This is a genomic window from Noviherbaspirillum agri (assembly GCF_054780595.1).
Map to the genome: position 1 here is coordinate 1 of NZ_BAAGWA010000006.1, position 229,936 is coordinate 229,936.

Sequence of the window (229,936 nt, forward strand, 5' to 3'; positions counted from 1 at the left end):
CCTTCATTCCCGCTTCGGCTTCTTTCAAGACGCCGATCATTTGTTCATCGGTGAATCGCTTTTTCATGCCTGCCTCCCAAGGGCAGACTCTACATTATCGCCGTACTAATCTCGGGTAGCAGGTCAGGTGTTATGGCGGTGACGGTTTATAACCGCACGATTCTGGTCGACAAAGCCATCAACACGGTGAAAAAGAATCTTATCGAGGGCGCCGTACTGGTCATCGCGATTCTATTTGTCTTCCTCGGTAACATCCGGGCCGCAATCATCACCGCAATGGTCATTCCGCTGTCCATGCTGTTTACCTTTACTGGCATGGTGTCGACCAAGGTCAGCGCGAACTTGCTGAGCCTTGGCGCTCTGGATTTCGGCATCATCATTGATGGTGCAGTCGTCATTGTTGAGAACTGCGTCCGCCGCCTTGCACACGCGCAGGCCCATCACGGTCGCCCACTGACGCGAGCGGAGCGCTTCCACGAAGTGTTTGCGGCGTCCAGAGAGGCACGGCGCCCGCTGCTCTATGGCCAGCTCATTATCATGGTGGTGTATCTGCCGATTTTCGCCCTCACAGGAGTCGAGGGCCGGATGTTCCATCCGATGGCACTGACAGTCGTCATCGCACTACTCGGCGCAATGATTTTGTCTATCACCTTCATCCCGGCCGCCGTCGCGCTGTTTATCGGTAACAAGGTAGCTGAGAAGGAAAATGTCGTCATGCAGGGGGCAAAGCGTTTCTACGGCCCGGTGCTGGACTTCGTCATGGTAAACAAGCCTGTAGTCCTGACCTTTGCTGCAGTCACGGTCATCCTGTCAGCGCTGCTAGCCACGCGTATGGGAAGCGAATTTGTTCCCAGCTTGAACGAGGGGGATTTTGCTATCCAAGCCTTGCGTATTCCTGGCACAAGTCTGTCGCAGTCGGTGGCCATGCAGCAGCAGTTGGAACGAACGCTGGTCAAACAGCATCCGGAAATCGAGCGGATATTCGCGCGGACAGGGACAGCAGAAATCGCTGCTGACCCGATGCCTCCAAATATCTCTGACGGATACATTATGCTTAAGCCTCAAGAACAATGGCCTGAGCCGAAGAAGACCCGCGACGAGCTGTTGGCCGCAGTACAGCAGACCATTTCCAGAATACCCGGAAGTAATTACGAGTTCTCGCAGCCAATTCAGTTGCGCTTCAATGAACTGATTTCGGGTGTGCGCAGTGATGTCGCCGTGAAGTTGTTTGGTGATGACATGGACGTACTCAATGACACGGCGGCCAAGATATCGTCTGTCTTGGGGCGGGTCTCGGGGGCTGCCGAGGTAAAGGTCGAGCAGACGACTGGACTGCCGATGCTGACGGTCAATATCGACCGTGAGAAGGCCTCTCGCTACGGTCTTAACGTCGGCGACGTACAGGAAATGGTCGCTACCGCCATCGGCGGAAAAGAGGCGGGAACGCTGTTCCAGGGCGACCGCCGCTTCGACATCATCGTTCGCCTGCCCGAGAACTTGCGAAACGACCTCGATGCAATGAGGCGCCTGCCGATTTCCCTCTCACGTGGCGATAAAGAGAACGGCCGACCGGCCTTCATTCCTCTGAGCGAAGTGGCGACTTTAGACATGGCGCCTGGACCCAATCAAATCAGCCGGGAGGATGGGAAACGACGCATCGTTGTCAGTGCGAACGTGCGCGGTCGCGATATTGGGTCGTTCGTCTCCGAGGCGGAAAGAGCAATCCAGGAACAGGTCAAGATTCCAGCAGGGTACTGGACTACCTGGGGCGGTCAATTTGAGCAACTGCAATCCGCAACGCAGCGGCTCCAGATAGTCGTACCACTAGCGCTGCTGCTGGTCTTCACACTGCTCTTTGCTATGTTTGGAAACATCAAGGATGGACTGCTGGTGTTTAGCGGCATCCCATTTGCATTGACCGGCGGTGTTGTCGCACTGTGGCTTCGCGGTATTCCGTTGTCCATAACCGCAGCGGTGGGGTTCATTGCACTGTCTGGCGTTGCGGTGCTGAACGGCCTCGTGATGATTTCCTTCATCCGAACACTGCGCGAGGAAGGACGTCCCTTGGACGAAGCTATCCGCGAGGGGGCATTAACCCGCTTGCGCCCGGTGCTGATGACTGCGCTTGTCGCATCGCTCGGTTTCGTACCAATGGCGATTGCAACCGGGACAGGCGCCGAAGTCCAGCGTCCTCTTGCGACCGTCGTCATTGGAGGCATCCTGTCGTCGACGGTTTTGACCTTGCTGGTACTGCCTCTACTTTATCGGTTGATCCACCGGCGCGCCGAGACCGACGCAGCCAAAGAGAACGCGCAGCGCGGAACGGCCGCACCTAGCGTGTCCAGTGTCACATCCGGCTAAGAAGCGATCCTGGACGGCGAGCATCCTCACGGCTTTCCGAAGTGAGGAACGAACACGCTTCGGGGGGGCTCGGGCTGACTACCGCCTTCCTGCTCGCGGAGGTGGTCGGCGGTGTCGTTACGGACAGCATGGCGCTGATCTCCGATATCGCACGCATGTTCACCGATACTGTGGCTCTTGCCATGGCGCTGGCTTTGATCTGTAGCGACGGACGGTCGACCGACAGTGTGCGCACAATCGGCTATTACCGCTTCGAGGTCCTCGCCGCCACGTTCAATGCAATGATACGGCTACCGGCGCCTGAAGAATCCACCCCAAATCCAGTCAGGCGACATGCTTGTTGCCACACTAATCGGGCTGAGCGCCAACTTCGTCAGCATGTGCCTGTTCAGCTCCGACAAGGAGGACAGCTTAACTGTACATGGCGCAAGTCGCACACCGATGGTCCGTGAGGAAGGCAGTATGCGATTTGGCATCGTGGTGTACGCTTCCGTTGTACATGCCATTACTGTAATCCGGTTGAAGAGTGTCGATGAAAATGACGAAAGCGTAATCGCATTGACAGAGTCCTGACATCGTACGCTTCGTACACTTCTATGCATGGGTGGGTGATTCAAGTGATCGTCCACAAGATCAAGTTATTGACATGCAAAGGAGTTGGACATGAAACGAAGCAAGTTATCTGCGGTTTTTTTCGTTGGCGCCATGTGTGCTGCATTTGGTTCGACGGCTGTGGCAAGCGATAAGTGGCTTGGGGACCGAGGCGATAATTGGGAAGAACATATCGTATCGACGAAGGCTAGGGCACAAGTTATTGCCGAGTTGAACGACGCGCGCGCAAAAGGTTTGTTGCCCGACAACGGTGAAGCCGCTTCCTATCCTGTGGAGCAAACATCGGCCAGCGGAGCCGGCATAGTGCGCAAGACACGAGCACAGGTTATCGCAGAACTGAATGAGGCACGTGAGCAGGGCTTGTTGCCCGGTAACGGAGAGATTCCTACCTATCCAGACCCGGAGGGCATGGCGAGCCGGCGATAGTGGAGTTATACACAGCCGCAGTGCGCATCCAAGAAGCGTGCATGGCTGGCGGGAGCGACTGCCAGCACGCTTCGACGTTCGTATGCTCGTGAATGTCGAACAACTGGTGCTCAAGTAGTTGCGTGCCAGCGCATCACATGTGGCTGGCACGGACCCGATGCCCGTAGACAAGAGCTAAGCCTAGGTGTGCCCCTGCCTCTAGCCTTGTGGTAATTGGATATCACCAATCTCGCTTTTCGCAAAGCCCAGTCAATTTCGCAGCCTTTCGCCTGACTTGGTTCCGAACTTTTTTATTGTCGTCCCCGTCACACAATGGCGATAAATATAAAACGGACCAAACATGAATATCTTCGGCTTTAATACCGGACGTCGCCGTTTCCTCCATGCGACCGCTGCGCTGGGCTTTCTGCAGGCCTTTCGCGGCCTTGCCCCCGCCTATGCACAAGGCGTCCCCGGACGCGGTCGCGAGCTGCGCGTGGGGGGCGAAAACGTTGCTGACCTCGTCATCGCGCGCACGCCGTTTGGCTATGGCGACCGCGAAGGCAGCGCGATAACGATCAACGGCACCGTGCCAGGACCGATTCTGCGCTTTCGCGAAGGCGAGACCGCGACGCTGCGCGTCACAAACCTCCTAAACGAAGACACCTCCATCCATTGGCACGGCATCCTCCTCCCGTCCGAGATGGACGGGGTGCCCGGTGTGAGCTTTGCCGGCATCCGCCCCGGCGAGACGTTCACCTATCGATTTCAGGTGCGACAAAGCGGCACTTACTGGTACCACAGCCATTCATCGCTGCAGGAGCAGCTCGGCATGTACGCGCCGCTCATCATGGACCCCGCCGAGCGGGATCCCGTCGTCTACGACCGCGAGCATGTCATCGTGCTGTCCGACTGGACCTTCCGCGATCCACACCGCGTGCTTTCGGCCCTGAAGAAAGAGGGCGGATTTTTCAATTTCCAGCAACGCACGCTGGGCGACTTCTTCCGTGAAGCGCAGCAGAACGGCTTTCGCAATACCTGGGAAGAGCGGAAGATGTGGGGCCGAATGCGCATGAACCCCACCGATATCCTCGATGTCACCGGTGCGGCGTATACCTACCTTGTGAACGGATTGCCGCCTGACGGCAACTGGACTGGTCTCTTCCGCCCGGGAGAGCGGGTGCGCCTAAGGTTCGTCAACTCGGCAGCGGCAACAACATTCAACGTCCGCATCCCCGGCCTGCCGATGATGGTCGTCGCCGCAGACGGGCAGAACGTGCAGCCGGTGACGGTCGATGAATTCCAGATCGCCATCGCTGAAACATATGACGTGATTGTCCAACCGAAAGGAGAGCAAGCCTACACCGTGTTTTCCGAGGCGATCGACCGCAGCGGCTACGGCCGCGGCACGCTCGCGCCTCGCCCGAATATGTCGGTGCCGGTGCCGCCGCTGCGCCAGCGACCATTACGCGATATGAAAGACATGGGCATGGACATGAAGGGGATGGATCAGGGCGACATGCCCGGCATGGACATGAAAGGAATGGACCACAGCCAGACGGAGGAGATGCAGCATCCTATGCCGGATTCCGCTGGGATGCAGATGGACTCCAAGCCCGGCAAGGACAGCCCGATCAATGGTAAGCATGGCCCGGACACGCACGGATCCGAGAACCAGACGGTCGCGATGGTCCAGCGCAACCGCCTCGGCGAACCGGGCACCGGGTTGGAAAATGTCGGGCACCGCGTGCTGGTGTACACCGATCTCAAGGCACTGGAGCCCTCGCGCGATCCGCGTCCGCCCGAGCGCGAGATTGAGATTCATCTTACCGGCAACATGGAAGCCTTCATCTGGGGCATGGATGGCCGGAAATTTTCCGAGTCCGGCGATCCGCCCAGGTTCCGCGTCGGCGAGCGCGTGCGCATCACGATGGTCAACGACACCATGATGGAGCACCCGATGCACCTGCATGGCGTATTCATGGAAATCGACAATGGTGCCGGGCTCGCGCACAAACCGCGCAAGCACACCATCAACGTGAAGCCGGCCGAGCGCCTGTCGTTCGACTTCACCTATGACGAGCCGGGCAACTTCGCCTTCCATTGCCACATCCTCTACCACATGGAAATGGGCATGTTTCGCTTCGTCAACGTCTCCGGTAAACCGCAGAGGTCACTGACATGAATCATCTTCGAGCCGCATTGTGCATTCTCGGGCTGTTCCTGACTTTGCCGGTCCTCGCCCAGCAAGATCCTTATCCGCTTCCGTCCAAGGACTGGCCCAAGCCGGTCATGGACGACCAGACATTTGCCTTTGTCCTGTTCGATCGCTTCGAATACCGCGCCCAGCGTGGCAAAGACGTGGCAATGTGGGATGTGCAGGGCTGGTTCGGCGGGGACCACAACAAGCTGTGGCTCAAAACCGAGGGCGAGGGCGAGAGAGGGGAAGGCGTCGATCAGGCCGAAGCTCAGGTGTTGTACGCGAGGCGCATCTCGCCCTATTGGCATCTGCAGGCCGGGGTGCGCCAGGAAGCGAGGCCGCGCCCGTCACGCAATAGCGCCGTCATCGCTGTACAGGGGCTGGCGCCCTACTGGTTCGACATGGAAGCGATGGCGTTCATCCGGGGTGGGGAAGTCACCGGGCGTCTGGAATTCGAGTACGACCAGTTGCTCACGCAGCGCGTCATCCTGCAGCCGCGCATTGAAACCGTATTTTCCTCAAAAGCAGAGCCGGAGCGCGGCGTCGGCCGCGGCCTGAACCACGTGGAACTCGGCCTGCGGCTGCGTTACGAAATCCGGCGCGAGTTCGCACCGTATATCGGGATCAACTGGACCCGTCGCCTGGGTGATACCGCCGATCTGGCTCGTCAGCAGAGCAAGGACGTAGGAGAGACGGCCATCGTCTTCGGGCTAAGGGCCTGGTATTAAAAGCACGCTTCCGTTCAGCTTTTTTCTGCGCAGGCATCAGTGATGCTTGTACCAGCCAACGTTCTTGATATCGTTCCAGGAGTTCGTCCTGTGACACGCAAAACACTGTGACACTTCCGCTTGCTCGACCCTTGTCACGCGCATGGAAACCATTTTGAAATGTTCCATATAGTGACTGGGTGGCGCCTGATGGCATTGCGCGCAATCCGTTGATCGCGGCGACGGATGACGGAATTCCGGAATAGTCCACATCGCCGTGGAATGGCAGGATGCGCAGTCGGCACCGAAGAAGCTGCGATGCGGATCCTGATTCGAATGACAGTTGGTGCATTTCAGGGCCGCCTCTTGTTGTGTAATCCGCGGATGGTCGACTGGATACACGGTAAGCGATGCAGCCGCGGCATCCGACAAGCGTGCGCGACCGAGTTTATACAGCACGTCGTGATTCATTGCGATGGGCCGTTGATCGGCCCCCTTATGTTCGACGTGGCAGCCGCGACAGTCGCTGATGCTGGCATGAAAAACGGTGGGCTGGCTGGAGAGCAGCGTCTCGTTATTGGCATGGCAGGCGATACACTTGCTGGCCTCCGGCCCCTTCACCGGCGTGTGGCAGGCGGCGCAGTCGTTTTCCAGGAATGAATGAGCCTGCGACAGCGCACCCGGACGCGCCATGTGTTGCCAGGCGGCCGGCTCCAGCAGCCTGGGCGGCATGCCGGAGTGATCGCTCAGAAAGTAGCCCAGTACGGTCAGTACAGCGGTTGCCGCTATTCCAACAAGCAAGGAGGGCCACAGCTTCATGAGAACCACCTCAAACCGAAGTGAATGCCGGACCATACATGCAGCGTCAGCAATAAGTACAGGATGAAGGCAATGGCGATGTGAACCCTGAGCCACCCTGAAAACAGGGATTTGAGCCAGGTATGCGACTTGATTGCGTACTCCACGTCGGCGATGGACTCGGTAAGAGCGAATGCGCGCATCGGCGCGCTGATGCGCTCTACCTCGGTACGCAGCATGAGCGCCTTCATGATCCCGCGCGTGAACAGGTCGGCAAGTTGGTTGAATAGTCCGGCCTGCGCTGGGACTGCCGCCAGTTCGCCCGTCACCTGCTGATAATTGATTTCCAGTTGCGTCAGCAATTCCTTTTTCTCTCGAATGGATTCGGAAATACGGACCATCAGATACCGCACAGGGTATCCGCTGAGCACGACTGCCAAGGTGATCGCCGTGAGCGCAATGCCTAGCACGCTTTCGAATTTATGGGCGGAATGCAGGATGACCAGGATCGGGCCGAGCACACCGGCATAGATGTGCCAAACCAGTAATGTCGGCATTGACACGTAGCGCGTGACCCACCGGTTGAGCGGCTTGATGCGCTTAACCAGCAGGTAGGCCAGCGGCACCAGCATCAGGATGGCACCGGACATAGCCAACACGCCACCCCATAGATCTCCGGCGAAGCGGGGATCGCGGTGAAACAGAAATCCTGTCCAGAACACGAGCATCAGGACGACCAGAGCGGTTGCGATCGATTTTTCGCGCATATTCATGCTTTCACCGAAATGTTTTCCAGCGCCTTGGCCTGGCAGGCCAGAATGATCTGGTTTTCCTTGTCACCTGGCTGCAAGCCATCTTCGACCGCCATGCTGACCTTGCCGTCCAACAGCTTCACTCGACACACGCCGCACACGCCGGTTCGGCACGAATAATCGATGTCCACGCCGGCCTCTTCGGCAACATCGAGAACAACTTTATCGGGAGGCAGAGGTGCGGATTTGTCTGATTCGACGAAAGTCACCATGGGGAGCGCACTCGACGTCGCGGTTTCACGCTGCAACTTGTCGCCCCCACCTTCGCGTGGGGAACGTTCGTCCTTGCCCAGCGCCGGACCGAAAGCTTCGGTCTTGATCCGCTCGAGTGGCACGCCCAGTTCGGCGAGCGCTTTTTTTGTTGCCTCCATCATCGGGACCGGGCCGCAGATATGCACATAGCGAGACGCCAGATCCGGCACCGATTCGGCGATCAGCTCCTTGGTAATCATCCCCTTGCGCCCGGGCCAGTCAGCGCCTGCATCATTGGCGACCGTGACAACCAGGTGCAGGTTCGGGTGGCGGCGTTGCAGATATTGCAGTTCCTGCCAGAAGATAATGTCTTCCGGTGTCTTGCATCCATACAGCAGGAAAATGTCGCCCGCCCAGCTTCGGTCGAGCAGATAGCGCAGAACGCTCATCAGCGGTGTGATGCCAACCCCGCCGGCGATCAACAGGATGCATTTGCATTCCCGACCGGTAAACACAAGTGAGCCAGCCGGACCTGAGAACTCAAGCAAATCGCCTTCATGCACGGTCGAGTGGAGGTAGCTCGACACGATACCTTCAGGGGCTAACTTGACAGTGATCTCCACATAATCCACCTGGGTTGGCGAGGATGAAATCGAATAGCTGCGCCGAACCGGCTTGCCGTCGGACGGAACAGCGGCGGTGATGAACTGTCCTGGAAGGAAGTGGAACGGCAGGACGCCCCCCAGCGGATTCATCAAGCGGAATGTCTTGACATCCGGCGTTTCCTGGAAAATGCGGCCGATGCGCAACTTCCCCGACCATTTGGGGCCGGAATTCGTCGGCACTGCATGCACGGCACCCGCGGCAGGTGCTTCCTGCGGTACCACACGGCCTGCGGACGGCTCTGCCGGAACCCCCCCCGTCGTACCAGTCAGATTTTGCAAGAGGCGCGAAGCCCGGCGAATCTTTAGTGCGTACATCCACAGCATCGCGACCGCAAACAGCACTAAACTCAGCATGATCGAGAAATGGAACCAGGTGAAGCCAAGAAGTCCGGTTGAGGCAGTGGCGGCCGTGCTTTCCAAAAGATTCATTTCCTGCTTGAACCATTGCAAAGCGACCTGCTGCGCAGAGCGGCCTTCCGCTATGGCACGCCGTGCCGCCAAGCCACTGTCGAAGCGGGAGGCGCCTTCTTGGATCATGGAGGTCGCATGCTGCAGGCGTGCATAATCGCCCATGGGATTGGCGCGCAGTTGATCCAGTCCTTCGGCGATCAATTGTGTGCCGCTTTGCATGCGCTCCTGCGCGGCCGATTCCACTTCTGCCTGCTTATCCGGCGGCAGGTCGGGCAGCGCCATCAATGACGGATAGAGCTCCTTGCGCGGCGGAACTCCCATCATTCCGTCCATCATCTCGCCCATCATCCCGGAACCCGCCGTGCCCGTGGATGCCTCCGGTTGCGTCGTGGCGGCTTGTCCAGGATGATGCTTTGCATGCTCCTCCGGCGTGGTCTGTGCCGCTGCATGGGTAGCACCGACAGCGAATGCGATAGCAAGACATGCTCGCCGTACCCAAGACCATCGCAAGTTGCGGAGCCGGGCATGCGTTGGACCGGTCATGGCAATAGCAATCTCTCGTTCCCGGTTCACTTTTGTTCTCCCATTAGTTGTTTTCTCTGATCCGCGTTCAATACCTAAGTAGCATGGCCGTCAACAGGGGGCAAGCCCTTGGTCGGTGCGGAGTTTCTCAATATCACGGGGGCAGTCTTCACTGCGGCGAACGTCCGGTGACTCGGAGTCGGCTATCCGCCATAGCAATTGCTCGGTATGTCCGGCAGGCCACTGCATGTTTGCCTGCGCTAAGCGGCCCGGCCTATTGGTCAGGCCCAGGCTGCGCCGGTCGATTGATAGCGTAACCGCATCCGAAGAGGATTCGTCTCGTAAGCTTGCATCAAAATGGCTTCCAGTAGGGCTGCCTTGTCGCGTAGTTCGCATATCCATATCCAATTCATCGTGGATTGTTTCGAGTCTCGCCCGGGTGGGAGCGCCTTGCGCTTCGCAGCCCAAGTTGTGGTGAATTAAGTATACCGGCACCCGCCATCGACAACTTGCGAAACCGGCCGCCCCACGGTCATCATCGGTAAAAGAGAGAAGTGAGAAGTCGGGTAAGGGCAGGCCATTATTGAATCATGCCCCTCTCGGAGCCGTATGTGCGATTCTCGCTGCGGAGACGCAGTAGATCCATTTACGTATGCTCACTCTCTTCGTTCCGCTGTATGATAAGGTTGGCATGTATGCTGGGGCACAACATATACTCTGTTTTTTGTAGGATACGTCGTGCGACACCGGATTGCAGTGTGGTGGCGACGTCATAATCGGTATCTGAATGGGCACGCGATGACGCAGCGACGTTGACCGAGGTGAGAATATGCCATTGATGAGCAGTTGCGCTGTAAGTGTAAGAAGCGAGCCGGGAGATTATCCCGTTTTTATCCGTGAGAATATCTAAAACAATGGAGGTTCTAAACATGAAACGTGCAATGAGACATTCACAATCGATGCTGGCCCGTATCGCCTTGCTATCCAGTTTCGCGTTGCTGTCTTCCCCGACTTGGAGCGGTGTACCGAGTATGCCGGACATGCAGATCGCAATGATGGATGATGAAATGGGTGGTATGGGTGGTATGGGTGGTGGAAGGATGAGCGGTAGTATGCCGTCTGATAACTCGATGTCGCCGTCTGGATCGTCCGATGCAATGGGAACCGACATGATGGGGCGTATGCGCGGTTCTGGAATGAAGAAGGACCCGATGAAAAAGATGGCGCCCGTTTCGTCCTTGCCAGGATTTCCGGGGGGATCTCATCTCTATCATGTCGGCGCCACCGACTTTTTTCTAGATCACCCGAAACACATAACCTTGTCGATTGAGCAGCAGACTTCTCTGAACCAGATCAAGGAAAAAGCGTTGCTAGACGGTGCGAACGCTGAGCGTCGCATTGAGGAAGCAGAGCAGGAACTATGGACCCTCACCGCCAGTGAGGCGCCGGATGCGGTAAAAATTGAAGCAAGAATCCGCGCCATCGAAAAGCTGCGCGCTGACAAACGCATGGCGTTCATTCGCGCAGTTGGCGACGCGGGCAAGATTCTTACTGCAGACCAGCGCGCAGCTCTGCTTGGAACGAAGCCGCCAATGGGACGCAAGCCGTCGTCCGACAGTAAGATGCCGGCAATGAACGCGCCGATGCCGCGCCAATAACAGGGCGTCACGGGTGCCACTCTAGGCGGACATGTCTACGCTGCAGGGCTTCGCTGGCACCCTGATACTCGCCGTGTCGATGCGCCTGTTCACCAGAGCAGGCATATCGATCGGCCGCACGGCATGTGCTGCGCCTAGACTGATTGGGGCGTCAACCAGCAGAGCCCGTCAGGGACAGTGACACAACGCCACCGATACAGCCCGAATCTATGGTCGCCCTCCGATTTGCAACCTTGGATTGCTGACGTAGGGCGTCAGCGAGACATCTATCGTATTCGGATCAAGCGCCTGGGATCAAAGCGGGGTTGCCGTTCAACCGGCTTTTTTCTGCGCATGCATCAGTGACGCTTGTACGATTCAGCGTGTTATCAACAGCAACTTTTCGCGATGAAGCTAATTTCGTTTGGTATGCTTCGGCGTTGCCTTTTTGGGCCGCGCACTTCGGTTTCCGTGGCGTGGAGAGCGCGCGCGCGGACGGGGCTGCTTATCCTGCATCCTTAGATGAAGGAGAAACAAGAGGATGGCGAATATGGATAACCCGCCCACCAGCAGAAATAAAGGTAACCAGTCAGCTGGAAGCGCGCCGCCTGAATAAAACATGCATCACCGAGTTGGGAAATGACCGTATCGACAAATGGAGCAGTCCCTCTGGGCCAATCCATGAGTACACACTCTGCGGCTACGCCGTCAGTTTTGAACAGTCTTCGCGTTCATCCTAACGCCCGTAAGGCTGCACACCTTGATGTAATCGACGATACTGTATGCTGCACATTACGTACATCCTCTCAATTTTTTTCCGTCGTCAGGTGCGGTTGCGTAAATGGCCGTGCGCTGACGCCGGCTCCCTCAATGGAGCTGGTGATTCTCATGCGTTAGAGGCATACCCCTAACGCATGGCGCTGCCGGTTTGTATCAGAATTTCGCTTCGGCGTACAGCCAGAGCTTGTCGGTGTCCACCGCAAAAGACTTCGCGCGGTATTTGCCGTACTTGGCACCTAACAGATAGTTCTTGCCGATTGCCTTGGTCGCGACGAGGTCCCATTCCGTCCCATAGCGCGTGCTTCCTTCGTCGGCACGGAAGTCGTGATAAATGGCTTCGAGCTTGGTGCCATACAGAACGGTGCCCGCGGACAGATAAGCGTCGTTCAATCCGTTGACAGGAGTGGTCAGGAACTGATCCGCCCAGCCGTTGAATGCATGCAGCGTGGCAAGCGGCGTTTGGAAGGCGGTCCGGCCGTTGCTCCCCAGTACTTCGTAACCCAGCTTGAACGTCGCACCGCCGACTGCGGCGCCGCCTTCCAGCAGATAGTACTTCAGGCTGAAGTTGGCCGGATTGTCGCGATAGTCGCTCTGGGATGCGTATTCGGCGGTGTAAAGGGCTTTAACGGCGTTGCCAACGGGGGTATTGCCGCTGAACCGCAGGCCGTAGGTCCGTGCCGATTCGGCGGGACGATCGACGAAGTCGAGCAGATAGGCGTAACCGACGAGCTCACCCGCGCTCCATCCCTTGTACTTCACGTTGAGCAATGGCGCCTTCGTCTTGAAATCACCTACAGTGCTGCGGTCGCTGAATACACGATTGACGTTATAGATGTAGCCGGCGGTAATTGTCGTGTCGGGCAGCGACTGGTTGACCGCGGTGAAGGCATCGAAGGTCTGCTCGTTCTGGCGCCAGCCAACGTTACCAATGAAGCGGTGGTTGTCGAGCGTCAGACGCTGGCGGCCGTACTTCAGCTTCGTGCCCGGCAGGCCGCCATAGGCCACATACGCCTGGTTGATTTCCGTGAATTCCGGATCGGCAACTATCGAATAGTTGGTCTTGCCGTTGATCGTGCTGTTGTATGCCGAGCCTCCAAGCGCGGTAAGGTGTTCCGCTTCGGCCATGACGCTGAAGCCCATGTGCTGACCGGACTCGTAACCCAGACGCAGGCGGACGGTGGAGGCGGTGGCATCCTTGAGCGCATTCTGCTGATCGACCGCCTCGAGGCGGTATCGTGCATCGATCGACGTCTTGCCGCCGGTCAGCGCTTCGGTGATGCCGGCATTCGCGTTCGCCTGGGCGGTGAGCGCGAGTATGGTGCAGCCCAAAACTGGACGAATCCGCGTGCGCGACGACGTGGTTCGTTGGTTGATTTTCATTGCCGTTCTCCTTAAGAAATCGTGGCGGTAGTGGATCGGTCCGTAGAGCGGTGGCACTCTGTTCCGGATCATGTCGCCTGCGCTTGCATGGTGCATGAATGATAAAGAATCATTCCTTACGGAAAGATGACCTAATGATTACTTTCGTTGCAGGCTAAGGAAGAAGGAGGGGGCATGGATCTTCATGGCCAAGCAAGTTGTCGAGCGCAGCGCACAGTGGATTTCGGAGCTGGAGGCTCTATTCGCCAACATCGGCCATTGGTGTAACCGGGCATGCAGTGCCAGTACAGCGTACGGCCGGCTGCATCGAAAATTACCAGATTGGCGTTTTCCTGGCATACGCGCGCGCATGACCCGGTGCGACGTGTAGTGGCGACAGTACTAATGCTCGAGTTTGCCTCCAAGCCGCGATCGGCGCAATGGCTGATTGAACGCGCAGTCGCAGTGCATGTGCCGCCTGCATGAATTACTGGCGATCGGATCTATGGTGAGGATCGCCGGCTGCGGGTACGATTGGAACAGTGCGATCGGCGCTGTGTTCGAGCAGCGGCAGGCACCCAGTCGTCGTGTGATGCCAAGCCCAGTTGCCTGTGGCAATCTAAAAAATGAAGATGATGAGCACGTCAGCGGCGCGATGCTTCTGCGCCGCCGGGCTTTCAGTTCATTAGAACTTGTAGCTCATGCCTACTTCGAAGTTGCGTTCCGCACCAGGGAAGATGCCGTCAGGATTGCGACTTGCGATGTATTTCTTGTCGAAGAGATTGCGCACAGTGCCGAACACGCTCAACTGTTTGTTCACACCGTAATGCGCATTCAGGTTGAAGGTCGTGTAGGCCGGGATTTCGCCGCGGCGGCCATCCGTGCTTTCGGCTACGGTGTTTTCCGGGTCGACGAACTGGCGGGAAACGTGGTTGGCGCTTAGGCCGGTATTGAGGTCGCCTGCCTTATAGTTCACCGCCAGGTTCGTTGTCAGTTTCGGCGCGTACGGCAGGCGGTTGCCGTTGCGGTCGATGCTGCCGACGATCTTGGTGCTGTTATACCGCGCGGTTGGAATATAGGTTGCATTCGCACCCAGACTCCAGCCTGCACCGATCTCCACACCCAGCGCCGCTTCCAGGCCCCGGTTCAGCGTCTTTCCGGCGTTGGTCACAGTGGCGCCGACGCCGCCCGACTCGGACTGCGGCACGATCTGGTTGGCGAAGTCCATCTGGAACGCGGTCGCTTCATAAGTGAAGCGATTCGCCGCGCCGCGCACGCCGAATTCGAGGTTGGTGGAGCGCTCGGCGTCGAGCCGCTGATCGACGCCGCCGGCGCTGATCGCGGTTGCCACCATGGCCGGCGAGAAGCCCTTGTAGGCGCCCGCAAACAGTTGCGCTTGCGGGGAGGCCTGCCATGTCACGCCCACGCCGGGCATGAATTCCGTATTGCTGGACTTGCCGGCGGTGCCCGTCAGTTCGTTCTTGCGGCTCTGGTCGTACGATTCGACGCGCAATCCGAGCGTGGCCGCCAGCTTGTCGGTGACGATAAAACGGTTCTGGCCGTAGAAGGCGATGCCGTCGGCCTTTTGCGTGTCGTCGCCGGTCAGTGTCCCCGAGCGTGCGTCCGGGTTGGTCCTCGAACTGACGGTCTTGTTACCAAGGGAATCGCGATGCAGGCGAACGCCGATTTCCGCCTCGTTCCTGATGCCTAAACCGTTGAAGTTGGCAAGCAGCCGCGTGTCAATACCCACCATCTCGAACGATCGGTTGCGCCCGGTCATACAGTTGACGGTGTTGTTACACGGCTGGAACGTGGTGCCGTTTGCGCTGCGGGAGGCGATATCCCGACGCCAGAAGTCACGGTCCAGCTGGCTCCAGTACAACAGGGTCTTGAGCTTCATGTCCTCGTTGATGTCGAGTTCATGGTTGATGTCAAAGGAGTTACGCGCCGTTTCGAAATAATCGTTCGGCGCCGGGTTCTTGGTCGGGTCGGTCCGGTATTCGTTCGGCCGCAAGCCGACATAGGAAGTGTTGATGTCGTTGTCGTAGTGGGAGAACTTCGCGCTGACCCATTGCTTGTCGCTGATCGCCATGCCGCCCTTGATCACAACGTCATTCATTTCGAAGCCGTTGTTGCGGAAACCGTCGCCCTGCGAAGTCACCAGACTGATACCGCCGACCGCCTCGCCCGAGGGCGCGGTGCCGCCAGCATCGAGGCCGATCAGGCGGTAGCCATGCGAGCCCGCCTTGGCGGTTACCTTGACGCCATCTTCGGGCTTCTTGGTTTTGTAGTTGATCACGCCGCCGATGGTGGTCGGGCCATAGCGCAGGCCGGCCGCGCCCTTCAGCACCTCGATGCTATCCATCCGCTCGATGCGCGGGCTGTAATACGATTCATTGGCTAGGAACAGGCCTGGCGCCACCGGTACGCCGTCTTCCAGTACCAGCAGTTTCTGGCTGCGGTTCGGGTCCAGGCCGCGCATGCCGATGTTCGGAATGAAGCCGTAGCCTTCTTCTTCCCGCACCACCACGCCGGGAACGACCTTGAGTGCATCCTGGGTGGATAGTGGCTGCATGACTGCCAGCTGTTCTTTGCCCAGGATGGCGACCGAACCGGGTTGCTTGCTGATCGCCTGCTCGCCCTTGCCGATCACATCGATACCTGGCAATACCACTTCAGCGGCCAGTGTTTGGCCGGGAAGGTTCATTGCTGTAGCAAGCGCTAGGACAAGTTTTGTCTTGGCTAAGGATGGGGAATGCTTGTGCAGCAGGCGCGACTTGCGGATCATTAAATACTCCTTTATGAAGAAATATGGCTGGCTTGACGCAAGACACGCGGCTGGCTGGCTGAGAAAGTTATATGAAGAAAAGCATTGCAAAGATAGGAACAATATTTCCAATTGGAATGATAATTATTCTTGTTTACTTCGGCAACAGATTTCCACCGGGAGCTACGCATCGCTCGCGCGTCTAAGCTTGGATAGGGCGGCTGGGAAAGTCCGTTCTAATTGGTGAATCTTAAGAACAAATAACGCGCTGCCTATTGAACAATCAGGATGAAAGGCAAACTTACCCACGCAGCCGAGAAGACTTAAGCGCCGCGGCATAGTGAAAAATGTAAGTTAATGCTTCGTACTACCGTTCGTACTGATTCTTCTGTTCAACGTATGAGCTATTTTTAGTGTTTTGTTGCAACTAAACGCCGTTTTCTACTCATTTTAGCCGTACGTTTGTTAAATTTAATGCAACAAACCAATCTCCAACTGTGAGCACTACGTCACGTTAATTGTGATCGTGTTGTTATATACCCCACGGCAACACGGAAAGATTGGGAACGACGAATTCCTATCCTTCATCACTGAGGTCGTTTGTGAAGTCTTGCGAGCATTCATGCACGCAAGACTTAGCTTATTGCATCTCTTAGTGCGTCGACTCAAGCGTTGTTAGCGTCATCGCACCGTTGACGGTGTCGGCCTTGAACCTGACCTTGTCACCGGCCTTGACCTGGTCGAACATCGCCGGGTCCTTTACTCGGAATACCATTGTCATGCCCGGCATGCCGCGTTCTTCGATGGGGCCGTGCTTGATGGTGATCTTGCCTGCCTCCTTATCGACTTTCTTGACTTCGCCATCGATCATGGCTGGCGTGGCCTTTGCCGCCGGAGCAGACATTGAGCCGTGGCCATGGTGCCCGTCGTCAGCAAAGGCGATCGACACAGATGCGAGTGCGACCGCGGCGAGGACAAACTGAGAGAGCCGATTCATGGTGTCTTCCTTTCGTTTAGTTGCCATCGTAATGGTGGTAAGTGGAGTAGTTCCCGCCTGTCTCGACCAGCAGGACGTCATACGGGGCGCTGCGATGTCCTTCCATGCCGGGCGACCCCATGGGCATGGAGGGTACTGCCAATCCTTTCGCCTTGGGGCGCTCTGCCAGCAGGCGCTTGATGTCGCTGGCGGGAACATGGCCCTCGATGGCATAACCTTGTACCAGCGCCGTATGACAGGAACCCAAGGCTTGTGGCACGCCGAATTTTTCCCGGTAATCGGATGGATTGGCAACGTTGTGCGCCTTAACCTCGAAGCCGTTGGCTTCCAAATGCTTGACCCATTCGGTGCAACAGCCGCACAATGCGCTCTTGTACACCTCGAGCGCCGGCGCCGCGGCCGTTGCGAGAAACGGTAAGACGAGCAGACCGGCGGCAACCGCATGCAAGGCGATCCGATGCTTCATGCCGTACCTCCTGATGATGCTATACGATGGTATACCCATGTCAGTCCCTGCTGACGACTCTCACGCCGCCCTTCATGCCAGCTTCGAAATGGCCGGCAATCAGGCAGGCGTAATTGAAATTGCCTGGCTTGTTGAACGTCCAGACGAGTTCTTCCGTTTTGCCCGGCGCAACATGCGTCATATGAGGTTCTTCATGCTCCATGCGCGGAAATTTCCTCATCATGTCGGCATGATCCTGCAAGCTCTGCATCGTGCCAAGCACCATTTCGTGCATCAGCTTGCCACTGTTGGTGATGACGAATCTGATCGTCTCGCCCTGCTTGACTGTAATCGACGCCGGTGAAAATCGCATCCGGTCGTTCATGTCCATCTTGATGGTGCGGGTGACTTTCATCGAATCCCCGGCCATGCCAAATTCTTTCTGTTCGACGTTGGCCGGATCGTAGCTGGTCTGCGCATGCGTCTCGTCGTCGCCATGGGCGAAGGCGGCGGAAGACAGTGAGAGAATGATCGCGGCTAACGGGAAAAATAATTTCATGGGACTTTTCCTATTTACAGATCTCGCTGAATCAAGAATTCGGAACGCGTCTCGATCTTGGATAAGCTCGAGTTCGAGATGACACACCGGCCGGACCCAACGGAGAAGGGTGCTTTAGTTAAATAAGGGGGTGTGCGCGATACCGGCATATGTCCGTGAAGCTCTTCGGCAATGTTGCTTTTCTCGATCAATGAATACAACCCGCCATTTTTCTTGAGCGAAGTATACGTGATGGAATTGGACCGGAAGCTGACGGCAAGATTACGGTTTTGTAATCTCGACGTTGGCCGATTTCGGAGACAATCTCGTGCGACAAGCAAATGGGGGCACACTACGTTATGCGTATATTGGTAGTCGAGGACGAGCCGAAGGCTGGTGAATACCTGCGCAAAGGTCTTGTCGAATCGGGATTCATCGTCCATTGGGCACGGAGCGGGCCGGACGGCCTGCATCTGGCGCAGAGCGAAGCATTCGACCTGATCGTGCTGGATGTAATGTTGCCTGGCATGGACGGTTGGCAAGTCGTACAGGAATTGCGAAAAACGCAGGAGATTCCCGTGCTGTTTCTGACTGCCCGTGATGAACTGGCCGATCGCATCAAGGGGCTGGAGCTCGGCGCAGATGACTATCTGGTCAAGCCGTTTGCGTTCGCCGAGCTGGTCGTGCGTATCCGCACTTTGTTGCGGCGCGGGCCGTTGCGCGTGTCCGAACGCATCACCATAGCAGACCTGGAGATTGACGCAATCAAACGGCGTGTCACGAGAGCGGGAGACCGGATTAACCTGACGGCCAAGGAGTTTGCCCTGCTGCACTTGCTGGCGCAGCGCAAGGGCGAAGTGTTGTCGCGTTCCCTGATCGCTTCCCAGGTATGGGACATGAATTTTGACAGCGATACCAATGTCGTCGACGTCGCCATACGCCGATTGCGCACGAAGATCGATGATCCCTATCCCAGGAAGCTCATTCATACCTTGCGCGGCATGGGCTACGTGATGGAGGAGCGCGGCTGATGCAGCGGCAACCTGCTTCGCTCACTGCGCGCCTGGGCCTGATGTTCGCCGTTGTGGCGATGCTGACATTCGCTGCCGTCGGAACATACTTGTACCAGTCGCTGGCGACGCAGCTGGCAGTCAGGGAAGAGGCCGAATTGCTCGAGAAAATCGGGTACATCCGTCATCTGCTGGAGGAAACGCCGTCGGTCGCATCGATTCGCATCGACCCACATCGCTTCGTCGATGCGGCGGCGAGTCATGGCGGCATGATCCTCGTGTTAAAGTCCGCCGACGGCGCGGTTCTAATGCAGAGCGGCGCCGGCATGGATCAACTGCCGATGCTACCAGTGTTGCCGTTGGCGGCAGCGGGGCGGTCTCCCGATCACTCGGCTGTACGTACCTGGCTGCCGCCATCCGGAATTCCCGCCCGCGTTGTTGCGGCGTGGGGCGTGGTAGGTGGAACGCCTCACCAGGTACAGATTGTCATCGCACGATCGACCGCGACCAGAACGGCATTGCTGACCACCTATCAGCGCAGCGTGCTGGCCGGCGTGGTGACCGGCGCCGTGCTGGCCGGGACTCTCGGTTTCCTGCTGGTGCGCAACGGCCTGCTGCCGATCCTGCGTCTGGCGAGCCAGGCCCGTTCAATCACTGCGCAACGCCTGGATACGCGGTTGAACGCGGCGACGGCACCGCTGGAATTGCAGACCTTTGTCGATGCGTTCAACGCGATGCTCGATCGACTCTACGACAGCTTTCAGCGTTTGTCGCAGTTTTCCGCTGACCTGGCGCATGATCTGCGTACGCCGATTAATAACTTGATGGTGCAGACCCAGGTGGCTCTTGTGCAGCCCCGCTCCGGGGAAGCCTATCAGGCTTTGCTTGCATCTAATGTCGAGGAATATGAGCGTCTCGCACGCATGATCGAGGGCATGCTCTTCCTTGCGCGAGCCGATCACGCGCATGTCGCGCTCAACCGGCAAGTTGTCGATGTCAGCACGGAATTGCTACGCATTGCCGACTATTTCGAAGGCATCGCGGACGAGGCGGATGTCTTGCTGACGGTGCACGCAAGCGGCACCATTAATGCAGACGCGGCCTTGTTTCGGCGTGCCGTGAATAACTTGGTTGCCAATGCGATTCGGCACGCGGCCGCCGGCTCTGAGGTGAGGCTGATGTCGCAGAAAGCAGGCCAATGGATGGCGGTCAGTGTATCGAACCGTGGGGCGCCCATCGATCCGGCACATCTCCCTCGATTATTCGACCGCTTCTATCGTGCCGATCAATCGCGTAGCGACTCCGCATCTTCAACCGGCTTGGGATTATCCATTGTGCGGTCGATCATGACCTTGCATGGAGGGCAGGTCGAGGTGGATAGCGCTGCAGGCTTGACAACATTCCGAATGCTGTTCCCTTAGATTTTGGGCACGCATGACGATGCAACCAAGCTCAAAGGTGGCAGTGTGTCAGACGCGACGGACGTATCAATATTCTTCAGGTTCAGATGCTGCTGAATATTTCACGTCGTAGGGCAAATTCCCAGTTGCTCTTCCCGTTTGCGACAGAAAAATATGGGCGGGTCTTCAGGAAGTCTTATGCATGACATGCGAATCTGCCAAAACAATGACGAAGATGTCAGCAAATTGTCATTTTCTTGACAGCTTTGTCTCCCTATCATGATCAAGCATCACATCTTAATTAACTAGGGGGATTTCATCATGTTCAAAAAAATGTTGGTTGTCGCAGCCGGTGCCTTGATCGCTTTGTCAGCATCTGCATTCGATCGCTCACAAGTGCAAAAATCCATCGAACTCAAGGACGGATCAACAGTGTACATTCTTAAAGATGGCAAGATGGGAATGGAAAACAAGTTTGGAAAAACCGTCAGCATGAAGCCAGGCGAAGTGATGGAAACCAAAGACGGACAGAGGATTATCATGGTCGGCAATGAAGTCATGCGCCTGGAAGACATCCTGCATTCGGATCATCGCAACTGACCGTGATGTAGTCGCGGGGTGATTGCGACTGACAATTCTTCTTTAGGGCAACGACCCCAAAGAAGATATAAGTAAGGCCACCGGGGTACGGTTGGCCTTTTTTGTTTTGCAGTTGAAAACATGAACGCGTTCGGCGAATTGACCTAACTCGAGATTTAAGGACATTAAGGGCTTGGATACGAGCGCGCATTGAAGAACCAGCACAGAGGGTGAACAAATGCAACATTACTCATGGACCGACGCAATGTCGTGCGGTAACGAGTTTATCGATGCAGACCATCGCAACATTTTCGACATCGCCCACCGTCTTCATGCCGCGAAGCTCCAGAGCGACGAAAATCATATTCTTATTGCAATTCTGGCTGAACTCGTCGAGTACATCCATGGTCATTTCAGTCGAGAAGAAGCCTTCATGCACTCAATTAATTTTCCGGAGCGAGATGCACATCAATTCGAACATGGCTTGCTAATGCTGCGGGTGCGCAATCTTCTTCGTCGATTTGCGGAAGGGAACCAAGGTTCATATGACGAGCTGTCTGAGTTCGTCCAAAAGTGGATCCGGTATCACATCATGAATACCGATATGGCTCTTGCGCGATATACACGCACAGTAAAATTTGAGGCTATTGCCTCGATGACACGATTACGCAACGCCGATCAAATATGTTCTCCGTATAAACAAGATGCCTTCTAGTTAGGAAAATGCTTTAGCGTTCTAGTGCAGACATAAATGCCCCGAATTTCTTGCTGTGCAGACTATGGTGACGTCGTTAAAGCCTTTCCATTGTTCTGGAAATAATATGAAAGAACGTTCTGCGGCACTGAAGCTTGCACAACGATTACAAAAATGTCATCCGAATGTCAAGTTACTGACAGCCTTGGAAACCTACTATGTGCTTGGGTACAACGTTGTTCAACAGACAGGAGCTAATCATGATGAAAAAACTTTTGATTGCCGCTACGAGCGCCATGATCGCTATGTCCGCATTTGCGGTCGATATGACAAAGGTCGAAAAAGCGATCGAACTCAAGGATGGTTCAACCGTCTATCTTTTCAAGGACGGTAAAATGGGAATGGAAAACAAGTATGGTAAGGCCGTTCGTATGAAACAGGGCCATGTGATGGAAACCAAGGACGGTCAGAAAATCATCATGATCGGTGATGAAGTTGCACGCTTGGAATCGATCCTGCACGTTGACCATCGTAATTAAGTTGCACGTCCTTCTGGGAAATATCTCTATTACGGCCCCTTTACGAGGGGCCGTTTTCCCCTTTTCGATATCATGACGCTTGTTATTGAAAGGTAAACTGTATAAATGAAAATACGCAACATATGCGCAGCAGTGGCCTTGACCGTGCCGCTGGTCGGTTTCGCTAACGACAACGATGTGCAATTCCCGAAGAAGATCGAGTTGAAAGATGGTTCGTACATCGTGCTCGACACCACAGATGGCACCATGAGCCACTATGACAGCCATGGCAACGTCTATGGCTGCGCGGTACATTGAAGGAACCGCGGTAAGCCGATCTGCGCTGAACGGTTCTGCCATAGCGCATGCTCAATGGGCGGAGCAATGGCCGCCACGGCGTCGATGTAGGCCTTCTGCGTCCGCACTGCCAGTCCGCGTACCGCCATGTCGGCTTGCATCTGCTTGCGTAGTGGGCTCATGAGAGTCTTCTTGACTGAACCGGGAACATTCCCTCGTTCAGCGTAGGAGACGCTTTAGCACCGCATGCATCGGGTCGCGCTTCTTGCCACCGCGCAGCGGTTTAGTCCAACAGTCCTTTTGGTGGTCATTCCACTTTAATCCTTCAAATTGGTCAACAATTCCATTATCATTTTATAGTGCCCACTAACACGATTCAGGCTGAATTCGTACCTCAGTGCACTTTCCGCAAATTTGGCACGCTCGACGTCCAGTTCAACGGTATTACCGTCGACGCTACCTTCTTGTGGCACATAGTATTTCAATGACACAGAGCCAGGACCGAATACTCGCTCGGAATGCTGTTGTGGATTGGAACTAACTGCATTACGCAGCGCCTCACGGAAATCAAAGTCGATCGCTTTGTAATTAGGCGTATCGGCATTGGCAATATTCGAGGCAATCAGTTGCAGCCGGTAGGCATGCAAATTCAAAGCTTGCTCCTGAATATTGTGTACGCGGCCTTGGCCACCTAATGGGATATGTGACGAAACGGTCACTCCATTGGCGGCTGGATATGTCGCCGCGCCGATCCCTGCCTGAGTCGCTTCGCTCGGTGGCGTTAACGGCAGACGACGTTGCGACTGCGCCGCTTGTATCGCGGCTTGAAAGCTTGCGGCCTCAGGTGAACGATTGGTCGATCCGGCAGAATGCCCGGAGTGACTGGAGGCGGCAGACAAGCTAGAAGGTATCTTGTCGACAGCCATGTGATTACCTAGTCAACAGAGCCAAAACACACACTCTGCCGTGGACGAAAGAGCAGTGTCGTTCGGCACAAGGCTGGTTAACGCAATGAAATTTACAGGGTTGCACACCCATCGTTTTCATCCTTACTTTCCATCGCGAGGATGAAAATGCTTGCTCTTGTCCGTGGCTGGGTTGGGCTTATTGGTTGTCGTTTCGTCCTGCTTCGTCACCTCAGATTTAGGCATCTGGCCGAGTTTTTCTTCCAGATGGGAGTGTGGCTTCAGAGTTTTCTTGGACTGCCCAGCTGTCCTGCTGGCGTCGGTTTGTGTGACGGCTGGTGCATCTGATGTGGCACAGGCATTGAGCAAGAATGCCGTAGCAAGGACAAGCCCAACTAATGAAAGCGAAGTTTTTCGTTGCATGGCAATTTCCTTAGCAAAATGGGCGTAGACACTAGCCAACGTTCACAAACCCATTGAACCCATTTAGTATAGGCTTCGAGGGCTTTCCTTTGAATAACCGCGAGATTACAATTTTGTCAGCCTTACATAACTAGCGGAATGGAGTGTCAACAGTTGTGCAACTCAGATGGCTCACCGCCGGGATTCGAACAAAGCCCAATCTGCCGCTGTCATGAGGGGCAGCATACATGAAGCGCGGTGCACATTGCTGTGCGATGGTGCGATTGATGTTGCTTTAAAGGAAGGTAATACGACGGTGAACGAGAGATGACGCATGAATTACATTTCCGTCATTTAACCTTCCTTGCCGGTCAGCTCCTGCATAATGCGGGGTGGGTACTAAGGCGAGGAGCGATGCAATGAAAATCCTTGTGGTGGAAGACGAACACAAGATGGGGGACTACCTGAAGCAGGGACTGGTCGAGGCCGGATTCGTGGTCGACCTCGCCCGCGACGGTATCGACGGCGTGCATCAGGGTTTGACTGCAGAATATGACTTGGCGATTCTAGACGTGATGCTGCCTGGCTTGGATGGGTGGCAGATCTTGACGGCGCTTCGTAAAGCGGGCAAGGGCATGCCAGTGCTGTTTCTAACAGCCCGCGATCATGTGGACGACCGCGTCAAGGGACTGGAATTGGGCGCCGACGATTATCTCGTCAAGCCGTTTGCCTTTTCGGAGCTGCTGGCGCGGGTACGCACGCTTCTGCGCCGCGGCACCCAAAGTAGGCCGTCCGAGTTATTGGCTGCGGCGGATCTCGAGCTGGACCTAATGCGCCGCCGCGTCACGCGCGCCGGAACGCGCATAGATTTGACCGCCAAGGAATTCGCTTTGCTGGAACTGCTGTTGCGGCGACAGGGAGAAGTGCTGCCCCGTTCGCTGATCGCTTCGCAAGTATGGGACATGAATTTCGACAGCGACACGAACGTGATCGAAGTGGCTGTACGCCGCTTGCGCGCCAAGGTTGACGACAGCTTTGACCTCAAGCTAATCCATACTGTGCGCGGAATGGGATATATGCTCGATGCCAGCGACGAGGCCCAATGAAACGTTGGTCGCTTGCGTCCCGCTTGACATTTCTGTTTGCGCACGCGTCAGCGGCACTACTACTGGGACTGGGTTTATTGATCAGCAATTTGGTCGAGCATCATTTTGAAGCGCTCGACGTCGATGTTCTATCCGGGAAGCTGGAACTCGCACAGCACGCGCTTGCAAACGCACGAACACCTGAAGAACTGGCAGCTCTTCCGCGCCAATTCGATGCTTCCATGGTCGGCCATCATAGCTTGGCGCTGCTCATTCTCGGACCGGATGGAAAGACTCTCTTCGCCAGCCGAGAGCGCCCGTTTCCACAAACGCTGCTTGAACCGCCAGTAAAGAGTTCGGAAGGGCGCACTATCTCGTGGACTAGCCGTGACGGCACGCCATTTCGCGTAATTTCCGCGAAAGCACCATTAGGCTTGAACGGTGCACCGCCCGCAACCGTCTGGGTGGCGATGGATGTGTCGCATCACCGGAATTTCCTCGCGAACTTTCAAGGGACACTGTGGTTCATTGTTGTCCTCGCCGCGATTCTGAGCGGATTTCTTGGACGGATGGCTGTGCGCCGAGGATTGGCACCTTTGCAGGCAATCAAACAAGGGGCGTCGGCGATCACCGCTAATCGGCTCGACTATCGGCTACCAGTGGAAGCGGTTCCCGCTGAGCTGGGGGAGCTGGTCCTGACACTAAACACGATGCTCGACAGGCTCGAAGAAGCATTTCAGCGGCTTTCAGATTTCTCCTCGGACCTTGCGCACGAACTGCGTACGCCGGTCAGCAATTTGCTGATGCAAACCCAAGTCATATTATCCAAGTCGCGCACCGCGGAAGAATACAGGGAAACCCTCTATTCGAATACAGAGGAATTCGCTCGTCTTTCACGCATGATCGCCGACATGCTGTTTCTGGCAAAGGCCGATCATGGCCTGGTTGCTCCGTTCAAGGAAACGGTCGATTTTGTGCAGGAGGCGAACAAATTGTTTTCGTACTTCGAAGCGGTGGCCGAGGGAAAAAATATCGACCTTCGCCTGGAGGGACGTGGTTGCATAACAGGCGACAAGTCGCTATTGCAGCGGGCGCTCAGTAACCTGTTATCGAATGCGATTCGCCATACACCGGCGTCGGGTTGGGTTCGCGTAGTGCTCGAATCGGATCCGGACGATGGAGCACTGCTGGTTGGTATCGAAAATAACGGGGAACCGATTGCGAACGAACATATTCCCCGGTTGTTTGAGCGTTTCTACCGAGCCGACGCATCGCGGCAAGGATCCGCAGATGGAGTCGGACTGGGGCTGGCAATCGTTAAGTCCATCGTCAAACTACATAGCGGTACGATAGGAGTACGGTGCGAAAACGGTGTGACACGTTTCGAAATGCGTTTTCCGCATCAGCTAAATATCAGGTGATCGCCCTCATCCGCTGTCTGTCTGACGTCAATTAGATTTGCCGGTTAACGACAATTAAAATTGCCACCCTTATGCAGGCGCCGCCGACTTGGCGATACCTGATTTCTTTGTGGCCGCAACCTTGGCACGATAGCTCTCGACGCCCATGAGGTCGAGCACGACGCTGTGGTGAACGACGCGATCAATCGCGGCCATGGTGGTCATCGGGTCCTTGAAGATGCGATCCCATTCCGAGAACACGAGATTGGTCGTAATCACCACACTTTTTCGCTCATAGCGCTCTGCCAGCAGCGTGAACAGCACTTCCATTTCATCCCGGTCGTGCTGCACGTAGCCGATGTCATCAAGAATGAGGCATTCGAACCGATCCAGTTGGGCCAATTCCTGCGGCGGGCGCAGGTCACGCTTGGCAGCCAGAAGGCGCTGAACCAGTGCCGCGGTCTGCGAGAACAGCACCGGGCAGCCGAGTTCGACCAGTGCATGTCCCAAGGCACAGGCGAAATGGCTCTTGCCAGCGCCTGGGCGGCCAATGGCAACGACATTGATGGCGTCTTTGAGGAAGGTGCCGCCTTGCAGCCGCTCCATATGCATCCGTGTGGCAGGATCGAAGCGGTTCAGGTCCAGGCTGCGAAACGTCTTCCCCGGCAATAATTCGGATTGCTTGCGCAATCGCTCAATGCGTCGCCCAGCCTTGGCTGCCTGCTCGATGCGCGCCAGCTCCAGCAGGAAGGCTTCATGCGTCAGTCCTTCCTTGGCCGCGCGCAATGCCGTCGTTTCCACTGCTTCACCCATAGCCGACAGGTTCAGCGTACGCAACAGCGTCAACAATTCCTCACGCGGGCTAAGCATGATGGCTCCTCGACGGAATCAGCTTGTCGTAACTGGCCAGATCAATATATGCCTTGCCATCGACGGTGTCGCGTCAGGTTTGACTTGCCCGACCAGTTCCCGAACGGCGTCAAACGTTGGCAGTCTCTCTTGGTCAAGCAACAGACCGATGGCCAGTTCGACTTCGGTTTCGGAAGTGCTGGCAGCCAGATGCAACAGGCGTAGATATTCCTTGTCGGCGCGCGCAGATTTGCCTTCCAGCAGAGCGTCATGGGCACGGCGGAATGCCGTCGTGGGAAACAGCTCTTCACGATAGCAATAGCTGGCAAAAGCACCGGGCTTGCGCACCAGGGACCAGATCAGGTGGCGGTAGTCGATGTGGCGCTGGTTGCGGCCTGACAGCCTCGGCAAAGTCAGGACATGTGCCGAACCATAATGCAGTTCCAGTGCTTCCGAACGCACTCGCACCTTGACGCGTGCACCAATCAAGCGGGACGGCACGGAATAATGGTTGTTGAGCACCCGAATCAGGCTAAAGCGCGACACCCGCACCATGAGTTCCCTGGTGAAGTCCAGCGGCGCTGCAGGCAACGGACGCAGTGCCGCACGCTCAGTCTCAAACCGTTGGCTGCGCGTCAGATTCCGGCTGCGGACCAGATCGGCGAGAAACCGTTCGTAGGCGGCACGGTCACCGAAATCGCGGCTGCCCCGTACACGTAGCGCCTGATCGACCGCCGTCTTGAAGCGGAAGTGCGACTGCTCCACATCGCCGTTCTGATTGGCGCAGCCGGCGGTATTGGCGGAAGGCTGCATGCCATAGTGGGCCAGCAACGCACGGTAATTCTGCGTGAACTCGTGCATGCCTTCCCGGTCCAGGTCGCGCACCGCGGCCGAGAGACTGTCGGTCCGGTGCCACTGCGGTGCGCCGCCGATTTGCCATAGGCACGCCTCCAGTCCTTCGGCCAGTGCTTCAAAGCTCTCGGAGAAACAGATGCGGATCGCCTCGATATTCGAGTAGGTCAGCACCAGGTGATACACCAGGTGCGGAAACGCGACGCCGGCAATGGTTACTGCAAGCGAGTTCATCACGGTGAAATCGGACTGCGCCATCCTGCCCGGTACATGCTCCTGCTGGAACATGATCTCCTGTTCCGGCCCATGTCGCACCCGCCATGCCTGCACATGGCGCTGCAGCGTGCGTAGCTGGCTCTCCTGATAGCGCCCCGGATAAGCCTGGCAAAGCAAGACAAACAGGGTCTTGGTTTGCAGTGCCGGATCGCGCTGCAATTGCGCTTCCACCCAGGGCCAAGCGGCGTCAAATGGATTGGCGCAGGTCCGGTGCACGCGCGGCTTCTTCATCTGGCTCGGCAATGTCCCGGCCTGCTCGTACTTGCGGGCGGTACGCTCGCTCATTCCGGCACGCGCCGCCGCCAGCTTCTGGCTTGCTCCCTTACGTCGTTCTTCCAACAACAATCTGATTTCTCCGTCTCTCTTCATGCAGCCCCCTTGTATCTTGGTTTTTAAGGGTCCTTTTCCATAATGATGGAAGGCCGTGGAGCTTGTGGCCGGTGCGCGTAGCGCATGAGCCACAAGCTCCACGGCCTGGTGTTGGATTGTTTTTTGGCAACGCTCATGCAGCCTGTCAGCCCCTTGGGTTTGCAAGCCCGCCCCGAAGCAGATGGCGCATGAGCCGAGCCGCTTGTTGGAAGCCCGTACAGTTGTTTGAATTCAGTTCGCATGTACAAGGAGGGGCAATGATGAGCCTGCCGAAATCGACCTCCACCCCGATCGCCATCGGCATCGACGTGGCCAAGAATTCCATCGAAGTGGCGCTTGGCCCGGAGACGTCTACGCTGAACCTGAGTAATGATCAGAGCGGTTTCGATGCGCTGTTGACGCAGCTGAGTACCCGCCAAGTCGCCCTGATTGTCATGGAAGCGACTGGCGGCTTTGAAGCGGCCCTGGCCTGCGCGTTGCAGTCGATGGGCTATGCCGTGGCGGTCATCAATCCGCGGCAAGCGCGGGACTTCGCCCGAGCGATGGGGCAGTTGGCCAAGACCGATAGCATCGATGCGCGCATCCTTGCTCAAATGGCTGAAGTACTGCAACGCCATCCGGACAGAGACAAATTTATCAAGCCGCTTCCCACTGCCGAGCAGCAGCGGCTCGCAGCACTGGTGACACGCCGCCGCCAACTCATTGTCATGCTCGGTACTGAACGCAATCGCCTGGCGCAGTCGCATCCGCATACGAAGAAGAGTCTGAATACGATCATCAAGGCATTGGAAAAAGAGCTGACGCGTATTGACGACGACATGGCCCAGTGGATTGAATTGAAGTTTCCTGATCTGTCGGTCTTGCTCAGTAGCGTCAAGGGCGTGGGCAAGACAACGGCTTCGACCCTGATTGCCGAAGTCCCCGAGTTGGGCAAACTGTCCCGCCGAGAGATCAGTTCGCTCATCGGCGTGGCACCGCTCAACCGGGACTCCGGCATCATGCGTGGACGGCGTACGATCTTCGGTGGCCGCGCCAGCGTACGACAGGTGTTGTACATGGCGACCTTGACCGCCGCGCGCCACAACCCGGCCATCAAGGCGTTCTATGAGCATTTGGTTAGTGCTGGGGAACCCAAAAAAGTCGCTCTGGTCGCCTGTATGCGCAAGCTGCTGACGATTCTGAATGCAATAGTCAAATCCGGGAAAGCATGGGATCCAGAATTTCGTCACACTTGACTTTCAAGACAGTTGCTTCGGGGGGAAGTTGCGTCCTCGACGGGTATTTCACGACGAGGTACAGCAATGCGAGTAATCGAAAGTAATACGATCGATTCTGCGTCCTCACACGCTCCCGACGAATGGGCCGCCATAGACTGGCGGCGCGTTCAAAGGAACGTGAGAGTCATGCAGATCCGTTTAACGAAGGCGACACAGGAAGGTGACTGGCGCAGGGTGAAATCCCTGCAACGGTGGCTGACCCGCTCGTTTAGCGCGAAGGCGCTGGCAGCACGACGAGTGACTGAAAACCAAGGCAAACGTACCGCAGGCGTGGACCGGCAGTTATGGGAAACGCCGTCGCAGAAGTTTGCGGCAATTGCGCAGTTGACGAAGCGCCGGTATCGACCCCTGCCACTACGGAGGGTCTACATTCCGAAGCCGAATGGAAAGGAACGCCCTCTGGGCATCCCGACCATGCGTGATAGAGCCATGCAGGCGCTGTATCTGCTGGCGCTTGATCCGGTGTTGGAATCGGTGAGCGATCCGAACTCGTACGGGTTCCGGAAAAACCGCTCGACGGCCGACGCGATGTCTCAAATCTTTCTCCAGACGTGCCGGAAGGTCTCGGCACAATGGGTATTGGACGCGGATATCGAGGGCTTCTTCGACAACATCAATCATGACTGGCTGATCGACAACGTCCGCATGGACAAGACGATCCTCAGGAAATGGTTGAAATCCGGGGTGGTTGACCGGGCGCAGTTGTTGGCAACCACGGCGGGAACGCCGCAGGGTGGCATCATCAGCCCTGCATTGGCCAACTGGACGCTGAACGGATTAGAGACAGAACTGACCACGCATCTCGGTACACGGTTCGGGATGTCGAAAGTCTCGAAGCTGAAAGTCGGTGTCGTACGTTACGCGGACGATTTCGTTGTGACCGGCGCTTCACAAGAGCTGCTGGAAGCAGAAATCCGGCCATGGATAGAAGCTTTCCTCGCACAGCGGGGATTGCGACTGTCCGCGGACAAGACGCGGATCGTGCACATCGATCAAGGCTTTGACTTCCTTGGGTGGAATTTCCGGAAATACAAGGAAAAACTGCTCATCAAGCCGAATAAGAAGAACGTGAAAACGTTCTATGAAAAGCTGAGGAAGACGATTGGCGATCACCTCATGGTGAAGCAGGAGGATCTGATCCGACTGCTGAACCCGATGCTACGGGGCTGGGCGCAATATCACAGTCCCGTGGTGGCCAAGCAGGCATTCTCGCGCATGGAGTCATTGCTATTTTGGCGGCTGATGCGGTGGGCCAAGCGCAGGCACCCGAATAAGAAAGCCGATTGGATTCGCCGGAAGTATTGGCGGTCGGTCGGCGACCGAAATTGGGTGTTTGCTGTGGACGTTGTGATGCAGGATGGCGGTAAAGGAGTGATGGAGTTGTACCCGCTCGCGGGTACGCCCATCGAGCGCCACAAGAAGGTCAAAGGGGAATACCACCCCTACGACCCGCAATGGGAAGCGTATGGCGAAGTCCTCCGGCAGGAACGCATGTTGAAAAGCATGAGTTATCGTAAGGAATGGGCGAGGCTGTATGCCGACCAACGCGGCTTGTGTGCGCACTGTGGATACGCGATGGATATGGACACCGGATGGCACGACCACCACATTGAGTACCGTGTGGCGGGAGGTTCCGATGCCCTTGGCAATCGCGTATTATTACACCCTAACTGTCATGCCCGAGTGCACAGCCTTGGGTTGCAAGTTGTGAAACCGGTTCCTGTATAAGGGATTTTTATTGTGCTTGAGCCGTGTGCGGTGAAAGTCGCACGCACGGTTCTTAGGGGGGAGGGTTCTCGTAAGGGGGCTCCTCCTACCCTACCTTCCGATTACTCCTTTTTCCACTGCTTATGCAATACGTCTCCACCCGCGGCCAAGCCCCGGCGCAGTCCTTTTCCCAGATCCTGTTAGGCGGCCTTGCACCTGATGGCGGCCTTTACCTGCCTGTCGAATATCCGCGAGTGAGCGGCGCCGAACTCGATGCGTGGCGCAAGCTGTCCTATGCCGATCTGGCATTCGAGGTGCTGAAGAAGTTTGCGACCGACATTCCGGAAGCGGACCTGAAGGCGCTGGTGCACAAGACTTATACCGCCGACGTGTACCGCAATGCGCGTGCGGGGGAAGACCCGGCACAGATCACGCCGTTGCGCGTGCTGGAAGACAAGAACGGCAGCAAGCTGGTATTGCAAGCATTGTCGAACGGCCCGACGCTGGCATTCAAGGACATGGCGATGCAATTGCTCGGCAACCTGTTCGAGTACACGCTGGCCAAGCAGAACGCGGAGCTGAACATCTTCGGCGCGACGTCGGGCGATACCGGCAGCGCAGCGGAATACGCGATGCGCGGCAAGAAAGGCATCCGCGTGTTCATGCTGTCGCCGCACAAGAAGATGAGCGCATTTCAGACTGCGCAAATGTTCAGCCTGCAGGATCCGAACATCTTCAACATCGCCGTCGAAGGCGTATTCGATGACTGCCAGGACATGGTCAAGGCGGTCTCCAATGACCTCGAATTCAAGAACCGCCAGAAGATCGGCACCGTCAATTCGATCAACTGGGCGCGCGTCGTTGCGCAAGTCGTGTATTACTTCCGCGGCTACCTCGCTGCGACGGCCGGCAATGACCAGAAAGTCTCGTTTACCGTCCCGTCGGGTAACTTCGGCAATATCTGCGCCGGACATATCGCGCGCATGATGGGCCTGCCGATCGACAAGCTGGTTGCCGCGACCAACGAAAACGATGTGCTCGATGAATTCTTCCGCACCGGCGTCTATCGCGTACGCAAGTCGGCCGAGACCTATCACACCACCAGCCCGAGCATGGACATCAGCAAGGCGTCCAACTTCGAGCGCTTCATCTATGACCTGCTCGGTCGCGATGCGCAGCGCGTGAGTGCGCTGTTCAAGAAAGTGGAAACGCACGGCGGATTCGACCTGTCCGGCAAGCCGGGCAGCGATGGCGACGAGTTCAAGAAGGTTGCCCAGTACGGCTTTGTCTCTGGCAAGTCGGTGCATGCCGATCGTGTCGCGACGATCCGCGATGTGCATGCGAAGTATGGCGTAACCATCGATACCCATACCGCCGACGGCGTGAAGGTGGGGCGCGAGCAGATGACGCCGGGTGTGACGATGATCGTGCTGGAGACGGCATTGCCGGCCAAGTTCAACGAGACCATTCGTGAAGCGCTCGGCCGCGATGCGGAGCGCCCGGCAGGTTTCGAGAACATCGAGGCACTGCCGCAGCGCTTTGAAGTGATGCCGCCGGATGTCGAAAAGATGAAGGCGTTCATCGCGAAGCATACCGGCCTGTAAGACCTTCCCATGTCGAGCATGACTGAAAAGAAACCCATGTTGAGCGCCTCCGAGGCGCTCAATTTCCTTCTCGAGGCGGTGCGTCCCATCGCGCAGGTCGAGACTGTGGCGACGCTGGAAGCCAACGGCCGCGTGCTGGCCGTCGCACAGCAATCGCAACTGAACGTGCCGCCGATGGATAACACGCAGATGGACGGCTATGCAGTGCGCGCGGCCGACTGCTCAAGCGGCAATGCGCAGCTGAAAGTGTCGCAGCGCATACCGGCCGGCCATGTCGGCGAACCGCTGCAACCGGGAACCGCAGCCCGCATCTTTACCGGCGCGATGATCCCGCCGGGAGCGGATGCCGTCGTTATGCAGGAACAGTGCGAGGCAGCGGACGACACGGTTACGATTAAACATGCTCCGCAATCGGGCGAATGGATACGCCGCACCGGCGAGGACATCAAGGCCGGCAGCACCATTCTTGCCGCTGGCACCCGCCTGCGCGCACAGGAGCTTGGCCTTGCCGCATCGGTCGGCCTAGCCAGCCTGCCGGTCGTGCGCAAGCCGCGCGTCGCCGTCTTCTTCACCGGCGACGAGCTGGCCATGCCCGGCGAGCCGCTGAAGCCCGGCGCTATCTACAACTCCAACCGCTTTACCTTGCGCGGCCTGCTGGAAAACCTCGGCTGCGACATCACCGATTACGGCATCGTGCCGGACTCGCTCGCCGCAACCCGCGAGACCCTGCGTACAGCGGCGGCCGAACATGACCTGATCATCACCTCCGGCGGTGTGTCGGTCGGCGAGGAAGACCACATCCGGCCCGCGGTCGAGGCGGAAGGACGCCTGAACATGTGGCAGATCGCCATCAAGCCCGGCAAGCCGCTCGCCTTCGGTGAAGTGAACCGCACCGATGGCTCGGCATTCTTCATCGGCTTGCCCGGCAACCCGGTATCGAGCTACGTCACCTTCCTGCTGTTCGTGCGGCCTTTCCTGCTGCGCCTGCAAGGCGTGGTTGAGGTTGCGCCGCGCGCATTCCCGATGCGCGCCGACTTTGCATTGACGAAGGGCGACCGCCGCAATGAATTCCTGCGCGCCCGCATCAACGCCAATGGAGGCCTCGACCTGTTTGCCAATCAGAGCTCTGCCGTGCTGACCTCTACCGTGTGGGGTGACGGCCTCATCGACAACCCGCCGGGACAGACGATTGTTCCGGGCGACGTTGTGCGCTTCATTCCCTTCAGTGAACTGCTTTATTAGTAAACCGCCAGGAAAGCGATGAATATTCAACTCCGTTTTTTTGCGAGCGTGCGCGAGGCGCTGGGCACGAGCCAGGAAGCCTTAGCGCTGCCGGCCGAGGTAAAGACAGTAGGCGATCTTCGGAGCCACCTACGCAACCGCGGCGGCGTCTGGGCGGAAACCTTGGCAGAAGGGCGGTCGCTGCGCATGGCTTACAACCAGGTGATGGCTGCTGCTGACACACCGCTCGCCGATGGTGGCGAAGTGGCCTTTTTCCCGCCGGTCACCGGCGGCTAGGAAGTCGTATGGCGATCCGCGTTCAAACCCAGGATTTCGATCTCGGCCAGGAGGTGGCTGCACTGCGCGCTGGCCAGCCGCAAGTTGGTGCTGTCGTCGCGTTTGTCGGTACGGTGCGCGACATTAACGACGGTGCCGGCGTCTCCGAAATGGAGCTGGAGCATTATCCCGGCATGACGGAAAAGGCGCTGGAGGACATCGTCGCGGAAGCGAAATCCCGCTGGAACATTTTCGACGCGCTCGTCATCCATCGCGTCGGGCCGCTGAAGCCGCTGGACCAGATCGTACTGGTGGCGGTGACCTCGGCGCACCGCGGCGAAGCGTTTGACGCCTGCGAGTTCATCATGGACTACCTGAAGACGCAGGCACCGTTCTGGAAAAAAGAAAGCACGCCGGACGGCGCACGCTGGGTAGATGCCCGCGTCACCGACGACGAGGCGCTCGCCAAGTGGGGCATCCGCTCCGATAACTCCGGCAAACCTGCATGAGCTGGCTGGCAGTCGGCATCGGCGCAATGCTCGGCGCATGGCTGCGCTGGGGGCTAGGCACCTTGCTGAATACCCTGCACAACCACTTTCCCATGGGGACGCTTGCCGCCAATCTCGGCGGCGGCTACCTGATCGGCCTTGCGGTGGGCTTTTTTGCTGCCCATCCGACTCTGTCGCCGGAATGGCGCCTGTTTGTGGTCACCGGCTTTCTTGGTGGCCTGACGACTTTTTCCTCTTTTTCCGCCGAGTCGATGGTGCTGCTCCATCGGGGCGAATTTGCATTTGCACTCGGTCACACGGCCTTGCACCTTATCGGCTCGATCGCGTTCTGCTTCGCCGGCTTCGCCACCTACCGCGCGCTTGCAGCCTAGGACGGCACTCATCTGACGCCCGGAAGCCGGCGTTTCCGCCTAAAAATTTGCCGAAAGTTGATCTGGATCCTTCGCAACAGGGTTGTGAAATGGACAAAATCAAATGTCCATTCTTGAAATGATGTCTGTCGTCCCTACCTTGTCTGCAGTGAACTTTCGGAGAAGACCATGCGTCTCGACAAACTGACAACCAAATTGCAAGAGGCCCTTTCCGACGCGCAGAGCCTGGCCGTCGGGAACGACAACCAATACATTGAACCCGTCCACATCCTGACAGCGCTGCTGAACCAGGAGGACGGCGGCACGCGTTCGCTGCTGCAACGGGCAGGGGTGAACGTGGGCGGGCTTGGCTCCGCCCTGAAGAATGCGCTGGAGCGCCTGCCCAAGGTGTCCGGCACCGGCGGTGAAGTGCAGATCGGCCGGGAATCGGTCGCGCTGCTCAACCTTGCTGACAAGGAAGCGCAAAAGCGCGGCGACCAGTTCATTGCCAGCGAAATGATCCTGCTGGCACTGACCGACGACAAATCCGACGCCGGTCGCCTCGCACGTGAAAACGGACTGTCACGCAAGGCGCTGGAAGCGGCAATTACGGCCGTGCGCGGTGGCGGCAACGTGAACTCGCAGGAGGCGGAAGGCCAGCGGGAAGCGTTGAAGAAATACACGCTCGACTTGACCGAGCGCGCTCGTGCCGGCAAGCTCGATCCGGTGATCGGCCGTGACGACGAGATCCGCCGTGCGATCCAGGTGCTGCAGCGCCGTTCCAAGAACAACCCTGTGCTGATCGGTGAGCCGGGCGTGGGCAAGACCGCCATCGTCGAAGGACTCGCCCAGCGTATCGTCAACGGCGAAGTGCCGGACAGCCTGAAAGGCAAGCGCGTGCTGTCGCTCGACATGGCCGCCTTGCTTGCAGGCGCCAAGTACCGCGGCGAATTCGAAGAGCGCCTGAAAGCGGTACTGAAGGAAATTGCGCAGGACGAAGGCCAGACCATCGTCTTCATCGATGAGCTGCACACCATGGTCGGCGCCGGCAAGGCGGAAGGCGCAATCGATGCCGGTAACATGCTGAAGCCGGCTCTTGCACGCGGCGAGCTGCATTGCGTCGGCGCGACCACGCTGGATGAATACCGCAAGTACGTGGAGAAGGACGCTGCGCTCGAGCGCCGCTTCCAGAAGATTCTGGTCGACGAGCCCAGCGTGGAGTCAACCATCGCCATCCTGCGCGGCTTGCAGGAGAAATACGAAGTCCACCACGGCGTTGACATCACCGACCCGGCGATCGTCGCCGCGGCCGAGCTGTCGCACCGCTACATTACCGACCGCTTTCTGCCGGACAAGGCCATCGACCTGATCGATGAGGCTGCGTCGAAGATCAAGATCGAGATCGACTCCAAGCCGGAGGTGATGGACAAGCTCGACCGCCGCCTGATCCAGCTGAAGATCGAACGCGAAGCCGTCAAGAAGGAAAAAGACGAAGCATCGCAAAAGCGCCTTGGTCTGATCGAAGAGGAAATCCACAAGCTCGAACGCGAGTACGCGGACCTCGAGGAAGTCTGGAAGGCAGAGAAATCGGCGGTGCAGGGCAGCGCGCAGATCAAGGAAGAAATCGAGAAGGTCAAGCTTCAGATGGAAGAAGCCAAGCGCAAGGGCGACTGGCAGAAGATGTCTGAGCTCCAGTACGGCAAGCTGCCGCAGCTGGAAGCGCAGCTCAAGCAGGCTGATACTGGCGAGTCCAAGCAGACCGCGGCCAAGCTGCTGCGCACGCAGGTCGGCGCTGAGGAAATCGCCGAGGTCGTGTCGCGCGCCACCGGCATCCCTGTTTCGAAGATGATGCAGGGCGAGCGCGACAAGCTGCTGCACATGGAAGACGAGCTGCACAAGCGCGTGGTCGGCCAGCATGAGGCGATCGTCGCTGTGTCCGATGCGATCCGCCGCTCGCGTGCCGGACTGTCGGATCCGAACCGTCCGTACGGCTCGTTCATGTTTCTTGGCCCGACCGGCGTCGGCAAGACCGAGTTGTGCAAGGCGCTGGCTTCCTTCCTGTTCGACACCGAAGAGGCGCTGATCCGCATCGACATGAGCGAATTCATGGAGAAGCATTCCGTGGCCCGCCTGATCGGCGCGCCGCCGGGATATGTCGGCTATGAAGAGGGCGGCTACCTGACGGAAGCCGTGCGCCGCAAGCCGTACAGCGTGATCCTGCTCGACGAGATCGAGAAGGCGCACCACGACGTGTTCAACGTGCTGCTGCAGGTGCTGGACGACGGCCGCATGACGGACGGCCAGGGACGCACGGTGGACTTCAAGAACACCGTGATCGTGATGACCTCCAACCTCGGTTCGCACAAGATCCAGTCGATGGAAGAGAGCGACCCGGCGCTGGTGAAGCTGGCGGTGATGGCGGAGGTGAAAGGCCACTTCCGTCCGGAGTTCATCAACCGTATCGACGAAATCGTGGTGTTCCATGCACTCGACGCGAAGAACATCGGCTCGATTGCGCGTATCCAGCTCAACGTGCTGGAGCGGCGCCTGGCCAAGATGGAGATCAAGCTCGACGTCACGGATGCCGCGCTGCAAAAGATCGCGGAAGCCGGTTTCGATCCGGTGTATGGCGCACGGCCGTTGAAGCGTGCGATCCAGCAGCAGATCGAGAACCCGCTGTCGAAACAGATCCTCGAAGGCCGCTTCGGCCCGAAGGATGTGGTTACGGTGACGGTGAAAAACGGCGAGCTTGCGTTCGAGAAGTCGGCGGCATAACGCTATCGCTGTGTAGCCCGCAAGGACAGGAAAAGGCCACTTCGTGTCAAGCCCCTCGCTTAACCTGTTGAAGGTTTTGGGATAGCCAAAGGCTGATTGAAGGGCCGCATTCGCAAGGATGCGGCCTTTTTTCATTGGTCGGGGTCGCCAAGGTGCTGCGGCGAATGCAGGGGTATAAGCGAACTGCAGGAACCTTCCGACCGGCCAAAACGATAATCTGTGCCTTGGAAATCAGCGGGGCTCGCTGAACTTTATCCGCAACAGACGCCGTGCGCCTGCTGTGAGTTCAGCGTCGACCCTTTTGAGCACCATTGGAGCCGGGCTAGGTTCAGCATCCTCTGGCGTGATTGAGTTCGACAAACAGAAAGCCCCGTAAGTCGTTGAACTTACGGGGCTATTTGCCCGGTCAATCAACCGCTTTCAACAGGTTAAGCGAGAGGCTTGACTTCGTGTGGCCTTTTCCTTTTGCAGAGAGAGCTGTGTTATTCCGCCGTGCGTGCGAAGAACACGCTCGGCGACTTGCCGAAGGTTTTCTTGAACATGGCGGAGAACGCAGACTGGCTCGTATAGCCGAGTTCTGTAGCGACATGCGACAGCGGCATGCCGCGTGCGAGCATGGGCGCCGCATGTGCAAGGCGCACCTGCTGCCTCCACTGCACGAAGTTCATGCCGAGTTCTCGCTCAAACAGCCGTGCCAGCGTGCGCGCGGAAGCGCCGACCCGGTGCGCCCATTCATCCAGTGTGAGCGGTGACGCGGGTTCGGCGATCAGTGCCTCGCACAGCATTTTCAGGCGCTTGTCCTCGGGCAGCGCCACCCGGATCGGCAGGGTGCCGAGGTGCGGCAGTTCGTCCAGGATCAGCATGCCGAGCATCGATTCGCGCGGCGTGCCGGCGTGGGCCTGCACCAGCGCGACGACCAGCTCGCGCAGCAATGGAGAGACTTCCAGCACTTCGCATTGGTCGCCATGGAAGGGCGACAGCGATGCCTCCACATAGAGTGCACGCAGCTGAGCTTTTTCCAGCGTCGTCACCTCATGCTGCACATCCGGCGGAATCCAGATCGCGCGCTGCGGCGGCACGATCCAGCTGCTGTTGCCGACGGTGACGCGAACGACGCCATCGAGCGTGATCGTGAGCTGGCCCCATGGATGCGAGTGCGCGGCGAGCAATTCCGACGCACGCAGGTCGCGTGCCACGACGCGTACCGGGCGTGCCGGCGAGGGCGCACGGTCGGGAAGGTTGGTGCGGGTGTGGGTAACAGGCGTGTTCGACATGGGCAGGGAGACAGGATAAGGATGTCTGAATTTCGATAATGAATGTCTTTTTATCTTAAAACAGACGAATCGGGTTTGCATACACTGCAGCCATCCGATTGAAAAGAGCATGCAATGTCTGTTACCACGCCGCCTACACTTCGCCAGGATGCCCAGGTCATTACCCTGGTGGGCATCGCTCATGGCATTTCGCACTTCTTCCACCTGATCCTCGCGCCGCTTTTCCCGTGGCTGAAAGAAGCGTTCAGCCTGTCCTATGCCGAGCTCGGGCTGCTGATGACGGTCTTCTTTGTCGTCTCAGGCATCGGGCAGGCGCTGGCGGGCTTCGTTGTGGACCGCGTCGGCGCACGCGCGGTGCTGTTTGCGGGAATCTCTTTCCTCGGCATTGCTGCGCTCGTGCTGTCGCAGGCACAGAGCTATGCAATGCTGCTCGCCGGGTCGATGCTGGCCGGGGTTGGCAACAGCGTGTTCCACCCGGCTGACTTCACCTTGCTGAACAAACGCGTTTCCACCCCGCGGTTGGGCCATGCGTTCTCGGTCCATGGCATCTCGGGCAATCTCGGATGGGCTTCGGCACCGGTCTTCCTGACTTCGCTTGCAGGCCTGTTCGACTGGCGGACGGCGCTGCTGTGCGCGGCATTGCTGCCGTTTGCCGTGCTTGCGCTCCTGTTTGCGTACAGGGATATCCTGCAAACGGAAGACCGGCACGCTGCGACATCCCATGGCAAGACAGAGCAAGGGCAGGGCGGAAACCTGCTCGGTTTCCTGCGCCTGCCGTCAGTCTGGATGTGCTTCGCCTTCTTCCTGATCACGGCGCTGGCATTGGGCGGCATCCAGAGCTTTGCGTCGCCCAGCTTGCGCTCGCTGTACGGCATGTCGCTGGCCTCGGCCACGACCGGTTACACGGCGTACATGCTGGCCTCGGCGGCGGGCATGGTGTGGGGTGGCTTCCTCGCATCGAAAACCACGCGGCATGATCGGACGATTGCCATCGCCTTTACCGCTGCCGGCATGTTTGCGCTGGTGATTGCCTCCGGTGTCGTGCCGCCAGTGATGGCAATCGTCCTGATGGGCGCGGTCGGCTTTGGCGCTGGCATTGCGGGACCTTCACGCGATCTGCTGATTCGCGCTGCGGCACCGAAGAATGCGACTGGACGCGTCTACGGTGTTGTCTATTCCGGGCTCGACACCGGCTTGTCGATGGCGCCGCTGTTGTTCGGGGCGGTGATGGACGCAGGCCATCCGGGTTGGGTTTTTGTCGGCGTTGGCGTTTTCCAGTGCATGGCAATCCTGACGGCACTGGGCGTTGGCTCCAATACCACCCGGAAGTCAGCGCATGTGCAGGCCGCCTGAGGCTGCTACCGTTGCTGTCAAGCTATTCGGAAGCCACCTCTTGATCGAGGTGGCTTTTTAGCATTCCGGGTCGCTTACAATCCTGTCTGGCCGTTTTAACCAGAAAAAAGGAGAACCTGATGAGCTTTGCGACCTGCGACCTCTGCGACGCGAATGAAGACAAGATTTCTGCCGGCACACTTTCCGTTCTGCCACCGGTATTCCAGAAGTTCGGCAAGCGGACCGCTTTTTCCGGCCCGGCAGCCACGCTGAAGGTGTTCGAGGACAACGTGCTGGTGCGTTCCGCGCTGGAAACGCCGGGCAATGGCCGCGTGCTGGTCGTGGATGGCGGCGGCAGCCTGCGTTGTGCACTGGTCGGCGGCAACCTTGGCGTGCTGGCCGAGAAGAACGGCTGGGCAGGTATCATCGTCAACGGCTGCATTCGCGATTCGGAAGAGATCAACGCTTGCGACATCGGTGTGTGCGCGCTCGCGACGCATCCGCAGCGCAGCATCCGCAAGGGCGTCGGCGACCGCGATATCCGCGTGACCATTGCGGGCGTTGCCGTCAATCCGGGTGACTGGATCTATGCCGATGCCGATGGCGTCCTCGTCTCCACCCAACAACTCGGCTGACAAGGATAGGGGATGAACACAGCCGCCAGCACTTCGCTCTCCACCCAACCGCTGCTGCAATCGCTGCCGCAGTCCGTGATCGCGCAGCTTGCCGCACAGCCGGTCATTGACCTGCCGTCCAGCACGCAGGTATTCGAGAGCAGCGCGAAGTGCGCCGGCTTCCCTATCATCCTGTCGGGCATGGTGCGGGTGTTCAAGCACCTGGCCAACGGCCGTCGCATCGAGCTCTACCGCGTCACGCCCAGTGAACCGTGCATCCTGTCGTTGGGCTGCCTGCTTGGCGACAATCGTTATCCTGCCAGCGGCGTCACCTACGGTCCTACGCGCATGATCGTGATGCCGCCGGCGCTCTTTGCACAGTGCCTGTCCGAACATGCGGCGTTCCGCACCGCGATGTTCCGCACGCTCGGCGACCGGCTGGTGAATGCGATGGAACTTGTGGAAGAAGTTGCGACATTGCGGCTGGACGTCCGGCTGGCGTCGGCATTGCTCGCTCACGCGGAAGCGGCCGGCGGCGCAGGAAACATCGCTATTACCCATCAGGAGCTGGCCGACGAGCTCGGAACGGTGCGCGAGATGGTCAGCCGCCTGCTGGACGAATTCGCCCATCAGGGCATGGTAACGCTCGGCAGAGGACGCATCCAGATTGTCGAGCCGGCAGGCCTGAAGACACTCGCCACCGCCCGTTGAACCTGTCCTCCGATTGTCTGTCCGGTTCTGTGACCTGAGTTACAGACAAGCCGGGCATGGCTCTTTATCCTGCCAACATTCTCAACTTATCGGAGTGCACCATGAATGCGAATGTTGGCAAATCTGACAAAACAATCCGGCTGGTGATGGGCGTCATCCTGCTCAGCCTCTTCTTCATCCTTGAAGGCAGCTTTAAGTGGATCGGCCTGGTTGGCATCGTGCCGCTGGCGACGGCGCTGATGAACTGGTGCCCGCTGTACACGGTGTTTGGCATGAGTACCTGCAAGCGCTGATTTCACCCATCTCCTCAACTGCACGGCGTCGGATCAAAGCAATTCGATGCTGCGCAGGTTCAGATAGCAGCTCTCCCGCGTCGTGTCGACGAAGTCGGCAAGAAACGGCTTGGCCGACAATTCGGGCAAGCATGCTGCATACAATCTTCCCGTCAACCCCTGTTCGGTAATCCGCTTGGCAAGCACGTAGTTGCGGTCGAGGTAGTTTTGCGCTGCCCACACCGGCAAGGTCGCAATTCCGCGTTTGCTGGCGACGAGCTGCAGCATGGCCACGGTAAGTTCGGTCGTACGGCGTTCCGTCTCGACGCCGGCCGGCTTGAGTACCTGCCGCACGATATCAAGCATGTCATCCGGCACCGGATACGTGATCAGCGTATCGGTCGCAAAGTCTTGTGCGACCAAAAAATCCCGGCTAGCAAGCGCGTGGTCCCTGGCCACCAGTGCCACGATCTCGAAGCGAAACAGAGGGTGGTAATCGACTGTCTCATCCGGATCGATATCCGACACAATCGCTACATCGGCACGCCGGCTGTACAGCAAGCCCACTGGGTCGGCCTGGAATCCCGAGACGATATCGAGTTCCACTTCCGGCCAGCGGATGCGGAAGGTATCCATCGCCGGCATCAGCCAGTCGAAACAGGTATGGCACTCCACCGCAATCCGAAGTTGTCCCGCCACCCCTTGCGCAAGGCGCACGATGTCGCGCTCGGCGCTCTCGATCTGCGGCAGCACCGCATCCGCCAGTTTCAGCAAACGCTCGCCGGCTGGCGTAAAGCGCACCGGTACGGACTTGCGCTCAAACAGGGCAGTGCCATGGTGGTCTTCCAGTTGCTTGAGCTGATGTGACAAGGCGGATTGTGTGACATTCAGCAAGGTTGCCGCCCGGAGCAGGTTGCCTGCCTCGCGCAGGGCGACGATGGTTTTCAGGTGCCGCAATTCAAGAATGGACTGCATTATGAGTGAAATTCAAGATGGATATGAAAAAGTATCGTTTGAATAATAATAACGCACGCGCGACCATGGCGTCTTTCGACAATACGAATCGGAGGAAGCCATGGCACTGACACATATCCTGGGTTTTCCGCGCATCGGCGCACAACGCGAACTGAAATTTGCGCTCGAATCGTTCTGGCGTGGCGAGTTGGACGGGGCGTCATTGCAGGAGATCGGGAAACGGCTGCGAGAGCGCCACTGGGCTGCACAGGCCGAGGCGGGCATGGATTGGGTGACGGTCGGCGATTTTGCCTGGTATGACCATGTGCTGAATACGCTTGCTCTGTTGGGGGCGATACCTGCTCGATTCAAGTTCGATGCAAGGAATCTCAGCTTGGCAGACTACTTCACCCTGGCGCGCGGTGATGCGACGCATTTTGCGATGGAGATGACCAAGTGGTTCGATACCAATTACCACTACCTCGTGCCGGAATGGACGCCTGATGTGCGCTTCGATGGCGGTGCCGACTGGTTGTTCGATGAAGTCGCGCACGCTCAGGACTGTGGCCATCGTCCCAAGCTTGTGTTGGTCGGGCCGCTGACGCTCCTGTATCTTGGCAAGATCAAATCCGGCCTGAAGCACAAGCTCGATCTCCTGCCGCGTGTCGTGGAAGGCTACCGCAATGTATTGAGCCGTCTGCGCTGCATGGGCGTTGAATGGGTACAAATTGATGAGCCGATTCTTGCTCTGGACCTCGACACAGCATGGCGCAACGCGTTCTCGCCGGCGTACGACGCGTTGGTTGAAGATTCTCCGCGTCTCCTGCTCGCGACATACTTCGATGACGTCCGTGAGCACGCCGACTTGCTGCGCCGGTTACCCGTGGCCGGTATCCACCTCGATCTCGTGCGCGAAGCCGGGCAGCTCGTCGCCTTTGTTCCGGATTGGCCGCAAGGACGCGTGCTCTCGGCGGGCATTGTCGACGGCCGTAACGTCTGGCGCGCAGACCTTGATGCTGCATTGGACGAGCTCCGTCCGCTGCAACAAGCGCTCGGCAACAATCTCTGGCTAGCGCCAAGCTGCTCGCTACTGCATGTGCCCGTCGATCTTTCATATGAAACGAAGCTCGATGAGGAGCTGAAAAGCTGGCTGGCGTTCTCGGTGCAGAAGCTCGACGAGCTTGCAACGCTCAAGCGGGCGCTTAACGAGGGAGAACAATCCGTGCAGGAGGCACTCCGGCAATCACGCGAAGCGCTCGCCGCGCGCAAACAGTCTAAGCGCATCCACAATGCGCTGGTGCAAAGACGCTTGCTGGCTATGACGGAAGAGGACACGCGGCGAACATCGCCGTTCAGTGAACGCATCGTGGCGCAACGGGCACGCTGGATGTTGCCCCGTTTTCCGACGACGACGATCGGCTCCTTTCCACAGACTGCCGAAATCCGCCAGGCGCGTTCTGCCTTCCGCTGTAGCGAGCTCAATCATCTTGATTACCTGAACAGGATGCGTGACGAGATTCGGCTGATGGTGCAAAAGCAGGAGGAAATCGGGCTGGATGTGCTGGTGCACGGCGAGCCTGAGCGGAACGACATGGTCGAGTATTTCGGCGAGCAGTTGTGGGGCTATGCGTTCACGTTGAATGGGTGGGTGCAGAGCTACGGCTCACGCTGCGTGAAACCACCGATTATCTACGGCGATGTGTACCGCGCAGAACCGATGACGGTGGCCTGGAGCCAGTTCGCGCAAAGCCTGACGGAAAAGCCCATGAAGGGCATGCTGACCGGACCGGTCACGATGCTGCAATGGTCGTTCGTGCGCGATGACCAGCCTCGTGCGGCCACTGCCATGCAGATCGCGCTGGCGCTACGCGATGAAGTGTGCGACCTGGAGCGGGCAGGCATCGGCATGATCCAGATCGACGAACCGGCATTCCGCGAAGGCCTGCCTCTGAAGGAGCGTCAATGGTCGAACTATCTCGACTGGGCGGTGCGCGCATTCAGGATCTGTTCTTCCGGTGTGGCCGATGAGACGCAGATACACACGCATATGTGCTATTCCGAGTTCAACGATATCCTGCCGTGGATTGCCGCCATGGATGCTGATGTGATCACGATCGAGACGTCGCGTTCCGACATGGAGCTGCTCGACGGCTTTGGCGAATTTGCTTATCCGAACGACATCGGTCCCGGCGTCTACGATATCCATTCGCCCCGCACGCCACGCGTGGAAGAAATGATGCGGCTGCTTCGGAAGGCGCGGGAGGTCATTCCCGAAGATCGCTTGTGGGTAAACCCGGACTGCGGGCTGAAGACCCGCGGCTGGGATGAGACATGCGCGGCGCTCGCCAATATGGTGACAGCAGCACGCACATTGCGGTATGTCGCTGAAAGTCCGGTGAGTAAAGCGACTGTGTAACAACAGATTAACAACAAATGTCTCATCCGTTTTCAATATGGCCGGGCTGAAGTGGACAGATCGTTGCCGGGATAGCACTGTGCTTTCCCGTTATTCCTCAACGCTTGCGAAATCTGATAAGAATGGGAGGGATTTTTCACAACCCGAAATGGTCGTTTCGTATTGCGAAAAATCACGACGCATAGCACCACCAGAATTTTTCATTTTAAGAAAAAACATTTTGTATCGCGAAACGAAAAGCGCAAGTCATTGAAAAGAAAAAGAATAAATTTGGTTATATGTCTTATATAAGACCTTGTTGCCTCGCAAAAAACGGCATACTATTTAGTCACCAGGTTTTCTTTTTCTTTTCTACTTGCATCACCACAGGAGAACGACAATGGCATCTCGCGAACAGCAAATCCAGGCACTTGAAAAGGACTGGGCCGAAAATCCCCGCTGGAAGGGCATCAAGCGCAACTACACCGCTGAAGACGTCGTCCGTCTGCGCGGCTCCAAGCAAGTCGAGTACACGCTCGCCAAGGAAGGCGCCGAGAAGCTGTGGGCCAAGGTCAACGGCGGCGCAAAGAAGGGTTATGTGAACGCCTTCGGCGCCATCACCGCTGGCCAGGCAATGCAACAAGCCAAGGCAGGCCTGGAAGCTGTTTACCTGTCCGGCTGGCAGGTTGCTGCCGACGGCAACACCTCCGAAACCATGTACCCTGATCAGTCGCTGTATGCATACGACTCCGTCCCGACCATGGTTCGCCGTATTAACAACACCTTCAAGCGCGCTGACGAAATCCAGTGGTCGCGTGGTGTCAATCCGGGCGACGAAGGCTTCATCGACTACTTCCTGCCGATCGTTGCTGACGCTGAAGCTGGTTTCGGTGGCGTCCTGAACGCATTCGAACTGATGAAGAACATGATCGCTGCAGGTGCTGCCGGCGTTCACTTCGAAGACCAGCTGGCTGCAGTGAAGAAGTGCGGCCACATGGGCGGCAAGGTTCTGGTTCCGACGCAAGAAGCGATCGAGAAGCTGGTTGCTGCACGTTTCGCAGCTGACGTCATGGGCGTTCCGACCATCGTTCTGGCTCGTACCGACGCAGAAGCAGCTAACCTGATCACCTCCGATCACGACGCAAACGACAAGCCGTTCCTGACCGGTGAGCGCACCCAGGAAGGCTTCTACCGCGTCAAGAACGGCCTCGAGCAAGCAATCAGCCGCGGTGTTGCATACGCTCCGTATGCTGACCTGGTATGGTGCGAAACCGGCACGCCGGATCTGGGCTTTGCACGCGAATTCGCACAAGCCGTGCATGCCAAGTGCCCGGGCAAACTGCTGTCCTACAACTGCTCGCCGTCGTTCAACTGGAAGAAGAACCTGGACGATCGCACGATCGCCAAGTTCCAGGACGAGCTGTCCGCACTCGGCTACAAGTATCAGTTCATCACGCTGGCCGGTATCCATATCAACTGGTTCAACACCTTCCAGTTCGCACACTCGTACGCTCGCGGCGAAGGCATGAAGCACTACGTCAACATGGTGCAAGAGCCGGAATTCGCTGCACGCGACAAGGGCTATACCTTCGTGTCGCACCAGCAGGAAGTCGGCGCTGGCTACTTCGACGAAGTGACCACCGTGATTCAGGGCGGTTCTTCCTCCGTCAAGGCACTGACCGGTTCCACCGAAGAAGAGCAGTTTCACTGATCCGAGTTTCAGCAAGGCTCCGCCCGCAAAGGGCGAAAGCCGAGCTGGGTTAAAGGAATCAAACAAAAAACCGCATCTACGGATGCGGTTTTTTTATGGCTGATCGCCTCGGCTAAAACTACGTATGAAGGAATGCTGCAGGTTCCGGAGCTCTGACGCACTACATGCAGCCATTCGGCCTTAAATCGCTAGATGCGTTGCGCCGGTGCACGGAAGCGCCATGACCATCATTTCCCGGTGCACTTGGCGTATTACAGTCCCCGAAGGGATGCGGGGCAAGCCCATCCCAAACAATGCATTGACGGCAAGTGCGATCCGCAGTCCGTTGTCGACGAGGGGGATTCGCCAATGAGGTGGTGCACAGGCATTCGCGCGGCAATGCTTTCACATGTTTATCCCTTGATGGATATTGCCTATTGCAGACCCTGTAACTACTATAAGGTTAAGCACTGATGAGAGGACGGGCAAATGAAGATTGGCGCACTGGCAAAACGAACCGGATGTGACGTAGAAACCATTCGGTATTACGAGCGGGAAGGATTGCTGCCGGAACCGCCGCGCAGCGAGGGGAATTACCGCCAGTACGGCGAGCAGGATGCCGAGCGGCTGCTCTTTATTCGCCATTGCCGTTCGCTTGGCATGTCGCTCGGTGACGTACGCGTATTGCAGCGCTTCCAAGCTCAGCCTGAACTGGCTTGCGATGAAATCGACGCGCTGCTGGATCGGCACATCGAGCAGACGCAATTGCAAATCGCATCCCTGCAGCGGTTGCAGCAGCAGTTGGAAAACCTGCGCAACGCCTGCCAGACCCATTTGACGGCAAGGCAGTGCGGGATACTGCAGAACCTCCAGAACGCCGCCAGCAGCAGCGACTGCGTCTGCCATGATGAGCGGAGTGCAGACTTGGCCGTCACTCGAGGGCGGAATTGATACAATGAGCGCCCTTTCTTCTCCACACCTCCACAGGCTTCCCCTATGCTGAGTTACCGCCACGCCTTCCATGCTGGTAATCATGCCGACGTGCTCAAGCACACGGTCCTTATCCAGTTGTTGCGCTACCTCGGCCAGAAAGAGACGCCGTACATGTATATCGACACGCACGCCGGAGCGGGCGTGTATGCGCTTGATACAGGTTACGCCGCGAAGAATGCCGAATACGAAACAGGTATCGCGCGCCTGTGGGACCGCACCGACCTGCCTCCCGCGCTTGCAGAATACGTTCAGCTTGTGAAAGACATGAACCCGAGCGGCAAGATGCGTTACTACCCCGGTTCGCCTTATTGCGCGGACAGGATCGCGCGCGAGCAGGACCGGATCCGCCTGTTTGAATTGCATCCGAGCGACGGCAAAATCCTCGAAGAAAATTTCCGCAAGCTTGAAGCGCATGCTGCAGAGCAGGGAAAGAGAAGCTCGGTGCGCGGCAAACGCGTAATGATCCAGAAGGGCGATGGTTTTGTCGGACTGAAGGCCTTACTTCCGCCGCCGTCACGCCGCGGCCTGGTCCTGATCGATCCGCCTTATGAGGTGAAGGAGGACTACCGCCGTGTGAAGGATACGCTGGCCGATGCATTGACCCGTTTCCCCACAGGGACTTATGCCGTCTGGTATCCGGTCCTGCAGCGCATGGAATCGCGCCAGTTGCCGGATAAACTCAAGCGGCTGCCCGGCAATGGCTGGCTGGACGTCACGCTGTCGATCAGCAGCCCGGCGCCGGACGGTTTCGGACTGCACAGTAGCGGGATGTTTATCATCAATCCACCGTGGACGCTGGAGGCGCAGCTGCGCGAGTTGATGCCTTATCTTGTCCAGGTGCTGGCGAAAGACGCTGGCGCGAAGTTCACACTGGAATCCGGGTTGACTGTCGTGGGTCAAGCGGTTGGGCGCCCGGTGAAACGCATCGGATGATCCATGGCTCCCGCTTCCTTCATGCTGGTTTCTGCATGTGCCATGTCGAATTGGGCTAATGAGATGTTGCCTAAGGTTATCGGTGTCTTCGCGCAGCGCCCTCGCGGTGTGCGAGAGCCGCTAAAATAGGCGGTTATGAACAAGGCATTTGTCAAAGAGTCCGACAACGATGACGACGACTTGGATGCGTCGATTCCAGCGATTCCTGCCGGCACAAAGAACTACATGACGCCCGAAGGCCACCGGCGCATGAAAGAAGAGCTGCTGCATCTGATCGATGTCGAGCGCCCCGAAGTCGTACGTATCGTTTCGTGGGCGGCTTCCAACGGCGACCGCTCCGAAAACGGTGACTACATCTACGGTAAGCGCCGCTTGCGCGAGATTGACCGCCGCATCCGCTTCCTGACAAAGCGCCTCGACATCGCCGAGGTGGTGGACCCCAGCGTGCACCATGGCAGCGGCCAGGTGTTTTTCGGCGCGACGGTCACCTACGAAAACCAGTCGGGCGAAGAACACACAATCACCATCGTCGGCATTGACGAACTTGATCCGTTGAATGGTAAGATCAGCTGGATTTCTCCGGTAGCACGCGCGCTGACAAAGGCGCGCGAAGGTGACTCGGTGGTGCTCAAGACGCCCGCCGGAATGGATGAGCTTACGATCCTCGAAGTCAGCTACCCAGCAAAGTAGGAACGTTGGGCGTATACCCGCCTGTTTTCGACGTTCCAGGCAATTTCTGACGCATTTCAGGAGCCATGCCGGCCAACAGCCGGGGTGCGCTGCATGTCATTGTCGTCAAGGCGCCGTCATCTATGCGGCCCATGATTTGCTGCGGTAAACAAATCTAGAAAACTTCCGAGATTCCATGCCCATTGTCTATTCCAGTCTGAACCATGCTCTGCGAGTGCCGCTGGCTGCAGAAGTGCATTCACGTCCTTATCTTCGCCTCGACGCCCCAGAGAGCCTGACGCATCTGGCTGTCTACGCACGCGACGATGCCACCTCCAACTTCTCCAACGCCGCAATCCAGCATTCGACTCTGGCGGCCTTGTGCGCGCATTTTGGCGTCACGGCCCCCGGACCGGAAGCGAAGTACTTCTTTCATAATTTTGGCCGCTTTCGCCTGAAGTGGGAGTGCCACACCGAGTTCGCCACTTATACCTTCGCCGAGCGACATGACGCCGCACTGCCGCCTGCAGAGGCGTTCGAGCGGGTGCCACTGTTCCAGATTCCGCAGGATTGGCTGATGGGGCTGAAAGGGAAAATCATGGTCGCGGCCCATGTGGTGCTCGACCAGAGCAAGGGCTCATCAGAAGAATTCGCCGGCACGCTGCGACGCGTCTTCGAAGGGAACATGCTTGTCGGCAGCCATGTGCTCGAAGGCGGCGAAATCTGGACCGATTTCCTGATCCAGTCGGACGGTTTCAGTCGTTTCGTGATTCGCGATGTCGGCCTGCGTGATCAGCAGGCAGGCCGCCTCGTGCAACGTGTGCTCGAAATTGAAACCTACCGGATGATGGCCCTGCTGGGATTGCCGCAGGCGCAATGTGCCGCTCCGGTATTGAATAAGATTGAAGGGGAGCTGGCAACGTTGACTGCGGCGATGGTTAATGCAGATACATCAAAAGGTGCCCAGTTGGCCGATGCGGAAGAGGAGCAGGCGCTGCTGAGCAACATTACCGGCCTCGCGGCGCGGGTCGAGAAGCTGTCGCTGGAGAACAGCTACCGCTTCTCCGCATCCCAGGCGTACTTCCGGCTGGTGAATGCGCGTATTGAAGAACTGCGCGAGATTCGCATCGACGGCATCCTGACGGTTGGCGAGTTCATGGATCGGCGTCTGACCCCTGCAATGAACACCTGTGAGGCGATGGCGCGCCGCCAGGAGGCGCTGGCCGAACGGATTGCGCATACCAATGACTTGCTGCGCACGCGGGTTGGCATCGTGCAGGAAAGGCAGAACCGGCAGATCCTGCAATCGATGAACGCGCGAGCGGCGCAACAATTGCGCCTGCAGCAGGCGGTTGAGGGGCTGTCCGTCGCCGCGATCTCGTATTACATGGTGGGTTTGCTAAGCTACGCCAGCAAGGCGCTGAAGGCGATCGGCTGGACGTTCAATCCGGATGTGGCGACCGGGCTGCTGGTGCCGGTCGTTGCCGCTGGCGTATGGATGGGGCTGCGCCGGATGCACAAGAGCATCCATCACGCAGTCTGAGTGGGTGTCAGGTAGGACCTTAGCTTGATCCGCGTTCGCGCAGGATGCGAGCGACGCCTGGAATGCGTCGCACATTCCGCATGAGGCGCGCAAGGTGGATGCGATCCTCGATCTGGATCGTGAAGCGCAGCTGCTTCATCAGATGCTCGCGGTCGTCGTCCATCCCGACATAGGTAATATTGGCGTCGGATTCACCGATTTCGGCGGCGACGCGTGCCAGTACGCCTTTTTCGTTATTCACGAGTACCTTGATGCGGCAGTCGAAGCGGCGACTGAGCTCCTTGTCCCATACCAGCTCAATCCAGCGGTCCGGCTCTTTTGCATACTGGCGCCGCGCGAGCTCGCAGTCGGTGTTATGCACGCTAATGCCCTGGTCGCGCTTGAGCTGGCCAATGATGCGGTCGCCGGGAATCGGCAGGCAGCACGTCGAGAACTGCACCGACACCCCCTCGTTGCCATTGATGACAACCGGATCGAGTTTGCCTGCCGGTCGTTCGCTGTCAATCGGCGGGAGCGGATTGGCGATGTCGCTTTCCATCATGTTGCGGATATGACGTGCAACCAAGGTCGCCATCCGCTTTCCTACGCCGATGTCGGCATAGAGTTCGTCGACTGATTTCGCACTCGATTCGTTCAGCAGCTTATCGACCAGGTGATCCGGCAACTGGGGATCGATGTGCAGCGTGGCCAAAGACTGCGTCAACAGGCGCTTGCCGAGTTCGGTCGATTCCGCAAGGTTGATGGTGCGCAGGTGGTGGCGAATCGCCGATCGTGCCTTGCCGGTGCGTACAAAGGTTAGCCAGTTCGGGTTCGGACGCGATGCGGGCGCCGTGACGATCTCGACAATGTCGCCATTGCGCAGCTCGGTGCGTAATGCCGTGTGTTCGTGGTTAACTTTCGCGGCGATCGCCTGGTCGCCGATGTCGGTGTGGATCGTGTAGGCGAAATCGAGGACGGTCGCACCGCGCGGCAGTGCGATAATCTTCGATTTCGGCGTGAACACGTAGACGGAATCCGGGAACAGATCGACCTTGACATGCTCGAGGAATTCCGCGGAGTCGCCGGTCTGCTTCTGGATGTCGAGCAGCGACTGCAGCCAGGCATGTGTGCGCTGCTGCAGGTCGGTGAGGCTGGCATCCTCGTTCTTGTACAGCCAGTGTGCCGCAACACCGGCCTCGGCAACGCGGTGCATTTCCTGCGTACGGATCTGAAATTCAACCGGAGTGCCGTAAGGGCCAATCAGCGTTGTGTGCAGGGACTGGTAGCCGTTGAGCTTCGGGATGGCGATGTAGTCCTTGAACTTGCCGGGCATCGGCTTGTACAGCGCATGCAACGTGCCGAGGGCCACGTAACAGTTTGCAAAGCTGTCAACCACGATACGGAAGCCGTAGACATCCAGCACCTGTGAGAAAGACAGGTGCTTGTTGCGCATCTTGCGGTAAATGCCGTACAGCGTCTTTTCACGACCATAAACCTGCGCCGGGATGCCTGTCGCTGCGAGTGTGTTGTTGACGGCATCCAGGATCTTGCTCACCACTTCGCGGCGGTTGCCGCGCGCCGCCTTGACCGCTTTGGACAAGGTCTTGTAGCGCACCGGATAGAGATGCGAAAACGCGAGGTCTTGCAGCTCGCGATAGATCGTGTTCAAGCCGAGCCGGTGGGCGATGGGTACATAGACCTCCATCGTCTCGCGGGCGATGCGGCGCTTCTTCTCGGGCGACATGAAGCCGAGCGTGCGCATGTTGTGCAGGCGGTCGGCCAGTTTGATCAGGATGACGCGCACGTCGCGCGCCATTGCCAGCAGCATCTTCCGGAAGTTCTCCGCCTGTGCCTCGATCTGACTCTGAAATTCGATCTTGTCCAGTTTTGACAAACCGTCTACCAAGGTGGCGACCGGTGCACCAAAGCGTTCGATCAACTCCTCTTTCTTGACGTCCTGGTCTTCCATCACGTCATGGAGCAGGGCGGCCATAATGGCCTGCGCATCAAGCTTCCAGTCAGCGCAGATTTCCGCGACGGCGATCGGATGGGAAATGTAGGGTTCGCCCGACTTGCGGATCTGGCCCAAGTGCATTTCATCGGAAAAGCGATAAGCCTCCTTGACCTTCTTTAACTCGGAAGGGCTAAGGTATTCGGCCAGCTTGTTGTTGAGGAGCGTTACGGACGCGACGCCAGTGTTCTGCACTGCGTTTGGGTCGGACTTCGGGGGGGTATCGGAATTTTTTGCGGCCGGGCGTTCAGGTGTCGCCCGGCTTTCTTGAGCGACTGATAGGGTCGAATCTGCAGGCGTCAGGTTCATATTCGAAGCATATCAGCCGCAGCAGGTTTGGTGAAACTAGCTCGGCACTTTTTTCAGCATTTCGAGCCCGACCTTGCCAGAGGCAATCTCGCGCAATGCGATGACGGTCGGCTTGTCCTTCGCTTCGACCTTCGGGGTATGCCCCTGAAGCAGCTGGCGTGCGCGGTAAGTGGCGGCCAGTGTCAGTTGAAAGCGGTTCGGGATTTGCTTGAGGCAGTCTTCAATGGTGATACGGGCCATACGTGCTCCTAAAAAATATGCCTATAAACTTGGGATCAGCTTAAATTCGCGTGGATGCCCAGTTGGGCGAACAGGGATGCGTTGCGGGCAGCTTGCTGTGCGAAACGGCAACGGGTCGCTTTGACGATAGCTGTTAATTCGGACAAAGCGGTCGCAAACTCTTGATTAATAATAACATATTCAGACTCCGGGGCGTGCGCGATTTCGCCGCCGGCGGCCAAGATACGGCGGGTAATCACGTGGGGATCATCCTGGCCGCGGTTCTTCAGGCGCTCCTCTAGCGCAGCAATCGACGGCGGCAAAATGAAGATTTCCACCGCGTGCGGAAACTGCTTTTTCACTTGCTGTGCGCCTTGCCAGTCGATTTCCAGCAACACATCGGTGCCAGCCTTCATTTCCGCCTCGATGATCAGGCGCGAGGTTCCATAGTAGTTACCGTGGACTTCAGCGGATTCCAAAAATTCCCCAGCTTCGCGACGCTTGAGGAAATCCTCTACCGTCGTGAAAAAATACTCGCGACCATGCTGTTCGGACGGCCGTGGCTGGCGGGTTGTATAGGAAATCGATAACTTGATGGACGGCTCTTGGGCGAGCAGGGCGTTGACGAGTGTCGACTTGCCTGCGCCGGACGGGGCAACCACCATGAAAAGGCTGCCGGAAGAGAAATTTGTGTCGATCATAGGGTATGCGGTTGCGGGTGTTGAAAGGCGCGTGCGGCCTTATTCGAGGTTCTGGACTTGCTCTCGCATCTGCTCAATCAGCAGCTTCATCGCCATGGAGGCGTCTGACAATTCCTTGACAGCTGCCTTCGAGCCGACTGTGTTCGCCTCGCGGTTGAGTTCCTGCATCATGAAATCAAGTCGCTTTCCCACTTGTCCGCCTTTCTTCAGGATATGGCGGGTTTCCGACAGATGGGTCGACAGTCGCGAAAGCTCTTCGGCAACATCGATGCGGATACCGTACAGCGTGACTTCCTGGCGGATGCGCTCAAGTGCTTCTTCATGTGACACCGTCGGGGAAACCGTGTTGTTCTGTGTTGCCAGTCCAAGCGCTTCCTTTATACGCTCTGTTGCCTTCTGTTGAAACTGTGTAATCGCTTGCGGAATCAGGGGAGCAATGCGTGCAACGATTGCTTCCATTTCATCTATGCGGGAAAGCAACATCGCCTGCAGGGCCGCTCCCTCGCGGCTCCGTGACTCGACAAAGGCGTTGAGAGCCTCCTGCATCACGGCCTGGACGTCGGCTTGCAGCGTGTCCTGCGCAATCTCCTGCTCTTCAATGACGCCCGGCCAGCGCAGCAGTTCATTGACGGACATGACGGGCGCGTCAGCAAAGTGCTGGCGAACGTCGGCTTGCAGTTTTGATAGCGTAGCGAGCAGCGTGGTATTCAGGTTTTGTGCGGATTCCGCGGCAGTCTTGCGGCCAAAACTGAGGCGGCACTCGACTTTCCCGCGGCTGACGCGTGACATAATCGCCTCGCGCAATGCGGGCTCCACTGCGCGCAGCTCATCGTTGATCCGGAACTGCAGGTCCAGGAAACGGGAGTTCACGCTCTTGAGCTCCACAGTCAGGGTTCCGGCAGCGCTTTCGCGTGTTGTGACCGCGTATCCGGTCATGCTGCAAATAGTCAAGGTTCAGTCCTTCTGCTTTACAAAACAGTGATTTATCAACACAATCCGAAGTACATAATGGTTAGGACAACATGGCCGCGCAAAACAACGCTCCATTGCCGGACGGACTCGAAATTGCTGGATACCGCATTGTAAAGAAGATTGCGTCCGGCGGGTTCAGTATTGTCTATCTGGCATATGATGAAGATGGCAATGCTGTGGCCATCAAAGAATACTTGCCGAGCTCCTTGGCATTGCGTCAACCGGGTGAACTCGTTCCCGCAATTTCGGCGGAAAACCTGCCGGTGTTTCGCATCGGCCTGAAGTGCTTTTTCGAAGAAGGTCGGGCACTCGCACGGATCTCGCATCCGAATGTGGTGAGTGTCGTCAATTTCTTCCGCGCCAATGACACCGTCTACATGGTGATGGCGTACGAGTCGGGACGTTCCTTGCAGGATCATATTCTGCGCCGCCGCGACAAGGGCGAGCGACCTTTGGTATCGGAACGCTTCATCCGCAAAATGTTCAACCAGGTGATGAACGGACTGCGTGAGGTACATGCGAACAAGTTGCTGCACCTTGACCTGAAACCGGCCAATATTTACCTGCGCATGGACGGCACGCCGATTCTTCTCGATTTCGGCGCCGCACGGCAGACACTGAAGACGGACATGCCGAAGCTGTACCCTATGTACACGCCCGGTTTCGCGCCGCCCGAGCTTTACACGAAGAACGGAAACCTCGGTCCGTGGACGGACATCTACAGCATCGGCGCGTCAATGTTCGCTTGCATGGTGGGAGCGCCTCCGCAGCCTGCGGACCAGCGCAAGACCAATGACAAGATGGAAGAACATTTCCGCAAGCTCGAGGGCATGTATTCTCAGGAACTGATCGGGGTGATCCGCTGGTGCCTGCATATCGACCCGCTGGAGCGGCCGCAGAGCGTATTCGCTGTGCAGAAAACACTGCGCGAACCGGTACCCGAGAAGAAAGAGACAGCCTTGATGGAGAAAATTTCTACCAAGCTGCGCGGTTTGTTCAGCAGTGGCGACAAGAGTGCGCACACCGGTAATACATCCGTACATAACACACGCTAACTACGCTCATGCGATTTTCTGTCTATCAAGAAAGCCATATCGGCGGCCGGAAGAATAACCAGGACCGCATGGGCTACAGCTTTACCCGCGACTCGTTGTTGCTGGTCGTTGCCGATGGCATGGGTGGGCACCTGCAGGGTGAGGTCGCAGCGACGATTGCATTGCAGACGATTGGCACCTTGTTCCAGCAGAACGCCAATCCGTACGTGAAAAAGCCGGAAAAGTTCCTGGAAGACAGCTTCCTTGCTGCCCACCGCGAAATCCATCGTTATCGCGCAATCAACAATCTGCCAGAAACGCCGCGCACAACCATCGTCGCTTGCGTGGTCCAGCACAACAGCGCCTACTGGGCGCATTGTGGTGATTCTCGCCTGTACTGGATGCGCCAAGGCCAGATTCTCGCGCGCACGCGCGACCATTCGCGCATCGAGACCCTGATTGCACAAGGGAAGGTTGATCCGTCCGAGCGCGACACGCATCCAGACCGCAACAAGCTCTTCAACTGCCTCGGTGCACCCAACATGCCAATCGTGGAACTGTCGCGTCGCGCCAGCCTGCAGCCGGGTGATGTGCTCCTGCTCTGTTCCGACGGGCTGTGGTCCGTGCTGCCGGACCATGTTCTGGCGCAGACACTGAACGAGAATACGGTCGTGCGCGCTGTGCCCGACATGCTGCGTACCGCCACCAGCATAGCTGGCAAGTCCAGCGACAACGTGACGGCATTGGCCATGATGTGGGAAGGCGGTGGTGTGCAACAGGATTCGCCGACGACCATCACGACGCACACCTTGCCGGTTGGTACGGTGACAACCACAATCCAGGCTCCCCGCCACGCGGACCTCGAGCAAGTTGACGTATTTAACGAAAACGAGATCGAAAAGGCGATCGAGGAAATCCGCGGTGCGATCGAAAAGACTTCCCGCTTAACTTCCAAGAATTAACATCCAAGAATTAAGGTTTCCCCATGCAGTTTGAACAACGTCCGAGCGGACGTGCGGCCGATGCATTGCGCACCGTTCGCCTGACCCGCGATTACACCAAGCACGCCGAAGGTTCGGTACTGGTCGAGTTTGGCGACACCAAGGTGATCTGCACTGCCAGCATCGAGGAGAAAGTGCCTCCCTTCCTGAAGGGGAAGGGGCAGGGCTGGATGACGGCCGAGTACGGCATGTTGCCGCGCTCGACGCATACCCGCATGGATCGCGAAGCCGCGAAAGGCAAGCAGTCCGGCCGCACTCAGGAAATCCAGCGCTTGATCGGCCGCTCGTTGCGGGCTGCATTCGACTTGGCGGCATTCGGCGAGCGAACGCTGCATCTGGACTGCGACGTTATCCAGGCGGATGGTGGCACGCGCACGGCTGCGATTACCGGCGCAATGGTTGCTGCCTACGATGCATTCGCCAAACTGGCGCAGGCGAATGTGATTCCAGCGATTCCGGTCAAGCACTTCGTTGCAGCCATTTCCGTTGGCGTCTATCGCGGCATGCCTGTACTCGATCTTGATTATGTCGAGGACTCGGACTGCGACACTGACATGAACGTCGTAATGACGGATACAGGTGGATTTGTGGAGTTGCAAGGGACTGCCGAAGGCGAAGCATTCGACCGGGCAACGATGAACCGCTTGCTCGACCTTGCCCAGCTGGGGATTTCCGAGCTGATCATCCTGCAGCAGAAAGCGCTCGGACTGCCGGCCTGAACAAAACCGATTCATTGTTTTCATAACCGACACGCGGCACAGCCGCGTGTTTCGTTTTTACTGCCATGACACAAGTCCTTGTACTCGCCTCCAATAACGCAGGCAAATTGAAAGAATTCAACGAGATGCTCGCGCCCATCGGGTTTGATGTGCACCCACAGCGCGAATTCAATGTGCCGGAGGCGGAAGAGCCGCATCTGACCTTTGTGGAAAACGCACTCGCCAAGGCCCGCCATGCGTCGCGGCTGACCGGCATGCCGGCGCTGGCCGACGATTCCGGCGTTTGTGTTAATGCTCTGGGCGGTGCGCCGGGCGTCATCTCTGCACGCTATGCCGGGGAGCCGAAATCGGATGCGCGCAACAATCAGAAACTGATTGCCGACCTCGCTGCACATACTGACAAGTCGGCCTATTATTACTGTGCACTTGTGTTCGTGCGCCATGCCGACGACCCCCAGCCTGTCATTGCGGAAGGTCGCTGGAATGGCGAGATCGTCACAAATGCGCGCGGCGAGGGCGGTTTCGGCTATGACCCGCATTTCTGGTTGCCCGCGCAAGGCAAGACTGTTGCGGAGCTCTCGGCTGAAGAAAAGAACGCGCTGTCGCATCGCGGGCAAGCCTTGCGCCAACTGGTTGAAAAATTACGATGATTCCAATTAAGCCTGTCCCGGCAGGTGAAAAACCCACACCTTCATCGCCGGCACAAGCCGCAGCGGCCTTCCTGAAGCCTGGCGCTCTGCATCTGTCGGCATTGCCGCCGCTGGCTCTGTACGTGCATTTCCCGTGGTGCGTGCGCAAATGTCCGTACTGCGATTTCAACTCGCATGAGGTCAAGGGCGGTTTTCCCGAAGATGAGTACCTGGCAGCTTTGCGCAGCGACCTGGAGCAGGCGCTGCCGCTGATCTGGGGGCGCAAGATCTATACGATCTTCATCGGCGGCGGCACGCCGAGCCTCATGTCCGCTGCTGGACTTGATCGTCTGCTGTCCGACATCCGTACGTTGCTTCCGCTCGACGGTGCCGCTGAGATCACGATGGAGGCCAATCCCGGAACGTTCGAGGCGGACAAGTTCAAGTCATACCGGGCAAGCGGCATCAATCGCCTGTCGATCGGCATCCAGAGCTTCAATGCGCGTCACCTGCAGGCCTTGGGCCGCATCCATGACGAAAACGAGGCACGCCTTGCGGTCGACATCGCACATGCGAACTTCGACAACTTCAACCTCGACCTGATGTACGCTCTGCCATCGCAAACGCTGGAAGAGGCGCAACGGGATGTCGCGACGGCGATCGCCTTTGCGCCGCCGCACCTGTCGCTCTATCACCTGACGCTGGAGCCGAACACGTACTTTGCCAAGTATCCGCCCGTTGTGCCGGATGATGACGCAAGCGCAGAGATCCAGGACATGATTGCGGAGCTGACCGGCGATGCCGGGTATGCGCATTACGAGGTCTCTGCGTATGCGCAACCCGGCAGGCAGGCGCGGCATAACCTGAATTACTGGCAGTTTGGCGACTATCTCGGCATTGGTGCTGGAGCGCATTCGAAGATTTCATTCCCGCACCGGATCATTCGCCAGATGCGTTACAAGCAGCCCAAGTCGTACATGGAGCAGGCGCGTTCGGGGCAGCCCGTGCAGGAAGAATTTGAACTGGCGCGCGAGGATATTGGCTTTGAGTTCATGCTCAATGGACTGCGGCTGAATGAGGGATTCTCTCCCAACCTGTTTGCCGAGAGGACCGGGCTCACGCTCAATGCCATCGAACGGCAACTCAATGCTGCTGAAGCAAAAGGACTGCTCTATCGTGATCATCAGGTCATCAAGCCGACGGAGCTGGGGAGACGATTCCTGAATGACTTGCAACAGATGTTTTTGACCGATTGAAATTTATCGAGCCGGTGCGTTCGGCAATCCACGATGAGTTAGGTATAATGCGCACTGCACGAAAACTGACCGGAGAGGAGTGCGCCCGCATTCCAGTGCAATACCTTGTCAGTGAAGTGAAACGGAGACTTGGGTGAGCGGTTTAAACCAGCAGTCTTGAAAACTGCCGACGGGGTGACCCGTCCGTGAGTTCGAATCTCACAGTCTCCGCCAGATTTCCCTCGCTCATGCGGTCATCCGCAAATCTTGAAAATTCCCATCGTTGTCCTCGCCATCGAGGCCTTGCCTCTCGAGAGAATCGATAACGCAGGCTGGTCGGTTGTACAAGCGCATCTCTATGCGCTGAATGCGTGGCGAGTGGTGCTGAGCATATCTTTGCCTTCGTCTGCAATACATGCCGGGGAACGGGGAGGGCAGGGTGCGAAGAGAACGCTGTGTGCTGGCCGATGTCGAACTGCCATCGTTCTCGCCGGCGCGGGACCGAAACTCGCGCCGCTTTCTCAAAAAGCTGTCCCTGTCTGCTTGGTTATGTATGCACTCGCATCGATATTCGCCCTGATCGTCGTGCCGGGTGTTGCGTCGTCGGTTTTTGCACAGGTCACGGAACAGCAGGCTGCTGATCGACAGCGGCAGGCAGACGCGTTTGCTACGCAGTTGCAGCTACAGCAGACGCAACGACACCTGCAGCAAATGCAGGTGCAACGCGAGCTCGATCAGCAGCGATTGCAGTCAGATCTGCGCCAGCAACAACAACTGCTGCAGCAGAAAGTCGAGCAGCAGCGTCTGCAGCAAGAGATCGATAGGCTGCACCGATAAGATCCCAGCCGCCCAAGGAAACCTCGGGAGGATACTTCTCGGGGCGGTGCAAAAGCTCTGCTGCTTTCTGGGAAGGCAGCTACTCTGCCTGATTTACCTGATCAGCTGGTCGCGGGGACGATTCCTTGGGCATGCCTTCCACATTACTGATACGCAGTTTGTTGCGCCTGTCGCCCATCAGTTCACGCAGTTCCCTGATGTTCAGCCCCGTTTCTTCGTGCATGCGGATCAGCATCGATGCGCCCACGGGCAAGCGTCCATGCCGGATCTTGCTGATGACCGGCGGTGCGACGCCAAGCGTGCGCGACAGGGCGGCATCATTTTTCAGGTTAAGACGCTCGATAAGCGTGTCGAGCAGTCGATTCGGGTCGTATGTTTGCTGGGAAAGCGATTCTTGATCCGTCATGTTGTCGTCCTTGTGCTCTGCGTACTACTGTCGGTGGTCTTGATATAAAAACACGGGAATGCCAACAACGCAACGACGCGAGTCAAATGTTGGTCATCTGATAATGCATATCAGCAATGACGACTCGATGCAATATGTCGTCCTGCAAAGAAAACGAATATGTGCGTTTCTTTACTGCAGACTTTTTGCACTAAAAAAGAGTTCCCGCAGCTTTTCCTTGGTCAGTGGCTCGTCCTGCGGATGTGCCTCAAGGTACTGCGCAACTCGGGTAAGTGCTGCCTGGTTTTCTTCAGACATGGATTCAAAGAACTCCAGGAACTGGGCTTCCGTGTCTGTCAGTGTTTCGTCATCATCGGAGAGCACTTCGTTCTGCGAATCAGCGAGTGGGGGAAAGTCTGTCACTTCAGGCTCTCATGAACGGCCGAAAGCCACATCATATTGACCGCATCCATCGGAATCAAGATTTGGCCGGCAACCGAGGGCCTGCAAACACGCGCGGTGGTTGAAAAGCGACGGATTGTGGCTCTATATGCATGAAAACGATCCCCGGGATGGCGCATGCGTTCTTCCTTGGACATCCCCCTAAAGACTGGCTGCTTGAGGAACGGATTGGGGTGCTCAGAGCTGCTCCCTGCCGAAAGGGCAACCGCCGGCGGCGTTTATCCGCCTGCCATGCGTGCGGGGCGGGAAGGGGAAAAGCCGTGGACTGACAGTTTTCAGCCCAGCCGCAACACGCAGAGCTTTTAACAATACCGAGCGGCGGGCGTCTCGCCGCGGCGGCTGCACTTTCCCGCCTGCAAGACAACCTGCAACTTTTGTCCCTCTTTCAAGCTCTATTCCCGGAGTCGCAAGAGCCGACGGGCCTGTGTTGGCGACTCATCGTTTTCGTTACGACTTCCGGCTTATCAATTAATAACAGAGCACATGAACATTGCTGATCTAATACAGGCCTATGGGTACTTTGCGGTGGCACTGGGCAGTTTTCTGGAAGGTGAAGCGGTGCTGCTCGCCGGAAGTCTTGCGGCCTATCACGGTCATCTCGCGCTCCCGGTTGTGATGGGGATTGCCGCCGTCGCGAGCTTCCTCGGAGACTTGCCATACTTCTTTGCCGGCCGCCGCTTTGGCCCGCGCGTCCTGCACCAATTTCCTTCATTACAGCTCAGGAGGGAGCGGCTGGACCAATTGATGCACAGGCATCACGTCATCCTCGTACTGATCTTGCGTTTCCTGTATGGCATGCGCATTGCCGGCCTTTTGGCACTTGGAATGGGTAGGATCTCGGCGTTGCGTTTTCTTGCCCTAGACTTCATTGGGGCTGTGATCTGGTCGGCAGGAATCTGCGCGGCCGGTTATGGCGCGGGTGGGGTCTTTCGCCGGTTGCAAGATGCCGGGGCAACGCCGGGGCAGCTGACGTTATTCGCTGCGGTGCTGGCCGGCACGGTTCTCCTGTGGATTGCGCGCCGTCGGACTGCATCGCGCAATGAACTTTCATGATCCATATCAGAGGCTGCCGGCAGCCTTGTTGGCGTTAGCCGATCTTTTCCTGCGAATACTGTTCAAAAAGAACGTGGCGTGTTGTGGTCCAGCTTTCTGGACCACAAAGCCGGGTTCTTTACAGTGGAAAGGAGGGGGTCATGAAAAAGTCAATGTGGGTGCTTGTTCCCATCATGGTTCTTGCGGCCGGTTGTGCAACGCGAGGTGCCGGTCCGTATCAGGGCTGCCCGGGCATGCAGGGAACCGGACCGGGCCCTGGACCGGGGATGGGCATGCAGAGTGCCGACACGAATGGAGATGGCATGTTATCGAAGGACGAGTTTATGAAGTTCCATGAGGGCATGTTCGACGTCATGAAGAACAGGGATGGCGTGATCGACCTGAAAGCGATGCCTGCGCGCAGAGGGCCACCCGGCATGATGGGTGGTTGCGGGAGCGGAGCACGCTAACTCGTCCACGGTTCCTGTCGGCTTGGCCTGTTGTTACCGTTGTCTCGGCCTCACTGCGTGGTCCAGCGGAACAGACGGGGTTGCCGTTCACCCGGCCGCTCGATGCGCAGCTCGAAGCTGGCAGGAGTCGGCTTGATGGCGTTGAACCGAAGTACGCCCTTGCGGTGATGGCCTCCCGGAGGATCGCCTTTCCATTCCGTGGGCGGAACAGGCGAGCCGTCGGCAGGAACCAGCGTCGCACTCTCCAGCAAGTCGTCCTTGAGTTCCTGCGAATGGGTGTCGAATATGATGTCGAACTCCCACGTGTCGCCTTGCATCACGCGGGGAGTGACCTTGACGGTGACAGCCGACTGGGTGTTGCTCAAGGTGGCGAGCGATGGGGTTGCCGATGTGCCGTTCACGAACAGCAGTGCTGCAACGAGCGCCAATGCGCGCAGGCTCATGCCAGACATTTTTCATGCTTCTTGATTGCCTTGAAAACCTTGTTTCCCACATAGACGATGCCAGCGGCATTGAACAGCAGGCCGATCCAGAAAAGTTCCATCTGGAACTGCGCTGCGAATGCCACGAGCCCTGTTGCGCCAAGAACGGGCGCGACATTCGCGAGGTAATGCGCGCAGCAGGAAATCATCGCGGCGGTGGACGTCGTTCCGGAAGCAGCAACGACTGCCCTGGTGTGTTTCGACGATTGCACGAGGTCGCGCAGGCGGACGAACAGGGCTACCTGCAGGCCGAAGCCCGCTGCCAGCAGCAGAATGTAATGCCAGAACTCGGTGAACTGGCTGACGGCAAATGACCAGCCCGAGACGAGCGTCAGTGCGCCGAAGTACACCGCAAGCATCAAGCAGAAAGCAAGGAATCCGCCGGTGAAAGGGCGGTGCCAGGCGCCTTGATGCCTGAAGAAATACACTGAATGGATTTGCATGATGACTCTCCTTCACGCCAGGCAGTCGGTTGGTCGGTCGGTTCGGCGCCTGGCGGCGTTATTTGACGCCACGCAGTCGCAGCGCATTGCTGATCACCGACACCGAACTCAGGCTCATTGCCAGCGCAGCAATGATCGGCGATAGCAACTGGCCCGTGAACGGGTACAGCAGTCCGGCTGCAAGCGGAATGCCGAAAGTGTTGTACACGAAGGCAAAACCGAGGTTCTGACGCATGTTGCGTACCGTATCGACCGACAGGTTGCGGGCGCGGGCAATTGCGCGCAGGTCACCTTTGACGAGGGTTACATGCGCACTGTTGATCGCCACATCCGTCCCGGTGCCCATGGCGATGCCGACGTTGGACTTGGCCAATGCAGGCGCATCGTTGATGCCGTCACCGCACATGGCAACGATGCGGCCTTCCTTCTGCAGGCGCTCAACCAGCACCAGCTTGTCCTGAGGCTTCACCTCGCCGTGCACTTCATCGATGCCAAGACGCCGGGCGACGGAGTTTGCGGTCGTGACACCATCGCCAGTTGCCATCACTACCCGCAAACCCGCTTGCTTCAACGTGCTCAGTGCTTCCGGGGTCGTGGCCTTGACCGGGTCGGACACGGCGATGAGGCCGACCGGGCGGCTGTCGACGGCAAGGTACATGACGCTCGCCCCTTCATGGCGTAGTGCTTCTGCCTGGCTTGCCAGCCCATGCCAGTCGACCTGCTCGATGTCCATCAGCGCGGTATTGCCGATCGCAATGCGGCGCCCTGCGATAGTGCCGCGCACGCCGATGCCGCTCGACGACTCGAAACTGTCCGGCTTGTCGAGGGCAAGGCTGCGGCGGCGCGCTTCAGCAACGATCGCATGCGCGAGCGGATGCTCGCTGCCCTGATCGATGCTCGCTGCGATCTGCAGCACATCCTCTTCGCTGAAGCCCGGTGCCGCAACCACGCGGTCAAAGGCGGGTTTGCCTTCGGTCAAGGTCCCGGTCTTGTCAACGATCAGGGTGTCGACCTTGCGCATGCCTTCTATCGCCGCAGCATCGCGAAACAGGATGCCTTGCGTAGCGCCGCGGCCGGTTGCCGCCATGATTGACATCGGCGTGGCCAGGCCAAGGGCGCAGGGGCAGGCGATGATCAGTACAGCGACGGCATTGAGAAAGCCGAATACCCAGCTCGGCTCAGGGCCGAAGACGCCCCAGCCGAGCAGCGTCAGCAGGGCGACGCCGACCACGATGACGACGAAGTAACCCGCGACGACATCGGCAAGCCGCTGCATCGGCGCGCGCGAACGCTGCGCGTTGGCAACCATTTGCACGATCTGCGACAGCATCGTTTGTGAGCCGATCTTTTCTGCGCGCATCACCAGGCTGCCGCTGGTGTTGATCGTTGCGCCGATCAGCTTGTCACCCGGGCGCTTGGTGACGGGAACCGGCTCGCCGGTGAGCATCGATTCGTCCACCGCGCTTTCTCCCTCGAGCACCGCGCCGTCGACGGGGACTTTTTCACCGGGGCGCACGCGCAACATGTCGCCGATGTGAACATGCGTGAGCGGCACATCCTCTTCGCTGCCGTCAGCGTGGATGCGCCGCGCAGTCTTCGGCGCCAGGCCAAGCAGCGACTTGATGGCCACGGAAGTCTGCGAACGCGCCTTGAGTTCGAGGATCTGTCCCAGCAACGTCAGTGAAACGATGACGGCTGCCGCCTCGTAATAGACGCCGATGCGTCCGCCCTCGGCAAACGCCGACGGGAACAGACCGGGCGCGAACGTGGCTGCCACGCTGTAGAGATAGGCGGCAGCGACCCCGGTGCCGATCAGTGTCCACATGTTGGGGCTGCGGTTCTTCAATGACGAATACCAGCGCACATAGAAAGGCCAGGCCGCCCACACGACGACCGGCGTGGCGAGGGCGAATTCGATCCAGTTCTGCCCCGGCAGGCCGCCATGACGCAGCTGGTGGCTGAACATGGCGATGGCCGTGACGACGATCGTCAACGGCAGTGTCCACCAGAAGCGCTTGCGGAAGTCGACCAGCTCGGGATTTTCCTCCTCTTCCAGGGAGGGCATTACGGGCTCCAGCGCCATGCCGCACTTTGGACAGTTGCCGGGCGCAGTCTGGCGGATTTCCGGGTGCATCGGACAGGTATAGATCGTGCCTGCGGGCGTCGGCTCTGCGGGTCCGGGGCCAGGCGCCGCTGCCGGTTCGAGAAAACGGCGTGGATTTGCACGGAACTTTTCCATGCACTTGCTGCTGCAGAAGTGGTAAGCCTTTCCTTCGTAATCGATTCTGCGCTCGGGATTCGTAGCAACCTTCATGCCGCATACCGGATCGGTGAAAGGCTTGCTTGCATCGGGTACGAAGGTGACAGGATCGCCTCCCGTCGCATCGTGGCGGGTGTGGTTGTCATCCGGGTGGGTATGCCCATGTGCATGGTCATGCCCATCGTGCTGAAGAGATGTTCTGTGATTCATGGTGTTCTCCCGTCTTGTTGTTGCGGAGGGCGGCTTTGTTGCCGCGCCGGTAGGTGCAACCAAGTAGCGACGCCGCTATAGCGTCAGACGGGTGGTGCGGAGCGAATGCGGAAAGGAGGAGGGAAGTACGTTATTGCGCGGATTGTCCGCATCATGCGATGGCGGTGAAAGCGCAAGAACATGGACCGATGTGCACGGTGCCATGAAGTGCTGGTCAGGAACCTTGTCCGACTGCCCGTTGGCCACCGGAGAAGACTGCAGGTCGCAGGCTGCCTCGCAAACGTCGGCATCAGTCCGGGACGCATCGCCGGGCAAGCTCTGGTGGGGAATATCATGCACCGCGTCATGGCTGGATATGGCGGCAATGTGTTGATGTGCCGCTTTCCACAAGGTGCAGCCGTAGGCACCGCTGACAGCGAACGAACAAAGCCATCCCAGCAACACTGCTACGGCAATGGGGCGAGCGCGACGGCCTTTTGTGAATGAATGCATACACCCACTATAGGATCTGGCAGGCACATTTACTACGGCGCTGCGCCAGATATTTGTTCGCCCCGGCTTAGAGCCTGTTTGAAAACTTACTGCGCAGCCCGATTTTGGCTCTGCGATGCTCGTCGTACCTCACGTACGAATGCGCTTCTCAAGCCAAACTCGGACCGCTCGCTACAGTTTTCAAACAGGCTCTTAGGAGGCAAGCTGGGGATACACCGCAGGAAGGATTCAAACTCCCTTGGAAACGGTATCGCTGGCTTCGCAGCGAGCTTCTTTGTGCGCTTCAGGAGCTCGTCGGTGAATCGGTCTTTGATCTTTACGCGCTTGATGCCCGCTACCGTTCAGGTACCAAAACAAGCGCCATTCCCTTAGTCAAACGGGTGCGCGCGCGTCACGCTGGTCGTGAGTTGGTTGCAACATTGGCAACCCGCCTCCCTCTTCCGTGGTTTCTTGCAAGGCCGGTCAACCGTTCTGCCCACCGGAGCGAATACAGTCCTTGCGTTGACAGAGACGGAATTCACTATTCGCACGGGTTTCAAAATGTCCATGACAAACATTTGACAAAGCGAAATATAGGTGTCAGGATTCGTTTAAAGTATGGTGTTGTCTTGGACAAATGGCGGCTGGTGGGCAGCGCTGAGCCCCGCCAAATGTCGGGTCAACTCCATCGGCATCACGATGACAGCGTAGAAACGAACCACCTGCCTAGCTGGCGCGACAGGTCCGAAGACGCAAAGTCGTTGCTCATCCTGTCCGGATATGAACACTCGCAACACGAAAGGAGGCGCTGTGACGCCGAAGCCGAATATGGAACATGAAATTGTTGTCAGCAGCGATTACCCGCTTGAGTTCCTCATTTTTAGCCTGGGAAGCGAAGAGTACGGCATCGATGTACGCAAGGTGCAGGAAGTGCGCGGCTATGACTCGGTGACATCGATCGCGAACGCGCCTGCCTTCATCAAGGGCGTCATCAAGCTGCCGGGACAGGTCGTCCCGATCGTCGACCTGCGCAACTGGCTTGACCTTGGCGGGCCGGCCCATGGCCGGTCCACCGTCGTCGTTATTGCGTGCGTTGCGGAGCAGGTGATGGGCATCGTGGTGGATGGCGTGTCCGACGTGGTCGCGCTTGAGCCGGCGCAGGTGCGGCCTGCTCCACAGACCGGAGTAATTCTGGACATCGATTGCCTGCTTGGCACAGCTGTCGTGGACGATCGCACGATGATCCTGCTCGACATCGACAGGCTGATGCGCAGCCGGGAAGCCGTCCTCGCAAATGAACTCGCTGCCTGACGGCAGGCTCAGCAGACGCGAGCAGATGCAACGAACGAGCAATACGTCGGAATTGACTTTGGAAGGGGAGACACCATGCGCACCAACTTGCCGGTAACGAATGTCGAGTACGTCCTGCAGGACACGGAGACGATCGTTTCCAAGACTGACCTGCGTGGAAACATCATCTACGTGAACCAGGACTTCATCAACATCAGCGGATTCACCGCGGAAGAACTGCTCGGCTCGCCGCAAAACATCGTGCGCCATCCCGACATGCCGCGCGAAGCCTTCGAGGATTTCTGGCGCACCATCAAGAGCGGCAAAGCATGGACCGGCCTCGTCAAAAATCGCTGCAAGAACGGCGACCACTATTGGGTCGAAGCGAATGCCGCGCCGATGCTGGAGAACGGGCGCGTCGTCGGCTACACCTCGATCCGTGTCAAGCCCAGCCGGGAACAGGTGATCGCCGCCGAGGACGCGTACCGCGAGATCCGCAAAGGCAGCAAGGAGATCGAGATCCGCGAGGGTGCCGTGGTCAGGCGCTCGCTGCTGCGCCGCCTCAATGTCATGCGGCGCCTCTCCATCCGGTCAAAGCTCATGATCTCGTCGGGCATGCTCGCACTGATCTTCGTGCTCAACCTGCTTCCGACCGGCGGCAGCACATGGGCGAAGGTTGCAGACATGGCGGGTGCCGTGCTGGCGATCCTGTCCGGCCTGTGGCTGTACCGGAACGCCGTCGCACCGCTGGAGCAGGTGCGGCATGATATCGAGCAGATGAGCGCCGGCGACCTGACCGGCCGCATTCAGGCCAGCGGCAATAACGAAATCACGAAACTCGTGCAATCACTGCGCGTACTGCAGACCAACGTGAAACTGCTTGTCGGGCAGATCAAGGAGGCAACCGAGGTCGTCCAGAACGGCGCACAGGAAATCGCTACCGGCAACGCCGACCTGTCCGCGCGCACGGAATCGCAGGCAAGCTCGCTGGAAGAGACGGCTTCCTCGATGGAGGAGCTCACCAGTACCGTCAGGCAGAACGCAGACAATGCACGCCAGGCAAACAGCCTCGTTGCATCCGCATCGGACACGGCAATCCGGGGCGGCGACGCAGTGGGACAGGTGGTGGGGACAATGAGCTCCATCCGCGAAAGCTCGCGCAAGATCGTCGACATCATCGGCGTCATTGACGGCATCGCGTTCCAGACCAATATCCTCGCGCTGAATGCCGCCGTCGAAGCAGCACGGGCCGGTGAGCAGGGCCGGGGTTTTGCGGTAGTCGCCACCGAAGTGCGCAACCTCGCGCAGCGTTCCGCCAGCGCTGCGAAGGAGATCAAGACGCTGATCGGCGATTCGGTCGAAAAGGTGGAAGCCGGCAGCAAGCTGGTGGATGGCGCCGGAAAGACAATGGAAGAAATCGTTGCCTCGGTGCGCCAGGTCGCCGGCTACATGAACGACATCACGCTCGCCAGCCAGGAGCAGAGCGCAGGGATCGAACAGGTGAACCAGGCGATCGCGCAGATGGATGAGGTCACCCAACAGAATGCTGCGCTGGTGGAGCAGGCAGCGGCTGCGGCGGATGACATGCAAGGCCAGGCGACGAAGCTGGCCGGTCTCGTCAACGCGTTCAAGCTGGTTGCTGGCGGCGACGCGGTGCACGGTAACCAGGCGCATGGAACTGCACTGCCGGCGCCGTCGAACATGGTGAAGATGAATGCGAGAGGTGTAGCGCTTGCAGCCGGGCGTCGACAGAGTGCGCTATTGTCGCGCGGCGGCGCGCGATACTAGTTGTTATCGTTCCTTCTGTTGAAATGTCTTTTTCAGCATAGAGAAGATCAGCAACAGGCATGTGAACACCGCCAGCGGCACCAAGCCAAAGCTGATGAAGCTGAAGACAACGGAACTGACGACGCTTTCAAACAAAACCTCGTACAGCGTGCAACCGGAGCGGGATCCGCTGCCATGTACGCCCGCGCACATAAAGCTGCCTGTCACAAAGCCCTGCAGACCAACTGCGCGAATCTGGTCCAGGGCGGCGAAGACAATAAGCTGTACCGGAGGGACTGCGACCAAGGCAGCGATGGCCAATCGCAACGACACGGCCTTCTTGAATGACGGTGAAATCAGCAGAACAAACGCGATCAACGTCACAACGAAGGTGACTGACATCCAGGTAAAGTAGGTTTTTTCAGCGTAGCTCATTCATGTCTCATTCGGTGGCGAACGGTAAAAGGCCTGCGAGTTCTACGGGCAGCCCCGTACTGCACGGCCAGCTGTCTTGACGTTGCAGTGAAAGCCAGCCAGCCGGAACGATACCAGAAAGACAACCGTGCCCATCCGAACAGTTATATGGCTGCATCAGGTGCTATCGACCCACTGCTGTAGAAGTTGTTGTTGAACGAAGTTCTGTGGTCGACCTAAATGACACATGCACTTCAGTTGCCTGCCCTGTGCGGGAAATTGGGAAGTGGACTTATCCGCAGCGGCCTGCGACAGCTGCACGAAAGGCGCGAAGCGGGTTCTCATCCTTGACCATTACGCGATTGCGCCCTGCGTCCTTTGCCTCATACAAGGCCATGTCGGCACGGTGCAGTGTGATCTCGATTGCCTCGTCCTCCTGCATCAGCCGCGTGAGGCCGATGCTGATCGTGACGGAAATGGTCTGGCCGTCGACTTCCAGCGGCGACTCGCGCACGGTTTGGCACAGCGCTTGCGCGTAGTGCCGCGCATTGTCGATGCCTGTTTCGGTGAGCAGGATCGCAAATTCTTCGCCGCCGAGCCGGCCGATGAAGTCGGTTCTTCGTGCCGAGCTGCGCAGGATGCTTGCAATGTGCTTGAGCATGGCATCGCCGGTGGAATGGCCGTAGGTGTCGTTCACTTTCTTGAAGTGGTCGACGTCGGCCATCAGCAGCGACGCCTGTACCCCGGGATAACGCTTGATGCGTGCGAGTTCGCCGTCAAGCGTTTCGAGGAAGCTGCGGCGGTTGTCGAGGCCGGTCAGGCTGTCCGTTGTGGCGAGGTTCTTCAGCGCGTGCTCCAACGCCTTGCGGGCGGCGATGTCGGTGTGCGTGCCGACCATGCGCACCGGCGCCCCGGCCTTGTCGCGCAGTATCACCATGCCGCGGTCGAGTATCCACTTCCAGCTGCCATCCTTGCAGCGGATGCGATGCTCATTGCGGTAGGTGTATGTCCGGCCTTCGATATGTTCCTTGAGGTCATGCATGACCCGTTCCATGTCATCGGGGTGGACGCGGGTCTTCCATTCTTCCAGGCTGTCGCCGATGTCCTCCTGCGCATAGCCGAGCATGGATTTCCAGCCGTGCGAGAAGTCGACCCGGCCGGCCGGAATATTCCAGTCCCAGACGCCATCACCGGCGGCCTCCAGAGCGAGCCGCCAGCGCTCCTCATTCGCATGCAGTTTGTCCGTGACTTTCTGGCGTAGTCCGATCGCGCGCATGTTCAGGTAAGCGATCACGAGGAGCAGGAAGGTGAGGCCGCTGCCGGCGAGCATGAGCCGGTAACGCTGGGCGCGATAGGTCGCGAGGATGCTGTCGAGGGATTGGCCGATCGCGACCGCAAGCCGATACCGGCCGATCTTTCTCCAGGCGTACAGACGGGCCACGCTGTCGATCTGGGAATTCTCTTCATGGAAGCCGGCATCCAGGGAAAGCGCGTCGAGGTAGGGCGTGTGTTTCATGGCCTTACCGAGAGCCTGGTCCGGGTCGGGAAACCGCGAAAGGAATTCGCCGCTGCTGCGCACCAGGTTGAAGACGCCTCCTTCCGGAAGCGCGCTCGAGCGAATGAACTGGTAAAAGTACTCGGGCGCGACGGAGAGGACAAGCACGCCGGCAAACTTCGCTTCGCTGTCGAAGATCGGCCGCGTGAACTGGACAGACCATCGCTTGGATACGCGTCCGAGCAGGGGTTTGCTGACAAACAGTTCATCCGTGCTTCTGGTGCGGTGAATGCGGAAATGCTCGCGATCGCTCAGGTCGACCGGCTTTGTCGTTTGCTCCAGGTTCGAGAACACCAGTATTCCGTTGGCGTCGATGACGCCGACCTGGAAGGTCATGTCGCGTTGCAGGTAAGCCTGGCGGTTGCGTACCGCGATGGAAAAGCGGGTCGGATCTTCCAGCCAGCGGTCACGCAGGTCGAGCAGTGTGACATCGATTTCCTTGATGGAAGACTCGATGTCCTTTGCGGAGGTCAGGGCGAGATTCCTGAGGTCGTCGCGACTCTTGGCGAAGGCTTGGTCGTTGGTGCGCGTCAGGTCGAAGTGAATGGCGCCCCACAGAACGGCGATGAGCGCTGCAACTATTCCCCAGAGCTGGACATATGCGGCGCTTCGCTGCGCACTTCCTGCATTGCTGACCATGACTCCCCCTGGCGGCTTCCTTTGCGGCGATTTCGTCGAAAGTTCGTCGAAAGGGTAGGCCAACTCCCGTTTGTCCATCTCTGCATTAATCTACTAATTTTTCCTGGCGGCAACAAGCACCGGAAATGCAGTTTTCGGCCAATGCATCAATGGGAATGTCATGCAACAAACTGCGTTGTTCTAAACATGCCTTGAGTCAAGAATTTGCGAGAATTTTCGTCGCCGTCTCACCCTTGTACGAGGCCTTGTACGGGGTGCGTGCTTGCGGCGTCGGCATGAATGAAGTAAACGTCGTGATCGATCTCGTCTTATTGGAGCCGCCATGCAAGGTCCGCAATCCGCCCATGACCTGTTGAGTGACCATGTCGCCGTTGCGCTTTACTTCGGCGCGCCAACCTGCAATGTCTGTCATGTGCTGGAGCCAAAGCTGCGTGCCGCGATCAACGAGGAATTTCCGGACATGGTTTTCAATGCGATCGATGCTTCCGCGCATCCCGCTATCGCCGCTCATTTCAATGTGTTTACCGTGCCGACCCTGCTGGTGTTTTTCGAGGGAAGGGAAGCCGTCAGAAAAAGCCGCCACATGGCCATTGGCGAGGTGATCGAAGCCATTCGCAGGCCGTACAGCATGCTCAAGTCGGACTGAAGTGCACACCCAGGCCGACGAAGGGTCGATCAGGAGCAGCACATTGTCCTGAATGCCGTTATTTTTTCTGTCGCACTTCTGCGGCGGTTTTTCCCGGCGGTGGCGCTTCCGGTTTTTCTGACGCCTGCTTCAGCAGCGGCACGCAGGGGCTTTCTTCTCCCGGCCCCGGATTGATGAGTGCAAGTAACGCCGCCGCCGGTGCTGCCGCTGCACCGAGCACCGCCGCAGCACCCGCCTTGGCGGCGACGACGCCCTTGTCGACACCGAAGTCCGGGTTCTTGAAGGTGCCGTCGATATACAGCGGCGAGCGCAGCGAAATCACGCGCAGGCCTTTGCTCTCCGGTTGCAAGGTAAGGTTGAGCGATTCCTCCTTGAAGTTGATGTTGCCGTCGGCGGTGATCGTCGCGTCTTCGGTGTCCAGCAGGAAGGTGCGCGTACGCATCACGCCATCGACAACCTTGAAGTCGGCTGCCATGCAATTCAGCCGCACCTGGTGGTCGCCGAACATCTTGGCCGCGACCGCGCTGGCAAGGTTGAGGCCCGCCGCCTCGAGGATGAACTTGCTGATGCTGCCCTGGCTGATCAGCGACTTCACTTCGCCATTGGCCGAACCGAGCAGGGCGGCGAAGGAATTGCCCGCGGCGCTGAGCTCGGCATCGCCGTTGACCTCGCCGATGCTGGCTTCCATCGATTCCGCTTTCGGAAACAGCTCTTTCAGCTTCAGTCCTCGCGCCGACACCTTCATGCGCGCCTTGGCCGGTTCCGAATGGCCATTGATGTTGAGCTCCGTCGTCAGGCGCCCGCCTGCAATGCCGAAGTTGAGCGGCGCCAGCGCCAGCACGCCGTTGTCCAGCGCAATCTTCGTTTCCAGATTGTCGAGGGGCAGGGCCTCGGCGCGATCGATCTTCTTGCCGGCGAAGGTCACCTGCACATCCATCGTGCCCCAGCGGTCAGTCTTGAACGGAGCAACCGGCAATACCTTGCCGGGAGGGATCTTTGCTTCCTCGCTGCCCTTGTTGGCATTCTTGTCGGTGCCGACCACGGCTCGCAGATCCTGCAGGCGCAACAGGTCGGAAACGACTTCGCCGTGCAGCAGCGGGCGCGGCTCCTTGTGCACGTATTCCAGCGTGCCGCCGATATCGCTTTGCCCGACCTTGCCCTGGAACTTTTCGTAGCGTACGCGGACGACATCCTCGCGGAACGTGCCGACGACCCTGCCTTCGGTGGAAAAACGTGGCGTCTCCGGCAGCACCAGTCCGCTGATCGGGAACAGGTCGGCCATGCTGGCGCCCAAGATCTTCAGCTTGATGTCCAGTGCGCTCGGGCGCGCCGGATCGGTGAGCGAGCCGTCAGCGGTGATGGTTGTTTCGCCCACCTTCAGCGTGGCCTGCACCGGGTATTCCACATTGCGTTCCATCAGCGTCAGCAGGCCGCCGGCCTTGCCGCCGCCGCTCACCTGTTCGTCGTTGAAGGTGCCGTCGAGCTTGAAGTTGACCGTGCCGTCCGGATCGGTGTCGATGTGCGCCGTCGCATCTGCTTTCTTGGCGGGATCGACATAGCGCAGGTTGCCTTGCCGGATGGCGAGGCTATTGAGCGCAAATTTCCACGCGGACGGCTGCTTCTCTTTTTCCTTGTCGCCGAAGGTCCAGTTGTTGCGCTCGCCCTTGCCTTGTTCCAGCACGAGCGTGCCGCCGTCGAGGACCAGGGTTCGGATGCTGACGGTCTTGGTGAACAGCGCAAAGGGATTGATCGTCGCGTCGGCCTGCTGCAGTCGTGCCATGTCCGGCCCGCTTTTCGCCCAGTCGGGATTGCCGAGGACAATGTCCTGCGCGCGGATATGCGGCCATGGGAGAAAACGCCGCCAGCCGACTTGTTGCTCTGGTGGGCGCTCCCAGCTGAACGACAGGTCGCCATTGATCGCGAAGGTGCGCTCTGTGGCCGCCGCAACCTTGTCATTGATCCACGGCTTGGCGCGATTCCAGTCGAAGGTGGAAACGAAGAGCACCAAGGCCGCCGGCAATGCAATGGCCAAGGTCGCTACGGCGGCTGCAATTTTCATCCCGCGTGTCATGTTTCATTTGATGCATGACGGACGTTTCAGTTCGATCAATTGAATACTCGCAATGGGTAAAACTGGCATGGAGGTTGCGACGATGAGTTGGAGATCTTGGCGATACAAAAGCGAAGGTGGAGATAGACGCTCTTAAAGGTGGACGTTTTGTCCTGCTGGCACACCGCGTTCTTTTCTTGCATGCCATCGCTTTCGCGTGGCGCGGGGAATGCCGAAGAGCAGCATTCTTCGGAGTGAAGAACGTAACGGCGCGTGCCCGTCGAGAGCGGAGGGCTTTGCGCCAGTTGCCTTGTCCGGACCAGACGACTTGAGCGAGGGTATGAACACGTTCAACAGGCGCACGGCGCTGCGCATTACGATCGTCAGCTTTTTGCTGGCCGCCGTGGCAAGTCCGGTCGCCTGGTTCGTTGCGCATCGCAATGCGGAGGAAAGCACCGTTTCTCTCGCGACGGAAGAGTCGCGCCGTCTTTTGCATTTGCATCACTTCGATGCCAATGCGCTCAGCGGGCCAGACGCAGCCGAGCACGCCCGCCGTGCCGCGACTGCGCTTGCCGGCGGCCTGTTCGATATTGCCGAGATTTATAACGGCCGCGGCGAAAAGCTCGCCATCGCCATGACTGGAGAAGGACTTGCGGTGGAGGCGCAACTTCCCGCGCATGCGCGTCCCGCCTATCCGACCGCGTCATTTGAAAGCCTCAGGCTCGATGACAGGCGCTGGATCCTTCGCGTTTTCGTCCCGCTGAAAGAGAATGCGGAGACGGTTGACGGGTATTTCGAGGGCGTGCGGGTCGTCTCTCCCTGGCAGCGGCGGCAGATGTTCAACCAGGCACTCGTCGCCGCCGTGATGGTTTGCCTTGCATCGCTGCTTTGCGGTGCCGCAATCTATCCCGTCGTCGTCAATCTTTCCGCCGACAATGAACGCAAGGCGCATGAGGTGCTTGATTCCCATATCTCGATGATGGAAGCGCTGGGACGGGCGATCGCCAAGCGCGATTCCGATACCGGAGCGCACAACTTTCGGGTGGCTTGGATCGCGACGCGCATTGGTGAGCGGCTGGGGCTTCAGGGGAAGACGATGCAATCGCTGATCGTCGGCAGCTTCCTGCATGACGTCGGCAAGATCAGCATTCCCGACGCCATCTTGCTGAAAGCAGGCGCACTCGACGCGAAGGAGTCGGAAATCATGCATACGCATGTGGCGCACGGCGAGGAAATCGTTGCCGGCATTGGCTGGCTCGAAGAGGCAATCGACGTGGTTGCCGCCCATCATGAAAAATGGGATGGATCGGGCTACCCGCGCGGACTTCAAGGCGAGGCGATCCCGCTTGCTGCACGGATCTTCGCCGTGGCAGATGTCTTCGACGCCCTTTGTTCCAAAAGGCCGTACAAGGAACCGATGAGCTTCGACGCGGCAATGTCCATCCTCGAATCGGACACCGGTAGTCATTTCGACCCGAACGTGATGAACGCTTTCCGGCCCATCGCACGCGACGTGTTCGATCGACTCGCCAAATGCAGCGAGGAGGATGCACGGCGGCTGCTGGAAGGGCGCGTGCGCGAGCACTTTGGCCTGTAAGTCGTCGCACCTGGCCGGAAAGTTGCACAGCGGGCGGCGCTGACGGCGCGTTTCAGCAGGCGGACACGAGCTCTTAGCGTGCTTTCGTCACTGCCTGGCGGATCGAAGGGTGGGATCATGAGCGGCCGGGGATTGAGTGACGTGCTCACAGGTGCGTTTTCGGCGGCACGCCATACGGTGATCTCCAACGCATCAGCAAGGCATTGGCAAGCCTTGCCGGACACAAAGAGTCAGACCAGGAGTGCAAGCAGTTGCGTCGTGGTACGCACCCCCAGCTTGCGCAGCAGGCGGCTGCGGTGCATTTCCACGGTGCGCGGGCTCAGGTGCAGCACGCGCGCGATTTCCTTGCTGGACAGGCCTTGCGCGAGATGCGCAACGACTTCGCGTTCGCGGGAGCTCAGGCTTTCGGTGGAGGCGCCCGCGCGCTGCATCGGCTCGAAAGCCCAGACCGCCTGTCGCGCTGGGGCGCTGGTATCGGCGGCCTGGCCGGAGACATGGCACCACACCATGCTGCCGTCCTTGCGCCGCATCAGCCGCTCATCCTGATAGCGCCCGCCACGCCGCATCTGCGGGTAGCCGCGCTCGCCGATGCGCTCGAATTCCTGCGCGGAAGGGTAGAGCATCGCAATCGACTGTCCGACCAGTTCGCCTGCGTCGTAACCGAACAGCGCCGCAAATGCCGGATTGCAGGCCGAGATCATGCGCTGCTCCGTGACGCAGAGTGCGATCGGTGCGAGCGTAAAGCCGAGGTGGGAAAGCTGGGTCATGCCGCGAATATACCGTAGTCATACCGTATAGCCAATGCAGCGATTCGTGGCTATCGTTGTCGGCATAACGACACATCGGAGACACGTCATGAGCCTCGCCCACCTGCTGGTGCGCCACGCGCGCCAGGCACCCCAACGTCCCGCCATCTTCAACGGCACTGCATTGCATGCAACTTACGGCCAGTGGGCCGCGCGCAGCGCCGGACTGGCGATGCGCCTGCGCGAAAACGGCCTCGTTCCCGGGGACCGCGTGCTGCTTTTCATGCGCAACCATCCGCGCTACCTGGAGGTGATGTGGGCGGCGTGGTGGGCCGGCCTGGTCGTGGTGCCGGTCAATGCCAAGCTGCACCCGCGGGAAGTGGAGTGGATCATCGAGAACGCGCAGGCACGCTGGGGCTTTGTCACCCATGACGTCGCGCCGGAATCGCTGGCCGGGCTGGAGAGGCAGGTCGACGTGGATTCCGCCGAGGCGGACGCCTTGCTGGCGCCCGTCGTCGATGCGATGGCCGTGCCTGTCGTGGAGTGCGAGCTGGGCGATGTGGCATGGCTGTTCTACACCAGCGGCACTACCGGCCGGCCGAAAGGCGTGATGATTACCCATCGCAACATGATGACGATGGGACTGACGTACTTCATCGATGTCGATCCGGTGTCCACGGAGGATGCGATCGTTTATGCGGCGCCGATGTCGCACGGCGCGGGTATCTACGCGATTCCGCACCTGATGGCCGGGGCACGCCATGTGGTGCCGGCATCGGGCGGTGTCGAGCCGGCAGAATTGTTTGAACTCGGCCGGCAGGTCGGGCCGCTGTCCACCTTTGCGGCGCCGACCATCGTCAAGCGCCTCGTGGACTATGCGGAACAGGCGGGACTGACGCACGACGACGCCGCACGGTCATTCAAGACCATCGTCTATGGCGGCGCGCCGATGTATGTCGCCGACATCCAGCGGGCGTTGCGCGCCATGGGGCCGCGCTTCGTGCAGATCTACGGACAGGGTGAAACGCCGATGGTCGGCACGGCGCTGTCGCGGCAACAGTTGATGGATACGGCACACCCGCGCTACCTGGAGCGCATTGCGTCCGTCGGCGTCGCGCAGACTGCGGTGCGGGTGCGCGTAACCAATGAAGAAGGGCAAGACTTGCCGCTGGGCGAAGTGGGCGAGGTGCTGGTCAAGGGCGACAGCGTGATGGCCGGCTACTGGCGCAACGAGCAGGCCACTGCCGCTGCGATCCGCGACGGCTGGCTTTTTACCGGCGATGTGGGCTGCCTGGATGCCGACGGCTTCCTCACGCTCAAGGACCGCAGCAAGGATCTCATCATCAGCGGCGGCTCCAACATCTACCCGCGCGAGGTCGAGGAGGTACTGCTCAACGTGCCCGGCGTGGCCGAGGCTGCGGTGGTCGGCGCACCGGATCCGGAATGGGGCGAAGTGGTGGTGGCCTTTGTCGTGCCGCATGCCGACGCTAACGTCACCATCGACACGCTCGACCGGCATTGCCTTGCGGAGATCGCCCGCTTCAAGCGGCCAAAGCGCTATCTGCTGGTCGACCAGCTGCCCAAGAACAACTACGGCAAGGTACTGAAGACGGAACTGCGCGCCCGGCTAGTAACTCAGGCGGCGCAGGCACCGACGACAGGTGCCTGATTAACACATCGAGGAGACGACATGAACAGGATGGACTTGCAAGGCAAGCGTGCGCTGGTGACGGGCTCGGTCCAGGGAATCGGGCTGGCGATTGCCACGGAACTGGCGCAGGCAGGGGCTGACGTGGTGCTGCACGGCTTGCCGGATGCACAAGCGCATGCAGCTGCCTGCGCAGAAATCGGGCGCATCACGGGCAGGCCGGTGCGATCGCTCGCGCATGACCTGTCGGACCCGGCGCAGGTAGAACGCATGATGGCCGAGGCCTTGGCATGGGGACCGGTGGACATTCTCGTCAACAACGCCGGCATCCAGCACACGGCCGCACTGATCGACATGCCGCGCGCCAAGTGGGACGCGATCCTTGCGATCAACTTGTCGGCAGCGTTCGACACGATGCGCCTGGCGATGCCGGGGATGATCGCGCGCGGTTACGGACGCGTGATCAACATCGCTTCCGTGCACGGACTGGTGGCGTCGGCCAACAAGGCGCCGTATGTGGCGGCGAAATTCGGGCTGGTCGGCCTGACACGCGTGGCAGCCCTGGAGGCCGCGCAGGCGGGCAACCGTGCCAGCGGCGGCGTGACGGCAAACTGCATCTGCCCCGGCTGGACGGAGACCGCAATCATCGAACCGCAGATACAGGCGCGCGCCGCCATGTTCGGCGGCGACCGCGATGCCGGCATCCGCGACCTGTTGCGCGAGAAGCAGCCGAGCGGACGCACCTCCACGCCGCAGGAGATCGCGCGCACGGTGCTGTGGCTGTGCGACCCGGCGGCACACAACCTGACTGGCGCGGCGATTCCCGTCGACGGCGGCTGGACCGCGCAGTAAGCACCGTGGCACCGGCGCGGCGTCCTCATGGCGCCGCTGCCTGGAACAGCGTGAGCTCCCATTGCCGTTGCGCCGGCGTAAAACGCAGGATGTACAGCGCGCGGTCGCTTGCCTCTATCTTGAAATAGCTGTGGTCGGTGGCAATCCACCGGTCGAGTATCTGCAAGACCTCGATGCGCTGGCCGCCGAGCAGGAATGCCAGCGGCTCCATGTCGCCATGCGGTCCCGGACGGCTTTCCACATGCAGCAGCATAGGTGTCTCCAGAAACAGAAGATGCATGCTGTTTCGTGCGGATTGGGCATTCGGCGCGCCGTTTCGTTCCGTCCTCTCGTTCCACCTTCTCTTCGCACCCCATGGTCGAACCACGCGGAAACGCCCCTGTCCAAGGAAGACCAATCTACTTCCGGAGGTCCTATGAAGCGGCTGGTGTTTCGGCTGTTGTTTCCCCTGGTGCTGTTGGCCTCGCTGGCCGGATGCGCATCGTCGCCGAACGGCGCCGATGGGACTGCCGCCAACGACCCGAACAGCGTTTATAACGATCCGACCTATCCGGGCCGGGGCGCGCACATTGGCGTGGGCGTCGGCAGCTGGGGTGGGCGCAGCGGCGGCGGTGTCGGTATCGGCGTCGGATTTTAGGAATCGACTCGTATGCGTACCTCGATCGTAATGCTGGTTACGGGATTGCTCTGTGGATGCACCATCAATGCCGAAGGTCCGCGGCTCGGCGTGCCGCCGCCTTCGGTGCAAGGCTCCAACGACGTGCAGGGCGCGCCGCTGTCCGTTCCCGGTGCAGGAATGGGCGTTGGGGCTGGCACGACAGCCACTCCGGCGTCGAGTCAGTTGAACAACGGAAATGAATAGGTGACTGCCCGCAGCTATAAACAGGGCGCGATATGCGGACAGGAAATCCGCTGATGTTGCGCAGCGACCTCCAAATGGGACCGTAGATGTAAAACACGGGACGGGAGACAAAGGGCAGGAAAAACCGGACCAGGCGTATGAAGGACTCGAGCGGGAAGTGCCTGACCGTGTGTGCCGTGCGATCCGTTGGTTGCGCAATCCGCAGTCGCGATGGAGACGTCTGCCACTCGTCCTGCTGCTGATTGCTAGCTCGCCAGTGTGATGTCACCCGTCCCGCGAGTGTCTGCCGGAAGCTGTCGCTTACCTTTTACATTTCCTTCCGCCTTTGTCGTGCATCAATTGTTGTGTGGGAACTCACGGCGGTGACCTTGCTATAAATCAAATTTGCTTTAGGTCATTTCTCAATAATTGCTGAACCGATATAACAATGGCGCAGCATTTATGGAGACCCCTCAGAACAACGACCCGACGCTGCTGGCGATTATTAAAGGCGCGCTGAATGTCCGCCGCCATATCGACCTGCTGAAGTGGCTGCAGGGCGATATGCAGCGCCTGCTCCCGCACGAACTGCTGCTGGCGGCATGGGGTAACCCCGCTGGCAATGATTTCAAGGTCGACCTGTTATCGAGTCTTGCTGGCCTGAGAACCACAGCCGCCAGCGACAGCGCAATACGCCTGGCTCGGCGCGTGCATGCGGCGTGGGCAGCCCATGGCGGGCAACCCTGCGTACTGCCCTTGTCTTTGCTCCCGAGTGGCGACGAGACCGCTGCGGATGGCTTCGACGAGATGCTCCGCGCCATGGGTAGTGTGGTTGTTCACGGATTGCGCGACTGTCGCAATAATCAGGTGTGTCTGTATCTGCTCTTCAGCACCCAACGGAGCCTGCCCCCCACGGCGGGCCACTACCTTGAATTGCTGGCACCTTACATGGACACAGCACTGCGCCAGGTCGAGCTCCTGCCAGCGCAGCGACACTTGGTGTCGATGCAGCCTTGGGTGCAGGAACGTAGCGGCCTCATGGGGGCGTTGAGCGGGCGCGAAGCCGACATCGTGCGGTGGGCACGTGCCGGAAAGACCAACCATGAGATCGGTCTGATCCTCGGAATCAGTCAGTACACGGTGAAGAACCACCTGCAGCGAATCTTCCAGAAACTCGACGTCACGAGCCGCGCGCAACTGGCCGACCGCCTGCGCACTTTTGGCACCAGTGCGGCGTACAAATCGAACCTGTCCACACAGTAGGCTATTCGAGCAGAATGACATCGACCGTGATGACATCCCGGTAATCTCCGGCGAGCTTGCCGCTGGTTTCGCCGATGCGGGCACGCAGCGCGAACGGAGGTTGCACGAGGCTGGGCGGGCGCCCAGGCACCGATGCAGGTTGTGACAGGTCGACGAGCCGCCCGTCCAGGAAGCTGGAATACCGAATCGTATCCGCCGCTCGTTCATGACGTAGTGCTCCGCTATTTTCCGAGCGCAGGCGCAGCAGATATGCGCCATTGGATTGCACGAACAGGAATGCCTCCCTTTCCTTTCCTGGAGTAAGCGTGCCGAAATCCAGGCGCGCGCCATGGGCCGAGGAAAAGCCGGCCGATGCGCTGCCCGCGGCGGCAATGCGCGCCTGCGCCACGACCTGGACGGCAAGCCTTGCTTCGATCTGGTCGAGTACCTGTTCGCCGTGGCGCAGCTGCATCACCAGCGTGTCGCGGTAGATGCCCGGCAGAGATGCCTGGCCGGCCGGCACGCTGGCCAGCACACGCCAGCCTGACCCGCTCTTGGCAGTGGCCAGCGGCAGCGGCATGGCGCGCGTGAGGATCTGGCCTGCGGAGCCGCGCAGGTTGTATCTCAGATTGCCGCCCACTCCCTGCAGACCGCCCTGGTCATTGGACAAGTACAGCGATGTCTGGCATCCCTGTGTGTTTTCCACTTCAAACTCGACGGCCAGGGTGGCGTCGTGCGTGGCAAATGGCATATAGATCATCGGTGCCACCTGTACGCGCGTGAAGCGGCTGTCGCACTCCGAACGGGCAGGCGTTGCCAGCGCCGCAGTCGTCGATGAGAGCAGCAGGAAAAAGACAAATAGCAACGGCATCTCACTTCTCCTTCAGCATGCGTACGCCGAGATCGACATAACCGGTGGCGTCCTCGCCGATCACGAAGTCCAGCTCCAGCGGCGGCGTGGTGGCAAAGCGCACCGTATAGGCGCCGGGCGCGAGCGACTGCGCCACGAAGCGGCCGCTGCGGTTGGTAAACACCTTCGCCGGCGCAGCGTCCGGCTTGCCCCGGGCCCGCAGTTCGCCCGCGACCAGCGCGAGCGGCTGGCCATCGGCACGCAGTGCCACGCCCATCGCCGTGATCGACGCGGCCGATCCGACCTGGTAGTGCATGCCGGCGCGGTATGGGGGCAGGTACTGGCGTTGCGTGTCGCCGAGGTCGTAGCCCACCGGCAGTTCCGGCACATCCCAGTACAGGTCGTACTGTCGGTAACTCGTCAAGCCGGGCAGCAGGGCCGGCCCGAAGCCGTCCGCCGTAGCCATCCCAACGCCTTCAAAGGGATTGACCAGCACTGGCGACCCCTTGAGCGAGTCGTGGCGCGACACGATGACGAAGGCGTCACCGACCGGCCGTCCGAGCGCGAAGTGACCGCCTGCATAGGCAAGGGCACTTTCGATCTGCAAGCGGGTACGCTGCACTGAATCGGCATTGGACAGTCCGGCCCGTGCGATGTCATGCCGGCCATGGGCAATGAAGCGGTTGGCGCGGTAGCCGACATCGGCCGTGGCTGACGTGCCGATATCCGAGGTCTCTGCTCCCAGCACACCGGAGAATCCACCGACTTGCTGGCGCGGGTAGTACGCCCACTCCACGCGGCTGCGGTTGTCCTGTTCCTGCCAGGACGACAACACGCGCTGCTGCGATCCCAGCGGCAGCGTGAGGGTGATGAAGGCACGCGTATCCTTGTCGGTGCCCAGGATGCGTTCCACGCCGGCGCTGGCCGTGATGCGACCGATGCGACCGGTCAGCGTCGCGCTCAGACGGTTTTCGTTCTCGGCAAGCGGCGCGCGTCCGCGCGCGTGGCGGGCGCTGAACGAGGCCAGCATGCCGTCGGCCAGTGGCGTCGTGTAGCGGGTTTGTAATTGCCAGAGATAACGGTTGGACGGGACATCCACGCCGAGCGGCAGATAGTTGCGGCTGGTATAGATCAGCGAGGTGTCCAGGCGACGCAGGCGGCGCGATGCCTCGTCGCCGATGTTGTAGGCCCAGCGCAGCGAAGCGGTGGCGCCGTCGCCGATACGGGTGTGCCGGCTCAGGTTGAGGCCGCCGCCGAAATTGCCCAGCGCGGTCGCAGTGACGCCTTCCACGCCCAGCACATTCAGGTCACGTTCGCCCTGATAATTGGCGCCCACTGTCAGCCCCTCGGTCAGCCCGTAACGCACGAACCCTGACCAGGCCGGGCGATCGTCTTCGTAGCGAATGCGGGTATCGGCGTCGTTGGCACGGCGCAGGCCAAGGTTGGCGGAAAACTCGGATTGGCCGGGCGACAGCAGTGTCGCTTCCCTGAACAGGGTGAACTCGATCACTTCGCGCTGGCCGGCGCTGTCTTCGACCTCGATGCGCACATCGTTGGCGCCATCGGCAGTGGAAAAGTCGCTCAAGTCGTAACGTCCGGGCGGAAGCTGGAGCGCGCGCAGGAACATCCCGTTCAGGAACACCGAAACCTGCGACGGGCGCGACAGGACAAAGCTGCGCTGGCCTGTGGCGGTAACCGTTCGCCACGGTTGCATGTCGGCATAGCGACGCTCGACGGACAGGCCGAGAAGCGGCACGTTGCCCTGCTGCTCGGCGGTCAGGAAATGCACATCTCCCAAGGCGATGCGAATCGCCTGTTCCGGCCGGTCATGGGTAAGGCGAAGATCGCCACGCGTCGAGCGCCCAGTGCCGCCGCGCCGCTCGTGAAAGGCTGACCACTCGAAGGCGACTCCCCGTGCTCCACCCGCGCGCGTAGCGCCATCAAAGGCAAGGGTCAGCGGCACATGGTTTCCCGGCACGCCACCTGTCACATGTTCGCCGACGGCGCGCATGTTGACGTAGGCGCTGAACGGTGCGGCTTCCAGGCGCGACAGGTCCACCGGGCGCCCGGGGGCAAGCGATACGACCGAAACCGCCCGCTGTTCGACGCGAGGCTCGAGGGTAACGATCAGGCGCGTCGGATCGTAACGCACCTCCAGGCCCGCAGTGCGCAGGGCCTCGACGCTGATGCGTTCTTCGACTGCATGACTTGTCAGCGACTCGACGAACCGGGTGGCCAGGTGACGCCCTGCCAAGTTGAGCATGGACGCCGCTTCCACCGCCAGCAGTTCCGTACCGCGCAGGGTGACGCCCAGTTCGCCGATCGGGCGGCCATCCATCCACACCGGCAAGTCGACCGTGAAGGTGCGTGGTGCTTGCGCAAGGCGTGCAGGCAAGGAAGCCTTCGTAGCGGAGACGCTTGCAGGCGCGGATGCCACAACCGTGGCCGGAGCGGCAGGCGCGGCAGGCGCGGCAGGCGCAGCGAGGACGTCATGCCCGACCAGGGTAGCCGCCAACGCTAGCGCAAACCGTTGCAAGAGTAGCGCGGTGCCTTTCATGGTGTAGCCGCTCCTGCAAGGGATGATGCCGATAGCGGGTCGGGCGAGCCGAGCGGGAGTGCCAACCGGCGGCCGGGCAGGAGTGCGTCGGCGCCAGCGGCGCGGGCCAGCTCGCGGGCACTGAATGCATTGAGTGCACTGAGTGGGATGCCGGCTTGCTCGAACAAATGCTGGACGTTGGGGTCAGCAAATCGCAGGTAGCCGTTGCCGGCATTGTGCAGTTCCACTGTGCCGGCGCCGCGCTGCACCCGCAGGATGGGCTGGCCCTTGCCGAGGTGAACCGGAACGAACATCCGCGTACGGACGCGCAGCTCACTGACCGGCGCCGACAGCCCGGTCAGGTCGAGCTCTTCGATCACCAGGTAGAACGAACGGGTCGCAGGCCCGGTATGCGGCGTGCGCAGGTGCAGCGCTACATTTGAGGCGCTACCGGCGGCCAGGAACAGCTGGGGCGGGTGGACCTCGAATACTGGATCGGTTACCGGCTCAATGCGCTCGTCGTCTTCTTCGCCGTGGCGTTCAAGAAGGTAAAACTCCAGCGCCAGTGCCGAAGTGGCTGGTGCGGCGACGTGCAAGCGTGCGGTCTCGCTCTGCGTCCCATCCAGCATCACAGCTGTAGGCGCGATCGACAGCGCAAATGCTGCGCGTCCGGTTGCCATGAAGAGCGCAACGGCAAGCCGGAACAACAGGCGCATCTGCATCTACTGCGTGATCAGGCGCGGCGCGCCCTGCACGCCGGTGAGGTCGAAGGTCCGTGTCGCGCCGGGCGGAATCAGGGTGCGGCCGGCTGCATTGGCCAGCTCCATGCCGGTCAGGCGCTGGTCGGGAAATTCGAGCGTGACGTTGTCGACGTAGTAGAAGCGCTTGCCACTATTGCTCAGCGATACGCGCACACCGTTATCCACGGCTGTAGCGGCAGCAAGGACCGGTTCGGCACGGGTGCCGGTTGCAGCAACGTGAACCGAAGCGCCCATGCGCAGCACGGTGTGCACCTTCGACTCATTCGCGCCGGACAGATCCACCGGGATCTCGACGGCGTATAGCGTAAACGAGCGCGACGTCTCCGGCGGCGCATCGAGCCACTGCACGCGGATCGCCTGGCTGGACTGGGGCGCAATGACTGCCTGGGGAGGAAAAACCATGAAGGCGTCGTCGGCCGGTTCGTGCCGCTCGGTGCCATCCTCGTTAATGAAGCGCTCGAAAATCTCGAAAGTCACCGGCAAGTCGACCTTGCGCGGGTTGTTGACCGACAGTGTGATGCCGGAACGTTTCGCCGGCAGCTCGATCACGGACACCGTGGGCGTAACGTCAAAGGCAAGCGCCAGGCGTGGCAAGAGGCCCGGAACGAGGGCCAGGACAAAAAGGGAAACAAACAGATGACGCATCGCGTACCTCATGCACAGAAAGCACAACGAAAAGCCCGCGTGCACCACGCGGGCTGACCTGCATATCAGTTAGGCGTAACCGATGCCGTGATGGTGTCGGTGTAGGTGCCTGCAACCGATGCTGCTGCATCCAGCTGGATGCTCATCGAGCGGGTCTGGTTGGCGTTGGCGACGGCCGGGAAGCTGCTCCAGGTTTGTGCGGTAGCAAGCGACACACCCGTGCTGAACGGGCTGCCCGACAGGATGAACATGTAGCTCACTTCGTTGCCCCCGCTCTGCAGCTTGCCGCCATTTGCGGACGAGAAGGTCACGGTTGCGCTGCCGCCGTAGTTGCAGTTCACGCTCAGTGATTCCGCACCTTGGACTGCGGTGCTGGTCATGTTGAGTTCGTGGAACGGACCGTTCAGGTACGCCTCCAGCGTGCATGCCTTGGGCAGCGTGCCGGACAGCGGGATCTCGACAGAGGCAGCGGGGCCAACAGTGCCCGGAGCTGTTTGGGCTTGGGCAGCACCGGCAGCCAGGGCGCAGGCAGCGAGCAGGGCAACGCTGATGCGTGCCGACAAGTTTTGCTTCATTTCAAATCTCCCTTCAAGTTGAGTGACGTCAATGACGATGAACTTCCCGCCACATGTCGCTCGTAACGGAAAGTTACAAAATGATCAACTCGGCGGTGGTTTCGAACAATGGTCCGGTCGGACTATTCAGGCGATTGAGAGATATCAATGCGAAGTCTTGTCGGCAATTTCCAGGCGCAGAGGGCACAACGATCGAAACGCTCTTCTCGGGCGACCGGACGGTGCTCTGCCATCTCGAACTGCAAAACGCTTCGCACTTTCAAAAAAGTTGACCTGGGATAAGTTCCAAAAGCCATATTGCAGGCACGTGTATCTCCACGAAGATATGATGGTTTCATGCCCGTAAGGCCCCGTAAGGTGCATGGTGCCTGGGCTTTGGTGAAAACCCATTATTCATTTTGCGGGCTTTCTTTGCTTTCCAACTGCAACTGCATGGAGCCGTTCAATGAGATTCGATAACTTGCGGATTACGGCCAAGCTCTGGCTGTCCGTCGCGATCCTCGGGGTCGCTGTTTTCAGCGTGGTCCTCTTTGCCGGCTGGCGTTCGGCCCAGTGGCAGTCAAAGGGGGATGAGATGACATCCCAAAGCAACGCCAAGGTACGCGCGGTCCTGCAGTGGTCCGGCCTGGCTGCGACTGTTTCGGCGCGTACGCAGGCATCGGTGCTGAGCACAGGCCCGGAGGTGGATGCCGTATTCAAGGATGACAACAGCGCCGACCAGGCAAGCATTACCGAGATCCAGAAAATGCTGGAATCCGGCCCGCTGGCGGAGGACGAGCGCAAGCACATGGACAGGATCGCGGCAGAACGCAAGGTGGCGATCGATCACCTGGCCGCGTTGCGCGAGCTGAAATCAAATGGCGACGTTGACGGTGCGCGGCTCAAGTTCGAGCGAGATTTCAACCCGGCGCTGCAGACCTACCTGAAGTCGCTGCAGGACTTTGTCGTGCTGCAGGAGGCCAATGCCGACAAGTTGCGCAAGCAGCTTTCTGACGAGCGCCTGTCGACCGTGAAGATGGCGGGTGTACTCGTGCTGTTCATTGTGATCGGCACGATCATTGGCGCCGGCGCATTGATCCGTTCGATCCGCCAGCCGCTGGTGGAGGCGGTTGACGTCGCCAACCGTATTGCACAGGGTGACTTGACCGCGCATCCGGAGATCAGCCGCCGCGACGAGTTCGGTGACATGATGCGCGCCCTCAAGCGGATGAATGACGCGCTGAGCGCCGTCGTCGGCAAGGTGCGCGCCGGTGCCGACACCGTTGTCACAGCGTCGCGCGAGATCGCTGCCGGCAATCAGGACCTGTCGGCGCGCACGGAAGAACAGGCGAGCTCGCTGGAAGAAACCGCTTCCTCGATGGAGGAACTGACATCCACCGTGAAGCAGAATGCCGACAATGCCCGCCATGCGAACCAGCTGGCAGGCTCTGCCTCCGAGGTCGCTGCCAAGGGCGGCGAAGTGGTGTCGCAGGTCGTGGACACCATGGCGTCCATCAATGAATCGTCGCGGAAGATCGTCGACATCATTGCCGTCATTGACGGCATCGCCTTCCAGACCAACATCCTCGCGCTGAACGCGGCGGTCGAAGCGGCACGCGCCGGTGAGCAGGGTCGCGGCTTTGCGGTGGTCGCGTCGGAAGTGCGCAGCCTGGCCCAGCGCTCTGCCGCCGCCGCCAAGGAGATCAAGACGCTTATCGACGACTCGGTGGACAAGGTCAGCGCGGGCGCGCGGCTGGTGGATCAGGCCGGCGCGACGATGCAGGAAGTGGTGGAGAGCGTCAAGCGCGTGACCGACATCATGGGTGAGATCAGCGCTGCCAGCCAGGAACAGACCGCCGGCATCGAACAGGTGAACGAGGCGATTTCGCAGATGGACCAGGTGACGCAGCAAAACGCGGCACTGGTGGAGGAGGCCGCGTCTGCCGCCGAATCCATGCAGGCACAGGCTGCACAACTCGCGGATGCGGTCAGCATTTTCAAGCTGGACGGCATGGCGGTGGCCTCAGTCAGTTCTGCGCGCGCGCCGGTGAAAAGATCGGCGCCTGCAGCCACGTCTGCGCCTGCACCTGTACAGGCCGCAAAGGCAAAGGTCGTGCCGTTGCCGGGCAGAGCGGTTTCCGCTCCACAGCCGAAGCCCTCGGCGCCTTCGTCAACGGTATCAGGCGACGACTGGGAAGAATTCTGAAGAAGTTCCGGCGTAGTCCCGCAGCCGGGCCGGCACATTGATGCCGGCTTTGTGCGGGGGCGCTATCCGGCGCAACCGCGGTGCGCTTGAGTGATTGCGGCAATTGCGCTCGTCACTTCGCACTGCCGGCGGCCGAAATGTACGGACGGAACAGGCTCAGCACCTGCGTAAAGCCCCAGTCGAGATGCTCCTTCGTGACATGGTCGACGTGATGGCGTGTGTACAGGTAATCCAGCCAGTAACTGGACACGATCCACGCATTGACCACCAGCCGGTCGATCTCCTCGGCGCTTGCCGCCATCATCCCCTTGTCGACCAGGTCGTTCAGCACGCGGCGGATGTCGGCCTGGCCTTTCGCGGTGAGGTTGACACAGCGCTCGCGCAACTCCGGTGCCATCCGGATGATGGCCGAGCCATCGCGGTAGAAAAAACGCCAGTCCCACATCAGCCTGAACCAGGTCTTCAGGTATTCCAGTCCCGGGTCCGCGCCCTCTGCGTGCGGTGCATTGGCCGTCCGGTCCAGCGCCGTTTCGAACTCATCGAACAGCGCCAGCAAGATGTCCGCCTTCCGACGGAAGTAGTAATACAGGTTGCCCTCGTTGATGCCGACCGTGCGGGCGATCTCGGCGGTCGTAACGGAGGCGGGCCCGGACTCATTGAACAAACGCAAACAAGTGTCGAGTATTCGCGTCCGCGTGCTTTGCTTGTCTTCCGCCATCGTTTATCCTGATTCCAATCGTTAAGGTGATTACCTTAAGGTGTTGTAATAATACTGATCGCTGCCTGTTGCCAATAGATATCCGTCAAGAATTGTACGGGACCGGAGGTTGCAAAGGGGCGGCGCAAAACACTGCAGAACACTGCGGAACACGATACGGACGCGAGGAGACATCGCATGAAGTTTCAGTTGAAGGAAAGCGTCGCCGTCGTCACCGGCGCGGCGCAGGGCATCGGCGCGGCACTCGCGCTGGAGCTGGGTTGCCGCGGCTGCCATGTCGCACTGGTGGATCGCGACGCACTGCGGCTCGGGCGCACCGCGGAGGCGGTGCGCCTGCTTGGTGTACGTGTCAGCGAACATGTGCTCGATATCTCGGATGCGCAGTCCGTGGCCGCTTTGCCGGAACAGGTGCTGGCCGAGCACGGGCGTGTCAACCTGCTGATCAACAATGCCGGCGTCGCCCTGATGGGCAATGTCGAGCAACTGCACCTCGGCGACTTCGAGTGGCTGTTCAACATCAATTTCTGGGGCGTGGTCCGCACCAGCAAGGCCTTCCTGCCACTACTGCGGCAGGAGCAGCAAGCCCACATCGTGAATATTTCCAGCGTCTTCGGGCTGATCGCGCCGGCGGGACAGGCGCCTTACTGCGCCAGCAAGTTTGCGGTGCGCGGCTTTACCGACGCACTGCGACACGAACTGGCCGGCAGCCCGGTGAGCCTGTCCGTCGTGCACCCGGGCGGCATCAAGACCAGGATCGCCCATAACTCGCGCCGCGCCGAATCCTTCGACGAAACACAGGCCAGGCAGCTTGCAGACAAATTCTTCGACGATGTGATGACGACCCCGGAGCAGGCCGCCGCGCAGATCGTCAACGGCGTCGTGCGGCGCGCGCCGCGTATCCTCGTCGGCCCCGATGCCCGCGTGATGGACTGGTTGTCGCGGCTGATGCCGGTCGGCTACTGGCGGATCATCCGCAAGCTGATGGAAGTGAAGGGCCTCGATCCACAGCAGAGCGCGGTGCTGAAAGAAAAGAGGTCGTCATGAGCTGGCAGGCCCGTTTCGTCAGCGCCGTGCTGCGGCAGACCTTCAAGCGCAAGCTGGCTGCCACGCATGATTACACTGGCGCCCGTGCGGTACTCAACAGCGGCGGTTACCGCACGCCGAAAGACGTACGCATTACGCCGGACACAATCGCCGGCTTGCCCGGAGAATGGGTTGAATCGTCGGACGGCTGCAGCCGCATGACGCTGCTGTACCTGCATGGCGGCGGCTACTTCGCCTGTTCCGCAAAGACGCACCGGGCGGCGACGACATTCTTCGCACGTCAGGGCTTCCGCGTATACGCACCCAATTACCGCCTCGCGCCGGAGCATCCGTTTCCCGCCGCAGTGGAGGATGCCCACGCCGTGTATACCGCGTTGCTGGCGTCCGGCATCGATCCTTCCACGCTCGTCGTGTCGGGAGACTCCGCCGGCGGCGGACTGTCGCTGGCACTGATGCTGCGCGTGCGCGATGCAGGGCTGCCGCTTCCTGCGGCGGCTGCGCTGTTTTCCCCGCTGACCGACCTTGCCGGCAGCGGCGCGTCACGCAGCGCGAACGACAAGCGCTGTGCAATGTTCCATGGCGCCCGCATGGCGCTCGGCGCGGCGCTCTACCTTGGCACTGCCGACCCGCGCACACCGCTTGCCTCACCGCTGTATGCCGACCTGCATGGCCTGCCGCCGCTCCTGATCCATGTCGGGACGGACGAGGTGCTGCGCGACGACTCCACGCAGCTGGCAGAGCGGGCGCGTGCGGCAGGCGTGCCGGTGGAGCTGAAGCTCTGGCCGGATGTGCCGCATGTCTGGCAGCTGTTCCATCGTTTCATTCCGGAAGGACGGGCGTCGCTTGGTGCGGCTGCCGCTTTCCTGAAGCAGAAAATCGTCTTCGACGCAGTCGCTTCACCGAACAAAACACCAAGGCCATCCCAGCCGGACTATGAAGTCGCAATCATCGGCAGCGGCTTTTCCGGCCTCGGCATGGCGATCCAGTTGAAGAAGGCAGGCCGCCTGTCCTTCGTCGTGCTGGAGAAAGCGTCTGCCATTGGCGGCACATGGCGCGAGAACACCTATCCCGGCTGTGCCTGCGACGTGCCCTCGCACATGTATTCCTTCTCATACGAGCGCAAGCCGGACTGGAGCCGCATGTATTCCTCACAGCCGGAAATCTGGGAATACATGAAGGACTGCGTCGACAAGTACGGGCTTGCGCCTTACATTCGTTTCAATACCGAGATGAGCGAGGCGGTATTCGACGAAGGCAGCGACCTGTGGCATGTGCGCACAGTCGATGGCAAGACGATTACCGCGCGCATCGTCGTGTCCGCCATGGGTGCATTGAGCCGGCCGGCGTATCCGCAGTTGCCCGGCATCGAGCGCTTCCGGGGCGTTGCGTTTCATTCGGCGGAGTGGAACCACGCTTACGACCTGTCGGGGAAGAAGGTGGCGGTCATCGGCACCGGCGCCAGCGCCATCCAGTTCGTGCCGCAGATTGCGCAGAAGGTGTCGCGGCTTACGCTGTTCCAGCGGACCCCGGCATGGGTGCTGCCGAAACCTGACCGCGCCATCAGTCACGTGGAACAGATTCTGTACCGCTATGTGCCCGGTGCGATCGCCCTGTTCCGCAATTTCATCTACTGGCGGCAGGAATTCACCGGCCTCGGTTTCGTGCATCCGAAACTGATGAACGCGGCGAAGAAGATGGCACTGCGCCATATGAAGAGCCAGATCCCGGACGCGGCACTGCGCCAGAAATTGACGCCGAACTACACGATCGGCTGCAAGCGCGTCCTGCTGTCGAACGATTACTACCCGGCGCTGGCACGCCCCAATGTCGAGGTGGTCACTGATGGCGTGGCAGAGGTCCGCGACAACAGCATCGTCGATATCCGCGGTGTCGAGCATCCGGTCGATGCGATTATCTACGGCACGGGTTTTCGCGTGACCGACCTGCTGACGCCGGTGCGCATCCTAGGGCGCGGCGGCGTTGACCTGAACGATGTCTGGCGCAGCGGCCCCGAGGCGTATCTCGGGGTGATGGCAGCCGGTTATCCGAACTTCTTCATGCTGCTCGGCCCCAATACCGGCCTGGGACACAACTCCGTTGTCTTCATGGCGGAACAGCAGATCCGGTATGCCCTGCGGTGCATGCAACTCATGCGCGAAAAACGCGTGACGTCGATCGAAGTGCGTCCTGAACGGCAGGAAGCCTTCAACCGGGAAGTGCAGCGCCGCCTGCAAACCACGGTCTGGGCGTCCGGCTGCAGGAGCTGGTACCAGGATGCCAACGGCAAGAACGTGACGCTGTGGCCGGGATTCACGTTCCAGTACTGGAACGCCATGCGCAAAGTGAATGCGGAGGATTTCCGTATCGGACATGCGCCAACGACTGCTTACCCGATTCCAGCGATAAATCACTTTTCAGAAAACCGCGTCAGATGAACGCCGTCGGAATGGTGGGGTGAGCCGTTGCGCCGATTGAGTTGGTGCGACTGCAAATCGGCGCATGTGTACCGCATTGCGACAAGAGCCATCCTGACCGCGCTTGCGCCCGGGCACGACCTGTATTCGTGCCGCATTGATTCCGTTATTCCGTTTCCGGAATAAAACCGTCGGCATTGCGCGGACGGGTATCTCTTGAATCTCCAACAAACATCAAACCCTTGAGTCCATGCCAAGTGCATGCTCCCGGAATAATGGCGCGCGTTGCAACGCGACTGCGTGAATGGAGTGGAACACTGAACTTGAGAGCGGGCAATGGAGAAGGAGGGAGCGATGCAAGCGTCCATCAGGCGCGCAGTTCTTGCCGTGTTATGCCTGTCGGGCATGACAGCGTGCGGCGGTGGCGGGGGGGGCGGCGATTATCCGGCTCCCACAAGCGGCGATCCGTTGTTTGCGCAGCAGTGGCATCTGAAAAACACCGGGCAGGCGCCTGCCAGCGGCAGCGCCGCGACAGCAGGCGCCGACATCAATGTCGAACCGGTGTGGGCAAGTTGCGGTGCGGGCGGCACCTGCAAGGGCGAGGGCGTCACGATCGCCGTGGTCGATATCGGCCTCGAGATCGACCACCCGGATCTGCAGCCCAACATTTCCACGGCGTTGGCGCACCGGATCTATCCTTCATCCGGCCCGACAACCGGAAACCCGACACCGCCGGCGAGTGGGATCAACGATTTCTCCCACGGTACCCAGGTCGGCGGCATCATCGCCTCGCGCGACGACAACGGCACCGGCGGCCGTGGTGTCGCGCCGCGCGCGTCACTGGTCGGCTATAGCATGTTGCTCAACAGAACCGACAGCAACGAGGCGGATGCGATGACTTATCAGGCGGCATCCATCGCTGTGTCCAACAACAGCTGGGGACCGCCGGACGGCTCGGGGCGCATCGACGAATCGAGTTCGCTCTGGCGTGAGGCTATCGACTACGGCTTGGCGAATGGGCGCGGCGGCCGCGGCACCATCTACGTCTGGCCCGCAGGCAACGGCTATGCGGGAAGCGGCGAACTGTCGAACGAGGATGGCTATGCCAATTATCGCGGTGTGATCGCCGTGGGTGCGGTCAATGCGCAGGGAACGCGTGCGCCGTACTCCGAACCGGGTGCCAATGTGTGGGTTACCGCACCGGGCGGTGAAGATTGCGAGACCGGGCTGGCGATTACAACCGCGGACCTCACCGGCAGCCGCGGTGCCAACGACGGATCCGCCGCGTCGGAATTGCGCGACGCCGATTACACCCAGTGCGCGGTGGGTACGTCGTTTTCCACGGCGATCGTGTCGGGCGCTGCCGCGCTCATGGTGCAGGCCAATCCCGCGCTGACATGGCGCGACGTCCGCACGATCCTGGCGCAAACGGCCCGCCGCAACGATGCGAGTGATGTCGGATGGGCGGTCAACGGCGCGGGCCGCCCTGTTCACCATACCTACGGTTTCGGCATGGTGGATGCGGCTGCAGCGGTGACTGCAGCACGCGGCTGGACGAACCTGCCGGCGCAGCGCAGCTACGAGAGCCCGGTGCAGACGGTGAACACGCCAATCCCGGAGAATCCCGGCGCACCGGTGAACGGCAACATCACTGTTGCCGGCAGCGGTATCAGCAGGATCGAGTGGGTGGATGTGACGTTCACGGCCGCCGACCACGCGTATGCGGGCGACCTGCAAGTGGTGCTCATCTCCCCGAGCGGCACACAAAGCATCCTGGCCGCACCGCATGCATGCAGAGACGACAGCTGCAACCCGTATGACGGCTGGCGCTTCGGCGTCGCCCGTCTTCTGGATGAACCGGCCGACGGCGTGTGGCAACTGATCGTCAGGGATCAGCAGGACGGCGATACCGGGACCTTCCAGTCGTGGCAGATCAGGGTATATGGACATTGAACGGAGCGTTGCGAATGAAGCTTAAGTCTTACGCAGCCTTGATGGCGGTCGCCGTTGCAGGTGCCGCGATGGCGCAGGACAAGAACGGCGCGGATACGTACATTTGGTACGACGGCGGAAAGCCGAAGCGCGTCGTGGTGGACAGGTCGCTCGTGGCGGAGTTCGGCAGCCGCGCCGAAACCGGTGCTACTCCGGTCGTCAAGAACGGCCAGGTGCGCGTCTGGCGCAAGGAAGACGCGGCCGTCACCCGGGCAGCGGGAGAAAAGACGTCTCCGGTCCTGCGCGACGGCCCGGGCGGCCGGATGCGCGCGCTTCCCGGCAATATCATCGTCCGGCTCGACCCCAATTGGAGCAGTGCGCAGGTCGATGCATGGCTGGCATCGCAGGGCCTGACGAAAATCGGACAGCTGCCAATGGCAAACAATCTGCTGGTGCTCAGCTCGCCGCCAGGCCTTGCTTCGCTGGAGCTGGCCAACCGGCTGCAGCAATCGGGGATGGTGATCTCTGCGCAGCCCGACTGGTGGCAGCAGATGGAGCGGCGCTGATGCGCACGGTACTGCTGGGTGCCATTGTGTTCCTGGCCGGATGTACGCCCATGCAGGCACAACCGCCCGGTTCCGCAGGCGGAGTGCGCGGTGACGCGGTTTCGCAGGAATCACTTCAAGGTGAACAAGGGCTGGTAGCCGCGTTCAGCGACCAGGGCAGGCTGAAACAGCTCCATCCTCAAGCCGAACTGCTCGGCACCTATGGCGAAGTGACGATCTGGCGCGTCCTGCTCACGCCGCAACAGTGGAGCGAGCTTGCTGCCCTTGGGCGCTATTCACCGGTGTTTGGCGAAGGGCAGGGGCGCTGGCGTGCACTGCCCGGCGGCGTCATTGTCCGGCTGGCGCCGTCACTGCAGGGACAGAAGGCCGACGAGTGGTTCCGGTCGCGGCAGTTGTCGGCGAAGCCGCTTTCCACGCTTCCCGGCACCTATGTCGTCGACACGCCGCCAGGCGTCGCCGCGCTGGAGCTGTCCCGGCAGCTTGGCGCATTGCCGGACGTGGTCAGGGCCGAGCCCAACTGGTGGCGCGAATACTCCCTGCGCAAATAGCCACGGTAGCAAGCGGCATATTGCTGAAGGCGCTTACGCCCACAGGTTCACCAGCGATCCCGCCTCCTCGATCAGGAAGGATTTGAATGCGGTGGCCGCGGGCGACAGGCGCTTGGACTGCAGGTGCGTCACGTGCCAGTGGCGCATCAGCGGCAATCCGTCCAGGTCGAGCAGGGTCAGGTGGCCGGCTGCAAGCTCGTGGCGGACCGTGCGCAATGACAGGAATCCCAGCCCCATCCCCGCCATCACCGCCTGCTTGATGGTTTCGTTGCTCGGCATCTCCATCACGATCGTCGGCGCGATGCCGTGTTCCGCAAACAGGCGTTCCATGCTGTGCCGCGTACCGGAGCCCTTTTCCCGCACGACGAATTCCTGCCCCTGCAGGATGGACAGTGGCGCCCGCCGCCGCCGGGACAAGGGGTGCTCCGGCGCTCCTACAATGCCCATCGGGTTGGTGGCGAACGGCGTTGCGTTGCATTCAAGCGTGGCCGGCGCGCGCCCCATGATGACCAGGTCCACGTCGCTGCGGGCGAGCATGTTCGTGATGATTTCTCGGTTATGGATATGCAGCACCACTTCGATATCCGGAAACCGCTTGCGAAAGTGCACCAGCAGCATCGGCACGAAGTACTTCGCGGTGCTTACCACTGCGAGCTCGATGCGCCCCTTCTGCATGCCGACCCGCTGGGCCATGGCGTCGTCGAGTTCCTTCAACTGCGCCATCGCCGCGCTTGCATAGCGCTCGAAATCCAGCCCGGCGTCCGTCAGCCGGATCTTGCGCCCGATCTGCTCGAACAGCGGCAGGCCGACCGCTTCTTCCAGCAGGCGCAACTGCATGGACACGGCCGGCTGCGTCACATGCAGCTTTTCCGCCGCCCGCGTGACGGACAGTTCGCGCGCAAGCGTGAGAAAGATATCCAACTGGCGAAGGGTGTATCTGCGCATCAATGTATAAGGAGTCGCTGATGGAAGTTTAAGAAATCGTGATTAGACCTGATGGAAAGCCACTTATATAGTGAAGCCCGAAGATTGACAACTTATTAATGAATGGGCTTGGTCCCGATCAGGAGGGTTTCATGGGCAGCAACGACATCGGTCAGATTACCGATTCCAAAAAGCGCTATTCGGCAGGCGTACTGAAATACGCCCAGATGGGGTACTGGGACGGCGACTACGTGCCGAAAGACACCGACGTGCTGGCGCTGTTCCGCATCACGCCGCAGGACGGCGTCGACCCGATCGAGGCAGCCGCGGCAGTCGCCGGCGAGTCGTCCACGGCGACCTGGACGGTGGTATGGACCGACCGCCTGACCGCCTGCGACATGTATCGTGCCAAGGCCTATCGTGTCGATCCGGTGCCGAACAATCCCGGCCAGTACTTCTGCTACATCGCCTACGACCTGTCGCTGTTCGAGGAAGGGTCGATCACCAACGTCGCAGCTTCCATCATCGGCAACGTGTTCAGCTTCAAGCCGCTGAAGGCGGCACGGCTGGAAGACATGCAATTTCCGGTCGCCTATGTGAAGACCTTTGCGGGGCCGCCGACCGGCATCATCGTCGAGCGCGAGCGCCTCGACAAGTTTGGCCGCCCGCTGCTCGGCGCGACCACCAAGCCCAAGCTTGGCCTTTCCGGCCGCAACTATGGCCGCGTCGTGTACGAAGGACTGAAGGGCGGGCTGGACTTCATGAAGGATGACGAGAACATCAACTCGCAACCCTTCATGCACTGGCGCGATCGTTTCCTGTTCGTGATGGATGCGGTCAACAAGGCTTCCGCGGCAACCGGTGAGGTCAAGGGCAGCTATCTGAACGTCACCGCTGGCACGATGGAGGAAATGTACCGCCGCGCGGAATTCGCCAAGGAACTCGGCTCCGTCATCATCATGATCGACCTCGTCGTTGGCTACACCGCGATCCAGTCGATGTCGCACTGGTGCCGCCAGAACGACATGATCCTGCACCTGCACCGCGCAGGACACGGCACCTACACGCGCCAGAAGAACCACGGCGTCTCCTTCCGCGTGATCGCAAAATGGATGCGGCTCGCCGGTGTGGATCACATCCATGCCGGCACCGCGGTGGGCAAGCTGGAAGGCGATCCATTGACGGTGCAGGGCTACTACAACGTCTGCCGCGATGCGAAGACCAAAATCGACCTGCCGCGCGGCGTCTACTTCGATCAGGATTGGGCGGCGCTGCGCAAGGTGATGCCGGTTGCGTCCGGCGGCATCCATGCAGGCCAGATGCATCAGCTGCTGGACATGTTCGGCGACGACGTCGTGCTGCAGTTCGGCGGCGGCACCATCGGCCATCCCGACGGCATCCAGGCTGGTGCGACGGCCAACCGCGTAGCCCTGGAAGCAATGGTCCTCGCGCGCAACGAAGGCCGGGACGTGCTCACGGAGGGGCCGGACATCCTGCGTGATGCGGCGAAATGGTGCTCGCCACTGCGCGCTGCGCTCGATACCTGGGGCGACATTACTTTCAACTACACACCGACCGACAGCTCGGACTTCGTGCCGACCGCGTCCGTGGCTTAAGAGCTTGTTTGAAAACTGTAGCGAGCGGGTCGAGTTTGGTTTGAGAAGCGCAGCCGTACGTGAGGTACGGCGAGCATCGCAGAGCCAAAATCGGGCTGCGCAGTAAGTTTTTAAACAGGCTCTAAGACGATAGCGAGGACAACATGCGTATTACACAAGGCACCTTTTCATTCCTGCCCGACCTGACCAACGAGCAGATCGTCAAGCAACTGCAGTACTGCCTCGACAACGGCTGGGCAGTCGGCATCGAGTACACCGACGACCCGCATCCACGTAACACCTTCTGGGAGATGTTCGGCAATCCGATGTTCGACCTGCGCGACGCGGCGGGCATCATGATGGAGATCGAGAACTGCCGTAAAACCTTCCCCAACCATTACATCCGTGTGACGGCATTCGACTCCACACACACCGTGGAATCCGTCGTGATCTCCTTCATCGTCAACCGTCCAAAGGACGAGCCGGGCTTCCGTCTCGTGCGCCAGGAAGTAGACGGGCGCCGGATGCGCTACAGCATCGAAAGCTATGCGGCACAGGCACGACCGGAGGGTGCGCGCTATTTGTGACATGAAGGGTGGCCTGCGATGTCAAGAGACTTCCTGCATTCCCTGCAGCATCGATTGAGATTCATCAGGGCAAGAAGGACGGCAGGCTTTTATATAGATCGAGTTCTTTCAGCAACTGGCAGATGCCTCGCGATGCATTTTGCCAGTCGCTCCCTGGAGAAGACGCATGGCGAACATCTCGCTGCATTCCGACAATCCCGTTGCCGACCGGCTCGCCAGCTCCGGCATCACCGATCTGCTCGCGCAGCTTGACCGCGAGCTGGTCGGGCTTGCGCCGGTGAAGGCGCGCATCCGCGACATCGCGGCGCTGCTGCTGGTGGACAAACTCCGCGCCGAGCGCGGGTTCTCCGCTGGCGCGCCGAGCCTGCACATGTGCTTCACCGGCAACCCGGGCACCGGGAAGACGACGGTGGCGCTGCGCATGGCAGAAATCCTGCACCGCCTCGGCTATGTGCGCAAAGGCCAGCTGGTCGCCGTCACGCGCGACGACCTCGTCGGTCAGTACATCGGCCACACGGCACCGAAGACCAAGGAAGTGCTGAAGAAGGCGATGGGCGGCGTGCTCTTCATCGACGAGGCGTACTACCTGTACCGGCCCGAGAACGAACGTGATTACGGACAGGAAGCGATCGAGATCCTGCTGCAGATGATGGAAAACAATCGCGAAGACCTGGTCGTGATCCTTGCCGGCTACAAGGATCGCATGGACCGATTCTTCGAATCGAATCCCGGCATGTCGTCGCGCATTGCGCACCACATCGACTTCCCGGATTACCAGCAAGGCGAGCTGCAGAAGATCGCCGGGCTGATGCTGGAATCCATGCAATACCGCTTCGACAAGGAAGCGGAGAAAATCTTTGCCGACTATCTCGAGCGGCGTATGAAGCTGCCGCATTTTGCCAACGCGCGCAGCGTGCGCAACGCACTCGACCGCGCGCGGCTGCGGCATGCGTCGCGCCTGCTCACCGAGAAGGGGGCGGTCGACGACGACTCGCTGATCACGATCACCGCTGCGGACCTGCTCGCAAGCCGGGTCTTCAACGAAACCACAACATCACCCGAGGAGGAAACATGCTGCGAGCACTGATTTTTGATGTGGACGGCACGCTCGCCGATACCGAAGAAGCCCACCGCGAAGCCTTCAATGCCGCCTTCATGGAGGCAGGACTGGACTGGCACTGGACAAGGGAAACATACAACCAGTTGCTGCGCATAGCCGGCGGCAAGGAGCGCCTTGTCTATTACTGGCAACTGCTGCACCCGGAGCAGGTGTGCGGCCCGAATGCGCGGCGCATGATCGATGCGGTACACGCCATCAAGACGCGTCGCTACGAAACGCTGGTGGACGGTGGCAGGCTGCCGCTGCGCCCGGGAATGGAAAGACTGATCCGCGAAGCGCATGCCGCCGGCCTGCCGATGGCAATTGCCACCACGACCACGCCGGCCAATGTCGACGCCTTGCTGCGTACGCCGCTGGGGCCGGACTGGCGCAAGTTTTTTGCCAGCGTGTGTGACGCCGGGACGATCGCGCGGAAAAAGCCGGCGCCGGATGTGTACTTCGCGGCCCTGGCGCAGCTCGGCATTGCGCCGGAGGACTGCCTCGCGTTCGAAGATTCCGCAAACGGGTTGCGCGCGGCAACGGCAGCCGGCATCCCGACCATCATCACGCCCACCGCGTATACCGCCGACCAGTCATTCGAGGGCGCGCTATTGGTGCTGCCGCACCTGGGCGATCCGGACAAGCCGATGGCGCAGCGCCTGCCCGGCACGGACCAGCGCTGGATCGACCTGGCGGCCTTGAAGAGGTGGCATGAAGGCATGCTGTTCGAGGTGAGTTAAAACCAGCCACTAGCTAGAAGAACAAACAAGGAGACAACCCGATGACGGGCGACATGCGGGTCACGCTGACCCAGTTCCTGATCGAGTCGAGGCGGCGCCATCCACAGGCGACCGGCGACTTCAACAGCCTGCTGCTGAATGTGGCGCTGGTGTGCAAGCGCATCGCGCGCAAGGTTGCGGCGGGTGCATTGCATGGCGCGGTGACCGGCGTATCGGCACAGGACCGGGCGCAGGACGAGGAACAGGGAAGGCTTGCTGCCGTCAGCAACCAGTTGTTCATTGAAGGGAACAACTGGGGCGGCTATCTCGCCGGCATGTCGTCCGAGGACATGGATGCCCCGTGCCAGATTCCGGAGGTTTATCCGAAGGGCAGGTATCTGCTCGTGTTCGACCCTTTGGACGGATCGTCGAACCTCGATGTGAACGTTTCCGTCGGCAGTGTCTTTTCGGTATTGCGTGCGCCCGAAGCGGAGCGCACGGTGAGCGTCGAGGATTTCCTGCAGCCGGGAACGGAGCAGGTCGCTGCCGGGTATGCGATCTACGGCCCGACCACCATGCTGGTGCTCACGGTTGGCAATGGCGTCAGCGGCTTCACGCTGTGCCCGCAGCTTGGCGAATTCATGCTGACCCATCCGAACCTGCGCATCCCGCAGGACACGCAGGAATTCGCGATCAATGCTTCCAACAGCCGCTTCTGGGAAGACCCGATCCGCCGCTACGTTAACGAGTGCATGGCAGGCAAGGCAGGGCGGCGCGGCAAGGATTTCAGCATGCGCTGGATCGCATCGACGGTGGCGGAAGCGCACCGCATCCTGATGCGAGGCGGTGTGTTCCTGTCGCCGCGCGATACCCGCGCGCCGGAAATACCGGGACATGTGCGCCTGCTGCATGAAGCGAATCCGATTGGCTTCCTGATCGAGCAGGCGGGCGGGCGCGCAAGCACCGGCAGGCAGCCGGTGCGCCTGGTCAAGCCTTCTTCGCTGCACCAGCGCATCGGACTGATCTTCGGCTCGCGCCATGAAGTGGAACTGATCGAGCGCTACCACACTTCAGCGGCGACAGAGGAGCTGCCCAATCCGTTGTTTGGCCAGCGCAGTCTGTTTCGCAGTCCAATCTGAGCATCCATTTCCGATAAGGCCACCATGTCCGAGCGTTATCCCATCATTGCCATTACCGGATCGTCCGGCGCCGGCACCACGTCGGTCACGCGCACTTTCGAGAACATCTTCCGCCGCGAGCAGGTGAGGGCCGCGATCATCGAGGGCGACAGCTTTCATCGCTACGACCGGCAGGAAATGAAGGTGCGGCAGGCGGAGGCGGAAAAGGCGGGCAACAAGAACTTCAGCCATTTCGGGCCGGATAACAATTTGTTCCGGGAGCTGGAAGACCTGTTTCGCACCTATTCCGAAAGCGGCACGGGGCGTTGCAGGAAGTACCTGCATGACACCATTGAGGCCGCGCCGTATGACCAGGATCCCGGTACGTTCACACCGTGGGAGGAGCTGCAGAACGATACCGACCTGCTGTTTTACGAGGGATTGCATGGCGCCGTGGTCCACGAGGACATCAACATTGCGCAGTATCCGGACCTGCTGATCGGCGTAGTCCCGGTGATCAACCTCGAGTGGATACAGAAATTGTGGCGCGACAAATCCAAACGCGGCTATTCCACCGAAGCCGTCACGGATACCATCCTGCGCCGCATGCCCGACTACGTGAACTACATCTGCCCGCAGTTCACGCACACGCACGTCAACTTCCAGCGCGTGCCTTGCGTCGATACCTCCAATCCGTTCATTGCGCGCGATATTCCTGCGCCGGACGAAAGCTTCGTCGTGATCCGTTTCGCCAATCCGAAAGGCATCGACTTTCCCTACCTGCTCAACATGATCAACGATTCCTTCATGTCGCGCGCCAACACGATTGTTGTGCCGGGCGGCAAGATGGAGCTGGCCATGCAGCTGATTTTCACGCCCTTCATCTGGCGGATGATGGAGCGGAAGAAGCGTGCGCTGAGTGCCTATTGAGAAGAACCAAGTTTTCCTCGCCTTCAGCTTTTCGGTATGAGACGCGCTGAGCGGTACGAGTTCGGCCAATGTTTCCGTAAGGCAAAATTCTTCGTCGACTGCAAGTCTCTGTAACAAATGTTACGATTCTGCGGGTCGGAACCATTCCGATCATGCCTGTCTCCAAATTTCATTCTCGACTCGGAACAATCGGCATTGTTGAATGGTTATTCGGCGACGTTTCGCTGAATAACCTTTTTGCGCGGTGGATTTCCGGCGATGAAGAACATGAATCTCACTTTCGCGCAACTCAACGGCATTCTCAGTATTGCCGACGATGCCATCATCTGCACCGACAGCGGGCAGCGGATCATCCTGTTCAACCAGGGGGCGGAACGGGTCTTCGGGTGGGCAGCCGATGAAGTCCTGAGCCAGCACCTCAACGTGCTGCTGCCTTCCCGCTACCATCCCGCGCACGGCCGCTACGTCGAACAATTCGACAAATCGGGACAAGCCGCCCGCAAGATGGCCGAGCGCCGCACCATTTTCGGTGTGCGCAAGGACGGCACCGAATTTCCCGCAGAAGCGTCGATTTCAAAACTGGAAGTCGACGGCAACCGCATCTACACGGTCATCCTGCGCGACATCACGGTACGCAAGGCCTATGAGCGCGAACTGGAACTGGCGAAGGAAAAGGCCGAAGCAGCGATGCAGGCCAAGAGCATGTTCCTCGCGAACATGAGCCACGAGATCCGCACGCCGCTCAATGCGGTGATCGGCATGACCAGCCTGCTGCTCAACACGCACATCGACGACGAGCAGCGCGACTACGCCGAAACCATCCGCGCCAGCAGCGAAGTGCTGCTGACCATCATCAACGATATCCTCGACTATTCGAAGATCGAGATCGGCAAGCTCGAGATCGAGCGCCAGCCCTTCGACCTGCGGCGCTGCATCGAAGAGTCGCTCGACCTGTTGTCGTCCGATGCCGCGGAAAAGAACATCAACCTCGCTTATTTCATCGACGACAGCGTGCCGGCCGCACTGGTCAGCGACGTGACGCGCCTGCGGCAGATCCTCGTCAACCTGCTGTCCAACTCGATCAAGTTCACCCATCGCGGCGAAGTCGTGGTATCGGTCGCGGCGCAGCCGCTGGAAGACGGCCGGTATGAAGTGCATTTTTCGGTGAAGGACACCGGCATCGGCATTCCGAAGGAGAGAATGGCGGAGCTGTTCCAGGCGTTCACGCAGGTCGATGCATCGACCACGCGCAAGTATGGCGGCACCGGCCTCGGTCTGGCCATCAGCAAGCGCCTGACAGAAATCATGGGCGGACGGATGTGGGTCGAGAGCGAGGTCGGCGCCGGCTCGACCTTCTCCTTCACCATCGTCGCCGAAGCATCCGGCTCGCAGCTGGCGCAGAGCTTCCTGCAGGAGCGTTCCTCCGCGCTGGCCGGCAGGCATGTGCTGATCGTCGACGACAACAGTACCAATCGCCGCATCCTCGTCAAGCAGGCGCTGCTGTGGGGCATGGTGCCGTCGGCCGCCGCTTCCGCGATCGAGGCGCTCGACCTCGTGCGCCACGGGCACGCCTTCGATGTCGGCATCCTTGATATGAGTATGCCGGAGATGGACGGGCTCGGCCTTGCTATCGAGATCCGCAAATATCGCGATGCGCAGGCGCTGCCGCTGATCATGCTGACCTCCGTTGCGCACCGCCCGCGCGATACGAAGATGTCGAATGCGCGGTTCGCCGCCTATCTCAACAAGCCGATCAAGCCGACTGCGTTGTTCGACGCGCTGCTGCATTCCATGCGCATCGAGCCGCTGGAGGCGACGGCACCCCGTCTGCGCATCGAGTCCGGCAAGCTTGCGGAGTCGCTGCCGCTCAATATCCTCGTGGCCGAGGACAATACGGTGAACCAGAAGGTGGTGCAGCAACTGCTCGCGCATCTCGGCTATCGCGCCGACGTCGTCGCCAACGGCATCGAGGTGCTGGATGCGCTGGAGCGCCAGAACTATGACGTGGTGCTGATGGACGTGCAGATGCCGGAAATGGACGGGCTCGAAGCCACACGGCGGCTGCGCGCACGCTACGGCAGCGCTTCCCCGCGCGTGATTGCGATGACCGCAAACGCCATGCCGGGCGACCGCGAAAAATGCATCGAGGCCGGGATGGATTCCTATGTTTCCAAGCCGGTGGAACTGGAGGATGTGCGCAATGTGCTGCTCGCCGTCACATCGCATACCAGCAAGGAGACCGAGCAAATGCAGGGCGTGATCGACCATCGCCGCATCGACCAGCTGCGCGAGCTGCAGGACGAGAACAATCCGCGGCTGCTCGCCGACATCATCGACCTGTTCCTCAACGACTCGCCGAAGCACTTGCAGAGTATCGCGCAGTCGCTCACCACCAAGAATGCCGACGAGCTGCTGAGTGCCAGCCATCGCTTCCTGTCCAGCATCGAAAACCTCGGCGTGCTGCGCATGCGCAAGCACTGCATGGAACTGGAGCGGCTGGGCCGCGAGGGAACACTGGATGGCGCCGCACCGGAATTCGATCACCTGCAGCGCGAGTTCGACATTGCGCGCCAGCATCTGCTGGCGCTGGCTGCGGCAGCATAAGAAAGAAGGGAGCGCTTCCCCTGCGGGGCGTCAGGATGGACCTGCTGGATCTGTTTCTTGCCGTGGCAACGGGCGCCGTCGTGGTTGCGGCTCTGCTTTTTCCAATCAATCGCGATGGCCGGGGTGGCGATGACCCGCGCGACCATCAAAAGAGGGCGCCGGAAGACGTCGAAGAGAACAGCAAGAAAAAGGATGGCTCCGGGTCGGAATAGCAAGCGGCTGCGGACGTTTCTGCCATCGCGCTCCTGTCCCACGACGAGGCCCGCCGCTCCGACTGCCTGCCGCAGACAGGGATGCGTCCAAAAAAATCACAACGCGAGCAGATAAAGGCAGGCCGACACGGTCACCAGTGATCCGAGCGTCGTCAGCAGGATGACGCGCGCCACCAGCGCCGCTTCGCGGCCGTAGAAGCTCGCCAGCATGAAGGGGCCGGTGCCGGTCGGCAGGGCGCTGAGCAACAGCGCTGAATTGGCCCACAGCGCCGGCAGCTCGAAAACGCGAAACGCAAAAAATGCGGTGACGAGGGGCTGCAGCAGCAATTTGGCCAGCACCAGTCCGGTTGCACCGTCGCGCCGCCCCGCCTGCTTCTGGGCCAGGAACAGTCCCAGTGAAACAAGAGCACACGGTGTTGCCGCCATGCCCAGCAGATTCAGGAACTGGCTGACAGCGGCGGGAAGCGGAATGCCGCCGGCCGACCAGCAGGCGCCCAGCACCGGGGCGACCAGCAACGGGTTGCGGGCCAGCGACTTGCTGACCTTGGTAATGGCGCGCAGCGGATCCTTTTCTTCCTGCAAGCTGATCTCGACCAGCACGATCCCCACCGCAAAAAGAGCACAGGCGACGATCAAGGTCGCAACGATCGCCGGCAGCAATCCTTCATCACCGAGCACCAGCACACACAGCGGAATGCCGAGAAAGCCCGTATTGGCGTAAGCCGCGCTGAGCGCGTCGATGCTCGCGTCGGCCAGCCGGCGCAGTTGCCGCATGCGGTAGACGATGGTTACCACGAAGACCAGTGCACAGCCAGCGCAGACGGAGGCGATGAATCCCGGCTGCCACGCCTGCTCGAAGGTGGTCGTGGCGGTTACCTTGAACAGCAAGGCCGGCAACGCCAGCCAGACGACGAAGCGATTGATTTCAGACGACGCCGTTTCGCCCAGGCACTGGGTGCGGCGGCAGACATAACCCGCCAGGATGAGTCCGAAAATCGGCAGGACGACGTTGATGATGGAGGTCATGAGCGTGGCGAAATGGGCAGCGAATAGGAAAGCGAAGGCTGGAGGTGCCCCAGCTTAGGCTTTTCAATCAATACCATCCAATGCTATATATGGCGGACATCAATACCGGATACGCATCAATGCACATCGATTTTCGCCAACTTCGCTATTTCGTGGCACTGGCCGACACGCTGCATTTCGGCCGGGCCGCCGCGCTGTTGCACATCTCGCAGCCGCCGTTGAGCCGGCAGATCGCGGCGCTGGAAGAGGAACTCGGCGTCGCGCTCTTCAAGCGCACTTCCCGGCAGGTGCAGCTGACTGCCGCCGGACGTCATTTTCACGAGCAGGCGGCGCGCATCCTCGCGTCGCTGGACACCGCCGTGCGCAGCACCCAGGCGACGGAACGCGGCGAGCGCGGGGTGCTGCGTGTCGGTTTCACGATGGCTGCTGCGTGGAGCATCCTGCCTCCGCTGGTCAAGATGTACAGCGATGCCTACCCGGATGCCGACCTGCAGTTGAGCGAGGTGGTGCCGCGCGAACTCAATGACGCGCTCATTTCCGGCAACGCCGATATCGGTATCGCGTTCCCGTGGCAGCGCCCGCCAGGGCTGGAATACCTGCCTGTTCACTCGGAACCGCTGTGCGCCGTGCTCCCTGCAGGGCATCGGCTGGCACGGAACGATGCGATCGCGGTGGCCGAACTGGCCGGAGAACCTTTCATCTCGTTTCCCGCCGGGACGGCGCCCGCATTGCATGAACTGGTGATCGGCTGTTGCCGCGATCACGGATTCGAGCCGAACATCCGGCTGGAGACCCACTTGCAGCAGACCATCGTCAATCTGGTGGCAGCCGGGCTCGGCGTGTCACTGGTTCCCCGGTCAATGAGCAAGATGCAATTGCCCGGGGCCGTCTTTCGCCCGGTTTCGGACACGCGCATGGTGGAGCAGGGCGTCATCTGGGCTGCGAACAACGACAATCCCTGCCTCGCATGCTTCCTGGAGTGCGCCCGCGCGTTTGGGTCGCAGGCCGCACCGGCCTGAGTGAATGAGCAAGATGGCGGTCCGGGAGCGTCAAGAGTCAGCTTGATGCGGCCGCCTGACCTTGCTCAGGCTTGTTTATCTTTACCCGGAATGGTGATTCCGCCAGTCGGCGAGCGCCTTGGCACCCTCTTCAAGACTGGCAAGGCGGACGACACCGGGAGGAGTGGTGATGCGCAGCACACCGCTGCCGCCGGCCCACAACGCGACGCTCTCTGGCAGTGCCGTGCGCAGCTGTTGCAGCAATCCATTGATCTGCCGCGCCGGGAAGGCGACGGAGAACGACAGGGCGACGATATCGGCGCGATGCGCTTCGGCGGCCCGGCTGATTTCCAGTATCGGCATCTGCGTGCCAAGCGGAATGCATTCCGCCCCTTCCAGCGCCAGAATGGCCTCGAACATCAGCAGGCCGAGGAAATGCTGTTCCTCCGGCGCGCTGGTCAGCAACACGCGTGGTGATCCGGTGCCGGGCGGCAGGCCGGCGATCGCCTGGCGCAAGACCCGTTTCGTCAGTTCGGTGAACAAGTGTTCTTCGAACACTTCAAAGTGACCATTTTCCCAGGCCTCCCCGACCCGGTAGGTCAATGGTGCCACAGTGTCCTGGACAAAACGTAGCAAACCTTCGCGAGCCAGTTGCTGCTGCAAGGCGTGCACAAAGCCGTGTGCATCATGCTGCTTGATCAGCAACATCAAGTCTTCCAGCCTCTCGGTGTCCACCATTTTTCCCGTCGTCTCAGCCACGGGCGCACGGCGCGGCCCGAGCAGGGCCAGTTCTTCCGCCGGCGCGGCAATCAGCTTTCCGGGCCGATGGCCTTGATCCATCAGGCGTTTGATCAGGCGTAACCGCTCTACCTGCTCCAGCGGATAGACGCGTTCGCCATTGGCGTCGCGCTCCGGGACAGGGAAGCCGTAGCGCCGCTCCCACATCCGGAGCACGTCCTTGGATAGACCGGTGTCTCGTTCGACAGCAGCGATATTGAAGGTCGGTGTATTCATTTTTGTTTTGGACAAATCATGGACGACTTGTTGACAGGAGAATTTTTGCTGTTAATATTACGAAAAAAAGCGTGGTTTGTATAGGACAAAAAGCCGTCTGGCAGTAAATGCCTTCGGATTTGTCCATACGGCCTGCCTTCCTGCGAGGCAATCACGCAGTTCGGAGCCGGGGCAACGCTGTTGTCCGATGCCTTCCCCGATGTGGTTGCCGGAAAAAATCAGCAAAAACAATACGTCGCATTTCCCTGGGATGAGGAGATCAGCATGAATGCCAGAATCAACCTGAAACAGCGCATCGCGGTCATCGGCGCCGGTATTTCCGGTCTCGCTGCCGCATGGCTGCTGTCACGGCACTACGACGTCACGGTGTTCGAGGCCGGCGCATACCTGGGCGGTCACACCAATACGGTAGACGTCACGCTCGAAGGCAAGACCCATCCGGTGGACACCGGGTTTCTGGTATTCAATGAGAAGACCTATCCCAACCTGATCGCGCTGTTTGCGCAGCTTGGCGTCGACAGCGTCGAAACGGAGATGTCCTTTGCCGTCAGCCTGGAGAACCCCGACCTGGAATGGGCCGGCAGCAGCCTGGCGACCGTCTTCGGGCAGAAGCGCAACCTGCTTCGCCGTCCTTTCTGGCGCATGTTGTCGGACATCCTGCGCTTCAATCGCGAGAGCGCGGCATGGCTGGCGAACCACCCGAATGATGAACGCAGCCTGCGTCACTTCCTGGCCGAGGGCAACTACTCTAACGCCTTCTCCGACTGGTACTTGCTGCCGATGGCCGCCGCAATCTGGTCCTGCCCGACGGGCCAGATGCTGGACATGCCGCTGGCAACCTTTATCCGCTTCTGCCAGAACCACGGGCTGCTGCAGATTTTTGACCGGCCGATGTGGCGCACGGTAAAGGGCGGCGGCCGGGAGTACGTGAGGAAAATCGCGGCCCGGCTCGATGATGTCCGCATTGCCTGCCCGGTCTACGCGATCGCGCGAGAGGAAGAGGGGCTGCGTGTCACGCACGCGCGCGGCAGCGAACATTTCGACCAGGTCGTCATGGCCTGCCACAGCGACCAGGCACTGGCCATCCTGGGCATGTCGGCAAGCGATGCTCAGCACGAGGTGCTTTCCGCGATCCGCTACCAGCCGAACCGCGCGGTACTGCACACGGATGCGGCCCTGCTGCCGCGCGACCGCAAGCTGTGGTCGGCATGGAACTACTTCGCCGGGCAGGGCGCGCCGGGCAACCAGCCGGTTGGCGTGTCCTACCTGATCAACAAACTGCAGCCGCTGCCTTTCCAGACGCCGGTCGTCGTGACGCTCAACCCGGCGCGCGAGCCTGATCCGAAAAAAGTCATCGCCGAATTCGACTACAGCCATCCAATCTTTGACGGCGCGGCCATCGCCGCCCAACAGCGGCTGGGCGAGGTGCAAGGCGAGGGCGGCGTCTGGCTGGCCGGCGCCTGGGGCAGCTATGGATTCCACGAGGACGGGCTGAAATCCGCCCTGCGCGTTGCCAACGGCCTCGGTGTCAACGCGCCCTGGCAAGGCGGCGTGGCAGAACTGCTGTACGAGACGGAAAGCGCCTGAGCGCACCATGCAAACCCGCCCGCAACTTTTCCTTGGCCACGTCATGCATCGGCGCCTGCGCCCGGCGGTCCATGCCTTCGCCTATCCGGTGTTCTATGTGCGACTGCCGGTGCGCGACATGGCGTCGGCGCAATGCGCGGTCTTCTCGGTGGACGGCCCCAACCTGCTGAGCTTCCGGAGCAGGGACCACGGCCCGCGTGACGGCAGCCCGCTGCTGCCCTGGATCGAAGGCCTGCTGGCAGGGCACGGACTGCGCGCTGACGGCGAGATCGTGCTGCAAACCTTTCCGCGCGTGCTGGGCTTCGTCTTCAACCCGGTGAGCTTCTGGTATTGCCATGACCGCTCGGGCCGCCTGATTGCCATCCTGGCCGAGGTGAACAACACCTTCGGCGCCACGCACAGCTACCTGCTGCATCGACGAGGGGAACCGCTCGCCGATGGTGAGGACCTGCATGCCGAAAAACTGTTCCATGTGTCGCCCTTCAACGAGGTCGTCGGCGGCTACCGTTTCCGCTTCCAGCTCGAACGCGCTGTGCAGCAGGCAAGGATCGACTACGCGGATGCCGACGGCGTGCTGCTGCTCACCGCGATCTCCGGCAAGGCGCAGCCATGGTCAGTCCGCACGCTGCTCGGCGCTTTCCTGCGCATGCCTTTCCTGACGCTCGGCGTCGTCGTCCGCATCCACTGGCAGGCGCTCCGGCTTTGGCTCAAGGGCGTGCCGTTTCGCGGCGCGCATCCCATTCCGCATTCCCATAACCATTCCCAACAGGAATCGATCAAATGAACCAGACCCTTGACCAGCAATTGTTCCTGCGCGGTGCAGCAGCATCAGCAAGTGAAACAACCATGTTCAGCCTGCTGGAAAAACTGACCGGAGGGCTGCTCGAGGTCCGCCTGTCGGACGGATCGAGCACCGTGTTCGGCGAGGGCGAGGGTGGCGTCACGCTGCAGGTGCATGACGACGACTTTTTCAGCCGGGTGCTGGCGCGTGGCGATATCGGATTGGCGGAATCGTATCTGGAGGGCCAATGGGACTCGCCGGACGTGACCGGCCTGCTTGCGCTGCTTGCCCGCAATCGCGAGGTGCTGAAAAAAGCGATCTACGGCTCCTGGCGGCAGCTGCTCGCCGCGCGCATCCGCCACTGGCTCAACCGCAACAGCCGCGCCGGCAGCAAGCGCAACATCATGGCGCACTACGACCTGGGCAACGATTTCTACCGCCTGTGGCTGGACCCGAGCATGAGCTATTCGTCGGCCATTTACCGGCCACAGGACGACGGCTCCGACGGCTCGCTGCTCGCCGCACAGCACGCGAAGTATCGCCGCATCCTCGACCGCCTGCAGGCCGGGCCGGGCGACAGCGTGCTGGAAATCGGTTGCGGCTGGGGCGGGCTCGCCGAGATGGCGGCCCGTGACGGGCTGAACGTCACCGGCCTCACCCTGTCGCCGGCCCAGCTCGCATGGGCGCAGCAGCGCGTACCGCAGGCTGACCTGCGCCTGCAGGATTACCGCGATGTCCAGGAACAGTTCGATCACATCGTCTCGATCGAGATGTTCGAGGCGGTCGGGGAGCAATGGTGGCCGACGTACTTCTCCACCATTGCGCGTGCGCTGAGACCGGACGGCAGGGCGGTGATCCAGAGCATCACCATCCGCGACGACCTGTTTGCGAACTACCGGCGCGGCACCGACTTCATCCAGCAATACATCTTCCCGGGCGGCATGCTGCCGTCGCGCAGCGCCTTCCGGAAGGCGGCTGAGCGCCAGGGGCTGCAGGTCACCGGCGAATTTGCCTTCGGGCTGGATTACGCACGCACGCTGGCCGAATGGCGCATTGCCTTCGAGGCCAACTGGCCGAGTATCGCCGCACTGGGTTTTGACGAAACCTTCCGCCGCCTGTGGCGGCTGTATCTCTGCTATTGCGAGGCCGGCTTCCTTGCCGGGAATATCGATGTGGTCCAGTTTGAACTCGCGCATCGCTGATGTGAACGCCACCCGGCGAGCCGTTCTGATGACGCTGGCCTGCGCGCCATTGTTCGCCTTGCCCGCAGCCGCGCGTGCCGGCGCCGGCGTGCTTGCCGGCCTGCAGCGCTGGGGAAGCGGCAAGTTCCGCCGCTTTGGCTTCCTCGTGTACGAAGCCACGCTTTGGGCAGGCAACGATCCGCAGCGTCCGCCGCTGGCACTGCGCCTCGATTACAAGCGCCATATCAAGGGCCATGTCATCGCCGATGCCAGCGTCACGGAGACGCGCCGCTTCGTCGGTGACGAAGCCATCTTGCAGAGCTGGGGCGAGCAGATGCGCCGCGTCTTTCCCGACGTGAAGCCGGGCGACCACATCCTCGGTGTCTACGGCACGGATGGCGCGCGCTTTTATCAGGGCGAGCGCCTGATCGGTGCCATCGCCTCACCGGGTTTTGCCGAGGCGTTCTTTGCCATCTGGCTCGACCCGCGCACAAGCGCACCGGAGCTGCGGGCGGCGCTGCTGCAGCGCGAGGAGCCCTGAAATGTCGACCGTTGCAAAGGGGGAAAGTCGGGCAACCATGGCAAACGGCGCAGTGCTGGCTTATGGTGCGCTCGGCCTTCCACTGGCCTTTGCCGCGCTCCCCATCTATGTGCATGTTCCCCGCTACTACGCCGAGGTGGCCGGTCTGGACTTGGCCTTGCTGGGCGCCATCCTGCTCGGTGCCCGCGTGCTCGATGCCTTTGTCGATCCCTGGCTGGGCTGGCTGGCGGATCGATTGCCGCGTCAACGCATGCTGGCGGTCTCGCTGGTACCTTTCGTCCTTGGTTTCGTCGCCTTGCTCAATCCGCCGACCGGCTTTGCTGCCGTGTGGCTGCTTGCATCACTGGCGCTGACCTACCTTGGGTTTTCCGCCGCCTCGGTCGCCTACCAGGCCATGGGCGCGGCCATCGGAACTGATTCGGTGGCGCGGACCCGCCTGACCGCATCGCGCGAGGGTTTCGGGCTGGTCGGCGTGGTGCTGGCGGCGGCTTTGCCCAGTGTGCTGGCCAGCGACCTGAACGCGGGGATCGGACGCCTGTCGTGGATTCTGCCGCCGCTGGTGTTGGTCGCTGCGGCAGTGACCTTGCTGCGCGGCGGTGCGTCCGCGGATGTTTTCAGACCCGCCATGTCCAGTGCGCCGCTGTGGGCAAGCTTGCGCCGCGTCCTGCACGATGCCGCCATACGTCGTCTGCTCTATGTCTTCATCGCCAACGGCATCGCCGCCGCGCTGCCGGCAACGCTGTTCCTGTTCTTCGTCGCCGACGTGCTCGGCGCTGACGCAGCGAGCGGGCCGTTGCTGGCGTTGTATTTCATCGCCGGAGCGGCCTCGCTGCCTGTGTGGGTTGCGCTCGCCGCTCGCTTCGGGCGCATGCGAGTGTGGGGATGGGCAATGGTGCTGGCGATGCTGGCGTTTGCCGGTGCGGGGTTCCTCGGCAAAGGCGACGTCGGTGCATTTGCCGTGATCTGCCTTGCTTCCGGCTTGGCGCTGGGAGCCGACCTTGCGTTGCCGGCGGCGGTCGCGGCCGACCTGGGAGAAAGGCAGGGGCAGGCCGGTGCCTGTTTCGGCGTGTGGAATCTCGTCACCAAACTCAACCTCGCGCTGGCGGCCGGGCTGGCCCTGCCGCTCCTCGACCTGCTCGGCTACAGGCCGGGACCGCAGGTCACTCAGGACGGGCAAGAGGCGCTCAGCTTTGCCTATGCCTTCCTGCCGATCTGTTTCAAGCTGCTGGCCGCCTGCCTGGTCTGGCGCTGGCACCACTCACTGGAGATCCGATCATGAAACTGCTGTCTGCCATCTTTCTTTCCCTCGTCCTCAGCGCCTGTGCCTCGCCTGGCGTGGAGCAGTACAAGGACGAACAACCGGTGCTCGACCTGCGGCAGTACCTGAATGGCACGCTCGACGCCTGGGGTATTTTCCAGGGGCGTTCCGGCGAGGTGAAGAAGCGCTTTCATGTGGTCATCGACGCCAGGTGGGAAGGCGATACCGGCGTGCTCGACGAGCGCTTCACCTGGTCTGACGGCACGACGTCGCGCCGTGTCTGGACACTGAAACGCCAGCCGGACGGCACCTATCGCGGCACGGCTGACGATGTGATCGGCGAGGCAGTCGGCGAGCTGGCTGGCAACGCATTGCGCTGGCGTTATGTGCTGGCGCTGCCGGTCGATGGCAGGACCTATCACGTCACACTCGACGACTGGATGTTCCTGATGAACGACAAGGTGATGCTCAACCGTTCCTACATGTCGAAGTGGGGCTTCGACCTTGGCGAGATCACGCTGACTTTCGTCAAGCGTTGAGGCTGCTAGGAAGGTGCTGACCATGAACCCGAAGATCACGAACTGGCAAGGCAAGCGCGTCTGGCTGGTCGGCGCATCCAGCGGCATCGGCGCGGCCATGGCGCGCGAGCTGCACTCGCGCGGCGCGTTGCTGGCACTGTCCGCGCGTTCGGCAGACAAATTGCAGGCACTCGGCATCGATGATGTGCTGCTGTTGCCTTGCGATGCGACGGAGGCAGCGGACCTGGCCCGCGCGCGCAAGGCGTTGCTTGCGGCGCTGGGCGGCATCGATTTGGTGGTCTATCTGGCAGGCGATTATGTGCCGATGCGGGCGAACGACCTCGACCTCGCACGTGCCGAGCAGGTGGTCGCCGTCAATTTCAACGGTGCGATGCGCCTCGCCGCCACGGTATTGTCCGACCTGCAACCGGGTGGCGGCATCGCTTTTGTCGCCAGCGTGGCCGGCTACCGTGGCCTGCCCAAGGCCTTGTGCTATGGGCCGGGCAAGGCGGCGCTGATCCACTTTGCCGAGTGCCTGCATCTCGATCTGGCATCGCGCGGCATCGGTGTCTGGGTCATCAATCCCGGTTTCGTGCAGACGCAACTGACGGCAAAGAATGATTTCGCCATGCCGGCACTGCTCACGCCGGAGCAGGCGGCCACTGCAGCGTTGGATGGGTTCCGCTCGGGAGGCTTTGACATTCACTTTCCGAAGCGCTTCACGCGTGTAATGAAGCTGCTGTCGCTGCTGCCGTATCGCTGGTATTTCCCGCTTGTCCGCCGCATGACCGGAGCCTGACATGGATCATCTCGAGAGGCTGATTGCCTTCTACCACGACCTGACGCCGCAGAGCGTGACACGGATTGCCGAGCTCTACAGCACCGATGCCTATTTCAAGGATCCCTTCAACGAGGTGCGCGGTGTCGATGCCGTTCAGCGCGTCTTTACGCATATGTTCCGGCAGGTGGATGCGCCACGCTTTACGGTTACCGAACATGTGGCCGATGAAAACGGTGCGATGCTGGCCTGGGAATTCCGCTTTCGCTTGCGGCTGTGGGGGCACGGCGAGAACCAAGTGATTCGCGGCGCCTCGCACCTGAAGTTTGACGGCGACGGCAAGGTCAGTTACCACCGCGACTACTGGGATGCGGCCGAAGAAGTGTATGCGAAGTTGCCGGCGATCGGCGGCCTGATGTGCATGCTGCGCAAAAAATTGGCGGCCTGAGCTGCTAAGAGAATGCGGCAGCCTGCCGCTTGAATACAGCAGCCGGCCGGTTCACCGGCACGGCCACTGTCCGTGTTGGTGAGGCAAGACTTACTTGGTACCAAACAGCCGGTCGCCGGCGTCGCCAAGGCCCGGCACGATGTAGGCGTGGTCGTCCAGGCGCGAGTCGAGCGATGCGACATACACCTTCACGTTCGGGTGCGCATCCTGGAACACCTTCACGCCTTCCGGCGCCGCGACCAGTGCCATGAACACGATCTGGTCGTCACCCACGCCGCGCTTCTTCAGCACGTCCACAGCGTGCACGGCGGAATTTCCGGTGGCGAGCATCGGGTCGCACAGGATGAAGTGGCGCTCGGCGAGGTCGGGCAGGCGCACGAGGTATTCCACCGGCTTGTGCGTATCCGGATCGCGATAGACGCCGATGTGGCCGACGCGTGCGGAGGGCACCAGCTCCAGCAGGCCGTCGCTCATGCCGATGCCGGCGCGCAGCACCGGCACCACCACCAGCTTCTTGCCGGCGATAACGGGGGCGTCGATGGTTTCCAGTGGCGTTTCGATGCGCATCGTCGTCAGCGGCAGGTCGCGCGTGATTTCATAACCCATCAACAGCGTGATCTCGCGCAGCAGTTCGCGGAAGGTGCGCGTGGAGGTGTCCTTGTCGCGCATGTGCGTCAGCTTGTGCTGGATCAGCGGGTGATTGAGGATGAACAGGTTGGGGAAGCGCGGATCTTGTTTCATAGGTGTCATTCAGGTTGGTGGCTCAGACCGCTTTGCGCGGCATCAGCGGATAAGCAGGCAGTAAGGCGCCGCCGGAAAGCGCGAGGCCGACGAATTTGCTCGGGATTTCAAAACGGCGATCATATTAATGGTTTTCAGGTAGAAATAACCACGTCGGCGAATGCAATTCGGACGGACTTTGTACATCGCGAATAAAGCACGGTATTGCCGTCACAGCGCTTATCAAAATAATCACTCCGGCATCCTGTCCGACTATCTGGATAGCTGAGTCGGCTCTCGCCAAGGATTTTTTAATCCGTTCTTTTCCGGTGCTGTGTGGTGGAACCGCCACCGCCGCCGCATGTAATTCTTTCTATACAACGAACAAATTTCCCATGCCTGCGATGCGTGCCTTCGTGCTCCGGCGCAGTGTAGCGAAGCGCATGCAAACCCGCGCGCAACGGCGCATTGAGCGCAGTGCACGGCTTGTGCCAGCTACTCGTTCGCTCAAAAAACAGCCGATGCGAAAACGACAAGGCATTGAAAAGCGGCATGAATATCAGGAAGGGTATTTGGATTTTCAATTGCTTTGGGGAAATGCTTCGGGCTATGCTGGCCCTGACTACACCCAACTCGATATCGGCAAACCCGTTGAAAGACGGGGACGCAAAGCTTCTGGTCTACGGGCATAGCGCCTATGACAGCAGGGCTGCACAGAGCGGGGGACTCCGGAAGATTCGCTTCTTCCGGCCTGCATTCGCCCTCCGCAGCCTTCGTTCCCGAAGCAATTAACGCGTCCCTCCGCTATTTCTCTCACGCGTGTCCCTTGTCGAGCTTGCCTTGCGCCGTTGTGTTGACGGTGCCGGCCGTGGTGGCAGGTCGCAGCAAGTGAGAAAAAGATGCTTCAGAGAGGATATGCCCGCCCCGGCACGGCGGAAGAGAAATCAGGTGGCTTATCGGCGGTGCGGCGGACAGTGAAACTGCTTGCCGCCGCAAGCTTGGCAGCGGCATTGGCAGCCTGTTCGGGACAGCTGCCGATGCTGGCAGATGCCGATCCACCGTCGCAGGAAAAAAAACAAGCCAAACCAAAGCCGCCGGTAAAACTGTCGGCAAAGTCCAAGCGCGTGCGCGCAACCACGCAGAAAGACATCCTGGTTGAGTGGGGTACCTTCGGCCTGGCGCACACGCCTCGACGCATTGCACGTGCCACTCGCGTCGTACCCGTGTCGGAGCCGGAAATCACGATGACGATACAGGACATCCTGGACGATGAAACCTGCCGCGAGTGCGACAAGAAGCCGTATCACGATATCGTGGAGCAGGCTTCCGCGCGGCACGGCGTGCCTGCCGGGCTGATCCATGCCGTGATCCAGAAGGAGTCCGGCTATAACCCGAGGGCTACCTCGCACAAGCGGGCCAGGGGATTGATGCAGCTCACGTCAGCCACCGGCCGCTTCGTCGGCGTATCCAACAGCAAGCAGCTGTATGACCCGCATACCAATATCCACGCAGGCACCGCTTACCTGAAGTACCTGATGGAAAACCACGACACCGTGGATGAAGTGCTTGCCGCCTACAACGCCGGGCCGGGCAATGTGCGCAAGTACAACGGCATTCCGCCGTTCCGCGAGACGCAGCGCTATGTCATCGATGTGAAGCGCATTTACTCCGAGACAGCCGAGGACTGAGCCCTCACGGGACGTACTGTTGCCAGCCTTTGCGAATGCTGGCTGGAACGCCGATTACTGCAGTCATTTGTTCTGCTCCAGCTCTTTGACCAGTCCCTTCATCTCGGCGATTTCCTTGCGCTGGGATTCGATAATGCCGTCCGCCAGCTTGCGGACACGCGGATCGGAAATATGCGCGCGCTCGCTCGTCATGATCGCGATGGAATGGTGCGGGATCATCGCCTTCATGTAAGACACCTGGTCAACCGTCGCCTGGCTGCGCACCAGCCACAGCGCAATCGCGAACACGGCAATACTGCCGGCGAGGATCGCGAAATTCGCTTTGCGGTTGCCATACATGCCCCACATGAAGAGCAGCATGATCACGGCCATCGCCGCACCCATCACGATTGCCATGTAGGTGCGCGTTTCGCTATAGAACACGTGGTCGAGCTGGTAGGTATTGAGGTACATGAGGCCGAACATCGCGACCGTCGATGTCAGGATCATGGCGCCGAATCGTACATACATGTTCATCTCCATCCTTTCTTCCGTTCATGTTTAGGATTCGGCTTGCCCCAAGCCGCTGCAAATATGAACGGATTGAAATGAATTTGTTCAAATCCGTACAAGAATTTTCAACGCAACGATTTCTTTGAGGTCACATATTAAGGCGTACAAGTGACGTTCTGGAGCCAATGGAGCCCTTATTTGACGATGCTGCTGGCCGGCATCGTCGTGGTATTGGCGATCAGCATCTGGTCGATACGCCGGCATCGCAATCCGCAGCTGACTCTCGAGTGCGACGCGTCCATCGACCAGCTCATTCCCTCGCTCGCCGGCCTGACGCATGGCATCGCCCTCGGCGGCAATTCGGTCGAGATCATCGAAAACGATGCCTTCTTCGATGCCATCGAAAAAGACATCGGCTCGGCGAGGCATTCCGTGCATTTCGAGACCTTCCTGTGGCAAGAAGGAAAGCTCGGCCAGCGCATTGCGGATTCTCTGTCGGCGCAGGCGCGTGCAGGACGGCAGGTCAGGGTACTGCTCGACGCCATCGGCACGCGAAGAATGGGGCGAGCCGTCTCGCGGCAAATGGAAGAGGCCGGATGCAAGGTCGTATTCTTTCACCGCAGAAAATTCCGCAACATCGGCGTACTGAACGACCGCGATCATCGCAAGCTCCTTATCATCGACGGGCGAGTGGCGTATGTCGGCGGCCATTGCATCAAGGATGACTGGCTGGGCAATCCCGACAACGACCACTACGGCGATATCAGCGTCCGGCTGCGTGGCCCGATCGTCGGCAACATCCAGTCCGTTTTCGCCGAAAACTGGATTGCTGAAACCGGGGCATTGTTCGTGGGCGATGCCTGTTTTCCGCCGCTGGAACCGGCGGGCAATGTCGTGATCCACGCCGCCTTCGTCAAACCGGAAGGCTCGGCGCCCGCCGTCAAGATTCTGCATCACGCGGCCATTGGCCTTGCCCGCAAGCGGATCTGGATTCAAAACCCGTACTTCATTCCCGAGCCGGAAACGATCGACGCATTCGGCAATGCCGTATCACACGGTGTCGATGTGCGGGTGATGCTGCCGTCGACAAGGGCCACCGACAACCGGCTGGTGCAGCATGCCAGCCATCGCAATTTCGAGAAGCTCTTGAAATGCGGCGTGCGGCTGTTCGAATATCCGAACACGCTGCTGCACCAGAAGGTGATGACGATCGACGGCATCTGGAGCGCGGTTGGTTCCAGCAACTTCGACGACCGGTCGTTTGAAACAAACGACGAAATCGCGCTCGGCATTCTTGACGCGGCAACGGCGCAGCGCCTTGATGCAATCTTCGAGAACTATGCACGCCAGTGCACCGAAATCACGCTGGAGCAATGGCACAAGCGTGGCGCCATGCACAGGCTGCTGGACAATGCCTGCTACCTGCTCAATGAAGTGCTGTGAGCATTGGTCTGGATGCAGCTTGTACGTGCCAAACACGGCCTAGGGGAACCTTTGTCCGGCTGCTCACTCCTCTCTTCATTCCCCACAAGGCGGTATGCCTGATGCACCGTGGCATGTGCCGAGCAAGAGATTCCTGGAGGTCATATGAAAGCAGTTGTCTATCATGGCGTCGGCGACATTCGCCTGGATGATGTGCCCGAACCGCGCATCGAGCAGCCTACCGATGCGGTCGTCCGCCTCACCGCGAGCGCCATCTGCGGCACCGACCTGCATTTTGTGCGCGGGACCTTTGCCGGCATGAAGGAAGGCACCGTCCTCGGCCATGAAGGCGTGGGCATCGTCGAACAGGTGGGTGACTCCGTGCGCAATATTGCCGTGGGCGACCGCGTCGTCATCCCATCCACCATCGCCTGCGGCTACTGCTCGTATTGCCGCGAGGGATATTACGCGCAGTGCGACAATGCCAATCCGAATGGCATCTCCGCCGGCACCGCGTTCTACGGCGGACCACCGGAAAGCGGCGGCTTCAACGGCTTGCAGGCCGAGAAGGCACGCGTGCCGTTTGCCAACGTCAACCTCGTCAAGCTGCCCGACGAAGTGAGTGACGACCAGGCCATCCTGTTGTCCGATATTTTCCCCACCGGCTATTTCGGCGCCGACCTTGCCGACATCAAACCGGGGCATACCGTCGCCGTGTTCGGCTGCGGCCCGGTAGGGCAGTTTGCCATCGCGTCGGCCAAGCTGATGGACGCAGGGCGCATCCTCGCCGTCGACAATCGCGCCGACCGGCTGGAAATGGCGCGCCGGCAAGGTGCGGAAATCATCAATTTCGACGAGGAAGACCCGGTGCAGATGATTAAGGATCTCACCGGTGGCATCGGCGTGGACCGCGCGATCGATGCGGTCGGCGTAGATGCGGAATGTCCGCACCATGGCCCGGCTGCGGAAGCCGCGAAACAGAATGCGCAGGCATTCCAGCAGGAGGTGCAACAGATCGCACCGGAGCAGCATCCGTCGGGCGATAACTGGCATCCCGGGCAGGCACCATCGCAGGCACAGCAGTGGGCGATACAGGCGCTGGCAAAGGCCGGCACACTGTCGATCATCGGCGTCTATCCGCCGAGTGATACGTTCTTCCCGATCGGCATGGCGATGAACAAGAACCTCACCATCCGGATGGGCAACTGCAACCACCGCAAGTACATTCCGCACCTCATCGAACTGATCCGCACCGGCAGTTTCGACCCGACCAGTATCGTCACGCAGCACGAGCCGCTCACATCTGCCATCGATGCTTACAAGGCGTTCGACACAAGGCAGCCGGGCTGGATGAAGGTCGAGCTGATGCCGCAAGGCGCTGGCAGGGCCTGAGCCACAGGCATGACCACGCCGCGCAAAGGGCAGTACGGCGGGATGCTGTCCCGCGACGAGTTCCGTGTCCGCTTTTACGGATCGTTCGGCCATCCGGAATTCGACGCAGTTCAGGAGGCTGTCGCCAAGGTGGAGGAGGTCGCGTGGGACATCTACACCAACACCAAGAAGACGGCGCGTACCATCAAGGCCGGCAGCGAATTTGCCGATCCGGACTACGACCTGTCGCTGGAATGGAAGCAAACCCGCGACAGACTAATCGCGGCGGAAAAGAGGCAGAAAGATCCGCGTGCTCCCTCGCGGCTCCTGCTGATCTGCGGCGCGGACCGCAACGACGGCACGTGCCCGGGCGAGATGTCCAAGAGCTTTCGCCTGATGCAGATCGCACGCGAGGTGCTGGAAGCGGCGTCAGTGGAAGTCGATCTCCTCGACCTGAGCCGGCTGGTGTCCGATTACGACTGGCACATCCATCCCTGCAAGGGCTGCGTCTCCACCGCCATGCCGCTCTGCCACTGGCCCTGCAGCTGCTATCCGAATCATGCGCTGCGCCAGACGAACGACTGGATGGGCGAAATCTACGAGAAATGGGTGGCCGCACACGGCATCATCATTTTCACGCCGGTGTACTGGTATCAGTCGCCGAGTGCGCTCAAGCTCATGATCGACCGTCTTGTCTGCGCGGACGGCGGCAATCCCGACCCGACGACAACCTCCGGCAAGAATCCGGAAAAGGCCAAGGCACTCGAAGAATCAGGCTGGTCCTATCCCAAGCACCTCGCCGGGCGCACCTACGGACTGGTGGTCCACGGCGACGTGGCCGGCATCGAAGGCACGCGGCGCGCGCTGTCGGACTGGCTCGACTGGATGGGACTGATCGACGCCGGCACGCAAGCGCGGCTGGACAGGTATATCGGCTATTACGAGTCTTACGCAAAAAGTCATGAAACACTGGACCGCGACACGGCGGTGCAGGAGGAAGTACGCAATGTGGCCCGGGCGGTGCTGATGGCGGTGGAGGAAGTACGGGCAGGGCGGCTCGCCATGCCGGATCGGAATCTGAAGCAGCCGCGCCCCAAGTAGTGCGTCTGCCCAACTTGCCAATGACGCGACCGCGTCGGAAGGATTATTCCGGTTTCAGTTGCCGGGCCGCTTGCGATGGAATACCAGCGGGTTGTACGGCACGGCTGACGGCGGCAGCGACTTCAGGATACCGGGCTTCATCGCGCCGACGACATGCATCTCGCACGGCTTGCAGTCGAAGCGCAGCGTGTAGCGTTCGTCGCCGCTGACCAGCGTCATCGGCTCCGCGCGCACCTGTCCCTGCACTCCCTGCACGCCCTTCGCCTGCTTCGGGCAGAGGTTGAACGAGAAGCGCAGGCAGTGTTTGGTGATCATCAGCGACACTTCGCCCGCTTCCTCATGCGACTCGTACGCGGCATCGATCAGTTGCACGCCGTGCTTGTGATAGAAGGCGCGCGCCTTCTCGTTGTAGACGTTGGCAAGATAGGAGAGCTGCGTTTCCGGATAGGCCGGAGGCGGCTCGGCGGGCGCCTTGCGTTCCGGCCGCTCCCATGCGGCAAGACGTGCAGCCTCGTGTGCAGCAATCGCATCGCGGCGCAGTGCATTGATGGACGCCGATGGCACAAACCACGGCTGTGACAATGCAAGCGTGATCTGCCCGATCTCGAACATCGTATTGCCGAGCTTGCCGACACTTGTACGTAACGACGCTTCCGCCTGCGCCGCCTGCTGTGCCGGCTGCAGTTCGATGGCTGCATCGGTGACGCTGGTGATGCCGTCCTCGTCGCAGAGCGCGAGCCGCAGGCCGTCTCCATGTTCGGACAGCGTCATGTCGAGCGTGACCTTGCGCTCCGCCGACTTCTTGTTGAGTGCCGCTTCCCATTGATGGTCGCGATTGCGATGGATGACGGTGCCCACCTTCAGGCCGGGCAGAGTGTTCAGCGTCTCGTTCGGGAAGACGCGCCAGCGCTGGCCTTCCGCATCCTCTCCAATCTTCTCGGCACGGTTGGCCTGAATGCCGACCGTCTCGCGCTTGTGCATGTAGTTCAGCCCGTCGCCATTGGCCATCGGCGCATTCGTCACCATGTCGAAATGGTCGCCGCCGATGCAGCTGACCGTGCCCAGCTCCACGCCCACGTACTTGGGCGAATCGAAAGCGCCGATGTCCTCCTGCCGGCCTTGCGCAAAGTAATCCGTATGGCCGCGATGGAAGTTCTTGTCCACATCCGGTGCAAACAACAGCCGCGTATTCCCGCTGGAAGCGCGGACGAATTCCGGCCGGCGTTCGAGGAGTTCGTCGAGCAGTTTGCGGTAGTGGCCGGTGATGTTCTTCACATAGCCCATGTCCTTGTAGCGTCCCTCGATCTTGAACGAGCGGATGCCGGCATCGACCAGCGCTTCCAGATTGCGGCTCTGGTCATTGTCCTTCATCGACAGCAGGTGCTTTTCATACGCTACCACGCGGCCCTGGCCGTCGGTCAGCGTGTAGGGCAGGCGACAAGCCTGCGAGCAGTCGCCGCGATTGGCGCTGCGGCCGGTATCCGCATGCGAGATGTAGCACTGGCCGGAAAACGCCACACACAGCGCGCCGTGGATGAAGTATTCCAGCGGCGTATCGACTTGCGCATGGATCTGCCGGATCTGCTCCAGGCTCAGCTCGCGTGCGAGCACCAGCTGCGAAAAACCCACCGCACCGAGAAAGCGCGCCTTGTCCACCGTGCGGATATCGCACTGCGTACTCGCATGCAGCTGGATCGGCGGCAGATCCATTTCCAGCAGACCCATGTCCTGAATGATCAGCGCATCGACCCCGGCGTAGTACAACTGCCAGATCTGCTTGCGCGCAGCGTCCAACTCCGCATCGTGCAGGATCGTATTAAGCGTCACGAAGATCCGCGCACGGTAGCGATGCGCAAATTCCACCAACGCGGCAATGTCCTCGATTGCGTTGCTGGCATTGTGCCGCGCGCCGAAGGCCGGCCCGCCGATGTAGACAGCATCAGCGCCGTGCAGGATGGCCTCGCGACCGATCTCGGCAGTCTTGGCGGGGGACAACAGTTCGAGCTGGTGGGGGAGGAGCGACATGGGAGGGGCCTGTTCAAGCGAAGGCGGTGATTATAGAACCAAAGCGGGGCGCCTTCAGGATGCGGATGCCTCATCTGCAAGCACTGGGAACGCGCATGTTTTCATTTTGATCATCGCCCGCCGAACATCAAGAAGAAAAGATCAATGGCGCGCGGTACGGTGCTTGTTTAAAAGGCAATTTTGCGCCGCAATCTGAAGGTAAGAATGTCGTATCTGCTTTTTGTGACCATGATGTGCACCAAGCCAACATTGACTTACGCTACGACAAGCTTCATCCCGAGATCATGAGAAGTGCTACCGTGAAAAGAAGTGCGACAATGCATGACTCCTGTTCCTGATAGACACGCCGAAACGCCAATGAAATTCAAGAAAGCGCTCTCCAAACAAGGCATCGGTTCTTATCTTGCTGCAGCTTTTTCCGGTTTGACCATTCTCCTGACCCTGATCCTGTCCGAGGTGATCGGTCTGACTGCAAGCGAGCAGGTCAAGACGAACATCGGTAATGGTCTTGCAGAGCTCGCCTTGCAGACGTCGGACAAGCTCGACCGTGGCATGTTTGAGCGCTATCGCGAGGTGCAGTTGATGGCAAAGCGCCATGACCTGACGTCGCCTTCCATCCAGGCAGAAGAAAAGCGCGCGATTCTCGATGCACGTCAGGAGACGTATCACTATTACGCATGGATCGGCCTTGTCACGCCGGAAGGCAAGGTCACGGCAGCAACGCAAAAAATGCTTGAAGGAGCGGATGTCTCTCAGCGCCCCTGGTTTCGCAATGCATTGAGCGGCGTGTATGTCGGCGACGTGCACGAGGCCGTGCTTCTTGCAAAACTGCTGCCGCAAATCGACGGCGAACCGAAACGTTTTGTCGATATCGCCTTTCCCTACCTTGATGCGCAAGGCCGCATTGAAGGCGTGCTAGGTGTGCATCTGTCATGGCAGTGGGCACGCGAGGTCGAGCAGTCGGTCATGACCCCGGTCCGGGCACGCCGTCAGGTGGAAGCGATGATCGTCGGCACCGATGGGACGGTACTGCTCGGTCCGCCAGATGTACAGGGGAAAAAGGTCGGCCAGGTCAGCTTCAAGGCCGCCAGCGCCAACAGCAGCGGTTATCTGGTGGAGGAATGGCAGGACGGGACGTCCTACCTCGTCGGCTACAGCCGGACCACCGGTTACGGCACGTATAAAGGACTTGGCTGGACCATCTTCGTCCGCCAGAGCGTGGAGGACGCGTACCTGCCGGTGCGCCGTATTCAGCAGCGCGTGCTGTGGAGTGGTATCGGACTGGCGGTCCTGTTTTCGCTGTTCGGGTTCCTTGCGGCCCGCCGCATCGTTAAGCCGCTTGCCGAAGTGGCGGATTTGGCGCAACGCATCCAACACGGCGAAGCGCTCGAGATTACTGCCGCAAAAAGCGGCTATGCCGAGGTGCAGGCGCTCACCGGATCACTCGATGCGCTGGTTTCCAGGCTCTTGCAGAGAAAGGCGGAACTGACGGAGCTGAATCAGTCGCTGGAACAACGCGTCGAGGAACGCACCCGCGAACTGCAACGGGCGTTGGCTGCGGTACGCGCCAATGAGAAACGCATCCAGGCAATCATTGAAAGCGCACAGGATGCCTATCTCGCGGTCGATCTGAAGGGAAGGATTACGGACTGGAACTCGGCTGCGCAGCGCATGTTCGGCTGGACCAGCAGTGAGGCCGTGGGCCGCCCGATGACGGAACTGATCGTACCGGAACGATTCCGCAAGGGCGTCATCAGTGCGATGCACCACTTTAACGAAACCGGGCACGTCGACTTTATCAATCGCCGGCTTGAGCGCATTGTCATCAATCGCGACGGCAAGGAGATTCCGGTCGAAGTCTCGATTGCGCTTGCAGGAACACACGAAGCCTATTTCTTCAGCACCTTCCTGCACGACATTTCGGAGCGCAAGGAAATCGAACGCATGAAGAACGAGTTTGTCTCGACCGTCTCGCATGAATTGCGCACGCCGATGACATCGATCCGTGCCTCGCTTGCCATGCTGGCCGATGGCAGCGCAGGAGAGCTCCCTCCCGATACGCGCGTCCTCATCGACATCGCGTACGGCAGCTGCGAACGGCTCGTACGCCTGGTAAACGACGTGCTCGACATCGAGAAAATCGAGTCGGGCAGCATGATGTTCGACATGCAGCCGCAGCTCTTGCTGCCGATAGTGCAGCAGGCCATGGATGCAGTCGATGGCAGTGCAGTGCAGCACCGTGTGGTGCTCGACCTGCATGCCGAGCAAGATCGCATCCAGGTGATGGCGGATCAGGACCGCATGATCCAGGTCGTGGTCAATCTGTTGTCGAATGCGATCAAGTTTTCACCACCCGACTCCACGGTGACAGTCCGCATCGGTAGTGATGGCGAGCGGGCGACGGTATCAGTTGTAGACCAAGGGCCTGGCATCCCGGAAGAATTCAGCGCCCGCATCTTCCAGAAGTTCGCGCAGGCCGATTCCACCAACACCCGGCAAAAGGGCGGATCCGGACTGGGCCTCAGCATCTGCAAGAGCATTGTGGCGGAACACGGCGGAACCATCGGCTTTACGTCGGAAGCGGGCAAGGGGGCGACGTTCACCGTCACGCTGCCGCTGGCCGCGTAAACCTGAGCAGCCACCTACTGCAATCCATGCAAAGCCATGCCGTTGAACGACGGCCAGGCAGAAAAATACGACTCCAGCGCCGGCAGCACTTCCAGCATCCGGCCGGGATCCTTGTGAAAGCTGGTGGCCGAACCATCGAGCATGGTGCTCGACGCGAGACGGAATGTCGGTCCATGCAGATTCGGTCGCGCATCCTTGAGCAACAGCAGCACGTGCATCCGGTCCAGCGTCACGAGCCACGCCTGCCCGGCGGTGTCTTTCACATAACGCCGCTGCTGTTCCGTGTCGACCGGACCTGCTTCAACGGCGATGCGAACCTTCTTTCCATGATTCACACCCCAATCGAGGAACGGGACCGCGAAGTCACGGATTTGCGCGGGATCGGTCCGGTAGTCCATGACGTTCAATCCGGATGCTGCGCCGGCTAGTCCCTTCAGAAGCACTGGCTTGTTGTTCCACCAGAATGGGACGACGAACTCCAGCGGCATTTCGCCCGCCGCCCTGTTGAGCGCACGCGCCAGCGTCAGGTAGTGGCGGTCCAGCTCACCGGACGCGGTACCGTATCCGGGCAGGAGATAGTGCTCGATATCGAACTGCATGCCGCGCAGGCGTGCGACGGGATCAACCGCCTTGTTGTATGACGCGTACGCGCGGGCGCGTGCGACTGTCGCTGCGTGTTCGCCGGGCAGTACCATGCGCGGGTCTCCGTCCACCGACCAGACAGCGATGCCGAGTGCACTCGCGTGTCGGACAAAGGCGGCCAGCGCGTCGGGATTGGCGATCATGCCGTTTGCTACGGGTACGGAAATGAACAGGGTTCGCAGGCCATACTGTTGTGCCTGCTTGAGCAGGCGATCTGCCTCTGCCATCCAGTCCTGCGCATCCCAGACCCAACCGGAACGTGTGCCAGGGGAAGGGCCATGCGCTACCAGCCTGACATCGTTCAACACTAGTGCGGCTTGGTGGCGCGGGCAGGCAATGGAAAAATGGCGCCAGTCGGTGCGATCAAAACCGGTTGGCGGCAATGCCAGATCGACTGCCGAAGCAGCATTGCCTTCAACGTGGCCCAACGTGGTGGCCGATTCTTTTGTCGCTCCGGCCGCATCTGCCATTGCCACTTCAAATCTTCCATTGCCGGTGGCGGAAAGCTGCAGCCTTGCACGGGCCTGCGTCATGTACCAGGGGGCGCTCAGGATGACGCCAGCAGGCCTGGTCCCTGCTGCGCATCGGAGATCAAGCTGCCCATTGCGAAGGGTGGCCTGTACACGTTCTTCAACGCCGAAAGTGCGCACAGCCATTCCAGTGAGCAGATTTTCCTGCAGCGGCATGGGTCGCCGACCGGGCTCTTCGTGTTCTGCGGTGAAAGTTGCAGTGCTGATACTGAACGAATTGTCGCGCGCGATCCCTTCCACGATCAGCCTGTCGCCGATGCGCTTCGCCTCCGGTGTGCCGAGCGGGTGGAGGGCAACGATGCTCTCGGCAGGAACCGGCAAAGACATGCTGCGACAACCGGGCGCCGCCACCTCGTCAACCCGGATTCGTGACTGCACGCCATCGGCACCGGTGATAACGGCTTCCGGCCCGCCGGAAGGCGGCACCGAGGCGGGGCAGATTTGTAGGAAGCTTGCCTGCGCGCTTGTCATGATGAATAACAGTCCGATCGGCAGGATGCGCATTGCTACACCTTGCGTTGCCAGCTTCCCTTGCGCGTCATCGCTCCCCAGCTCGCTTCGCCCTGGGTCGCCCAGCGGTACAGCCCGACCAGGCGCCACCAGCTGTTGATCTGGCGGTAGCCGAAATTCTCGACGATCACGACAAGAGCCAGCAGCGCAAGCTGGCGTGGTCTCGGATAAATGTGAAAGGACATTTCCTCCAGCAGCAGGCCGGAGGCCGACAGCAGGATGCCGAGGCCGATTGCGACAAAGAGAAAGACCGCAAATGCCTGCCAGGAAATCCATCCAAAAGCGAAGGCAACCCCCATGAAGATATAACCACCGAGTTCTATCAGCGGCCCCAGCCATTCGAACAACAGCATGAACGGGAAGGCCAGCCATCCCGGCGCACCGCCGTTGCGGCTGAGCATCAGTCCCCAGTTTGCACTGAGGCTTTCCGACAGGCCGCGTTGCCAGCGGATGCGCTGGTTGCGCAAGGTCGCACGGTCCTCCGGCGCTTCGGTCCAGCATACCGGGTCCGGCACAAACTCGATGCGGTAACGTTGCTTCTTCTGGCGCAGCAGGCGGTGCATCCGCACAACGAGTTCCATGTCCTCGCCGATGGTCTTGGGACGATAGCCGCCTGCCATGATGGCCGTATCTTTCCTGAACAAGCCGAATGCGCCGGAGATGATCAACATCCCGTTGATGGTGGACCAGCCGAGGCGCCCGAACAGGAAGGCGCGCAGATATTCCACGACCTGGAACAGCGCCCACGGGTTGGAGGGCAAGCCGACCCTGGTCAGGAAGCCGCCGCTGACTTCGCATCCGTTCGCGACCCTCACCGTGCCGCCGGTTGCAACGACGCTGGCATCGGTCAGGAATGGCTTGACCACTTTCTGCAGGCTGTCGCGCTGCAGGATCGAGTCGGCGTCCACGCCGCAGAAAAGTGGATAGCGCGAGGCATTGATGCCGGCATTGAGCGAGTCCGCCTTGCCGCCATTCTCCTTGTCAATGACGCGCAGGTTCGGATAGCGGGTCGAGCGGAAGATTCCCCTGAGGGGCTTGGTCTCCAGCTGGATGCGATACGCCTCCGGGAAGGGCGCGAGCGCAAATTCCCGCTTCAAAACGTCCAGCGTGCCGTCCTTTGACCCATCGTTGATCACGATGATTTCCAGTTCGGAATAACTTAATTGCAGCATCGAGCGCACCGATGCGGCAATCGTCGCCTCTTCATTGTAGGCGGGAACCAGCAGGCTGATTGGCGGCTCGAGTCCGGAATACACCTGTGGCAGGTCGTCGAGGATGCGCTCCTGGCCTCGCCGGTGCAGCGTAACGATTGACAGCATGTTGAGCAGCAGGTAGCCGCCGTTCAACAGGATGAAGTAACAGAGGATGAACCAGGTGGCGATTTCGATAATCAATTGGGGCCAGTTCATCTCAACTCCTGTTCTGCAGCGACCTGCCTGAGCATGTCGGCGGCGTATCGGTCCGTTACCGTGGCACAAAGGCTATCAACCTCGCTGCGACCAATGAAAGGCAGGCTGAGCAAGGCCTGTGCGGCGCGGTAGCGCACCCACCATTGCGGGTCGCCGAGGAGTGTTTGCAGTCGTGCGATGTCGGAGTGATCACCGATGCGCCCGAGTGCCTTGGCCGCTTGCACACGTACCCGCCAGTCCGCATGGCCAAGGTGGGTGCGGACCGCGTCAAGCAGGTCCGGCATGGCGGACAGTCGCAAGGCCGCCGTCACGATATCGACCGAGGCACCGTGCAGCAGGTCCAACAACAGTGCGGAGGGAAGATGGATGCGCAACGCTTCTGCCAGATGCAGTGCGCGCGGCAAGCGTTCCGGTTCCAGCGCCGGTATCAGGCTGCCCAGTACCGCTTCGCATTCTTCGCGCACCTCCTGCAGAATGTTTGCCAGTTTGGAGAGGGGCCAATCGTCGCGCTGCAGAAGCAACGGCATCAATTCGTGGCATGCCTTGCGTGCGTCGATCTGTACGAGTGCCCACAAGGCATGCACGGAAGTGGTGTTGTCCTGCAGGCGCGCTTCTTCGATCAACTGCGGCCAGGCCTTGAGGTCGCGCAAATGCCCGATCGTCAGTATGGCCAGCAGCTTTTCCGCGCGGTTCCCCTTGTGCAGGAGGCGGTGTGCGTCGCCGTCGCAGCCAAGGCGGTAGCCGACGTCATTCAGTCCTGCGCTCGCCTCGCCACGCACGGACTGGTGCAGGTGCACCCAAAACCTGAGAAACGGAATTTGATCTTTCTTGTGAAGCGCGGGCAGCTGTTCGGGAGGCGTGTCGGTGATCGCTGCGTTGAGGATCGGCCGCCATTTTGCAATCACGTTCCGCTCCTGCCGCTGGTCGCGGCGCAGGGCGACACGCAGATAGACGATCTGGGCACCGATCAACAGCGTGAGCGAAAGTGCGCCTATCCCGGTCCAGAACGCGACGAGCAAATAGGGATCAGAAAGCGTACTGAAGACCAAGGCTCAATCCGTTGCGCGTGTAAAAATCTCCCTGACGCGTATGGGCGACGCTGTAGTTCAGCGCCCAGTGGCGGGTCAGCCAGTGGCGGCCGACGATGGCTGCCGAACGCAGGCTGGTAAGACTGATGTTGCCGGCGATGTTTGCGGCTTCCTTGCCGCCAGCCACGATGAAGCCGATGGAGTTTTTTTCCTGGTAATAGTAGTTGGCGCGCAGTTCACCGCTGTGCGCCGTCGTACTGAATGCACGTGCCGGCCGCCAGCCCGCTGCCACGCTGAACGAAGAGAAGTAATGCTCGAGCATGAGCAGCCCCTGGCTCACCCGTGCTGCGTCGTAGTCGGTTGTCCTGACTCCTCCGTGCGCCAGCCATGCGGGGGCAAATTCGTACTGCAGCGTCGCGCCAAGCGCATTCCGGGCCAGCACCCGGTGCGTATCGCTGAGGCTGGCTTCCGCTGTCGCTACCAGGACGCTGCTGAGGGGCATGGCAAACATGCCGCTAATCTGGTTGTCTTGCACGCCGAACCGCTCCATCTGCGTAAGCGCGATGCCCGCATTTCGGCGCGGTCCATACTGATGTTGCAACTGCACCGTCGTTTCGCGCCAGTCGGGCGTGTTATTGCTCAGGTGGTCGTGCGCGGCATGGATGCCGATGCTTGTCTGTGCACCGGCACCGGGGACGACAACGGTAGCGGCGGCCAGTACAAAGAAGGCAGCGCGTTTCATGCATTCACCTTGAGAAAACGGCGCACGCGGGCCAGTAGCTCATTCGGCTGAAAGGGTTTGACGATGTAGTCGTTCGCGCCGGCATCCAGAGCACGCACGATGTCGCGCTCCATCGTCTTTGCGGTAAGCATCACAATCGGAACCGATTGCCACGCCGGCTGTGCACGAATCAGCTGGACAACCTCGAAACCGTCGATGTAGGGCAGCATGACATCAAGAAGGATCAGTCCGGGAACATCGCTGCCTTCCTCGATGAGCTTTCGTGCTGCAAGTCCATCCGTTGCCAGGCGCGTACGGTAACCTTGCCTTTCAAGCATAAACTTCAGAACATGAGAGATATGGTCGTCGTCTTCGACGACAAGGATGTGGGGAGATGCTTGATCGGCAATCATGGCGAGAGCTTCATTGCTGGAATGGAGCTATCTTACAGAAGATACGATTCTTCGTGAAAAGCCCTCTGTGGCAGAGACCGCTGCCCACCGGCCCGGTCTCCATCATTCAGACCCGCTACTGGAATCGCCCCAGGAACGACACCTTCGGATCCCTCCAGATCGCCCCGGGGCTGACAAACCCTCGCGAGTCGAAGTTGAACTCGCGCCCGGCCTGCGCGAAGCATTCATACACCAGCTCCGAGCAGATGTACTCGCGGTCGCGCTCCTTCTTGCCGACGCCTAGCGTGACGCGGGCAAGAATCTTGGAAACCTCGTCCACGTCGTAGGGACGGGTAAGTTCGTCAACGCCGAATTGCATCACTCTGGTCGCGGTGGAAGCCTGCATGTCACTGACGCGTGCCGCAACGAGCCGGCCGCGATACGGCTTGCCGTCCGCGTAGTCGCTGGTGTACTTGGATAGCGGTGCGAAGCGGACGCCGGAGTCCTCGACGCTTTCCAGCAGCAGCACGCGGTCGATGTCCTTGAGACGGACGATGACACCGACGTGGCTCCACGGGCTGGAGGTGACTTTCTGGATCGCTTGCGAGAGCAGGTAGTCGCCCGAGGCGAACAGCAGGTCGCCTGTGCGGAGCTTGGCGCGCAGTTCCGTGTACTTGGTAACCGGCATTGCCTTGATGTCGGCGATGTCGAGATGATTTGCCATATTGGCCTCCCTTTTTTGGTTATTGGTTTTTTGGTGCGCTATAGGCGGGGCTTGGCGATGATGCTGTTTTCATCACGGTCTTGTCCGTGCCTCCGTCTGTTTATTCTTGGTTCGTTAGGTGCTTGACACACTCCACCCCCATCCCGGCCTTCCCCCTTAAAAGGAGAAGGGGCAGGTTCGCGGTCTCGGTAAAAGCGAGGGTGATGGGGCACCAGCGGCTGAATGACGACTTTATGAGTCCTCAACAGAAGCCCGGCGCTGACGCCAATGTCAGTGCCGTCAGAAAAAAGTGCCGGATTTATAACACAGGTGGCTTACAGGGATTGTCTGTCTTTGGTGTGGCGCTCCGGTGGGCCACGGCTCGTAATGAGAGCCGTGGGAACGGGAGCAAGAGAGAATGAGTTACCGGCTTCCTTGCACCTTGACGAGCGGGCCGGGAGCGGGCCAGACGCCGCGCTCCAGCGCGCGGCTGCCGTCGAAGACGAGCCAGCTCTGGGAGCCGTAATGCGGCAGCGGTCGAAGCAGTGCGCGTAGCGCGCCGGCGTCGCGGGCGGATACGACTGCAACTGGTGTGCCGTCGTTCCTTTGTACGGTCCACACCTGTGCACTGCCGCGGTCCAGCTTTGGCGGGCGTGGGGGCAGTCCTGCCGCCGCCAGTGCGGCATCGACGTCCGCATGCAGTCCGGCAAGCAGCACCGGTTCGCTGCCGCTGCGGATGGCAGCAACGGCGACCGGTTGGGGCGGGACTTCAAACAGGCGTGGGGCGAGCGCCTCGACGGCGTCACGCACTTGTGCGTCGCGCGATGCGACGACAAGCCGCGGCGCTTTCGCCGTGATCCACTGGCGCAGGATGGGCGGGAGCTGGTCGCGGTGCAGCACGCGCCAGACGCGCAGGTCGGGATCGAGCCGCACGCCTTGCGGCGCTGTGTTCGCGTCGAGCGTCACCGTATCGTTCCTGTGGGCGATGTCGATAATGCGCTTTTCGGACCGGTCGGCGTAGACGAGTTCGACCGGCAGGCGCAATGCGTAGGGCGGTGCGCTTTGCTGCAGCGCGAGTGTCAGTCGTTGCTTCCCGGCTGCGGGTTTGACTGAGGCGGATTCGATGGTGACCGTTGGTCCGCCTGCGCGGTTGAGCCATTGGTCAAAGAAGGTGTCGAGCGAGCAGTGGCAGGCTTGTGCAAAGGCGCGCTTGAGATCGTCCCAGGATGCAGCCCGGAAGCGGTTCTTGTCCCAGAAGCTGCGGATGCCGCGCCAGAAGGCGTCTTCACCCACCGTGTCGCGCAACATCACGAACAGCATCGCCGACTTGCCGTAGCCGACGGCGGCAGCGGCGCCATGTGTACGGGAACGGAAGGAGGCGAGCGGCCGCTGGCTGTCTGCCGGCACGGCGGCAAAGTCGCGCAGCCAGCCCAGGCGCATCTCACGCGCCGCTTCGGCGGAGTCGCGCTCCTTGTACGCATAGTCGGCCATGAAGGTGGTCAAGCCTTCCGACCAGTTGCCTTTGGCGTAGTCGACATAGACGCCGTTGCCCCACCAGTTGTGCAGCACTTCATGGCCGAGCGAGGTGGCGCGGATGAAGGGCAGCTTCAGTACGTCGGCACCGAGGTAGGTGAGGGTGGGCATGCCGAAGCCGGTCGGCAGGGGACTGGCAACAATGGAGAATTCGGTGAACGGATAGGCGCCGATCTTTTCTTCGTACATCGCGAGGTAGCGCTGTGTGTCTTCAAGATAGCCATCGGCAAGGCCCGGCATGGCGTCGAGGTCGCGCAAAAAGTAAGTGCGCAGCCGCAGCGGTGCGCCTGCAGTGCGCTGCATGATCTTTTCGCGCACGATCCACGGTCCGGCCATCAGGTCGATGCCATCCGCAGGCTGGGCGAATTCGAAGCTTGCGCGGTAGTTGCCGGTGGTGCCGGATTTGTCGGCCGGGATGTTTTCCGACAGCAGGCGGCCGGCCACCAGGGCGCGCTGGCCTGCAGGCACGGACAGCGTCACGCGGTAGGAGAACAAGGAGGCCGGCTGCGGATACCATGCGCCGCCTGCCGGCAGGAAGCTGCCCTCGACGGACGCCATCGGCGGCAGCCCTTGCAGCACGCCGCGATGGTCGAGGCTGCGGTCAAGCGCGGGCAGGGTGCCGCCATAATCGAGCTGCAGCTGTTCCGTACCGGCGGGCAGAGCGATGCGCCACCCGCGGATCGCGCCTTCACGGCCGGCAGGGGTGACCTGGAGCGGCTTTCCGTTGGATGAGGCGCCCTGAATCTGCAGCGACTCATGCAGTGCAAACCGGAAGTCGCGCGCAGCGGGGGACAGTACGGCGCGCGCCTGGAAGCGGCGCGTCCCGGGATCGAGCTCGACATTCAGTTCAAGTGATGGAGCGGCCGCACGCGCTGCATGGCTGAGCACCAGTGCGCACAAGCCTATGCACGCGACGAGTGCGGAGCGTATGTAGCCAGTGACCAATGCTGCCGTCATGGCTTGGCAGGGAACTTGACCAGCATGTCCAGCGTTTCCTTGCCGCGCCTGACGCGCATTGGGAGCCAGCTGCCGTCAGGCTGCAGACGGATGGCAGCGATGACGGGCGTGATGCGCGTCACATTCTGCCCCCCCACTTCGACAACCCGGTCACCGGCCTTGAGGCCTGTCTGGTCGGCGAGGCTGCCGGCGGTTACCTCGGCAATGCGTACGCCGTCTTCGCCTTGCTCCAGGCGCACGCCAAGGCGCGGCGGCGGAGGCTTGGCAGCGACTTGCATGGGCAGCGCGAAAACGGCGTCGGCCATTCCTGCGAGGATTTCCTTGCAGTCGGAATCGGCTGCGACAGGCAGCAGCGTGCCGATGTTCTGCACGCCGATGCTGCGCAACTGGTGCGGCACGCCATGGCCGAAACGGACATGGCCGCTGCCCATGATGCCGACCACCAGCGGCTTCTCGGCGGATGTGCCGGGCTGGAGGCGGCTCGCCAATGCCTCGGCCATCGCGCGGTCCCACGTGAGTTGCGACTCGACGAAATGGCGGAAGGCCTTGTCCTTCCGGCTCACCTTGGAACTGCCCTTGCCACGGATCTCGGCATGTCCGCGGTAGATCTCGAACAGGAAATCGCGATAGGCGTCCTGCGCTGGAACGGGCCGGCTGACACCTTCGCGCTCGCTTTCCGGCACGCCATCCCAGCCTTTTTCGACAACGGCCTTGGTCAGTTTGTCATCCACGTTCAGCGCAACCATCGGGATGCGGTTGATGCGGGCGAACTGGAACAGCGGCAGGTACAGCTCGGCCGGCATGCTCCAGACCTTGTCCCATTCGGATTCGACAAGGAATTGCTCGACCGGGAGTTCTCCGGCGACCCAGCGGTTGAGTACCGGTTGTATGCGGCGCGGGAACATCTCGAAGCCGATCGCCATGTTCGGCCGCAAGCCATGTAAGGCAGAAAGCACCTGCAACTGCCACAGGTGATGATCGTCGTCGTCATGCGCTTCGCCAAGCAGCACGATATCGTTCCTGGCCATGTTATTCAGGACAGCGGGCGCGGTCGCCGTCTGTATCTTCTCGCCCTGCAGGGTCGCCCATGCGGCGGGGGCCAGGCATGCCTTGGCGGCAGGTTTGGCGGGCAGGGCCTTGGCGTAGCCATGGGGAAAACCGAAGAGGGCGGCGCCGGCAAGGACGGCACCAGAAATCCAGGAAGCCTTGAGGTTCATGATCGTGAAGTCAGTGCGCGAATTTCGGCAGCGTAGCACAGGGGGGGCAGTGTTTTCGAGAGGAACAGGCACTCCTCTTGACATGAAGTAGGTTGCCGGGCGGCGGCCCGGCGCATGGAGCGAAATGAATGTCTGGCGACGGGATGGAATGCGGCTGCGCAAGAGGCGGCAAGAGGCAGCACGTGCCCCTTGCGCAGCGCCGGATGGCCAGACCTCGACACTGGGGCGGCCGAGGCCGGTCTGTCCGGATCAGTTCTCGCAGGCGACAGCGACCTTCTCGGCGCGTTTTTCGACGAAATCGCCCAGCCGCGCCTGCACTTCCTCGCCGGTCTGCACCATCGCCGCAATCAGCGATTCGGTGAACAGGGCTTCCGTCGCTGACATGTCCGCGACCTTGTTGATGCCGGTTACGATGGCGTAATTGGACAAGGGGGCGTTGCCTGCCACCTTGTGCGCCAGTTCCATCGCCTTGGAGAATGCGCCTTGCGGCGGCGTCAGGTAATGCAGCAGGCCCGACTTCAACCCTTCATGGCAGTCCATCACGCGGCCGGTGAGCATCATCTCGACCATGCGGTTGGCGGTGATGATCCGTGCCACGCGCACCGTCGCGCCGCCGCCGGTGAAGATGCCGCGCTGCCCCTCCGGCAGGGCAAAGTAGGCGCTGCTGTCACCCACGCGCACATGTGCAGCAGTGGCCAGTTCCAGTCCGCCGCCCACCACCGCGCCCTGCAGCGCTGCGATCACCGGGATGCCGCCATGCTGGATGCGGTCGAAGGCGCGGTGCCAGCCCTGGCACACACGCATGAATTCCACCGCGCTGCGTTCCTTCTCATAGTGCTCCTTCAGGTCCAGCCCGGCGCAGAAGTGCGGACCATTGGCGGCGAGCACGATGGCCCGCACGCCGTTCGGCACCGACGAGAAATAGTGTTCGATCTCGCCTACGGCGCGTTCGTCCAGCGCATTGCGCCTTGCCGGACGGTTCAGCGTGACGATCGCGACGGGACCGTCGATCCTTGTTTCCAGTGATGTGTATTGCATCGCTCCTCCGAAATGTGCGGGCAAAAATGAAGGCAAAAGTTGTCCATCCGAGCCACAATGCCTGCGGCTCGGCGACCATGGATTTCTGTGCGTAACAAGATGAAGACACAGTAAAGACAAGGGAAAGTATAGGGAGGGGATTGCCGAAAAGTTCACGCTTTGCGCCAATGACTATGCAAAACGCGCCATAATTCATCGGTGATCGTTTTCAGCTTTTCTGCCATGCCCAAGACGTCCCCGGTACTTGTGCAGAGGTACACGGCCACCGTGTCCTCCCACTTTCTCCATGCCATGCTGCAACCCCTGCGACGGCAGCGCGACGCTGCGGTCGTCGCCCGCGTGCTGAAGGAGGCGGGAATTGCGGCGGAACTGCTGGACCAGCCCGGCGCCCGCATCACGCGGGAACAGTTTGTGTTGCTGTACAAGCGCATCGCCTTCGAGCTGGACGATGAGATGCTTGGGCTGTGGTCGCGCCCCATCCGGGGCGGCACGCTGAAATACCTGTGCCTGAGCCTGCTCGATGCACCGACGATCCTGATTGCACTGAACCGCTTCCTGCGCTTCTGGAACCTGATCCTCGACGATTACCGGCTGCAGATGTCGCGGCAGGATGCCTTTGTGCGCATCGTGCTGGTGCCGCGCCAGCCGGACGTTGCCGTGACCATCCTCGGCCACGAACTGATGATGAAGCTGATCCACGGCATTGTTTCCTGGTTGCTAGGCCGGGAAATACCGATAGAGCGCGTAGATTTCGCCTTCGACCGGCCGTCGCATGCGGCCGATTACATCTTCCTGTATCCGGGCGATATCCGCTTTGGCGCGCGGGAATCCGGCGTGTGGCTGGCCGAGTCGTATTGCCAGATGGCCTTCAAGCGCGAGAAGCACCAGCTCTGGGCATTTCTCAAACGGGCGCCGGAAGACTGGGCGTTTACCATGTTTAACCGCGGCTCCATCAGCGCCCGCACGCGCGAGTATCTGGAAGAGCACATCGACCGCACCGTCGAACTGAACGAAGTCGCACGGGCCTTCCACATGTCCTCGCGGACGCTGACGCGCAAGTTCTCTGCCGAAGGCGCCACCTTTCAGTCGGTAAAAGATGCATTGCGGCGCGATATCGCCGTGCAGCGGCTGAGCAAGTCGTCGGCGCCGATTGCGGCCATCGCGCGCGACCTTGGCTACATGAACGCTGCAGTGTTCTGCCGTGCATTCAAGCAGTGGACAGGCAGTACGCCCACCGCCTATCGCCGGGGCGAGGACAGGCACGGCAGGGCAAAAGAAGAAAACTTATTGCGCCCGGCGCTATCAGAAAGATAGACAATCAAAGCGTCCTGACGCCGGAGACGTGCTGCGAGCAGGAAGGTAAAGCAGGAAATGACAGCTAATCTTCGGCCTGATATCGATGACAAACCTTATCGATGACAAACCTGAAGAACCAACGTCTGGAGATTGGGCTTATTGTCCTGATCGTCATCGTTTCCGTACTGCTGGTCTTTTCCGGCTGGCGCACGCTCAACGATCATCGCGAATATATCGCTGCCGAGGAACGGATTAACCACGTCAACGAACAGCTGCGGGCATTGAACCTCACGCTCTCGGCATTCCAGGACGCCGAGATCGGGCAGCGCGGCTATCTGCTGACCAGCAACCCGCGCTATCTCGAGCCGTATGAAAATGCCCTGAAGGAAATCGATGCACGCCTCGACTGGCTGGCGCGGGGCCTCAAGGAGGAAAGCCGCTATCAGCTCCACCTCGCCGAGATAAACCGGATCAAGATAGAAAAGCTCGACGAGCTGCACCAGACGGTGGTTCTCCACAAGCAGGGGAGGCATGCCGCGGCGCTGGCAATGGTGAACAGTGACCGTGGCAAGCTGATCATGGATCGCCTGCGGATGTTGTCCGGAGAAATGGTCACCGACAAACGTGCCGAGCTCGCACGAATCAAACAGACGTCTGTGCAGCGCGGCGAGCGTGCCGAACACAGTACCTATCTCTTTGGTGCAAGTATTGCCCTGTTCATGGCGCTCGCATATGCGTATCTGCTGTTTGACCTGCGCGAGCGCGGACGGCTGACCGCTCGTGCCGAATTTGCAGAGAACCACGACGAGCTCACCGGCCTGCACAACGGGAAGTTTTTCCGTGACCTGCTGTCGAGTCATGTCAGGCAGGGTTATCGTGAAGGGACGCGCATTGCGCTCGTCTTCGTCAACCTCGACAACTTCAAGTCAGTCAATCAGGAGTTTGGCTTTGTCAGCGGCAATCAGGTCCTGATCGAGATTGCCAGTCGACTCGCAGAAACGGCGAGGAAAGGCGAAGCGGTTGCGCGCCTGCGCAATGACGAGTTTGCGATAATGGTGTCGCGCGCGAATTCCATCGAAGACCTTTCATCCTTTGCCGGGCGCCTGATCGATGCGCTGACACCTTCTCTGATCCCGGAAATGCCGGAGAAATACCTCGGCTTTAGTATCGGCATCGCGATCTATCCCGACGATGCTTCCAGTGCAGGGCAGCTGCTGGACTGCGCGAACGAAGCGGTCGCCAAGGCAAAGACGGAAGGGCGCGCACGCTATCGTTTTTTTCGTGAAACCGTCGATACTGCACCGACACGTGCGCAGATCCTGACCAGCGGCTTGCATCGTGCGGTGGAACGCAAGGAGTTCGAGCTGCGCTTTCAGCCGCAGGTGGATGCAAGGACGCACCGCATTGTTGGCGTCGAAACGCTGTTGCGCTGGACGCATCCAGAGCTGGGGGTCGTCTCTCCCGATGAATTCATCCCGATCGCGGAAAAGACCGGGCTCATCCTGCCGATCGGCGTGTGGGTGCTGCGGGAGGCATGCAAACAGGTGCAGCAGTGGAACCTGCTCGGTGCCAACTGGGTAGTCGCCGTCAACGTGTCGGCAGCAGAGCTGCTCGGCGAGGATTTCGTGCAGGTGGTCAGCGACGCGCTGGCGGAGTCCGGACTGCCCGCGCACCAGCTGGAGATCGAAATCACCGAGCGCGCGCTGATGAGCGAGCGCGCGGCGCAGGAGCTCAGTCGCATCAAGCAGCTGGGCGTGCAGGTCTCCATCGACGATTTCGGTACCGGCTATTCCTCGCTGAGTTACCTGACGCGCCTGTCGGTTGATGCACTGAAGATCGACAAGTCCTTCGTCACTGCAATTCCCGGCAATGCCAAGGACTGCAGCATCGTCAGGACTATCATCAACATCGGCAAGGAACTCAACATCAAGGTCATTGCAGAAGGCGTGGAGACGCGCGACCAGGCGCATTTCCTGCGCGACCAGGGCTGCGATATTGGCCAGGGCTATCTGTTCCACAAACCGCGCACCGCAGATGAAATCGACCGGTTGCTGGGCGCCGTGTCGTACACCAGTACACATTGATGAATGGCCATGCGGCCGATGCATCGGGAATCCACATCACCATGTGAGGTGCTCGACATCGCGGATATTATCCCGATCGATCACTGAAGATCGCTGCAGGTCGCTGAAGATCGATAAAGATCGCTGAAAAACGTTTGCGGCTTCTCCACGGGAGATGCACGAAACCAGTCAACATTGAGCCGGACTGCCGGGTCAGTGAAGCCGCATCACGATGGTTGGGGCGGCCAGAGTAGCGCTCGCCGGTTGCTGCGGAAGATCGCCATATGGTAACTAATCTTGATCTGGATCATGGATGCACGAAGATTGATTCATATCATTACACCCTGCGATCTTCCTGATCTCGCCAGTGCGGTTGTCACAGTCACCGCCGCTGTCGGAGGTGACACGCCCAACCTCGCATTCTTCCCCGGGCGCTCTACTATCAATAGAGACATCGATGCGCACCAACCTGCCCGTTACTCAGCGTGAAGTCGAGTTAAGCGATGGAGCCATGCTCGTTTCGACGACCGACGCCCAAGGACGCATCACCCATTGCAACGCCGTCTTTGTGGCGATCAGCGGCTATGACTACGACGAACTGCTGGGGCAGCCGCACAACCTTGTGCGCCATCCCGATGTGCCGCCGGAAGCGTTCCGCGACATGTGGTCCACGATCGGCCGCGGCCGCCCCTGGTCGGGCGTGGTCAAGAACCGCTGCAAGAACGGGGATCACTACTGGGTGCTGGCAAATGTCACCCCGGTGGTCCGCAACGGCAAGAACGTCAGTTATATCTCGGTGCGGACCAAGCCCACCCGCGCGCAGATCGCCGAGGCGGAAGCCCTGTACCAGCACCTTCGCAACCCCGGAAATGGCGGGCCACGCGTGCGCCTGCATGCCGGCGGTGTACGCAAGGTGGGCTGGCGCGACTGGCCGCAGCGCGTGTTTCGCCTCTCGCTGACCCAACGCATGACCATGGCGCTGGGCCTGTGGCTGTCGGCCCTTCTGGCCAGCCACTTGCTCGGGGCCGGCACAAGCTTTGGGCCGGCACTCGACGTCGGCGTACTGGTGCTGGGCGCAGCCGCGGTGCTGGGCTGGTTCCACCGGGCTGTGGCCAAGCCCCTGGATGACTGTACCCGGCTGGCTGCGCGCATCGCCGGCTGCAATCTGGAGGGCGACATGTCCTTCGATATGCGCCACCCGATCGGCAAGCTGATCCGGAACATCCGCCTGATCAATCTGAACATGCAGGCGATCGTCGAGGATGTGCGGGCGGAAGTATCCAGCATCACGGCAGCCGCCGAGGAAATTTCCCAGGGCAGCAACCATTTGGCAGGGCGCTCGGAAGAACAGTCGTCCAGCGTCGAGCGGACCGCGGCTGCCATGGAGCAGATCACCTCGGTGGTCCAGCAAACAGCCAGCACGGCGAAGCAGGTGGAAAGCAGCACCCTGGAAGTCAGCCGCACGGCCGATACCGGCGGCGCCTCGGTAGCAGACCTGGTGAAGACCATGAAGTCGATCGACGACGCATCGGGGCGGGTGACGGAAGTCATCAAGGTGATCGAGAGCATCGCCTTCCAGACCAATATCCTCGCGCTGAACGCGGCGGTGGAAGCGGCGCGGGCGGGCGAAATGGGCAGGGGCTTTGCGGTGGTTGCCTCCGAAGTGCGCACCCTGGCCAACCGCAGCGCCGAATCGGCCAAGGAGATTCGCACCCTGATCACGGCCTCCAGCGAACAGGTCAGCCAAGGTGCGAACCATGTCAATTCGGCTGCAGAGATCATCAACTCCATGGTGCGCTCCGTGTCGGACGTCACCACGCTGGTGCAGGAGATCACGCAAGCGGCCAACGAGCAATCGCAGGGCGTGAGCGACGTCAATCGCGCTATCAGTGATATCGAACGCACGACCCAGCAAAACGCCGCCCTGGCCGAGCAAAACGCCGCCACCAGCGAATGCCTCAAACAGCAGGCCGGCACGCTGCGGCGTGCGGTCCAGATCTTCCGACGCTGATCTCCGCCTCCTGGCATCCGAGCCCAGGTTCCGTTCAGACGGAGCTTGGGCGATCATTTTTTAAAGCACATTTCAATAATCCCGGTCTCCGCAGGTAACGGCCAAAGCGGTGTCACGAGCCGGCGACTTCTTTCAGGTCAATCACAGGCGGCGCTGCCGTCCCTGTATCGACCGCATTCAGCGGATTCAGGATGGGCTGCACCCGGCCGAAGAGGCGGCTGGGGCTGCCGGCTGCCATGACAGTGCAGAGATAAGGGGCCAGGGTCCAGACATAGGCTTTCGACCATAAGTCACTTAATAACCAAGAGAAAAGACGGGTGAGTTACCACAAGAAAAACCACGTTGTGCATTGTGGTTTATACTCCCGGCAAAATTGATCCAGGTCAAGGTTTCACACATTCTCACTCCGATAGGATTGCTCCAACCGGGCCTCGCTTTGAAAGCTCAATGAATCAACGACAAAGCGATGATGCCTTTTTCTAAAAAAACGATGAGGTCAAACACCCATGCAACCACCAGCTTGCGCAGCGATCGCTGCGAACGAGGAGCACTGAGGCCTTAACGCCTTTCCGCTACCTGACTTCCCTTATCCAGTATTACCTGTTATCCCGCCGGGCGCCTCGTCCCGTGGGCCGGCTCGTTGCAACCTTATTCGGCAAACACCAAAGAGAAACATGAAAAAAAACGATGACTCTCCCACCAAGGCGCAGGAACTGCGCGCCTTCCTGGTCCTGACCATCATCACCGCGCCGATCCTGGCAGTGATGGTCGTCGGCGGCTATGGCTTCTTCGTCTGGATGATGCAGCTGTTGACCGGCTCGCTCCCGACAGGCTGAAAAGCATGCAAAAGGGCAGGGTAACCGTACCTGCCCGCGCAATGACGACAGTTTCAATTTTCGAATTCATTTATTTCACTAAAGGCTGCTGACGATGGAACAGGAAGTTCATATTGCAGGCGTAGTCGTGTATGCCCAGCCGGCACAGCTCGACTCCGTGCTGTCCTGCATCGGCGAAATACCCGGTGCCGACGTGCATGGCACCGATGGCAGCGGCAAGGCTGTCATCACACTGGAAACCGACAGCGCACGGCGCGCGGTCGATTACATGGACGCGATGCGCTCGCTGCCGGGCGTCCTCAACGTCGCACTCGTCTATCAACACGCGGAACCGCTTGCCGCAATCGACCAGGAGGTCACCCAATGAAGCTCACCCGACGCGACTTCATCAAGCAAACCGCTGCCGCCACGGCAGCAACTTCGGTCGGCATCCCGATCGAATCCATTGCATCCAACGTCGTCACGGATGCATCGAAAACCCAGCTGAAATGGGACAAGGCTCCATGCCGCTTCTGCGGCACCGGCTGCGGCGTCAACGTCGGCGTCAAGGACGGCCGCGTGGTCGCGACGCACGGCGACATCAACGCCGAGGTCAACCGGGGCCTGAACTGCGTCAAGGGCTACTTCCTGTCGAAGATCATGTACGGCGAAGACCGCCTGACCAAGCCGCTGCTGCGCATGAAGGACGGCAAGTACGACAAGAACGGCGAGTTCGCGCCGGTGTCGTGGGACACCGCCTTCGACGTGATGGCGCAGAAGTTCAAGCAGGCGCTGCGCGACAAGGGGCCGACCGGTATCGGCATGTTCGGTTCCGGCCAATGGACCGTGTGGGAAGGCTATGCCGCGGCCAAGCTGTTCAAGGCCGGCTTCCGCTCCAACAACATCGACCCGAATGCGCGCCACTGCATGGCATCCGCCGTGGCCGGCTTCATGCGCACCTTCGGCATGGACGAGCCGATGGGCTGCTACGAGGATATCGAAGCCGCCGACGCCTTCGTGCTGTGGGGCTCCAACATGGCGGAAATGCATCCGATCCTGTGGACCCGTATCACTGACCGCAAGCTGTCGTCGCCGCATGTGAAGGTGTCGGTGATGTCGACCTACGAGCACCGCAGCTTCGAACTGGCCGACCTGCCGATCGTCTTCACGCCGCAGTCCGACCTGGCGATCCTGAATTACATCGCCAACTACATCATCAAGAACAACAAGGTCAACAAGGACTTTGTCAACAAGCACACCCGCTTCGTGCAGGGCAATACCGACATCGGCTACGGCCTGCGTCCGGAGCATCCGCTGCAGAAGGCCGCGAAGAATGCCGGCCCCGATGCAGGCGGCAGCAAGCCGATCACCTTCGACGAGTTTGCCAAGTTCGTCAGCACCTATGACGCCGACTACACGTCGAAGCTGTCGGGCGTGCCGAAGGACAAGTTGAAGCGCCTGGCCGAGCTGTATGCAGACCCGAAGGTCAAGGTCACGTCCTTCTTCACGATGGGCTTCAACCAGCATACGCGCGGCGTATGGTGCAGCAACCTGCTGTACAACATCCATCTGCTGACCGGCAAGATCGCCACGCCGGGCAACAGCCCGTTCTCGCTGACCGGCCAGCCGTCCGCGTGCGGTACCGCGCGCGAAGTCGGCACCTTCTCGCATCGCCTGCCGGCCGACATGGTCGTCGCCAATCCGAAGCACCGCGAGATCGCCGAGAAGATCTGGCAACTGCCTGCGGGAACGATTCCGGAGAAACCCGGTTTCCACGCGGTCGTGCAAAGCCGCATGCTGAAGGACGGCAAGCTGAACGCCTACTGGGTCATGGCCAACAACAACGTGCAGGCCGGTCCGAACGTGATGCAGGAAATCCTGCCCGGCTGGCGCAATCCGAGCACCTTCGTCGTCGTGTCCGATCCGTATCCGACCGCATCGACGCTGGCTGCCGACCTCGTGCTGCCGACCGCCATGTGGGTGGAAAAGGAAGGCGCCTACGGCAATGCCGAGCGTCGTACGCAGTTCTGGCACCAGCTGGTCAGCGCACCGGGGGAAGCACGTTCCGACTTGTGGCAGCTGGTCGAATTCTCCAAGCGCTTCAAGATGGAAGAGGTGTGGAGCAAGGAGCTGCTCGACAAGGCACCGCAATGGCGCGGCAAGACGATGTATGACCTGCTGTTCAAGAACGGTGTGGTCAACAAGTTCCCGAACAGCCAGATCGAGGCCGGCTTTGTGAACGACGAAGCCAAGGCATTCGGCTTCTACATCCAGAAGGGTCTGTTCGAGGAATATGCGTCCTTCGGCCGCGGCCATGGACATGATCTTGCACCGTTCGACACCTATCACAAGGAGCGCGGCCTGCGCTGGCCGGTGGTCGATGGCAAGGAAACGCAATGGCGCTATCGCGAAGGCGCCGATCCGTACGTGAAGAAGGGCTTGGGCTACGAGTTCTACGGCCATCCGGACGGCAAGGCGGTGATTTTCGCATTGCCGTACGAGCCGCCTGCGGAATCGCCGGACAAGGAATTTCCGTTCTGGCTGTCGACGGGCCGCGTGCTGGAGCACTGGCACACCGGCACGATGACGCGCCGCGTGCCGGAACTGTACCGCGCCGTGCCGAATGCGGTGTGCTACATGCATCCGGAAGACGCCAAGGCAATGGGCGCACGCCGTGGCGACCTGGTCGAGATCGCATCGCGCCGCGGTTCGATTCGCTCGCGTGTGGAAACCCGCGGGCGCAACAAGCCGCCGCGCGGACTGGTGTTCGTGCCGTTCTTTGACGCCAGCCAGCTGATCAACAAGGTGACGCTGGACGCCACCGACCCGATCTCGTTCCAGACCGACTTCAAGAAGTGCGCGGTCAAGATCACCAAAGTATAGGAGCCCGACATGAACCTGAAAAAAGCATTGATGACACTGCTCATGCTGGTGCCCCTGGTCGGCTCGGCCGCCGACTTCGTGGACGGCATGCGCGGACCGACGCCGCTGGACCAGACGACGCAGCCGCCGCCGCTGGTTAATCCGGATAACAGCGACGTCAGGCGTGCACGTAATTACGCGATGCAGCCGCCGGTGATCCCGCACAAGGTCGAGGGCTATCAGCTCGACAAGAACGCGAACAAGTGCATGATGTGCCACGCGCGCACCCGCACGCAGGAGAGCCAGGCGCCGATGATCAGCGTCACGCACTTCATGGACCGGGACGGCAACTTCCTGGCCGAGCTGTCGCCGCGGCGCTATTTCTGCATGCAATGCCACGTGCCGCAGGCGAACCTGAAGCCGCTGGTCGGAAACCAGTTCGTTGACGTCGATACGATGCTGAGCAAGCCGGCCAAACCCGCCAACGCGAAGAAGTGAGAGGACTGCAATGAAAAAAGTCCTCAAGCGATACTGGGACATCCTGCGCAAGCCGAGCGCGCACCTGAGCCTGGGCTTCCTGACGATTGGCGCGTTCATCGCCGGCATCATCTTCTGGGGCGGCTTCAACACCGCCATGGAAGCGACCAATACGGAGAAGTTCTGTACCGGCTGCCATGAGATGCGCGACAACGTCTATGCGGAACTGCAGGGCACGATCCACTTCAGCAATCGCAGTGGCGTGCGCGCGATCTGCTCCGACTGCCATGTGCCGCACAACTGGACCGACAAGATGGCACGCAAGATGCAGGCGTCGAAGGAGGTCTGGGGCAAGATCTTCGGCACCATCGATACCCGCGAGAAGTTCGAGGCGCACCGGCTCCAACTGGCGCAGAATGAATGGCGCCGCCTGAAGGCGAACAACTCGCTGGAGTGCCGCAACTGCCACCAGTTCGAGTCGATGGATTTCACCAAGCAGTCCAAGCGCGCGGTGGATGCACACTCGGATTTCCTCGCCAAAGGGGAAAAAACCTGCATCGACTGCCACAAGGGCATTGCCCATCAGTTGCCGGACATGGCAAATGTGAAGTAGCGATGGGCTGTACCAGATGTATCAGTAGCACCCGTAGCACCCGTAGTACCTGACGTACCTGTTGCTGTAGCGTCTTTGGGCCGCGCGCGCCACCCCCGCAAGCGGCCCTTTTTTTCGTCTGGACGTTTCGCCCGGTGTTCGCCGAGCGTTCGCCGGATAATCAGCGTGCCAGCGCGACTCCCACCGCGATGAACGCAACGACGAGGGCGCCGGCCGCCGTCCAGATCGCCATCGTGGCCTTTCTCGATAGCTCGGCATATCCGGCCGTCAGGCTCGCAATCTGTTGCGCCATGTTTTTCTCCAGCTCGGCACTGGCCGCCTGAGCCTCTTCCAGCTGTTGCAAACGTTGCAGGACCGCCTCCATCTGCGTCATGGATTCGGCATTGGGGTCGATCGCCTGCGGGCGTGGGCGGGAATTCCACTTGTCCCACAGCGTGGTTGCGGCATCGAGGACTTTGGGGCCATGCAGGATGACCTGGCTCCAGGGAATGGGCATGAGCGTTCTCCGACAATGAATATAGGCGTAACTATAGCCCGAGCACTCGTGTTGTAACGCCCTGGCCGGAATTTACGCGATTGGCATATTTCTCAACGGAAACTACAATCTCAAGGTCGATGCATCGGCAGGCGATCGTGCCTGGCGCGCCTGGCGAACCATGGAAGAGACTGAATGAACACACCGCAAACAGCGAAGAAGCGCCTTCTGGCGCAAGCACATCAGGATTATCGGCCGGAGCTGGTTGCCATCGATGAAGGGGCGATCGCACGGCTGCCGTCACGTTCGGACCGCTTTAGCCACATGACGGTCGGCCTGTTCGGAAAACCCGCCGGGCAGACGCCGGAAGGTGCGGCCACCTTCTGCATCGCATTGAACAGCCTGAACTTCATGTTCTGGACGCCGACGCCGGACGGAATGGCGCGCTATCACTGGGGCAACGAAGGTGGTGCGCATGGCCTGAGGGCGGCGCTCGATCATTTCTGGGGAGAAGAAACGACGCCGGTACGCTTGCGTGAGCGGCTCGGCTCCGGCGAGGAGCAGGCGGTGATCGATGCGCTGGGCGACATCTCCATGCCGAGGCGTCGTGCGCAATTCCTGCGCGAAATCCTGTTCGGCGATCAACTGGAGCAGGCCGCCGCCGAGCTGGTTTCCGCCAGCCGCAGAGGAGCGCTGACCTCCGACGATGCCGAACGGCTGGCGAAGCGCTTCCCGATGGCCTACGGCCAGGATGTGTACCTGATGCGTGCACAGCTCGCGGTCATGTGGTTTGCCGGGTATCTGATGGAGCAGGGAATCCAGGTCGATTGCGACATCACGGTAGCCGCCAGCTACCAGATGCCGCGCGTGATGCGATCGATCAAGGTGCTGCGCTTTGCACCGGAACTGGCGGCGAAGATCGACCGGCACACGCTGATCCTGCGCGACAGTGCCGAGGAGCGCGCGATCCGTTCGGCCACTATCCTCGGCGCGCAGGCGATGGCACGGCATCTGGGCGTCTCGGAACATGCGATGGTCAATGTGCTTTGGCAGAACCGGCATGCCTGCAGTGCGATTCCGTATCACCTGACCATTACTACTGATTACTGAGACTGTGTGATTCACAGCGCATTTGCGTCGAATCAAGCCGGCTTATCTTCAGGTCGGCTTCCATGCATGGTGATACGCTGTTTGCTGCGCTGCCGGTTGGTGTCATGACCGGCGACTTTTGATGTGCCGTTCCCCCAACCGACAGGAGACTCAATATGGCTGACACATGGCTTCCCTCACTGATCACCGCCACACCGCAGGAAGGTTTTGAACTTGCGCTTGTCCTTAGCCGACGGGGCGTGAAGTACACCCAGCCCGATCCGGCCGTGCTGCAGAAGCTGCGGCCGGAATACGCACAGTCCGCCGATGCGCTGATCGCGTCCTCTCAAGTGGTGGCGATCAATTTCCAGACTGTCGCCGCGGCCAACAACTACTGGCGGAGTTAAAGCGAGCACGGCTATACAGTCAGCCATGCATCGAGGCATGAATACATCGACACAGAAGAATCAGAAAGGAAAGCAAGGACAGGCATGGAGACAAGCCAATCACCGAAACACCCATTCGATGCTGCCGTCGCGCTTGCGCCAGTCGGCGCCAGCACCTGGACCGGCCGCACCAGCGCGGCTTACGCCAATATGGTCGGACCGTTCGGCGGCATTATTGGCGCCACGCTGCTCAACGCCATCGTCAGCCATCCGGACCGGCTCGGCGATCCGACCTCCTTTACCGTGCATTACGCGGCGCCGATCTCGGACGGCGAGTTTTCTGTTCACGCAAGGCCGCTGCGCACCAACCGCAGTACGCAGCATTGGTTTGTCGAACTGACGCAGAATGGGCAGGTTGCGGCTTTTGCCACGGCAGTCACTGCGGTCCGGCGCGACACCTGGGGCGCGACCGATGCGGTCTTCCCGCAGGTGCCGCCGGCAGACAAGGTCGCGCAGTCGCCGGCGATTCCGCAGGCAGCCTGGACCGCCTGTTACGACATGCGTTTCATCGACGGCGGCCTGGGCACCGGCGAACCGGCCGACCACCCGTCACAGACAAGATTGTGGATACGCGACCAGCCACCGCGCCCGCTCGACTTTCTGTCGCTGGCGGCGATTTGCGATGCCTTCTTCCCGCGCATCTTCATCCGCCGGCAGAAATGGACTGCCGCTGGTACGGTTGCGCTCACAACATACTTCCATGCCGACGCCGCGCAACTCGAGGAGCAGGGCAGCGCGCCGCTGCTTGGCGTGGCGCGCGGACTGCATTACGGGAAGGGTTTTTTCGACCAGAGTGCGGAGGTCTGGAGCGCCGAGGGCAAGCTATTGGCGTCCAGCCACCAGGTGGTCTACTTCAAGGAATAGCGGGGATGACTGGCGGCGTTGCACCGTGAAGCGGGCATCGCCGCCAGTCTTGAGAGTTACTGTGCGTCTTTCCTGCCGATCGACAGGATCGCATACAGGATGATCGCGCCGAAGGTCGCAGTACCGATGCCGCCGAGCGCGAACTGACCGAGCTTCAGCGTGAAGTCACCTGCGCCAAGCACCAGCGTGACAGCGGCGACGATCAGGTTGCGGTTGTCGGAGAAATCCACCTTGTTCTCCACCCAGATGCGCGCGCCGGCCACCGTGATCAGGCCGAATACCACGATCGACACGCCGCCCAGCACCGCGCCCGGGATGGTCTGGATGATCGCGCCGAACTTCGGCGAGAAGCCGAGCACAAGCGCGATCACCGCTGCGATCACGAACACCAGCGTCGAATAGATCTTCGTCGCCGCCATGACGCCGATGTTTTCCGCATAGGTCGTCACGCCGGTACCGCCGACGCTGCCCGACAGCATCGTCGCCACACCGTCGCCGACAAAGGCGCGGCCCATGTAACGGTCGAGGTTTTCGCCGGTCATCGCGCTGACGGCCTTGATGTGGCCGAGGTTCTCCGCAACGAGAATGATCGCGACCGGCGCCAGCAGTGCCATTGCATCCGCCTTGAACACCGGTGCAACGAAGTTCGGTACGCCGAACCATGCCGCGTTGGCAACCACGGAGAAGTCGATCGGCTTGCCCAGTCCCGCGCCATTGGCGAGGACGAGGTACAGCACATAGGCCAGCAGCAGGCCGATCAGGATCAGCAGGCGTTGCGCCATGCCGCGCGTGAAGACAGCCACCGTGCCGACGCAGAGGATCGTGGCCAGGGCCATCCAGGCATCGAAGTTGTTCCCCGACACACCCTTCACTGCGATCGGTGCCAGGTTCAGGCCGATCACGGCGACCACGGCGCCGGTGACCACCGGCGGCATCAGCTTCTCGATCCAGCCGGTGCCGGTCGCCATGACCAGCAGGCCGATCAATGCATAGACGGCGCCGCAGGCGATGATGCCACCCAACGCGACGCCCATGTTCATGTTCGGTCCCTGTCCGCCGTAGCCGGTGACGAGAATGACGAGGCCGATGAAGGCGAAGCTGGAGCCGAGGTAGCTCGGTACGCGCCCGCCGACGAACACGAAGAAGAGCAAGGTGCCGATGCCCGACATGAAGATCGCAAGGTTCGGATCAAAGCCCATCAGCAGCGGCGCCAGCACGGTCGCGCCGAACATCGCGACCACGTGCTGCAGGCCCATCGCGATGGTCTGCGGCCAGGGCAGCCGCTCGCTGGTGCCGATGACGGGGCGGCCGCCGTCATTGGTACTGGCGCGCACGCGCCATTGGGGGAAATAGGTGTTTGCCATCAGGGTTCTCCGGGAGGGCGGACGGGGTTGCGCGGGCGCGCGATCATCCGCAAATCATTGAAATTTTTACGCCCGGCAAGTTTATTGAGAAGTGGAAGAACCCACAATAAAAAACATGCAGGTGCTGTTGTACGCCTGTGGGAAGTTGTACGGCTTGCCAGGGAAAGCCGTGCCCTTCATGTTCAAGGAGGCGGCGTTGCGGAAGCAGAAATGAAAAGCGGAAAAGCGGGGATTTTCCGCTTTTCCGCGCACAAGGGAGGTGTGTGAAGGCGTAATGCGCCGGTCAATGGTCTGCAACCGGCTCCGTCCCCCGCTTGCCGCGCAGCCGGTTTGCCGTGCGCCGCATGAAGTGTTCCAGGTCATCCATATAAGTAAACACCGCCGGCACCACCAGCAGGCTGAGTACGGTGGAGGTAATCAGCCCGCCGATGACCGCAATCGCCATCGGCGAGCGGAAGCTGGCGTCGGAGGCGCCCAGTCCCAGTGCAATCGGCATCATGCCGGCACCCATGGCGAGCGTGGTCATGATGATCGGGCGGGCGCGCTTGTGGCAGGCATCGAGCAGCGCGTCGAACCGGTTCATGTGGTGGTCGCGCCGCGCGACGATCGCGTATTCGACCAGCAGGATCGAGTTCTTGGTGGCGATACCCATCAGCATGATGAGGCCGATCAGCGACGGCATGGAAAAGCTCTTCTGCGCCACCAGCAGGCCAACGAAGGCGCCGCCCAACGACAGCGGCAGCGCGGCAAGGATCGTGACCGGATGCAGGAAATCCTTGAACAGCAGCACCAACACGATGTAGATGCACAGCACGCCGGTCAGCATCGCCAGACCGAAGCTGGCGAACAGCTCGCCCATCACCTCGGCGTCGCCGATTTCGACGATGCGCACGCCCGGCGGCAGGTTCATGACAGATGGCAGTTTTTGTACGGCGACCTTCACATCACCCAGCGGCAGGCCGGACAACTCGATCTCGAAGTTGATGTTGCGCGAGCGATCGTAGCGGTCGATCACTGCGGGGCCGCCGGCAATCTCGAGTTCCGCCACCTGTCCGAGCATGACCGGCCCGCGTGCGCCGGGCACGGCCAGGCGTTCCAGCACATGCAAATCTTCGCGGGCGGATTCCTGCAGCTTCACGACGATCGGCACCTGGCGCTGGGACAGGTTCATCTTCGCCAGGGACATATCGTAGTCGCCGACCGTGGCGATGCGCAGGGTTTCGCCGATGGCGGCACTGGTCACGCCGAGGTCGGCCGCACGGGCGAAGTCGGGGCGCACCGCAATCTCCGGCCGGACCAGGCTGGCCGTGGAGGCGACACTGCCCAGGCCGGGGATCGTGCGCAGGTCGCGCTCGACGGCACGGGCGGCGGTGGACAGCGCGTTCGGGTCTTCGCCGGTCAGCACCAGGATGTACTTTTCGCCGGAGCCGCCGAGGCCGACCTTGCTGCGGGCACCGGGAAGTTTTTCCAGTGCCGCACGCATCTGGTTTTCGATCACCTGCTTGCGCGGGCGTTCGCCGCGCGGGCTCATCAGGATGGTCAGGGTCGCCTTGCGGGGTTCCGCCGCGCCTTGCATCGCAAACGGATCGCCGCCGGCCGTGCCGCCGCCAATGGTGGTGTACACGCTTTGCACATGGTCGATCTGGCTGACCAGCTGGCGGGCTTGCTCGGCGGTCGCCATGGTGCGCTCCAGCGTGGCGCCGGGCGGCAGTTCCAGGTAGACCTGCGTCTGCGAGTTGTCGTCCGGCGGGATGAAGCCGGTCGGCAGCAGTGGGATCAGTGCAATCGAACCGATGAAGAAGAGGGTGGCAGCCAGCATCGTGATCGCACGGTGGCGCAGGCTCCATGCCGCCCAGCGCATATACCACTGCATCCACCACGGATCGCCGTGCGCGGCTGCGGCGGGCTTGAGGATATAGGCCGCCATCATCGGCGTCAGGATCCGCGCCACGACCAGCGAGGCGAACACCGCCAGTGACGCCGTCCAGCCGAACTGCTTGAAGAACTTGCCCGCAACGCCGCTCATGAACGCGGTCGGCAGGAAGACGGCAATCAGCGTGAACGTGGTAGCGATCACCGCGAGCCCGATTTCATCGGCCGCTTCCATGGCGGCCTGGTAAGGCGTTTTTCCCATCTGCAGGTGGCGCACGATGTTTTCCACCTCGACGATGGCGTCGTCAACGAGGATGCCGACCACCAGCGACAACGCCAGCAGTGTCACTACGTTGATCGAAAAACCGAGGAGATACATGCCGATGAAGGCTGGAATCACCGACAGCGGCAGCGCGACAGCCGACACGAAGGTGGCCCGGAAGTCGCGCAGGAACAACCACACCACCACCACGGCCAGGATGGCGCCTTCGTACAGCAGGTCCATGGAGCCGCTGTATTCCTCTTCCACCGGCTTGACGAAGTTGAACGCTTCGGTCAGTTCCAGATGGGGGTGCTGCTGCTTCAGCTCCGCGAGCGCCTGCTGCACGGCTGCGCCAACGGCCACTTCGCTTTCACCCTTGCTGCGCGCCACTTCAAAGCCGACGACGGGCTTTCCGTTCAGCAGGGCGGCGGCACGCGGCTCGGCAATCGTGTCGGTGACCGTTGCCACCTCATCGAGGCGGATGCGGCGCCCATCGGACAAGGCCAGTTCCATCCTGGCCAATTCATCTGCCGACTTGACCGTGGCAAGGGTGCGTATCGGTTGCTCGCTGTTGCCGAGGTCGGCACGGCCGCCGGCGCTTTCGGTCTGCACCAGCCGCAGCTGGCGCGAGATGTCGGCCGCCGTCGTGTTCAGCGCCTGCAGGCGCGCGGGATCGAGATCCACATGCACCTCGCGGGTGACGCCGCCGACGCGGTTGACTGCACCGACGCCGCGCACCGCGAGCAGCCTGCGCGCCACGTCGTTGTCGACGAACCAGGACAGCGCTTCGTCATCCATGCGCGGCGAACTGATGGTAAAGGCCAGCACCGGCTGGCTGGCGAGATCCATCTTGTTGACGATCGGATCGCGCAAGTCGCCGGGCAGGTCGCTGCGCACCTTCGCCACCGCGGAGCGCACATCATCGACGGCTTCCTGTACCGGTTTTTCCAGCCTGAACTCGGCGGTGATGCTGACGCCGCCGTCCTGCACCTTGGTATACATGTGCTTGAGGCCTTGCACCGTCGCAATCGAGTTCTCGAGCTTGCGCGCCACTTCGGTTTCGAGCTGGGCCGGTGCCGCGCCAGGCAGGGAGGCGGTGACCAACACTGTCGGCAACTCGATATCCGGAAAATTCTGGATCTTCATTGCCTGGAATGACAGCAACCCGCCAAAGGTCAGGAGCACGAAGAGCATCGTCGCCGGAATCGGGTTCCGGATCGACCAGGAGGACACGTTCATCATGGGCGGTCTTCCTTACGGCTTCGCTGCGGCCGGGGCTGCAGCCGGCGCGGGAGCAACCTCTTCTACCACCCGCACCACATCGCCGTCATTGAGGAAGCCGGCGCCGCTGGCAACAAGCACTGTGTCCGGCGCAAGCGGGTCGAGCACCTCCACCTGGTCGCCGATACGGCGCCCGGTGCGGATTTTCAGCTGGTTGACGCGACCGTCCGGGTTCAGCCGGAAGACATAGCTGAAGCCGTCACGCAGCACCACGGACTGCTGCGGCACAGTGAGGGCATCCGAGACGCCGAGGTCGAACTCGCCGCGCGCAAACATGCCGGCCCTGGCCGGCGCCGACTGGCCGGGCGCCGGTTGCAGGTCGACATAGACGAGCGCCGCGCGGCTTTGCGGATCGACGGTCGGACCGATCATGCGGACCTTGCCTTGCAGCCGGGTGCCGTTAGCAGCCGTGATCGTCGCGGGCGTGCCGGTTTTCAGCCGGCCGAGTTCGGTGGAGGTGACTTCCGCGCGCCATTCCAGGCGCCCTTTGCGGATCATGCGGAACAGCTCCGTGCCTGCGCCGGTAACGGCGCCGACCGTGGCCTTACGTTCGGAAATGATGCCGCTGTCCGGTGCCACGACCTGCACGTGCTTCATGCGCAGTTGCTGGGCGTCCAGCATCGCTTTGGCGGCGGCGACCTTTGCCTCGGCGGTCTGTTCGGCGGTGAGGTACTGGTTGATCTGCTGTGCGCTGAGTGCGCCCGTTTCCTGCAGCAGGCGAGCGCGTGCCGCATTGGCGGCGGCGTCCGCGGCATTGGCCTCCGCCTCAAGCAGGGCGGCGCGCGCCTGGGCGACGTCGGCATCCACCGATTCGCCGGCAAAGGTGGCGAGCACCTGGCCCGCACGCACGCTGTCGCCAACGTTGACGCGTACTTCGGCAAGGCGCAATCCGTTGGATTCGCTACCGATGCTTGCCTCCTGCCACGCGGCAATGTTGCCGTTTGCGGCCAGGCGGATCGGCAATGGCACGCGGGAGGGTTTCACCGTCGTGACGGTCATCGCCGGCTTGGGGCTCGCGGCTAATTTCTCCGCCTGCGGTGCAGGTTCGCGCAGAGAAAGCGCGACGCCGATACCGATGGCGAGCGCAAGCGCGATGATGATGAACAGGGGTTTTCGCTTCATACGTTTCATGATGATGATTTTTCGATCTGGTTCAGGGCGCGTCCGTCCTCTAGCGCTGCGCGCTCGTCTCGGCGGGCGGTGTCCAGCCGCCGCCGGCAGCGCGGTAGAGTCCAATCCAGGCGGCGCGCCGCTCGCGTTCCAGCGTGACGACGATGCTTTCGGCAGCGAGCAGTGTGCGGCGCGATTCTTCCAGCTCGACGAGACTGGCGAGCCCGTTCTTGTAGCGGCTTTCGGTCGCCTTGAAGGAGCTGCGGTAGCCATCGGCGGCGGCCAGCACATCGTCGCGGCGGGCGCTGGTGCTCTGCAGGTTCACCAGTGCTTCCTCGACTTCTCGCACCGCCTGCCTGACCCTGGCGCGATAGTTGGAGACTGCCTCGTCATAGCGTGCGCGAGCCGCGTCGATATTGGCCGCGCGGCGGCCGCCGTCGTAGATCGGCACGGTTAGAGCCAGCGGCCCGATGGACCAGGTGCTGAGGTTGTCGCTGAGCCCGGCGGCGCGGAATCGTGCCACACCGACCGAACCGCTCAAGGTCAGCCGCGGATAGCGTTGTGCCTCGGCGCTGCCGAGATCCGCGCTCGCTGCATCGACCTCGCGTTCAGCGGTAAAGATATCCGGCCTTTGCGTGAGCGTGCGCGCAGGCAGGCTGTCAATCACGATGGGCGGCGACTGCTCCGGCGCCGGGGATGCAGAGGCGGCAAGCGACTGGCGCAGTTCCGGCTCGGCAATCGCGGTCAGGGCGGCGAGCGCCTTGACATCGATGTCGCACAGCGCGCGCTGCTGTGTTGCACGGGCACTGCCTTCCGCAGCGCTGGCGCGCGCCAGGGCCGCAGTGGCCGGCGCCTGGAAGCCGGCATCGGCACTGAGCTGCGTCAGGCGGGCAATCTCCGCACGCGAGGCGGCATCGGCCGTGGTGATGGCGAGCTGCCGTTCGCAGGCGCGCAATCCGTAATACAGGTTGGCGACTTCCGCAGCCACCGAGACCCGCGCCTCATGCCAGCCTGCTTGCGCGCCCTCCAGTCGCGCCTGTGCCGCATTGCGGCCGGCGCGGTTACCACCGAACAGATCGATTTCCCAGGAAGATTCAAGCCCGGCCTGGACCACCGTGTTGGCCGGCAGGGGCGGCTGCGCGCTTTTGCGCGTCGCGCTGGCCGAGGCATCCAGCGTCGGGAGCAGGGCGGCGCCGGTGGCGACGCGTTCCGCGCGCGCCTGGCTGATGCGCGATCTTGCCGAGGCCAGCGTCGGGCTTGCAGCCTGCGCGGCGTCGATCAGGCGTACCAGCACGGGATCGCCATGCTGCTGCCACCATTGGGAAAGGTCGGTCAGCATGCCGCTATGCGGGAGCAAGCCGAAATTTTCCGGAACCGGCGCCTGCCATTGTTCAGGGAGAGTGGCGCCCGCGTCCGGCGCCGATTTTTGCGTAGCGCATGCGGCGAGTAGCAGCGGCACGCAGGCAAAGGCAATTCGTTGGAGTGGTTTCATTCTTTCTTTTTCTTTTCCACGCCTCGCACAGCAAGCCGCTTCCCGTCTTGTGGACGGGGCGTTCTCCAGGGAGGCGTGATTGCAATAGGCGAATTATAGGTAATGCCAGCCGGTGCCCCGCTATCCGTGCAAGTTACGGGTGCAAATTACTGGTGTGAATAATAGCCCGGCGCCGGCGATGTCCTGATGAAGACGAGCCAAAGCGCGACCAGTGATCCTCCCGCCATCCCGGCAATGGCACTGATAGTTACAGTGGAAAGTGGCACGCCAAACCAGGTACTCGCATAAAGTACGCCGCCTGCGGTAGCGATCAGACGTAGCGCTTCGAGTGCAACATAAAACACGCGCCTTTCCATCAATCCGCCGACGGTCCACAGCCCGGCACCGATCCATGCCGCATACATGGAGCGCTGTCCCGGTGGCAGGGCACTGAACGATGCGAGGAAGTGCGTCGTGACCAGCAGGATGACCGTGAACTGCGCGGCGCAATACAGCTGTTCCGCACGCGTCAGCTGCGGGTCGTACAGCGGCCGGCCGATGTCGAACGGTGCGGATGGCCATTTCAGCGCCACATCCGCCGGATGCCAGCCGGGTGGCGCAACCCACACGCGCAGCTTGTCGCGCAGCCGACGTGTCCGCACGAAATCATTCCAGATTGCCTTGTAGCCTTCGAGGTTCGCCCACAACGGATTCCAGCTGCGCAGCGGACTGCGGGTGCCGTAGACGATGCGCTCGTCGTCGCGCTCCTCGATGAAAGTGCCGAACAGCCGGTCCCACAAGATGAGGATGCCGCCGTAGTTCTTGTCCAGATAGATGTCGTTGACGGCGTGGTGCACACGATGGTTGGACGGCGACACAAACACGCGATCGAACCAGCCGAGCTTGCCGATCTGCTGCGTATGCACCCAGAACTGATACAGCAGGTCGATCAGCGCCACCACGACAAACACTTCCAGCGGATACCCGAGGATGGCCATCGGCATGTAAAAAATCCAGCCGAGCAGGGCGCCGCTGCTGGTCTGGCGCAGCGCCGTCGACAGGTTGTAGTCCTCGCTCTGATGGTGCACGACATGGGCAGCCCACAGCACATTGACTTCATGCCCCGCGCGGTGCAGCCAGTAATAGCAGAAGTCGTACAGCAGCAGTCCGCTCATCCACACCCATATGCTGGAGGCGGACAGGTCAAACAGGGCGAATCGTTCGACCGCCCATGCGTAAATGCCGATCTGCAGCAGCTTCAGGAAGACGCCGCTGACCTGGCTCAGCACACCGAGGCTCAGGCTGTTGATGGCGTCGTTCAGGCGATAGGTGTTGCGCCGGCGTAGCAGTCCGACGACCAGTTCCAGCACGATCAGAATGAAGAAGACCGGTGTGGCGAGGGTGATGACTTTTTCGTGCATCGCTGCCTCCGTGCGCGCGTGCGTGTATGCATGGATAAGCGGCAATCGTAGCCGAAGCCGCGCAGCGCCAAATGCCTGAAAGCAGCGGTATTGATTATTCTCATGAGGTCTCCGGGAGTATCGGCTACTTATTCGCGCGATGGCTCGCGGTGGCTATAAGACTGCTGGCGGGAATGCGGAGGATGGGCGGCCCGTCTTTGCGCTGTTGGATGCGATGTATGACGGTCTTGGCGATCGCAGAGATGGCAGAGCGAACCTTCGCTGTTCATGCGTATGACCGATCACCCGGCGGTGTGGAATTCATGCATGCTGGCACTGTCATATGACAATGTTTTTCCGGCCGGTCTATCCGGCATCCGCCTACATTAAATTTGGAAAAGGTTTGCCATGCCTGTCAAATCCGTTACGGCCATTCTGTTCGCTGTCCTGTCGTTCGGTGCAGCAGCTGAAGAGGTCGGCCAGGTCGATACCGCTTTCAAGCTGATCGGCCCCGATCACAAGATTGTCGTTGAAGTATTCGACGATCCGAAGGTTGTTGGTGTGAGCTGCTTCCTGTCGCGCGCGAAGACGGGCGGTGTGAAGGGTGCGCTCGGCCTTGCCGAAGACAAGGCAGAAGCCTCAGTCGCGTGCCGGCAGGTCGGCGACATCCGCTTCAATGGCAAGCTGCGGCGGCAGGAAGAAGTCTTTACGGAGAGGGCATCGATTCTCTTCAAGCGCATCCGGGTGGTCCGAATGATCGACGCCAAACGCAATACGATTGTCTACCTCGTGTATTCGGATCGCCTGATCGAAGGCAGTCCGCAGAACAGCGTGACGGCGGTGCCGGTTCCCGCGGGTGTACCGATCCCTGTCCAGTGAGGTGGGAAAGCAGGCGGAAAAGCGCTTGCCCTCTGGATTGCCACCGTGACTCGCGCCACGGTGGTCCTTGCCTGCTTATTAGACTGGTTTATCGGACAGGCTTATTTGGCAGGATTAATGGGCAGGATAATTGGGACTAAGCGGCGCGCTTGTCGGTTGACGACGAGGCGGATTCTTCCTGGATAACTTCAACATCGCCGTCGCGCAGCCACCAGTACAGCACGGCCATCATGAATGGGCCGACGAACAGGCCCAGCACGCCCAGGGTGGACACGCCGCCCAACAGGCCGAACAGCACGGCAAGGAAGGGCAGATTGACGCGGTTGCCGATCAGCTTGGGACGGACAAACTTGTCCACCAGGAAGAGCTCGAAGGCACCCCAGGAAAACAGTCCGAGCGCCGCACCCGGATCGCCTTGTCCGAGGAGCAACAACGACACTGCGGTAAAGGACAGTGGCGCACCGCCGGGGATGAGGGCCAGATAGCCCGTAATGACGCCCAACAACGCCGGCGCCGGGGCGCCCGCTATGGCGTAGGCGATGCCCAGCACGACGCCTTCCAGGACGGCGACCGAACACAGCCCCAGCGCCGTCCCGCGTACGGAAAGCGGAAAGAGGCGACGCAGCATCGCGTAGTGCCTGGGGGCGAGTCGCTCGCCGGCATGATCCACATGCCGCACGACCGCCGGACCTTCCAGGTACAGGATAAACAGCGTCAGCAATGCAAGGAACAGGTACAGCGCGTTTGCCAGGATCGTGGGCCCCAGGGTTCCGACGGTACTGGTCAGGTGAGGGAGCAAGTCTCCTGCGGTCGTCCGGATCAATGTATTGAGCCCGCCGGGCGCAGCGAGATGTTCCTCCCACCACTTGAGCACCGGCTCCGCGATGAGCGGAAGGCGCGACAGCCATTCCGGTGCGGGGACGCCCGCCTGGTTCAGTTGGCCAACCAGGCGTTCTACCGTCGAGAGCTCATTGCTCAAGGTGTTGAACAGGAAGATGGATGGCGCAATGAAGCTGACCAGCAGGAGGCCGATCAGCGCGCTTGCACTGGAGATGCGTGACCAGCCCTTGCGCAGCAGCCGTTCGTGCAGTGGCCAGGTAATGACTGCAAGCAAGCCGGCCCACGCAAGCGAACCAAGGAAATGCTTGAGCAGCAGGGCGAGCAATGCTGCGAACAGGAGGGGGAAAAGCGGAGTCAGGTAAGGCATTGCCAATGAATTCTGGAAAAACAAACGTCGATGCCACTGTTCCCGCACGTCGTCTGCAGGTACCAGACTGTCCCACCGGCCACAATGAAGATTCGTGGGAGTGAAGCAGTCCGCAGGAGATGGCTGATGCGAATCAAGCCGCTTGTTTCTCCTTTTTATCCGGGAGTCCGGAAGGTGCGACCAAGCGGACATGGCCGCACCAAGCATACAAGAGAACGCTCGCTCAACCTAGCAGATTGAGCGGGTGTTTGTACTTCTGTCTCACCCCTGCAATGCGGCGATGCGCGATTCGATCGGCGGATGGCTGCTGAACAGGGAAGCAAGGCCGCCGCCGGCGATGCCGGAAGCCGCAAGGTTCTTCGGCAGCTCGCCTTGTGCAAGGCCACCAAGACGCTGCAGGGCGGCAATCATTGGGCGCGACGTCCCGAGAATCTGCGCCGCACCACGGTCCGCGCGGTATTCGCGCTGGCGCGAGAAATACATCACGATGATGCTTGCCAGGATGCCGAACACGATATCGAGCACGATGACCGTCACTGTGTAGCCGATCCCGGGGCCGGTGTTCTCTTCATCGTTCTTGCGCAGGAACTGGTCAACTGCATAGCCGACGACGCGCGCCAGGAAGATCACGAAGGTATTCACCACGCCCTGGATCAGCGTCAGCGTCACCATGTCGCCGTTGCCGATGTGCGCGACTTCGTGCGCAAGCACCGCCTCGACTTCCTCGCGAGTCATGGAGGTCAGCAGACCGGTGGACACGGCAACCAGGGAGCTGTTCTTCGTTGCGCCGGTGGCAAAGGCATTCGGTTCGCCGTCGTAAATGGCAACCTCCGGCATGCCAATGCCGGCCTTCTTCGCCTGCTTGGCAACGGTATCCATCAGCCACAGTTCCGTCGAGTTGCCCGGATGTTCGATGACCCGTGCGCCCGTTGACCATTTGGCAATCGGTTTGGACAGGAACAGCGAAATGAATGCGCCGCCAAAACCCATCAGGGCGGCGAACACCAGCAGCATGCCGAGGTTGAGGCCGTTGGCTGTCAGGTATTTGTTGACGCCGAGGAGGCTTGCGGAAATACCAAGGACGACGACGATAGCGAGGTTGGTAGCAAGAAAAAGCAGGATACGTTTCATATTCCGTTGTCGTTAAAAGAGTTGTGTTAAAGCGGTGAAACCCCGGTGTCGCGAATCAGGCAGGCGAAAGAAATTCCGGAGGATGACTTTCGGCCCGCGCATTATTGCCCGGTGACGGATTGGCCGGGCATCGGCAGTGCTGCCTCCCAAGACGTGTATTCCGTCAGCGGACGATTCGCGGATGCGAATTGTAAATGCCAATGCGCGACATTAAAACCGAAGTTTTTTTGATTTTTTCTTCGGAAAATAGAGATAGAAGCTGCAGGGCAGGAGAAGGCTTGCTTCTTTGTCTACTTTGGGGCTGAAGTAACCCAGTGCTGTTGCGACTGCACGGCTCAGGCCTGAGGCAGGAACTTGACTGATGAGGTTGCGATGCGAATGCAGGTTCGGTGCATGCGGCACATTGCGCACGCGATGCCTTCTTGACTCGGCATTATCCGTAAATCACCGGTGACAACAAGGTCTGGTAGGAGCAGCCTCTACCCACGCCATGCACAGGCCAGGGCAGAGTCTGCTTGATGCGTTCGATCTGACTCGCCGGGATAGCCTCGCCACAGGCGCATCCGTGCGGGTATTACAGCTTTGCGGCGACTTCCGCACCTTCGCGGATGGCTCGTTTGGCATCCAGTTCCGCGGCCAGGGCCGCGCCACCAATCAGATGGAATCGCGGGCCGCTGCTGCTCTGTTCCTTCGGCATCAGCTCGGTCAGCGAATCCTGCCCGGCGCAAATGACCACGTTGTCGACTTCCAGCACGCGCGGCTCGCCGTTGACACTGACATGCAGGCCCTGGTCGTCGATCTTGTGGTACTCGACGCCGGCAATCATCTTCACGCCCTTGCGCTGCAGCGTTGCGCGATGCACCCAGCCGGAGGTCTTGCCAAGCGTGGCGCCGAGCTTCGAGGTCTTGCGCTGAAGCAGGTAGACCTGCCGCACCGGTTTCTCCGGTGTTGGTTCGGTCAGGCCGCCGCGCACGCCGGCACTGAGGTCGACGCCCCATTCGGCAAGCCAGTGGTCCAGCGGTTCGGGCAGCGGCACGTGCGGGCCGTGCAGCAGGAACTCGCTGATGTCAAAGCCGATGCCGCCGGCGCCGACGACGGCAACGCGCTCACCGACCCGCGCATTGTTCTTCAGCACATCGAGGTAGGACAGGACTTTCGGGTGGTTGATGCCCTCGATCTTCGGCGTGCGCGGCACGATGCCGGTGGCGACGATCACGTCGTCGTAGCCTTGCTGCAGCAGTTCTTCGCGCGTCACCTTCTTGTTCAGCACAAGCTCGACGCCGGTGACCTCCAGGCGGCGACGGAAGTAGCGCAGCGTCTCCGCAAACTCTTCCTTGCCCGGCACGCGCATGGCGTAATTGAACTGGCCGCCAATGCGGTCGCTGGCATCGAAGAGGGTGACCTTGTGGCCGCGTTCGGCCGCGACGGTAGCCGCAGACAGGCCGGCTGGGCCGGCACCCACCACCGCGATGCGCCGCTGCTGGGCCGTCTTCGCGTACACCAGCTCAGTTTCGTAGCCTGCGCGCGGATTCACGAGGCAGCTCGCGCGCTTGTTGGCAAAGGTATGGTCGAGGCAGGCCTGGTTGCAGGCAATGCAGGTATTGATTTCGTCGGTGCGGCCGGTCGCGACCTTGTTGACGAACTCTGGATCGGCGAGGAAAGGCCGCGCCATCGACACCATGTCGGCATCGCCGCTGGCGAGGATGTCTTCTGCGACATCGGGCGTGTTGATGCGGTTGGAGGCGACGACCGGAATCGAGACTTCCTTGCGCAGGCGCCCGGCCAGGCTACGGAACGCGGCGCGCGGCACCGAGGTCACAATGGTCGGCACGCGCGCCTCATGCCAGCCGATGCCGGTGTTGATGATGTTCACGCCGGCCTGTTCCAGAGCCTTCGCCACCGCCACCACATCGTCCCAGGTATTGCCGCCTTCGACCAGGTCGAGCAGCGAATGACGGTACATGATGATGAAGTCCTTGCCCGCGGCAGCGCGCACCGCTTTCACGATCTCCACCGGCAGGCGCATGCGGTTCTCGATCGAGCCGCCCCATTGGTCGGTGCGCTGATTGGTACGCGCGCAGAGGAACTGGTTGAGGAGGTAACCCTCGCTGCCCATGATTTCGACGCCGTCGTAGCCGGCTTGTTTTGCGAGTCGTGCACAGCGCGCGTAGTCGCGGATAGTGCGCAGGATGCCGCCTTCGGTGAGGGCGCGCGGCTTGAACTTCGAGATCGGGGACTTGATGTCCGACGCCGACACGACAAAGGGCTGGTAACCGTAACGGCCTGCATGCAGGATCTGCATCACGATCTTGCCGCCTTCTTCATGCACGGCATCGGTGACGCGGCGGTGGTTGGGAATGTCGAACACGCTGTTGACGGTGCCGCCGAACGGTAGCAGCCAGCCTTCACGGTTGGGCGAAATGCCGCCGGTAACGATCAGGCCGACGCCGCCTTTGGCGCGTTCGCGAAAATAGGCGGCGAGCTTCGGGTAGTTGTAGAAACGGTCTTCCAGGCCGGTATGCATTGAGCCCATGACGACGCGGTTGCGCAGTGTGGTGAAACCGAGATCGAGCGGCGCGAGAAGATTGGAGTAGCTTTTAGTTGTCATTTGTATCACTCGTTGAAAGGCGTCGGTAAACCGGGGCAGTCTACAGGATGGCAGTCGGCTTCCCGTTAGTGGCGGCGCACTAATCAGACGCCTTGGCAAGGGCAGTGCGCGCATGGCCCATTCGTCATATCTTGATGCCGGATAGGGCGGTGAAAATCCCTCCGGCGTACTATTTATACAATCCGCTTATTCCAGCAGAAGCAGGCCATGGGGTTGTCCGGTTGCCGGCTTCGTTTATTGTGCGTTTCAGATTCATCAGGCAGCGTCGAGTTAGATGATCAGAAGAGAGATCCTGCAAAAACTGTCATGGCGATCCGAGCGTTGCTCCCGAAATCTTCCGTGCCGCAGAAGCTGTAATGCGCAGCACGCTGCCCAGGCCGGAAAACGTATTCGGAACTCAGCCGCAACGCATTTTTACTCGCAGGCATGACATGGTTCGATTAATTCTCATTGTCGCTCTCGCAACGATTGCGGCCGGCGCAGCGGGCGCCCTCATGTATGGCGCGCACCAATGGAACCAGGGGACGGAAGCGCTACGTGACGAACTGCTCGCTGCCCGCAAGACCTTACATCCCCAAGCCTTTGATCCGGCCGAGCTGGACGGATTGCCCGTACCGGTGCAGCGCTATTTTCGTGCGGCGCTGAGGCCGGGGCAGCCGATGGTCGCGCTTGCAAGGCTGGAGCACACGGGCACCTTCAACATGAGCGAGAGCAGCGAGCAATGGAACAGCTTTACGTCGACGCAGCTTGTTGTCACACGCCGGCCCGGCTTTGACTGGGATGGACGTATCGCGATGCTGCCGGGCTTGAATGTGCATGTGCATGACGCCTACATCAACGGCAAGGGCATCCTGCGTGCATCGCTCGCCGGCCTTTTTAGACTGGCCGACATGCCGCCAACGCCTGCATTGGCGGAAGGCGAACTGATGCGCTTTCTCGCCGAGGCGGCATGGTATCCGACGGCCCTGCTGCCGAGCCAGGGCGTGCGCTGGGAGGCGGTGGGCAACATTACCGCGCGGGCGACGCTGACGGATGGCGACACCACGGTGAACCTGCTGTTCGAATTCGACGATGATGGTTTGATCGGCACGGTGCGCGCCGAAGCGCGTGGACGCATGGTCGACGGCAAGGTTGTGCCGACGCCGTGGCAGGGACGCTTCTGGAATTACGAGGAGCGCAATGGCATGCGCATTCCGCTGGAAGGCGAAGTGTCCTGGGTGCTTCCCGAAGGGGAGAAGCCGTATTGGCGCGGGCGCGTCACCCGTATCGAGTACGAGCCGGCCACGCCCGGATAGATATAATCGGGGCCGACTTCTGATGGCCAGAGTGCCCAACGGGACATGACTGGTCGCCGCCTCTTTCCAACTTTCCGTTTTCAAAAGGAAGTGCCGTGCCAAAGTTCGCCGCCAATATCAGCATGATGTTCAACGAGCTGCCTTTCCTGCAACGCTTCGACGCCGCGGCGCAAGCTGGTTTCAAGGCTGTCGAGTTTCTTTTTCCCTACGAGTTCGAAGCCGGAGAGATCGCCGCGCGCCTCAAGGCAAGCAGGTTGGAGAACGTCCTGTTCAACATGCCTCCTGGCGACTGGGCGGCAGGTGAACGCGGCATGGCAGCGCTGGCGGGCCGCGAGGAGGAATTTCGCGCCGGCGTCGCCAAGGCGATTGACTATGCCGGGGTGCTCGGCACGCCGCGCCTGCATGTGATGGCGGGCATCCTGCCGGAAGGCGCCGACCGCGCGCGCCATCGCGCCATTTTTATCGAGAACCTGCGCTACGCATGTGCACAGTGCGCCGAACACGGCATTGACGTGATGATCGAGCCGATCAATACGCGTGACATGCCGGGCTATTTCCTCAACCGGCAGGACGAGGCCCATGCGATACGCGAGGAAGTCGGCGCCGCCAACCTGAAGGTGCAGATGGACTTCTACCATGTGCAGATCATGGAGGGCGACATCGCAATGAAGGTGCGGCGCTATCTGCCCCATATCGGCCATATCCAGATCGCTGGCGTGCCGGAGCGCCACGAGCCGGATACGGGGGAGGTCAATTATCCGTACCTGTTCCGCCTGCTCGACGAGCTTGGCTATGACGGCTGGCTCGGATGCGAGTACCGGCCGAAAAATGGCACGGCGGAAGGGTTGGGCTGGATGAAAAACCTGTGAAAGGCCTTCGAAGCCTCGGTAAAACCGGATGTGCCGGGAGGAGCACCGGCACACCATGCCATAGAAACTACGCTCCTCATGCTTCCGGACAAGGGCAACGGAAGCCGTTGGCCGGCGCCTCGCAAAAGTAGAGCTTCGTGTTCGGATGCACCTGCGGGCTGGCAAGCAACGATTCCGTGTCCCACCATCGCAGCTGCGCATGCTGGTCGTCGTGGACGAAGTGCGCGTCGGCACTGACCTGGCATTGATAGGCGCAGACGACGTAGTGGGTGCCGATACCTGGTTCGCCGTAAAAGTTGTCCTCATAGAGGTGATCGAAGACACCGACCAGCCTGCCGCCGGTTGCCTCTACCCCCAGTTCAGTGCGCGCGATGCGCTGAAGTGCGTCCTGCGTTCGCTCGTTCTTCCTGATACGCCCGCCGGGCACGAACCAGAAATCCTGCGCAGGCCGGTTGCGGCGGTATCCCAGCAGGACCTGGCCTTGTTCATTGCGTACGATGAGGTCGATGGAAACAAACGGCGTCGATGCCGCTACCGAGAGAAACGTGTCCCTGTCCATGTGCATACTGCGTCTCCCGCATGATCGTGGTTGCCGATCATGCCCGATTTCTCGCACCCGGGTGTTGCGCTTGCTCGGTTTCGCTCACCAGAAAATGTCATGGCCCGGAATACGCGTTCTGTGCAGGTTCATGGCAGCGTCAAAACTGCTCGGCGGGAAGGGGGCGGCTGAACAGGTTGCCCTGGTAGGCATGGCAGCCGAATTCCGCCAGGTAGTCGCGCTGGTCTTCCGTCTCCACTCCTTCGGCGATGACTTTCAGCCCGAGCGTCTGGCCGAGCGCGACGATGGTGCGGGCGATGGCGGCATCGTTGGCGTCGGTGAGCACGTCCCTGACGAATGACTGGTCGATCTTGAGCTGGTCCAGCGGCAGCCGCTTGAGGTAAGCGAGCGACGAATATCCGGTGCCAAAGTCGTCCAGCGAAAAACTGACGCCATGGGCCTTAAGGGTACTCATCTTGGCGATCGTGTCTTCCAGGTTCTCGACGAGCACGGTTTCGGTCAGCTCCAGTTTGAGTCGTCCGGGATCGGCCCCGGTCCGCTTGATGATGGCAAGTGCCCGCTCGACGAATTCCGGGTGGCGGAACTCCCGCGCACTGACGTTGACAGCAATGCTGAACTCGGAGACCGGCGGCCGCTCCGTCCATGCTGCAAGTTGCGTGCAGGCTGTCTCGAGTACCCACTGGCCGAGCCGCATGATGAGCCCGGTTTCCTCGGCCAGCGGGATGAATGTCTGGGGAAATACCAGCCCCAGTCGCGGATGCTGCCAGCGCACCAGCGCCTCCATGCCGATCACGTGGCCCATGCCGTCGGTCTGCGGCTGGTAATGCAGTATGAAATCTTGCCGCTGCAGGCTCCTGCGGAACTCGCGTTCGAGGTTCACGCGGGCAGTGACGATCGCTTGCATTTCCGGGTCGAAGAAGCGGATGGCATTGCGTCCGGATGCCTTGGCCTGGTACATCGCAAGGTCGGCGCGCTTGAGCAATTCTTCAAGATTGTTGTCGTGCTTGTTGAACAGCGCCACGCCGATGCTGGGCGTGCTGTGATAGTCGTAGCCGCCAAGCTGGAAGGGTTCGTGAAAGCTGGCCAGGATTTTCTCCGCGACGAATTCCGCCTGTGCCGCCGCAATGCGCGCCTTGGGGCTGAGTTCTTCCAGCATGACCACGAACTCGTCGCCGCCGAAGCGGGCGACGGTATTGCTCTTACGGACGCACGCTGCGAGCCGCTGCGCGATCTGCTGCAGCAGCAGGTCGCCCTTGTCATGACCGAGGGTATCGTTGAGGGTCTTGAAGTTGTCGAGATCGATGAAGAGCAGGGCGCCGGAATGTCGGTTGCGCCCGGCGAGCGCCAGCGCATGCTGCAACCGGTCCAGCAGCAGGCGCCGGTTGGGGAGGCCTGTGAGCGAGTCATAGAACGCAAGGCGCTCGATCTCCTGTTCGTTCGATTTGCGCTGGGTGATGTCGCGCTGGATCGCCGCATAGTGCGTCACTTCGCCGGCACCGTTGGTGACCGGCACGATGTCGAGCTCCAGCCAGAATTCGTCGCCGGCCTTGGTGTAATTGATGAGTTCCGCAGACACCGGCTCCTTTCTCATTAGCGCAGAGCGGATACGGTCGAGTTCGGCCCGCTGCGTGTTGGGGCCTTGCAGCAGGCGTGGTGAGCGCCCGAGCACTTCTTCCTGCCGGTATCCGGTGCACTGCTCGAAAGCCTGGTTGACGAAGACGATGCGCGGCCCCGGTTCTTCGAACGGCTGCGCCTCGGTGATCATGATGATGTCGTTCAGCCTGGCAATGCAGGTCTTGAGCAAATGCAATCGCTCCTGCGAGCGGCGCTGCTCGGTGATGTCCTGCACCGTGCCGGACAGCATGTGCTGCCCGTTTGCATCGAAGTGATGCTCTGCACGCGCATGCACATAGCGTATGTCGCCGTCCGGCCGTTCGATCCGGTGCTCGATGTCCAGCGGTGTACGGTCATGCAGGCTGGCCCTGATGCCGGCGAGCACACGCTCGCGGTCCTCGGGATGGACGCAGGCAATGAAGGAATCGCATTCTTCGGTCTGGTTGACCTGGGTCATGCCAAAAATGCGATAGATCTCTTCGGAACAGGCGATGCGCCAGGTGATCGCGTCCATCGACCAGCTTCCGACACCGGCAATGCGCTGCGCCTGGCGCAGGTGTTCTGCCTGCCGGATCAGCGCCGCATTGATCTGGTCGCGTTCTGCCGCCATCTGTTCAAGTTCCTGACGGCGGCGGCGCAGCTCGATGTGCACGACGACCTGTTCGCCGAGCATTTCCAGCGCGGTTTGCTGCAGCGGCGTCAACTTGCGCGGTACGGTATCCATCACCGCCATTGCACCCAGCGCATAACCGTCGGCGGTCCGCAATGGAATACCTGCGTAAAACCGCAGATGCGGGGCTCCGGTGACGAGCGGGTTGTGCCTGAACTCGGGGTACTTGAAGGCGTCGCTCACGACGAACGGTTGCTGGCTTTCGATCGTGTGGGTGCAGAATGAAATCGCGCGGTCGGTTTCTGGCACGCCCAATCCTATTGCCGACTTGAACCATTGGCGTTTTTCGTCAACGAACGTGATCGTAGCAATCGGCGTCTCGCAAATGCGCGCAGCGAATTGCGTCAGGCGGTCGAATTCCGGCTCCGGAGGCGTATCGAGGATCTGAAAAGATCGCAGGGCTGCCAGGCGGGCTCGCTCGAATGAGTGCTGCATATCCATGGGATATCGCTCGTGAATCTGATACTTGCTTAGTGATTAACTCTCGGTCATCGTGCCAGCGACAGTTTCCGTCCTTGTTGTGCGTCAAAGAGTTTGGCGGCCCGGGGATAGAGTTACCGGGTGGCATATCGGGTGGCGCATGCCCGGTTGCCATCCAGTTGCCATTGGCAGCGGGCAGTCGGCAGTCGGCGTCGTGGCACTGTCGCTACGATAGCGTTCCGCTAGAATGCGGGTCTTTGCAGCAGAATGCCGCCGATGCGCATTCCTTGTTTCCACCATGCCCGGGCTGCTTGCTTCAGGCATATTTCAGACATATGACAACTCTGGTGGAAATTCATTTGCATGCGTTACGATTTTTTGCATGCAAATTATTTCGCCTGCGAATAACGTCGCGAAGAATAGTCAATATGTTGAATGGAACTATCCATCATGCTTGAATGCGGGGCAGCAAGCATGACAACAGCTTGAGTGCAAAGGGCTTAATGCAACGCAACGTGCTGCATGCAGGTTTCCGCACACGCGGTCGCAGGACAGACAAACAGGGGCAGATAGGCTCATCCGGCAAGCATTACTCCAGCCAGCACTCAAGCATCAAGTATCAAGCATCGAGCATCAAGATACCTTCCCATCCCATGCCAATCGACGAACTTGTTCCCATCATCCTGAAATCCGTGGCAGTCGGCCTGCTTCTGGGCGGCGTAGCCTACAAGATGAAGCAGCGCAGCTTCTTTCTCTGGGCCGGTATCGGTGCAGTGGCCGCGGCAATCTTCCCCGGGCTGTCGCTGGTAGCGCTGATGGTTCTCGCCTTCCTGCCCAATGGACCGGACAGGCGCAGCGGCCCGAACAGTCAGAGCAGTCAGAAGAACGGGAACGAAACGGACGTCCGATAGGGAGTCGTTTCGGGACCGTTCCGGTTCGCCCGGTAATTGATTTTCCGGATGCTACCTGCCGCTACGCTTGCGCGGCGGAGCTGCGTGCAGATAGGAAAAGCGCGGCTTCTGCTCCTCCGGCGTCGGGCGCCGATCTGCATATTCCTGCTCTTCAACGACATCGATGTATTGGCTCCCGTCCAGCGGCCGGCCCACATACGGGCCGCCTGGCGCAACAGGTTGATCTGCGCCGGGCTGCTCGGGGGCGAGTTTCTGGCTCGTGGCCTCGTCACCGTGTGGTTGTCTGGTTCCCATATGGAATTCTCCTGTCGCCCTCTGGCACGTGCGGCAACAGATGCGCACAGATGCCGGCAAGAAGGCATTGAACCAGTATAGGCGACGGCGCAAGAAGTGCATGACGGTGCATGACGGTGCATGACGGTGCATGATGGTGCGCGATGCGGATTGCTGCAGTGGCTGAACATGGTGGCCTGACCGTGTGTGTGCAACGGCCAGGCCAGGCAAGTTTTTTACCGCATCTCGAACGCTTCCTGGTGGAAGCGGAGGCGACCCTGCCATGCCCGGTGCAATCCCCCCTTGATCTTATCCGCAAGGCCTTGCGGGCCGCAGTACCAGACTTCGGCGGGTTGCTTGCGATGGACCGAGGGTGCAAGTGCGTCGGCGGACAGCAAGTCGCCTTGCCTTGCGCCATGGATATGCAGGCGAATTGTCGGCAGGCGGGAGCAGAGTGCTTCCAGCTTCGCAACGAAGGCATCCTGGTCCCGGTCTCGCGTGCAATAGTGCAGGTCTGCAACCGGTGCGTTCTCGGGATGGGCCTGCAAGGCATCCAGCCATGCGAGGAAGGGGGTGACACCGATGCCGGCGGCGACCCAGATCTGCTGCGCGTGCTTGCTTCGCCGGGAAAGGTCGAACTGCCCGTACGGTCCTTCAACCCTCACTGCCTGGCCGTGGTGCAGGCGGTCGGCCAGGTCGCGCGTGTAGTCGCCCAAGGCCTTGATCTGGAAAGTGACGAGACGGTCTCCCTTATCGGCACACGCAATCGTGAAAGGATGCGGTCCTTCAATCTTGTCGAAGGTAATGAAGGCAAATTGTCCGGGACGATGGCCGCGCCATTCTTCGCCAAGACGGCACGTCACTTCGGTAATGTCGCCAGCCGGTTGTTTGACCGACACGATGGTGCCGTTGACCAGGCGCTTCTTTCCTATGCGTCCGGTCAGGGATTGCACGCTGGCCCATGCGCCGCCAGCCAGGAAAACGGCCAGCAGCAGGCCGACCGGCTGCGACCAGTAATCCGTCGGCGACAGGAGCACCGCATGGAATGCAAGCATCAGGTACAGCACGGGCATGACGCGATGGATGTAGCGCCAGGCGAGGTAGGGGAAGCGCTTCCACAAGGTCAGCACCAGCATGGCCAGCACGGCGTAGATTGCCCATTCCCCCATTTCCTCTGCAAGCTCGCGCATTGCATCGAGGATGCCGTCGAATTTCTGCTCGGGCAACCTTCCGGCACGGCCGACAAGGGATTTCAGGATGTCGTCCGACATTTCCACCAGCCAGTGGATGCCGGCGAGGCTGATGCCGACGATGCCGGCCCATTTATGCATGCGGTAGATACGGTCCATGCCGCCAAGCGGCCGTTCCAGCCACACGGGGCGCGTGGCCAGGATCATCGCCAGCGACATCAGGATGATTGAAGACAGTCCGGTCAGGTACAGGGCTTCCTGGCGGGACAGCCACCATAGCGAGGTACCGTCAGGCACCGGAGAGGCAAGCAGATCCAGCCCCCATGCGAGGGTGACGAGTGCAAGCAGGCTTCCGAGAATGTAGTTCATGATGTTCTTCTGCAAGAGTGAATGGCATGGTGGAAATGGCTTGGCGGTGACGCGGCTGCCAGGTCGGGGGATCACGTGACCCGCAGCCGTATCGGTTCAGGCATTGCACGCCCTTGCCAGGTGCGTCATGCTCCCGGCTCGCTGCCGCGCTGCTCAAGGGTTCGGTCCTTGCGGCTTGTGCTGGTGATGTCGCCTGTTTGCGGGTCGACATACAACCTGATTCGTTCACCGTTCTGACCGATCGCCTTGACTTCGTAAGCGTTCCGCTCACGCTCGACCTTGTCGATATTGTCGTAGCCGGCGGCCGACAGCTTGACCAATACCTGGCTCATCGACAGGTCGCTGCGTTCATAGGAAATGTCCTGCTGCGCGTTCTGGGAAAATGCGGGGGCGAGAAAAGCGGCGCCACCGGCCACGCCGGCACAGAGGACCAGGGCTGGGAAAAAACGAGAAGTGCGCATGATGTAAACCTTTCTTTCTCATGGGTGGCCGGGAATACGGCCATGGATCCATTGTGTGACAGCGGGGCTGAACAGAACCTGAAGAGCGCGTTCAACTGGCGTTCAGAAAGCGCCATCGCTGTCAGTCATCGTAGTCAGTCATCGTAATAACCGCGTTCGGCATCGACGTGACAGGCGACACAGTTCGCCTTGGTGCCGACATCCTTCTGCTTCCACTCCCAGTCTGCGACCTCGCGATGCTCCGACTTCCATTTCGGCAGTTCGGTGATGCGCAACGGCGCATTGTCCGGGGACAGCCCGCGCATCAGTTTTCTGCTGTTGCGGTTGCCGGCCATGTCGGCTGCATTGGCAACGAGATAGTCGGTAATGCGGGCCGCGGTGGAGGCATCGACACTGGCATCGTCGCCAAAGTGGTTGCCGAGATCGGACATCATGCGTTTCCAGGAACGCGCGGGCAGCATGGACGGTGCAAAGGCAAGATGGCAGCTTCCGCATTCATTCTTGACAACGGCGTCTTTCACTGGCGCAAAGTAGTGGCCGTCACCCGCACGCGCCCGCTGCAGCAGCAGCGCGGAGAAGGCGACGACGAGCAGGGTGATGGCGATGGGGCGCAGGGGCAGGCGTGCCGGGAATGACTTGGATAGTGACTTGAATAAGGATTCGGATACGGGCATGGTGAACCTCCTGGATTGCATGTAACGGGATGAATCAACGGCCCATCATGAAAGTGAGCCAGTCGCCTTTTTCGAGCGGGGTGCATTCACGCCCCAGCACTTCGTTGCAGTTGCGCTTGAACCATTTCTCGACTTTGGCCGGATCGGTATAGCGTGCCGGCGTCATCGATACCGCCATGGGATCGATCGTCTTTCCCGCCGGTGTGCGGCCGGCCGTACGCGGCGATTCGGAATGGCAGGTAGTGCAGGCCGGTGTGGCGGGTTTGCCGCTGCCGAATTTCTTGACGTGGAACGCCTCGCCGCGCGCAGCCGAAAAACCGGCGAAATCCGGTGCGGATTGCTTTGCCGCCGCTGCATAACGAGCGAGCAGGGCCTCGCGCTCGCCCGCGATGCTCGATGTGGCCAGCGGCAGCGTTGCGAACAGTACAATGGCGCCAATCTTCAGGTTCATGTTTACCTCGTCGTTGTGGTCTGGAGGCTTCACTATGCTGGCGCCCGACTTAACAGAACCTGAACCCGGCGTTCATCTTCCATTCAGGTTTGTACGGCTATAACTGCCTCGTCGCCGGCCGGTGGAGAAAATGCGCTGCCGGACGTTTCTAGCACCCGGAGGTCACCATGAAATCGCTCGGAGTTTTCTTTGCATCGCTGGCCGTTGCCTTCACGTTTGCCGCCGGCGTGCAGCAGCCAGGCTGGGCTTCCGAACAGCGGGATCATGACCGTGCGCGACAGGCGCTTCAGGCAGGCGAAGTGCTACCATTGAAAGCCGTGCTCGAGCGTGTCGAACAGGACTATCCCGGGCAGGTCATGGAGGTCGAACTCGAGCGCGAAGGCGGACGCTGGGTCTATGAAATCAAGATTCTCCGCACAGGCGGTTCTTTGTTAAAACTGAAAGTGGACGCGCGCGACGGTACGCCGCTGGAAAAGAAAGAGCGGCACAACGCGCAACGTCATTGATCGGGGAGGGGCATCATGCGTGTTCTGGTCGTAGAGGACGAGCCGACACTGGCAGCACAACTGGCCCAGGCGCTGGCCGCCGCCGGCTATGCGGTTGATACGGCGAGCAACGGCGAGGATGGCTTTTTCTCCGGCGATGATCCGGCGCAGCCCTACGATGCGGTCGTGCTGGATCTGGGGCTGCCGCGGATGGACGGCATTACCGTGCTGAGAAAGTGGCGCGCCGCCGGACGCACCATGCCGGTGCTGATCCTGACCGCACGGGACAATTGGCACGAGAAAGTGGCCGGCATCGATGCCGGGGCCGACGACTACCTGACCAAACCCTTCCACATGGAAGAATTGCTGGCCCGCGTGCGCGCCCTGATCCGGCGTGCGGGCGGCCACGCCAGCCCGGAGCTGTGCTGCGGCTCGGTCGTGCTGGATACGCGTAACGGCCGTGTCACCGTCGACGAGCAGACGATCGCGCTGACCAGCCATGAGTTTCGCGTACTGTCGTTCCTGATGCACCATCAGGGCGAACTGGTATCGCGCACCGACCTGATCGAGCACATTTACGCGCAGGATTTTGATCGCGACTCCAATACAGTGGAAGTGTTCATCGCCCGGCTGCGCAAAAAGCTACCGCCGGGCCTGATCGAGACCGTGCGCGGGCTCGGCTACCGGCTCGTTGCGCCGCAATGAGCTTGTTTGCGGCCCTGCGCGCCTCGTTGCGTTTCCGCTTGCTTGCGGGGACGCTCGTGTGGGTCGTCGTCACCATTCTTGTCGCCGGCTGGGGGCTCAACGATTTGTTCCAGCGGCATGTGGAGCAGCAGTTCGATGCAGCGCTGACGACCTACCTGGATCAACTGACGGCACAGATTGCCGTGAATGACAGCGGCGAACCGTCGCTTTCAGCAATGCCGAGCGACCCGCGCCTGAGCAAGCCTTATTCCGGCCTGTACTGGCAGGTCGATCGCATGGCGCGCCCCGGCATGCCTGCTGCCGCAGGCCTGTTGCGATCCCGCTCCCTCTGGGACGCGGTGCTGCAGGTGCCGGAGGATCAGCCCGCCGACGGCACCGTACATCGCCATCGCATCGCCGGGCCGGATGGAGAAGCGCTAGGCATGCTTGAACGCGTCGTTTTCCCTGCCGGGCAGCCGGATCGTCCGCTGCGTCTGATCGTTGCCGCCAATGAGGAGTTGATGCGGGAGCCGGTGCAACGCTTCAGGGGCATGCTTTGGCTTGCCCTGGGAATTCTCGGCGCGGGCCTGATTTCGGCGGCCGTGCTTCAGGTCGTCGTCGGGCTTGCACCGCTGCGCCGGCTGCGCCAGTCGTTGGAGCGCGTACGCCAGGGAAAGGCGCAACGGCTCGAAGGAACCTTTCCGGTCGAAGTCAGCCCGCTGGTCGACGAGTTCAATGCAGTCCTTGTACAGAACGCGGAAGTGGTGGAGCGCGCGCGCACCCAGGCAGGCAATCTCGCACACGCGCTCAAGACGCCATTGAGCGTGCTCGCCAACGCTGCGGCAGCCGAACAAGGCGAGCTCGCAACCCTGGTCGGCGAGCAGGTCGAGGCGGCAAAGAAGCAGGTGGACTATCAGTTGCGCCGTGCTCGCGTCGCGGCAGCCGTACGCGTGCCCGGTGCGAGAACGCCGGTTGCGCCCGTCATCGACGGCCTGATCAAGGTAATGCGCAAGGTGCATGCGGAACGCCAGCTGACGCTGAGAAGCGTCAATCCGGATGACGATGCAGCCTTTCGCGGTGAAGAACAGGACTTGCAGGAAATGCTCGGCAACTTGCTGGACAACGCGTGCAAATGGGCTGACAGGATTATTGAGGTCCGTGCGCAACGCGATGGCGCCAGCCTCGTCATTACCGTTGACGATAATGGCAAGGGCATTCCGCCGGCGCAACGCGATGCCATCTTCCGCCGTGGCGTGCGTGCCGACGAACAAACGCCCGGCTCGGGGCTCGGACTGTCCATTGTCGACGACTTGGCGCGCATGTATGGCGGAATGGTCGAGATTGCCGACTCGCCGCTGGGAGGAGTTCGGATGACGTTGACCTTGCCGGCCGCCGGTACACCATGACGCGTCGGAGCATGTCGGCGGAAATGAAAACATCACGGATGTACGTTTTTCTGAAAGACGCCCACTGGGTCACGGGATGCGGAGCATGATGAACAACAGGAATTCGCGGCGCAGGACATTGCTCCTGCTGTCTGCCTTATGGATATCGGGCGTCGGCTCGGCCTTCGACGCGCGTGGTGCGGAGCTGCTCAAAGAGGTTTTGCAGATACGGGTCGATGGCAAGCCCATCCTTGGCGAGGCCGACCTGCAGGGCCGGGATTTTCCGAATGCCGATGCGGCCATGGCCGCGTTCAGGAAGAATATCGTTCCCATCCGGCGCAACAGCACGATACAGCTGACGGTTGCTTCCGTGGATGCCCAAGGACATGCCGTCGATGTAACGAACGACGGCGCAACAAGCTATCACTCGCTCGCACCATCGCGATTGTCCGTCTCCAGCGACGGCATGGTGACCGCTGCGGCCCCTGCCGACGCTCAATGGGGTGGCAGCGGGGATGTGGCCGTGCTGGTGGTCCACGAGACGCAGGTGGCGCTGGCGTGGAACAAGGTCTTCTTCAACGTCCTTCCTTAGAGCATGTTTGAAAACTTACTGCGCAGCCCGGTTTTGGTTGGGGGCGCCGAGTCCTGCGATGCTCGTCGTACCTCACGTACGACTGTGCTTCTCCAGCTGGGCGCCCCCAACCAAACTCGGACCGCTCGCTACAGTTTTCAAACAGGCTCTTAGCAGACTTTAGAAACACACTGGACGTGCCGACCGGCGAAGACGATTCAGAATTCTTCCCATTCATCCTGCGCTGTACCGGCAGCGGCCCCCTTCTTTGGCGTAACGAGAGCCAGCGTGGCGGTCTTGTTTTGCGCGGGCAAAACAGGGGTTGCCTTCTGTTGTTGTACGGCGCTGGTGTGAGCTGAGGCGGGGGCGGTGCCGCCGTTCCCGAGCTTGAACACGCTGACGATCTGCTGCAGCTGGGTGGCCTGATCCTGCAGTGCTTCGGAGGCGGCGGCAGCTTCTTCCACCAGTGCCGCATTCTGCTGCGTCACCTCGTCCATCTGCGAGATCGCCTTGTTGATTTGCTCGATGCCGCCGGTCTGTTCCTGGCTTGCGGCCGTGATCTCGCCCATGATGTCGGTCACGCGCTGCACGCTGCCGAGGATCTCCTGCATGGTAGTGCCGGCTTCGTTAACCAGTTGGGTGCCTGCGTGGACTTTGTGCACCGAGTGATCAATGAGTGCCTTGATTTCCTTGGCCGCTGCAGCGGATCGCTGTGCGAGACCGCGAACCTCGGACGCCACCACGGCAAAGCCGCGCCCCTGTTCGCCGGCACGCGCAGCCTCCACGGCGGCATTCAGTGCAAGGATATTGGTCTGGAAGGCAATGCCGTCGATCACGTCAATGATGTCGACAATTTTCTTCGAGGATGCATTGATTTCGCCCATGGTATCGACCACCTGCGATACCACGGCACCGCCCTTGCTGGCGACTTCGGATGCGGACGCCGCGAGCTGGTTCGCCTGGCGTGCGTTGTCCGCATTCTGCTTGACGGTGGAGGTGAGCTCCTCCATGGACGAAGCCGTTTCCTGCAGCGAGCCGGCCTGCTTTTCGGTACGCGAGGAGAGGTCCTGGTTGCCTGCGGCAATCTGGCCGGAGGCGGTGGCAATCGTATCCGTGCCGGAACGCACTTTGCTCACGATATTGACCAGGCTGTCATTCATGTTCTTCAGCGCCTGCATCAGGCGGCCGGTTTCATCGTTAGTGCTGACGTCGATGTGCTGCGTCAGGTCGCCCGCAGCAATGCTGCCCGCCACGCGCACCGCCTTGTCGAGCGGCCGCGTAATGGCGCGCACCAGCCAGGTGCCGACGATGGCGGCAAGGGCAAGGCCGAACAGGATGGCGGCGATGCACGTGACGCTAACCAGACGATAGGTGCGTTGCGAGTCTTCGTAATCGCTCCTGGCGACGTCAAGCTGGAGCTTGATCAGCGCATTGATGTTTTCGCTCACTGGACGGAACAGCGTTCCCATCGGGCCATGCAGCAGCGCAGCCGCCCGCAGCGTGTCTCCTGCACGCACTGCCGCTACTGCCGGCTTGAGACCTTCGGTGAGGAACTGGCTGCGGCTTTCGGCAAATCGCGTGGCGAGCAGCTTTTCGTCGGGCGTCAGGTAGGTCGCCATGTATTCGGACCACACTTTGTTGATACGCTCGATATTGGCGTCGACTTCGTCCATGTGGCGCACGGTGTTCGCCGGTTCATCCGAGAGTGACCTGGCAACAGCCAGCTGATTGATGGTCAGCATGCGCACGACCTGATCGAGCTGTCCCAGCGCCACGAGGCGGTTGTCGTACAGCGACTTCATGGCGTCATTGGCCAGGCCGAGATTGACAATGCCGATGATGCCGCCAACGATCAGTTGAAGGGAAAGAAAACCGATGACGAAGACAAGGCGCGTCTTGATGGTGAGGTTCTTGAACATGAAGTCGGAACGAGGTGGTTGGCGTGCGATGCCACTTCTCGGCATGGCACGATGGAGTAGTGCTTCATGCCGCAGAGGAGGTGTCAGGCCCGCGAATTCTTGCTGAAACTATCGACAGCCGACGATAAGCATTAACTAAAAGAAATGCAATAAAGGAAATTGACGAGAGTCAACATAATCCTTTTGCATTGCTCGCAAGAGCTGAAAATTTTGTGCTGGATGAAGAAAATCGGCGGTGCGGCGGCAGGGAGGGGCCGCCGGGATGGAGAAAACTGGATGGCTAAGCCGCCTCAGCGGCGTCCGCCAGTCGGCCGCGATACAGCGCTGCAATCAGGTCCGACTGGGTGATCATGCCCGCGAGCCGGCGCTCCTTGTCGAGCACGGGAATGTGATGGAGGCCGACATCGGACAGCAGGGGCACGAGGTGCACGATATGCATGTCCGTGCTGACGCTGCGCACCGTTTTGGTCATGATCTGGCCGATCACCTCCGGCTTCGCCGCGCTGATATCGCGCGCACGCTGGATGAAGCGGCGCAGCTTCGCATCGAAACCTGCGTAGATGTCGAGATTGGCGTGTTTCATGAAGTCGACGAACGTGACGATGCCGACGACGCGGCGTGTGTCGTCCACGACCGGGAGTGCCTTGACCCGGTGCCGTCGCAGCAGGGTCCAGGCATTCTGGAGTGTTGTCCCGGCCTCCACGGTGATGACGTCGCGGGACATGATGTCGGCACAGGTGATTTCGCCGAAGCGGCGGCGATAGGCATGCATTTCCGCCTGCATGAACAGCGACTCGAGGTCGTCGCGACTCACGTCGAGCACCTGGTTGTACTGCTTCAGCACATCGTCGAGATCGGCCGGCGTGAATCCCACGCGGTCACCGGGCGGCGCGTCCTTGGTGTCGTGGACGTTGGCATGGTCACGCTGTACAACGTGCGGATAACGGCGGCGCGTCGCGTTGTTGAAGAGCAGGGCGACCGCAAGCAGCAGCAGCGAGTTGAGTCCGACCGGCGCCCACAGGTAACTGAATCCGGCCGCGTGGACTGCAGGGGCGCCGAGCACCGCGGACAAGGCGATCGCGCCGCCGGGTGGATGCAGGCAGCGCAGCGCGAACATGGCGACAATTGCGCCGGACACTGCCAGAGCGGCAGCGAGCATCGGCTCGCCAATCCACTGTGCGCATGCGACGCCGACGGCTGCGGACACGACGTTTCCGCCGACAATCGACCACGGCTGGGCGAGCGGGCTGGCCGGTTGGGCAAACAGAAGTACGGCAGACGCGCCCATCGGCGCAATCAGTGCCGGCAGTGCCGCGCCGGCGCCTAACACAAAGTGGCTGGCAAGCGCCGTCAGGATGATGGCGAGCAGGGCCCCGCAGGATGCGCGAAACCGTTCCCTGCCATTGACTGCCATGCGCTGCGGCAGGAAGGCGCGGAACCTGTCCATGGTCTTTCTCAATTGAAGCGACTCCAGAGATGTGGCGAGGGCCGTGCGGGGGTGGGGCGGCCAAAAGGAGAAGGAGTTTACCCGATTGGCCTTGTTTATGTTTGGGCAAACAGATTTTCCGGCCAATGTTGTAGGCCGGCCACGTTGTGTCGAACGCGCCGGGAGCGGCTCAGGCCTTCAGGTAACGCTTGACCCCATTCTGGTTGAGGACATCGCCCCAGGATTCGATGTGGTAGATGTCGCCCACCTTGTGCAGCACGACGCCGAACTCTTCGCGCAGGCGTGCGACATCGGCGTCGATGTTTTCGCGCTTCAGGCTGGTCAGGTCGGCGACAGCGGAGACCGTCGGTCGTTCGAGGAGATCGATCGCCGACAGCAACACGAACAGCCGGCGGGCGTCGTGTTCCGGGTACTGCGGCACGCCGAAATGGTTTTTCGGATAGTTCATGGCACGCCTCGCATTATTTTCCGTTGTTATGCAGTGACATCATGCGCCTGGTCACAAGAAATCACGCAATCGGAAGCAACAGAGCAGGATTGTCGTTGGTTACTTTGTTCACGGCGTGAGCGACGCCCCACGCTTGCATTTTTTCGGCATCGAACGGCGCGATCAGTTCCATCAGAAGCGCGTCATCCATCGGCTCGTTGCTGAGCCAGGTTTCCCAGTCCTTGGGATCGATGATGACCGGCATGCGGTAATGAATTGGCTCGAGCACGGCATTGGCACCGGTGGTGAGGATGGCGCAGGTATCGATGCGACCGCCCTCTGCAATGCTGGCGTTGCACCAGATGCCCGCTAGGGAGAGGGGCGATCCGTCTTTACTGGAGATAAAAAATGGCTGCCGCGAACGTTGCCCCGGAACGGTTTTCCACTCGTAAAAACCGGTTGCCGGAACAAGGCAGCGCCGGCGGCGAAAGGCGGTGCGGAACATCGGTTTGTCCGCCACCGTTTCGCCGCGCGCATTGTGCAGCATCGGCAGGGCAGCCGGGTCCTTGGCCCAGGAAGGGATATAGCCCCAGCGCATCAGGCAGCCTGCGCGTCCTTCTTCCGTGGCGCGTACGGCAAGGACCATGTCCGCCGGCGCGATGTTGTACCGCGGGGAATAAGAAGACATGGCAATGCAGCCATACCATTCCTGGAGGACGGCGGGTGGATAAGCGAGGGCAAAGCGTCCGCACATGAAAGGCATTGTAGGTATTCCGGGGCAGGCAGTGCAGGCTTCATGCAAATTCGTGCATCGGCCGCGTAAAAATTTCACCGCTCGCCAACGTCGTTTCAAACTTGCCGGCTTTCGTCGGCCATGCGTTATCACTAATGCAATCAATAACGCAATCCCCCAACGCAAGGACCAACGCAACGACCAACGCAAGGACTGCCCCGACCATTGGCAACTGTCAGGCATGCTTTTCGCTGAAGAGATGGACGGAAAGGAGTCTCCAGATGAAATATCGCCTGAAGAAAGTTGCGGAGCAGGTCATCGTGATTACCGGCGCGACCAGCGGAATCGGCCTGACGACTGCACGCATGGCTGCACAGCGTGGCGCAAAGCTGGTGCTGGTGGCGCGCAATGAAGATGCGCTCAAGCAACTCATCTTTGAGCTGACGAAGAAAGGCGCGCAGGTCATCTACGTGGTGGCCGATGTCGGCATCGAGGAGGACGTGCGCAAGGCCGGACGTGCGGCAATCGAACGCTTCGGCTGTTTCGATACCTGGGTCAACAATGCCGGCATCTCGATTTTTGGCCGTCTGGAAGATGTCTCCATGGACGACCAGCGGCGCCTGTTCCAGACCAATTTCTGGGGCGTCGTCCATGGTTCGTTGGTTGCCGTCGAGCACCTCAAGCAGCACGGAGGCGCCCTGATTAATCTCGGCAGCGAGGTGTCCGACCATGCCGTTCCGCTGCAGGGCGCTTATGCGGCATCCAAGCATGCAGTAAAGGGATTCACCGACTCGCTGCGGCTGGAGCTGGAGGCGGAAGATGCACCGGTTGCGGTCACCCTGGTCAAGCCGGCGGCGGTCGACACCATGTTCATCGAACATGCGAAGAACTACATGGATGTGGAGCCGCGCCTGCCGCCACCGGTGTATGCGCCGGAAGTGGTTGCCGAGGCCATCCTGCATGCGGCTGAACATTTCGAGCGTGACGTGTATGTGGGCGGCGCTGCGAAGATGATGGCGTCCAGCGCACACTATGCGCCCCGCATGACGGACAGTTACTTGAAGCGTTTCCTGTTCGGCTTCCAGCAATCGGACCAGCCGGCGCGTGACCGCAGCCAGCACGGTTTGTACAGCACTGGCTCCAATCTGCAGGAGCGGCAAGGGCAGGACTGGCCGGTGTTCGAGTCCAGCCTGTATACAACAGCCGCACTGCACCGCAAGACGGTCATGGCGGTCGCGCTCGGCGCCGGCTTTGCGCTTGCAGCGTGGTGGCGCACGCGGCAACGACAGGGGTATGATTTCCGATAGGGACTTGGCGAGGGGGTACAAGGACATGATGCTGTAGAGCCTCCGCGCACGCCCCTGCGACACCGACCCCGCCCAGGAAAGCCGGCTTTTCTCGACACTGACTTCGAAAGATCCATCATGGCAAATCTGACCGAGCAGCAACTCGCCCAATTAAAACAGATGCTGGACGAACGCGACCAGACATTGCGTGCCGACCTCGTCCGGGAACTGAACGCGAAGGAAGAATACAAGGAGGTGGCTTCCGACCTGCCGGACCCGGGCGACTCGTCCTTCGCCAACCTCGAAGTCGATCTGGAAAACGCTGCCGTGACACGCGACATTTCGGAGCTGCGCGCCATTGAAGGGGCACGCAAGCGGATGGAGAACGACACCTACGGTGACTGTGTCATGTGCGAAACCGAGATCCCGTTCGAACGACTGCAGGTGCAACCGACAGCAGAACGCTGCGCGCCATGCCAGGAAATGTACGAGAAGACGCACATGGATCCGATGCGAAGCGGCACGATGTAGTCAAGAAGCAGTGTGCGCCGCCGCGCTGTCCGGATCTGCTGGCGCGGCTGCCATGCAAGTTCGCATCCACCGTATATCCTCGATCGTCCTCAACCGTCCTGTCGCCAATCAGGGGGCTCGTTTCGCGCTTGCGCAGCTTGCCTTGAACCGCGTAAAGAATGCCTGCAAGAAGGTACAGGATTTTTTCTGCAACACCTTTCCGCCATCGTAAAATCGCAGCTATTTCACACCGAACGCGAGAAAGGATGACGAATGGATGCCGCACTACGCACTGTCGTGCAGAAGATGCCCAAGGCCGAGCTGCACTTGCATATCGAGGGGACGCTCGAGCCGGAGCTGATCTTCGAACTGGCGCGTCGCAACGGTGTCAGTCTCAAGTATGCATCGGTGGAAGACCTGCGGCGTGCCTACGCATTTACCGACCTGCAGTCCTTCCTCGATATTTACTACGCCGGTGCCAGCGTGCTGCTGCACGAGCAGGATTTTTATGACATGACGCGCGCCTATCTGCAACGCGCGCGGGAGGACAATGTCAGGCATGTCGAGCTCTTCTTCGATCCGCAGACGCACACCGAGCGTGGCGTGGCATTTGCGACTGTCATCAATGGCATCCATCGTGCGCTGGAGGATGCGCGCACCGAGTGGGACATGAGCGGGGCATTGATCATGTGCTTCCTGCGCCATCTGTCGGAAGAGGAGGCGTTCGAGACGCTGGAGCAGTCGCTGCCGCATCGCGGAAAATTCATTGGCGTCGGCCTCGACTCGTCGGAGCGTGGCCATCCGCCGGAGAAATTCGCGCGCGTGTTCGCCCGCTGCAAGGAGTTGGGTCTGCATCTCGTCGCGCATGCCGGGGAAGAAGGACCGCCTGAATACATCCGCAATGCGCTGGACGTGCTGCACGTGGAGCGAATCGACCACGGCGTGCGCTGCCTTGAAGATGCCGCGCTTACACAGCGCCTGGCGCGCGACAAGGTGCCGCTGACGGTCTGTCCGCTGTCCAACATCAAGCTGAGGGTGTTCGACAAGCTGGTTGACCACAATCTGCTGAAGCTGCTCGACGCCGGCCTCATGGTGACGATCAACTCGGATGATCCGGCGTACTTTGGCGGTTATGTGAATGAGAATTTCGTGCAGCTGTTCGACGCCTTGCCTTTAGGGAAAGATCACGCTTACCGGCTCGCGCGCAACAGCTTTTCTGCCGCCTTTCTCGACCTGGAAACGAAGCAGAAATACCTGGACGAGGTGGATGCTTTCTTCGAGCAGTGAACATAAAGGGTCCGCGAAACAAACAGTCCGCGAGTCCGCGCGGACGGGGCGGTTTCTCGATGTATTCGCAGGAACAGGAGCGACGGAAACAGGATGAAAGACGCTGCGCTGCCGGTCGTGCTGATTGTGCTGGGCCTGACCTGGCTGCTCAATAGCCTGGACTGGCTGCCCGACATTCACTGGCTGTGGATCATCGGCCTGGCAGGCGCGGGCGTGGCGATATTGATACTCGACGGCATCACCAAGTCGTCGGTCGTCGCCGGCCCGCTGCTGATCCTGGCGGGCATCCTATCTTTCTTCCGCCAGTACTACGGACTCGGCTGGCGCTTCATTATTCCGGTGATGCTGATCGCTGCCGGCACCTTCATGCTGGTCGCGCGTTCACCGGCGATTCCGGATTCTCCACGCTTCAACCGCGGCGGTGCCGGTGGCGACGGCACGCACCGCTTCGACCACCATCCGCGCAATCCGCGGGACCCACGGGACCGGGGGCAGCATGACTGACGCACTTTCTGCCGCGGCACTGGCCAGCGGCCTTTCCTGGGCCAGCGGCATCCGCCTGTACATGACGCTGTTCCTGGCCGGATGGTTCGGCCGCAATGGCTGGATCGAACTTCCTCCGGCCTTGCAGGTGCTGGAGTCGCCCTGGGTCATTGGACTGACCGGCATCCTGCTGGTGGTGGAGTTCCTCGCCGACAAGGTGCCGGGCATCGATTCGGCCTGGGATGCGCTGCAGACCTTCATCCGCGTGCCGGCCGGCGCCGTGCTCGGCGCGGCGGCACTGGGGGAAATGGGGGCGGAGTGGTCGGCCATGGCCGCCATCCTAGGCGGCACCTTCGCCGCCGGAGCGCATGCGACCAAGGCCGGGAGCAGGGCGCTGATCAACACCTCGCCTGAACCGTTCAGCAACTGGGCTGCATCCTTCTCGGAAGATGTTGCCGTCGCTGGCGGACTCTGGGCGGCATTTTTCCATCCGTGGGTATTATTCAGCTTTCTGGCAATATTTTTCATCCTTGCCGTGTGGCTGCTGCCCAAGCTGTGGCGCGGCGTCAAATGGCTTTTCAGAAGGCTGAGTACCTGATGTTTCTTCAATCCTTGCGCATGACCCGCCGCGACTGGCGGGCGGGCGAACTGCGTTTTCTGCTGGTGGCACTGATCGTCGCCGTTGCCTCCCTGTCGTCCGTCGGTTTCTTTATCGACCGTATGCGTTCCGGACTCGCACGCGATGCGCATCAGTTGCTCGGCGGCGACCTTGTGATCAATGCGGACCACCCAATCAACGGCACCTGGCGCGCCGAAGCAGAGAAACGCAGCCTGACGCTGGCGGATACGGTCGCCTTTCCCAGCATGGTGATTGCCGGCGAAGGCGACAACACGCACTCCCTGCTGGCAGCGATCAAGGCCGTATCGCCGGGTTACCCGTTGCGCGGCGGCCTGAAAATCACGGACACGCCGGAGGGCGAGGGCAGGGACACGGCGGACATTCCCGAGGCTGATACCGTGTGGGTCGATGCCGGCCTGTTGTCGGCGCTCGATGCGAAGATCGGCGATTCCCTGCGGCTGGGTGACAAGGCATTTCGCATCGCAAGAATCATTGCCATCGAGCCTGACCGTGGTGCGGGTTTCATGAACTTTGCGCCGCGCGTGATGTTGCGTCTGTCGGATCTGCCCGCCACCAACCTGGTGCAGAACGGCTCGCGCGTGACCTACCGCCTGCTGCTGGCCGGCGAGCGGGCACCGGTCGCGTCCTTCCAGCGCTGGATGCAGGAGCGGATCGAACGCGAGAACATGAAAGGCGTGCGGCTGGAGTCCCTGGAGTCCGGCCGTCCCGAGATGCAATCCACGCTCAACCGCGCAGAACAATTCCTCTCCCTTGTCGGCCTGTTGTCCGCGATGCTTGCGGCAATTGCCGTTGCGATGGCGGCGCGCCGCTTCATGCTGCGCCATCTGGATGCGTGCGCGATGCTGCGCTGCCTTGGGCTGACGCAAAACCAGGTAACGCTGATGTACCTGATCGAGTTCTGCCTGGTCGGGCTCGCGGGCAGTGTGCTGGGGGCGGCGGTGGGCTTTGCCGCGCACTTCGTGCTGCTCGAATGGCTCGGCAACCTTGTCAGCACGACGCTGCCTGCCGCAAGCTTCCTGCCCGCATTGCAGGGCGTGGCGACCGGCATGGTCCTGCTGATCGGTTTTGCCATCCCGCCCATTCTGCAATTGCGCAACGTGCCGCACAACCGCGTCATCCGGCGTGAACAGGACACCCCACAACCGGCCACACTGGCAACGTATGCACTCGGGCTGACCGCATTCATCGGCCTGCTCTTGTGGCAAGCCGGCAATCCCAAGCTGGGGCTGCTGACCGCCGCCGGGTTCCTGGGCGGTTTCGCCGTGTTCGCGCTGGTCGGATGGCTGGGCGTGAAGTCGCTGCGTTTCGCGCGCGGCGGCATCCGGCATCCGAGCTGGCGTTTTGCCGTGACGGCCCTGCAGCGCCGCACCGGTGCGACCGTCGTGCAGATTGTTGCGCTTTCCCTCGGGCTCATGGCCTTGCTGCTGCTGACGGTCATCCGTGGCGATCTGGTGGAAGCCTGGCGTAATTCCACGCCGGCCGATGCGCCAAACCGCTTCGTCATCAATATCCAGCCCGACCAGAAGGTAGAGATGGAAAAGCGGCTCACGGCCATCGGCGTGCCGAATCCGACGCTGTACCCGATGATCCGCGGTCGCCTGATCCAGATAAACGACGCGCAGATCACCGGCGACACCTACATCGAAGACCGTGCAAAGCGTCTTGTCGACCGTGAATTCAACCTGTCGACCATGCTCACCGTGCCACCGCAAAACCAGATCGTCGCAGGGCGCTGGTTCGACGACAGCAAGCCGGAAGCCTCGGTGGAAGAGGGGCTTGCCAAGACGCTCGGCCTGAAGCTCGGCGACCGGCTGCGCTTCGATATCGGCGGCCAGCAGGTCGATGCCGTCGTCACCAGCCTGCGCAAGCTCGAATGGGGCTCCATGCGTGTCAACTTCTTCGTGATCCTGAACCCGACGCTGGTGCAGGACATGCCGCAGACATGGATCACCGCCTTCCACCTGCCGGCAGCGCAGGCCGGGTTCGTCAATGAACTGATGCGCGACTTCCCGAACCTGACGGTGGTCGACATCGGCAGCATGATCCGTCAGGTGCAGACGGTGCTCGACCAGGTGATTTCAGCCGTCGAATTCCTGTTTTTGTTTACGCTCGCCTCCGGCGTATTGGTGTTGTATGCGGCCCTGGTCGGCTCACAGGATGAGCGCATCCGGGAGTCTGGCCTGTTGCGCGCGCTCGGTGCAACCCGCACGCAGCTTTCGCAGTCGCAGTGGATCGAGTTTGCGCTCGTCGGCGGGCTGGCGGGCGTGCTGGCAGCAACCGGTGCCGCCGCGGTCGGCTGGGCGCTGGCACGGTATGTCTTCAACTTCGAGTGGTCATTCAGTCCGGTGGTATGGGTGGCGGGACTGCTTGTCGGTTCGGCGTGCGCATTCATCGGCGGCTGGGCCGGATTGCGCAATGTGCTGAGTCATCCGCCCTTGCAGACGCTGCGCGGGACGTGATCTGCCCGGATTTTTGACGCGCGTATTGCCCGTGGCAAAAAGTGGAACGATTCCAGCGCTTCGAGGATCGACGCTTTTTGCCAATATCAACGTTTTAACGGGTGAGAATATGCAAGCAACGTGGATCGTTTCCGCAAACGCCAGCCGGGCACGGTTTTTTTCGCAAGAGCAATCGTCGGATGCATTGGAGGAAATCAACGATATGGTGAACGACGCCGCGCGCTTGCGCAGTGTCGACACCGAGACGGACAAGCTGGGCCCGACGGCCGCGTCCAAGAGCAGACACAACGTCGGAGCGGCAACGCCCAACAAGTTGTATGAGCCGGCCCAGACGCCGGAAGCGCACCAGGCGGAGCTCTTTGCCCGCGATATCGCCGGCTTCCTGTTGCAGGGCTATCAGGAGGGGCGTTTCCAGAAGCTGTCGCTCGTGGTGTCGCCGCAATTTCTCGGCATGCTGCGCAAGCTGCTTGACCCCCGGCTGGAATCGGTCGTGACACTGGAGATCAACAAGGACTACACGCAGTTCAGCCCGCAGCAACTCCTTGAACAGGTGAGGTCGTACAAGGAAAAAAAATAGCGTCTTTCGGTTATTGGGAGAAACGACAGCCTCTTCTCCCGGTTTCACGCCGGCTGATTAATTCGAGCGCGCCGTTGAGCAGGGGGAGGGGAAGCACCGTCCCGCATTGCGCTTGCGTGCGCTCCCCCGACGCTCTGTCAGGTTGCTGAATGGCGTGGCGAGCGGGCTGAGCCTGAAGGCGAGGAGCGCACGCGTACGGGAGGACGCAGCACATCGCAGGCCACAGGCTTGCCCGCGCAGGTGTTCTTCATCCGCCTGTCGGAGACCACTAACTCGGATATGTCTTACATGCCGCCCATCGTGCAAGGCCATCTGGCAGAAAAGCAAAAGCACCGCATGAATCCAGCAATCACAAAGATCATTGTTCGGCCCGAGACGAGCGCGGATATTCGCGCGATACGGGAAGTGACTATTGCCGCATTCGCGACACTGGATATCAGCAGCCACACGGAGCAGTTCATCATCGACGCGCTCCGGGCCGCCAATGCCCTGACGTTGTCGCTCGTCGCGGAGGTAGACGGGAAAGTGACAGGGCATATCGCCTTTTCGCCCGTGACTGTTTCGGACGGCAGCAGCAACTGGCACGGACTTGGGCCGCTTTCGGTGTTGCCCGCGTATCAGAGGCAGGGTATCGGCAAAGTCCTGATGGAAGAAGGACTGTCACGGTTGAAGGACATGGGCGCCCAGGGCTGCTGCCTCGTCGGCCATCCGGACTACTACCGGAAATTCGGATTCAGGAACACGCCGGAGCTGGTGCTGGAGGGTGTGCCGCCACAGGTCTTCCTGGTGCTGTCGTTTGATGGACGTGTTCCGCACGGCAAAGTCATTTTTCATGAGGCATTCAAGGCGGATGGCGCGATGGGCGAGCCTGACGTCGCTTGACCACGCCTCTTCCTTCGCTGCATCGGCAAGTCTGCTCTTGCTTCAAGGCACGATTGCGGTGATCCCTGCGCACTGGGACAGTGCTCTCACTGTGATCCCGGTCAAGTCACGTCTTCGAGGTTGACCTAGAGTCTGTTCGTGCAATATCTCGAATCCACGAAGTGCCTGTTTCATCCAGTATCGAAGGAGACTGAAAAATGAAAAATACCGTCATGCTGGCTGTCGCATTGGCCTCGCCGGTCGCATACGCTGGCCCCGACATCACGATGAACATGGTGAGCGAGAAGGGCGTCGGTACGTCGATCGGAACGGTGGCCGTGTCGGACTCGAAGCACGGGCTGGTCCTGACCCCTTCACTGCGCGGATTGAAGCCAGGCGTGTATGGCTTCCATGTGCACCAGAACCCGAGCTGCGATCCCAAGGAAAAGGACGGAAAAATGGTGGCAGCGCTTGGTGCAGGCGGCCATCTGGATCCGGCCGGCGCCAACAAGCACGGTGCTCCCTGGGGAGACGGGCATCTCGGTGATCTTCCGGCCCTGTATGTCGATTCTGACGGCAATGCATCGCAGCCCGTACTGGCGCCCCGGCTGAAAACAGCGGACCTGGCAGGGCGTTCGCTGATGATCCATGCCGGCGGTGACAACTACTCGGACAATCCGGCCCCGCTCGGCGGTGGCGGTGCACGCATGGCGTGCGGGGTAGTGAAATAAGTGCGCACTGCCTGCATCGGTACCTTACTGTCAAGGCAACTGACTGTAGCCTTCACCGCGCAAGAAACAGAAAAGCCACCGGTGAATCAACCGGTGGCTTTAGTTTGTGCGCATCAGCAGTAGAAACAGTATCGAACCAGTGCGTTGATTAGAATTCTTCCCAACCATCTGCAGCCGTAGTTGCCGGGCGCGCCGGTGCCGGGGTGGTGCGCGTTACCGCGACCTGCTTGCCGCTTCGAGCAGGCAGGTTCGCCGGCTGGCGTGAGCTTGCAGCTGCGGTAAGCGCAACCGGCGCAGTCGTGCTGTCGAGACGGAACACGCCGACGGCATGGGCAAGGTTTGCCGCCTGTTCGCGCATTGCCTCCGCGGCGGCTGCAGCCTGTTCCACCAGTGCTGCATTCTGCTGCGTGACCTGGTCCATCTGGCTGACCGCCTGGTTGATCTGTTCAATGCCCGCCGTCTGCTCCTGGCTGGCGGCCGTGATCTCACCCATGATGTCAGTCACATGACGGATGCTGTCGACGATCTCCTGCATTGTTGTGCCGGCCTGGTCAACCAGCTTGCTGCCTGCATCCACCTTGTCGACGGAATCGTTGATCAGTGTCTTGATTTCCTTGGCTGCGGCAGCCGAGCGCTGGGCCAGGTTGCGCACTTCGGACGCGACGACGGCAAATCCGCGGCCCTGTTCGCCGGCGCGGGCCGCTTCCACCGCGGCGTTCAGCGCGAGGATGTTGGTCTGGAAAGCAATGCCATCGATGACAGTGATGATGTCCGAAATCTTCTTCGAGGACTCGTTGATGGAGCCCATGGTATCCACCACTTGCGACACCACCATGCCGCCGCGGTTGGCAACGTCGGATGCGGACTGGGCAAGCTGGTTGGCCTGGCGTGCGTTGTCCGCATTCTGCTTGACGGTTGAGGTCAGTTCCTCCAGCGACGAAGCGGTTTCTTCCAGCGAGCTGGCCTGCTGCTCCGTGCGCGAGGAAAGGTCCTGGTTACCCGCGGCGATCTCGGCCGATGCAGTGCCGATGGCGTCGGTGCCGGCACGTACCTGGCTGACGATTTGCACGAGGCTGTCGTTCATGTTCTTCAGCGCGTACATCAGCTGGCCGGTTTCATCGGTGGTTCGAGCCTCGATCTTCTGCGTCAGGTCCCCGCCGGCAACGCTCGATGCAACCTTGACTGCGGAATTGATAGGTTTGGTGATGGCAAGGACCAGCCACCATCCGATCAGGGCGGCAAGCCCGATGCCAAACAGTACGCCGGCCACTGCGAGGGCGCGTACCCATTGGTAGGTGGCCTGCGACTTCTCGTATTCCGCTTTTGCAATGTCCAGCTGCAGCTTGATGAGGGCATTGAGCTTTTCCCGCACAGGAACCATGAGAGTCGTCATGGGCCCGTGCAGGGCGCCTATGCCGGATAGCGTATCGGCCATCTTCAGCGCTTCAACCGCGGGGTTCAGGCCTTCGGCCAGATACTTCTTTTGCGCCTGGTCGAGTTCTTCCGCCAGTTTTTTTTCTTCGGCAGTCAGATAGGTCGACATATAGGTCTTCCATTCCTGGTCTATCTGTTGCAGGCGGTCGGCAACATCCTTCAAGGCCTTTTCGTGTTCGCTCTGGTCACCGGTGAGCGCCTTGGCGATGGATGCTTCGTTCCGGTTCATGGCCCGGATGACGCGGTCAAGCTGGCCCAGCGCCACCAGACGATCGTCATAAATTGTGCGTATTGCCTGATTGGCGTTGCTGATCCCGGACACGCCGACGATGCCGCCAATAATCAGTTCGATGGATAAAAATGCAATGACTGCGATGAGTCGTGTCTTGATCGTGAGGTTCTTGAACATAAGATAACTTTCAAGGAAGCATCGGAGTAATGCCGGCCATGGAGTAGGTAAAAATCAGGGTGGCAGTCTGCTGGAAGCAGTATGCAAATCAGAGCAGACGAGGCGTCACTATATACCGTTTCAACTTGCTTATGGGAAAGCCAATTCTTGATTTTGGAAGTCTGAATTTTCTGTCAACAGCGAATCGCTCATCATGCGAGGAAAATCCGCATTGACGTAAAAAACCTAATCAGGATTGTTTGCGCAAGAAGCGGCTATCTCTCCCCGGTCGCCCGCTGTTGTCCCCTAAGGGAGCCAAGACGGACAGTTGCGCGCAGCGGATTTCATTTCCGTGATTGTCCTCGAGGAATGTCAAGGTTTGCCACTATGCGCGGCGCTAGGATGGCCATGCCATGAACCACACAAGGAACGATACAGGGAGACGCATGCGAACCATTGCATTCTGCATCATGATGTTCGGCGTCTTTGCCTGCGCTTCCGCGGTGGACGCCGGCATGCGTGCAAAGCAAGCCGGCAAGGCGGGAAGAATCATTGCCTTTTATGGAGACTCCACCATCCGGGGCTACAAGGCCCATTCCGGCGCACAGGTCATCAAGTCAACACCGCAAGCCTTTGCGGAAGCGCTCGCGCCGAACCCGCCCTTTGTTGTGCGCAATGAGGGCGCGGACAGTTCGCGTGTCGAGCATCTGCTCGCCGGAACAGACGGGCGGCACGCTGCGTGGGCCAAGTACCTGCCGTCGTCGGGAGTCGACATTGTCATCATCAATCACGCTTCAAAAAACGGCAATCCGGTCGACAGATACAAGGAGGACATGCGGACCGCAGTGATGTTGGCCCGGCAGAACGGAAAATTCGTGATCCTGATGACGCCGAGCCCAATCAGCGAGGGCGGGCTGGAAGCGTATGTTGACGTCATGCGCCAGCTCGCTGTCGAAGAACGCGTGCCGCTGATTGATGTGTTTCGCTACTTGAAGCGCTACATGGCGAGGACCGGCAGCTCGATCGATGACCTTGTGCCGGACGGCTATCACCCCGCAGAGGACGTGTATGTGCTGATCGGGCAGTACGCTGCGCAGGAGTTCCAGAAAATCGCGCGTCAATCACGCGTCAAATAGACAAGCGCGGGAAGCACGGGAAGCACGGGAACCGGCGAGCAGGCGGATGCGACCGTTCCGCGCAGGTTTCCGCACCGGTTGCGGAAACAGAAGTCCGGTTGCCGCAGGGATTCCTATTGCTGAAAACTGCGTCTGCCGGGTCGCAGCCGGGCGGACAGCGAGCGCGTCAAGTCGCCGAGCAACTCCATGTCGGACATGCGTGCGCGCAACAGCCTGCCGCGCGCACCGGTGTCGGCAAGCATATGCATCCAGGACGATGGCCGCGCAATCGGATGACGCAGGTGGAAGGTGCCGGAGGTGAGCATCTTCGGCGGCATGCCCTGCGCAGCGGCCGAAACACTCTCCGCGACAAAGTTCAGCCCGCAACCGACGGATGCGGTCAGTGATGCCCAGAAGCGCGGGTTGGATTCCAGCAGGAATACCCGACCCGTGCCGCGCTCAATGCGCGCGTCGAGATTCATCACGCCGCTGTACACGCTGGTGCGTGCGAGCTGGTGCGCAAGTCGCTCCATGTCCCTGTTCTGAAAAAAGCGGATTTCCGAACCGGCCCGCTGCTGGAATGCGAGCGCGCGTACCTGGCCGTACATCGCCATCAGGTCGATGCACACATCGACGCCTTCCACGTATCTCTGCGCGATCAGCGGGAAAAACTGATAGCTACTGTTGTTGCGGATTGTTTCCTCGTACTGCGCTTCGCTATGAATCACCTGCACACCTTGCGAGCCGGCCTGGTTGATCGGCTTGATCACGAACGGCGTGCCGAGCCGTGCCACCGTGAGCTGGTAATGCAGGTTGCCTTTCGAGCCGATATACAGCGTTTCCGGCGCGCTCAAACCGTACTGCCGGCAGAACTGGTAAAAGCGCCACTTGTCGTCGAACATGTCAAGCGTAGTGGTGTCCGGAACCGGGATCGCGCGCACCGGGAGCGCGTCACGTACGCGGTTGATCGTGCGTATACCTTCACAGTCGGCAGGAACCAGAATGGCATCCGGAGCTTCCTGTGCGAGATTGTTCAACTGCGCGAGGAAATGCGCGTCATCTGCAGCGTTGAGACTTGCCTCGGCATGGCGCGTGCACAGCTTGGACCAGCGCAGGCCGCGCGTATTGGGTCCGCCGATGACCAGCGCCTTGCTGTCGCCCATGCTGCGGATGGCAAAAAGCACTTGTCGAACCAGGTTGTTGCAAGTGCCGATCACGATAAAGCTGTTCATTCAGTCTCCGATCCGGTTCTTGTTGAGTTAGGCAATGAGCACCGATCGGGAATAAAAACAGCATGGGAACGGTTGCAGCCTGCGCTCGCGAGGCGTTCCATGCGCGAGGCAGTCATTGCGTGCTGCGGTTCTTTCGCCAGACAGATCAAGTCCAAGTCTGTGGCCGGCGCGACAGGATTGTGCCGCGCTGTTTCTCGCATACCGGGGAAGGGCAGTGGAGTGGGCAACCAGATATGGAACCGATGGCGAACCTGACGGGCGCTGCTCTCGTCTGCGGCAAACACCAGGCATGCCAACAAGCTACAGGTGCCGCAACTTCAATTTTTTCAGGTGAGCCCAGTGTATGTGGGAAAGGTGAAGCGATCTTGAGTTCACTCAAAGGACACTTCTTTGTCCTTGTTCTTTGCGCCATTGCGACACGCGATGGTGCCTTCCCGAATCAAACTGCGGCAAACCCTTAAGCAAGATTAAAACGCGCGGCTACACCGCGTGCTTTTTCGCAAGGTCATTGAGACGCTTTGCTCCTATCTTCCCAGCAAGGGCAATGCATAACAGGATGTGACATCCAATGTGAGCGCAGCCTTGCATACTGCATTTGCAAGCACTCATCCACGTCATTTTCATATCTTGTTGCGCGTTGATGATCGTCAAAACAGGCAATGAAGGTCAACGTAAAGTTGTATGTCAGATAAGTCGTCAATAGTCGAACGGCAACGAAAGAAGACAGGGCTCAGCAAATTTTCGCTTTGTCCGCGCAGCGAGAAAACGCCCCTGATGCGTTGCGCATCGCCGTCGCGGAAGTCAGTCATTCAACCCGTTGCCAACTCGTTGTGTCGCAGACCTGAAGAGCGTCATGCACTCCAGAGAGGCACCCGGAGCTGCAAGCGTGCGCCGGATGCGAGGCGTGGCGATGTTGCAGTAATCAGTTGCGGCAAGGAGTCATGGCAAGGAATCACGACAGGGCGTGCAGCTCGTGATGACGGCTCTCTGGCCCCTTGGTGTACATGACACTCTCTAATCACAACGGGCTTCCTTAAACATGCAAATGCCACCGATCCTCACGGCGGGTTTGCGCTAATCATGTGTGGAGTACTCAAATGCGCTTCTCTTCCAAAGCTACCCTAAAACGATGGAGTGTAGTCCTCCTCGCGCCCTGGTTCATCGCGGGCTGCGCGCAGGTATCGCCGGGCATGCATTTCGGTGCCCAGAACTACAGCAATTCCTCCGGGGCAAACTCGGCGGAATCCTCCACCGCTGCAAGTGGCGACATGTCCAACGCGGTGCTCAAGAAAATTACGCCGTCGGTGGTGAAGGCGGAGCGCGACCGCCGCGAGAAGCAGGTATCGCAGGACATCAGCAAGCTGCTGGCGAAACCTGGTCCATACACGATCGATAGCGGTGACGTCCTGTCCATCGTGGTCTGGGACCATCCGGAGCTGTCCAATGCAGCGACCGTGGCCACCGCCATGCCTACCGGTGCCGGAGCGGATGCCTCCACCGCCGTAACAACCGCGCCACCGGCCGGTTTCATTGTCGACCATGAAGGCATGGTCCAGTTTCCGTATGCCGGCCCGGTGAAGGTCGCCGGTCTCACACAGGACCAGGCCCGCAACCTGCTCACGACCAAACTTGGCCGCTACCTCAAGCAGCCAAAGGTCACGCTGCGCGTGCACTCCTACCGCAGCAAGCGTGTCTATGTGGATGGCGAGGTAAAGAGTCCCGGCCTGCAGTCAATCAACGATATCCCGATGACACTCGTCGAAGCGCTTAATCGCGCAGGCGGCGTGCTGCCGACCGGGGACCAGAGCCAGGTCGTCATCAACCGCAACGGCGTGAACTACCACATCAACCTGCCGCAGCTGGTGCAGCGCGGCGTCAATCCGGCCAGCATCATGCTCGCGAATGGCGATGTGGTGCGCGTGCGTTCCCGCGAGGAGAGCAAGGTATTCGTGTCCGGCGAAGTCATCGCTCCGCGCGCGCTGCCGATGCACAACGGCAGCCTGACACTGAACGAGGCGCTGGGCGAGTCCGGCGGCATCAACCCGACGACGGGCGACAGCGGCCAGATCTATGTCGTGCGCAGGAACGGATCCGAGCAGGTCGTGTACCAGCTGGACGGCAAGGAGGCAGGCGCGTTGGCGATGGCGGAAGGCTTCGAGCTGTATCCGAAGGACCTGGTCTATGTCGCTGCCACGCCGCTGGCGAACTGGAACCGCGCGATCAGCCTGATCTTCCCTGGTGCACTGTCATCGGCTGTCGGCGCTGCCGGCACGGTCGGCCCCGCACGTTAAGGATGCGCGCTCTGCCACATAGCATCAATCTTCATTGCGGCTCCGGAGGCTGCCAACTGCAGCCGGCTGCCTCCAGAGCCATTCGCGTATCTGCGGTCCGGACCGCTCCACCGCTCAGCATCGTTCACTAACTATAAGCAGACAAAAGCCTATGATGACTCAATCCATACCCCAGTTGACCGGGCCAGGGGCCGGTCAGGCCGACAAAGAAGTCGAGTTGGGCACCTATATCGACGTTCTTTGGGAAAACCGCTGGCTGATCGGTGCGATCACCTTTGTCGCTGTGCTGCTGGGCGCAGCCTATGCCTTCATGACGACGCCGGTATACCAGGCCAACATGCTGATCCACGTTGAAGAAGAAGAGGCCACCAAGTCCGAGAATATCGTGGGCGACCTGCAATCGATGTTCGACGTGAAGACGTCGGCGCTGGCCGAAATGGAGCTGATCCAGTCGCGCCTGGTCGTGTCGCGCGCAACGGATAATTTGCGGCTCTACATCAATGCCGGCCCCAAGCGTTTCCCGTTCTTCGGCTCATGGCTCGCGGAAAAGAACAAGCAGCTGTCCGATCCGGGTGTCTTCGGCTATGGCGGTTACGCCTGGGGTGCAGAGAAGATCAATGTCGCCAGCTTCAACGTGCCCGATGCCATGCTGAACCGCGAGTTCGTCGTCACGGCGGAGGAGGGCGGCCAGTTTCGGCTGACCCAGGAGGAGCAGGGTGTCGACCTGCGCGCCAAGGTGGGTGAAACAGCGATTTTCGAACTGCCGCAAGGCAGCATCGAGATCCGCGTCGACCAGCTTGAAGGCAAGCCGGGCGCGCAGTTCCTGCTGTCGCGTGCTTCGCGCCTCGCGACGATCGAAGGCATCCAGAAGTCGATGAAGGTCGAGGAACTTGGTGGCAAGCAATCCGGCGTCATCGGCGTCATGCTGCAAGGTTCCGACCCGCGCATGATTCACAGCGTGCTGAGCGAAATCGGCAAGGAATACGTGCGCCAGAATTCGGCACGCAAGACGGAGGAGGCAGAAAAATCCCTTGCCTACCTGAACAAGCAGCTGCCTGAGATCAAGTCGCAACTTGAACAGGCGGAGGCGAAATACAACGCGTTCCGCAACGCCAACGGCACGGTCGACCTGACCGAAGAATCGAAGCTGAGCCTGCAGCAATCCTCGGCGGCCAAGCTGAAGAAGATGGAGCTGCAGCAGAAGAAGATCGAACTGCTGGCGCGGTACACCAGTGAACACCCGGCAGTGCAGGGCATCGACAGCCAGCTGCGCGAGATCAACGGCCAGATCGCAGCAATGAACGAGCACATCAAGTCCCTGCCGGCCATCGAGCAGAACCTGCTGCGCCTGCAGCGCGAGGTGAAGGTCAACACCGACCTCTACACTGCATTGCTGAACACTTCGCAGCAATTGCGACTGATCACCGTAGGCAAGGTCAGCAATGTGCGCCTGGTCGATACGCCGATGATGCCGGAGCGCCCGGTCAAGCCGAATCGTCCGGTGATCCTCGCCTTGGCGCTGATGGGCGGACTGTTCCTCGGTGTGGTGGCGGCATTCTTCCGCAAATCGCTGGTGGGCGGCATCGATACGCCGGAGCAGCTGGAAGAAGTGGCGGGCGTGCCCGTCTATGCAACCATCCCGCACAGCAAGAAGCAGCGCGAGCTGTACCAGCAGGTCAACGCCAAGCACCAGAAGGTGCCGCTGCTGGCCAATGTATCGTCGACCGACGTTGCGGTGGAAAGCCTGCGCAACTTCCGCACTGCATTGCAGTTCTCCCTGCCGACCTTCCGCAACAACGTCGTGCTGATTACGGGTGCGACGCCCGGCATGGGCAAGTCCTTCGTGTCGGCCAACCTGGCGGCGATCATGGCTGCGACCGGCAAGAAGGTGCTGCTGATCGACGCCGACCTGCGCAACGGCCTGCTGCATCTGTACTTCGGCTTTGGCCGCCACGACGGCCTGTCCGATGCGATTGCCGGCGCGCGCCGCCTCGACCAGGTGATCCACCATGGCGTGATCGAGAACATGGACTTCATCACGACCGGCACCCTGCCGCAGCATCCGGCAGAACTCTTGCTGCGGCCGAACTTCGGCGCCTTCCTGCAGGAACTGTCGTCCCGCTACGACCTCGTGCTGATCGACGCGCCACCGATTCTTGCCGTGGCCGACACGATGATCATCGGTTCGCATTGCGGCGCGATCTACATCATGACGCGCGCCGGGGTGACGACGCCTGCGGAAATCAACGAGTCGATGAAGCGCCTCAGGCAGGCGGGGCTCGAGGCAAAGGGTGTGCTCTTCAACGACCTGAAGGTGCGTCCGGGACGGTATGGCTATGGCTACACCTACGGGCAAACCGGGTACAACCAGAAGCCGTCCGGCAATACGCCTCTGATCGAAGCGTCGTAACGCATCGTGAAGTGCTGTAACTAACGGCTTGCGAAACCCGGCGCAACGTCTTTGCTCCGGACACCATGACGCTCGTCATGTTGTCCGGAGCTTCTCCCACCGTCTTGCGTCGTCAGTCGCGGTGCAAGCATCTTCAACTCTTCTTGCTTAACGAATCGTGTTGACTCTCTCCCCCAGCATCTTCAAGGCCTACGACATCCGCGGCATCGTCGGCAAGACGCTCGACATCGGCATTGCCCGCCAGATCGGCCAGGCATTCGGCACTGCAGTGCGCCTGAAAGAAGAAACCACTGTCATCATCGGCCGCGACGGCCGCCTGTCGGGGCCGGACCTGTCGCAGGCGCTCGCGTCCGGCCTGCGCCGCGCCGGCGTGAACGTCATTGACCTTGGCGTGGTCGCCACGCCGATGCTGTACTTCGCCACCCAGGTGCTCGATGCGCCATCCGGCATCATGGTCACCGGCAGCCACAACCCGCCCGACTACAACGGCTTCAAGATGGTGCTGGCCGGCGAAGCGATCTACGGCGACGCGATCCAGGCGCTGTACCAGACCATCGTCAAGGGCGACTTTGCCCAGGGCAACGGCGACTACCGCACGCATGACATCCGCGACGCCTACCTGCAGCGCATCGTGGGCGACGTGAAGCTGGCGCGGCCGATGAAGATTGCGGTCGACTGCGGCAATGGCGTGGCCGGTGCCGTGGCCGGCGACCTGTACCGGGCGCTCGGCTGCGAGGTAAAGGAACTGTTCTGCGACGTCGACGGCAACTTCCCGAACCACCATCCCGATCCCGCGCATCCGGAAAACCTGCAAGACCTGATCCGCTGCCTGAAGGAAACCGATGCCGAGATCGGCCTCGCCTTTGATGGCGACGGTGACCGCCTCGGCGTCGTGACGAAAGATGGCCAGATCATTTATCCGGACCGGCAGCTGATGCTGTTTGCGGCCGATGTGCTGACGCGCCATGCCGGCAAGCAAATCCTGTACGACGTCAAATGCACGCGCCATGTCGCGTCGTGGGTCAAGCAGCATGGCGGGCAGCCGCTGATGTGGAAGACGGGGCATTCGCTGGTGAAGGCGAAGATGCGCGAAACCGGTGCGCCTTTGGGGGGCGAGATGAGCGGCCACATCTTCTTCAAGGACCGCTGGTACGGCTTCGACGATGGCTTGTATGCGGGCGCACGGCTGCTGGAACTGCTGTCGCGCGTGGCCGATCCGTCCGCGACGCTCAATGCGTTGCCGCAATCGGTCAGCACGCCGGAATTGCAGCTGAAGCTGGAAGAGGGCGAGAACTTTGCGCTGATTGCCAAGTTGCAGCAGGAAGCGAAATTTCCCGATGCACAGCAGGTGGTGACGATCGACGGCGTGCGGGTCGAGTATGCGGACGGCTTCGGGCTGGCACGCTCGTCGAACACGACGCCGGTGGTGGTGATGCGCTTCGAGGCGGAGTCCGCTGACGCATTGCAGCGCATCCAGGCCGACCTCAAGCGCGCGATCCTGGCGGTGAAGCCGGAAGCTGCGCTACCGTTTTGAGCAATGCCATGCGCGTGCCGCATTCCTGCCGGCATTGTGAAGCCTTTCTAACGCACATCAAAACCGCGTACGGGAATGCAATCTATCTTCAATACAGTAGTTCGTTGTGCAGGCTGAGCAACAACAAGCCAACTTCGGGGTAAAGCGGCTTAACTCATTCTGGAGAAGAAGAACAACAATGTTTATCGATACGCGACGGGTTGACCAAGGGACTGTTGTCCAGACCACTGTTTGCATTATCGGTGGGGGGGTCGCGGGCATTACGCTGGCGATGGAGCTGGACAAGAAAGGCATCGATGTCTGCCTGCTGGAGAGCGGCGGGTTTGCGCCGGACAACGGCACGCGCGACCTCTATCGTGGCGAGGATGTCGGCGAGTGGCGTTATAACTTCGCCGATGGAAGCCGCAGCCGGTTTCTTGGCGGCAGCAGCAATTGCTGGGGCGGATGGTGCCGTCCGCTGGATCCCTGGGATTTCGAGAAGCGGGAGTGGGTCGACCATAGCGGCTGGCCCTTCGGCCTTGAGGAACTGCTGCCGTACTACGACCGCACCCATGCGCTGCTGAAACTGGGGCCGAACAATTTCGATCCCGACTTCTGGGAGCGCTCCATCGGACGGCCCGACGTGCGTCGTATGCCGCTTGTGTCGGGCAAGGTCCGCGACACGATTTCGCAGTTCAGCCCGCCTGCACGCTTCGGCAAGCTGTATCGCGATGTGCTGCAGAAATCGGAGCGCATACGGGTGTACCTGTACGCCAATGTGACCAACATCGACACCGACAACCCTGCGCAGAATGTGACGCGCGTGCAGGTCAAGACCTTGAGCGGCAATTACATGGAAGTAAAGGCCAGGAAATACATCCTTGCCACCGGCGGCATCGAGAATGCGCGCCTGCTGCTCGCATCGAACAAGGTGCAGTCCTGCGGCCTCGGCAATGGCAACGACCTGGTCGGACGCTTCTTCATGGATCATCCGCGCCTGTTCTCCGGGAACATCTATTTCTCGGAGCAGTGGTCGCGCAACAAGCTGTCCGATGTGAAGTACCACTACATGAATTCCGCCGTCGCGGCACACGGCACGCATATTGCACATCAGTTCGCGCTGACGCCGGAAGTGCTGGAGCAGGAAGGCTTGCTCAATGCACGCGTCTGGTTCTCTTCCGTGTTCCCGGGCGAGGGCAGTGAGGGTGCGCAGGCACTGTTCCGCATCAAGCAGGCGCTGCTGAAGAAGGACCAGGAAGACTGGAGCCTGACCAAGGACATCCTGACGATGATTGCGCATCCGCTCGATACGCTGGGATACGGTTATACGCGCCTGTTCCAGCCGCGCTGGCTGATCCGCGGCGTGAAGTTCCAGCTCATCGTTGAACCGGAGCCCAATCCCAACAGCCGCGTGATGCTGTCGCCGTCGCAGAAGGACCAGCTCGGCATGAACCGCGTCCGCGTCGACTGGCGCCTGACATCGAAGGTGCAACGCACGTTCGACCGCACGCTGGCCATCCTTGCCGAGGACATGCGCCGCAGCGGCGTTGCGGAGGTTGACCTCGATCCGCCGATCGAAGGCAAGAAGTGGCCGTCGGACCTGGAAGGGACCTGGCATCACATGGGCACGACACGCATGCACGACTCGCCGCGCCACGGTGTCGTGGATCGCGATTGCAAGGTGCATGGCATGACAAACCTGTTCGTGGCCGGCAGTTCCGTGTTCCCGACCGCCGGTGCCAATTTCCCGACGATTACGCTGGCTGCCCTCGCATTCAGGCTTTCCGAACACATCGCGAAGGAGCTGCGTAATTCCGACGCTCATTTATCGGCAGAGGCGGCGTAGGGAGCGGGGGCGCGGTCAAAAGCGGCAGTGCGGCGCAGGAGGGGACGATGTGTGGCATTCCTTGCGCCGACGCGGTCTCGGTTCACTCGTTTCCGACTTACTCGCATGCGCGCATGATCGTCCGCATTGCTCCGCATCCTTCGCATGTGCGGGCGGTTTCATGCTGAGCATGCCGCTGGATGCACTTGATGCACTTATCGCACGTGTTGCACGTGTTGTACGTGTTGCACTCGATGCCACTGTGATGCAGTCACGCAGGGGCAGCGTGCCGGCCGGGGATACGTACGTGACATGTTGCTCTCAACGCGCACAGTGGGACTTCATTGCGCCCTTTCCTGACTGCGAGGCGCTTCCTGCGACAAGCCGCTGCCGCAATAGCGTGCGAACTGCACCGTTCCCTCTTCACATCGACGATCGGAATTCATTGACATGACGACACTCAAAACCATTCTTGTCACCGGCGCGTCCGGCTATATCGGCTCGCATACCTGCGTCGAGTTGCTGTCGGCCGGATACGCGGTGATCGCGCTCGACAACTTGTCCAACAGTGCGCCGGAATCCCTGCGCCGGGTCGAAAAGATTACCGGGCATGTCGTCCCTTTCTATGAAGTGGACGTGCGCGACCGGGTGGCCTTGAACGCCTTGCTGAAAACGCATCGTGTGGATGCGGCGATTCACTTTGCCGGCCTGAAGGCCGTCGGCGAGTCGGTAGCCAAGCCGCTTGGCTATTTTGAAAACAATGTCAGCGGCACGATCACGTTGCTGCAGGCACTGGGTGAAGCCGGCGTGAAGAAATTCGTGTTCAGCTCGTCCGCCACGGTCTATGGCGATCCGGAGTCGGTGCCGATCAACGAGTCGGCACGTGTGGGGCCGACCAATGCCTACGGCCGTACCAAGCTGATGGTGGAGCAGGTGCTGGAAGATCTCGGCCGCTCCGACCCATCGTGGGCGATTGGCGTGCTGCGCTATTTCAATCCTGCCGGAGCCCATCCGAGCGGCCTGATCGGCGAGGACCCGCGTGGTATTCCCAACAACCTCGTGCCTTTCATCAGCCAGGTCGCGGTAGGACGGCGCGAAAGGCTGTCGGTCTTTGGTGACGACTATCCGACACCGGACGGGACGGGCGTGCGCGACTACATCCATGTGGTCGATCTCGCCCTGGGCCATGTGGCGGCACTACGAGAACTGTTCGGATCCGGCCGCAGCTTCACGCTGAACCTTGGTACGGGGCAGGGCTACAGCGTGCTGGAGATGGTGCGTGCGTTTGAAAAAGCGAGCGGGCGCAAGGTGCCCTACCGGGTGACCGATCGCCGCCCGGGAGACATCGCCGTGTGCTATGCCGACCCGAAGCAAGCGTGGTACGTGCTGGACTGGCGGGCAAGGCGCGGGCTGGAAGAAATGTGCGCGGACCACTGGCGCTGGCAGAGCATGAATCCGAACGGCTATGCCGAGGCGGCTGGAGGCGCTGACTGAATAGGGCAGCAAGGCAGCATGGGGAGTGAAGCTTCGAGATCAATAACAACATTGTTTGAATGATGATGCGTTCGGGGAAATACATTATTCACGCGGCATTGCTCTGCATGTCCGCGGTATTCGGGATCACTGCGTGCAGTGAAGAGGCCAGCTTCGATCCGCAGCTGGTCGCCGCGGCGGACAAGATTGCCAAGGAAAAGAAACTCAGGAAACAGAAGAAAAGTCCGTATGGCCAGGACCCGTCCGAGTATGTGCTGATCTTCTCCGAGGAGTTCGACAGTTTCAACCCGAACCGGTGGAACGACCACATCTGGTACGAGAAGCCGAACCCGACGAAGAACTACACGGTCGAGAACGGTGTGCTGAAAATCTGGCCGCAACGTGATGCGAGTGGCAAGTTCTTCAATCGTACCCTCGATACCGACGGCAAGTACGAGCAGAAGTACGGCTACTTCGAGATGGAAGCGAAGCTCCCGCGCGGGAAGGGAACCTGGCCGGCATTCTGGCTGTTTGCCCACCCCGGCAACCGGCGGCCGGAGATCGACATCATGGAAGCGTATGCCGGCGGCATCGATCCCTGGGGGTTCAAGGACAGGCAGGGGATTGCACGGCCGAAGGCGTACGGCACGACGGTCTGGCTTGACGAAGGCATCAAGAGCGGCGGGCTGCAGTTCGATGCGCAGACCGACCTTTCTTCCCGTTTTCACAAGTACGCGGTGAAGTGGGAGCCGAACAAGCAGACCTTCTATTTCGACGGCAAGCCCGTCTACACCGTGCATGCGACGATGGGTGATCCGAAATACATCCTGCTCGATCTCTGGTTCGGCGGCGACAGCGGCGAGCCGGACGAGACGACGCCCGAGGGCAAGAACAACTCTTTCGAGGTCAACTACGTCCGCGCCTGGCAGTTCAAGCGCTTCATGGAGCAGTGACGGTCTTCTGATCCTCCCGCACGCTGCCGCAGGTGTGCAGAACCCTGGCGGTTCGACAGCACCAAGACCGTTCTCCCTAAACGCCGGCATATGCCGGCGCTTTCATTTTCTGCCCTTCTTCTTGCGGCCAATCGTGCGGCCATTCTTGCCGTCTCTGTTGCGCAGCCTTTCTCGCTCGCTGCAAAGCGAGTAGACCCCTGTTCACACAAGGTAACTTTGTATTGCTGTGTGGAACCATTTCCGCCCAGCAATCTCTTAGGAGGCTCTTGCTCCGTGAACAGTCTCTGAGCAAGCAAAATTCTTGAGAGGTTTATCTTGTTTGATCAAATTCGTCATCGATTCTCGATGGCTGCACTTGCCAGTGCATGCGCCGCAGTGTTGCTCGCTGCTTGCGGCGGCGGTGACTCGGCAACCAACAATGCTGCGGAGGCGACCGCAGCGACCGGCGATGCAATAGCCGGTGAAGTAACAGCCGGTGACGCAACGGTTTATAAGGCAACGACGACTGTCAGCACCACCAGCTGGACGCACTGCGCCAATGAGTATGGCGTCTGCTCGTTCTCTGGCACGCGCCAGGTGCGTTATGGCCTGAATGGAAGATATGCAACACGCACTGCTACCGGTTCGATTGCATGCACCAACGCCGTATTCGGTGATCCTTATCCGGGTGCGAACAAGATCTGCGAATACGCGACGACCACGACCTCGACGGTGACCACGCCAGATCCCGCTCCTGCAACGACAACGCCGACCAGCGTGACATGGCAGCGCTGTGCAGCGGAGTACGGCACCTGCAACGTGCCGTCGACCACCCAGGTCCGCTATGGTCTCGATGGCAAGTATGCAACCCGTACCGTGACTGGTTCTGTAGCCTGTAACAACACGGTGTTCGGCGATCCGTATCCGGGTGCAAACAAGGTGTGCGATTACGCAGTCCCTGCGCCGGCTGTGACATGGACACGTTGCGCCGCCGAGTATGGCACCTGTAATGTGCCGACCACCACGCAGGTTCGCTATGGGCTCGACGGCCGATATGCGACCCGTACGGTGACCGGCTCGGTCGCTTGCACCAATACCGTATTTGGCGACCCGTATCCCGGCGCGAACAAGATCTGCGAATATGCAACGCCGACAACGGCACCAGCGCCCGCACCTGCACCCGCACCCGCACCTGCACCCGCACCTGCACCTGCACCTGCACCGGCACCGGCACCGGCACCGGCACCGGCACCGGCTCCAGCTCCAGCTCCAGCTCCAGCTCCAGCGCCGACGTGGACGCGGTGCGCAGCCGAGTACGGTACCTGCACGGTGCCGAGCACCACACAGGTTCGCTATGGTCTCGATGGCAGGTATGCAACCCGTACCGTCACCGGCTCCATCGCCTGTAACAATTCCGTGTTCGGTGATCCGTATCCGGGTGCAAACAAGGTGTGTGACTATGCAACGCCAACGACGGCAACGACCGAGCCGAGCACGACACCGGCCACGATGTCGCCGTTTGGCCAGGATGCCAATGCGTACACGCTGACATTCTCGGATGAATTCAACAGCTACAACACCAGTGTATGGAATGACCATATCTGGTACGAGAGCTCGAATCCGACCAAGAACTACACCGTGGAAGACGGCAAGCTGAAGATCTGGCCGCAGCGTGATGCATCGGGCAAGTTCTTCAACCGCACCATCGATACCGACGGCAAGTACTACCAGACCTACGGCTACTTCGAGATCGAAGCGAAGCTCCCGGTCGGTAAAGGCACCTGGCCCGCATTCTGGCTGTTCAACCACATCAACGAGCGCCGTCCGGAAATGGACGTGATGGAAGCGTACGCCGGCGGTGCCGCACCGTGGGGCTTCGATGTGAACGGCGTCGCGCATCCGCAAGCGTATGCACCGACCGTGTGGAAGGGCGACTATGAAGGGCAGCTGGTGGGCTCGCGCCAGTACGACACCGGCATGGACCTGTCCGCGGGCTTCCATAAATATGCGGTGAAGTGGGAGCCGAACAAGCAGACCTACTACTTCGATGGCAAGGAAGTGCTGGTGCTGAACGTGTCGATGGGCGACCCGATGTACCTGATGCTGGACCTGTGGTACGGCAGCGCCAGTGGCACGCCGGACAATTCGACCCCGCAAGGCAAGTCGAACTCGTTCGAGATCAACTACATCCGTGCATGGAAATTCAAGTAATTCACTGAGTGCCGCGTAACAGCTTGTCATTCCTTCCGGCCACGCCGGGAGAGAGGTAAGCAGAACGCAAACAGGAAGGGGCTGGCAGAAATGCCGGCCCTTTTTATTTCAATGCCGAAATGCCATCCGCAGTTGGCATTTTGGCCTCATCGCGATGTTCGAGATAGCCGCATGCATGCAACGCATGTGAAACCTGCAAGGGAAAGGCGACGAATGAGTCCCGAGCCTGCATGGAGAAAGAAATAGAAAAGCTGCAAAGCGCGGCCAAGCGCATTTCGGCCTTTGTGGCAAAGGCGCTAATGAAATGCGCGATTTGTTGCGATCCTGCTTTCTTCATCGCATATTTTTCCCAGAAAAAATCTTTTTTTCGTGAAATTTCCCGGAACCATTTTCCGACCGGCAAGCTCTGAACATCCGTTGCCGCTGAGAATACTTGGCTACCATCAATTTCACGAAAGAGGAACTGCTTTGTTTAAATTATCTTTTCACCGTTTCGCGATTTCTGCTCTGTGTTGCGCTTCTACGACTGTTCTGATCGCCTGTGGCGGCGGTGGTGGCGGAGGTTCCGCTGCTGATCCTGCGGCAACCGAATCCGGCGCATCGACTTCGCAAGTACAAACTGCATCCACTTCGAACTCCGGTTCCATTCCTGAGGCTCAAGCTTCTGCATCCGACAAGGTCCCGTTCGGCCAGGATGCCAATGCATATGCGCTGACCTTCTCTGAAGAGTTCAACTCTCTCAACAGAGACCTTTGGAATGACGCAATGTGGTATGAGACGTCCAACCCGACCAAGAACTATACGGTCGAAGACGGCAAGCTGAAGATCTGGCCGCAACGCGATGCAAACGGCAACTTCTTTAACCGTACGCTCGACACCGACGGCAAGTACTACCAGACTTACGGCTACTTCGAAATCGAAGCCAAGCTGCCGGTTGGTAAAGGCACCTGGCCTGCATTCTGGCTGTTCAACCACATCAACGAGCGTCGTCCGGAGATGGACGTGATGGAAGCGTACGCAGGCGGTGCAGCACCTTGGGGCTTCGACGTGAACGGCGTTGCACATCCGCAGGCCTACGCACCGACCGTGTGGAAGGGCGACCGGGAAGGTCAGCTCGTCGGCACGCGTCAATATGACACCGGTACCGATCTCTCTGCAGGCTTCCACAAGTACGCAGTGAAGTGGGAACCGAACAAGCAGACCTACTACTTCGACGGCAAGGAAGTGCTCGTGGTGAACGTCTCGATGGGTGACCCGATGTACCTGATGCTCGACCTCTGGTACGGCAGTGCCTCTGGCCAGCCGGACGACTCGACCCCGCAAGGCAAGTCGAACTCCTTCGAGGTCAACTACGTGCGGGCCTGGAAGTTCAAGTAATTCAAATTTGTACACATGAGGTGAAGCGAGCTGTTTCGCCGATGCGAGAAGTGCCAGGAAAGGCCAGCTGAAAAGCTGGCCTTTTCTTTTTGTCTTTTCTGTTTCGTCATTTGTGCCTTCCTTCGCGTGGCGTCGCTGCCTTCCTTATTTCATTCACTGATTCATTCAGACAATTGCTACGCACGCGCTCGCGCGATTTCTGGTTGCTCATTTTAGTCACGCGTACGCCTTAGTCATGCGGTGTTTCCTGGTTGCATAGGCATTCCAGCAAGGCCGTTGTTTTTTCATCTTCAGTTGCGTGTTGCACTGAAAAAATAATTGACGCCAGTCCATATTTCTTGGAACCAATCTGTAGTGAGGTGCTCTGAAGAAACAATTGCTCGCGAGAATACTGCAGCATCATTGTTCAGAAAGGGATTACCTTGGCTACTTTTGCTTTCAACCGAATTTCAACTTCCGCCTTGTCTGCCGCATGTGCTGCCGTTTTGCTCGCCGCTTGTGGCGGTGGTGGCGGTGGCTCTACCGATAGCACTGATGCCGTTCAGGCCGCAGGCACCTCCACCACGCAGGTGCAAAGCCCGTCCGATTCCACGTCGAGCAACGCCAGCGTCAGCATGCCGGTATCCAATACCTCGCCGTCCCCGGCGCCAGCTCCCGCTCCCGCTCCCGCTCCTGCACCAGCTCCTGCTCCGGCCCCCGCGCCGGCACCTGCACCAACAGCGCTCAACCCGTTTGGCCAGGATGCGAATGCGTACACGCTGACGTTCTCGGATGAATTCAACAGCTACAACACCAGTGTATGGAATGACCATATCTGGTATGAGAGCTCGAATCCGACCAAGAACTACACGGTCGAAGACGGCAAGCTGAAGATCTGGCCGCAGCGTGATGCATCGGGCAAGTTCTTCAACCGCACCATCGATACCGACGGCAAGTACTACCAGACCTACGGCTACTTCGAGATCGAAGCGAAGCTCCCGGTCGGTAAAGGCACCTGGCCCGCATTCTGGCTGTTCAACCACATCAACGAGCGCCGTCCCGAGATGGACGTGATGGAAGCGTACGCCGGCGGTGCCGCACCGTGGGGCTTCGATGTGAACGGCGTCGCGCATCCGCAAGCGTATGCACCGACCGTGTGGAAGGGCGACTATGAAGGGCAGCTGGTGGGATCGCGCCAGTACGACACCGGCATGGACCTGTCCGCAGGCTTCCATAAATATGCGGTGAAGTGGGAGCCGAACAAGCAGACCTACTACTTCGATGGCAAGGAAGTGCTGGTGCTGAACGTGTCGATGGGCGATCCGATGTACCTGATGCTGGACCTGTGGTACGGCAGCGCCAGTGGCACGCCGGACAATTCGACCCCGCAAGGCAAGTCGAACTCGTTCGAGATCAACTACATCCGTGCATGGAAATTCAAGTAATACATCGCCTCACCAGGACATCAGCGGCAGCGTGTGATGTCGCACTATGCAGGACGTGATGAGAGTGGTCCAAGCGATTGATAACCAAGGATCACGAATACTGATGCGCTTTCGTTGCTGTTGAGCGCACAGACTGCGACAAGGCCGGCTTTCGAGCTGGCCTTTTTTTCGTCTGTTGTCATCGAGATGAAAGTTCCCGCCGTTCCGTAGGTAATGCAGGGCATTTGCTTTTCGTTCAGGAATGGCGCGACGTGGAAACTAATGCACCCCGTCATGCTGGGTCTTATGATTTAGCTCAGTCGCCACACATGCGCACGCACTAAGATGAGTGCATGACAAGACTCGCGATTATTACCAATGAGCCACCGCCTTACCGCATCCCGGTGTTCCAACGAGTTGGAAAGATGCCGGACATCACGCTGCAAGTCATATTTTGTGCAAGGCGAGAACCGAACAGGCAATGGGACCTGCCGCCACTGGATTTTGACCACCGCTTCCTGAAGGAGCGGATCACGACAGTCAACGGGCGCTATATTCACAACAATCCGGATGTGATACCGGCGCTGAAGCAGTTTGCACCGGAGGTGATCGTCAACGACGGTTTCAACCCGACGCAACTCTACGCATTTGCATATGCGTTCATGAAGGGCGTGCCTCATGTTCCATTGACGGACGGCACCTACCAGTCGGAGCAGGCGCTGAGTCGCATTCATCGGATCGTGCGCCGTTTCGTGTATGCGCGATCTGCTGCGTTTCTATCCGCGAGCGAAGGCGGGACGCGGCTGTATGAAAGCTACGGCATCGCGCCGGAGCGCTGCTTCAAGTCCTACCTGTGCATCGACAACGACGCTTACCTGCGCGCGCCCGAGCCGGCGCAGGAAAAATTCGATTTCATCTTCTGCGGCCGGATGGTTCCCGAGAAGGGGCCGCTGTTTGCGCTGAATGTCGCACGGGAGACGGCCAGAATGCTGGGGCGGCAGGTGCGCATCCTCTTTGCCGGGGCGGGAAGCGAGGATGAGCGCGTCAGGTCCGCGGCGCTACGCATGCGCGACTTGGTGGATGCGCATTTCCACGGCTTCGCCAAGCAGCAGGAGCTTCCCGGCCTGTATCGCTCTGCGCGCGTGTTTCTGTTCCCGACGCATGCCGATGTCTGGGGCGTGGTGGCGAATGAAGCCTGCGCAGCAGGGCTGCCCGTGATCGTTTCGCCATACGCCGGCGTCGCAGGGGAGCTGGTGCTCGACGGCGAGAACGGATTTGTCTGCGAACTCGACGCCGGTCAGTGGGCAGAGCGTGCGGCGGCACTACTGACAGACTCCGGGGAATGGGATCGCTTTTCCCGGCGCAGTCTTTCACTGGTCAGGGAGTACTCCTTCGACAACGCGGCCAGCGGGCTGGTGGACGCCTGCCGGTTCGCGCTGTCCGAAAGGGTGCCAGGCAAGGTCAGCAGGCCGGTTTGAGGGAGAGCATCGTTTGACGGCGGGCACGATTGCACCTGTGTGCCGCAATACCGCTTCATATAATCGACACGTGCCGCAACCTTTTTCTCTTTGTTCTGTCCGTATTCCAAAAGAGGAATGGCTGCGCTGGCATGGCGGCTTCCATCGGCAAGACGGATGTGGGCCGGTGCGAGTGCCCCCCCGGCACAACAGGAGACGTATGGAATACAACTGGAGTCAATGATGGGTGCAGTATTTACCTGTTCTATCGATGATGGCCACCCATCAGACATGAAGACGGCGGAGCTGCTGCATAAACATGGCTTGAGCGGCACCTTCTACATCCCGGTTCGCAACTGCGAGGGCGATGCAGTGCTTCCCGATCCGCAGATCCGCGAACTGGGGAAGAACTTCGAAATCGGGTCGCACACCCTGGACCATCGCTACCTGAAGAATGTCGATATCTGGCAGGCCTACCATCAGATCAACGATGGCAAGGCATGGCTGGAAGACCTGCTTGGCGCGCCGGTCAATGGTTTTTGCTACCCCGGCGGGCGATACCGCCGGCGCGACGTCGAGCTTGTCCGCGCCTGCCGTTTCACCTACGCCCGGACGACGATGAACCTGTGCTTCGACACTGGCCGCCGTCCGTATGAAATCCCGACCACGATCCAGTTCTATCCGCATGACCGCGTCGTGTATATGCGTAACTTTGCCGGCTCGGGCAACTGGCACCGGCGGCTGAGCGGGCTGCGGATTGCGCTCCAGCATGACAACTGGATCATGCGTCTCTATGCGCTTTTCGATCACGCTTGTCGCCATGGTGGTGCCTTTCATCTTTGGGGACATTCCAAGCAGTTCGACCAGCTGAACGCATGGCATGACATCGACGCCTTTTTTCGCCATGTTGCAGCCCGGGTTCCGGTGCAGAACAGGCTGAGCAACGCGCAGCTCGCCGAGCAGGCTTTCCTCACGCCGCCGACCAGGATCGCGCAGCCGCTCTAAGGATCCGACCACTGAGCATGCATTAAGGCTGCATCTCCGGACGAGACGCCAGTTTTGCTTCTCTTCCTGCCAGCCTTGCGCGACGGAGCAGGACGAGGACGATGGCTGCCGCGAGCAGGATGCCGAGCGTGCCGCCGGTATAGCGCAACAACCGCTTCGCGGACTGGTAGGGTTCGAGCAGGTTGATCAGCGGGCCGGAGTACAGCGTCCGGCCATCGGGAGAGATGACTGCGGCGCCGGGAATGCCTTTGCCGATCGGGTTGCCATGCAGTGCCGCCAGGTCGATGTTCTTGTCGAAGCGGCCAACATCCACTTTCACGATGACATAGCGGCTATCACCGAGCAGGCCATTGGAGTCATGGATCCGGCTGTCGAGACGCAGGCAGTCGGCACACCAGTTGGCGCCATATACGACCAGCATGTTCTTGCCGCTGCGGCGCGCGCTGCGCATGGCGTCCTGCAGGTCGATGCGTGCGTTGGCCTGTTCGTCGTAGGGACGTGGCACCGCGGATGCCGTCAAAGGGACGGCAATGCAAAGCAGGAGAGCGCAAAGCCAGGCCAGATAGCGCGCAGTGACTGGCATTGGGTGCATCCCGGAAGGCGCGCTCACGCACTTTTCCTTTCGAGCTCGTCAAATTGCGGCAACTGGACCACAGTGGCAGGCCACGCGCGTTCGTCCGCAAGCCGCATGCGCAAGGTGTGATGTATCGAATCGATCATCGCCCTGCGCTTGGTCCAGGCCGGCAGGGAGGACTTTGTCAGGGAATCGGGCGTGAGGGAGGGGCATGGGAGTTCGAAGTTGCCGTCCGGGCGTACGGTTGCATTCAGCTGCTTCCAGAAGCGGTCATAGTCTGCGGTCCGGCGACAGTAACGTGCATCTGTTGCAGGGAGCTTGTTCCGGTTGCCGATCAATACGACCTTTCTGCAGCCGAGAAAGGCACCGATCTCCTGCACCAGCGACACCATCATCTGCCGTGGCTGCCAACCATAAAGGTCCCATGTCGCCTGGATGATGCCCATCCGGTGCACGGCATGCTGGCCGAGCTTCAACATGCCGGTCAGGTTGCCGATGAGGATGTGTTTGTCATTGCGCTCGCCTGCAAACAGGAAGGTCACCGTATACACGCAAGTGTCCTTGCATACCAGGCGCAGCACCCATTCGCCCGCACGATGATGGTCGCCGGCGGTCGACAGCTCCATGCGATAGCGCATTCCGGATTTTCCGGTGAATGCACACAGTATCAGCCGGTGTATTGCCGCCTGCTGCATCAGCTTGCCGAAGCCCGCTTTCTGCGCAATGTCGTAATGGCGCTGGAGTAGTTCAATACGTGCATTGGCGTCCAGCGCAGACGAGAGATACGGTGCATGGATCTTTGCCAGCAGGTTGGCGCGCACGCCGGGCATGTCGCATAGCGCCGGCTGCGTATTGATGAAATACAGCATGCGGCAAGTGCGCACAGGATGGAGCAGTGCGCCGGACAGCAAGGTCAGATAGCGTTTCAAGCCGGTGTGCAGCAGCGTCGGGTCAGCGGAGGGGCGTCTTGTCGTTACCATCAGTCTTTGGCAGAGAGTGGGTGTTGTCTGGCTCCAATGATTTCATTCCCGGTAGTTACAAGATTGATCTTCCATAAGCTTGAAAGCCGACTGAAGCAATTTGAAACATATTGCCTCACTGCCTCACTGCCTCACTGCCTCACTGCTTCGCTGATGACTGCATGAGCGAATCCCTGCCGTGAGGTGCAGGCATGAAAGCCGGAGGAGAACCCCCGGCTGGCAGAAGCGGATGGAATGGTGCGTCAGATGTCGCCGACAGGCAGCTTCGCAAGGACGAACTGGCGCACGAAGCCGACGGCAAACAAGGTGTTGGTCACCATGTAGCGCATGAAGAGGCGGCGCGGCTCCGAGCCGAGGCGAAACAGCCACTCCAGCCCGTTGTGCTGCCACCAGAGCGGCGCGCGCTTGACCACGCCGGCGTGGTAATCGAAAGCGGCACCGACGCCGATCATGACGGCATGAATCCGGCCGCGATGGTCGTACATCCATTTCTCCTGCTTCGGGCAGCCCAGTCCCACGAAGACGACGTTGGCCTGGGAGTCATTGATCATGTCAATGACCTTTTCATCCTCCTCCCGCGTTAGCGGGCGGAAGGGCGGGGAATAGGTGCCGCCGATGCGCAGCAAGGGAAACTGCTTGGCGAGCGCAACGCGGAGCCTTGCAAGCGTGGCTTCGGTGCTGCCGTAAAAGAACACCACCTGGTCATTGCGCTCGGCCTCGGCAAGATACTTCATCATCAGGTCCGGCCCGTTGATGCGCTCCTGCGACGGATAGCCGAGTCGGCGCAGCGCCCAGGCAATCGGCGCGCCATCGGGTGTCGCCATGTCGGCATTGTTGACGGCGATCTTGAACTCCACGTCGCGCGTGGTCGTCACCACCGAGTGCACATTGCAGATGGTGACATAACGCGATTCGCGCGCTGCACCCCAACGGGTGATCTGATCGATCGCCTCATCCCAGGACACGGCGTCAATGAAGGCTTCGAGGACGGCGTGCCCGTTACGCGGCGCGGATTCCTCGGTGCACAGTAGAGATTGCATCGTCATAAATATCCATCAAGATTTCATAATTGCGCTCTGGCGTGTACTGCGCTTCGTAACGGGACCGCGCAGCCCGGCCCATCCGGACCATTTCCTCCGGGTGGGCAGTTGCCCATGTCATCTTCGCCGCGAGATCGGCGCTGTCGCCGGGGTTGAAAAGCAGGCCGGTGACGCCGTCCTCCACGATGTCGGCGAGCGCACCGAGACGGCTCGCAATGACCGGCAAGCCGCAGGCAAAGGCCTCGACGATCGTGCGTGGCGAGTTCTCGTAGCAGATGCTCGGCAGGACCAGGAACTGCGCGCGGCCCATGCGTTCCATGATTTCTTCCAGCGAGAGATAACCGAGCCATCCTGCGCCGAATGCGCGGCGCGCCAGCTCGTCCATCGGACCGTTGCCGATGACCTCGACACGGACCTGCGTTGACTGCTGTGCCGCCTCTGCAAGTACATGGAGTCCTTTTTCCGAGGACAGCCGGCCAACATAGAGTCCGCCACGGCGATCGTGCCAGGCTGGTTGTGCGGAAGAGGCGACAAAGTTCGGCTTGATGCGGAAGCGTTCCGCAGGCAGGCCGCCCGCCACGTACTTGTCGCGCGCAAAGCGGTTGAGGGCGATATAGCGCGTGACCCGGTCGCGGTAGGTGCCAAGGGCACGATGCGTGGTGAGCATGCCGGCAATGACCGCGGATTGTGCAGCAGACGAGCGATAGCATTTTCGCGTCACAGCGCGCCACGGTACTTTTCCGACACAGTCTTCGCAAATCTTGCCATCGCGCAGAAAGATCGCCTGCGGACAGAGCAGGCGGAAATTGTGCAGCGTCTGCACCACCGGCACGCCATGCCTTCCTGCTGCCCAGTAGAGCGACGGGGAAATCAGCGGGAAAGTATTGTGCACATGGATGATGTCGGGGCGGAACCGCTCGCACAGCGTTTCCACATCCCTGGTGGAGCGCTGCGACCAGATTGCGGTCACTGCAGCGCTCGCCTTGGGCATGTCGTTGAGCGCATCATTGTGCAGCCGGTACATCTCTACGTCATGTCCATACCGCTGCAGCAGCGCTGCCTCGGCGTCGACCACCGCGTCTTCACCGCCGCGCTGCTGATATGCGTTATGTGCAATGAGTATTTTCATGTCCCGTCTGAGCCCAATCTGCCGAGGACGCGCCTTGCTTGACCGCTATTGACTGCTACGGTAAGCGCCTGCACGTCCGTCCATCCGCCCGCCTGTCGCTATCCGGCCTTGCCGCTTGCTTCTTTCAGTGCCGCGATGTGCCGCGTTCCGACTGCATGGCGGCATGCCTCCATGATCCCCGCCGCAGCGCTTTCGAAGGTGAAACGTGACGCAAGTGCGCGGCTCTTGCGCGCGTAACGCTGGTAAAGGTTGTCGCTTTCCAGCAGACGCACGGCGCCATTCGCCCATTGCTCCACGTCGAGCGGGCGGACAAAACCGTTCTCGCCGTCGACGACCAGTTCTCCCGCCACGCCCGCATGGGGCGACACGAGCACAGGCAGCCCCGCCGCGCACGCTTCGTTGGCCACCACGCCCCACACGTCGCCCATGGTGGGGAAAAGGAAAATGCGCGCCGAGCCGTACAGCGCCGGCAGTTCTTCCTGGGATGCGTGGCCATGGAAGCTAACGTCCACCAAGTCGGAATGCGCAGCAGCCTGCGACTGGACGAAGGATTCCTGTTCTCCATTGCCGACATAGAGCAAGCGGACTTTCCTGCCGAGCAGCTCGGCTGTACGCCGGGCGACCTCAAGAGCAAACAGGGGATTCTTTGCCGGCACGATGCGACCGCAGAAGATCAGGTCGTAGGTTTTTTCTTCGACACTGGCGGCACGCCGGTACGCCTTGTTGTCGATGCACAGGCACGAGAGGAAGCAGCGTTCGGTCGGAATGCCATAGCTTTCGTACAGGCGCTGGCCGCCGCGGCTGGCGGCGAGGAAGGCACGCGAGCGGGAGTACACCAGGCGCCGGATCAGCTTGTGCCACAAGGAGAACGACTGCTCCGATGCGTCGGTGCCGTCCGTCATCGGCACATGCGCAATGCCATTGAATGCCGCATAGGCGAACGCGTACAGATAGGTCGGGTTGAATCCGGTCGTGACGATGACGTCCGGCGCAAACTGCTTGAGCGCCGGAATCACATCGGGATTGTTGTGGATGAAGTTGGAGCCGCGGGAAACGAAGCGCTCCTTCAGGAAAACATGGTTGAAACGCAGCGGCGGTAATTCCCACTGCCGGTTTGGCTCCCGCTCGCTGCAGAAAATGACCTGCAACTCCACGTCGCGCATTCCGGCGAGCCTGTCGTAGATGGGAATGCGAAACGGCGGCGGGTGGTTGGTGATTAAGGCGATTCTTGGCATTGTTCTGCTCCGGTTTGTCACGAGTTTGTCCGCATGGCTTTCGTCATGGATAGCCTGCGCGACTTGTCTTGTTTTTCTTCACCTTTTTTCAAAGGCATTTAAGGCTACGCTGAACAAGTACACGCGCGACACGCATCCCGACTTCGGGCGGTCCGCAGCGTTGCAAATCCATCCCGAATTCAGGCGTGTGCCATCGCGGGACTTGTTCAGCACAGCCCTAACATCCTGTCGGCTTGATAAGACGCAGGCTGGTAGGAGGCGCCGGTCATGCTCGCTGACCACTTTCACTGACGATGACCTGCACCTGGTTGGCAGCACTCGTGTTGTAGAAATTGTGCGTGCAATACATCCCGGCATTCCGCGCTAGATCAAACGAAGCGGCCTTTGTCGGCAAGGATTTGTAACAAAACCTGTACAGATCCGTGCATGCCGGCGCAGGTCGGTGCGGCTCCATGAGGATCCATGCAGCGCGCACTCTGCTGAAGCGAGGTGCTTATTGGCTGGCTTCCTTGATGCGCCCTGCCGGACGGTGGGGGTGCTCATCGATGTGTTTGCGCCGCCATGCGAGCATGCCGTCGATGCGGCCGCGCGCGGTGGCGTACCCGAGAGCGAGCTGCCCGCCAAGCGCGCCTTTGAGCACCGGGCGCAGCAGGGGAGCGAGGATGCCGCGGGCAATGACCCATGCCGGCAGCTTGTGCTTTGCGTACAGCGCGCCCGTACCGCGGGCGCGGTGCCGCGCCGCCTTGCGCGCCTGGGCGCTGGTGTCGGGCGTGCCTGAGCCGACGGCATGATGCACCTCGCCGCGCGGTTCGTAAGTCAGGTGGGCGCCGGCGCGCAGCGCACGCAGCGCGATGTCGGTTTCCTCTCCTGCACCGAACCACTGGCCGACGCCCAGCCGGCTGTCGAAACCGCCGATCTCCTTGAACAAGGCGCGCTGGCAGAACAGTGTGATCGAACTCACCGCAATGTCGCGGAAGGCGCGGGACCGCTTCCAGGACAATGCAGCAGGTGACAGCGGTTGTTCATCCTGTTCTACCCAGCGCACGATCACGCCGGTGGGTTTGTCCGGACAGGCAAACCGGGCCGCCAGCGTTTCCAGAAGGCGCGGATCGTACCAGCAATCATCATCGGGAAAACCGACCCATTTGCCACGAGCCATGTCGATCCCCGCATTGCGCGCGGCGGCAAGGTTCGGCGGATGGTGCTTGATGTGCCGGATGGCGATGCCAAGGTATTTTGCACGCTCGACGTGTGGTTGCAGGCGGTCGTCACTGTTCTGGTCGACCACGATGACTTCGAAGTTGCTGAATGTCTGTGCTGCAAGGGAATCGAACAGCCGGCCCAACTCGTCGGTCCGTCCGACAGTCGCAAGGATGAGGGATACATCCGGTTTTCTCATGCAGGCCTCTTGATGTGCATCTGGGAGTTGATAATGCGGCGGCGGCGGACAAAGTACCGCGCGTAATGCGCCATGATCTGGAGCGGGTTGTTGCCGGCGTAGGACATGCGTACGCGAAAATCCTCCGCCATGGCGGCCAGCCGTGTCCGCGACGAGGTCGACAGGCTTCCTTCATGCTCGCGGAACGCGGTCAGCTGCTCGTCCAGTTGCAGGGGCTCGGACATGCGGGCCAGCTTGAGCCACAGGTCGTAATCCATCGCGTACTTGAGACTCGTGTTGAAGCCGCCTGCGCGCAGCATCAGTTCACGCCGCACGAACGTCGCGGGATGCGGGATGAAATTGCCGCGCAACAGCTTGTCGTAGCTGAAGCGGGGTGCGACGTACCTGTCCGCATGCAACTTGCCTTCCTTCAAGTCCATCGTGCGGCCGAACAGCCATCCGCGCCCGCTCGTTTCCAGCAGGTTGGCCACCAGAGACAGCACATCGGGGTGCAGGTAATAGTCGTCCGAATGCAGGTAGGCGATGACGTCGCCTGTTGCTGCGCGCAGTCCCTCGTTCATGGCCCGGCTGACGCCGCCGCGCACGTTCTCAAGCAGACGATAGGGACGGCGCAGTGCACGGATCTGGTCGAGCGTGCCATCTTCCGAGCCGCCGTCGACAAAGATGTATTCGATATGCGGATGATCCTGCGCCAGGACGGATGCGATCGACTCGCTCAGATAGGCGGCGCTGTTCCAGGTACAGGTAATCACGGATACGGTGAGTGCCATATGCAAACCTTTCTGTTGCTGCTTTCTGTTGCTTCTCTCTCTTACCGGGAAGGCGACGGCGGCAGCTGGTAAATCTGCAGCAGTTGCTGTGCCGCCCGGTCGGCGCTTCCCAGACCTTCCGGTGCGGTTCCATACGTGGTGTTCGGGTCAAAGGAAACGAGGTCCTCCACCAGCGATTGCATGTCGTGGTGCAGCCGCAGCTGGTCGGGCGCTGCGGCGTAGACCGCCAGCTCCGGCGTGCCGCCGCGATGCAGGGCAAAGGTCGGCTTGCCGAGGAAGAGTCCTTCCAGCACTGTCGTGGCACACGGCTCTTCCCACACGGAAGGGACGACAACGGCGGTGGACGTCGCGGCAAGCGTCAGGGTCTGCTCCGGTGAACACCAGCCGAGGAACTGGATTTGCCCGTTCTCGAATTCCGCGCGTAGCTGCGCTTCATCTGCGCCGTCGCCAGCCACCGTCACACGCATATGGGGTGGAATCCGCGGCGCCAGCGCCTGCAGGAACTGCTTCACGCCTTTTGCCGGATAGAGCTTTGCCGCGATGAACACGTTGAAGTCCGGGGACTTGGGCAACGATTTCGCTGCCTCGCGGATCCGCTCCAGTTCGGTGCGGTCGACGAAGTTGTGCACCGTCGTGCCCCAGGGGCCGGGGCCGAAGGAGCGTGCGACATTGCGCAACAGCATGTCGGACACGAACACGGTTTTGTGCGTACTGAAGCTCTCGGCAACCTCCTTGCGGAAGCGGATCACCGCGCTTTTCGACACGGCCCGCCGCAGCGCATTGGGATGGGGATGGATACAGCGGGCGCACTCTTCCGGATCGATCGACTCGCAGACCTTGCCGTCGCGAAAGCGAGTATGACGGAAGCAATCGCTGCCCTGGTCGTGCCGTGTCTGCACGAAGTTGATGTGGGCGGGGAGATAACGTGCCACGTTCGGCACATGCCCGTGATAGTGAATCACGTCATAGTTGGGCGCATGGCGCAGGATGATCTTCGCGAAGTGGCGCGCAATAGCGGGGCGCTTGGGCGGCATGAAGACGCCCAGCCGGATTTCCTTCCAGCCGGCGTGTTGCCCGCTCAACTCCCCGAAGAAGCGACCGCCGAAGCGTCCTTCCTCGCCACATACCGAAATCGGATGCTGGTTCCCGCCCAGCAGATCCACTTCATGACCCGCGCGCACCAGCGCACGCGCCAGGGTGAGGGCGTGCTTGGCGAGCCCGCCCATGCTCGGATAAGGAATGTCTTCGCTGACGATCAGGATGCGCATCTGTTACCTCAGGAGCGAAGTCGCCGGGCAAACGCCAGCATGGCGGCGCGCTCGTCACCGCCGACAATGAAATACAGGCCGGCCAGCGACAGTGCGACCAGCGCAGCTGACACGATGGCAGCCGTGGCGAACAATCCGCCCGGCATCAGCATCTTCAGCGGGGCAAGCACGCCGATGATGAGAAGACCCACGACGAGGCTGCGGCCGAACCCGGTGCGCATCGATTCGCCAAACGTGACCGGAACGGTACGCCCATGCACATACAGCAGGAAGATCATGCCCAGCGTCAGCGACGACAGCAGATGGCCGCCGGCAGCGCCGATGATGCCGAAGTAGGTCGTGCCGAGATACACCATCAGCACCCCGCAAATGCCGTTGGCAAGGGCAAAGCGTCCTGTGATGCGGGGGTGGCCGAGCGCGTCGTTGACCATGGAAGGGATGTTGGTCAGCGAATCGGCAAGCAAGGCCAGCGTCATCAGGATCAGCACCGGGAAGCCCTGCTGCACGAATTCCTCGCCGACCCAGCGGCGCAGGAACTCGTCGCCGGCAAGCACCATGATGCCGAGTGCGGCAAGGTTGATATAGGTGACATAACGCATGACGCCGAGATACACCGGCCGCAGTTCATTGATCCGGCCAGCCCCGGCGAGTGCGGATGCCCGTGGGTAAATCACGCTCGACAGGCGATAGGTGAGCCCGAGCACGCGTCCGGCGAGCGTGACCGGAACGGTATAAAAGGCCAGTGCGACCGGCCCCGCAATGGCGCCGACAATCAGCTTGTCCGCATGCTGGTGCAGCGTGGACGCGATTTTGCTGAGATAGGCGTAGGCACTGAACGAGGTGAGCGACTTGCGCACGTCGGGGCGCGGCCAGCATGGGGCGAGCCCCAGCTTGAAGCCGCGGATCAGCCACACGAGGTACAGCAAATTGGTGACAGCCACTGCGACACGGGCAACGATCACGCCGACGACGCCTGTTCCTGCCAGTGCGGCGGCGACTGACGCGAGATTGACGAGCGTGCCGAAGATCGCCTCGCTCTGGGCGGAACGGTCATACCGTTGCAAGGCTTGAGGCACGACGAGCAGGTAACTCTGTGCCTGCGACAGGGCGAATCCGAGCGCCGCCACCTGGAAGGCAAGAATGGTTGGCTCACGCATGGCTTCCGACACTTCAAAGAAGCGCTCGATCAGCAGTTCCGCGCCGAAAAAAATGGCAATGGCACCGACGAGGCCGAGGATGCCGTAGAAGAGCGTACCGAACCAGAAGGTCTCGGCGAAACGTGCTCGGTCATTGGCAGCGTGATGCTCTGCCAGGTACTTGATCGAGCCCGCACTGAGGTTGATGTCGAGTACGCCGAAGTAGCCGATGACCGAGCCGACCATGGTTACGATGCCGAAACCCTCGACCCCGAGCGCGCCGATCAACAGCGGGATGGTGGCCAGTGCGACCACCATCGGCACGGCAGAGCCGCTGAGGTTCCAGAGCGAATTACGCAGCAGCATACTGGGCGCTCGCCACGTACTGGCGGACCTGGTAGTGATGGAGCCCGACTGCGATAAACGGCATCGCCATCGTGAAGCCGAGCAGCAGCATGGTGCGGAATTCGATGATCGGCGTGCCGATGAGCAGTGTCGGGACCCAGAACAGAAATCCCGCGAATCCGGCGTCGGCGATCAGCCGCGGATCGCCGGCCAGGTATTTGCGGTGCTTGAAATAGAACGACACATAGGCGGCGAGGATGCAGCTGAACAGCACCAGGCCGACAATGCCGGTCTTGAGCACGATATGGCCGAACCCGCTGTGCACGAAGCTGAAGTCGTCGCCATGGTAGGAAAGCAGTTCCCGGTCGCCGGTGAACGTGCCCCAGGTGCCGCGCCCGAACAGCCAGTTGCCGTCCATGCTCTGCGCCGCCGCATACAGCTCGTAAAAGCGGCTGTTCTTGATACCGCCACGCGCGGGCGAAATGTCGTAAATGATCGATTCGAGGATGCCGCCACTGGTGTTGAACTGCAAACGGTGTTCAAAGAACACGACCGCAACAGCCGACAAGAGCGCGCCGGCGAGCAGGGCGAACAGGAACTTGCGCCGGCCAGGGATGTTAAGGAACAGGAAAGCAAACATCAGCGCCAGCCCGATCAGCGACGAACGGCGGAAGGAAAGCGCAACCGCCGCGACTTCCAGTACCAGTATGCCCATCAGCAAGATTCGCTTGAGTGCCGATAGTTTGACGCCGGGGCTGGTCAGCAGCCAGGCGGCGCAGAAGGCAGCCAGGCTGGCAACGAAGTTGTCGCTGATGTCGAAGAAGAAGATCTTGATGTCCAGTCCTTCGAAGTTTCGGTACGGATTGGCGGTATCGCCATCGAACAGGAAGAAGCGTACCGCGCCGAATACGGCACGGATCGCCGCCAGCACAAGGATGGTCATCAGCAGGTTCCAGGAGTCCTTCCCGCTGTCGAATGCCATGATCATCAGGTACATGAACACCAGCATGTTCAGCACATTGATGACGCCGCTGTAGCCGAGGATGACATTGAGTTCGATGCCTTCCATCAGTCCGATGACGACATGCGCGAACACGAGGAAGGCGAACGCGAGAAAGTACTTGGTGATCGGCGGCGCAAGCTGTGGTCCCTGCGGATTGGCCAGCCGCTTCAGCAGGGCGGCCACCCCTGATGTAATCAGGATCAGGTTAAGCAGGGAAAAATAGAACATGCCGGCGCCGCGCGAGTAGATGTTGCTTTGTGTCGTGAGCTCGCCCCATGTGGAGTCGGAGAACATGAACAGCACGCCGATGAAGCCGAGCACGATCAGCTTGGGCGCCTTGATAAAGATGCCGAAGATGATCGGAATCACGAACAGGGAAACAACGAGATTGGTATAGACCTCGGCAGATGTCAGGGATGGTGTCATGGCTATACTCGATTCGTAACACTGATTTTCGGCGTCACCCTGTGCATCTTCACTCTGCTGCGCAGGTCCCGCCGACCGGGGGCCTGATATGCAATTGGCCTCTTCCCATAATGTGGCCGGGGAGCGGTTTCACGCGAAGGGATATCCGTAGCAACAGCAAAGCATGGAGTCGAAGCCGGACGCCTGTCAGTCACTGTCTGTCGCCGTCCCCGCGTGTGCTGAGCGTGTTGACTGTGCTGACGTTGCTGCCTGTTCTGACGGCGCACTCGTCGCGTGGACAGATCTGGCATCTCCGGCATTGCGGCGCACATGCACACCTGTTTGTGCAGGAACGCATGCGCCGCAAGCAACAGCAAACACAGGCATTCGCCCCGCTCGCCGTTGTTCACTTATTCCTTGTACGTTTTTACGAAATCCTCATACGTGCACCGGATACCCTCGGCCAGTTGTGTCGCCGGCCGCCACCCGAGCGCCGACAACTTCGACACATCGAGCAGTTTGCGCGGCGTGCCATCCGGCTTGCTCGTGTCGTAGGCAATGTCACCCTCGTAGCCGACGGCTTTCCTGATGATTCCGGCAAGCTCGTTTATTGTGACGTCCTCCCCCGTGCCGACATTGATATGGGACAACGCGGGTGTCGTATGCGTTGCATATTCGGACCGATCAAGATCCATGACATGCAGGCAGGCGGAAGCCATGTCGTCGACAAACAGGAATTCGCGGCGCGGAGTGCCGGTGCCCCAGATCACGACCTTGTCGGCACGTTTTAACTTTGCTTCATGGAAGCGGCGTATCAGCGCCGGGATGACATGGCTGTTTTCCGGATGGTAGTTATCTCCGGGGCCGTACAGGTTCGTCGGCATGACGCTGCGATAGTCCGTCCCGTACTGGCGATTGAAGCTTTCACACATCTTGATGCCGGCAATCTTCGCGATGGCATAGGCCTCATTCGTCGCTTCCAGCGGTCCGGTCAGCAGGTATTCTTCGCGGATGGGTTGCTGTGCCATGCGTGGATAGATGCAGGATGAGCCGAGGAAAAGCAGCTTTCCGACGCCGTGCCGCCATGCTTCCTGGATGACGTTCGACTGGATCATCAGATTGTTGTAGATGAAGGTCGCAGGATAGGTATTGTTGGCATGGATGCCGCCGACCTGTGCTGCCGCCAGATACACTTCGTCGATCTTTTCGGAAGCAAAGAAATCGCGCACCTGCGCCTGGTCCGTGAGGTCGAGTTCCGCATGCGTACGGGTGACGATGTTCTCTTCGCCGCGCTTGCGTAGTGCGCGCATGATGGCGGATCCGACGAGGCCGCGATGGCCGGCAACATAGATGCGTTTTTGGGGGCTGGTATTCATTTCCATCCTCTCTTTGAATCAAAAGCAGGAGCCCTGCCGTGGCTGGATCGGTGCGAGCCATCGGCGGTGGGTGCTGCCTGCCGTCTCCGGGTGAAGCCGGGCCAGGCCTCTTGTGGTCTGGTCCGGTTTGGTTTGGTTGAGTTTGGTATTACGCCTCTACGGACAGCTCTTCCAGAACGCCATCTTTTACCGTGTCGCCTGGTAACAAGACCGAACGCCGTACTTCAGGCAATCCGCACAGGAATGCAGCAAATTGTTCTTTGACTTCCGGGTGCCGCAATGCAAGCTGCACAGTGGCCTGCAAGTAGCCGAGTTTGCTGCCGCAGTCATACCGCACGCCTTCAAACCGGTGGGCGAGCACTTTTTCCTGGGCGAGCAGTGCTGCAATGCCATCGGTAAGCTGCAGCTCACCGCCCGCGCCGGGTCGCAGCTGGCGCAGGTGCGTGAAGATCGACGGCGTCAGGATATAGCGCCCTACCACGCCGAATTTGGAGGGCGCATTCTCCGGTGCCGGCTTCTCGACAATGCCATGGAGCTTGAGCAGCCGTTCGTCGAACGGGGTGCCGTCAATCACGCCGTAGGAGCGGCTGCGTTCACGCGCAATGGTTTCGACGCCGACAATGCTGCATCCATGCTTTTCATACAGCTCTGTCATCTGGCGCAGTACGGGAGGCTGCCCGTCGAGCAGATCATCCGCGAGCATGACTGCGAACGGTTCGCCATTGACCAGCCGTTCGGCACAAAGAACCGCATGACCGAGACCCAGCGCCTGTGCCTGGCGAACATAAAAGCATTCCACATGGTCAGGCTTGATGCTGCGAATGGCGTCCAGCAATGTCTGCTTGTTGCGTGCTTCCAGCTCCGCTTCCAGTTCATATGCCTTGTCGAAGTGGTCCTCGATCGCGCGCTTGTTGCGCCCGGTTACGAAGATCATGTCCGTGATGCCGGCAGCAATGGCTTCTTCGACCGCATACTGGATCAGCGGCTTGTCGACGATGGACAGCATTTCCTTGGGGCTTGCCTTGGTGGCAGGAAGGAAACGCGTTCCCAATCCGGCTACGGGGAATACTGCTTTCGTTATCTTTTTAGGCATCCGTGTTTCTCTGAAAAGTCGCAAAGGGATTATTCGCTGGCATTCGGCGCGCTTGCTTCCCGGGCACTGCTTCCTTGACCGGCGAGGCGAGCAGCCAGCTGCAAATACAAGGGGTGTAAAAGGATCAGCATCGCGACACAGGACAGGGCCGCCAGCATGTCGACCTGCCAATCCGCCCAGTTGGCATGCCGGTACGGCATGAAGCTCTGGATTGCTTCGTCCAGCCCGCCCAGCAGGCCGGTGACGACAAGCGTCTGCAGCGCGCGCGAGCCAGGGGAGCCGCGCAGTCCGACATACAGCAGTCCGCTCAGGACCGCATACGCGGCGAAGTGCAGGAACTTGTCGTATACCACTGCGGAGAGGGCCTCCG

At 60.3% G+C, this 229,936-nt stretch carries 205 protein-coding genes, 1 tRNA gene, 1 pseudogene and 1 riboswitch (1 of these 208 cut by a window edge); of the genes and pseudogenes, 119 read left to right on the plus strand and 88 right to left on the minus strand.

Going from position 1 to position 229,936, the window contains the following annotated elements:
• Positions 1-126: 126 nt before the first annotated feature.
• The 5 genes and pseudogenes from ACYVIA_RS12095 to ACYVIA_RS12115 form a co-directional block, all read left to right on the plus strand.
• Positions 127-2,361 (plus strand): annotated as a pseudogene (locus ACYVIA_RS12095) (CusA/CzcA family heavy metal efflux RND transporter); the annotation flags it as partial.
• Positions 2,362-2,402: 41 nt separating this feature from the next.
• A complete protein-coding gene (locus ACYVIA_RS12100; RefSeq protein WP_460841092.1) occupies positions 2,403-2,813 on the plus strand; it encodes a cation transporter in 411 nt (136 codons plus the stop codon).
• Positions 2,814-3,024: 211 nt separating this feature from the next.
• A complete protein-coding gene (locus tag ACYVIA_RS12105) occupies positions 3,025-3,399 on the plus strand; it encodes a DUF4148 domain-containing protein (RefSeq protein WP_460841094.1) in 375 nt (124 codons plus the stop codon).
• 340 nt (positions 3,400-3,739) lie between these two features.
• Complete coding sequence (locus tag ACYVIA_RS12110; protein ID WP_460841095.1) at positions 3,740-5,563, plus strand: copper resistance system multicopper oxidase; 1,824 nt, start codon at positions 3,740-3,742, stop codon at positions 5,561-5,563.
• On the plus strand, positions 5,560-6,306 hold the full coding sequence (locus tag ACYVIA_RS12115; RefSeq protein ID WP_460841097.1) for a copper resistance protein B: 747 nt from the start codon (positions 5,560-5,562) through the stop codon (positions 6,304-6,306). Before ACYVIA_RS12110 ends, ACYVIA_RS12115 begins: the two co-directional genes overlap by 4 nt.
• A 36-nt stretch (positions 6,307-6,342) precedes the next feature.
• Here the strand turns inward: ACYVIA_RS12115 and ACYVIA_RS12120 are convergent, their stop codons facing one another.
• Genes ACYVIA_RS12120 through ACYVIA_RS12130 form a run of 3 tightly spaced genes read right to left on the minus strand, consistent with a single transcriptional unit; the run spans position 6,343 to position 9,736 of the window.
• Positions 6,343-7,104 carry a cytochrome c3 family protein gene (locus ACYVIA_RS12120; RefSeq protein ID WP_460841099.1) on the minus strand — a complete coding sequence of 254 codons (762 nt, stop codon included), beginning with the start codon at positions 7,102-7,104 and terminating at the stop codon, positions 6,343-6,345.
• Positions 7,101-7,856: a hypothetical protein gene (locus ACYVIA_RS12125; protein WP_460841101.1), complete on the minus strand. Its 756-nt coding sequence runs from the start codon at positions 7,854-7,856 to the stop codon at positions 7,101-7,103. Before ACYVIA_RS12125 ends, ACYVIA_RS12120 begins: the two co-directional genes overlap by 4 nt.
• Positions 7,853-9,736, minus strand: a complete 1,884-nt coding sequence (locus ACYVIA_RS12130) for a 2Fe-2S iron-sulfur cluster-binding protein (protein ID WP_460841102.1) — start codon at positions 9,734-9,736, stop codon at positions 7,853-7,855. Before ACYVIA_RS12130 ends, ACYVIA_RS12125 begins: the two co-directional genes overlap by 4 nt.
• 878 nt (positions 9,737-10,614) lie before the next feature.
• On the opposite strand from ACYVIA_RS12130, the gene ACYVIA_RS12135 reads away from it, so the two are divergent.
• Positions 10,615-11,343 carry a periplasmic heavy metal sensor gene (locus tag ACYVIA_RS12135; RefSeq protein WP_460841104.1) on the plus strand — a complete coding sequence of 243 codons (729 nt, stop codon included), beginning with the start codon at positions 10,615-10,617 and terminating at the stop codon, positions 11,341-11,343.
• A 912-nt stretch (positions 11,344-12,255) separates the two neighbouring features.
• Here the strand turns inward: ACYVIA_RS12135 and ACYVIA_RS12140 are convergent.
• The 5 genes from ACYVIA_RS12140 to ACYVIA_RS12160 all read right to left on the minus strand — a co-directional run bounded on the left by ACYVIA_RS12140 (position 12,256) and on the right by ACYVIA_RS12160 (position 18,229).
• The gene (locus tag ACYVIA_RS12140; protein WP_460841105.1) at positions 12,256-13,482 is read right to left on the minus strand and encodes an alginate export family protein; all 1,227 of its coding nucleotides are present in this window, start codon (positions 13,480-13,482) and stop codon (positions 12,256-12,258) included.
• A 664-nt stretch (positions 13,483-14,146) separates the two neighbouring features.
• Positions 14,147-16,249: a TonB-dependent receptor family protein gene (locus ACYVIA_RS12145; RefSeq protein WP_460841107.1), complete on the minus strand. Its 2,103-nt coding sequence runs from the start codon at positions 16,247-16,249 to the stop codon at positions 14,147-14,149.
• Between the two features lie 631 nt (positions 16,250-16,880).
• A complete protein-coding gene (locus ACYVIA_RS12150) occupies positions 16,881-17,225 on the minus strand; it encodes a copper-binding protein (protein WP_460841109.1) in 345 nt (114 codons plus the stop codon).
• A gap of 16 nt (positions 17,226-17,241) precedes the next feature.
• Positions 17,242-17,691, minus strand: coding sequence for a DUF411 domain-containing protein (locus ACYVIA_RS12155; protein WP_460841110.1), 450 nt, complete (start codon positions 17,689-17,691; stop codon positions 17,242-17,244).
• A 40-nt stretch (positions 17,692-17,731) separates the two neighbouring features.
• Positions 17,732-18,229, minus strand: coding sequence for a cupredoxin domain-containing protein (locus ACYVIA_RS12160; protein ID WP_460841112.1), 498 nt, complete (start codon positions 18,227-18,229; stop codon positions 17,732-17,734).
• Between the two features lie 338 nt (positions 18,230-18,567).
• Here ACYVIA_RS12160 and ACYVIA_RS12165 point away from each other — a divergent pair, with 338 nt between their 5' ends.
• The 6 genes from ACYVIA_RS12165 (at position 18,568) to ACYVIA_RS12190 (ending at position 22,727) form a co-directional block, all read left to right on the plus strand.
• Positions 18,568-19,239 (plus strand): heavy metal response regulator transcription factor, encoded by a 672-nt coding sequence (locus ACYVIA_RS12165; protein WP_460841114.1) that lies wholly within the window; start codon positions 18,568-18,570, stop codon positions 19,237-19,239.
• Complete coding sequence (locus ACYVIA_RS12170) at positions 19,239-20,639, plus strand: heavy metal sensor histidine kinase (protein WP_460841116.1); 1,401 nt, start codon at positions 19,239-19,241, stop codon at positions 20,637-20,639. Before ACYVIA_RS12165 ends, ACYVIA_RS12170 begins: the two co-directional genes overlap by 1 nt.
• 300 nt (positions 20,640-20,939) lie before the next feature.
• Entirely contained in the window at positions 20,940-21,218 is a 279-nt protein-coding gene (copK, locus tag ACYVIA_RS12175; RefSeq protein WP_460841118.1) for a periplasmic Cu(I)/Cu(II)-binding protein CopK, read from the plus strand.
• Positions 21,219-21,435: 217 nt separating this feature from the next.
• Positions 21,436-21,912, plus strand: coding sequence for a bacteriohemerythrin (locus ACYVIA_RS12180; RefSeq protein WP_460841120.1), 477 nt, complete (start codon positions 21,436-21,438; stop codon positions 21,910-21,912).
• Between the two features lie 239 nt (positions 21,913-22,151).
• Positions 22,152-22,430 (plus strand): periplasmic Cu(I)/Cu(II)-binding protein CopK, encoded by a 279-nt coding sequence (gene copK, locus ACYVIA_RS12185; protein ID WP_460841122.1) that lies wholly within the window; start codon positions 22,152-22,154, stop codon positions 22,428-22,430.
• 105 nt (positions 22,431-22,535) lie between these two features.
• Positions 22,536-22,727, plus strand: coding sequence for a hypothetical protein (locus tag ACYVIA_RS12190; protein WP_460841124.1), 192 nt, complete (start codon positions 22,536-22,538; stop codon positions 22,725-22,727).
• Here ACYVIA_RS12190 and ACYVIA_RS12195 read toward each other — a convergent pair.
• The 3 genes from ACYVIA_RS12195 to ACYVIA_RS12205 form a co-directional block, all read right to left on the minus strand.
• Positions 22,706-22,888, minus strand: a complete 183-nt coding sequence (locus ACYVIA_RS12195) for a hypothetical protein (RefSeq protein ID WP_460841127.1) — start codon at positions 22,886-22,888, stop codon at positions 22,706-22,708. The two genes, ACYVIA_RS12190 and ACYVIA_RS12195, sit on opposite strands and share 22 nt — an antisense overlap.
• A gap of 135 nt (positions 22,889-23,023) precedes the next feature.
• Positions 23,024-23,632, minus strand: coding sequence for a flagellar basal body rod protein FlgB (gene flgB / locus ACYVIA_RS12200; protein WP_460841129.1), 609 nt, complete (start codon positions 23,630-23,632; stop codon positions 23,024-23,026).
• A 123-nt stretch (positions 23,633-23,755) separates the two neighbouring features.
• The gene (locus ACYVIA_RS12205) at positions 23,756-24,034 is read right to left on the minus strand and encodes a hypothetical protein (RefSeq protein WP_460841132.1); all 279 of its coding nucleotides are present in this window, start codon (positions 24,032-24,034) and stop codon (positions 23,756-23,758) included.
• Positions 24,035-24,432: 398 nt separating this feature from the next.
• On the opposite strand from ACYVIA_RS12205, the gene ACYVIA_RS12210 reads away from it, so the two are divergent.
• Together ACYVIA_RS12210 and ACYVIA_RS12215 are read left to right on the plus strand one after the other, a co-directional pair.
• Positions 24,433-25,119, plus strand: coding sequence for a heavy metal response regulator transcription factor (locus ACYVIA_RS12210; protein WP_460841135.1), 687 nt, complete (start codon positions 24,433-24,435; stop codon positions 25,117-25,119).
• A complete protein-coding gene (locus ACYVIA_RS12215) occupies positions 25,116-26,519 on the plus strand; it encodes a heavy metal sensor histidine kinase (protein ID WP_460841136.1) in 1,404 nt (467 codons plus the stop codon). The genes ACYVIA_RS12210 and ACYVIA_RS12215 overlap by 4 nt, the downstream gene beginning before the upstream one ends.
• 69 nt (positions 26,520-26,588) lie before the next feature.
• On the opposite strand, the gene istB is transcribed toward ACYVIA_RS12215, so the two are convergent.
• Positions 26,589-27,368 carry an IS21-like element helper ATPase IstB gene (gene istB, locus ACYVIA_RS12220; protein WP_460841138.1) on the minus strand — a complete coding sequence of 260 codons (780 nt, stop codon included), beginning with the start codon at positions 27,366-27,368 and terminating at the stop codon, positions 26,589-26,591.
• An 18-nt stretch (positions 27,369-27,386) separates the two neighbouring features.
• Positions 27,387-28,844 (minus strand): IS21 family transposase, encoded by a 1,458-nt coding sequence (gene istA, locus ACYVIA_RS12225; protein ID WP_460841140.1) that lies wholly within the window; start codon positions 28,842-28,844, stop codon positions 27,387-27,389.
• A gap of 260 nt (positions 28,845-29,104) precedes the next feature.
• Here istA and ACYVIA_RS12230 point away from each other — a divergent pair, with 260 nt between their 5' ends.
• The 8 genes from ACYVIA_RS12230 (at position 29,105) to clpB (ending at position 38,563) form a co-directional block, all read left to right on the plus strand.
• Positions 29,105-30,079 (plus strand): IS110 family RNA-guided transposase, encoded by a 975-nt coding sequence (locus ACYVIA_RS12230; protein ID WP_460841558.1) that lies wholly within the window; start codon positions 29,105-29,107, stop codon positions 30,077-30,079.
• A gap of 66 nt (positions 30,080-30,145) precedes the next feature.
• Entirely contained in the window at positions 30,146-31,849 is a 1,704-nt protein-coding gene (gene ltrA / locus ACYVIA_RS12235; protein WP_460841142.1) for a group II intron reverse transcriptase/maturase, read from the plus strand.
• Between the two features lie 122 nt (positions 31,850-31,971).
• A complete protein-coding gene (thrC, locus tag ACYVIA_RS12240; RefSeq protein WP_460841143.1) occupies positions 31,972-33,432 on the plus strand; it encodes a threonine synthase in 1,461 nt (486 codons plus the stop codon).
• Positions 33,433-33,450: 18 nt separating this feature from the next.
• Entirely contained in the window at positions 33,451-34,674 is a 1,224-nt protein-coding gene (locus ACYVIA_RS12245; RefSeq protein WP_460841560.1) for a molybdopterin molybdotransferase MoeA, read from the plus strand.
• 18 nt (positions 34,675-34,692) lie between these two features.
• Positions 34,693-34,950 carry a molybdopterin converting factor subunit 1 gene (moaD, locus tag ACYVIA_RS12250; RefSeq protein ID WP_460841145.1) on the plus strand — a complete coding sequence of 86 codons (258 nt, stop codon included), beginning with the start codon at positions 34,693-34,695 and terminating at the stop codon, positions 34,948-34,950.
• Positions 34,951-34,958: 8 nt separating this feature from the next.
• A complete protein-coding gene (gene moaE / locus ACYVIA_RS12255) occupies positions 34,959-35,438 on the plus strand; it encodes a molybdopterin synthase catalytic subunit MoaE (RefSeq protein WP_460841146.1) in 480 nt (159 codons plus the stop codon).
• Complete coding sequence (gene crcB / locus ACYVIA_RS12260; RefSeq protein ID WP_460841148.1) at positions 35,435-35,809, plus strand: fluoride efflux transporter CrcB; 375 nt, start codon at positions 35,435-35,437, stop codon at positions 35,807-35,809. Before moaE ends, crcB begins: the two co-directional genes overlap by 4 nt.
• A 168-nt stretch (positions 35,810-35,977) precedes the next feature.
• Positions 35,978-38,563: an ATP-dependent chaperone ClpB gene (gene clpB, locus ACYVIA_RS12265; RefSeq protein ID WP_460841149.1), complete on the plus strand. Its 2,586-nt coding sequence runs from the start codon at positions 35,978-35,980 to the stop codon at positions 38,561-38,563.
• A gap of 482 nt (positions 38,564-39,045) precedes the next feature.
• On the opposite strand, the gene ACYVIA_RS12270 is transcribed toward clpB, so the two are convergent.
• Positions 39,046-39,837, minus strand: coding sequence for an AraC family transcriptional regulator (locus ACYVIA_RS12270; RefSeq protein ID WP_460841151.1), 792 nt, complete (start codon positions 39,835-39,837; stop codon positions 39,046-39,048).
• A 114-nt stretch (positions 39,838-39,951) separates the two neighbouring features.
• On the opposite strand from ACYVIA_RS12270, the gene ACYVIA_RS12275 reads away from it, so the two are divergent.
• The 4 genes from ACYVIA_RS12275 (at position 39,952) to ACYVIA_RS12290 (ending at position 42,787) form a co-directional block, all read left to right on the plus strand.
• Positions 39,952-41,190 carry an MFS transporter gene (locus tag ACYVIA_RS12275; protein ID WP_460841153.1) on the plus strand — a complete coding sequence of 413 codons (1,239 nt, stop codon included), beginning with the start codon at positions 39,952-39,954 and terminating at the stop codon, positions 41,188-41,190.
• 119 nt (positions 41,191-41,309) lie between these two features.
• The gene (gene rraA / locus ACYVIA_RS12280; protein ID WP_460841155.1) at positions 41,310-41,804 is read left to right on the plus strand and encodes a ribonuclease E activity regulator RraA; all 495 of its coding nucleotides are present in this window, start codon (positions 41,310-41,312) and stop codon (positions 41,802-41,804) included.
• A 12-nt stretch (positions 41,805-41,816) separates the two neighbouring features.
• Entirely contained in the window at positions 41,817-42,494 is a 678-nt protein-coding gene (locus tag ACYVIA_RS12285; protein WP_460841157.1) for a Crp/Fnr family transcriptional regulator, read from the plus strand.
• A gap of 101 nt (positions 42,495-42,595) precedes the next feature.
• Complete coding sequence (locus tag ACYVIA_RS12290; protein WP_460841159.1) at positions 42,596-42,787, plus strand: YgaP family membrane protein; 192 nt, start codon at positions 42,596-42,598, stop codon at positions 42,785-42,787.
• Between the two features lie 33 nt (positions 42,788-42,820).
• On the opposite strand, the gene ACYVIA_RS12295 is transcribed toward ACYVIA_RS12290, so the two are convergent.
• Positions 42,821-43,744, minus strand: coding sequence for a LysR family transcriptional regulator (locus ACYVIA_RS12295; protein WP_460841561.1), 924 nt, complete (start codon positions 43,742-43,744; stop codon positions 42,821-42,823).
• A 97-nt stretch (positions 43,745-43,841) separates the two neighbouring features.
• On the opposite strand from ACYVIA_RS12295, the gene metE reads away from it, so the two are divergent.
• The 6 genes from metE (at position 43,842) to ACYVIA_RS12325 (ending at position 51,943) form a co-directional block, all read left to right on the plus strand.
• Positions 43,842-46,136: a 5-methyltetrahydropteroyltriglutamate--homocysteine S-methyltransferase gene (gene metE, locus ACYVIA_RS12300; protein WP_460841161.1), complete on the plus strand. Its 2,295-nt coding sequence runs from the start codon at positions 43,842-43,844 to the stop codon at positions 46,134-46,136.
• A 379-nt stretch (positions 46,137-46,515) separates the two neighbouring features.
• Positions 46,516-47,826, plus strand: a complete 1,311-nt coding sequence (gene aceA / locus ACYVIA_RS12305; protein WP_460841163.1) for an isocitrate lyase — start codon at positions 46,516-46,518, stop codon at positions 47,824-47,826.
• A 468-nt stretch (positions 47,827-48,294) separates the two neighbouring features.
• A complete protein-coding gene (gene cadR / locus ACYVIA_RS12310; protein WP_460841165.1) occupies positions 48,295-48,756 on the plus strand; it encodes a Cd(II)/Pb(II)-responsive transcriptional regulator in 462 nt (153 codons plus the stop codon).
• A 45-nt stretch (positions 48,757-48,801) separates the two neighbouring features.
• Complete coding sequence (locus ACYVIA_RS12315) at positions 48,802-49,731, plus strand: 23S rRNA (adenine(2030)-N(6))-methyltransferase RlmJ (RefSeq protein WP_460841167.1); 930 nt, start codon at positions 48,802-48,804, stop codon at positions 49,729-49,731.
• Between the two features lie 135 nt (positions 49,732-49,866).
• On the plus strand, positions 49,867-50,421 hold the full coding sequence (greB, locus tag ACYVIA_RS12320) for a transcription elongation factor GreB (RefSeq protein ID WP_460841169.1): 555 nt from the start codon (positions 49,867-49,869) through the stop codon (positions 50,419-50,421).
• Between the two features lie 175 nt (positions 50,422-50,596).
• Positions 50,597-51,943 (plus strand): DUF3422 family protein, encoded by a 1,347-nt coding sequence (locus tag ACYVIA_RS12325; protein ID WP_460841171.1) that lies wholly within the window; start codon positions 50,597-50,599, stop codon positions 51,941-51,943.
• Between the two features lie 19 nt (positions 51,944-51,962).
• Here ACYVIA_RS12325 and ACYVIA_RS12330 read toward each other — a convergent pair whose 3' ends face one another.
• From ACYVIA_RS12330 to ACYVIA_RS12345, 4 genes are read right to left on the minus strand one after another with little or no spacing between them, the layout of a single operon-like run.
• Entirely contained in the window at positions 51,963-54,242 is a 2,280-nt protein-coding gene (locus ACYVIA_RS12330) for a RelA/SpoT family protein (RefSeq protein ID WP_460841172.1), read from the minus strand.
• A gap of 36 nt (positions 54,243-54,278) precedes the next feature.
• Positions 54,279-54,482 carry a DNA-directed RNA polymerase subunit omega gene (gene rpoZ, locus ACYVIA_RS12335; protein ID WP_019140733.1) on the minus strand — a complete coding sequence of 68 codons (204 nt, stop codon included), beginning with the start codon at positions 54,480-54,482 and terminating at the stop codon, positions 54,279-54,281.
• Positions 54,483-54,517: 35 nt separating this feature from the next.
• Positions 54,518-55,162 carry a guanylate kinase gene (gene gmk, locus ACYVIA_RS12340; protein ID WP_460841174.1) on the minus strand — a complete coding sequence of 215 codons (645 nt, stop codon included), beginning with the start codon at positions 55,160-55,162 and terminating at the stop codon, positions 54,518-54,520.
• A 39-nt stretch (positions 55,163-55,201) separates the two neighbouring features.
• Complete coding sequence (locus ACYVIA_RS12345; RefSeq protein WP_460841176.1) at positions 55,202-56,113, minus strand: YicC/YloC family endoribonuclease; 912 nt, start codon at positions 56,111-56,113, stop codon at positions 55,202-55,204.
• 71 nt (positions 56,114-56,184) lie between these two features.
• Between ACYVIA_RS12345 and ACYVIA_RS12350 the strand changes: the two genes are divergently transcribed.
• The 7 genes from ACYVIA_RS12350 (at position 56,185) to ACYVIA_RS12380 (ending at position 61,589) form a co-directional block, all read left to right on the plus strand.
• Positions 56,185-57,189, plus strand: a complete 1,005-nt coding sequence (locus ACYVIA_RS12350) for a serine/threonine protein kinase (protein WP_460841178.1) — start codon at positions 56,185-56,187, stop codon at positions 57,187-57,189.
• Positions 57,190-57,197: 8 nt separating this feature from the next.
• Positions 57,198-58,130, plus strand: a complete 933-nt coding sequence (locus tag ACYVIA_RS12355) for a PP2C family protein-serine/threonine phosphatase (protein ID WP_460841179.1) — start codon at positions 57,198-57,200, stop codon at positions 58,128-58,130.
• A gap of 23 nt (positions 58,131-58,153) precedes the next feature.
• Entirely contained in the window at positions 58,154-58,888 is a 735-nt protein-coding gene (gene rph, locus ACYVIA_RS12360) for a ribonuclease PH (RefSeq protein WP_460841181.1), read from the plus strand.
• Between the two features lie 65 nt (positions 58,889-58,953).
• Positions 58,954-59,538, plus strand: coding sequence for an RdgB/HAM1 family non-canonical purine NTP pyrophosphatase (rdgB, locus tag ACYVIA_RS12365; RefSeq protein ID WP_460841183.1), 585 nt, complete (start codon positions 58,954-58,956; stop codon positions 59,536-59,538).
• On the plus strand, positions 59,535-60,773 hold the full coding sequence (hemW, locus tag ACYVIA_RS12370) for a radical SAM family heme chaperone HemW (RefSeq protein WP_460841185.1): 1,239 nt from the start codon (positions 59,535-59,537) through the stop codon (positions 60,771-60,773). The genes rdgB and hemW overlap by 4 nt, the downstream gene beginning before the upstream one ends.
• A gap of 123 nt (positions 60,774-60,896) precedes the next feature.
• Positions 60,897-60,986: transfer RNA gene (locus ACYVIA_RS12375), tRNA-Ser, on the plus strand.
• A 33-nt stretch (positions 60,987-61,019) separates the two neighbouring features.
• Positions 61,020-61,589 (plus strand): hypothetical protein, encoded by a 570-nt coding sequence (locus ACYVIA_RS12380; RefSeq protein WP_460841186.1) that lies wholly within the window; start codon positions 61,020-61,022, stop codon positions 61,587-61,589.
• A 79-nt stretch (positions 61,590-61,668) separates the two neighbouring features.
• On the opposite strand, the gene ACYVIA_RS12385 is transcribed toward ACYVIA_RS12380, so the two are convergent.
• Both ACYVIA_RS12385 and ACYVIA_RS12390 read right to left on the minus strand, forming a co-directional pair.
• Positions 61,669-61,995 (minus strand): helix-turn-helix domain-containing protein, encoded by a 327-nt coding sequence (locus ACYVIA_RS12385; RefSeq protein WP_460841188.1) that lies wholly within the window; start codon positions 61,993-61,995, stop codon positions 61,669-61,671.
• Between the two features lie 171 nt (positions 61,996-62,166).
• On the minus strand, positions 62,167-62,397 hold the full coding sequence (locus ACYVIA_RS12390) for a hypothetical protein (RefSeq protein ID WP_460841190.1): 231 nt from the start codon (positions 62,395-62,397) through the stop codon (positions 62,167-62,169).
• A 522-nt stretch (positions 62,398-62,919) separates the two neighbouring features.
• On the opposite strand from ACYVIA_RS12390, the gene ACYVIA_RS12395 reads away from it, so the two are divergent.
• Together ACYVIA_RS12395 and ACYVIA_RS12400 are read left to right on the plus strand one after the other, a co-directional pair.
• Positions 62,920-63,489 (plus strand): DedA family protein, encoded by a 570-nt coding sequence (locus ACYVIA_RS12395; protein WP_460841191.1) that lies wholly within the window; start codon positions 62,920-62,922, stop codon positions 63,487-63,489.
• 140 nt (positions 63,490-63,629) lie between these two features.
• Entirely contained in the window at positions 63,630-63,938 is a 309-nt protein-coding gene (locus tag ACYVIA_RS12400) for a hypothetical protein (protein ID WP_460841192.1), read from the plus strand.
• A 50-nt stretch (positions 63,939-63,988) separates the two neighbouring features.
• Here the strand turns inward: ACYVIA_RS12400 and ACYVIA_RS12405 are convergent, their stop codons facing one another.
• The 4 genes from ACYVIA_RS12405 to ACYVIA_RS12420 all read right to left on the minus strand — a co-directional run bounded on the left by ACYVIA_RS12405 (position 63,989) and on the right by ACYVIA_RS12420 (position 67,825).
• Entirely contained in the window at positions 63,989-64,390 is a 402-nt protein-coding gene (locus ACYVIA_RS12405) for a hypothetical protein (RefSeq protein WP_460841194.1), read from the minus strand.
• Positions 64,378-64,863, minus strand: a complete 486-nt coding sequence (locus tag ACYVIA_RS12410; protein ID WP_460841196.1) for a hypothetical protein — start codon at positions 64,861-64,863, stop codon at positions 64,378-64,380. The genes ACYVIA_RS12405 and ACYVIA_RS12410 overlap by 13 nt, the downstream gene beginning before the upstream one ends.
• A gap of 58 nt (positions 64,864-64,921) precedes the next feature.
• Positions 64,922-67,333, minus strand: a complete 2,412-nt coding sequence (locus ACYVIA_RS12415) for a heavy metal translocating P-type ATPase (RefSeq protein ID WP_460841198.1) — start codon at positions 67,331-67,333, stop codon at positions 64,922-64,924.
• A gap of 75 nt (positions 67,334-67,408) precedes the next feature.
• The gene (locus ACYVIA_RS12420) at positions 67,409-67,825 is read right to left on the minus strand and encodes a hypothetical protein (protein WP_460841200.1); all 417 of its coding nucleotides are present in this window, start codon (positions 67,823-67,825) and stop codon (positions 67,409-67,411) included.
• An 807-nt stretch (positions 67,826-68,632) separates the two neighbouring features.
• On the opposite strand from ACYVIA_RS12420, the gene ACYVIA_RS12425 reads away from it, so the two are divergent.
• The gene (locus ACYVIA_RS12425; protein WP_460841202.1) at positions 68,633-69,115 is read left to right on the plus strand and encodes a chemotaxis protein CheW; all 483 of its coding nucleotides are present in this window, start codon (positions 68,633-68,635) and stop codon (positions 69,113-69,115) included.
• Between the two features lie 75 nt (positions 69,116-69,190).
• Positions 69,191-70,882: a methyl-accepting chemotaxis protein gene (locus ACYVIA_RS12430; RefSeq protein WP_460841204.1), complete on the plus strand. Its 1,692-nt coding sequence runs from the start codon at positions 69,191-69,193 to the stop codon at positions 70,880-70,882.
• Between the two features lie 3 nt (positions 70,883-70,885).
• Here ACYVIA_RS12430 and ACYVIA_RS12435 read toward each other — a convergent pair whose 3' ends face one another.
• Positions 70,886-71,296, minus strand: a complete 411-nt coding sequence (locus ACYVIA_RS12435) for a hypothetical protein (RefSeq protein WP_460841206.1) — start codon at positions 71,294-71,296, stop codon at positions 70,886-70,888.
• A 271-nt stretch (positions 71,297-71,567) separates the two neighbouring features.
• A complete protein-coding gene (locus ACYVIA_RS12440; protein ID WP_460841208.1) occupies positions 71,568-73,469 on the minus strand; it encodes a diguanylate cyclase in 1,902 nt (633 codons plus the stop codon).
• Between the two features lie 322 nt (positions 73,470-73,791).
• Between ACYVIA_RS12440 and ACYVIA_RS12445 the strand changes: the two genes are divergently transcribed.
• Positions 73,792-74,115 (plus strand): thioredoxin family protein, encoded by a 324-nt coding sequence (locus tag ACYVIA_RS12445; protein WP_460841209.1) that lies wholly within the window; start codon positions 73,792-73,794, stop codon positions 74,113-74,115.
• 58 nt (positions 74,116-74,173) lie between these two features.
• On the opposite strand, the gene ACYVIA_RS12450 is transcribed toward ACYVIA_RS12445, so the two are convergent.
• Positions 74,174-76,174 (minus strand): AsmA family protein, encoded by a 2,001-nt coding sequence (locus tag ACYVIA_RS12450; RefSeq protein ID WP_460841211.1) that lies wholly within the window; start codon positions 76,172-76,174, stop codon positions 74,174-74,176.
• A gap of 331 nt (positions 76,175-76,505) precedes the next feature.
• Between ACYVIA_RS12450 and ACYVIA_RS12455 the strand changes: the two genes are divergently transcribed.
• Entirely contained in the window at positions 76,506-77,762 is a 1,257-nt protein-coding gene (locus tag ACYVIA_RS12455; protein ID WP_460841213.1) for an HD-GYP domain-containing protein, read from the plus strand.
• A 230-nt stretch (positions 77,763-77,992) separates the two neighbouring features.
• Here the strand turns inward: ACYVIA_RS12455 and ACYVIA_RS12460 are convergent, their stop codons facing one another.
• On the minus strand, positions 77,993-78,529 hold the full coding sequence (locus tag ACYVIA_RS12460; protein ID WP_460841215.1) for a LuxR C-terminal-related transcriptional regulator: 537 nt from the start codon (positions 78,527-78,529) through the stop codon (positions 77,993-77,995).
• A gap of 88 nt (positions 78,530-78,617) precedes the next feature.
• On the opposite strand from ACYVIA_RS12460, the gene ACYVIA_RS12465 reads away from it, so the two are divergent.
• Both ACYVIA_RS12465 and ACYVIA_RS12470 read left to right on the plus strand, forming a co-directional pair.
• A complete protein-coding gene (locus ACYVIA_RS12465) occupies positions 78,618-80,177 on the plus strand; it encodes a class I adenylate-forming enzyme family protein (protein ID WP_460841216.1) in 1,560 nt (519 codons plus the stop codon).
• A gap of 21 nt (positions 80,178-80,198) precedes the next feature.
• Complete coding sequence (locus ACYVIA_RS12470; protein ID WP_460841218.1) at positions 80,199-81,008, plus strand: 3-hydroxybutyrate dehydrogenase; 810 nt, start codon at positions 80,199-80,201, stop codon at positions 81,006-81,008.
• A gap of 25 nt (positions 81,009-81,033) precedes the next feature.
• On the opposite strand, the gene ACYVIA_RS12475 is transcribed toward ACYVIA_RS12470, so the two are convergent.
• Entirely contained in the window at positions 81,034-81,288 is a 255-nt protein-coding gene (locus tag ACYVIA_RS12475; protein ID WP_460841220.1) for a hypothetical protein, read from the minus strand.
• Positions 81,289-81,435: 147 nt separating this feature from the next.
• Between ACYVIA_RS12475 and ACYVIA_RS12480 the strand changes: the two genes are divergently transcribed.
• The 3 genes from ACYVIA_RS12480 to epsA all read left to right on the plus strand — a co-directional run bounded on the left by ACYVIA_RS12480 (position 81,436) and on the right by epsA (position 83,112).
• Complete coding sequence (locus ACYVIA_RS12480; protein ID WP_460841221.1) at positions 81,436-81,645, plus strand: hypothetical protein; 210 nt, start codon at positions 81,436-81,438, stop codon at positions 81,643-81,645.
• A gap of 12 nt (positions 81,646-81,657) precedes the next feature.
• A complete protein-coding gene (locus ACYVIA_RS12485; protein WP_460841223.1) occupies positions 81,658-81,870 on the plus strand; it encodes a hypothetical protein in 213 nt (70 codons plus the stop codon).
• Positions 81,871-82,311: 441 nt separating this feature from the next.
• Positions 82,312-83,112, plus strand: a complete 801-nt coding sequence (gene epsA, locus ACYVIA_RS12490) for an XrtB/PEP-CTERM-associated transcriptional regulator EpsA (RefSeq protein ID WP_460841225.1) — start codon at positions 82,312-82,314, stop codon at positions 83,110-83,112.
• 1 nt (position 83,113) lies between these two features.
• Here epsA and ACYVIA_RS12495 read toward each other — a convergent pair whose 3' ends face one another.
• The 5 genes from ACYVIA_RS12495 to ACYVIA_RS12515 all read right to left on the minus strand — a co-directional run bounded on the left by ACYVIA_RS12495 (position 83,114) and on the right by ACYVIA_RS12515 (position 88,458).
• Positions 83,114-83,962, minus strand: a complete 849-nt coding sequence (locus tag ACYVIA_RS12495; protein ID WP_460841227.1) for a hypothetical protein — start codon at positions 83,960-83,962, stop codon at positions 83,114-83,116.
• A 1-nt stretch (position 83,963) separates the two neighbouring features.
• Positions 83,964-86,498, minus strand: a complete 2,535-nt coding sequence (locus ACYVIA_RS12500) for a fimbria/pilus outer membrane usher protein (RefSeq protein WP_460841229.1) — start codon at positions 86,496-86,498, stop codon at positions 83,964-83,966.
• Entirely contained in the window at positions 86,495-87,193 is a 699-nt protein-coding gene (locus ACYVIA_RS12505) for a fimbrial biogenesis chaperone (RefSeq protein ID WP_460841231.1), read from the minus strand. Before ACYVIA_RS12505 ends, ACYVIA_RS12500 begins: the two co-directional genes overlap by 4 nt.
• A 6-nt stretch (positions 87,194-87,199) precedes the next feature.
• Positions 87,200-87,883: a fimbrial biogenesis chaperone gene (locus tag ACYVIA_RS12510; RefSeq protein WP_460841233.1), complete on the minus strand. Its 684-nt coding sequence runs from the start codon at positions 87,881-87,883 to the stop codon at positions 87,200-87,202.
• Between the two features lie 65 nt (positions 87,884-87,948).
• Positions 87,949-88,458 carry a spore coat protein U domain-containing protein gene (locus tag ACYVIA_RS12515; protein ID WP_460841234.1) on the minus strand — a complete coding sequence of 170 codons (510 nt, stop codon included), beginning with the start codon at positions 88,456-88,458 and terminating at the stop codon, positions 87,949-87,951.
• Between the two features lie 445 nt (positions 88,459-88,903).
• Here ACYVIA_RS12515 and ACYVIA_RS12520 point away from each other — a divergent pair, with 445 nt between their 5' ends.
• Complete coding sequence (locus ACYVIA_RS12520) at positions 88,904-90,643, plus strand: methyl-accepting chemotaxis protein (protein WP_460841235.1); 1,740 nt, start codon at positions 88,904-88,906, stop codon at positions 90,641-90,643.
• A gap of 112 nt (positions 90,644-90,755) precedes the next feature.
• Here ACYVIA_RS12520 and ACYVIA_RS12525 read toward each other — a convergent pair whose 3' ends face one another.
• Positions 90,756-91,361, minus strand: a complete 606-nt coding sequence (locus ACYVIA_RS12525) for a TetR/AcrR family transcriptional regulator (RefSeq protein WP_460841237.1) — start codon at positions 91,359-91,361, stop codon at positions 90,756-90,758.
• Between the two features lie 177 nt (positions 91,362-91,538).
• On the opposite strand from ACYVIA_RS12525, the gene ACYVIA_RS12530 reads away from it, so the two are divergent.
• From ACYVIA_RS12530 to ACYVIA_RS12550, 5 genes are all read left to right on the plus strand, one after another.
• Positions 91,539-92,405 (plus strand): SDR family NAD(P)-dependent oxidoreductase, encoded by an 867-nt coding sequence (locus ACYVIA_RS12530; RefSeq protein ID WP_460841239.1) that lies wholly within the window; start codon positions 91,539-91,541, stop codon positions 92,403-92,405.
• The gene (locus ACYVIA_RS12535) at positions 92,402-94,840 is read left to right on the plus strand and encodes an alpha/beta hydrolase fold domain-containing protein (RefSeq protein ID WP_460841241.1); all 2,439 of its coding nucleotides are present in this window, start codon (positions 92,402-92,404) and stop codon (positions 94,838-94,840) included. Before ACYVIA_RS12530 ends, ACYVIA_RS12535 begins: the two co-directional genes overlap by 4 nt.
• A 333-nt stretch (positions 94,841-95,173) precedes the next feature.
• Positions 95,174-96,772: a S8 family peptidase gene (locus tag ACYVIA_RS12540; RefSeq protein ID WP_460841242.1), complete on the plus strand. Its 1,599-nt coding sequence runs from the start codon at positions 95,174-95,176 to the stop codon at positions 96,770-96,772.
• 14 nt (positions 96,773-96,786) lie between these two features.
• Positions 96,787-97,317, plus strand: coding sequence for a hypothetical protein (locus ACYVIA_RS12545; RefSeq protein ID WP_460841244.1), 531 nt, complete (start codon positions 96,787-96,789; stop codon positions 97,315-97,317).
• Complete coding sequence (locus tag ACYVIA_RS12550) at positions 97,317-97,865, plus strand: hypothetical protein (RefSeq protein ID WP_460841246.1); 549 nt, start codon at positions 97,317-97,319, stop codon at positions 97,863-97,865. The genes ACYVIA_RS12545 and ACYVIA_RS12550 overlap by 1 nt, the downstream gene beginning before the upstream one ends.
• A gap of 33 nt (positions 97,866-97,898) precedes the next feature.
• Here ACYVIA_RS12550 and ACYVIA_RS12555 read toward each other — a convergent pair whose 3' ends face one another.
• Complete coding sequence (locus ACYVIA_RS12555; RefSeq protein ID WP_460841248.1) at positions 97,899-98,810, minus strand: LysR family transcriptional regulator; 912 nt, start codon at positions 98,808-98,810, stop codon at positions 97,899-97,901.
• 131 nt (positions 98,811-98,941) lie between these two features.
• Between ACYVIA_RS12555 and ACYVIA_RS12560 the strand changes: the two genes are divergently transcribed.
• From ACYVIA_RS12560 to ACYVIA_RS12595, 8 genes are all read left to right on the plus strand, one after another.
• Positions 98,942-100,405 (plus strand): form I ribulose bisphosphate carboxylase large subunit, encoded by a 1,464-nt coding sequence (locus tag ACYVIA_RS12560; RefSeq protein WP_460841250.1) that lies wholly within the window; start codon positions 98,942-98,944, stop codon positions 100,403-100,405.
• Between the two features lie 143 nt (positions 100,406-100,548).
• A complete protein-coding gene (locus ACYVIA_RS12565; protein WP_460841251.1) occupies positions 100,549-100,971 on the plus strand; it encodes a ribulose bisphosphate carboxylase small subunit in 423 nt (140 codons plus the stop codon).
• Between the two features lie 166 nt (positions 100,972-101,137).
• Positions 101,138-102,058: a CbbX protein gene (gene cbbX / locus ACYVIA_RS12570; RefSeq protein WP_460841253.1), complete on the plus strand. Its 921-nt coding sequence runs from the start codon at positions 101,138-101,140 to the stop codon at positions 102,056-102,058.
• Positions 102,046-102,810, plus strand: a complete 765-nt coding sequence (locus ACYVIA_RS12575; protein ID WP_460841564.1) for an HAD family hydrolase — start codon at positions 102,046-102,048, stop codon at positions 102,808-102,810. The genes cbbX and ACYVIA_RS12575 overlap by 13 nt, the downstream gene beginning before the upstream one ends.
• Before the next feature lie 41 nt (positions 102,811-102,851).
• Positions 102,852-103,928 (plus strand): class 1 fructose-bisphosphatase, encoded by a 1,077-nt coding sequence (locus ACYVIA_RS12580; RefSeq protein ID WP_460841255.1) that lies wholly within the window; start codon positions 102,852-102,854, stop codon positions 103,926-103,928.
• Between the two features lie 24 nt (positions 103,929-103,952).
• Complete coding sequence (locus ACYVIA_RS12585) at positions 103,953-104,837, plus strand: phosphoribulokinase (RefSeq protein ID WP_460841257.1); 885 nt, start codon at positions 103,953-103,955, stop codon at positions 104,835-104,837.
• Between the two features lie 267 nt (positions 104,838-105,104).
• Positions 105,105-107,441 (plus strand): response regulator, encoded by a 2,337-nt coding sequence (locus ACYVIA_RS12590; protein ID WP_460841258.1) that lies wholly within the window; start codon positions 105,105-105,107, stop codon positions 107,439-107,441.
• Between the two features lie 35 nt (positions 107,442-107,476).
• The gene (locus ACYVIA_RS12595; protein WP_460841260.1) at positions 107,477-107,653 is read left to right on the plus strand and encodes a hypothetical protein; all 177 of its coding nucleotides are present in this window, start codon (positions 107,477-107,479) and stop codon (positions 107,651-107,653) included.
• A 96-nt stretch (positions 107,654-107,749) separates the two neighbouring features.
• On the opposite strand, the gene ACYVIA_RS12600 is transcribed toward ACYVIA_RS12595, so the two are convergent.
• On the minus strand, positions 107,750-108,679 hold the full coding sequence (locus ACYVIA_RS12600) for an AEC family transporter (protein WP_460841262.1): 930 nt from the start codon (positions 108,677-108,679) through the stop codon (positions 107,750-107,752).
• A gap of 119 nt (positions 108,680-108,798) precedes the next feature.
• On the opposite strand from ACYVIA_RS12600, the gene ACYVIA_RS12605 reads away from it, so the two are divergent.
• Positions 108,799-109,698: a LysR family transcriptional regulator gene (locus ACYVIA_RS12605; RefSeq protein ID WP_460841264.1), complete on the plus strand. Its 900-nt coding sequence runs from the start codon at positions 108,799-108,801 to the stop codon at positions 109,696-109,698.
• 81 nt (positions 109,699-109,779) lie between these two features.
• Here ACYVIA_RS12605 and ACYVIA_RS12610 read toward each other — a convergent pair whose 3' ends face one another.
• The gene (locus ACYVIA_RS12610) at positions 109,780-110,691 is read right to left on the minus strand and encodes a MerR family transcriptional regulator (RefSeq protein ID WP_460841266.1); all 912 of its coding nucleotides are present in this window, start codon (positions 110,689-110,691) and stop codon (positions 109,780-109,782) included.
• 264 nt (positions 110,692-110,955) lie between these two features.
• Here ACYVIA_RS12610 and ACYVIA_RS12615 point away from each other — a divergent pair, with 264 nt between their 5' ends.
• Genes ACYVIA_RS12615 through ACYVIA_RS12650 form a run of 8 tightly spaced genes read left to right on the plus strand, consistent with a single transcriptional unit; the run spans position 110,956 to position 117,783 of the window.
• The gene (locus ACYVIA_RS12615; RefSeq protein WP_460841268.1) at positions 110,956-112,278 is read left to right on the plus strand and encodes an NAD(P)/FAD-dependent oxidoreductase; all 1,323 of its coding nucleotides are present in this window, start codon (positions 110,956-110,958) and stop codon (positions 112,276-112,278) included.
• A 7-nt stretch (positions 112,279-112,285) separates the two neighbouring features.
• Positions 112,286-113,062, plus strand: coding sequence for a DUF1365 domain-containing protein (locus ACYVIA_RS12620; RefSeq protein ID WP_460841270.1), 777 nt, complete (start codon positions 112,286-112,288; stop codon positions 113,060-113,062).
• A complete protein-coding gene (locus ACYVIA_RS12625) occupies positions 113,059-114,261 on the plus strand; it encodes a class I SAM-dependent methyltransferase (protein ID WP_460841272.1) in 1,203 nt (400 codons plus the stop codon). The genes ACYVIA_RS12620 and ACYVIA_RS12625 overlap by 4 nt, the downstream gene beginning before the upstream one ends.
• The gene (locus ACYVIA_RS12630) at positions 114,230-114,781 is read left to right on the plus strand and encodes a chalcone isomerase family protein (protein WP_460841274.1); all 552 of its coding nucleotides are present in this window, start codon (positions 114,230-114,232) and stop codon (positions 114,779-114,781) included. Before ACYVIA_RS12625 ends, ACYVIA_RS12630 begins: the two co-directional genes overlap by 32 nt.
• Position 114,782: 1 nt before the next feature.
• The gene (locus tag ACYVIA_RS12635; protein ID WP_460841276.1) at positions 114,783-116,060 is read left to right on the plus strand and encodes an MFS transporter; all 1,278 of its coding nucleotides are present in this window, start codon (positions 114,783-114,785) and stop codon (positions 116,058-116,060) included.
• On the plus strand, positions 116,057-116,578 hold the full coding sequence (locus ACYVIA_RS12640) for a DUF3833 domain-containing protein (RefSeq protein ID WP_460841279.1): 522 nt from the start codon (positions 116,057-116,059) through the stop codon (positions 116,576-116,578). The genes ACYVIA_RS12635 and ACYVIA_RS12640 overlap by 4 nt, the downstream gene beginning before the upstream one ends.
• A gap of 16 nt (positions 116,579-116,594) precedes the next feature.
• Positions 116,595-117,356 (plus strand): SDR family NAD(P)-dependent oxidoreductase, encoded by a 762-nt coding sequence (locus ACYVIA_RS12645; protein WP_460841566.1) that lies wholly within the window; start codon positions 116,595-116,597, stop codon positions 117,354-117,356.
• Position 117,357: 1 nt separating this feature from the next.
• Positions 117,358-117,783: a nuclear transport factor 2 family protein gene (locus tag ACYVIA_RS12650; protein ID WP_460841281.1), complete on the plus strand. Its 426-nt coding sequence runs from the start codon at positions 117,358-117,360 to the stop codon at positions 117,781-117,783.
• A gap of 90 nt (positions 117,784-117,873) precedes the next feature.
• On the opposite strand, the gene upp is transcribed toward ACYVIA_RS12650, so the two are convergent.
• Positions 117,874-118,524 (minus strand): uracil phosphoribosyltransferase, encoded by a 651-nt coding sequence (gene upp, locus ACYVIA_RS12655; RefSeq protein ID WP_460841283.1) that lies wholly within the window; start codon positions 118,522-118,524, stop codon positions 117,874-117,876.
• Between the two features lie 610 nt (positions 118,525-119,134).
• A riboswitch (cyclic di-GMP riboswitch) is annotated at positions 119,135-119,220 on the plus strand.
• Between the two features lie 182 nt (positions 119,221-119,402).
• Between upp and ACYVIA_RS12660 the strand changes: the two genes are divergently transcribed.
• Positions 119,403-120,191 carry a lytic transglycosylase domain-containing protein gene (locus tag ACYVIA_RS12660; RefSeq protein WP_460841285.1) on the plus strand — a complete coding sequence of 263 codons (789 nt, stop codon included), beginning with the start codon at positions 119,403-119,405 and terminating at the stop codon, positions 120,189-120,191.
• Positions 120,192-120,254: 63 nt separating this feature from the next.
• Here the strand turns inward: ACYVIA_RS12660 and ACYVIA_RS12665 are convergent, their stop codons facing one another.
• Positions 120,255-120,701 carry a DUF305 domain-containing protein gene (locus ACYVIA_RS12665; RefSeq protein WP_460841286.1) on the minus strand — a complete coding sequence of 149 codons (447 nt, stop codon included), beginning with the start codon at positions 120,699-120,701 and terminating at the stop codon, positions 120,255-120,257.
• Between the two features lie 186 nt (positions 120,702-120,887).
• On the opposite strand from ACYVIA_RS12665, the gene ACYVIA_RS12670 reads away from it, so the two are divergent.
• The 3 genes from ACYVIA_RS12670 to ACYVIA_RS12680 all read left to right on the plus strand — a co-directional run bounded on the left by ACYVIA_RS12670 (position 120,888) and on the right by ACYVIA_RS12680 (position 124,577).
• Complete coding sequence (locus ACYVIA_RS12670; RefSeq protein ID WP_460841568.1) at positions 120,888-122,126, plus strand: phospholipase D-like domain-containing protein; 1,239 nt, start codon at positions 120,888-120,890, stop codon at positions 122,124-122,126.
• A 144-nt stretch (positions 122,127-122,270) separates the two neighbouring features.
• Complete coding sequence (locus ACYVIA_RS12675) at positions 122,271-123,497, plus strand: zinc-dependent alcohol dehydrogenase (RefSeq protein WP_460841288.1); 1,227 nt, start codon at positions 122,271-122,273, stop codon at positions 123,495-123,497.
• Positions 123,498-123,506: 9 nt separating this feature from the next.
• A complete protein-coding gene (locus ACYVIA_RS12680) occupies positions 123,507-124,577 on the plus strand; it encodes a flavodoxin family protein (RefSeq protein ID WP_460841289.1) in 1,071 nt (356 codons plus the stop codon).
• 54 nt (positions 124,578-124,631) lie between these two features.
• On the opposite strand, the gene ACYVIA_RS12685 is transcribed toward ACYVIA_RS12680, so the two are convergent.
• Entirely contained in the window at positions 124,632-126,602 is a 1,971-nt protein-coding gene (locus ACYVIA_RS12685) for a peptidase U32 family protein (RefSeq protein ID WP_460841291.1), read from the minus strand.
• A gap of 357 nt (positions 126,603-126,959) precedes the next feature.
• On the opposite strand from ACYVIA_RS12685, the gene ACYVIA_RS12690 reads away from it, so the two are divergent.
• On the plus strand, positions 126,960-129,230 hold the full coding sequence (locus tag ACYVIA_RS12690) for a sensor histidine kinase (RefSeq protein ID WP_460841293.1): 2,271 nt from the start codon (positions 126,960-126,962) through the stop codon (positions 129,228-129,230).
• Between the two features lie 14 nt (positions 129,231-129,244).
• Here ACYVIA_RS12690 and ACYVIA_RS12695 read toward each other — a convergent pair whose 3' ends face one another.
• The 9 genes from ACYVIA_RS12695 to ACYVIA_RS12735 all read right to left on the minus strand — a co-directional run bounded on the left by ACYVIA_RS12695 (position 129,245) and on the right by ACYVIA_RS12735 (position 139,910).
• Entirely contained in the window at positions 129,245-130,906 is a 1,662-nt protein-coding gene (locus ACYVIA_RS12695) for a hypothetical protein (protein ID WP_460841295.1), read from the minus strand.
• Positions 130,907-130,908: 2 nt separating this feature from the next.
• Positions 130,909-132,321, minus strand: coding sequence for a glycosyltransferase family 2 protein (locus ACYVIA_RS12700; RefSeq protein ID WP_460841297.1), 1,413 nt, complete (start codon positions 132,319-132,321; stop codon positions 130,909-130,911).
• A complete protein-coding gene (locus tag ACYVIA_RS12705) occupies positions 132,318-133,370 on the minus strand; it encodes a HEAT repeat domain-containing protein (protein WP_460841298.1) in 1,053 nt (350 codons plus the stop codon). The genes ACYVIA_RS12700 and ACYVIA_RS12705 overlap by 4 nt, the downstream gene beginning before the upstream one ends.
• Positions 133,348-134,091: a YaiO family outer membrane beta-barrel protein gene (locus ACYVIA_RS12710; RefSeq protein WP_460841301.1), complete on the minus strand. Its 744-nt coding sequence runs from the start codon at positions 134,089-134,091 to the stop codon at positions 133,348-133,350. The genes ACYVIA_RS12705 and ACYVIA_RS12710 overlap by 23 nt, the downstream gene beginning before the upstream one ends.
• Positions 134,088-134,483: a response regulator transcription factor gene (locus ACYVIA_RS12715; protein WP_460841303.1), complete on the minus strand. Its 396-nt coding sequence runs from the start codon at positions 134,481-134,483 to the stop codon at positions 134,088-134,090. Before ACYVIA_RS12715 ends, ACYVIA_RS12710 begins: the two co-directional genes overlap by 4 nt.
• A 115-nt stretch (positions 134,484-134,598) precedes the next feature.
• Complete coding sequence (locus ACYVIA_RS12720; protein WP_460841304.1) at positions 134,599-135,186, minus strand: YiiX/YebB-like N1pC/P60 family cysteine hydrolase; 588 nt, start codon at positions 135,184-135,186, stop codon at positions 134,599-134,601.
• Positions 135,187-135,588: 402 nt separating this feature from the next.
• Entirely contained in the window at positions 135,589-137,655 is a 2,067-nt protein-coding gene (locus tag ACYVIA_RS12725) for a M1 family metallopeptidase (RefSeq protein WP_460841306.1), read from the minus strand.
• Positions 137,652-138,872, minus strand: a complete 1,221-nt coding sequence (locus tag ACYVIA_RS12730; RefSeq protein WP_460841308.1) for a ChaN family lipoprotein — start codon at positions 138,870-138,872, stop codon at positions 137,652-137,654. Before ACYVIA_RS12730 ends, ACYVIA_RS12725 begins: the two co-directional genes overlap by 4 nt.
• A gap of 249 nt (positions 138,873-139,121) precedes the next feature.
• Complete coding sequence (locus ACYVIA_RS12735; protein WP_460841310.1) at positions 139,122-139,910, minus strand: crotonase/enoyl-CoA hydratase family protein; 789 nt, start codon at positions 139,908-139,910, stop codon at positions 139,122-139,124.
• A gap of 267 nt (positions 139,911-140,177) precedes the next feature.
• Here ACYVIA_RS12735 and ACYVIA_RS12740 point away from each other — a divergent pair, with 267 nt between their 5' ends.
• From ACYVIA_RS12740 to ACYVIA_RS12750, 3 genes are all read left to right on the plus strand, one after another.
• Entirely contained in the window at positions 140,178-141,224 is a 1,047-nt protein-coding gene (locus tag ACYVIA_RS12740; protein ID WP_460841312.1) for an AraC family transcriptional regulator, read from the plus strand.
• Positions 141,225-141,325: 101 nt separating this feature from the next.
• A complete protein-coding gene (locus tag ACYVIA_RS12745; protein WP_460841314.1) occupies positions 141,326-143,290 on the plus strand; it encodes a putative bifunctional diguanylate cyclase/phosphodiesterase in 1,965 nt (654 codons plus the stop codon).
• A 436-nt stretch (positions 143,291-143,726) separates the two neighbouring features.
• Positions 143,727-145,280: a methyl-accepting chemotaxis protein gene (locus tag ACYVIA_RS12750; RefSeq protein WP_460841316.1), complete on the plus strand. Its 1,554-nt coding sequence runs from the start codon at positions 143,727-143,729 to the stop codon at positions 145,278-145,280.
• Positions 145,281-145,392: 112 nt separating this feature from the next.
• Here ACYVIA_RS12750 and ACYVIA_RS12755 read toward each other — a convergent pair whose 3' ends face one another.
• Positions 145,393-145,518: a hypothetical protein gene (locus ACYVIA_RS12755; protein WP_460841318.1), complete on the minus strand. Its 126-nt coding sequence runs from the start codon at positions 145,516-145,518 to the stop codon at positions 145,393-145,395.
• A 436-nt stretch (positions 145,519-145,954) separates the two neighbouring features.
• On the opposite strand from ACYVIA_RS12755, the gene ACYVIA_RS12760 reads away from it, so the two are divergent.
• From ACYVIA_RS12760 to ACYVIA_RS12780, 5 genes are all read left to right on the plus strand, one after another.
• Positions 145,955-146,116, plus strand: coding sequence for a periplasmic nitrate reductase, NapE protein (locus ACYVIA_RS12760; RefSeq protein WP_460841319.1), 162 nt, complete (start codon positions 145,955-145,957; stop codon positions 146,114-146,116).
• Between the two features lie 94 nt (positions 146,117-146,210).
• Positions 146,211-146,483, plus strand: coding sequence for a chaperone NapD (locus ACYVIA_RS12765; protein WP_460841321.1), 273 nt, complete (start codon positions 146,211-146,213; stop codon positions 146,481-146,483).
• Entirely contained in the window at positions 146,480-148,978 is a 2,499-nt protein-coding gene (napA, locus tag ACYVIA_RS12770) for a nitrate reductase catalytic subunit NapA (protein WP_460841323.1), read from the plus strand. The genes ACYVIA_RS12765 and napA overlap by 4 nt, the downstream gene beginning before the upstream one ends.
• Positions 148,979-148,987: 9 nt before the next feature.
• Positions 148,988-149,455: a nitrate reductase cytochrome c-type subunit gene (locus ACYVIA_RS12775; RefSeq protein WP_460841325.1), complete on the plus strand. Its 468-nt coding sequence runs from the start codon at positions 148,988-148,990 to the stop codon at positions 149,453-149,455.
• 10 nt (positions 149,456-149,465) lie between these two features.
• On the plus strand, positions 149,466-150,047 hold the full coding sequence (locus ACYVIA_RS12780; protein ID WP_460841326.1) for a cytochrome c3 family protein: 582 nt from the start codon (positions 149,466-149,468) through the stop codon (positions 150,045-150,047).
• 160 nt (positions 150,048-150,207) lie between these two features.
• Here the strand turns inward: ACYVIA_RS12780 and ACYVIA_RS12785 are convergent, their stop codons facing one another.
• Complete coding sequence (locus ACYVIA_RS12785; protein ID WP_460841328.1) at positions 150,208-150,543, minus strand: hypothetical protein; 336 nt, start codon at positions 150,541-150,543, stop codon at positions 150,208-150,210.
• 174 nt (positions 150,544-150,717) lie between these two features.
• Between ACYVIA_RS12785 and ACYVIA_RS12790 the strand changes: the two genes are divergently transcribed.
• The 3 genes from ACYVIA_RS12790 (at position 150,718) to ACYVIA_RS12800 (ending at position 152,921) form a co-directional block, all read left to right on the plus strand.
• Positions 150,718-151,632, plus strand: coding sequence for a queuosine salvage family protein (locus ACYVIA_RS12790; protein WP_460841330.1), 915 nt, complete (start codon positions 150,718-150,720; stop codon positions 151,630-151,632).
• Positions 151,633-151,787: 155 nt separating this feature from the next.
• Complete coding sequence (locus ACYVIA_RS12795; protein ID WP_460841332.1) at positions 151,788-152,018, plus strand: hexameric tyrosine-coordinated heme protein; 231 nt, start codon at positions 151,788-151,790, stop codon at positions 152,016-152,018.
• Positions 152,019-152,102: 84 nt separating this feature from the next.
• A complete protein-coding gene (locus ACYVIA_RS12800) occupies positions 152,103-152,921 on the plus strand; it encodes an acyl-CoA thioesterase (protein ID WP_460841334.1) in 819 nt (272 codons plus the stop codon).
• 56 nt (positions 152,922-152,977) lie between these two features.
• Here the strand turns inward: ACYVIA_RS12800 and ACYVIA_RS12805 are convergent, their stop codons facing one another.
• Positions 152,978-154,285: a solute carrier family 23 protein gene (locus ACYVIA_RS12805; protein WP_460841336.1), complete on the minus strand. Its 1,308-nt coding sequence runs from the start codon at positions 154,283-154,285 to the stop codon at positions 152,978-152,980.
• Between the two features lie 57 nt (positions 154,286-154,342).
• Here ACYVIA_RS12805 and ACYVIA_RS12810 point away from each other — a divergent pair, with 57 nt between their 5' ends.
• Positions 154,343-154,552, plus strand: coding sequence for a hypothetical protein (locus ACYVIA_RS12810; RefSeq protein WP_460841338.1), 210 nt, complete (start codon positions 154,343-154,345; stop codon positions 154,550-154,552).
• A gap of 16 nt (positions 154,553-154,568) precedes the next feature.
• Here the strand turns inward: ACYVIA_RS12810 and ACYVIA_RS12815 are convergent, their stop codons facing one another.
• The 4 genes from ACYVIA_RS12815 to ACYVIA_RS12830 form a co-directional block, all read right to left on the minus strand.
• Complete coding sequence (locus tag ACYVIA_RS12815) at positions 154,569-157,658, minus strand: efflux RND transporter permease subunit (protein WP_460841570.1); 3,090 nt, start codon at positions 157,656-157,658, stop codon at positions 154,569-154,571.
• Between the two features lie 15 nt (positions 157,659-157,673).
• Positions 157,674-158,831, minus strand: a complete 1,158-nt coding sequence (locus ACYVIA_RS12820; protein ID WP_460841339.1) for an efflux RND transporter periplasmic adaptor subunit — start codon at positions 158,829-158,831, stop codon at positions 157,674-157,676.
• A gap of 40 nt (positions 158,832-158,871) precedes the next feature.
• Entirely contained in the window at positions 158,872-160,302 is a 1,431-nt protein-coding gene (locus ACYVIA_RS12825; protein WP_460841341.1) for an efflux transporter outer membrane subunit, read from the minus strand.
• 146 nt (positions 160,303-160,448) lie between these two features.
• Positions 160,449-161,702, minus strand: a complete 1,254-nt coding sequence (locus ACYVIA_RS12830) for a sterol desaturase family protein (RefSeq protein ID WP_460841343.1) — start codon at positions 161,700-161,702, stop codon at positions 160,449-160,451.
• Positions 161,703-162,089: 387 nt separating this feature from the next.
• Here ACYVIA_RS12830 and ACYVIA_RS12835 point away from each other — a divergent pair, with 387 nt between their 5' ends.
• Positions 162,090-162,560 carry a CreA family protein gene (locus ACYVIA_RS12835; RefSeq protein ID WP_460841344.1) on the plus strand — a complete coding sequence of 157 codons (471 nt, stop codon included), beginning with the start codon at positions 162,090-162,092 and terminating at the stop codon, positions 162,558-162,560.
• Positions 162,561-162,696: 136 nt separating this feature from the next.
• Here ACYVIA_RS12835 and ACYVIA_RS12840 read toward each other — a convergent pair whose 3' ends face one another.
• The 3 genes from ACYVIA_RS12840 to ACYVIA_RS12850 form a co-directional block, all read right to left on the minus strand.
• On the minus strand, positions 162,697-163,767 hold the full coding sequence (locus ACYVIA_RS12840) for an AI-2E family transporter (RefSeq protein ID WP_460841346.1): 1,071 nt from the start codon (positions 163,765-163,767) through the stop codon (positions 162,697-162,699).
• A 261-nt stretch (positions 163,768-164,028) separates the two neighbouring features.
• Positions 164,029-164,898, minus strand: coding sequence for a protease HtpX (htpX, locus tag ACYVIA_RS12845; protein WP_460841348.1), 870 nt, complete (start codon positions 164,896-164,898; stop codon positions 164,029-164,031).
• 574 nt (positions 164,899-165,472) lie between these two features.
• Positions 165,473-167,506, minus strand: coding sequence for an FAD-dependent oxidoreductase (locus tag ACYVIA_RS12850; RefSeq protein ID WP_460841350.1), 2,034 nt, complete (start codon positions 167,504-167,506; stop codon positions 165,473-165,475).
• 431 nt (positions 167,507-167,937) lie between these two features.
• Here ACYVIA_RS12850 and ACYVIA_RS12855 point away from each other — a divergent pair, with 431 nt between their 5' ends.
• On the plus strand, positions 167,938-168,801 hold the full coding sequence (locus tag ACYVIA_RS12855; protein WP_460841351.1) for a DUF6920 family protein: 864 nt from the start codon (positions 167,938-167,940) through the stop codon (positions 168,799-168,801).
• A 95-nt stretch (positions 168,802-168,896) separates the two neighbouring features.
• Complete coding sequence (gene otnI / locus ACYVIA_RS12860) at positions 168,897-169,670, plus strand: 2-oxo-tetronate isomerase (RefSeq protein ID WP_460841353.1); 774 nt, start codon at positions 168,897-168,899, stop codon at positions 169,668-169,670.
• Between the two features lie 76 nt (positions 169,671-169,746).
• On the opposite strand, the gene ACYVIA_RS12865 is transcribed toward otnI, so the two are convergent.
• Entirely contained in the window at positions 169,747-170,229 is a 483-nt protein-coding gene (locus tag ACYVIA_RS12865) for a GDP-mannose mannosyl hydrolase (RefSeq protein ID WP_460841354.1), read from the minus strand.
• Positions 170,230-170,368: 139 nt separating this feature from the next.
• A complete protein-coding gene (locus ACYVIA_RS12870) occupies positions 170,369-172,954 on the minus strand; it encodes a sensor domain-containing phosphodiesterase (protein ID WP_460841356.1) in 2,586 nt (861 codons plus the stop codon).
• A gap of 632 nt (positions 172,955-173,586) precedes the next feature.
• On the opposite strand from ACYVIA_RS12870, the gene ACYVIA_RS12875 reads away from it, so the two are divergent.
• The gene (locus ACYVIA_RS12875; RefSeq protein ID WP_460841358.1) at positions 173,587-173,844 is read left to right on the plus strand and encodes a hypothetical protein; all 258 of its coding nucleotides are present in this window, start codon (positions 173,587-173,589) and stop codon (positions 173,842-173,844) included.
• A 51-nt stretch (positions 173,845-173,895) separates the two neighbouring features.
• Here ACYVIA_RS12875 and ACYVIA_RS12880 read toward each other — a convergent pair whose 3' ends face one another.
• The 5 genes from ACYVIA_RS12880 to ACYVIA_RS12900 all read right to left on the minus strand — a co-directional run bounded on the left by ACYVIA_RS12880 (position 173,896) and on the right by ACYVIA_RS12900 (position 177,262).
• On the minus strand, positions 173,896-174,138 hold the full coding sequence (locus ACYVIA_RS12880) for a hypothetical protein (protein WP_460841360.1): 243 nt from the start codon (positions 174,136-174,138) through the stop codon (positions 173,896-173,898).
• 215 nt (positions 174,139-174,353) lie between these two features.
• Positions 174,354-175,676: a ferredoxin reductase family protein gene (locus ACYVIA_RS12885; RefSeq protein WP_460841361.1), complete on the minus strand. Its 1,323-nt coding sequence runs from the start codon at positions 175,674-175,676 to the stop codon at positions 174,354-174,356.
• 125 nt (positions 175,677-175,801) lie between these two features.
• Positions 175,802-176,137, minus strand: a complete 336-nt coding sequence (locus tag ACYVIA_RS12890; RefSeq protein ID WP_460841363.1) for a PepSY domain-containing protein — start codon at positions 176,135-176,137, stop codon at positions 175,802-175,804.
• A gap of 134 nt (positions 176,138-176,271) precedes the next feature.
• The gene (locus tag ACYVIA_RS12895) at positions 176,272-176,811 is read right to left on the minus strand and encodes a diheme cytochrome c (RefSeq protein WP_460841364.1); all 540 of its coding nucleotides are present in this window, start codon (positions 176,809-176,811) and stop codon (positions 176,272-176,274) included.
• Between the two features lie 34 nt (positions 176,812-176,845).
• Entirely contained in the window at positions 176,846-177,262 is a 417-nt protein-coding gene (locus ACYVIA_RS12900; RefSeq protein WP_460841366.1) for a DUF1924 domain-containing protein, read from the minus strand.
• A 167-nt stretch (positions 177,263-177,429) separates the two neighbouring features.
• On the opposite strand from ACYVIA_RS12900, the gene ACYVIA_RS12905 reads away from it, so the two are divergent.
• From ACYVIA_RS12905 to ACYVIA_RS12920, 4 genes are all read left to right on the plus strand, one after another.
• Entirely contained in the window at positions 177,430-177,768 is a 339-nt protein-coding gene (locus ACYVIA_RS12905) for a PepSY domain-containing protein (RefSeq protein ID WP_460841368.1), read from the plus strand.
• A 15-nt stretch (positions 177,769-177,783) separates the two neighbouring features.
• On the plus strand, positions 177,784-178,452 hold the full coding sequence (locus ACYVIA_RS12910; protein WP_460841370.1) for a response regulator transcription factor: 669 nt from the start codon (positions 177,784-177,786) through the stop codon (positions 178,450-178,452).
• Positions 178,449-179,837: a sensor histidine kinase gene (locus ACYVIA_RS12915; protein WP_460841371.1), complete on the plus strand. Its 1,389-nt coding sequence runs from the start codon at positions 178,449-178,451 to the stop codon at positions 179,835-179,837. Before ACYVIA_RS12910 ends, ACYVIA_RS12915 begins: the two co-directional genes overlap by 4 nt.
• Positions 179,838-179,922: 85 nt before the next feature.
• Positions 179,923-180,408: a hypothetical protein gene (locus tag ACYVIA_RS12920; RefSeq protein ID WP_460841373.1), complete on the plus strand. Its 486-nt coding sequence runs from the start codon at positions 179,923-179,925 to the stop codon at positions 180,406-180,408.
• Positions 180,409-180,605: 197 nt separating this feature from the next.
• Here the strand turns inward: ACYVIA_RS12920 and ACYVIA_RS12925 are convergent, their stop codons facing one another.
• The 4 genes from ACYVIA_RS12925 to ACYVIA_RS12940 form a co-directional block, all read right to left on the minus strand.
• A complete protein-coding gene (locus ACYVIA_RS12925; RefSeq protein WP_460841374.1) occupies positions 180,606-182,306 on the minus strand; it encodes a methyl-accepting chemotaxis protein in 1,701 nt (566 codons plus the stop codon).
• A 280-nt stretch (positions 182,307-182,586) separates the two neighbouring features.
• Positions 182,587-183,753, minus strand: coding sequence for an HPP family protein (locus tag ACYVIA_RS12930; protein WP_460841377.1), 1,167 nt, complete (start codon positions 183,751-183,753; stop codon positions 182,587-182,589).
• A gap of 169 nt (positions 183,754-183,922) precedes the next feature.
• Positions 183,923-184,201, minus strand: coding sequence for a hypothetical protein (locus ACYVIA_RS12935; protein WP_460841378.1), 279 nt, complete (start codon positions 184,199-184,201; stop codon positions 183,923-183,925).
• 61 nt (positions 184,202-184,262) lie between these two features.
• Positions 184,263-185,156 (minus strand): SOS response-associated peptidase, encoded by an 894-nt coding sequence (locus ACYVIA_RS12940; RefSeq protein WP_460841380.1) that lies wholly within the window; start codon positions 185,154-185,156, stop codon positions 184,263-184,265.
• A 38-nt stretch (positions 185,157-185,194) separates the two neighbouring features.
• Between ACYVIA_RS12940 and ACYVIA_RS12945 the strand changes: the two genes are divergently transcribed.
• From ACYVIA_RS12945 to sodC, 9 genes are all read left to right on the plus strand, one after another.
• The gene (locus tag ACYVIA_RS12945) at positions 185,195-186,220 is read left to right on the plus strand and encodes an SDR family oxidoreductase (RefSeq protein ID WP_460841381.1); all 1,026 of its coding nucleotides are present in this window, start codon (positions 185,195-185,197) and stop codon (positions 186,218-186,220) included.
• Between the two features lie 117 nt (positions 186,221-186,337).
• On the plus strand, positions 186,338-186,730 hold the full coding sequence (locus ACYVIA_RS12950; RefSeq protein ID WP_460841383.1) for a TraR/DksA family transcriptional regulator: 393 nt from the start codon (positions 186,338-186,340) through the stop codon (positions 186,728-186,730).
• A 252-nt stretch (positions 186,731-186,982) separates the two neighbouring features.
• Entirely contained in the window at positions 186,983-187,996 is a 1,014-nt protein-coding gene (locus ACYVIA_RS12955; protein ID WP_460841385.1) for an adenosine deaminase, read from the plus strand.
• Positions 187,997-188,089: 93 nt separating this feature from the next.
• Positions 188,090-188,500 carry a LiaF transmembrane domain-containing protein gene (locus ACYVIA_RS12960; RefSeq protein ID WP_460841386.1) on the plus strand — a complete coding sequence of 137 codons (411 nt, stop codon included), beginning with the start codon at positions 188,090-188,092 and terminating at the stop codon, positions 188,498-188,500.
• Positions 188,493-189,077 carry a DUF4126 domain-containing protein gene (locus ACYVIA_RS12965; protein WP_460841388.1) on the plus strand — a complete coding sequence of 195 codons (585 nt, stop codon included), beginning with the start codon at positions 188,493-188,495 and terminating at the stop codon, positions 189,075-189,077. Before ACYVIA_RS12960 ends, ACYVIA_RS12965 begins: the two co-directional genes overlap by 8 nt.
• Positions 189,077-191,578 (plus strand): ABC transporter permease, encoded by a 2,502-nt coding sequence (locus ACYVIA_RS12970; protein ID WP_460841390.1) that lies wholly within the window; start codon positions 189,077-189,079, stop codon positions 191,576-191,578. The genes ACYVIA_RS12965 and ACYVIA_RS12970 overlap by 1 nt, the downstream gene beginning before the upstream one ends.
• Positions 191,579-191,687: 109 nt before the next feature.
• Entirely contained in the window at positions 191,688-192,155 is a 468-nt protein-coding gene (locus tag ACYVIA_RS12975) for a host attachment protein (protein WP_460841392.1), read from the plus strand.
• 336 nt (positions 192,156-192,491) lie between these two features.
• Positions 192,492-193,037, plus strand: coding sequence for a GNAT family N-acetyltransferase (locus ACYVIA_RS12980; RefSeq protein WP_460841394.1), 546 nt, complete (start codon positions 192,492-192,494; stop codon positions 193,035-193,037).
• A 197-nt stretch (positions 193,038-193,234) separates the two neighbouring features.
• Entirely contained in the window at positions 193,235-193,747 is a 513-nt protein-coding gene (sodC, locus tag ACYVIA_RS12985; protein WP_460841396.1) for a superoxide dismutase [Cu-Zn] SodC, read from the plus strand.
• A 148-nt stretch (positions 193,748-193,895) separates the two neighbouring features.
• Here the strand turns inward: sodC and ACYVIA_RS12990 are convergent, their stop codons facing one another.
• Entirely contained in the window at positions 193,896-195,590 is a 1,695-nt protein-coding gene (locus ACYVIA_RS12990) for a methyl-accepting chemotaxis protein (protein ID WP_460841397.1), read from the minus strand.
• Positions 195,591-196,015: 425 nt separating this feature from the next.
• Here ACYVIA_RS12990 and ACYVIA_RS12995 point away from each other — a divergent pair, with 425 nt between their 5' ends.
• Entirely contained in the window at positions 196,016-196,705 is a 690-nt protein-coding gene (locus tag ACYVIA_RS12995; RefSeq protein ID WP_460841399.1) for an SGNH/GDSL hydrolase family protein, read from the plus strand.
• Positions 196,706-196,818: 113 nt separating this feature from the next.
• Here the strand turns inward: ACYVIA_RS12995 and ACYVIA_RS13000 are convergent, their stop codons facing one another.
• Positions 196,819-197,916, minus strand: a complete 1,098-nt coding sequence (locus ACYVIA_RS13000; RefSeq protein ID WP_460841401.1) for an ATP-grasp domain-containing protein — start codon at positions 197,914-197,916, stop codon at positions 196,819-196,821.
• A 1,097-nt stretch (positions 197,917-199,013) separates the two neighbouring features.
• Between ACYVIA_RS13000 and ACYVIA_RS13005 the strand changes: the two genes are divergently transcribed.
• From ACYVIA_RS13005 to ACYVIA_RS13035, 7 genes are all read left to right on the plus strand, one after another.
• Positions 199,014-200,207, plus strand: coding sequence for a polysaccharide biosynthesis/export family protein (locus ACYVIA_RS13005; RefSeq protein ID WP_460841403.1), 1,194 nt, complete (start codon positions 199,014-199,016; stop codon positions 200,205-200,207).
• A 151-nt stretch (positions 200,208-200,358) separates the two neighbouring features.
• Entirely contained in the window at positions 200,359-202,617 is a 2,259-nt protein-coding gene (locus ACYVIA_RS13010) for a polysaccharide biosynthesis tyrosine autokinase (protein ID WP_460841405.1), read from the plus strand.
• A 157-nt stretch (positions 202,618-202,774) separates the two neighbouring features.
• On the plus strand, positions 202,775-204,151 hold the full coding sequence (locus ACYVIA_RS13015) for a phosphomannomutase/phosphoglucomutase (protein ID WP_460841407.1): 1,377 nt from the start codon (positions 202,775-202,777) through the stop codon (positions 204,149-204,151).
• 178 nt (positions 204,152-204,329) lie between these two features.
• Positions 204,330-205,976: an FAD-dependent oxidoreductase gene (locus tag ACYVIA_RS13020; protein WP_460841409.1), complete on the plus strand. Its 1,647-nt coding sequence runs from the start codon at positions 204,330-204,332 to the stop codon at positions 205,974-205,976.
• Between the two features lie 429 nt (positions 205,977-206,405).
• Positions 206,406-207,449 (plus strand): UDP-glucose 4-epimerase GalE, encoded by a 1,044-nt coding sequence (gene galE, locus ACYVIA_RS13025; RefSeq protein WP_460841411.1) that lies wholly within the window; start codon positions 206,406-206,408, stop codon positions 207,447-207,449.
• Positions 207,450-207,556: 107 nt separating this feature from the next.
• Positions 207,557-208,381, plus strand: coding sequence for a glycoside hydrolase family 16 protein (locus ACYVIA_RS13030; RefSeq protein ID WP_460841413.1), 825 nt, complete (start codon positions 207,557-207,559; stop codon positions 208,379-208,381).
• A gap of 315 nt (positions 208,382-208,696) precedes the next feature.
• Positions 208,697-210,571, plus strand: a complete 1,875-nt coding sequence (locus tag ACYVIA_RS13035; RefSeq protein ID WP_460841414.1) for a glycoside hydrolase family 16 protein — start codon at positions 208,697-208,699, stop codon at positions 210,569-210,571.
• Between the two features lie 103 nt (positions 210,572-210,674).
• Here ACYVIA_RS13035 and ACYVIA_RS13040 read toward each other — a convergent pair whose 3' ends face one another.
• On the minus strand, positions 210,675-210,974 hold the full coding sequence (locus ACYVIA_RS13040) for a hypothetical protein (protein WP_460841416.1): 300 nt from the start codon (positions 210,972-210,974) through the stop codon (positions 210,675-210,677).
• A gap of 362 nt (positions 210,975-211,336) precedes the next feature.
• Between ACYVIA_RS13040 and ACYVIA_RS13045 the strand changes: the two genes are divergently transcribed.
• The 4 genes from ACYVIA_RS13045 to ACYVIA_RS13060 all read left to right on the plus strand — a co-directional run bounded on the left by ACYVIA_RS13045 (position 211,337) and on the right by ACYVIA_RS13060 (position 215,813).
• Positions 211,337-211,948 (plus strand): glycoside hydrolase family 16 protein, encoded by a 612-nt coding sequence (locus tag ACYVIA_RS13045; protein ID WP_460841418.1) that lies wholly within the window; start codon positions 211,337-211,339, stop codon positions 211,946-211,948.
• 422 nt (positions 211,949-212,370) lie between these two features.
• A complete protein-coding gene (locus tag ACYVIA_RS13050; RefSeq protein WP_460841419.1) occupies positions 212,371-213,372 on the plus strand; it encodes a glycoside hydrolase family 16 protein in 1,002 nt (333 codons plus the stop codon).
• Between the two features lie 332 nt (positions 213,373-213,704).
• Complete coding sequence (locus ACYVIA_RS13055; RefSeq protein WP_460841421.1) at positions 213,705-214,829, plus strand: glycosyltransferase family 4 protein; 1,125 nt, start codon at positions 213,705-213,707, stop codon at positions 214,827-214,829.
• Between the two features lie 219 nt (positions 214,830-215,048).
• Positions 215,049-215,813, plus strand: a complete 765-nt coding sequence (locus ACYVIA_RS13060; protein WP_460841423.1) for a polysaccharide deacetylase family protein — start codon at positions 215,049-215,051, stop codon at positions 215,811-215,813.
• 22 nt (positions 215,814-215,835) lie between these two features.
• Here the strand turns inward: ACYVIA_RS13060 and ACYVIA_RS13065 are convergent, their stop codons facing one another.
• The 13 genes from ACYVIA_RS13065 to ACYVIA_RS13125 all read right to left on the minus strand — a co-directional run.
• Positions 215,836-216,318 carry a thioredoxin family protein gene (locus ACYVIA_RS13065; RefSeq protein WP_460841424.1) on the minus strand — a complete coding sequence of 161 codons (483 nt, stop codon included), beginning with the start codon at positions 216,316-216,318 and terminating at the stop codon, positions 215,836-215,838.
• 101 nt (positions 216,319-216,419) lie between these two features.
• Positions 216,420-217,367 (minus strand): DUF535 family protein, encoded by a 948-nt coding sequence (locus tag ACYVIA_RS13070; RefSeq protein WP_460841426.1) that lies wholly within the window; start codon positions 217,365-217,367, stop codon positions 216,420-216,422.
• A 242-nt stretch (positions 217,368-217,609) separates the two neighbouring features.
• Positions 217,610-218,407 (minus strand): WecB/TagA/CpsF family glycosyltransferase, encoded by a 798-nt coding sequence (locus tag ACYVIA_RS13075; protein WP_460841428.1) that lies wholly within the window; start codon positions 218,405-218,407, stop codon positions 217,610-217,612.
• Positions 218,367-219,536 (minus strand): glycosyltransferase, encoded by a 1,170-nt coding sequence (locus ACYVIA_RS13080; RefSeq protein ID WP_460841430.1) that lies wholly within the window; start codon positions 219,534-219,536, stop codon positions 218,367-218,369. Before ACYVIA_RS13080 ends, ACYVIA_RS13075 begins: the two co-directional genes overlap by 41 nt.
• A 98-nt stretch (positions 219,537-219,634) precedes the next feature.
• Entirely contained in the window at positions 219,635-220,771 is a 1,137-nt protein-coding gene (locus tag ACYVIA_RS13085) for a glycosyltransferase family 4 protein (protein ID WP_460841432.1), read from the minus strand.
• A gap of 493 nt (positions 220,772-221,264) precedes the next feature.
• Complete coding sequence (locus ACYVIA_RS13090) at positions 221,265-222,170, minus strand: glycosyltransferase family 2 protein (protein WP_460841434.1); 906 nt, start codon at positions 222,168-222,170, stop codon at positions 221,265-221,267.
• Positions 222,167-222,940: a glycosyltransferase family 2 protein gene (locus tag ACYVIA_RS13095; protein WP_460841436.1), complete on the minus strand. Its 774-nt coding sequence runs from the start codon at positions 222,938-222,940 to the stop codon at positions 222,167-222,169. Before ACYVIA_RS13095 ends, ACYVIA_RS13090 begins: the two co-directional genes overlap by 4 nt.
• 41 nt (positions 222,941-222,981) lie before the next feature.
• Entirely contained in the window at positions 222,982-224,208 is a 1,227-nt protein-coding gene (locus tag ACYVIA_RS13100; RefSeq protein WP_460841438.1) for a glycosyltransferase family 4 protein, read from the minus strand.
• A gap of 8 nt (positions 224,209-224,216) precedes the next feature.
• Positions 224,217-225,710 (minus strand): oligosaccharide flippase family protein, encoded by a 1,494-nt coding sequence (locus tag ACYVIA_RS13105; protein WP_460841440.1) that lies wholly within the window; start codon positions 225,708-225,710, stop codon positions 224,217-224,219.
• A complete protein-coding gene (locus ACYVIA_RS13110) occupies positions 225,697-227,118 on the minus strand; it encodes an O-antigen ligase family protein (protein ID WP_460841442.1) in 1,422 nt (473 codons plus the stop codon). The genes ACYVIA_RS13105 and ACYVIA_RS13110 overlap by 14 nt, the downstream gene beginning before the upstream one ends.
• A gap of 389 nt (positions 227,119-227,507) precedes the next feature.
• Positions 227,508-228,473 (minus strand): GDP-L-fucose synthase, encoded by a 966-nt coding sequence (fcl, locus tag ACYVIA_RS13115; RefSeq protein ID WP_460841444.1) that lies wholly within the window; start codon positions 228,471-228,473, stop codon positions 227,508-227,510.
• A gap of 148 nt (positions 228,474-228,621) precedes the next feature.
• Positions 228,622-229,566, minus strand: a complete 945-nt coding sequence (gene galU / locus ACYVIA_RS13120) for a UTP--glucose-1-phosphate uridylyltransferase GalU (protein ID WP_460841445.1) — start codon at positions 229,564-229,566, stop codon at positions 228,622-228,624.
• Between the two features lie 29 nt (positions 229,567-229,595).
• A protein-coding gene (locus tag ACYVIA_RS13125) for a VanZ family protein (protein ID WP_460841447.1) crosses the window boundary here: on the minus strand, positions 229,596-229,936 show its 3' portion. 124 nt of this gene lie beyond the right edge of the window; only the last 341 of its 465 coding nucleotides appear in the window; the start codon falls outside the window, past its right edge; its stop codon occupies positions 229,596-229,598.

Coding starts and splice junctions, on each gene's coding strand:
- ACYVIA_RS12105 (WP_460841094.1), top strand. CDS start 3,025: ATGAAACGAAGCAAGTTATCTGCGGTTTTTTTCGTTGGCGCCATGTGT.
- ACYVIA_RS12110 (WP_460841095.1), top strand. CDS start 3,740: ATGAATATCTTCGGCTTTAATACCGGACGTCGCCGTTTCCTCCATGCG.
- ACYVIA_RS12115 (WP_460841097.1), top strand. CDS start 5,560: ATGAATCATCTTCGAGCCGCATTGTGCATTCTCGGGCTGTTCCTGACT.
- ACYVIA_RS12120 (WP_460841099.1), bottom strand. CDS start 7,104: ATGAAGCTGTGGCCCTCCTTGCTTGTTGGAATAGCGGCAACCGCTGTA.
- ACYVIA_RS12125 (WP_460841101.1), bottom strand. CDS start 7,856: ATGAATATGCGCGAAAAATCGATCGCAACCGCTCTGGTCGTCCTGATG.
- ACYVIA_RS12135 (WP_460841104.1), top strand. CDS start 10,615: ATGAAACGTGCAATGAGACATTCACAATCGATGCTGGCCCGTATCGCC.
- ACYVIA_RS12140 (WP_460841105.1), bottom strand. CDS start 13,482: ATGAAAATCAACCAACGAACCACGTCGTCGCGCACGCGGATTCGTCCA.
- ACYVIA_RS12145 (WP_460841107.1), bottom strand. CDS start 16,249: ATGATCCGCAAGTCGCGCCTGCTGCACAAGCATTCCCCATCCTTAGCC.
- ACYVIA_RS12150 (WP_460841109.1), bottom strand. CDS start 17,225: ATGAATCGGCTCTCTCAGTTTGTCCTCGCCGCGGTCGCACTCGCATCT.
- ACYVIA_RS12155 (WP_460841110.1), bottom strand. CDS start 17,691: ATGAAGCATCGGATCGCCTTGCATGCGGTTGCCGCCGGTCTGCTCGTC.
- ACYVIA_RS12160 (WP_460841112.1), bottom strand. CDS start 18,229: ATGAAATTATTTTTCCCGTTAGCCGCGATCATTCTCTCACTGTCTTCC.
- ACYVIA_RS12165 (WP_460841114.1), top strand. CDS start 18,568: ATGCGTATATTGGTAGTCGAGGACGAGCCGAAGGCTGGTGAATACCTG.
- ACYVIA_RS12170 (WP_460841116.1), top strand. CDS start 19,239: ATGCAGCGGCAACCTGCTTCGCTCACTGCGCGCCTGGGCCTGATGTTC.
- copK (WP_460841118.1), top strand. CDS start 20,940: ATGTTCAAAAAAATGTTGGTTGTCGCAGCCGGTGCCTTGATCGCTTTG.
- ACYVIA_RS12180 (WP_460841120.1), top strand. CDS start 21,436: ATGCAACATTACTCATGGACCGACGCAATGTCGTGCGGTAACGAGTTT.
- copK (WP_460841122.1), top strand. CDS start 22,152: ATGATGAAAAAACTTTTGATTGCCGCTACGAGCGCCATGATCGCTATG.
- ACYVIA_RS12190 (WP_460841124.1), top strand. CDS start 22,536: ATGAAAATACGCAACATATGCGCAGCAGTGGCCTTGACCGTGCCGCTG.
- ACYVIA_RS12195 (WP_460841127.1), bottom strand. CDS start 22,888: ATGAGCCCACTACGCAAGCAGATGCAAGCCGACATGGCGGTACGCGGA.
- flgB (WP_460841129.1), bottom strand. CDS start 23,632: ATGGCTGTCGACAAGATACCTTCTAGCTTGTCTGCCGCCTCCAGTCAC.
- ACYVIA_RS12205 (WP_460841132.1), bottom strand. CDS start 24,034: ATGCAACGAAAAACTTCGCTTTCATTAGTTGGGCTTGTCCTTGCTACG.
- ACYVIA_RS12210 (WP_460841135.1), top strand. CDS start 24,433: ATGAAAATCCTTGTGGTGGAAGACGAACACAAGATGGGGGACTACCTG.
- ACYVIA_RS12215 (WP_460841136.1), top strand. CDS start 25,116: ATGAAACGTTGGTCGCTTGCGTCCCGCTTGACATTTCTGTTTGCGCAC.
- istB (WP_460841138.1), bottom strand. CDS start 27,368: ATGCTTAGCCCGCGTGAGGAATTGTTGACGCTGTTGCGTACGCTGAAC.
- istA (WP_460841140.1), bottom strand. CDS start 28,844: ATGAAGAGAGACGGAGAAATCAGATTGTTGTTGGAAGAACGACGTAAG.
- ACYVIA_RS12230 (WP_460841558.1), top strand. CDS start 29,105: ATGAGCCTGCCGAAATCGACCTCCACCCCGATCGCCATCGGCATCGAC.
- ltrA (WP_460841142.1), top strand. CDS start 30,146: ATGCGAGTAATCGAAAGTAATACGATCGATTCTGCGTCCTCACACGCT.
- thrC (WP_460841143.1), top strand. CDS start 31,972: ATGCAATACGTCTCCACCCGCGGCCAAGCCCCGGCGCAGTCCTTTTCC.
- ACYVIA_RS12245 (WP_460841560.1), top strand. CDS start 33,451: ATGACTGAAAAGAAACCCATGTTGAGCGCCTCCGAGGCGCTCAATTTC.
- moaD (WP_460841145.1), top strand. CDS start 34,693: ATGAATATTCAACTCCGTTTTTTTGCGAGCGTGCGCGAGGCGCTGGGC.
- moaE (WP_460841146.1), top strand. CDS start 34,959: ATGGCGATCCGCGTTCAAACCCAGGATTTCGATCTCGGCCAGGAGGTG.
- crcB (WP_460841148.1), top strand. CDS start 35,435: ATGAGCTGGCTGGCAGTCGGCATCGGCGCAATGCTCGGCGCATGGCTG.
- clpB (WP_460841149.1), top strand. CDS start 35,978: ATGCGTCTCGACAAACTGACAACCAAATTGCAAGAGGCCCTTTCCGAC.
- ACYVIA_RS12270 (WP_460841151.1), bottom strand. CDS start 39,837: ATGTCGAACACGCCTGTTACCCACACCCGCACCAACCTTCCCGACCGT.
- ACYVIA_RS12275 (WP_460841153.1), top strand. CDS start 39,952: ATGTCTGTTACCACGCCGCCTACACTTCGCCAGGATGCCCAGGTCATT.
- rraA (WP_460841155.1), top strand. CDS start 41,310: ATGAGCTTTGCGACCTGCGACCTCTGCGACGCGAATGAAGACAAGATT.
- ACYVIA_RS12285 (WP_460841157.1), top strand. CDS start 41,817: ATGAACACAGCCGCCAGCACTTCGCTCTCCACCCAACCGCTGCTGCAA.
- ACYVIA_RS12290 (WP_460841159.1), top strand. CDS start 42,596: ATGAATGCGAATGTTGGCAAATCTGACAAAACAATCCGGCTGGTGATG.
- metE (WP_460841161.1), top strand. CDS start 43,842: ATGGCACTGACACATATCCTGGGTTTTCCGCGCATCGGCGCACAACGC.
- aceA (WP_460841163.1), top strand. CDS start 46,516: ATGGCATCTCGCGAACAGCAAATCCAGGCACTTGAAAAGGACTGGGCC.
- cadR (WP_460841165.1), top strand. CDS start 48,295: ATGAAGATTGGCGCACTGGCAAAACGAACCGGATGTGACGTAGAAACC.
- ACYVIA_RS12315 (WP_460841167.1), top strand. CDS start 48,802: ATGCTGAGTTACCGCCACGCCTTCCATGCTGGTAATCATGCCGACGTG.
- greB (WP_460841169.1), top strand. CDS start 49,867: ATGAACAAGGCATTTGTCAAAGAGTCCGACAACGATGACGACGACTTG.
- ACYVIA_RS12325 (WP_460841171.1), top strand. CDS start 50,597: ATGCCCATTGTCTATTCCAGTCTGAACCATGCTCTGCGAGTGCCGCTG.
- ACYVIA_RS12330 (WP_460841172.1), bottom strand. CDS start 54,242: ATGAACCTGACGCCTGCAGATTCGACCCTATCAGTCGCTCAAGAAAGC.
- rpoZ (WP_019140733.1), bottom strand. CDS start 54,482: ATGGCCCGTATCACCATTGAAGACTGCCTCAAGCAAATCCCGAACCGC.
- gmk (WP_460841174.1), bottom strand. CDS start 55,162: ATGATCGACACAAATTTCTCTTCCGGCAGCCTTTTCATGGTGGTTGCC.
- ACYVIA_RS12350 (WP_460841178.1), top strand. CDS start 56,185: ATGGCCGCGCAAAACAACGCTCCATTGCCGGACGGACTCGAAATTGCT.
- ACYVIA_RS12355 (WP_460841179.1), top strand. CDS start 57,198: ATGCGATTTTCTGTCTATCAAGAAAGCCATATCGGCGGCCGGAAGAAT.
- rph (WP_460841181.1), top strand. CDS start 58,154: ATGCAGTTTGAACAACGTCCGAGCGGACGTGCGGCCGATGCATTGCGC.
- rdgB (WP_460841183.1), top strand. CDS start 58,954: ATGACACAAGTCCTTGTACTCGCCTCCAATAACGCAGGCAAATTGAAA.
- hemW (WP_460841185.1), top strand. CDS start 59,535: ATGATTCCAATTAAGCCTGTCCCGGCAGGTGAAAAACCCACACCTTCA.
- ACYVIA_RS12385 (WP_460841188.1), bottom strand. CDS start 61,995: ATGACGGATCAAGAATCGCTTTCCCAGCAAACATACGACCCGAATCGA.
- ACYVIA_RS12395 (WP_460841191.1), top strand. CDS start 62,920: ATGAACATTGCTGATCTAATACAGGCCTATGGGTACTTTGCGGTGGCA.
- ACYVIA_RS12400 (WP_460841192.1), top strand. CDS start 63,630: ATGAAAAAGTCAATGTGGGTGCTTGTTCCCATCATGGTTCTTGCGGCC.
- ACYVIA_RS12405 (WP_460841194.1), bottom strand. CDS start 64,390: ATGTCTGGCATGAGCCTGCGCGCATTGGCGCTCGTTGCAGCACTGCTG.
- ACYVIA_RS12410 (WP_460841196.1), bottom strand. CDS start 64,863: ATGCAAATCCATTCAGTGTATTTCTTCAGGCATCAAGGCGCCTGGCAC.
- ACYVIA_RS12415 (WP_460841198.1), bottom strand. CDS start 67,333: ATGAATCACAGAACATCTCTTCAGCACGATGGGCATGACCATGCACAT.
- ACYVIA_RS12420 (WP_460841200.1), bottom strand. CDS start 67,825: ATGCATTCATTCACAAAAGGCCGTCGCGCTCGCCCCATTGCCGTAGCA.
- ACYVIA_RS12425 (WP_460841202.1), top strand. CDS start 68,633: ATGGAACATGAAATTGTTGTCAGCAGCGATTACCCGCTTGAGTTCCTC.
- ACYVIA_RS12430 (WP_460841204.1), top strand. CDS start 69,191: ATGCGCACCAACTTGCCGGTAACGAATGTCGAGTACGTCCTGCAGGAC.
- ACYVIA_RS12435 (WP_460841206.1), bottom strand. CDS start 71,296: ATGAGCTACGCTGAAAAAACCTACTTTACCTGGATGTCAGTCACCTTC.
- ACYVIA_RS12440 (WP_460841208.1), bottom strand. CDS start 73,469: ATGGTCAGCAATGCAGGAAGTGCGCAGCGAAGCGCCGCATATGTCCAG.
- ACYVIA_RS12445 (WP_460841209.1), top strand. CDS start 73,792: ATGCAAGGTCCGCAATCCGCCCATGACCTGTTGAGTGACCATGTCGCC.
- ACYVIA_RS12450 (WP_460841211.1), bottom strand. CDS start 76,174: ATGAAAATTGCAGCCGCCGTAGCGACCTTGGCCATTGCATTGCCGGCG.
- ACYVIA_RS12455 (WP_460841213.1), top strand. CDS start 76,506: ATGAACACGTTCAACAGGCGCACGGCGCTGCGCATTACGATCGTCAGC.
- ACYVIA_RS12460 (WP_460841215.1), bottom strand. CDS start 78,529: ATGACCCAGCTTTCCCACCTCGGCTTTACGCTCGCACCGATCGCACTC.
- ACYVIA_RS12465 (WP_460841216.1), top strand. CDS start 78,618: ATGAGCCTCGCCCACCTGCTGGTGCGCCACGCGCGCCAGGCACCCCAA.
- ACYVIA_RS12470 (WP_460841218.1), top strand. CDS start 80,199: ATGAACAGGATGGACTTGCAAGGCAAGCGTGCGCTGGTGACGGGCTCG.
- ACYVIA_RS12475 (WP_460841220.1), bottom strand. CDS start 81,288: ATGCATCTTCTGTTTCTGGAGACACCTATGCTGCTGCATGTGGAAAGC.
- ACYVIA_RS12485 (WP_460841223.1), top strand. CDS start 81,658: ATGCGTACCTCGATCGTAATGCTGGTTACGGGATTGCTCTGTGGATGC.
- epsA (WP_460841225.1), top strand. CDS start 82,312: ATGGAGACCCCTCAGAACAACGACCCGACGCTGCTGGCGATTATTAAA.
- ACYVIA_RS12495 (WP_460841227.1), bottom strand. CDS start 83,962: ATGCCGTTGCTATTTGTCTTTTTCCTGCTGCTCTCATCGACGACTGCG.
- ACYVIA_RS12500 (WP_460841229.1), bottom strand. CDS start 86,498: ATGAAAGGCACCGCGCTACTCTTGCAACGGTTTGCGCTAGCGTTGGCG.
- ACYVIA_RS12505 (WP_460841231.1), bottom strand. CDS start 87,193: ATGCGCCTGTTGTTCCGGCTTGCCGTTGCGCTCTTCATGGCAACCGGA.
- ACYVIA_RS12510 (WP_460841233.1), bottom strand. CDS start 87,883: ATGCGTCATCTGTTTGTTTCCCTTTTTGTCCTGGCCCTCGTTCCGGGC.
- ACYVIA_RS12515 (WP_460841234.1), bottom strand. CDS start 88,458: ATGAAGCAAAACTTGTCGGCACGCATCAGCGTTGCCCTGCTCGCTGCC.
- ACYVIA_RS12520 (WP_460841235.1), top strand. CDS start 88,904: ATGAGATTCGATAACTTGCGGATTACGGCCAAGCTCTGGCTGTCCGTC.
- ACYVIA_RS12525 (WP_460841237.1), bottom strand. CDS start 91,361: ATGGCGGAAGACAAGCAAAGCACGCGGACGCGAATACTCGACACTTGT.
- ACYVIA_RS12530 (WP_460841239.1), top strand. CDS start 91,539: ATGAAGTTTCAGTTGAAGGAAAGCGTCGCCGTCGTCACCGGCGCGGCG.
- ACYVIA_RS12535 (WP_460841241.1), top strand. CDS start 92,402: ATGAGCTGGCAGGCCCGTTTCGTCAGCGCCGTGCTGCGGCAGACCTTC.
- ACYVIA_RS12540 (WP_460841242.1), top strand. CDS start 95,174: ATGCAAGCGTCCATCAGGCGCGCAGTTCTTGCCGTGTTATGCCTGTCG.
- ACYVIA_RS12545 (WP_460841244.1), top strand. CDS start 96,787: ATGAAGCTTAAGTCTTACGCAGCCTTGATGGCGGTCGCCGTTGCAGGT.
- ACYVIA_RS12550 (WP_460841246.1), top strand. CDS start 97,317: ATGCGCACGGTACTGCTGGGTGCCATTGTGTTCCTGGCCGGATGTACG.
- ACYVIA_RS12555 (WP_460841248.1), bottom strand. CDS start 98,810: ATGCGCAGATACACCCTTCGCCAGTTGGATATCTTTCTCACGCTTGCG.
- ACYVIA_RS12560 (WP_460841250.1), top strand. CDS start 98,942: ATGGGCAGCAACGACATCGGTCAGATTACCGATTCCAAAAAGCGCTAT.
- ACYVIA_RS12565 (WP_460841251.1), top strand. CDS start 100,549: ATGCGTATTACACAAGGCACCTTTTCATTCCTGCCCGACCTGACCAAC.
- cbbX (WP_460841253.1), top strand. CDS start 101,138: ATGGCGAACATCTCGCTGCATTCCGACAATCCCGTTGCCGACCGGCTC.
- ACYVIA_RS12580 (WP_460841255.1), top strand. CDS start 102,852: ATGACGGGCGACATGCGGGTCACGCTGACCCAGTTCCTGATCGAGTCG.
- ACYVIA_RS12585 (WP_460841257.1), top strand. CDS start 103,953: ATGTCCGAGCGTTATCCCATCATTGCCATTACCGGATCGTCCGGCGCC.
- ACYVIA_RS12590 (WP_460841258.1), top strand. CDS start 105,105: ATGAATCTCACTTTCGCGCAACTCAACGGCATTCTCAGTATTGCCGAC.
- ACYVIA_RS12595 (WP_460841260.1), top strand. CDS start 107,477: ATGGACCTGCTGGATCTGTTTCTTGCCGTGGCAACGGGCGCCGTCGTG.
- ACYVIA_RS12600 (WP_460841262.1), bottom strand. CDS start 108,679: ATGACCTCCATCATCAACGTCGTCCTGCCGATTTTCGGACTCATCCTG.
- ACYVIA_RS12605 (WP_460841264.1), top strand. CDS start 108,799: ATGCACATCGATTTTCGCCAACTTCGCTATTTCGTGGCACTGGCCGAC.
- ACYVIA_RS12610 (WP_460841266.1), bottom strand. CDS start 110,691: ATGAATACACCGACCTTCAATATCGCTGCTGTCGAACGAGACACCGGT.
- ACYVIA_RS12615 (WP_460841268.1), top strand. CDS start 110,956: ATGAATGCCAGAATCAACCTGAAACAGCGCATCGCGGTCATCGGCGCC.
- ACYVIA_RS12620 (WP_460841270.1), top strand. CDS start 112,286: ATGCAAACCCGCCCGCAACTTTTCCTTGGCCACGTCATGCATCGGCGC.
- ACYVIA_RS12625 (WP_460841272.1), top strand. CDS start 113,059: ATGAACCAGACCCTTGACCAGCAATTGTTCCTGCGCGGTGCAGCAGCA.
- ACYVIA_RS12630 (WP_460841274.1), top strand. CDS start 114,230: ATGTGGTCCAGTTTGAACTCGCGCATCGCTGATGTGAACGCCACCCGG.
- ACYVIA_RS12635 (WP_460841276.1), top strand. CDS start 114,783: ATGTCGACCGTTGCAAAGGGGGAAAGTCGGGCAACCATGGCAAACGGC.
- ACYVIA_RS12640 (WP_460841279.1), top strand. CDS start 116,057: ATGAAACTGCTGTCTGCCATCTTTCTTTCCCTCGTCCTCAGCGCCTGT.
- ACYVIA_RS12650 (WP_460841281.1), top strand. CDS start 117,358: ATGGATCATCTCGAGAGGCTGATTGCCTTCTACCACGACCTGACGCCG.
- upp (WP_460841283.1), bottom strand. CDS start 118,524: ATGAAACAAGATCCGCGCTTCCCCAACCTGTTCATCCTCAATCACCCG.
- ACYVIA_RS12660 (WP_460841285.1), top strand. CDS start 119,403: ATGCTTCAGAGAGGATATGCCCGCCCCGGCACGGCGGAAGAGAAATCA.
- ACYVIA_RS12665 (WP_460841286.1), bottom strand. CDS start 120,701: ATGTATGTACGATTCGGCGCCATGATCCTGACATCGACGGTCGCGATG.
- ACYVIA_RS12670 (WP_460841568.1), top strand. CDS start 120,888: ATGCTGCTGGCCGGCATCGTCGTGGTATTGGCGATCAGCATCTGGTCG.
- ACYVIA_RS12675 (WP_460841288.1), top strand. CDS start 122,271: ATGAAAGCAGTTGTCTATCATGGCGTCGGCGACATTCGCCTGGATGAT.
- ACYVIA_RS12680 (WP_460841289.1), top strand. CDS start 123,507: ATGACCACGCCGCGCAAAGGGCAGTACGGCGGGATGCTGTCCCGCGAC.
- ACYVIA_RS12685 (WP_460841291.1), bottom strand. CDS start 126,602: ATGTCGCTCCTCCCCCACCAGCTCGAACTGTTGTCCCCCGCCAAGACT.
- ACYVIA_RS12690 (WP_460841293.1), top strand. CDS start 126,960: ATGAAATTCAAGAAAGCGCTCTCCAAACAAGGCATCGGTTCTTATCTT.
- ACYVIA_RS12695 (WP_460841295.1), bottom strand. CDS start 130,906: ATGCGCATCCTGCCGATCGGACTGTTATTCATCATGACAAGCGCGCAG.
- ACYVIA_RS12700 (WP_460841297.1), bottom strand. CDS start 132,321: ATGAACTGGCCCCAATTGATTATCGAAATCGCCACCTGGTTCATCCTC.
- ACYVIA_RS12710 (WP_460841301.1), bottom strand. CDS start 134,091: ATGAAACGCGCTGCCTTCTTTGTACTGGCCGCCGCTACCGTTGTCGTC.
- ACYVIA_RS12715 (WP_460841303.1), bottom strand. CDS start 134,483: ATGATTGCCGATCAAGCATCTCCCCACATCCTTGTCGTCGAAGACGAC.
- ACYVIA_RS12720 (WP_460841304.1), bottom strand. CDS start 135,186: ATGGCAAATCATCTCGACATCGCCGACATCAAGGCAATGCCGGTTACC.
- ACYVIA_RS12725 (WP_460841306.1), bottom strand. CDS start 137,655: ATGACGGCAGCATTGGTCACTGGCTACATACGCTCCGCACTCGTCGCG.
- ACYVIA_RS12730 (WP_460841308.1), bottom strand. CDS start 138,872: ATGAACCTCAAGGCTTCCTGGATTTCTGGTGCCGTCCTTGCCGGCGCC.
- ACYVIA_RS12735 (WP_460841310.1), bottom strand. CDS start 139,910: ATGCAATACACATCACTGGAAACAAGGATCGACGGTCCCGTCGCGATC.
- ACYVIA_RS12745 (WP_460841314.1), top strand. CDS start 141,326: ATGACAAACCTGAAGAACCAACGTCTGGAGATTGGGCTTATTGTCCTG.
- ACYVIA_RS12750 (WP_460841316.1), top strand. CDS start 143,727: ATGCGCACCAACCTGCCCGTTACTCAGCGTGAAGTCGAGTTAAGCGAT.
- ACYVIA_RS12755 (WP_460841318.1), bottom strand. CDS start 145,518: ATGGCAGCCGGCAGCCCCAGCCGCCTCTTCGGCCGGGTGCAGCCCATC.
- ACYVIA_RS12760 (WP_460841319.1), top strand. CDS start 145,955: ATGAAAAAAAACGATGACTCTCCCACCAAGGCGCAGGAACTGCGCGCC.
- ACYVIA_RS12765 (WP_460841321.1), top strand. CDS start 146,211: ATGGAACAGGAAGTTCATATTGCAGGCGTAGTCGTGTATGCCCAGCCG.
- napA (WP_460841323.1), top strand. CDS start 146,480: ATGAAGCTCACCCGACGCGACTTCATCAAGCAAACCGCTGCCGCCACG.
- ACYVIA_RS12775 (WP_460841325.1), top strand. CDS start 148,988: ATGAACCTGAAAAAAGCATTGATGACACTGCTCATGCTGGTGCCCCTG.
- ACYVIA_RS12780 (WP_460841326.1), top strand. CDS start 149,466: ATGAAAAAAGTCCTCAAGCGATACTGGGACATCCTGCGCAAGCCGAGC.
- ACYVIA_RS12785 (WP_460841328.1), bottom strand. CDS start 150,543: ATGCCCATTCCCTGGAGCCAGGTCATCCTGCATGGCCCCAAAGTCCTC.
- ACYVIA_RS12790 (WP_460841330.1), top strand. CDS start 150,718: ATGAACACACCGCAAACAGCGAAGAAGCGCCTTCTGGCGCAAGCACAT.
- ACYVIA_RS12795 (WP_460841332.1), top strand. CDS start 151,788: ATGGCTGACACATGGCTTCCCTCACTGATCACCGCCACACCGCAGGAA.
- ACYVIA_RS12800 (WP_460841334.1), top strand. CDS start 152,103: ATGGAGACAAGCCAATCACCGAAACACCCATTCGATGCTGCCGTCGCG.
- ACYVIA_RS12805 (WP_460841336.1), bottom strand. CDS start 154,285: ATGGCAAACACCTATTTCCCCCAATGGCGCGTGCGCGCCAGTACCAAT.
- ACYVIA_RS12815 (WP_460841570.1), bottom strand. CDS start 157,658: ATGAACGTGTCCTCCTGGTCGATCCGGAACCCGATTCCGGCGACGATG.
- ACYVIA_RS12820 (WP_460841339.1), bottom strand. CDS start 158,831: ATGAAACGTATGAAGCGAAAACCCCTGTTCATCATCATCGCGCTTGCG.
- ACYVIA_RS12825 (WP_460841341.1), bottom strand. CDS start 160,302: ATGAAACCACTCCAACGAATTGCCTTTGCCTGCGTGCCGCTGCTACTC.
- ACYVIA_RS12830 (WP_460841343.1), bottom strand. CDS start 161,702: ATGCACGAAAAAGTCATCACCCTCGCCACACCGGTCTTCTTCATTCTG.
- ACYVIA_RS12835 (WP_460841344.1), top strand. CDS start 162,090: ATGCCTGTCAAATCCGTTACGGCCATTCTGTTCGCTGTCCTGTCGTTC.
- ACYVIA_RS12840 (WP_460841346.1), bottom strand. CDS start 163,767: ATGCCTTACCTGACTCCGCTTTTCCCCCTCCTGTTCGCAGCATTGCTC.
- htpX (WP_460841348.1), bottom strand. CDS start 164,898: ATGAAACGTATCCTGCTTTTTCTTGCTACCAACCTCGCTATCGTCGTC.
- ACYVIA_RS12850 (WP_460841350.1), bottom strand. CDS start 167,506: ATGACAACTAAAAGCTACTCCAATCTTCTCGCGCCGCTCGATCTCGGT.
- ACYVIA_RS12855 (WP_460841351.1), top strand. CDS start 167,938: ATGGTTCGATTAATTCTCATTGTCGCTCTCGCAACGATTGCGGCCGGC.
- ACYVIA_RS12865 (WP_460841354.1), bottom strand. CDS start 170,229: ATGGACAGGGACACGTTTCTCTCGGTAGCGGCATCGACGCCGTTTGTT.
- ACYVIA_RS12870 (WP_460841356.1), bottom strand. CDS start 172,954: ATGGATATGCAGCACTCATTCGAGCGAGCCCGCCTGGCAGCCCTGCGA.
- ACYVIA_RS12875 (WP_460841358.1), top strand. CDS start 173,587: ATGCCAATCGACGAACTTGTTCCCATCATCCTGAAATCCGTGGCAGTC.
- ACYVIA_RS12880 (WP_460841360.1), bottom strand. CDS start 174,138: ATGGGAACCAGACAACCACACGGTGACGAGGCCACGAGCCAGAAACTC.
- ACYVIA_RS12885 (WP_460841361.1), bottom strand. CDS start 175,676: ATGAACTACATTCTCGGAAGCCTGCTTGCACTCGTCACCCTCGCATGG.
- ACYVIA_RS12890 (WP_460841363.1), bottom strand. CDS start 176,137: ATGCGCACTTCTCGTTTTTTCCCAGCCCTGGTCCTCTGTGCCGGCGTG.
- ACYVIA_RS12895 (WP_460841364.1), bottom strand. CDS start 176,811: ATGCCCGTATCCGAATCCTTATTCAAGTCACTATCCAAGTCATTCCCG.
- ACYVIA_RS12900 (WP_460841366.1), bottom strand. CDS start 177,262: ATGAACCTGAAGATTGGCGCCATTGTACTGTTCGCAACGCTGCCGCTG.
- ACYVIA_RS12905 (WP_460841368.1), top strand. CDS start 177,430: ATGAAATCGCTCGGAGTTTTCTTTGCATCGCTGGCCGTTGCCTTCACG.
- ACYVIA_RS12910 (WP_460841370.1), top strand. CDS start 177,784: ATGCGTGTTCTGGTCGTAGAGGACGAGCCGACACTGGCAGCACAACTG.
- ACYVIA_RS12915 (WP_460841371.1), top strand. CDS start 178,449: ATGAGCTTGTTTGCGGCCCTGCGCGCCTCGTTGCGTTTCCGCTTGCTT.
- ACYVIA_RS12920 (WP_460841373.1), top strand. CDS start 179,923: ATGATGAACAACAGGAATTCGCGGCGCAGGACATTGCTCCTGCTGTCT.
- ACYVIA_RS12925 (WP_460841374.1), bottom strand. CDS start 182,306: ATGTTCAAGAACCTCACCATCAAGACGCGCCTTGTCTTCGTCATCGGT.
- ACYVIA_RS12930 (WP_460841377.1), bottom strand. CDS start 183,753: ATGGACAGGTTCCGCGCCTTCCTGCCGCAGCGCATGGCAGTCAATGGC.
- ACYVIA_RS12935 (WP_460841378.1), bottom strand. CDS start 184,201: ATGAACTATCCGAAAAACCATTTCGGCGTGCCGCAGTACCCGGAACAC.
- ACYVIA_RS12940 (WP_460841380.1), bottom strand. CDS start 185,156: ATGCCTGACAGTTGCCAATGGTCGGGGCAGTCCTTGCGTTGGTCGTTG.
- ACYVIA_RS12945 (WP_460841381.1), top strand. CDS start 185,195: ATGAAATATCGCCTGAAGAAAGTTGCGGAGCAGGTCATCGTGATTACC.
- ACYVIA_RS12950 (WP_460841383.1), top strand. CDS start 186,338: ATGGCAAATCTGACCGAGCAGCAACTCGCCCAATTAAAACAGATGCTG.
- ACYVIA_RS12955 (WP_460841385.1), top strand. CDS start 186,983: ATGGATGCCGCACTACGCACTGTCGTGCAGAAGATGCCCAAGGCCGAG.
- ACYVIA_RS12960 (WP_460841386.1), top strand. CDS start 188,090: ATGAAAGACGCTGCGCTGCCGGTCGTGCTGATTGTGCTGGGCCTGACC.
- ACYVIA_RS12965 (WP_460841388.1), top strand. CDS start 188,493: ATGACTGACGCACTTTCTGCCGCGGCACTGGCCAGCGGCCTTTCCTGG.
- ACYVIA_RS12970 (WP_460841390.1), top strand. CDS start 189,077: ATGTTTCTTCAATCCTTGCGCATGACCCGCCGCGACTGGCGGGCGGGC.
- ACYVIA_RS12975 (WP_460841392.1), top strand. CDS start 191,688: ATGCAAGCAACGTGGATCGTTTCCGCAAACGCCAGCCGGGCACGGTTT.
- ACYVIA_RS12980 (WP_460841394.1), top strand. CDS start 192,492: ATGAATCCAGCAATCACAAAGATCATTGTTCGGCCCGAGACGAGCGCG.
- sodC (WP_460841396.1), top strand. CDS start 193,235: ATGAAAAATACCGTCATGCTGGCTGTCGCATTGGCCTCGCCGGTCGCA.
- ACYVIA_RS12990 (WP_460841397.1), bottom strand. CDS start 195,590: ATGTTCAAGAACCTCACGATCAAGACACGACTCATCGCAGTCATTGCA.
- ACYVIA_RS12995 (WP_460841399.1), top strand. CDS start 196,016: ATGCGAACCATTGCATTCTGCATCATGATGTTCGGCGTCTTTGCCTGC.
- ACYVIA_RS13000 (WP_460841401.1), bottom strand. CDS start 197,916: ATGAACAGCTTTATCGTGATCGGCACTTGCAACAACCTGGTTCGACAA.
- ACYVIA_RS13005 (WP_460841403.1), top strand. CDS start 199,014: ATGCGCTTCTCTTCCAAAGCTACCCTAAAACGATGGAGTGTAGTCCTC.
- ACYVIA_RS13010 (WP_460841405.1), top strand. CDS start 200,359: ATGATGACTCAATCCATACCCCAGTTGACCGGGCCAGGGGCCGGTCAG.
- ACYVIA_RS13020 (WP_460841409.1), top strand. CDS start 204,330: ATGTTTATCGATACGCGACGGGTTGACCAAGGGACTGTTGTCCAGACC.
- galE (WP_460841411.1), top strand. CDS start 206,406: ATGACGACACTCAAAACCATTCTTGTCACCGGCGCGTCCGGCTATATC.
- ACYVIA_RS13030 (WP_460841413.1), top strand. CDS start 207,557: ATGTCCGCGGTATTCGGGATCACTGCGTGCAGTGAAGAGGCCAGCTTC.
- ACYVIA_RS13045 (WP_460841418.1), top strand. CDS start 211,337: ATGTGGTATGAGACGTCCAACCCGACCAAGAACTATACGGTCGAAGAC.
- ACYVIA_RS13055 (WP_460841421.1), top strand. CDS start 213,705: ATGACAAGACTCGCGATTATTACCAATGAGCCACCGCCTTACCGCATC.
- ACYVIA_RS13060 (WP_460841423.1), top strand. CDS start 215,049: ATGATGGGTGCAGTATTTACCTGTTCTATCGATGATGGCCACCCATCA.
- ACYVIA_RS13070 (WP_460841426.1), bottom strand. CDS start 217,367: ATGGTAACGACAAGACGCCCCTCCGCTGACCCGACGCTGCTGCACACC.
- ACYVIA_RS13075 (WP_460841428.1), bottom strand. CDS start 218,407: ATGCAATCTCTACTGTGCACCGAGGAATCCGCGCCGCGTAACGGGCAC.
- ACYVIA_RS13080 (WP_460841430.1), bottom strand. CDS start 219,536: ATGAAAATACTCATTGCACATAACGCATATCAGCAGCGCGGCGGTGAA.
- ACYVIA_RS13085 (WP_460841432.1), bottom strand. CDS start 220,771: ATGCCAAGAATCGCCTTAATCACCAACCACCCGCCGCCGTTTCGCATT.
- ACYVIA_RS13090 (WP_460841434.1), bottom strand. CDS start 222,170: ATGAGAAAACCGGATGTATCCCTCATCCTTGCGACTGTCGGACGGACC.
- ACYVIA_RS13095 (WP_460841436.1), bottom strand. CDS start 222,940: ATGGCACTCACCGTATCCGTGATTACCTGTACCTGGAACAGCGCCGCC.
- ACYVIA_RS13100 (WP_460841438.1), bottom strand. CDS start 224,208: ATGCGCATCCTGATCGTCAGCGAAGACATTCCTTATCCGAGCATGGGC.
- ACYVIA_RS13105 (WP_460841440.1), bottom strand. CDS start 225,710: ATGCTGCTGCGTAATTCGCTCTGGAACCTCAGCGGCTCTGCCGTGCCG.
- ACYVIA_RS13110 (WP_460841442.1), bottom strand. CDS start 227,118: ATGACACCATCCCTGACATCTGCCGAGGTCTATACCAATCTCGTTGTT.
- fcl (WP_460841444.1), bottom strand. CDS start 228,473: ATGAATACCAGCCCCCAAAAACGCATCTATGTTGCCGGCCATCGCGGC.
- galU (WP_460841445.1), bottom strand. CDS start 229,566: ATGCCTAAAAAGATAACGAAAGCAGTATTCCCCGTAGCCGGATTGGGA.